217 protein-coding genes, 1 pseudogene and 1 riboswitch (2 of these 219 running past the window's edge) are annotated in these 230686 nt (G+C 61.4%); of the genes and pseudogenes, 62 read left to right on the top strand and 156 right to left on the bottom strand.

Annotated features, from left to right (window positions below):
- Positions 1-124, bottom strand: the 5' portion of a protein-coding gene (locus tag K1X80_RS09175) for a DUF808 domain-containing protein (RefSeq protein ID WP_057958976.1). Its footprint begins 791 nt before the window's first position; 124 of the gene's 915 nt are visible here — the first part of the coding sequence; it begins with the start codon at positions 122-124; its stop codon lies off the left edge, out of view.
- Positions 125-258: 134 nt separating this feature from the next.
- Between K1X80_RS09175 and K1X80_RS09170 the strand changes: the two genes are divergently transcribed.
- Together K1X80_RS09170 and K1X80_RS09165 are read left to right on the top strand one after the other, a co-directional pair.
- Positions 259-864, top strand: a complete 606-nt coding sequence (locus K1X80_RS09170) for a TetR/AcrR family transcriptional regulator (protein ID WP_057438851.1) — start codon at positions 259-261, stop codon at positions 862-864.
- 204 nt (positions 865-1068) lie between these two features.
- Positions 1069-1527 carry an REP-associated tyrosine transposase gene (locus K1X80_RS09165; RefSeq protein WP_169961379.1) on the top strand — a complete coding sequence of 153 codons (459 nt, stop codon included), beginning with the start codon at positions 1069-1071 and terminating at the stop codon, positions 1525-1527.
- A 136-nt stretch (positions 1528-1663) separates the two neighbouring features.
- Here K1X80_RS09165 and K1X80_RS09160 read toward each other — a convergent pair whose 3' ends face one another.
- Entirely contained in the window at positions 1664-2104 is a 441-nt protein-coding gene (locus K1X80_RS09160) for a heme-binding protein (RefSeq protein WP_057438850.1), read from the bottom strand.
- A 268-nt stretch (positions 2105-2372) separates the two neighbouring features.
- Here K1X80_RS09160 and gcl point away from each other — a divergent pair, with 268 nt between their 5' ends.
- The 9 genes from gcl to K1X80_RS09115 all read left to right on the top strand — a co-directional run bounded on the left by gcl (position 2373) and on the right by K1X80_RS09115 (position 13059).
- Positions 2373-4148: a glyoxylate carboligase gene (gene gcl, locus K1X80_RS09155; RefSeq protein WP_057438849.1), complete on the top strand. Its 1776-nt coding sequence runs from the start codon at positions 2373-2375 to the stop codon at positions 4146-4148.
- A gap of 10 nt (positions 4149-4158) precedes the next feature.
- Entirely contained in the window at positions 4159-4941 is a 783-nt protein-coding gene (gene hyi / locus K1X80_RS09150) for a hydroxypyruvate isomerase (protein WP_057438848.1), read from the top strand.
- A gap of 57 nt (positions 4942-4998) precedes the next feature.
- Positions 4999-5889, top strand: a complete 891-nt coding sequence (locus K1X80_RS09145; RefSeq protein WP_057958974.1) for a 2-hydroxy-3-oxopropionate reductase — start codon at positions 4999-5001, stop codon at positions 5887-5889.
- A 107-nt stretch (positions 5890-5996) separates the two neighbouring features.
- Positions 5997-7277: a glycerate kinase gene (locus K1X80_RS09140; protein WP_120732266.1), complete on the top strand. Its 1281-nt coding sequence runs from the start codon at positions 5997-5999 to the stop codon at positions 7275-7277.
- Positions 7267-8682, top strand: coding sequence for a pyruvate kinase (gene pyk / locus K1X80_RS09135; protein WP_057958973.1), 1416 nt, complete (start codon positions 7267-7269; stop codon positions 8680-8682). The genes K1X80_RS09140 and pyk overlap by 11 nt, the downstream gene beginning before the upstream one ends.
- 120 nt (positions 8683-8802) lie before the next feature.
- Positions 8803-9678 carry an urea transporter gene (locus K1X80_RS09130; RefSeq protein ID WP_057958972.1) on the top strand — a complete coding sequence of 292 codons (876 nt, stop codon included), beginning with the start codon at positions 8803-8805 and terminating at the stop codon, positions 9676-9678.
- Between the two features lie 31 nt (positions 9679-9709).
- The gene (locus tag K1X80_RS09125) at positions 9710-10534 is read left to right on the top strand and encodes an ion transporter (protein WP_057958971.1); all 825 of its coding nucleotides are present in this window, start codon (positions 9710-9712) and stop codon (positions 10532-10534) included.
- Positions 10535-10627: 93 nt separating this feature from the next.
- Positions 10628-11632, top strand: a complete 1005-nt coding sequence (locus K1X80_RS09120; RefSeq protein WP_057438843.1) for a sulfate ABC transporter substrate-binding protein — start codon at positions 10628-10630, stop codon at positions 11630-11632.
- 230 nt (positions 11633-11862) lie between these two features.
- On the top strand, positions 11863-13059 hold the full coding sequence (locus K1X80_RS09115) for an MFS transporter (protein WP_057438842.1): 1197 nt from the start codon (positions 11863-11865) through the stop codon (positions 13057-13059).
- Positions 13060-13082: 23 nt separating this feature from the next.
- Here the strand turns inward: K1X80_RS09115 and K1X80_RS09110 are convergent, their stop codons facing one another.
- The 29 genes and pseudogenes from K1X80_RS09110 to ccmA form a co-directional block, all read right to left on the bottom strand.
- Complete coding sequence (locus tag K1X80_RS09110; RefSeq protein ID WP_178112949.1) at positions 13083-14597, bottom strand: M10 family metallopeptidase C-terminal domain-containing protein; 1515 nt, start codon at positions 14595-14597, stop codon at positions 13083-13085.
- A 358-nt stretch (positions 14598-14955) separates the two neighbouring features.
- Positions 14956-15360, bottom strand: coding sequence for a type II toxin-antitoxin system HicB family antitoxin (locus K1X80_RS09105; protein WP_057958970.1), 405 nt, complete (start codon positions 15358-15360; stop codon positions 14956-14958).
- A gap of 24 nt (positions 15361-15384) precedes the next feature.
- Entirely contained in the window at positions 15385-15573 is a 189-nt protein-coding gene (locus K1X80_RS09100; RefSeq protein ID WP_057438840.1) for a type II toxin-antitoxin system HicA family toxin, read from the bottom strand.
- A 121-nt stretch (positions 15574-15694) separates the two neighbouring features.
- A complete protein-coding gene (gene phnP / locus K1X80_RS09095; RefSeq protein ID WP_057958969.1) occupies positions 15695-16444 on the bottom strand; it encodes a phosphonate metabolism protein PhnP in 750 nt (249 codons plus the stop codon).
- Positions 16435-17001: a phosphonate metabolism protein/1,5-bisphosphokinase (PRPP-forming) PhnN gene (phnN, locus tag K1X80_RS09090; RefSeq protein ID WP_057444570.1), complete on the bottom strand. Its 567-nt coding sequence runs from the start codon at positions 16999-17001 to the stop codon at positions 16435-16437. Before phnN ends, phnP begins: the two co-directional genes overlap by 10 nt.
- Positions 17001-18146: an alpha-D-ribose 1-methylphosphonate 5-triphosphate diphosphatase gene (locus tag K1X80_RS09085; RefSeq protein ID WP_057438838.1), complete on the bottom strand. Its 1146-nt coding sequence runs from the start codon at positions 18144-18146 to the stop codon at positions 17001-17003. The genes phnN and K1X80_RS09085 overlap by 1 nt, the downstream gene beginning before the upstream one ends.
- Positions 18136-18858, bottom strand: a complete 723-nt coding sequence (phnL, locus tag K1X80_RS09080; protein ID WP_120732262.1) for a phosphonate C-P lyase system protein PhnL — start codon at positions 18856-18858, stop codon at positions 18136-18138. The genes K1X80_RS09085 and phnL overlap by 11 nt, the downstream gene beginning before the upstream one ends.
- Positions 18855-19664: a phosphonate C-P lyase system protein PhnK gene (gene phnK / locus K1X80_RS09075; protein WP_120734408.1), complete on the bottom strand. Its 810-nt coding sequence runs from the start codon at positions 19662-19664 to the stop codon at positions 18855-18857. Before phnK ends, phnL begins: the two co-directional genes overlap by 4 nt.
- Complete coding sequence (locus tag K1X80_RS09070) at positions 19625-20467, bottom strand: alpha-D-ribose 1-methylphosphonate 5-phosphate C-P-lyase PhnJ (protein WP_057438836.1); 843 nt, start codon at positions 20465-20467, stop codon at positions 19625-19627. Before K1X80_RS09070 ends, phnK begins: the two co-directional genes overlap by 40 nt.
- Entirely contained in the window at positions 20460-21536 is a 1077-nt protein-coding gene (locus K1X80_RS09065; RefSeq protein WP_057958967.1) for a carbon-phosphorus lyase complex subunit PhnI, read from the bottom strand. The genes K1X80_RS09070 and K1X80_RS09065 overlap by 8 nt, the downstream gene beginning before the upstream one ends.
- Positions 21536-22125 (bottom strand): annotated as a pseudogene (gene phnH / locus K1X80_RS09060) (phosphonate C-P lyase system protein PhnH). The gene K1X80_RS09065 and the pseudogene phnH overlap by 1 nt, the downstream one beginning before the upstream one ends.
- Complete coding sequence (phnG, locus tag K1X80_RS09055) at positions 22125-22562, bottom strand: phosphonate C-P lyase system protein PhnG (RefSeq protein ID WP_057438833.1); 438 nt, start codon at positions 22560-22562, stop codon at positions 22125-22127. Before phnG ends, phnH begins: the two are co-directional and overlap by 1 nt.
- An 11-nt stretch (positions 22563-22573) precedes the next feature.
- Complete coding sequence (gene phnF / locus K1X80_RS09050) at positions 22574-23278, bottom strand: phosphonate metabolism transcriptional regulator PhnF (protein ID WP_057438832.1); 705 nt, start codon at positions 23276-23278, stop codon at positions 22574-22576.
- Between the two features lie 36 nt (positions 23279-23314).
- The gene (gene phnE, locus K1X80_RS09045) at positions 23315-24097 is read right to left on the bottom strand and encodes a phosphonate ABC transporter, permease protein PhnE (RefSeq protein ID WP_032859104.1); all 783 of its coding nucleotides are present in this window, start codon (positions 24095-24097) and stop codon (positions 23315-23317) included.
- 246 nt (positions 24098-24343) lie between these two features.
- Positions 24344-25345, bottom strand: coding sequence for a phosphonate ABC transporter substrate-binding protein (gene phnD, locus K1X80_RS09040; RefSeq protein ID WP_115127678.1), 1002 nt, complete (start codon positions 25343-25345; stop codon positions 24344-24346).
- A 32-nt stretch (positions 25346-25377) separates the two neighbouring features.
- Positions 25378-26211, bottom strand: coding sequence for a phosphonate ABC transporter ATP-binding protein (gene phnC / locus K1X80_RS09035; protein WP_220172823.1), 834 nt, complete (start codon positions 26209-26211; stop codon positions 25378-25380).
- Positions 26212-26646: 435 nt separating this feature from the next.
- Complete coding sequence (locus K1X80_RS09030; RefSeq protein ID WP_057958964.1) at positions 26647-27240, bottom strand: LysE family translocator; 594 nt, start codon at positions 27238-27240, stop codon at positions 26647-26649.
- Positions 27241-27408, bottom strand: coding sequence for a rubredoxin (locus tag K1X80_RS28500; RefSeq protein ID WP_081044206.1), 168 nt, complete (start codon positions 27406-27408; stop codon positions 27241-27243).
- 25 nt (positions 27409-27433) lie between these two features.
- Entirely contained in the window at positions 27434-28252 is an 819-nt protein-coding gene (locus tag K1X80_RS09020; RefSeq protein WP_186625968.1) for an iron-containing redox enzyme family protein, read from the bottom strand.
- 365 nt (positions 28253-28617) lie between these two features.
- A complete protein-coding gene (locus K1X80_RS09015; protein WP_057958962.1) occupies positions 28618-29013 on the bottom strand; it encodes a hypothetical protein in 396 nt (131 codons plus the stop codon).
- A 16-nt stretch (positions 29014-29029) separates the two neighbouring features.
- The gene (ccmI, locus tag K1X80_RS09010) at positions 29030-30223 is read right to left on the bottom strand and encodes a c-type cytochrome biogenesis protein CcmI (protein WP_057958961.1); all 1194 of its coding nucleotides are present in this window, start codon (positions 30221-30223) and stop codon (positions 29030-29032) included.
- A complete protein-coding gene (locus K1X80_RS09005; RefSeq protein WP_057438827.1) occupies positions 30216-30689 on the bottom strand; it encodes a cytochrome c-type biogenesis protein in 474 nt (157 codons plus the stop codon). The genes ccmI and K1X80_RS09005 overlap by 8 nt, the downstream gene beginning before the upstream one ends.
- Positions 30686-31222, bottom strand: a complete 537-nt coding sequence (locus K1X80_RS09000) for a DsbE family thiol:disulfide interchange protein (protein ID WP_029292599.1) — start codon at positions 31220-31222, stop codon at positions 30686-30688. Before K1X80_RS09000 ends, K1X80_RS09005 begins: the two co-directional genes overlap by 4 nt.
- Complete coding sequence (locus K1X80_RS08995; protein ID WP_220172822.1) at positions 31219-33207, bottom strand: heme lyase CcmF/NrfE family subunit; 1989 nt, start codon at positions 33205-33207, stop codon at positions 31219-31221. The genes K1X80_RS09000 and K1X80_RS08995 overlap by 4 nt, the downstream gene beginning before the upstream one ends.
- A gap of 3 nt (positions 33208-33210) precedes the next feature.
- A complete protein-coding gene (gene ccmE / locus K1X80_RS08990; protein ID WP_057958959.1) occupies positions 33211-33666 on the bottom strand; it encodes a cytochrome c maturation protein CcmE in 456 nt (151 codons plus the stop codon).
- A complete protein-coding gene (gene ccmD, locus K1X80_RS08985) occupies positions 33663-33839 on the bottom strand; it encodes a heme exporter protein CcmD (RefSeq protein WP_029292593.1) in 177 nt (58 codons plus the stop codon). The genes ccmE and ccmD overlap by 4 nt, the downstream gene beginning before the upstream one ends.
- Positions 33836-34591 carry a heme ABC transporter permease gene (locus K1X80_RS08980; protein ID WP_057958958.1) on the bottom strand — a complete coding sequence of 252 codons (756 nt, stop codon included), beginning with the start codon at positions 34589-34591 and terminating at the stop codon, positions 33836-33838. Before K1X80_RS08980 ends, ccmD begins: the two co-directional genes overlap by 4 nt.
- An 85-nt stretch (positions 34592-34676) precedes the next feature.
- Positions 34677-35345, bottom strand: coding sequence for a heme exporter protein CcmB (gene ccmB, locus K1X80_RS08975; protein WP_032859085.1), 669 nt, complete (start codon positions 35343-35345; stop codon positions 34677-34679).
- Positions 35342-35977, bottom strand: a complete 636-nt coding sequence (gene ccmA / locus K1X80_RS08970; RefSeq protein ID WP_057958957.1) for a cytochrome c biogenesis heme-transporting ATPase CcmA — start codon at positions 35975-35977, stop codon at positions 35342-35344. The genes ccmB and ccmA overlap by 4 nt, the downstream gene beginning before the upstream one ends.
- Before the next feature lie 197 nt (positions 35978-36174).
- On the opposite strand from ccmA, the gene K1X80_RS08965 reads away from it, so the two are divergent.
- On the top strand, positions 36175-37746 hold the full coding sequence (locus K1X80_RS08965; protein ID WP_186625966.1) for a flagellar hook-length control protein FliK: 1572 nt from the start codon (positions 36175-36177) through the stop codon (positions 37744-37746).
- Positions 37743-38072, top strand: coding sequence for an EscU/YscU/HrcU family type III secretion system export apparatus switch protein (locus K1X80_RS08960; RefSeq protein WP_057438823.1), 330 nt, complete (start codon positions 37743-37745; stop codon positions 38070-38072). Before K1X80_RS08965 ends, K1X80_RS08960 begins: the two co-directional genes overlap by 4 nt.
- A gap of 628 nt (positions 38073-38700) precedes the next feature.
- On the opposite strand, the gene K1X80_RS08955 is transcribed toward K1X80_RS08960, so the two are convergent.
- From K1X80_RS08955 to K1X80_RS08710, 50 genes are all read right to left on the bottom strand, one after another.
- Positions 38701-39093 carry a DUF2802 domain-containing protein gene (locus tag K1X80_RS08955; RefSeq protein WP_057960232.1) on the bottom strand — a complete coding sequence of 131 codons (393 nt, stop codon included), beginning with the start codon at positions 39091-39093 and terminating at the stop codon, positions 38701-38703.
- Positions 39094-39576 carry a chemotaxis protein CheW gene (locus tag K1X80_RS08950; protein WP_032859076.1) on the bottom strand — a complete coding sequence of 161 codons (483 nt, stop codon included), beginning with the start codon at positions 39574-39576 and terminating at the stop codon, positions 39094-39096.
- Positions 39577-39651: 75 nt separating this feature from the next.
- Entirely contained in the window at positions 39652-40452 is an 801-nt protein-coding gene (locus K1X80_RS08945) for a CheW domain-containing protein (RefSeq protein WP_200661162.1), read from the bottom strand.
- 138 nt (positions 40453-40590) lie between these two features.
- Positions 40591-41379, bottom strand: a complete 789-nt coding sequence (locus K1X80_RS08940) for a ParA family protein (RefSeq protein ID WP_057438820.1) — start codon at positions 41377-41379, stop codon at positions 40591-40593.
- Between the two features lie 51 nt (positions 41380-41430).
- Positions 41431-42318: a flagellar motor protein MotD gene (gene motD, locus K1X80_RS08935; protein ID WP_057438819.1), complete on the bottom strand. Its 888-nt coding sequence runs from the start codon at positions 42316-42318 to the stop codon at positions 41431-41433.
- A gap of 15 nt (positions 42319-42333) precedes the next feature.
- The gene (locus K1X80_RS08930; RefSeq protein WP_029292570.1) at positions 42334-43074 is read right to left on the bottom strand and encodes a flagellar motor protein; all 741 of its coding nucleotides are present in this window, start codon (positions 43072-43074) and stop codon (positions 42334-42336) included.
- The gene (locus K1X80_RS08925) at positions 43074-44195 is read right to left on the bottom strand and encodes a chemotaxis response regulator protein-glutamate methylesterase (protein ID WP_057438818.1); all 1122 of its coding nucleotides are present in this window, start codon (positions 44193-44195) and stop codon (positions 43074-43076) included. The genes K1X80_RS08930 and K1X80_RS08925 overlap by 1 nt, the downstream gene beginning before the upstream one ends.
- A 49-nt stretch (positions 44196-44244) precedes the next feature.
- A complete protein-coding gene (locus K1X80_RS08920; protein WP_057960235.1) occupies positions 44245-46455 on the bottom strand; it encodes a chemotaxis protein CheA in 2211 nt (736 codons plus the stop codon).
- Between the two features lie 12 nt (positions 46456-46467).
- A complete protein-coding gene (locus K1X80_RS08915; RefSeq protein WP_057438816.1) occupies positions 46468-47256 on the bottom strand; it encodes a protein phosphatase CheZ in 789 nt (262 codons plus the stop codon).
- An 18-nt stretch (positions 47257-47274) separates the two neighbouring features.
- The gene (locus K1X80_RS08910; RefSeq protein ID WP_005790040.1) at positions 47275-47649 is read right to left on the bottom strand and encodes a chemotaxis response regulator CheY; all 375 of its coding nucleotides are present in this window, start codon (positions 47647-47649) and stop codon (positions 47275-47277) included.
- A 167-nt stretch (positions 47650-47816) separates the two neighbouring features.
- On the bottom strand, positions 47817-48557 hold the full coding sequence (gene fliA / locus K1X80_RS08905; RefSeq protein WP_029292560.1) for an RNA polymerase sigma factor FliA: 741 nt from the start codon (positions 48555-48557) through the stop codon (positions 47817-47819).
- Entirely contained in the window at positions 48554-49387 is an 834-nt protein-coding gene (gene fleN / locus K1X80_RS08900) for a flagellar synthesis regulator FleN (RefSeq protein WP_003192912.1), read from the bottom strand. The genes fliA and fleN overlap by 4 nt, the downstream gene beginning before the upstream one ends.
- Before the next feature lie 100 nt (positions 49388-49487).
- Positions 49488-50804, bottom strand: coding sequence for a flagellar biosynthesis protein FlhF (gene flhF, locus K1X80_RS08895; protein ID WP_029292553.1), 1317 nt, complete (start codon positions 50802-50804; stop codon positions 49488-49490).
- An 11-nt stretch (positions 50805-50815) separates the two neighbouring features.
- On the bottom strand, positions 50816-52930 hold the full coding sequence (flhA, locus tag K1X80_RS08890; RefSeq protein ID WP_178118157.1) for a flagellar biosynthesis protein FlhA: 2115 nt from the start codon (positions 52928-52930) through the stop codon (positions 50816-50818).
- A gap of 144 nt (positions 52931-53074) precedes the next feature.
- Positions 53075-53278 carry a cold-shock protein gene (locus tag K1X80_RS08885; RefSeq protein WP_186625963.1) on the bottom strand — a complete coding sequence of 68 codons (204 nt, stop codon included), beginning with the start codon at positions 53276-53278 and terminating at the stop codon, positions 53075-53077.
- A 213-nt stretch (positions 53279-53491) separates the two neighbouring features.
- Complete coding sequence (flhB, locus tag K1X80_RS08880) at positions 53492-54628, bottom strand: flagellar biosynthesis protein FlhB (protein WP_057960238.1); 1137 nt, start codon at positions 54626-54628, stop codon at positions 53492-53494.
- A 3-nt stretch (positions 54629-54631) separates the two neighbouring features.
- Complete coding sequence (fliR, locus tag K1X80_RS08875; RefSeq protein WP_057438813.1) at positions 54632-55417, bottom strand: flagellar biosynthetic protein FliR; 786 nt, start codon at positions 55415-55417, stop codon at positions 54632-54634.
- A 4-nt stretch (positions 55418-55421) separates the two neighbouring features.
- Positions 55422-55691: a flagellar biosynthesis protein FliQ gene (gene fliQ, locus K1X80_RS08870; protein WP_034099472.1), complete on the bottom strand. Its 270-nt coding sequence runs from the start codon at positions 55689-55691 to the stop codon at positions 55422-55424.
- Positions 55692-55694: 3 nt separating this feature from the next.
- Positions 55695-56438 carry a flagellar type III secretion system pore protein FliP gene (fliP, locus tag K1X80_RS08865; protein WP_057438812.1) on the bottom strand — a complete coding sequence of 248 codons (744 nt, stop codon included), beginning with the start codon at positions 56436-56438 and terminating at the stop codon, positions 55695-55697.
- Positions 56438-56872: a flagellar biosynthetic protein FliO gene (gene fliO / locus K1X80_RS08860; protein WP_057438811.1), complete on the bottom strand. Its 435-nt coding sequence runs from the start codon at positions 56870-56872 to the stop codon at positions 56438-56440. Before fliO ends, fliP begins: the two co-directional genes overlap by 1 nt.
- Before the next feature lies 1 nt (position 56873).
- Positions 56874-57341: a flagellar motor switch protein FliN gene (gene fliN, locus K1X80_RS08855; protein WP_057438810.1), complete on the bottom strand. Its 468-nt coding sequence runs from the start codon at positions 57339-57341 to the stop codon at positions 56874-56876.
- A 43-nt stretch (positions 57342-57384) separates the two neighbouring features.
- Complete coding sequence (gene fliM, locus K1X80_RS08850; RefSeq protein ID WP_029292532.1) at positions 57385-58353, bottom strand: flagellar motor switch protein FliM; 969 nt, start codon at positions 58351-58353, stop codon at positions 57385-57387.
- A 9-nt stretch (positions 58354-58362) separates the two neighbouring features.
- A complete protein-coding gene (fliL, locus tag K1X80_RS08845) occupies positions 58363-58872 on the bottom strand; it encodes a flagellar basal body-associated protein FliL (RefSeq protein WP_186625962.1) in 510 nt (169 codons plus the stop codon).
- 214 nt (positions 58873-59086) lie between these two features.
- Complete coding sequence (locus K1X80_RS08840; RefSeq protein ID WP_186625961.1) at positions 59087-60394, bottom strand: flagellar hook-length control protein FliK; 1308 nt, start codon at positions 60392-60394, stop codon at positions 59087-59089.
- 90 nt (positions 60395-60484) lie between these two features.
- On the bottom strand, positions 60485-60826 hold the full coding sequence (locus tag K1X80_RS08835) for an Hpt domain-containing protein (protein WP_057438808.1): 342 nt from the start codon (positions 60824-60826) through the stop codon (positions 60485-60487).
- A gap of 30 nt (positions 60827-60856) precedes the next feature.
- The gene (locus K1X80_RS08830) at positions 60857-62569 is read right to left on the bottom strand and encodes a fused response regulator/phosphatase (protein WP_220172821.1); all 1713 of its coding nucleotides are present in this window, start codon (positions 62567-62569) and stop codon (positions 60857-60859) included.
- Positions 62566-62868 carry an STAS domain-containing protein gene (locus K1X80_RS08825; RefSeq protein ID WP_057438807.1) on the bottom strand — a complete coding sequence of 101 codons (303 nt, stop codon included), beginning with the start codon at positions 62866-62868 and terminating at the stop codon, positions 62566-62568. The genes K1X80_RS08830 and K1X80_RS08825 overlap by 4 nt, the downstream gene beginning before the upstream one ends.
- A 1056-nt stretch (positions 62869-63924) precedes the next feature.
- Complete coding sequence (gene fliJ, locus K1X80_RS08820) at positions 63925-64374, bottom strand: flagellar export protein FliJ (RefSeq protein ID WP_057444567.1); 450 nt, start codon at positions 64372-64374, stop codon at positions 63925-63927.
- A 6-nt stretch (positions 64375-64380) separates the two neighbouring features.
- Complete coding sequence (fliI, locus tag K1X80_RS08815; protein ID WP_057438806.1) at positions 64381-65739, bottom strand: flagellar protein export ATPase FliI; 1359 nt, start codon at positions 65737-65739, stop codon at positions 64381-64383.
- Positions 65729-66493 carry a flagellar assembly protein FliH gene (gene fliH / locus K1X80_RS08810; protein ID WP_120732238.1) on the bottom strand — a complete coding sequence of 255 codons (765 nt, stop codon included), beginning with the start codon at positions 66491-66493 and terminating at the stop codon, positions 65729-65731. Before fliH ends, fliI begins: the two co-directional genes overlap by 11 nt.
- A 10-nt stretch (positions 66494-66503) precedes the next feature.
- Positions 66504-67523: a flagellar motor switch protein FliG gene (gene fliG / locus K1X80_RS08805; RefSeq protein WP_029292514.1), complete on the bottom strand. Its 1020-nt coding sequence runs from the start codon at positions 67521-67523 to the stop codon at positions 66504-66506.
- Positions 67516-69291: a flagellar basal-body MS-ring/collar protein FliF gene (gene fliF, locus K1X80_RS08800; protein ID WP_115127660.1), complete on the bottom strand. Its 1776-nt coding sequence runs from the start codon at positions 69289-69291 to the stop codon at positions 67516-67518. Before fliF ends, fliG begins: the two co-directional genes overlap by 8 nt.
- A gap of 16 nt (positions 69292-69307) precedes the next feature.
- Complete coding sequence (gene fliE, locus K1X80_RS08795) at positions 69308-69637, bottom strand: flagellar hook-basal body complex protein FliE (RefSeq protein WP_057438803.1); 330 nt, start codon at positions 69635-69637, stop codon at positions 69308-69310.
- Positions 69638-69768: 131 nt separating this feature from the next.
- The gene (locus K1X80_RS08790; RefSeq protein ID WP_057960245.1) at positions 69769-71148 is read right to left on the bottom strand and encodes a sigma-54 dependent transcriptional regulator; all 1380 of its coding nucleotides are present in this window, start codon (positions 71146-71148) and stop codon (positions 69769-69771) included.
- Positions 71149-71253: 105 nt separating this feature from the next.
- Positions 71254-72465, bottom strand: coding sequence for a PAS domain-containing sensor histidine kinase (locus tag K1X80_RS08785; protein ID WP_057438801.1), 1212 nt, complete (start codon positions 72463-72465; stop codon positions 71254-71256).
- 110 nt (positions 72466-72575) lie between these two features.
- A complete protein-coding gene (locus K1X80_RS08780; protein WP_057960246.1) occupies positions 72576-74051 on the bottom strand; it encodes a sigma-54 dependent transcriptional regulator in 1476 nt (491 codons plus the stop codon).
- 173 nt (positions 74052-74224) lie between these two features.
- The gene (locus K1X80_RS08775) at positions 74225-74521 is read right to left on the bottom strand and encodes a flagellar assembly protein FliT (RefSeq protein ID WP_057438799.1); all 297 of its coding nucleotides are present in this window, start codon (positions 74519-74521) and stop codon (positions 74225-74227) included.
- Between the two features lie 25 nt (positions 74522-74546).
- Positions 74547-74936 (bottom strand): flagellar export chaperone FliS, encoded by a 390-nt coding sequence (gene fliS / locus K1X80_RS08770; protein WP_029292498.1) that lies wholly within the window; start codon positions 74934-74936, stop codon positions 74547-74549.
- 128 nt (positions 74937-75064) lie between these two features.
- Positions 75065-76429 (bottom strand): flagellar filament capping protein FliD, encoded by a 1365-nt coding sequence (gene fliD, locus K1X80_RS08765; RefSeq protein WP_186626281.1) that lies wholly within the window; start codon positions 76427-76429, stop codon positions 75065-75067.
- 83 nt (positions 76430-76512) lie between these two features.
- Positions 76513-76857 (bottom strand): flagellar protein FlaG, encoded by a 345-nt coding sequence (locus tag K1X80_RS08760; protein ID WP_120732229.1) that lies wholly within the window; start codon positions 76855-76857, stop codon positions 76513-76515.
- Positions 76858-76928: 71 nt separating this feature from the next.
- Entirely contained in the window at positions 76929-78632 is a 1704-nt protein-coding gene (locus K1X80_RS08755) for a flagellin (RefSeq protein ID WP_186626280.1), read from the bottom strand.
- A 285-nt stretch (positions 78633-78917) separates the two neighbouring features.
- Positions 78918-79847 carry a ketoacyl-ACP synthase III gene (locus tag K1X80_RS08750; protein ID WP_120732225.1) on the bottom strand — a complete coding sequence of 310 codons (930 nt, stop codon included), beginning with the start codon at positions 79845-79847 and terminating at the stop codon, positions 78918-78920.
- A 268-nt stretch (positions 79848-80115) separates the two neighbouring features.
- Positions 80116-81735, bottom strand: coding sequence for a flagellar hook-associated protein 3 (locus K1X80_RS08745; protein ID WP_186626279.1), 1620 nt, complete (start codon positions 81733-81735; stop codon positions 80116-80118).
- 14 nt (positions 81736-81749) lie between these two features.
- Complete coding sequence (gene flgK / locus K1X80_RS08740; RefSeq protein ID WP_169989954.1) at positions 81750-83774, bottom strand: flagellar hook-associated protein FlgK; 2025 nt, start codon at positions 83772-83774, stop codon at positions 81750-81752.
- Between the two features lie 10 nt (positions 83775-83784).
- Positions 83785-85047 (bottom strand): flagellar assembly peptidoglycan hydrolase FlgJ, encoded by a 1263-nt coding sequence (gene flgJ / locus K1X80_RS08735; protein WP_186626278.1) that lies wholly within the window; start codon positions 85045-85047, stop codon positions 83785-83787.
- Positions 85048-85051: 4 nt separating this feature from the next.
- Positions 85052-86140 (bottom strand): flagellar basal body P-ring protein FlgI, encoded by a 1089-nt coding sequence (locus K1X80_RS08730; protein ID WP_169989961.1) that lies wholly within the window; start codon positions 86138-86140, stop codon positions 85052-85054.
- A 27-nt stretch (positions 86141-86167) separates the two neighbouring features.
- Positions 86168-86863 carry a flagellar basal body L-ring protein FlgH gene (gene flgH / locus K1X80_RS08725; RefSeq protein ID WP_032859002.1) on the bottom strand — a complete coding sequence of 232 codons (696 nt, stop codon included), beginning with the start codon at positions 86861-86863 and terminating at the stop codon, positions 86168-86170.
- 52 nt (positions 86864-86915) lie between these two features.
- Entirely contained in the window at positions 86916-87701 is a 786-nt protein-coding gene (flgG, locus tag K1X80_RS08720) for a flagellar basal-body rod protein FlgG (protein WP_057958870.1), read from the bottom strand.
- A 67-nt stretch (positions 87702-87768) separates the two neighbouring features.
- Complete coding sequence (locus K1X80_RS08715) at positions 87769-88509, bottom strand: flagellar basal body rod protein FlgF (RefSeq protein WP_186626277.1); 741 nt, start codon at positions 88507-88509, stop codon at positions 87769-87771.
- A 328-nt stretch (positions 88510-88837) separates the two neighbouring features.
- Positions 88838-90400 (bottom strand): sigma-54-dependent transcriptional regulator, encoded by a 1563-nt coding sequence (locus tag K1X80_RS08710; protein ID WP_186626317.1) that lies wholly within the window; start codon positions 90398-90400, stop codon positions 88838-88840.
- Between the two features lie 277 nt (positions 90401-90677).
- Here K1X80_RS08710 and phhA point away from each other — a divergent pair, with 277 nt between their 5' ends.
- The 3 genes from phhA (at position 90678) to K1X80_RS08695 (ending at position 93127) form a co-directional block, all read left to right on the top strand.
- Positions 90678-91469: a phenylalanine 4-monooxygenase gene (gene phhA / locus K1X80_RS08705; RefSeq protein ID WP_057444562.1), complete on the top strand. Its 792-nt coding sequence runs from the start codon at positions 90678-90680 to the stop codon at positions 91467-91469.
- Between the two features lie 105 nt (positions 91470-91574).
- Positions 91575-91931 carry a 4a-hydroxytetrahydrobiopterin dehydratase gene (locus K1X80_RS08700; RefSeq protein ID WP_057438787.1) on the top strand — a complete coding sequence of 119 codons (357 nt, stop codon included), beginning with the start codon at positions 91575-91577 and terminating at the stop codon, positions 91929-91931.
- Complete coding sequence (locus tag K1X80_RS08695; RefSeq protein ID WP_186626318.1) at positions 91931-93127, top strand: amino acid aminotransferase; 1197 nt, start codon at positions 91931-91933, stop codon at positions 93125-93127. Before K1X80_RS08700 ends, K1X80_RS08695 begins: the two co-directional genes overlap by 1 nt.
- 63 nt (positions 93128-93190) lie before the next feature.
- On the opposite strand, the gene K1X80_RS08690 is transcribed toward K1X80_RS08695, so the two are convergent.
- Positions 93191-94000, bottom strand: coding sequence for a UDP-2,3-diacylglucosamine diphosphatase (locus K1X80_RS08690; protein WP_057438785.1), 810 nt, complete (start codon positions 93998-94000; stop codon positions 93191-93193).
- A 134-nt stretch (positions 94001-94134) separates the two neighbouring features.
- Between K1X80_RS08690 and K1X80_RS08685 the strand changes: the two genes are divergently transcribed.
- From K1X80_RS08685 to K1X80_RS08675, 3 genes are all read left to right on the top strand, one after another.
- Complete coding sequence (locus K1X80_RS08685) at positions 94135-94893, top strand: AraC family transcriptional regulator (RefSeq protein ID WP_198830792.1); 759 nt, start codon at positions 94135-94137, stop codon at positions 94891-94893.
- 93 nt (positions 94894-94986) lie between these two features.
- Positions 94987-95868 carry a DMT family transporter gene (locus K1X80_RS08680; protein WP_216312320.1) on the top strand — a complete coding sequence of 294 codons (882 nt, stop codon included), beginning with the start codon at positions 94987-94989 and terminating at the stop codon, positions 95866-95868.
- Positions 95869-95996: 128 nt separating this feature from the next.
- The gene (locus K1X80_RS08675) at positions 95997-96278 is read left to right on the top strand and encodes a hypothetical protein (RefSeq protein WP_057958864.1); all 282 of its coding nucleotides are present in this window, start codon (positions 95997-95999) and stop codon (positions 96276-96278) included.
- A 38-nt stretch (positions 96279-96316) separates the two neighbouring features.
- Here K1X80_RS08675 and K1X80_RS08670 read toward each other — a convergent pair whose 3' ends face one another.
- Complete coding sequence (locus tag K1X80_RS08670; protein WP_057438781.1) at positions 96317-96604, bottom strand: SelT/SelW/SelH family protein; 288 nt, start codon at positions 96602-96604, stop codon at positions 96317-96319.
- Between the two features lie 83 nt (positions 96605-96687).
- On the opposite strand from K1X80_RS08670, the gene K1X80_RS08665 reads away from it, so the two are divergent.
- Entirely contained in the window at positions 96688-98877 is a 2190-nt protein-coding gene (locus tag K1X80_RS08665; protein ID WP_057958863.1) for a patatin-like phospholipase family protein, read from the top strand.
- A 144-nt stretch (positions 98878-99021) separates the two neighbouring features.
- Here the strand turns inward: K1X80_RS08665 and K1X80_RS08660 are convergent, their stop codons facing one another.
- Both K1X80_RS08660 and recQ read right to left on the bottom strand, forming a co-directional pair.
- Positions 99022-99456: a MarR family transcriptional regulator gene (locus K1X80_RS08660; RefSeq protein ID WP_198792348.1), complete on the bottom strand. Its 435-nt coding sequence runs from the start codon at positions 99454-99456 to the stop codon at positions 99022-99024.
- Between the two features lie 121 nt (positions 99457-99577).
- A complete protein-coding gene (recQ, locus tag K1X80_RS08655) occupies positions 99578-101707 on the bottom strand; it encodes a DNA helicase RecQ (RefSeq protein ID WP_057438779.1) in 2130 nt (709 codons plus the stop codon).
- Positions 101708-101981: 274 nt separating this feature from the next.
- Between recQ and K1X80_RS08650 the strand changes: the two genes are divergently transcribed.
- From K1X80_RS08650 to K1X80_RS08640, 3 genes are all read left to right on the top strand, one after another.
- On the top strand, positions 101982-102569 hold the full coding sequence (locus K1X80_RS08650; RefSeq protein WP_057438778.1) for a YecA family protein: 588 nt from the start codon (positions 101982-101984) through the stop codon (positions 102567-102569).
- Positions 102570-102589: 20 nt separating this feature from the next.
- Positions 102590-102976: a YbaN family protein gene (locus K1X80_RS08645; RefSeq protein ID WP_057438777.1), complete on the top strand. Its 387-nt coding sequence runs from the start codon at positions 102590-102592 to the stop codon at positions 102974-102976.
- 107 nt (positions 102977-103083) lie between these two features.
- Positions 103084-106554: a PAS domain-containing hybrid sensor histidine kinase/response regulator gene (locus K1X80_RS08640; protein WP_220172820.1), complete on the top strand. Its 3471-nt coding sequence runs from the start codon at positions 103084-103086 to the stop codon at positions 106552-106554.
- A 463-nt stretch (positions 106555-107017) separates the two neighbouring features.
- On the opposite strand, the gene rmuC is transcribed toward K1X80_RS08640, so the two are convergent.
- Positions 107018-108382, bottom strand: a complete 1365-nt coding sequence (gene rmuC / locus K1X80_RS08635) for a DNA recombination protein RmuC (RefSeq protein WP_162947788.1) — start codon at positions 108380-108382, stop codon at positions 107018-107020.
- A 175-nt stretch (positions 108383-108557) separates the two neighbouring features.
- Complete coding sequence (locus tag K1X80_RS08630; protein ID WP_057438775.1) at positions 108558-108881, bottom strand: sel1 repeat family protein; 324 nt, start codon at positions 108879-108881, stop codon at positions 108558-108560.
- Between the two features lie 879 nt (positions 108882-109760).
- Here K1X80_RS08630 and K1X80_RS08625 point away from each other — a divergent pair.
- The 3 genes from K1X80_RS08625 (at position 109761) to K1X80_RS08615 (ending at position 112168) form a co-directional block, all read left to right on the top strand.
- Positions 109761-109985: a hypothetical protein gene (locus tag K1X80_RS08625; RefSeq protein WP_007898912.1), complete on the top strand. Its 225-nt coding sequence runs from the start codon at positions 109761-109763 to the stop codon at positions 109983-109985.
- A 279-nt stretch (positions 109986-110264) separates the two neighbouring features.
- On the top strand, positions 110265-110747 hold the full coding sequence (locus tag K1X80_RS08620) for a hypothetical protein (protein WP_057958860.1): 483 nt from the start codon (positions 110265-110267) through the stop codon (positions 110745-110747).
- A gap of 146 nt (positions 110748-110893) precedes the next feature.
- On the top strand, positions 110894-112168 hold the full coding sequence (locus K1X80_RS08615) for an OmpP1/FadL family transporter (RefSeq protein WP_057958859.1): 1275 nt from the start codon (positions 110894-110896) through the stop codon (positions 112166-112168).
- Between the two features lie 65 nt (positions 112169-112233).
- Here the strand turns inward: K1X80_RS08615 and K1X80_RS08610 are convergent, their stop codons facing one another.
- The 13 genes from K1X80_RS08610 to cobO form a co-directional block, all read right to left on the bottom strand.
- A complete protein-coding gene (locus K1X80_RS08610; protein WP_057958858.1) occupies positions 112234-112785 on the bottom strand; it encodes a glutathione peroxidase in 552 nt (183 codons plus the stop codon).
- A 150-nt stretch (positions 112786-112935) separates the two neighbouring features.
- A complete protein-coding gene (locus K1X80_RS08605; protein WP_162947787.1) occupies positions 112936-114135 on the bottom strand; it encodes an MFS transporter in 1200 nt (399 codons plus the stop codon).
- 61 nt (positions 114136-114196) lie between these two features.
- Positions 114197-114601 (bottom strand): MarR family winged helix-turn-helix transcriptional regulator, encoded by a 405-nt coding sequence (locus K1X80_RS08600; RefSeq protein WP_057438770.1) that lies wholly within the window; start codon positions 114599-114601, stop codon positions 114197-114199.
- A gap of 42 nt (positions 114602-114643) precedes the next feature.
- Complete coding sequence (locus tag K1X80_RS08595) at positions 114644-115372, bottom strand: adenosylcobinamide-GDP ribazoletransferase (RefSeq protein ID WP_057958857.1); 729 nt, start codon at positions 115370-115372, stop codon at positions 114644-114646.
- A complete protein-coding gene (gene cobC, locus K1X80_RS08590; RefSeq protein WP_057958856.1) occupies positions 115373-115948 on the bottom strand; it encodes an alpha-ribazole phosphatase family protein in 576 nt (191 codons plus the stop codon).
- Positions 115945-117000, bottom strand: a complete 1056-nt coding sequence (cobT, locus tag K1X80_RS08585; protein ID WP_120732201.1) for a nicotinate-nucleotide--dimethylbenzimidazole phosphoribosyltransferase — start codon at positions 116998-117000, stop codon at positions 115945-115947. The genes cobC and cobT overlap by 4 nt, the downstream gene beginning before the upstream one ends.
- Complete coding sequence (gene cobU, locus K1X80_RS08580) at positions 116997-117518, bottom strand: bifunctional adenosylcobinamide kinase/adenosylcobinamide-phosphate guanylyltransferase (RefSeq protein ID WP_057958854.1); 522 nt, start codon at positions 117516-117518, stop codon at positions 116997-116999. Before cobU ends, cobT begins: the two co-directional genes overlap by 4 nt.
- Positions 117519-117528: 10 nt before the next feature.
- Complete coding sequence (locus K1X80_RS08575) at positions 117529-118980, bottom strand: cobyric acid synthase (RefSeq protein WP_057958853.1); 1452 nt, start codon at positions 118978-118980, stop codon at positions 117529-117531.
- Positions 118977-119966, bottom strand: coding sequence for a threonine-phosphate decarboxylase CobD (gene cobD, locus K1X80_RS08570; RefSeq protein ID WP_057958852.1), 990 nt, complete (start codon positions 119964-119966; stop codon positions 118977-118979). Before cobD ends, K1X80_RS08575 begins: the two co-directional genes overlap by 4 nt.
- Entirely contained in the window at positions 119959-120867 is a 909-nt protein-coding gene (gene cbiB, locus K1X80_RS08565; protein WP_057438764.1) for an adenosylcobinamide-phosphate synthase CbiB, read from the bottom strand. The genes cobD and cbiB overlap by 8 nt, the downstream gene beginning before the upstream one ends.
- Complete coding sequence (gene bluB / locus K1X80_RS08560) at positions 120864-121514, bottom strand: 5,6-dimethylbenzimidazole synthase (protein ID WP_057438763.1); 651 nt, start codon at positions 121512-121514, stop codon at positions 120864-120866. The genes cbiB and bluB overlap by 4 nt, the downstream gene beginning before the upstream one ends.
- A complete protein-coding gene (locus K1X80_RS08555; RefSeq protein WP_216312318.1) occupies positions 121511-122875 on the bottom strand; it encodes a cobyrinate a,c-diamide synthase in 1365 nt (454 codons plus the stop codon). Before K1X80_RS08555 ends, bluB begins: the two co-directional genes overlap by 4 nt.
- Positions 122872-123483, bottom strand: coding sequence for a cob(I)yrinic acid a,c-diamide adenosyltransferase (gene cobO / locus K1X80_RS08550; RefSeq protein WP_057438761.1), 612 nt, complete (start codon positions 123481-123483; stop codon positions 122872-122874). The genes K1X80_RS08555 and cobO overlap by 4 nt, the downstream gene beginning before the upstream one ends.
- Before the next feature lie 79 nt (positions 123484-123562).
- A riboswitch (cobalamin riboswitch) is annotated at positions 123563-123811 on the bottom strand.
- 99 nt (positions 123812-123910) lie between these two features.
- Between cobO and K1X80_RS08545 the strand changes: the two genes are divergently transcribed.
- Positions 123911-125224 carry a sorbosone dehydrogenase family protein gene (locus K1X80_RS08545; RefSeq protein ID WP_186625263.1) on the top strand — a complete coding sequence of 438 codons (1314 nt, stop codon included), beginning with the start codon at positions 123911-123913 and terminating at the stop codon, positions 125222-125224.
- A gap of 72 nt (positions 125225-125296) precedes the next feature.
- Here the strand turns inward: K1X80_RS08545 and K1X80_RS08540 are convergent, their stop codons facing one another.
- The 5 genes from K1X80_RS08540 to K1X80_RS08520 all read right to left on the bottom strand — a co-directional run bounded on the left by K1X80_RS08540 (position 125297) and on the right by K1X80_RS08520 (position 129919).
- Positions 125297-125836 (bottom strand): C40 family peptidase, encoded by a 540-nt coding sequence (locus tag K1X80_RS08540; protein WP_057444557.1) that lies wholly within the window; start codon positions 125834-125836, stop codon positions 125297-125299.
- 144 nt (positions 125837-125980) lie between these two features.
- On the bottom strand, positions 125981-126610 hold the full coding sequence (locus K1X80_RS08535) for a C40 family peptidase (RefSeq protein ID WP_057438759.1): 630 nt from the start codon (positions 126608-126610) through the stop codon (positions 125981-125983).
- A 213-nt stretch (positions 126611-126823) separates the two neighbouring features.
- Positions 126824-127528, bottom strand: a complete 705-nt coding sequence (gene hda / locus K1X80_RS08530) for a DnaA regulatory inactivator Hda (protein WP_032857040.1) — start codon at positions 127526-127528, stop codon at positions 126824-126826.
- 215 nt (positions 127529-127743) lie between these two features.
- Complete coding sequence (locus K1X80_RS08525; protein ID WP_057958848.1) at positions 127744-128817, bottom strand: AI-2E family transporter; 1074 nt, start codon at positions 128815-128817, stop codon at positions 127744-127746.
- A gap of 43 nt (positions 128818-128860) precedes the next feature.
- On the bottom strand, positions 128861-129919 hold the full coding sequence (locus K1X80_RS08520; protein ID WP_220172819.1) for a DUF2066 domain-containing protein: 1059 nt from the start codon (positions 129917-129919) through the stop codon (positions 128861-128863).
- Between the two features lie 355 nt (positions 129920-130274).
- Here K1X80_RS08520 and purM point away from each other — a divergent pair, with 355 nt between their 5' ends.
- From purM to K1X80_RS08500, 4 genes are all read left to right on the top strand, one after another.
- Positions 130275-131333, top strand: coding sequence for a phosphoribosylformylglycinamidine cyclo-ligase (gene purM / locus K1X80_RS08515; protein ID WP_032857036.1), 1059 nt, complete (start codon positions 130275-130277; stop codon positions 131331-131333).
- Positions 131333-131983: a phosphoribosylglycinamide formyltransferase gene (gene purN / locus K1X80_RS08510; RefSeq protein WP_057438756.1), complete on the top strand. Its 651-nt coding sequence runs from the start codon at positions 131333-131335 to the stop codon at positions 131981-131983. Before purM ends, purN begins: the two co-directional genes overlap by 1 nt.
- An 8-nt stretch (positions 131984-131991) precedes the next feature.
- Positions 131992-132705, top strand: coding sequence for a DUF3108 domain-containing protein (locus K1X80_RS08505; protein WP_057444555.1), 714 nt, complete (start codon positions 131992-131994; stop codon positions 132703-132705).
- A 369-nt stretch (positions 132706-133074) separates the two neighbouring features.
- Positions 133075-133263, top strand: a complete 189-nt coding sequence (locus tag K1X80_RS08500) for a hypothetical protein (RefSeq protein ID WP_057438755.1) — start codon at positions 133075-133077, stop codon at positions 133261-133263.
- Between the two features lie 94 nt (positions 133264-133357).
- Here the strand turns inward: K1X80_RS08500 and K1X80_RS08495 are convergent, their stop codons facing one another.
- The 6 genes from K1X80_RS08495 to K1X80_RS08470 form a co-directional block, all read right to left on the bottom strand.
- Positions 133358-133903, bottom strand: coding sequence for a DUF2058 domain-containing protein (locus K1X80_RS08495; RefSeq protein ID WP_057958846.1), 546 nt, complete (start codon positions 133901-133903; stop codon positions 133358-133360).
- 25 nt (positions 133904-133928) lie between these two features.
- Positions 133929-134762, bottom strand: a complete 834-nt coding sequence (gene mazG / locus K1X80_RS08490) for a nucleoside triphosphate pyrophosphohydrolase (protein ID WP_186625260.1) — start codon at positions 134760-134762, stop codon at positions 133929-133931.
- 166 nt (positions 134763-134928) lie between these two features.
- Positions 134929-137172, bottom strand: a complete 2244-nt coding sequence (gene relA / locus K1X80_RS08485; protein ID WP_099168065.1) for a GTP diphosphokinase — start codon at positions 137170-137172, stop codon at positions 134929-134931.
- Between the two features lie 120 nt (positions 137173-137292).
- Positions 137293-138645 (bottom strand): 23S rRNA (uracil(1939)-C(5))-methyltransferase RlmD, encoded by a 1353-nt coding sequence (gene rlmD / locus K1X80_RS08480; RefSeq protein WP_057438753.1) that lies wholly within the window; start codon positions 138643-138645, stop codon positions 137293-137295.
- The gene (gene cysM / locus K1X80_RS08475) at positions 138645-139547 is read right to left on the bottom strand and encodes a cysteine synthase CysM (RefSeq protein WP_057438752.1); all 903 of its coding nucleotides are present in this window, start codon (positions 139545-139547) and stop codon (positions 138645-138647) included. Before cysM ends, rlmD begins: the two co-directional genes overlap by 1 nt.
- Positions 139548-139774: 227 nt before the next feature.
- Entirely contained in the window at positions 139775-150583 is a 10809-nt protein-coding gene (locus K1X80_RS08470) for a retention module-containing protein (protein ID WP_217883919.1), read from the bottom strand.
- A gap of 468 nt (positions 150584-151051) precedes the next feature.
- Between K1X80_RS08470 and K1X80_RS08465 the strand changes: the two genes are divergently transcribed.
- The 4 genes from K1X80_RS08465 (at position 151052) to K1X80_RS08450 (ending at position 157157) form a co-directional block, all read left to right on the top strand.
- Positions 151052-152410, top strand: a complete 1359-nt coding sequence (locus tag K1X80_RS08465; protein ID WP_120732185.1) for a TolC family outer membrane protein — start codon at positions 151052-151054, stop codon at positions 152408-152410.
- Positions 152411-152433: 23 nt separating this feature from the next.
- Positions 152434-154593: a type I secretion system permease/ATPase gene (locus K1X80_RS08460; protein ID WP_220172818.1), complete on the top strand. Its 2160-nt coding sequence runs from the start codon at positions 152434-152436 to the stop codon at positions 154591-154593.
- 10 nt (positions 154594-154603) lie between these two features.
- A complete protein-coding gene (locus K1X80_RS08455) occupies positions 154604-155959 on the top strand; it encodes an HlyD family type I secretion periplasmic adaptor subunit (RefSeq protein WP_186625258.1) in 1356 nt (451 codons plus the stop codon).
- A 235-nt stretch (positions 155960-156194) separates the two neighbouring features.
- The gene (locus K1X80_RS08450) at positions 156195-157157 is read left to right on the top strand and encodes an IS110 family transposase (protein WP_076965387.1); all 963 of its coding nucleotides are present in this window, start codon (positions 156195-156197) and stop codon (positions 157155-157157) included.
- 70 nt (positions 157158-157227) lie between these two features.
- Here K1X80_RS08450 and K1X80_RS08445 read toward each other — a convergent pair whose 3' ends face one another.
- Together K1X80_RS08445 and K1X80_RS08440 are read right to left on the bottom strand one after the other, a co-directional pair.
- Positions 157228-157824 carry a tRNA-uridine aminocarboxypropyltransferase gene (locus tag K1X80_RS08445; protein WP_115127630.1) on the bottom strand — a complete coding sequence of 199 codons (597 nt, stop codon included), beginning with the start codon at positions 157822-157824 and terminating at the stop codon, positions 157228-157230.
- Between the two features lie 2 nt (positions 157825-157826).
- Complete coding sequence (locus K1X80_RS08440) at positions 157827-158720, bottom strand: LysR family transcriptional regulator (RefSeq protein WP_057441205.1); 894 nt, start codon at positions 158718-158720, stop codon at positions 157827-157829.
- A 176-nt stretch (positions 158721-158896) separates the two neighbouring features.
- Here K1X80_RS08440 and speB point away from each other — a divergent pair, with 176 nt between their 5' ends.
- Together speB and K1X80_RS08430 are read left to right on the top strand one after the other, a co-directional pair.
- Positions 158897-159847, top strand: a complete 951-nt coding sequence (speB, locus tag K1X80_RS08435) for an agmatinase (protein WP_120732183.1) — start codon at positions 158897-158899, stop codon at positions 159845-159847.
- 53 nt (positions 159848-159900) lie between these two features.
- Positions 159901-161283, top strand: a complete 1383-nt coding sequence (locus K1X80_RS08430) for a sodium:solute symporter (RefSeq protein ID WP_057958840.1) — start codon at positions 159901-159903, stop codon at positions 161281-161283.
- Positions 161284-161335: 52 nt separating this feature from the next.
- Here the strand turns inward: K1X80_RS08430 and K1X80_RS08425 are convergent, their stop codons facing one another.
- From K1X80_RS08425 to ptrR, 4 genes are all read right to left on the bottom strand, one after another.
- Positions 161336-161716, bottom strand: coding sequence for a hypothetical protein (locus tag K1X80_RS08425; protein WP_178112939.1), 381 nt, complete (start codon positions 161714-161716; stop codon positions 161336-161338).
- On the bottom strand, positions 161713-162291 hold the full coding sequence (locus K1X80_RS08420; protein ID WP_225923844.1) for an N-acetylmuramoyl-L-alanine amidase: 579 nt from the start codon (positions 162289-162291) through the stop codon (positions 161713-161715). The genes K1X80_RS08425 and K1X80_RS08420 overlap by 4 nt, the downstream gene beginning before the upstream one ends.
- Positions 162292-162572: 281 nt before the next feature.
- The gene (locus tag K1X80_RS28110; RefSeq protein ID WP_003210728.1) at positions 162573-162695 is read right to left on the bottom strand and encodes a PA1414 family protein; all 123 of its coding nucleotides are present in this window, start codon (positions 162693-162695) and stop codon (positions 162573-162575) included.
- Positions 162696-162834: 139 nt separating this feature from the next.
- On the bottom strand, positions 162835-163728 hold the full coding sequence (gene ptrR / locus K1X80_RS08415) for a putrescine utilization regulator PtrR (RefSeq protein WP_057441212.1): 894 nt from the start codon (positions 163726-163728) through the stop codon (positions 162835-162837).
- Positions 163729-163830: 102 nt separating this feature from the next.
- On the opposite strand from ptrR, the gene K1X80_RS08410 reads away from it, so the two are divergent.
- A complete protein-coding gene (locus K1X80_RS08410) occupies positions 163831-164994 on the top strand; it encodes a YbfB/YjiJ family MFS transporter (RefSeq protein ID WP_057958838.1) in 1164 nt (387 codons plus the stop codon).
- Here the strand turns inward: K1X80_RS08410 and K1X80_RS08405 are convergent.
- Together K1X80_RS08405 and K1X80_RS08400 are read right to left on the bottom strand one after the other, a co-directional pair.
- The gene (locus tag K1X80_RS08405) at positions 164984-165391 is read right to left on the bottom strand and encodes a DUF2177 family protein (protein ID WP_057958837.1); all 408 of its coding nucleotides are present in this window, start codon (positions 165389-165391) and stop codon (positions 164984-164986) included. The genes K1X80_RS08410 and K1X80_RS08405 overlap by 11 nt on opposite strands.
- A 66-nt stretch (positions 165392-165457) precedes the next feature.
- Complete coding sequence (locus K1X80_RS08400) at positions 165458-166294, bottom strand: S1 RNA-binding domain-containing protein (protein WP_029292380.1); 837 nt, start codon at positions 166292-166294, stop codon at positions 165458-165460.
- Between the two features lie 334 nt (positions 166295-166628).
- Between K1X80_RS08400 and K1X80_RS08395 the strand changes: the two genes are divergently transcribed.
- The 3 genes from K1X80_RS08395 to K1X80_RS08385 all read left to right on the top strand — a co-directional run bounded on the left by K1X80_RS08395 (position 166629) and on the right by K1X80_RS08385 (position 168682).
- Complete coding sequence (locus K1X80_RS08395) at positions 166629-166808, top strand: hypothetical protein (protein ID WP_007946007.1); 180 nt, start codon at positions 166629-166631, stop codon at positions 166806-166808.
- A 218-nt stretch (positions 166809-167026) separates the two neighbouring features.
- Positions 167027-167749: a TorF family putative porin gene (locus tag K1X80_RS08390; RefSeq protein ID WP_057958836.1), complete on the top strand. Its 723-nt coding sequence runs from the start codon at positions 167027-167029 to the stop codon at positions 167747-167749.
- A gap of 66 nt (positions 167750-167815) precedes the next feature.
- The gene (locus K1X80_RS08385; protein ID WP_057958835.1) at positions 167816-168682 is read left to right on the top strand and encodes a DUF6279 family lipoprotein; all 867 of its coding nucleotides are present in this window, start codon (positions 167816-167818) and stop codon (positions 168680-168682) included.
- Here the strand turns inward: K1X80_RS08385 and copD are convergent.
- From copD to K1X80_RS08360, 5 genes are all read right to left on the bottom strand, one after another.
- The gene (gene copD / locus K1X80_RS08380; protein ID WP_057958834.1) at positions 168679-169605 is read right to left on the bottom strand and encodes a copper homeostasis membrane protein CopD; all 927 of its coding nucleotides are present in this window, start codon (positions 169603-169605) and stop codon (positions 168679-168681) included. The two genes, K1X80_RS08385 and copD, sit on opposite strands and share 4 nt — an antisense overlap.
- Complete coding sequence (gene copC, locus K1X80_RS08375) at positions 169602-169976, bottom strand: copper homeostasis periplasmic binding protein CopC (protein ID WP_057958833.1); 375 nt, start codon at positions 169974-169976, stop codon at positions 169602-169604. The genes copD and copC overlap by 4 nt, the downstream gene beginning before the upstream one ends.
- Before the next feature lie 52 nt (positions 169977-170028).
- On the bottom strand, positions 170029-170871 hold the full coding sequence (locus K1X80_RS08370; protein WP_057958832.1) for a copper resistance protein B: 843 nt from the start codon (positions 170869-170871) through the stop codon (positions 170029-170031).
- Between the two features lie 10 nt (positions 170872-170881).
- Positions 170882-172693, bottom strand: a complete 1812-nt coding sequence (locus K1X80_RS08365; RefSeq protein WP_057958831.1) for a copper resistance system multicopper oxidase — start codon at positions 172691-172693, stop codon at positions 170882-170884.
- 98 nt (positions 172694-172791) lie between these two features.
- Positions 172792-173181: a hypothetical protein gene (locus tag K1X80_RS08360; RefSeq protein ID WP_057958830.1), complete on the bottom strand. Its 390-nt coding sequence runs from the start codon at positions 173179-173181 to the stop codon at positions 172792-172794.
- 155 nt (positions 173182-173336) lie between these two features.
- On the opposite strand from K1X80_RS08360, the gene K1X80_RS08355 reads away from it, so the two are divergent.
- Positions 173337-173612: a hypothetical protein gene (locus tag K1X80_RS08355; protein ID WP_057958829.1), complete on the top strand. Its 276-nt coding sequence runs from the start codon at positions 173337-173339 to the stop codon at positions 173610-173612.
- Between the two features lie 48 nt (positions 173613-173660).
- Here K1X80_RS08355 and K1X80_RS08350 read toward each other — a convergent pair whose 3' ends face one another.
- Entirely contained in the window at positions 173661-175007 is a 1347-nt protein-coding gene (locus K1X80_RS08350) for a DEAD/DEAH box helicase (RefSeq protein ID WP_057441220.1), read from the bottom strand.
- A gap of 193 nt (positions 175008-175200) precedes the next feature.
- Here K1X80_RS08350 and K1X80_RS08345 point away from each other — a divergent pair, with 193 nt between their 5' ends.
- Complete coding sequence (locus K1X80_RS08345) at positions 175201-176499, top strand: mechanosensitive ion channel family protein (protein ID WP_057958828.1); 1299 nt, start codon at positions 175201-175203, stop codon at positions 176497-176499.
- 120 nt (positions 176500-176619) lie between these two features.
- Here the strand turns inward: K1X80_RS08345 and K1X80_RS08340 are convergent, their stop codons facing one another.
- From K1X80_RS08340 to K1X80_RS08330, 3 genes are all read right to left on the bottom strand, one after another.
- Entirely contained in the window at positions 176620-177489 is an 870-nt protein-coding gene (locus tag K1X80_RS08340) for a carboxylate/amino acid/amine transporter (protein ID WP_057441227.1), read from the bottom strand.
- Positions 177490-177692: 203 nt separating this feature from the next.
- Positions 177693-178292, bottom strand: coding sequence for an FMN-dependent NADH-azoreductase (locus K1X80_RS08335; RefSeq protein WP_057444346.1), 600 nt, complete (start codon positions 178290-178292; stop codon positions 177693-177695).
- 145 nt (positions 178293-178437) lie between these two features.
- Positions 178438-178752 carry a hypothetical protein gene (locus K1X80_RS08330; RefSeq protein WP_057441229.1) on the bottom strand — a complete coding sequence of 105 codons (315 nt, stop codon included), beginning with the start codon at positions 178750-178752 and terminating at the stop codon, positions 178438-178440.
- Positions 178753-178801: 49 nt separating this feature from the next.
- Between K1X80_RS08330 and K1X80_RS08325 the strand changes: the two genes are divergently transcribed.
- From K1X80_RS08325 to aqpZ, 5 genes are all read left to right on the top strand, one after another.
- Complete coding sequence (locus tag K1X80_RS08325; RefSeq protein ID WP_057441231.1) at positions 178802-179725, top strand: LysR family transcriptional regulator; 924 nt, start codon at positions 178802-178804, stop codon at positions 179723-179725.
- Between the two features lie 14 nt (positions 179726-179739).
- Positions 179740-180543 carry an alpha/beta fold hydrolase gene (locus tag K1X80_RS08320; protein WP_057958826.1) on the top strand — a complete coding sequence of 268 codons (804 nt, stop codon included), beginning with the start codon at positions 179740-179742 and terminating at the stop codon, positions 180541-180543.
- A 3-nt stretch (positions 180544-180546) separates the two neighbouring features.
- Positions 180547-181110, top strand: a complete 564-nt coding sequence (locus tag K1X80_RS08315; RefSeq protein ID WP_057441236.1) for a peptidylprolyl isomerase — start codon at positions 180547-180549, stop codon at positions 181108-181110.
- 83 nt (positions 181111-181193) lie between these two features.
- Entirely contained in the window at positions 181194-183026 is a 1833-nt protein-coding gene (locus tag K1X80_RS08310) for an ABC transporter ATP-binding protein (protein ID WP_186625257.1), read from the top strand.
- Positions 183027-183190: 164 nt separating this feature from the next.
- Positions 183191-183892, top strand: coding sequence for an aquaporin Z (gene aqpZ, locus K1X80_RS08305; RefSeq protein ID WP_057441240.1), 702 nt, complete (start codon positions 183191-183193; stop codon positions 183890-183892).
- 102 nt (positions 183893-183994) lie between these two features.
- On the opposite strand, the gene K1X80_RS08300 is transcribed toward aqpZ, so the two are convergent.
- The 7 genes from K1X80_RS08300 to aceK all read right to left on the bottom strand — a co-directional run bounded on the left by K1X80_RS08300 (position 183995) and on the right by aceK (position 195041).
- Complete coding sequence (locus tag K1X80_RS08300) at positions 183995-185119, bottom strand: GNAT family N-acetyltransferase (protein WP_186625255.1); 1125 nt, start codon at positions 185117-185119, stop codon at positions 183995-183997.
- A 165-nt stretch (positions 185120-185284) separates the two neighbouring features.
- Positions 185285-186619 carry an OprO/OprP family phosphate-selective porin gene (locus tag K1X80_RS08295; RefSeq protein WP_057441247.1) on the bottom strand — a complete coding sequence of 445 codons (1335 nt, stop codon included), beginning with the start codon at positions 186617-186619 and terminating at the stop codon, positions 185285-185287.
- 336 nt (positions 186620-186955) lie between these two features.
- Positions 186956-187189, bottom strand: coding sequence for an anti-sigma factor (locus K1X80_RS08290; RefSeq protein WP_057441249.1), 234 nt, complete (start codon positions 187187-187189; stop codon positions 186956-186958).
- Positions 187183-187797: an RNA polymerase sigma factor gene (locus tag K1X80_RS08285; protein ID WP_057441254.1), complete on the bottom strand. Its 615-nt coding sequence runs from the start codon at positions 187795-187797 to the stop codon at positions 187183-187185. The genes K1X80_RS08290 and K1X80_RS08285 overlap by 7 nt, the downstream gene beginning before the upstream one ends.
- Before the next feature lie 43 nt (positions 187798-187840).
- Positions 187841-188962, bottom strand: coding sequence for a beta-ketoacyl-ACP synthase III (locus K1X80_RS08280; RefSeq protein WP_057958823.1), 1122 nt, complete (start codon positions 188960-188962; stop codon positions 187841-187843).
- Positions 188963-189188: 226 nt separating this feature from the next.
- Positions 189189-193100 carry an ATP-dependent RNA helicase HrpA gene (hrpA, locus tag K1X80_RS08275; RefSeq protein ID WP_057958822.1) on the bottom strand — a complete coding sequence of 1304 codons (3912 nt, stop codon included), beginning with the start codon at positions 193098-193100 and terminating at the stop codon, positions 189189-189191.
- Between the two features lie 207 nt (positions 193101-193307).
- A complete protein-coding gene (aceK, locus tag K1X80_RS08270) occupies positions 193308-195041 on the bottom strand; it encodes a bifunctional isocitrate dehydrogenase kinase/phosphatase (protein ID WP_057441325.1) in 1734 nt (577 codons plus the stop codon).
- Between the two features lie 226 nt (positions 195042-195267).
- On the opposite strand from aceK, the gene K1X80_RS08265 reads away from it, so the two are divergent.
- Entirely contained in the window at positions 195268-196164 is an 897-nt protein-coding gene (locus tag K1X80_RS08265; RefSeq protein WP_120732165.1) for a DMT family transporter, read from the top strand.
- 30 nt (positions 196165-196194) lie between these two features.
- On the opposite strand, the gene K1X80_RS08260 is transcribed toward K1X80_RS08265, so the two are convergent.
- From K1X80_RS08260 to cysK, 3 genes are all read right to left on the bottom strand, one after another.
- Positions 196195-197055 carry a DMT family transporter gene (locus K1X80_RS08260; protein WP_057958820.1) on the bottom strand — a complete coding sequence of 287 codons (861 nt, stop codon included), beginning with the start codon at positions 197053-197055 and terminating at the stop codon, positions 196195-196197.
- Positions 197056-197744: 689 nt separating this feature from the next.
- Complete coding sequence (locus tag K1X80_RS08255) at positions 197745-198683, bottom strand: aspartyl/asparaginyl beta-hydroxylase domain-containing protein (protein ID WP_057441260.1); 939 nt, start codon at positions 198681-198683, stop codon at positions 197745-197747.
- A gap of 205 nt (positions 198684-198888) precedes the next feature.
- Positions 198889-199863 carry a cysteine synthase A gene (gene cysK, locus K1X80_RS08250; protein ID WP_057958819.1) on the bottom strand — a complete coding sequence of 325 codons (975 nt, stop codon included), beginning with the start codon at positions 199861-199863 and terminating at the stop codon, positions 198889-198891.
- Between the two features lie 125 nt (positions 199864-199988).
- Between cysK and K1X80_RS08245 the strand changes: the two genes are divergently transcribed.
- From K1X80_RS08245 to K1X80_RS08235, 3 genes are all read left to right on the top strand, one after another.
- Positions 199989-201065 carry a DUF748 domain-containing protein gene (locus K1X80_RS08245; protein WP_057958818.1) on the top strand — a complete coding sequence of 359 codons (1077 nt, stop codon included), beginning with the start codon at positions 199989-199991 and terminating at the stop codon, positions 201063-201065.
- Positions 201066-201182: 117 nt separating this feature from the next.
- Positions 201183-202028 carry a MoxR family ATPase gene (locus K1X80_RS08240; RefSeq protein WP_029292347.1) on the top strand — a complete coding sequence of 282 codons (846 nt, stop codon included), beginning with the start codon at positions 201183-201185 and terminating at the stop codon, positions 202026-202028.
- A gap of 11 nt (positions 202029-202039) precedes the next feature.
- Positions 202040-203218, top strand: a complete 1179-nt coding sequence (locus tag K1X80_RS08235) for a VWA domain-containing protein (RefSeq protein ID WP_057441266.1) — start codon at positions 202040-202042, stop codon at positions 203216-203218.
- A gap of 116 nt (positions 203219-203334) precedes the next feature.
- Here the strand turns inward: K1X80_RS08235 and K1X80_RS08230 are convergent, their stop codons facing one another.
- Genes K1X80_RS08230 through K1X80_RS08220 form a run of 3 tightly spaced genes read right to left on the bottom strand, consistent with a single transcriptional unit; the run spans position 203335 to position 205690 of the window.
- On the bottom strand, positions 203335-204249 hold the full coding sequence (locus tag K1X80_RS08230) for a biotin-dependent carboxyltransferase family protein (RefSeq protein WP_057958817.1): 915 nt from the start codon (positions 204247-204249) through the stop codon (positions 203335-203337).
- Positions 204246-204950, bottom strand: a complete 705-nt coding sequence (gene pxpB, locus K1X80_RS08225) for a 5-oxoprolinase subunit PxpB (RefSeq protein ID WP_057958816.1) — start codon at positions 204948-204950, stop codon at positions 204246-204248. Before pxpB ends, K1X80_RS08230 begins: the two co-directional genes overlap by 4 nt.
- Complete coding sequence (locus K1X80_RS08220; protein WP_057958815.1) at positions 204947-205690, bottom strand: 5-oxoprolinase subunit PxpA; 744 nt, start codon at positions 205688-205690, stop codon at positions 204947-204949. Before K1X80_RS08220 ends, pxpB begins: the two co-directional genes overlap by 4 nt.
- Positions 205691-205868: 178 nt before the next feature.
- On the opposite strand from K1X80_RS08220, the gene K1X80_RS08215 reads away from it, so the two are divergent.
- Entirely contained in the window at positions 205869-206795 is a 927-nt protein-coding gene (locus K1X80_RS08215) for a LysR family transcriptional regulator (RefSeq protein WP_057958814.1), read from the top strand.
- Between the two features lie 530 nt (positions 206796-207325).
- On the opposite strand, the gene K1X80_RS08210 is transcribed toward K1X80_RS08215, so the two are convergent.
- Genes K1X80_RS08210 through K1X80_RS08200 form a run of 3 tightly spaced genes read right to left on the bottom strand, consistent with a single transcriptional unit; the run spans position 207326 to position 209151 of the window.
- Positions 207326-207868: a DUF2937 family protein gene (locus tag K1X80_RS08210; protein WP_057958812.1), complete on the bottom strand. Its 543-nt coding sequence runs from the start codon at positions 207866-207868 to the stop codon at positions 207326-207328.
- An 11-nt stretch (positions 207869-207879) separates the two neighbouring features.
- Positions 207880-208656, bottom strand: coding sequence for a class II glutamine amidotransferase (locus K1X80_RS08205; protein ID WP_057441274.1), 777 nt, complete (start codon positions 208654-208656; stop codon positions 207880-207882).
- Positions 208657-208686: 30 nt separating this feature from the next.
- Positions 208687-209151 (bottom strand): MFS transporter, encoded by a 465-nt coding sequence (locus K1X80_RS08200; protein ID WP_225923868.1) that lies wholly within the window; start codon positions 209149-209151, stop codon positions 208687-208689.
- Between the two features lie 90 nt (positions 209152-209241).
- On the opposite strand from K1X80_RS08200, the gene K1X80_RS08195 reads away from it, so the two are divergent.
- Positions 209242-211296: a S9 family peptidase gene (locus tag K1X80_RS08195; protein ID WP_057958811.1), complete on the top strand. Its 2055-nt coding sequence runs from the start codon at positions 209242-209244 to the stop codon at positions 211294-211296.
- On the opposite strand, the gene K1X80_RS08190 is transcribed toward K1X80_RS08195, so the two are convergent.
- Positions 211293-211574, bottom strand: a complete 282-nt coding sequence (locus tag K1X80_RS08190) for a hypothetical protein (RefSeq protein WP_057441276.1) — start codon at positions 211572-211574, stop codon at positions 211293-211295. The genes K1X80_RS08195 and K1X80_RS08190 overlap by 4 nt on opposite strands.
- Positions 211575-211655: 81 nt before the next feature.
- Between K1X80_RS08190 and K1X80_RS08185 the strand changes: the two genes are divergently transcribed.
- Entirely contained in the window at positions 211656-212342 is a 687-nt protein-coding gene (locus tag K1X80_RS08185; protein ID WP_057441278.1) for a spermidine synthase, read from the top strand.
- A gap of 12 nt (positions 212343-212354) precedes the next feature.
- Here the strand turns inward: K1X80_RS08185 and rarD are convergent, their stop codons facing one another.
- Positions 212355-213239, bottom strand: coding sequence for an EamA family transporter RarD (rarD, locus tag K1X80_RS08180; RefSeq protein ID WP_057441280.1), 885 nt, complete (start codon positions 213237-213239; stop codon positions 212355-212357).
- A gap of 611 nt (positions 213240-213850) precedes the next feature.
- Between rarD and K1X80_RS08175 the strand changes: the two genes are divergently transcribed.
- From K1X80_RS08175 to K1X80_RS08165, 3 genes are all read left to right on the top strand, one after another.
- A complete protein-coding gene (locus tag K1X80_RS08175; protein WP_038448187.1) occupies positions 213851-214225 on the top strand; it encodes a YajD family HNH nuclease in 375 nt (124 codons plus the stop codon).
- Positions 214226-214407: 182 nt separating this feature from the next.
- Positions 214408-214875 (top strand): RNA methyltransferase, encoded by a 468-nt coding sequence (locus tag K1X80_RS08170; RefSeq protein WP_057441281.1) that lies wholly within the window; start codon positions 214408-214410, stop codon positions 214873-214875.
- A 69-nt stretch (positions 214876-214944) separates the two neighbouring features.
- Positions 214945-215286, top strand: coding sequence for a DUF2892 domain-containing protein (locus K1X80_RS08165; protein WP_057958810.1), 342 nt, complete (start codon positions 214945-214947; stop codon positions 215284-215286).
- Positions 215287-215778: 492 nt separating this feature from the next.
- Here K1X80_RS08165 and K1X80_RS08160 read toward each other — a convergent pair whose 3' ends face one another.
- Positions 215779-217011, bottom strand: a complete 1233-nt coding sequence (locus K1X80_RS08160) for a hypothetical protein (RefSeq protein WP_220172817.1) — start codon at positions 217009-217011, stop codon at positions 215779-215781.
- A gap of 9 nt (positions 217012-217020) precedes the next feature.
- Positions 217021-217470, bottom strand: a complete 450-nt coding sequence (locus tag K1X80_RS08155; RefSeq protein ID WP_029292333.1) for a YcgN family cysteine cluster protein — start codon at positions 217468-217470, stop codon at positions 217021-217023.
- 153 nt (positions 217471-217623) lie between these two features.
- Here K1X80_RS08155 and K1X80_RS08150 point away from each other — a divergent pair, with 153 nt between their 5' ends.
- Positions 217624-218217 (top strand): nitroreductase family protein, encoded by a 594-nt coding sequence (locus K1X80_RS08150; protein WP_120732150.1) that lies wholly within the window; start codon positions 217624-217626, stop codon positions 218215-218217.
- Positions 218218-218294: 77 nt separating this feature from the next.
- Here the strand turns inward: K1X80_RS08150 and K1X80_RS08145 are convergent, their stop codons facing one another.
- The 7 genes from K1X80_RS08145 to cynR all read right to left on the bottom strand — a co-directional run bounded on the left by K1X80_RS08145 (position 218295) and on the right by cynR (position 227746).
- On the bottom strand, positions 218295-221738 hold the full coding sequence (locus tag K1X80_RS08145) for a hypothetical protein (RefSeq protein ID WP_220172816.1): 3444 nt from the start codon (positions 221736-221738) through the stop codon (positions 218295-218297).
- 89 nt (positions 221739-221827) lie between these two features.
- Positions 221828-222760 carry a D-2-hydroxyacid dehydrogenase gene (locus tag K1X80_RS08140; protein ID WP_057441285.1) on the bottom strand — a complete coding sequence of 311 codons (933 nt, stop codon included), beginning with the start codon at positions 222758-222760 and terminating at the stop codon, positions 221828-221830.
- Positions 222761-222873: 113 nt separating this feature from the next.
- Positions 222874-223167 carry a YcgL domain-containing protein gene (locus tag K1X80_RS08135; RefSeq protein WP_057441287.1) on the bottom strand — a complete coding sequence of 98 codons (294 nt, stop codon included), beginning with the start codon at positions 223165-223167 and terminating at the stop codon, positions 222874-222876.
- The gene (gene rnd / locus K1X80_RS08130; protein ID WP_057958805.1) at positions 223164-224297 is read right to left on the bottom strand and encodes a ribonuclease D; all 1134 of its coding nucleotides are present in this window, start codon (positions 224295-224297) and stop codon (positions 223164-223166) included. Before rnd ends, K1X80_RS08135 begins: the two co-directional genes overlap by 4 nt.
- Before the next feature lie 122 nt (positions 224298-224419).
- Complete coding sequence (locus K1X80_RS08125) at positions 224420-225076, bottom strand: class I SAM-dependent methyltransferase (protein WP_057958804.1); 657 nt, start codon at positions 225074-225076, stop codon at positions 224420-224422.
- A gap of 98 nt (positions 225077-225174) precedes the next feature.
- Positions 225175-226548 carry a glutamine synthetase family protein gene (locus K1X80_RS08120; RefSeq protein ID WP_057958803.1) on the bottom strand — a complete coding sequence of 458 codons (1374 nt, stop codon included), beginning with the start codon at positions 226546-226548 and terminating at the stop codon, positions 225175-225177.
- 286 nt (positions 226549-226834) lie between these two features.
- Positions 226835-227746 carry a transcriptional regulator CynR gene (cynR, locus tag K1X80_RS08115; RefSeq protein WP_115127610.1) on the bottom strand — a complete coding sequence of 304 codons (912 nt, stop codon included), beginning with the start codon at positions 227744-227746 and terminating at the stop codon, positions 226835-226837.
- Between the two features lie 112 nt (positions 227747-227858).
- On the opposite strand from cynR, the gene K1X80_RS08110 reads away from it, so the two are divergent.
- The 3 genes from K1X80_RS08110 to K1X80_RS08100 are packed head-to-tail and all read left to right on the top strand — an operon-like array spanning position 227859 to position 229896.
- Positions 227859-228500, top strand: coding sequence for a carbonic anhydrase (locus tag K1X80_RS08110; protein ID WP_057958801.1), 642 nt, complete (start codon positions 227859-227861; stop codon positions 228498-228500).
- A 28-nt stretch (positions 228501-228528) separates the two neighbouring features.
- Positions 228529-228999 carry a cyanase gene (gene cynS, locus K1X80_RS08105; protein WP_057958800.1) on the top strand — a complete coding sequence of 157 codons (471 nt, stop codon included), beginning with the start codon at positions 228529-228531 and terminating at the stop codon, positions 228997-228999.
- A 54-nt stretch (positions 229000-229053) separates the two neighbouring features.
- Complete coding sequence (locus tag K1X80_RS08100) at positions 229054-229896, top strand: cache domain-containing protein (protein WP_198830777.1); 843 nt, start codon at positions 229054-229056, stop codon at positions 229894-229896.
- 55 nt (positions 229897-229951) lie between these two features.
- Here the strand turns inward: K1X80_RS08100 and K1X80_RS08095 are convergent, their stop codons facing one another.
- A protein-coding gene (locus K1X80_RS08095) for an MDR family MFS transporter (protein WP_258571564.1) crosses the window boundary here: on the bottom strand, positions 229952-230686 show its 3' portion. The gene runs 720 nt beyond the window's last position; the window shows 735 of its 1455 coding nt (coding positions 721-1455); the start codon falls outside the window, past its right edge; it ends in the stop codon at positions 229952-229954.

Raw genomic sequence — 230686 nt, 5'->3', positions numbered from 1 at the left:
TGAGCGCCAAGTCATCCCCCAGCACCCCGGCGGTTTTCTTGGCGGCCATTTTTGTCATCAGGGCCACGTCGTCGAGGACGGCGGCGATGTCATCAATCAATACCAACAAGCTGCTTCCTGCCATGAATCGGACGTCCTTAATGTGGGATATTTCGCAGCATAGCGTGGTACAAAGCGTCGCGGGCAGATTCTTGAGGCCCGCGGATCGCCGGTGCTACCATGCGCAACCGCCTGTCCTGGCAAGGAATCATCTGGTCTATGAGCACCATTCGCGAGCGCAACAAAGAACTGATCCTGCGGGCAGCCAGCGAGGAGTTTGCCGACAAGGGCTTCGCCGCGACCAAAACCAGCGACATCGCCGCCAAGGCCGGGCTACCCAAACCCAACGTCTATTACTACTTCAAGTCCAAGGACAACCTCTACCGCGAGGTGCTCGAAAGCATCATCGAGCCGATCCTGGCCGCCTCCACCCCCTTCAACCCGGACGGTGACCCCAAGCAAGTGCTGAGCAGCTATATTCGCTCGAAGATCAGCATCTCCCGCGATCTGCCCTTTGCCTCGAAAGTGTTCGCCAGCGAAATCATGCACGGCGCGCCACACCTGAGCCCCGAGCAGGTGCAGCAGCTCAACGCCCAGGCCAAGCACAACATCGACTGCATCCAGAGCTGGGTCGATCGCGGCCTGATCGCCGCCATCGACCCCAACCACCTGATGTTCAGCATCTGGGCAGCGACCCAGACCTATGCCGACTTCGACTGGCAGATCTCAGCGGTGACCGGCAAGGCCAAGCTGGATGAGGCCGATTATGAAGCGGCGGCGCAGACGATTATTCGGTTGGTGTTGAAGGGGTGTGAGCCGGACTGATGGACCGTGGTGTGGCTATCGCAGGCAAGCCAGCTCCCACAGGTCCCGTGCCAGACACAAAATGTATGAACACCAAAAGTCCACTGTGGGAGCGGGCTTGCCCGCGATAGCAATCGCTCAGACACATCCTGCCAAAAGCCTGCCCACCAAACCCAGCCTCCCGAATCTAGCCTCTCAGAACACCTTCTGGAGAGAGGCAATGGAATGCCTGACCTACCTGCATCAAACCGCCTGCGCATCGGGCGCTACAACGAACCTAATCGAATCTATCACCTCACCACCAATACACTGGATCGCACCCCGATATTCGAGGATTTCAAATTAGGTCGATTGGTGGTTCAACAATTTAGAAACGCTCAAAGCCAAGGGCTAGTGACCTCGCTGGCCTGGGTAGTCATGCCTGATCACTTCCATTGGCTGATCTCACTGGATAAGGGCTCTCTGGCCGATTTGATGCGCCAGGTGAAATCCAAAAGCACCCGGGTGGTCAATGCGGTAGCTGGTCGACAGGGACGCCTATGGCAACCCGGCTTTCATGATCATGCCGTGCGCCAGGAAGAAAACCTTGAAGGCATCGCTCGATACATCGTTGCCAACCCTCTGAGGGCCGGCCTTGTAAAGACGTGCGGCGACTATCCGCTGTGGGATGCGATCTGGTTATGAGCGCATACCGAGTCGCCAGCATCGCAGGCAAGCCAGCTCCCACAGGGATTAGCATAAGTCGGACAATGTGCGCCCGGTACACATCAGGTGTGGGAGCTGACCTGCCTGCGATGGCTATCGCCCAGTCACCTCAACATCAAGCACTCACCCCCGCATCCGCCAACAACCCCACCCCTTCAATCGCGCTGATCGCGCACTGCTCATCAATATCCGACGTATCCCCACTGATCCCGATCGCCCCCAGCACCACCCCCGCCGGGTCCCGGATCAACACGCCGCCCGGCGCCGGCACCACGCCGCCCTGCCCCAGGCTGTTCAGCGCGGCGATAAATGCCGGGCGTTGCTGGGCATCCAGGGCCAGCAGGCGCGAGCCCTTGCCCAGGGCAATCGCGCCCCAGGCCTTGCCGATAGCGATTTGCGGGCGCAGCAGGCTGGCGCCGTCTTCGCGTTGCAGGGTGATCAGGTGCCCGCCGCTGTCGAGCACCGCGATGGTCAGCGGTGCAGCGGCAATGGTGCGGCCAGCGGTGATGGCCTGGCTGACCAGGTTGACTGCGACTTTCAAGGTTAGAGCGCTCATGGGTGCCGTCCTTATCTTGTTATTGAGAAAGCCTTTGGGCTCTGAATGATCAGAAGCCGGATGCAACAAATAGAACACAATAGATTAATTTTTTGTATACAATATTTCGAAACATACGCACCATACGTCGAAATAATCCCGCTAAAAAGCCTTCCGACGAATGCACAGGCGTGAGAATAAAATGGATTGACCTGCGCCGCTCGCCGTGAATACACTTTGAAGCAACACCACTTGTATACAATTACAAAACGCAAGAGGCACCAAAACCATGAGCAAAATGAGAGCAATCGAAGCCGCCGTTCTGGTGATGCGCCGTGAGGGTGTAGACACCGCCTTCGGTATCCCAGGCGCCGCGATCAACCCGTTGTATTCGGCCCTGCAAAAGGTCGGCGGCATCGATCACGTCCTCGCTCGCCACGTGGAAGGCGCTTCGCACATGGCCGAGGGGTATACCCGCACCAAGGCCGGCAATATCGGCGTGTGCATCGGCACTTCGGGCCCGGCGGGCACTGACATGGTCACCGGCCTGTACAGCGCCTCGGCCGACTCGATCCCGATCCTGTGCATCACCGGGCAAGCGCCCCGTGCCCGCATGCACAAGGAAGACTTCCAGGCCGTGGACATCACCAGCATCGTCAAGCCAGTGACCAAGTGGGCGACCACCGTGCTCGAACCTGGCCAAGTGCCGTATGCGTTCCAGAAAGCCTTCTATGAAATGCGCTCCGGGCGCCCCGGCCCGGTGCTGATCGACTTGCCGTTCGACGTGCAGATGGCCGAGATCGAGTTCGACATCGACGCCTACCAGCCACTGCCGTTGGCCAAGCCACTGGCCACACGCATCCAGGTCGAGAAAGCCCTGGCCATGCTCGACCAGGCTGAACGCCCGCTGCTGGTCAGCGGCGGCGGCGTGATCAATGCCGACGCCAGCGAGCTGTTGGTGGAATTTGCCGAACTGACCGGTATCCCAGTGATCCCGACGCTGATGGGCTGGGGCACCATCCCCGACGATCACCCGCTGATGGTGGGCATGGTCGGCCTGCAAACCTCACACCGTTATGGCAACGCTACGATGCTCAAGTCCGACGTGGTATTGGGCGTCGGCAACCGCTGGGCCAACCGTCACACCGGCTCGGTGGAGGTGTATACCGAAGGTCGCAAGTTCATTCACGTTGACATCGAGCCGACGCAAATCGGCCGTGTGTTCACCCCGGACCTGGGCATCGTGTCCGACGCCGGTGCCGCGCTGACGATGTTTATCGAAGTGGCCCGCGAGTGGAAAGCCGCCGGCAAGCTCAAGGACCGCAGCGCCTGGTTGCATGATTGCCAGCAGCGCAAAGCCACCCTGCACCGCAAGACCCACTTCGACAACGTCCCGGTCAAGCCGCAACGGGTGTACGAAGAGATGAACCAGGTGTTCGGCAAAGACACCTGCTACGTCAGCACCATCGGCCTGTCGCAGATTGCCGGTGCGCAGTTCCTGCACGTCTACAAGCCGCGCCACTGGATCAACTGCGGCCAGGCCGGCCCATTGGGCTGGACCATTCCGGCGGCACTGGGCGTGGTCAAGGCTGACCCGAGCCGCAAGGTGGTGGCGCTGTCCGGCGACTATGACTTCCAGTTCATGATCGAAGAGCTGGCCGTGGGTGCGCAGTTCAAACTGCCGTACATCCACGTGGTGGTAAACAACTCCTACCTGGGACTGATCCGCCAGGCCCAGCGCGGGTTTGAAATGGACTACTGTGTGCAGTTGTCTTTCGACAACCTCAACGCCCCGGAACTTAACGGTTATGGCGTCGACCACGTTGCCGTCGCCGAAGGCCTGGGTTGCAAGGCCCTGCGTGTGTTCGAGCCGGGCCAGATCCAGCCCGCGCTGCGCAAGGCCCAGGAAATGATCGAAGAGTTCAAGGTGCCGGTGATTGTCGAGATTATTCTGGAGCGCGTGACCAATATTTCCATGGGCACCGAGATCAACGCCGTCAACGAATTCGAAGATCTGGCACTGGTGGGCAACGACGCACCGACTGCCATTTCATTGCTCGATTAAGGAGAACCCCATGCCGCGTTTTGCCGCCAACCTGTCCATGCTGTTTACCGAACAGGACTTTCTCGCCCGCTTCAAAGCCGCCGCCGATGCCGGTTTCAGTGGGGTGGAATACCTGTTCCCCTACGAGTTCAGCTCCGCCGAAATCAAGGCACAACTCGACGCCCACGGTTTGACCCAAGTGCTGTTCAACCTGCCGGCCGGTGACTGGGCCAACGGCGAGCGCGGCCTGGCTTGCCACCCGGACCGGGTCGAAGAGTTCCGCGCCGGGGTCAACCTGGCCATCGCCTACGCCCAGGTGCTGGGCAATACCCAGATCAACTGTCTGGCGGGGATTCGCCCCGCCGGTGTGGATGACGCCACGCTGGAAAAAACCTTCGTCGCCAACCTCAAGTACGCAGCCGACAAGCTGCAGGCGGTGGGGATCAAGCTGGTGATGGAAGCGATCAACACCCGCGACATTCCAGGCTTCTACCTGAACAACACCGCGCAGGCCCTGGCGATTCGCGAACAGGTGGGCAGTGCCAACCTGTTCCTGCAGTACGACATCTATCACATGCAAATCATGGAAGGCGACCTGGCGCGCACCATGGCCACGCACCTGGATCAGATCAACCATATCCAGCTGGCGGACAACCCGGGACGCAACGAGCCGGGCACCGGGGAGATCAACTACCGGTTCCTGTTCGAACATCTGGATCGCATTGGCTATCAGGGGTGGGTCGGCTGTGAGTACAAGCCGTTGACCACTACCGAGGCTGGCCTGGGTTGGCTCAAGAGCCATAACGCCATCTGAGCAACCCCACAGGGGGCAGTGCCAGACCTGCACAACTAATAAAAAGAGGATTTCATCATGGCTAAAATCGGCTTTATCGGCACCGGCATCATGGGCCAACCCATGGCCGCGAACCTGCAGAAAGCAGGTCACCAACTGTTCCTCTCCGAGCACCACGGCAAGGCGCCCGCCGAGTTGATCGCCGCCGGTGCCGTGGCCCTGGCCAACCCGCAGCAAGTGGCCCAGGAAGCGGAATTCATCATCGTCATGGTGCCCGATACCCCCCAGGTCGATGACGTGCTGTTCCGCGCCGACGGTGTTGCCGCAGGCCTGTCGCCGAACAAAGTGGTGATCGACATGAGTTCGATCTCACCCACCGCCACCAAGGCCTTTGCCGCGAAGATCAACGCCACCGGCGCGCAGTACCTCGACGCCCCAGTGTCGGGCGGTGAAGTCGGCGCCAAGGCCGCGACCCTGAGCATCATGGTCGGCGGCGAGCCGCAAACGTTCGAACGCGCCCTGGCGCTGTTCCAGAGCATGGGCAAGAACATCACCCTGGTGGGCGGCAATGGCGATGGCCAGACCGCCAAGGTGGCAAACCAAATCATCGTGGCGCTGAACATCCAGGCGGTGGCCGAAGCGCTGCTGTTCGCCGCAAAGAACGGTGCAGATCCGGCCAAGGTGCGCGAAGCGCTGATGGGTGGCTTCGCCTCGTCGAAGATCCTCGAAGTGCATGGCGAACGGATGATCAAGGGCACCTTCGATCCGGGTTTCCGTATCAACCTGCACCAGAAGGATCTGAACCTGGCCCTGGCCGGCGCCAAGGAGCTGGGGATCAACCTGCCCAACACCGCCGGTACCCAGCAAGTGTTCAGTACCTGCACCGCGATTGGCGGCGGCAACTGGGACCATTCGGCGCTGATCAAGGGGCTGGAGCATATGGCGAATTTCTCGATTCGCGATAAGTAACCCCCCCTTTCGGAATGCAATCCCTGGTGGGAGCTGGTTTGCCTGCTCCCACATTTGGCCCTCATTCCACGCTTCAAACCCAATAACAAGAATCCGGGAGCCCGCTTATGTCGGTCGATCCGCAACACCTGCTTCGCGAGCTGTTTGCCACAGCCATCGACGCTGCCCACCCCCGGCAAGTCCTCGAACCTTATCTGCCCGCCGACCGCAGCGGCCGGGTGATCGTGATCGGCGCAGGCAAAGCCGCAGCCGCCATGGCCCTGGTCGTGGAAAACAGCTGGCAGGGCGAGGTTTCGGGCCTGGTGGTCACACGCTACGGCCACGGCGCACCCTGCCAGAAAATCGAAGTGGTCGAAGCAGCGCACCCCGTGCCGGATGCCGCCGGCCAGGCCGTGGCCAAGCGTGTGCTGGCGCTGATCAGCAACCTGGGCGAAGACGACCGGGTGATCTTCCTGCTGTCTGGCGGCGGTTCGGCCCTGTTGGCGTTGCCGGCAGCGGGTATCACCCTGGCCGACAAACAAGCCATCAACAAAGCCCTGCTCAAATCCGGCGCGACCATTGGCGAGATGAATTGCGTGCGCAAGCACCTCTCGGCGATCAAGGGTGGGCGCCTGGCCAAGGCCGCCTGGCCGGCCACGGTCTACACCTACGCGATTTCCGATGTGCCGGGCGACCAGGCCACGGTGATTGCCTCCGGCCCGACCGTGGGCGATCCAAGCACCTCGCAACAGGCACTGGCGATTCTCAAGCGTTACCAGATCGAAGTGCCGGCCTCGGTGCGCAGCTGGTTGCAGAACCCGGAATCAGAGACGGTCAAACCCGGCGACCCGTGCCTGGCGCGCAGCCATTTCCAATTGATCGCACGGCCGCAGCAATCCCTCGAAGCGGTGGCGGTGAAAGTGCGCCAGGCCGGTTTCAGCCCACTGATCCTCGGTGATCTGGAAGGCGAAGCGCGGGACGTGGCCAAGGTCCACGCCGGCATTGCCCGGCAAATCGTGCAGCACGGCCAGCCACTGGCGGCACCCTGCGTGATCCTGTCCGGCGGCGAGACCACCGTGACCGTGCGCGGCAATGGCCGTGGCGGACGCAACGCCGAATTCCTGCTGAGCCTGACCGACAGCCTCAAGGGCCTGCCCGGCGTCTACGCCCTGGCCGGTGACACCGACGGCATCGACGGCTCAGAAGACAACGCCGGGGCAATCATGACCCCCACCAGCTACGCCCGCGCCGAGGCCCTGGGCCTGTCGGCCAGCGATGAGCTGGATAACAACAATGGCTACGGCTATTTCGCGGCACTCGACGCGTTGATCGTCACCGAGCCGACCCGTACCAACGTCAACGACTTCCGCGCCATTTTGATACTTGAGACTGCTGCCCATGACGCCTGACAAGAAGGTCAAAATCCTCGCCACCCTGGGGCCGGCCACCGACGGTATTGATGACATCCGCGAGCTGGTGGAAGCCGGGGTGAACATCTTTCGCCTGAACTTCAGCCATGGCGAGCACGCCGACCATGCCCAGCGCTACCAATGGATCCGCCAGGTTGAACGCCAGCTCAATTACCCCCTGGGGATCCTGATGGACCTGCAAGGGCCCAAGCTGCGGGTCGGGCGTTTCGCCGAAGGCAAGGTGCAACTGGTGCGTGGCCAGGCATTGCGCCTGGACCTTGACCCGACACCGGGCGATCAGCGCCGGGTCAACCTGCCCCACCCGGAAATCATCAAGGCCCTGGAGCCGGGCATGGACCTGTTGCTGGATGACGGCAAGCTGCGCCTGCGGGTGATTACCAAGCATGCCGACGCGATCGACACCACAGTGTTGAATGGCGGCGAACTGTCCGACCGTAAAGGGGTGAACGTCCCACAAGCCTTGTTGGAACTCAGCCCACTGACCGCCAAGGACCGCCGCGACCTGAGCTTCGGCCTGGAGCTGGGCGTGGACTGGGTGGCGCTGTCGTTTGTGCAACGCCCCGAAGATATCCGCGAAGCCCGCGAGCTGATCGGTGACAAGGCGTTCTTGATGGCGAAGATCGAAAAACCCTCGGCGGTGCGCTACCTGCAGGAAATCGCCGAGCTGAGCGATGCGATCATGGTCGCCAGAGGGGACCTGGGCGTGGAAGTGCCGGCCGAAAGCGTGCCGCAAATCCAGAAAGACATCATCAGCACCTGCCGCCAGCTGGGCAAACCGGTGGTGGTGGCCACACAGATGCTCGAGTCCATGCGCTTCTCGCCGGCCCCCACCCGCGCTGAAGTCACCGACGTGGCCAATGCCGTGGCCGAAGGCGCCGATGCGGTGATGCTGTCGGCCGAAACCGCGTCCGGCGAATACCCGTTGGAAGCGGTGCAGATGATGAGCAAGATCATCCGCCAGGTGGAGAACGGCCCGGACTACCAGACCCAACTGGATGTAAGCCGGCCCAAGGCCGATGCCACGGTGTCCGACGCCATCAGCTGCGCGATCCGTCGGATCAGCAGCATCCTGCCGGTGGCGGTGCTGGTGAACTACAGCGAGTCGGGCAGCTCCAGCCTGCGTGCAGCACGGGAGCGCCCGGCGGTGCCGATCCTCAACCTCACGCCCAACCTGTCCACTGCGCGCCGCTTGAGCGTGGCCTGGGGTGTGCATTCGGTGGTCAATGACCGCTTGAGGCAGGTGGACGAGGTGTGTTCCACCGCGCTGGAAATCGCCCAGGCCCAAGGCATGGCACAGCGTGGGGATACCTTGTTGATCACGGCGGGGGTGCCGTTTGGGCAACCGGGGTCGACCAACTCGCTGCGCATTGAGACGTTGATCTAGCGTCTGTTCGGGCCTTATCGCGAGCAAGCCCGCCCCCACATTTGATTGGGTTCGCCAATCAAAATGGGGGAGCGGGCTTGCCTGCGATAAGGGCAACTCGGTCTCCCTGACTCCCTCACCATGCCCAACCCAACCTGCCCCGACTGGGCCGAAGCCCTGCTCAACGGCTTCAGCCAGATATTCCTGCAACGCCACCCGCTGTGTGGCCTGCTCTGCCTGCTGGCGATCCTCACCTGCGCCCCGGCCCTGCTCGGCGGTGCGCTGCTGGGCGGGGTCGCCGGCCTGCTCACGGCCCAGCGCCGCGACTATCCCAAGGCCGAGCGCCAGGCCGGGCTCTATAGCTACAACGGTGTGTTGCTGGGATTACTGATCAGCCAGCATTTCGCCTGGTCGGCCTTGCTGCCCCCGTTGATCCTGGCCTGCGGCGGCCTGAGTGCGATCCTGACCCGGCAATGGGTCAAGCGCACGGGCCATGGCGATGACTTGCCTGCCTATACCGTGCCCTTCGTCGGGTTAGGCTGGCTGTTGCTCGGCACGGTCGCACCTGCCGCGCTGCCTATCACTACGCCGGCCCCCCTGGACTGGCTAAGCGCTCCGCTGATCGGCCTGGGGCAGATCGTGCTGCTGGATCAACCACTGGCCGGCGTGCTGATCGCCCTTGGCCTGCTGCTGGCCAGCCCTCGCGCAGCACTGTGGGCCATGGTGGGCGCCTGCAGCGGCCTGGCACTCGGCCTGCTGCTCGACGACCGCGCTGGGGCCCTGCTCGGCCTGCACAGCTATAACCCGGCGCTTGCCGCCCTGGCCCTCAGCCAGTACCGGCGCCAACCCTGGCTGCCCCTGCTCGGCATCCTCCTGGCATGCCTGCTTGCCCCAGGCTTCGCCGGCCTGCACCTGGCACCGCTGACTGCGCCGTTTATCCTCGCCTGCTGGCTGGTGCGCGCCACCCTGCGTCTGCGGCACCGGTCCAACATGGACAGCCCGTTCGAATCCCCCTAGGCTTCGCAGATCTTCGATTCAGGCGGACTTCATGGACAGTAACAACGACTGGCGCCAGCGGCTCTACGTCATGGTTTTCCAGAGCGACACGGCGGCCGGGCGGCGCTTCGACGGCATCCTGTTGCTGATCATCCTCGCCAGCCTGGTGATCGTGATGCTCGACAGCATCGACGTCGTGCACCAGAACTACGCCGATGTGCTGGCCTATATCGAGTGGGGCTTCACGCTGATCTTCGCCATCGAGTACGGCCTGCGCCTGTATTGCTCGCCCAAGCCATTGCGCTATGCCTTCAGTTTCTACGGGTTGGTGGACTTACTGGCCATCGTCCCCGGCATCCTCGCCCTGTACTACAGCGACGCCCAGTACCTGCTGATTATCCGCATCATCCGCATGTTGCGGATCTTCCGGGTGCTCAAGCTCAGCCCGTACCTCAAGCAAGCCAACTACCTGATGTCGGCGCTGCGCGGCAGCAAGCAAAAGATCGTGGTGTTCCTGGTCAGCGTCTGCACCCTGGTGACGGTGTTCGGCACCCTGATGTACGTGATCGAGGGCCCGGAGCATGGCTTTACCAGCATACCCAAGGGCATCTACTGGGCCATCGTGACCCTGACCACCGTGGGCTTTGGCGACATCGTGCCCAAGACCCCGCTGGGCCAGGTGATCTCGTCGCTGGTGATGATCACCGGCTACTCGATCATCGCCGTGCCCACCGGGATCTTTACCGCCGAACTGGCCAACGCCATGCGCGGCGAGCAATTGCAACACGACTGCCCGGTGTGCAAGAAAAGCAGCCACGAACCCAACGCGGCCTTCTGTTCGCGCTGCGGCAACGGGCTCTATAAAAAAGTGGAATAAGCAAAGTTCTTTTTAATCTTTAAGCGTCTATGCCACCGCGGCTATAGTCGTGGGCTATAAGCCACCACCTTCGCGAACAACAAGGAATGAGCAGTGAAAAAACTCGTTAGCGCTTCGCTCCTGGCCGCCGGCCTTGCACTGTCCATCGGCGCCCAGGCCGCCTCGACCACCCTGCTCAACGTCTCGTATGACGTGATGCGTGACTTCTACAAGGACTACAACGCGGCGTTCCAGAAGCACTGGCAAGCCGAACACCCGAACGACAAGCTGACCTTGCAGATGTCCTTCGGCGGTTCCAGCAAACAGGCGCGCTCGGTCATCGACGGCCTGCCGGCTGACGTGATCACCATGAACATGGCCACCGACATCAACGCCCTGGCGGACAACGGCAAACTGGTGCCCGACAACTGGGTCACCCGCCTGCCGAACAACAGCGCGCCATTCACTTCCGCCACCGTATTTATCGTACGCAAGGGCAACCCCAAGGCCCTGAAAGACTGGCCGGACCTGCTCAAGGATGGCGTACAGGTGATCGTGCCCAACCCCAAGACTTCCGGTAACGGGCGCTACACCTACCTGTCGGCCTGGGGCTATGTGCTGAAGAACGGCGGCGATGAAAACAAGGCCAAGGACTTTGTCGGCAAGCTGTTCAAGCAGGCGCCGGTGCTCGATACCGGTGGCCGTGCCGCGACCACCACGTTCATGACCAACCAGATCGGCGACGTGCTGGTGACCTTTGAAAACGAAGCGGAAATGATTGCCCGTGAGTTCGGCCGCGATCAGTTCGAAGTGGTTTACCCAAGCGTTTCCGCTGAAGCCGAGCCGCCGGTGTCGGTGGTCGACAAAGTGGTCGAGAAGAAAGGCACCCGTGCGGTGGCCGATGACTACCTGAAATACCTGTGGTCGGCCGAAGGCCAGGAAATTGCCGCCAACAACTACCTGCGTCCACGTGACCCAGCGGTGCTGGCCAAATACACCGACCGTTTCCCGAAAGTTGACTTCCTCTCGGTAGAGAAGACTTTTGGCGACTGGCGCACCGTGCAGAAAACCCACTTCAATGATGGCGGGGTCTTCGACCAGATCTACAACGGTCAATAACTGACAAAACTCGTTCAAAAAATGTGGGAGCGGGCTTGCCTGCGATAGCGGTGTATCAGCCAGGTATTTCTAACCTGACACGCCGCCATCGCGGGCAAGCCCGCTCCCACATTAGGTTCTGCGCAAGGCATTAATGCCAGGCATGACTGAAATCATCAGTAACACTTTACCCCCTCCCTCGCCTACCCTTTACCCTTCACGCCATCCTTCCCCGTTTTAACGAGAACACCATGACCGCTACCTCACCCGCGACCGCCACCATGACCCGTGGCATGGTGCTGCTGTTTGCGTTCTGCTGCGGCGCCATCGTCGCCAACATCTACTACGCACAACCGATCATTGAGTTGATTGCCCCGGACATCGGCCTGACACCCGCCATGGCCAGCCTGATCGTGTCCCTGACCCAGATTGGTTATGCCCTGGGCCTGTTCTTCCTGGTGCCGCTGGGCGACCTGCTGGAAAACCGTCGGCTGATGATCATCACCACCGTGGTCGCCATCGCCAGCCTGTTGGGTGCAGCTTTCACCAAAGAACCGAACCTGTTCCTGTTGGTGTCGTTGCTGATTGGCTTCAGCTCGGTGTCAGTGCAGATCCTGATTCCCCTGGCCGCGCACTTGGCACCTGCCGAGTCCCGTGGCCGGGTGGTGGGCAGCATCATGGGTGGCCTGTTGCTGGGCATCCTGCTGGCACGGCCGGTGTCCAGCCTGGTGGCGGACCACTTCGGCTGGCGGGCGATGTTCATGGCCGCAGCCGCGATGATGGCCATTATCAGCGTGGTGCTGTTGTTGACCGTGCCCAAACGCCAGCCGGACCACAGTGCCAGCTATGGCCAGTTGTTGCGCTCGTTGGCCACCCTGCTGCGCGAGCAACCGTTGCTGCGCCAACGGGCGTTCTACCAGGGTTGCCTGTTCGCTGCCTTCAGCCTGTTCTGGACCGCCGTGCCCCTGGAACTCTCACGCAACCACGGCTTGAGCCAGAGCCAGATCGCCCTGTTTGCCCTGGTCGGTGCCCTCGGCGCCATCGCAGCACCGATCAGTGGGCGCCTGGCAGACGCCGGCCATACCCACCGCGCTTCGTTGCTGGCCATGTTGCTGGCGGCCCTGAGTTTTCTACCGGCGCTGGTACATCCGGCCTACAGCGTCATCGGCTTGATGGTCACGGGCGTGGTCCTGGACTTCTGCGTGCAGATGAATATGGTCCTCGGCCAGCGCACCATCTATGCCCTCGACGCCCACAGCCGCAGCCGCTTGAACGCGCTGTACATGACCAGCATCTTCATCGGTGGCGCCTTTGGCTCGGCGATTGCCAGCAGTGTGTATGAACACGGCGGCTGGCTTGGGGTGATCCTGGTGGGTAGCGCGTTCCCGTTGGTGGCCTTGCTGCGCTTCTTGAGTGTGTCCAGGGGCGCGTCGACCGTAAGAGCCTGAACCCATCAGGTGCCAACCCTCACCTACCGATGCCCTTGCCCTGCCTGGCCCTTCTCAAATAACCGAATGAGCCCCTGCAACAGCATGAGGGTACTCTGGAGCACACTCGTCAAGATCGCGAGTAGGGATTCAGCGGGAGCGGGTGCCGGCATAGGCGGTGGGGTCGGAGTCGGGGGCGGCACAGGGGTTGGCGCCGGGGTGGGTAAGGGGGCGGGCCCGGGGGTTGGCGTCGGTCCTCCCGTCACGATATCGGTGGCTTGGATTTTACCGGCAGTGGTCAATAGCAAGTCAGGTTTGCCGCTACCGTTCATATCAATCGCCAGACTGCCACGCCCCGTACGCGCGTCATAACCCAGCACGGCATTGCCTGGCTGCCCATTGAATTGACTGGAGAAGTTGAGGTGTTTGATACCGGCTTCTCTCAAGGCGCCAGAAACATCGACTTTGTCGGTGCCGCTGGTGAAATCCTCGATCAGGTCGGGGTTCTGCGGCGTGGATTCACTGGCCTTGTCGTAGACGAAGATGTCCGCCCCGCCGCCTCCGCGCAGCTTGTCTGCCCCCCTGCCCCCCTTGAGGCGATTGTCTGCATCATTGCCGGTCAGCACATCATTGCCTGCACCGCCGACGGCATTTTCCAGGGTCACGCCCTTGGCGATGGAAACATTACCTTTCATTCCCCCGACGTCCGAGAATGATTGCGCATTGAGGTTGATGTTTTGGTCCTGGGAATAGCCGGAGAAATCCAGGGTGTCGTTACCGCCGCCGTCCCAGACACAAAAAACCGCTGAGTCCGCAGCGCTCTTGATGCTCAGTACGTCACGCCCGGTATTGGAGTTGAACCCATAGGTCGTGTCTGTGTTGCGGGTAGTGTGGTTGGCACCATAAAGACGCTGAACCGCCGCGATGTCATACATCATGGGCGCCGAGGGCATCCGCCCCTTGAAGTCATGACCCGCGTTCTTGTGCTCCGCCCAATAACTCATGACCGTACCGGCCCGGGTGTCCTGCGCAAACTTCGCATCCCGCTCGTACGATCCGCCACCGTTGTAGTCACCGGGATGCGCCAGCCCCAGGCAATGGCCTATCTCGTGAACCATCGTGGTGTGGAAGTAACTCCCCTCCTTGGGCGCATGTGAGGCACGCCGTGTACCGATCGTGGCTTTCGCCGCGGGATTGTGCCGTGTCGGCCCCCATGCCACGCCACTTTCCATGCGATGGGAGCCGGACACCTCTATAGATCCATCCGTCTTGCGGGCGTTCTCATGAAAACTGATGTTGGCCACGTCTTGCCAAGCCTCCATGGCCCGGCGAGCACAGGTTTTCTGCTGCTCGGTGAACCCCTGGAGCTTGTAGGAAACCTGCGTCTTGCCGTCCCCGTCCCGATCGTTAAAACGCGTACCGCTGCGCGTAAGATGCCCGGCAACCTGATCAGTACTGAGGGAGCGTTTCCCACGGGCAGACATGGGTTCCCTGGACGGCCCGTGCATACCTTCAGGACAGCAGCCAGGATGAGCAGCAGTGTTGTTGATTTGACTCATGGCGATCTCCGATTCGATTAAAAACTGGGATATCAGGGTCCAACTGCGCCGCCTTTCATCGCAGAAAGCCGTCTCGGTCCCCGTCATCCGTGCCTAATCTTTCATGCAGGAAATCACCCCGCCACCGGGGCTTTGAGTCTTATTGAAACGCTTTGGCCGCTTGTTCGGTTTACTGACAAAACACATGGATCCTTACAATCCCCAAGGGTTATGCCGTCTTGAAAAAGCCCATTCAACTTGCTGATGGCCCTTGGAAAACGCAAAAAAGACACACGTTTCTTAATCCAAATCCTCGCCGTCCCACGAAATATCCGCTCTACATTTTAGCTTCGACGCCCCACCACCGAACTCACCGATTTTAAGAACGCACCAACTTCTCCAGCGCCGCATCCGCCAGGAATGACGAGCGACTTTTGACCTTGTGCTCGCGCACATAACGGTCAATACGCTGGATCACATACCCCGGCAACGTGACATTGACCTTCTCGGTCTTGCCCAGGTAAGGCGAGATATCGAGCTCGAGCATCCCCCAGCCCATCCCGGCGTACTCCTCATTGCCGTGGTGCGTCGCCACCGAGGTCGGCATGGGAATCGCGTGGCCTTCGCCAGCCAGCTCCTGCAACAGGATGTGAGCCACTTCGACGGCGGCGTTGTAAGCCTCTTCAAAACTGTCCCCGGCCGTCACCGCGCCTGGAATATCAGGGATCTGGATACCGGTGGCGGTAAAGTCATCGCCCCATTCGATACAGATTGGGTATTGCATGAATATTCTCCTGAAAAAACCGACCTAGAACGAAAACAACCCGGCACGCTGCCGGATACTTCGCACGGTGCCCAAGGGCAGATCCTTCTTGGGATGGGGCACCGGTATCGTGGACGGGTTATAGCGATGGGTGAAAATGTGATGGCTGCCCATGACCCGATCCAACACCCAGCCCGCCTCTTGCAGTTCCTTGATCAATAGCCTGCTTTGCACCACAGCCTCCTTGCTCCGGCCCGAATAAAAATAACTCCAGAGTTACCTTTACTCAAGCACAGATTTTTCAGAGCAGACTGACGGTTGTTTTGCCGGATATTGAAAAGCCCCAGGCATGGAGCTAAAGCACCCGCCCATCCCAGCCCACCGTCACATGCGGTGGCAGTTCACCGCGATGCTGCAACAGCCAGGCATCCAGGGTGTGCCCGACGTGGGTCAGCACGCCAAGCTCGGCGCCGCACGCGTCGATGCATTGCAGGGCCAGGGTCAGGTCATTGTGATTGCGCGGCGCCTGGGGTTGCGGTGGCATGGAGCAGTCGATGACCAGTACGTCCAGAGGCTCGCGCCGCAACCAGTCGAGGGTCGCCGGGGGCAGGCCCGTGGTGTCGGTCAGGTAGGCCAGGCGCCGCCCCTGCCCTTGCAGCAGGTAGCCCAAGGTCGGCTTGGAGTGCTGCAGGGGCAACGCGGTGACCGTCAGTTCGCCAAACTGGCGGGTCTCGAACTCGGCGAAGGGCTGGCTGAAATCGAGGATGCCGGGATGCTTGTAGAGGTCCGACAGGCCCTCGGGGTCTGCCGGGCCATGCACCGGGATGATCAGGCCCTGGCCCCAGCGCAGGTGCAGCAGGCCCTGGGCGTGATCGGCATGGTAGTGGGTCTGCAGAATGCCGTTGAAGCTGCGTGGCGGGAAACGCTCGGTGAGGTCCGTCAGCCCGCTGTCGATCAACCAGCGTTGCTCACCGCACTCGATCAGCGCGCTGCACTCGCGGCGGCGCAGGCGTTCATCGCTGCGCGCCAGGGTGCAGGCCGCGCATTCGCAGCCATACACCGGGACTTGGCGGGCGTCGCCGGTGCCCAGCAGGGTCAGGCGCATGCCGAGTGCCCCTCCTCCAGGCAATCGAGCAACCGGGCGACGGTATGCACCAACGGCCCGGAGTTATCCAGCAGGAACACCCCAGGCGCAGCCTGCAGGCTGTCGCTGAACTGCGCATTGCGTGCCAGGCGCGCGTCGATGTCTGCCACTGACTCACGGCCCCGCGCCAGCAAACGCTGGCGCAACACCGCCTGGTCCACCGTCAGCAGCACCACCAACAGCGTCGGATAACGTGCGCGGGTCTGCGCCAGGTGGCCACGGGAGCCATTGACCAGCACATCGTCGCCGGCCGCCAGCCAGTCGTCGATCTGCCGTGGAATGCCATAAGACAGGCCATTGGCATGCCAACTGAGGGCAAAGCCGCCCTCGGCTTGCAGCGCGGCGAATTGCGCGGGGCTCACACCTTGGGCGGCCTCGCCCACCGCTTCCGCCGAACGGGTGATGACCCGTCGCACGATGCGGCAACCGCGCTCGGCCAATGGCCCGCGCGCGGCTTCCAACAGGCTGTCCTTGCCCGAACCCGATGGCCCGATGAGATAGATCAACCTGCCCACCATCAAAACACCCTCTTGGCTTGTCGCCAGACTTGTTGGACTACCGGCAGCCCGCCCTGGGCCCTGGCTTGCACCAGGTCCGCACGCAGGCCGACGGCAATTTCCCCGCGATCCTTGATGCCCGCCGCCTGTGCAGGGGCCAGGCTGATCATCTTGATCGCCTGGGGCAGATCGCAGTCATTGTCCTGGGCCGCCAGGGCAAAGGCCGCTGGCAACAGGCTGGCCGGGTAGTAGTCACTGGAAAGTATATCCAGCAATCCTTCAGCAGCCAGGCCGGCGGCGGCCACATTACCCGAGTGGGAACCGCCGCGCACCACGTTCGGCGCGCCCATCAGCACTTTCATCCCCAGTTGCCGGCAACCGCGCGCCGCTTCCAGGGTGGTGGGGAACTCGGCGATGTTCATGCCATAGCGCGCCGACTCCTCGACATGGGCCAGGGTCGCGTCGTCATGGCTGGCCACCGACAGGCCACGCGCCAGGCAATGCTCGACGATCGCGGCGCGGTAGCGGTCGCTGTAGGCCTTGGAGTTGGCCATTTGCAACAGCACGAACGCGTCCATGGTTTCATCATTCAAATGGTATTTGCCCATGTAGTACTCGCGGTACTTGGACTCCAGCACAAACTGGCGCTGGCCCGGCGAGTGGTCCATCACCGACACCAGTTGCACCAGCGGGTTTTCCACCAGATCGCGGAACACACTCAAGGTGTCCGGGTGGCACAGCTCGCAACGCAGGTGCAGGCGGTGTTCGGCGCGGGTCAGGCCGGCTTCCTGCGTCGAGGCAATGGCATTGAGCATCGCCGGCAGCTTCTGCATGCGATTGCCCTTGGGGTTCACGTCGCCGATGGACACCGCATCGAACACCGTGGTGATACCGGCCGCGATGATCTGCGCATCATGGCTGAGCACGGCCGAGGTCGATGGCCAGTCCACACCGGGGCGCGGGGTCATGTGCTTTTCCAGGTTGTCGGTGTGCAACTCCACCAGCCCCGGCAGCAGGAAATCACCGCCCAGGTCCTGGGCGTGGGGTAACTGGCTGCGGCCTTCGGCGAGGTCAACGATCACCCCGTCACGCAGCAGCACACTGCCGAGAAATACACGATCAGCAGTGACCAGTTGGGCATTGCTGAGGATCTGTTCAGCGGGCATCGGCGTAGTCCTCGTCGGTAATCACAGCGGGCGTCATGTCCAAATGGCGGTCAGCCACCGCCTCACGGGCGGCACGGTCATGGAAGATGCCAATCAGTGCGGCACCGCCGGCCTTGGCTTCGTTGATCAGTTCCAGGACAACCTGACGGTTGCGGTCATCCAGGGAGGCCGTCGGTTCGTCGAGCAACATCACCGGCCAGGCCACCATGAAGCCGCGCGCGATATTGACCCGCTGCTGCTCGCCCCCGGAGAAGGTGCCCGGCGCCAGTTGCCACAGGCGCCGGGGGATATTCAGGCGCGCCAGCAAATGCTCGGCACGGGCCTGGGCGTCAGCCTTCGTCCAGCCACGGGCCAGCGCGGGCTCCATCACCACATCCAGGCAGGCGACCCGTGGGATCACCCGCAAAAACTGGCTGACATAGCCCAGGGTCTGCTGGCGTACCTCAAGAACCTCCCGGGGTGCAGCGCCCACCAGCTCCAGCCATTGGCCGGCATGGCGCACGCGGATGCTGCCCCCGGCCGGCAGGTAGTTGCCATACAAGGTGCGCAGCAAGGTGCTTTTACCCGCTCCGGACTGGCCGTGCAGCACCAGGCATTCACCGCCCTGCACGCTGAACGCCACCCCGCGCAGCACGTTGAGCACCACGCCGTTCTGCTGGTGCAAGGTGAAGGTTTTCGAGAGGTCACGGACCTCGATCAAGGCATTCGTCATGGCTGCAATACCGAAGACACCAGCAGTTGAGAGTAAGGGTGCTGTGGATCGTCGAGGATCTGGTCCGTCAGCCCGGTTTCCACCACCCGCGAGCGGCGCATCACGATCAGGCGATCGGCCAGCAGGCGCGCCACCGCCAGGTCATGGGTGACGATCACCACCGCCAGGTCCAGCTCACGTACCAGGCCGCGCAGCAGGTCGAGCAGGCGCGCCTGCACCGACACGTCCAGGCCACCGGTGGGCTCATCCATAAACACCAGGCGCGGGCTGGAAACGAGGTTGCGGGCGATTTGCAGGCGCTGCTGCATGCCGCCAGAGAAGGTGCGCGGCAGGTCGTCGATGCGCTGCGGGTCGATCTCCACCTGGCCCAGCCAGTCCAGGCCGGCGCCGCGCAGTTGCTGGTAATTGCGCACGCCCTGGGCCATCAGGCGCTCGCCAATGTTGGCGCCGGCCGACACGCCCATGCGCAGGCCGTCGCGGGGGTTCTGTTCAACGAAGCCCCATTCGGTGCGCAGCAAAGTGCGGCGTTCGGCTTCGCTGGCGCTGTAGAGGTCCAGCCATTCGCCGTCCTTGCTGCGATAGCCGACGCTGCCGGCCTGGGGCGGCAAGCGCCCGCTCAGCAGCGAGAGCAAGGTGGATTTACCCGAACCGGACTCGCCGACAATCCCCAGCACCTCACCGGGGTACAGATCAAAACTCACGTCCTGACAGCCCTTCTCCAGGCCGTACAACAGGGACAGGTCGCGCACTTGCAATAAGGGCTGGCTCACTGGTTGTTCTCCTTGACCCGTTGGGCGCAGTACCAGGTGTCGGAACACACAAAACTCTGGGTGCCGGCGTCGTCGAGGATCAGTTCATCGAGGAACGAGTCATGGCTACCGCAGATGGCGCAGTGGTGGTCCCACGTCTGCACTTCAAAGGGGTGATCCTCGAAGTCCAGGCTGCTGACCTGGGTGTACGGCGGCACCGCGTACAGGCGCTTTTCGCGGCCGGCACCGAACAGCATCAGCGCCGGGCTCATGTCGAGTTTCGGGTTGTCGAATTTGGGGATCGGCGAAGGGTCCATCACATAGCGCTCGTCGACCATCACCGGGTAGGCATAAGCGGTGGCGATATGGCCGAAGGTGGCGATGTCTTCGTAGAGTTTTACGTGCATCACCCCGTAGTCGTTGAGGGCGTGCATGGTGCGGGTCTCGGTTTCCGAGGGCTCGATAAAGCGCAGCGGCTCGGGGATCGGTACCTGGTAGACCATGATCTGCCCGGCCTGCAGCGGGGTTTCCGGGATGCGGTGGCGGGTCTGGATCACTGTGGCGTCGGGGGTGGCTTCGGTGGTGGCGATACCGGCGGTGCGCGCAAAAAAGCGCCGGATGGACACGGCGTTGGTGGTGTCGTCGGCGCCCTGGTCGATGACCTTGAGCACGTCGTCGGCACCGAGGATCGCCGCCGTCAATTGCATGCCGCCGGTGCCCCAACCATAGGGCAGCGGCATCTCGCGACCACCGAACGGCACTTGGTAACCGGGAATCGCCACGGCCTTGAGCAAGGCGCGACGGATCATGCGTTTGGTCTGTTCGTCGAGGTAGGCGAAGTTGTAGGCGGCGTCATTCATGGCGGGTGCCCTCGGCCGGTTGGCGCAGTTTGCGGATCAGTTCCAGTTCGGCCTGGAAGTCCACGTAGTGAGGCAATTTGAGGTGCGAGACAAAACCGGCGGCCTCAACGTTGTCGCAGTGGGCCAGCACGAATTCTTCGCGCTGGGCCGGCGAGACAATCTCTTCGCTGTACTCCTCGGCACGCAGCGAGCGGTCCACCAGAGCCATGCCCATGGCCTTGCGCTCGGCATGCCCGAACGCCAGGCCATAGCCGCGGGTGAACTGCGCCAACTCGGTGGCCGAGCCGACAAACTGGTTGACCATCTCGCACTCGGTGACTTCGATGCTGCCCAGGCAGATGGCAAAGCCCAGTTCTTCAGGATCGACCCATACCTCGACTTCACCGATGCGAATCTCCCCGGCAAACGGGTGATTGCGCCCATAGCCACGCTGGGTCGAATAGCCCAGCGCCAACAGAAACCCTTCATCGCCGCGAGCCAGGGCCTGCAGGCGCTCGGCACGGCTGGCAGGGAACTCCAGCGGGTCGCGGGTGATATCGGCGACGCTGGCGTGGTCGTCGGCTTCGTGCTTGATCAAGCCCTCTTTGGCCAGCAACCCCAGCACCCGTGGACACGGTTCGAGGCGCGCATCCGCCGTGGTCTGCGGGCCTGGATACTCACCCTCGGCCAGCAGCGCGAAATCCAGCAGGCGATGGGTGTAATCGAAGGTCGGGCCGAGCAACTGGCCGCCGGGCACGTCCTTGAAGGTGGCTGACAACCGTCGGCTCAACGACATCTGCGCGGTGTCGATCGGCAGGCTCGGGCTGAAGCGCGGCAATGTGGTGCGGTAGGCGCGCAGCAGGAAGATCGCTTCTACCAGGTCCCCCGCCGCCTGCTTGATCGCCAGTGCCGCCAGTTCTTCGTCGTACAGCGAGCCTTCACTCATCACCCGCGCCACGGCCAGGGGCAGTTGCTGGCGGATCTGCTCGACACTCAGTTCGGGAACCCCCGTATCGCCCCGGCGTTTTTTCGCCAGCAGGCGGTGGGCATTGTCGATGGCCTGTTCGCCACCCTTGACGGCTACGTACATCAGGCGTGCTCCTGTGTGATGCGGCTGCTGCGCGGCAGGCCGAGCAGGTGATGGCCGGCGCTGAACAACACGTCCAGGCCACGGGGAAGGCCTCGCGGCGCTGGCGCTCCAACCAGAAAGCCGACGGCACCGGCACCTGCACCCGGCGCTGGGCCTGGATGCCCGGGCCGCGCCAGAGCAAGGCGCGCCCGGCCTCCAGTTCGCTAAGCTGGACCAGCAAGGTGCAGGACTGGTCGGGGTAGCGATCATTGCCGTGATCGAAGCCGCTGAGATCGAGCAGGTCCGGCTCGCCGAGCAAGGCAAACGCGGCCTCCTCCCGACGCGCAACCAACGGGCAGCCACAGTGGAAGGCCAGGTTGGCGCGGATCAGTGGCGTGTCGAACGCCGGTGCCAGCCATAGCGGCGTGTCGACATCCAGCAGCGCCAGGCACAAGGCATAGGTGGCGGGCGCCAGGCCATCCAGGTGCGGGGCTGCCGGCAGGTGCTGGATCAAACCCGGTTCGGCCAAGGCCTTGAGCGCCGCGCGAAAACTGCGCTGGGCATCCAGCACCGGGTCGACAAACGCCGGCTGCAATAATTGAGCGTGCATCAGTTTTCTCCTCGCACCAGGGTGAAGAACTCGACCTTGGTCGCCGCAGTGTCGGCTTCTTTTTGCGCGCGGCGCCGGGCTTGGGCCTGGGCCAGTGCGCTGATCAAATCGCTGAGCCACGGGCTCGGTTGCGCGTTTTGCAGATGGGCATCGGCCAGGGCCGCCAGTTCGGCATGGACCTTGTCGCGCCCGGCCAGGTAGCTGTAGCCGGTGCGGCCATCTGCCAGGCGCACCACACAGCGGGTCACCGTCATTTCACCGACGTTGAACGGCGCGCCATTGCCACCCATGCGCCCACGCACCAGGGTCATGCCGATTTCCGGGGCGCGGATCAGTTGGTACTCGGCGTCCTTCAATGCCGCTTCGTGGGGTTGCAGTTCATTGAGCTGGGCGCGGGCAAGTACGCCAATCCAATGCTGACGCGGGGACAGATTCATCGGGGTCTCCATCAAGTCACCACCTGGTACTGGAAGCGATCCGAACGGCTGGTGGACTGCGCCAGCTCCACCGGGCGGCCATCGCGATCGCGGGAAAGGGTGAATACCGTGAGTGCAGGCAGATGCCGGGGCATCATCAGCAGCGCGGCTTCGTCGCGGTTGGGCAAGCGCGCACCGATCAGGCTCTGGGTGCGGGTCAACGGCAGGTCGCGCTCGCGCAGGTACTGACGCAGGGAGCCGCCGTTGTAATCCGCCAGCAACGGCGCGTGGCTGGCGCAGTAGCGATGACGGATCAGGCTGACGGGCTGCTGGTCGAGCTTGCGCAGGGTTTGCAGCTCAATCATCGGCGCCATTTCGGCGATGCCCAGGTGCTGCGCTTCTTCGCGGCTGGCGTAGCAGTAGCGGCGCTTGAGCAGCAGCGCCTGCACGCCATGGCCCTGGGCCGACAGCGATTGGCTGTAGGCGGTGTCGGCGCCCATCGGGTAAATCAGCGGCCGGTCCAGCACCTGCGTGCCTTTGCCCTGCTGGCGCAGCAGACTGCCTTCGAACACCAGCTCATCAATGGCGCGGCGCAGGGTGTGGCGGTTGACGCCAAAGCGTTCGGCCAACTGCACTTCGCCCGGCAGGAACTCCCCGGCCTGGTAGCCGCTGAGTTCACGGCGCAGGATATCGGCGAGTTCGCGGTACACCGGCTCATCTTGTCTAGACAACTGCATGCTTTAAAAAAAGCGCCCGCAGGCACCCCTCCAAGGTCAGATAAACCGCTTGCGCAGGCGTTGGGACAGCACGTCGATCAGGCTCACCACCACGATGATCACCAGCAGCACCGCGCAGGTCTGTACGAACTGGAAGGCGCGGATGTTCTCCCACAGGATCACGCCGATGCCGCCAGCGCCGACCATGCCCACCACCGTCGCCGAGCGTACATTGGCCTCGAAGCGGTACAGCGCGTAGCTCACCCACAGCGGCATGACTTGCGGGATCACGCCGTAGATCACCTCTTGCAAGGCGCTGGCACCGGTGGCGCGTACACCTTCCACGGGGCCGGGATCGATGGCCTCGACGGCTTCGGCAAACAGCTTGGCGAGTACCCCGGTGGTGCTGATCCACAGGGCCAGTACCCCGGCAAACGGACCAAGGCCGACCGCCACCACGAACAACATGGCGAACACCATTTCGTTGATCGAGCGAAAGGCATCCATCACCCGGCGCAGGGGTTGGTGAATCCACCAGGGCGTGATGTTGTCGGCACAGAGGATGCCCAGGGGCACCGAGCAGACAATCGCCAGCACCGTGCCCCAGAGGGCGATTTGCACGGTGACGATCATTTCCTTGAGGTAGGAGCGCCACTCGTGGAAGTCCGGCGGGAAGAAGTCAGCGGCGAAGGTCGCCATGTTTCCCGAATCGCGGTACAGCGCCAGCGGGTTCATTTCCGCGCCTTTCCAGGCCCAGGCCAGCAGCACCAGGAACAGGCCCCAGCCGAGGTATTGCGGCCAGGTTCTTTTACCCACGGCTTCAGCGTGCAAGGTCGTCATGGATCACTCTCGATAATTACTGGAGCGGGGCCTATGGGGGAACCCGCTTGTGTGGGAGCTATGTGTGTGGGAGCGGGCTTGCTCGCGAAAGCGGTGGGTCAGTCAACATCAATGTTTGCTGGGCCGACGTCTTCGCGAGCAAGCCCGCTCCCACATTTGATCTTCGTTGCTTTGAGCATTGCGTTCGCTTAACTGATCGGCATCAGGGCAAGCCCGCTCCCACATAGGCCCAGCTCCAACAGGGGGTTAGCCGTTGGCGTCGGGTTTCTTGTCCAGCTCGCTCAGGCGCTGTTGCAGCGTGGCCAGGTCGGCGTCGATCTGCGCCAGCTTCTTGGCTTTATCCGCCTCGGCCAACTTGCTGTCGGCGCTGATGGTGGTGCGCTGCTTGAACAGCTCCAACTGGCGGATCGGCAGCAACTGGTCGTCGTTGGACGCGAGGAACTTGCCCAATTGCATGTTCTTCAACACCGCTTTCTCTGCCTCGGTGTCACCGTAGTTGGCAAAGAAATCGCGGATCTTGGTCTTCTCACTGTCAGTCAGGGCCTTGCTCCACACCATCGGGTCGGCGGGGATCAGCGGCGACTTCCAGATCACCTTGAGTTGCGCGGCCTTGTCCGGCTGGGTCACTTCCAGGCGGTCCCAGCTTTCGGTGTTGAAGGTAGCCACGTCCAACTGCCCCTTGGCCACGCTCAGTGCGTTGACTTCATGACTGGAGTTGAGGGTGCGCTTGAAGGCGGTGCCGGCATCCACGTTGTTCTTGGCGAACACGTAGTAGCCCGGCACCAGGTAGCCGGAGGTGGAGTTTGGGTCGCCATTGCCGAAGGTCAGGTTCTTGGCGTTCTTGAGCATGTCTTCGACGGAGTTGAGCGGGCTGTCCTTGCGCACGATCAGCAGGCTCCAGTAGCCGGCGGCGCCGTTGGCGGCAGCGGTCTGGGCGAAGATCTCGCCGTTGGAGCGGTCCACCGCCTCCATCGCTGCCTTGTTGCCGAGCCAGGCCACATCGACCTTGTTGAAGCGCATGCCCTGGATCAGGCCAGCGTAGTCGGAGGCGAAGGTGGCGTTGATGGTCAGGCCGGTCTTCTTGTGCATGTCATCGAGGAACGGCTGCCAGATGCTCTTGAGATTCTGCGAAGACTCGGTGGACATGATGCCGAAGTTGATGGCCTTGTCAGCGGCCTGGGCATTGCCCAAGGCGACGCTGGCCAACAACACGGCAGACAGGAAAACATGACCGATACGGTTCAACATACAGGCGACTCCTAGGGATCGTGAATGGAGGTTCAAGCGCGGGCCAGGGCCAGGCGCTGGGGAAGTTCGGAACGGCGCGGCGGCTCGGAAAACATCAGGCTGGTGTCGACGTCGGCACCGTACAGATCGTTGAGGAACTGGCTGCTCATCTCGCGGCCCTGCCCGTCGAAATGAATGCGCCCGCCCTTGAGCGCCACGGCCCGTGGGCAATAACGCATGGCGTAATCGACTTGATGCAGGGTCACGACTACGGTCTTGCCGTCGCGGCGGTTGATATCGGCGAGGATCTCCATGACCTTGCGCGCCGACTCCGGGTCCAGGGAGGCAATCGGCTCGTCGGCCAGGATCACTTCGGCACGCTGGGTCAAGGCCCGGGCAATCGCCACGCGCTGCTGCTGGCCACCGGACAGGGTCGAGGCCCGCTGCTGGGCCAGGTCCGCCAGGCCAACCCGCGCCAGGGACTCCATGGCACATTGCTTTTCCTCGGCATTGAACAACCCGAGGTTGCCGCGCCAGCGCGGCATGCGGCCCAGGCAACCAAGCAGCACGTTGTCGATCACACTCAGGCGATTGACCAGGTTGAACTGCTGGAAGATGTAGCCAATATCCGCGCGCAACCGCCGCACCTTGCCATTCAACCGCCCGCTGGCCTGCACCTCTCGGCCCAGCACATTGACGCTGCCGCCGTTGCCCTTGTCGCAACAGGCCAGCCCCGCAAGATGGCGCAACAACGTGGACTTGCCGGAACCGGATGCACCGATCAGGGCAACCATCTCGCCGCTGGCGATGGTGAGTTCGAGGTCGACCAGCGCGGTTTTCTTCGCAAAGGTCTTGTTCAGGTGATCGACATGGATAGCGAGAGTCATGGGCTTCTCTGTCTGGTTTGAACAGCCTTGCGTGGCTGCGTTTGAGTTCAAACGACAGTAGGCGCGGGAGGTGTCAGGGCTATGACTTGCACATGACTGCAGGAGGGCGGTTTGATGAAAGTTTTATGAAAGGTTGGAACAACTGAAGGACAATTCCCATGCATATGAGGATCGCTCCCATGCTCCATGTGGGAATGATCAAAACAGGACTTTCCCTACGGCTCATCATTTAACAGGCACACATCATGCTGGGCGAGCTGTCCGCAGGAGGGCCCAGCCCTGCCGGGTCTCCATTCCTCGGTCGTCGCCCTTTTTCACGCAGCGATATGGCGGCTGTGCGCGGGGCAACTTCGGGTGCGCCGGGGTCCTGGAGTTCGGTCTTCCACATTTGGATTGGAGTTCAAGTCATAAAAAAGGCGACAGGAAAAGGTTCGGTCATCCAACCAAAATACGAACCCCCTGGTATACCGAAAACCCCATCAGGAGGCCCCCGCTGACCCGGTTGAACAAGCTTAGGTTCGGAGGGTCGGGCAAACGCTTTTTGATAAGCCCGCCCCCCACGGCATAAACCATCTGGCCTAGAAATGAACCAGCCAGAAAGCCGATTAAACACCAGTAAAGTCCATACCCTTGAAGGGTAATCCCACTGGCAATGGCGTAAGAAGAAATCGCAACGATGGTGAAAGGACTGGTCAACGTCAGCAAGAAAACAGGGATAAAACCCGCCGCGCTCTTCACCTGTTTTGGTGAGAGGTGTCTTTTGAAAGTCATCGCACCCAGGTAAAAAATATAAGCAATCGCCAACCACGTTAATAGGTGACTGTTTGCCAACCAAACCCCTTCGACTGTCTTCAAGCCTGTAAAGGCGACGGCTGCAAACACTGCATCTGCAACCGCCGCACCTGATGCTCCGGGTACTGCGCTACGTAGGCCATGGGTGATGGACTGCCTAAAAATAATGAAGGCTACGGGTCCAAAACTTAGCGATAAAATTGTGGCAAACGCCGCAGAACTCAGAATTTCTTGCACCTACTCCAAAGCCTCCCTGAACATTTTTTTATTTGCATGGCAATGCGGGCACTTAAAGTCCTCACCTATCTGCTCCCAAGTTGTCCCAGCCACTACATCAGCTAAGGGCTCCCCAGTAAGCTCCGAATAAACATAGTGACAAATTTGACACTCGTAAGATTTTGACATAGCGAAAACCCTTGAACTTATTAATTCAAACAATCGTCAGGCGTTGATTCAACGCAGCAAACATATGTTCAAATCCATCCATAAAGGCCATTGCCCCGCGCATCGCTTGCGGAGCAATACTTGGATTTTTTTCCAAATAAGAAATTATTATTTCTCGCCCTGTCGCTACATGCATAGGTTCGACTTCACAATGAATAGCAAAAAAGGCCAGGACCGGGTCATCTTCACCCCTTAAACCATAGGAGGCTGCGTACCTCTGAAACCCTTTGAGAAAATACTGAAACTCCCGCGACGACGTCATCTCCGATGCGAGATGAAAACCCAATGCCTCGCCTAAAAGTTCAGAGCGGTACGATCGATAGGTGTTATTTCCCATGGCGGTACCCTCCGGAAGAATGTAGTGAGGGTTGAATAATTCAGCATCAGATAAACCCAAGTGGGTCGTCAGCGCCTTGAACATCTGGTGATGGGTTGGCAGCATATGTTTGTTATGTTGATGTAACCCATACTCGTCCACAGATGCGTAGAGAATATGAGCAGCTTTCGCAGTTCCATTCCATCTATCTTCCTTGATCCACTCATCTGTAACCCGTGCAGCCAATGCCACGATACCGGCTGGGACATCTTTGAAAAACGCCCATAGGGTTCCAAAGAACGTGGCCAGTCCCTCATGGCTCAAGGGTTGGGCAGAAAGGATCTCACCAAACCTTTCAAGCTCTCGAAGTGCGCCGTGCCTGATGATTGCACTGGCAATTTCGTTATATCCAGCCTCACATACTCTATATATTTCGTTCTTGTCAGTTCTTTTGGCAGATCCAAACTCGGACGAAGACTCAATATTCATACTTGACTCCCTCTGCACACCCTAAGTTTATAAATCCATTACCCCCTTACCTCCATATAAAAATTATTATCCACGTAGAAAAAATGTCAACCAAGCGAAGAAATATTTCTCATCCCGCTAAAACAGGCGAACCAGAGCCATTCTTTCCAAAACAAAAAAATCCAAGACTACAATTCCGTTTAATATATAAATCTACTCCCACAGACTATTCGCAGGACAAACAAAGAAAACTCCTATTTTAGCGAAGGGTAATTCCTACAACAAATTAAGCAACACCAAAAACAATCATAAAAAAGGCGACCGTTCAAAGGTCGCCTTTAGGAACTCATTCCCACGCAGCGTGGGAACGATCACTCACAGACAGTTCATTTTGCGTACTGCTTGCTCAACCCCGGCGGTACGCCCTGCACATTCGTCTCTTCCCATGGCCCATTCGGGCTGATGGAGCGGCTCCAGCCGTTGCTCCAGCGGTAGTAGGTGCGCTGGCGGTAGAAGGTGTCCGGTTGCTCGTCCAGCACGTACACCTGCATCTTGCCGTCCCAGTGGCTGGCAGCGCCGGGGGGTGGGGCGAAGGTTGGGGACTTGCTGGGCAAGGGCTTGGCGGGGGCGGTGACCGGGCCGGAAGGTTTGGTTGCCGGCTGGGTCGAGGGGCCCGACGGTGGAATGGTCGGGCCCGTAGGGGCTGGAGGTGGCCGATGGACCGCGCAAGCGCTCAAGCCCAAGACCAGGCTGAGCAGGGTGATACGAGCGATGGCGGTCATGGGGATTTCCTCGAAATTATTGATCCGGACTGTCGATGGTCAACTGCTGGGTCGCGGTGGTGCTGCTGGCCAGGGGTTGACTGCGGCCGATCCACTCGCCGGCAGTCGGTTGACCGGCCCGTGAGATGCGCGCAACCAGTTGGACTTCGGGAAAGTTGGACAGTTTCAACTGCGGCATCATCGCATCGGCATCGCCCAGTTCGACGGTCACCGGCAGGTCGGCCACGGTGACACGCTTGGCGGCCAATGGCGCTGGCGGGCCGGAAACGGCGCGGGCGAAGATGAATACGCTGTCAGTCGGCAGAGCGCGGGCTTTGACGTCGGCCGCCAGGTCCACGCGTACTTTCATCACGGCGGTCTTGGCAATTGGCGCGACGGCACCGCCGCCCTCTTTCAACTTCTCGGCCGCGCGGTCGATGCCGCCTTGCAGCGCTGAGCGGGAGTTGTCTTTCTCCGGCAACAAGGCCAACAGACGGTTCCAGTAGTCGATGGCTTCCTGGTAACGCTGCCCTTCAAAGGCGGCGATGCCCAACAGGCCAAGGCTGGTGACTTCCTTCGGGTCGAGTTTCAACGCTTCGTCAGTCAGGGCCTGAAGCTGCGGCGACCACTGTTTGTTGTTGGCAAAGTACTGCGCCTGGGCCCACTGCCCGAGCAACTCGGGCTGGCGACCGGCCAGGGCCACGGTGCGCTCGAAGACCTTGGCCGCGTCGGCCGAACGATCCTGGGCCATGTAGGCGCGACCCAGGAAGTACAAGCCTTCGGCCGAATCCGGTTGCGCCGCCGCAGCCCGTTCCAGGCGCTGGGTCATGTCGGCAAGGGATACCGGCGGCTGGGCGAATTCGCGGGTCAGTTCAACCTTGTCGATGGCGCCGTAATGCAAGTACAGCCCCAGGCCCAACACCGGCACCAGCACGGCGGCCAGCAGTGGCAGCGGCTTGCCCAGGCGCGATTCGCGGGGCTTTTCCACGCCTTCGGTATCGGCCAGCAATTCACGGGCGGCTTCGGCGCGGCCGGTATCGAGTTGCGCCGCGTTGAGCACGCCTTCGCTTTGTTGGGTTTGCAGTTCAGCAACACGTTCCTGATACAGCGCGACGTTCAACGCGGTGCGGTCTTCTTCACGCTGGGCGCGACGTACGCGCAACACCGGGATCAACAGGAAACTCAAGGCAACCAGGAGCAGCAGGCCAGCTGCGAGCCAGAAATCAATCATCAGTTTTTTTGTCCAGCAGTTGGTCGAGGCGTTGGCGCTCTTGGGCAGATAGCGCATCAGAACCATCGGTAGGCGCCGCACGGCGACGGCGGACGATCACGGCCATGACCACCAGGCCACCCAGCAACAGGGCGGCGGGGCCAAACCAGAGCAAGGCGGTCTTGCTGGTCAGCGCCGGCTTGTAGCGGACAAAATCACCATAGCGATCGACCATGAAGTCGATGATCTGCTGATTGTCCTTGCCCTCGCCCAGCATGCGGAAGATCTCTTTGCGCAGGTCGGCGGCAATCGGTGCGTTGGAGTCGGCGATGTCCTGGTTCTGGCACTTGGGGCAGCGCAGTTCCTTGGTCAGCTCGCGGAAACGCTCACGGTCGCCATCGCGGGCAAACTCGTAGGTGTCGATGGCGGCATGGGCCACGCCCACCAGGCCCAGGGCCAGTACTGCGGCGGTCAACCAACGCTTCATGGCTTGGCCTCATCCACCAGGGCCTGGTACTTGGCCGCCAGTTGTTCGCGCCAGACCACTTCGTCGATCACCCCCACGAACTTGTCGCGGATCACGCCCTTGGCGTCGATAAAGAAGGTTTCCGGGGCACCGTAGACGCCGAGGTTCAGGCCCAGGTTGCCGTCTTCATCGCGCACGTCCAATTGGTACGGGTTGTGGAATTCCGCCAGCCACTTCAAGGCCGCTGCATTGTCGTCCTTGTAGTTGATGCCGTAGATCACCACGCCCTTCTCCGCCAGCTTGTTCAGCACCGGGTGTTCCACGCGGCAAGAGATGCACCAAGTGGCCCACACGTTGACCAGAGCCGGCTTGCCGATCAGGTCTGCCTGGGTCAGGGTTTTATCGCCCTGCACCGTAGGCAACGAGAACGCCGGGAACGGCTTGCCGATCATCGCCGACGGCAGCTCGGCCGGGTCCAGGTACAGGCCGCGATACAAAAACACCGCGACCAGCAGAAACAACGCCAGTGGCAATACCATCAACCAACGCTTCATACCGCAGCTCCCTGCATGCCGAGGGCTTCACGCACCCGGCTCTTGACCTTGACCCGGTAACGCCGGTCCATCGCTGCCAGCAAACCACCGAAGCCGGTCAGCAGGCCGCCGAACCAGATCCAGCGCACAAACGGCTTGACGTGGACCCGCACGGCCCAGGCGCCCTCGCCCAGGGGTTCGCCCAAGGCGACATACAGGTCACGGGTGAACCCGGCGTCGATCCCGGCTTCGGTCATCATCGAGCTCTGTACGGTGTACAGGCGTTTTTCCGGGTGCAGCACGGCGATTTGCTTGCCGTTGCGCAGCACACGCACGGTGCCTTTGTCGGAGGTGAAGTTCGGCCCTTCGAAGTGCTTGGCGCCTTCAAAGACGAACTGGTAGCCGGCCAGGTCCATGGACTCGCCAGGGGCCAGGCGCAGGTCGCGCTCGGCGCTGTTCTGGCTGGACAGCACCACGCCCAGGGCGCACACGGCGATGCCAATGTGCGCGATCTGCATGCCCCAGTAGCTGCGCGTCAGGGTGGGCAGGCCTTTGATCAGGCCCTTGTGCCGGGTCTTGTCGAAGATATCGCGCACGCCGGCCAGCAACACCCAGGCCGCGAGCATAAAGGTGGCGAGCACTGCCCAGTTGAAGTCGCCGTAGGCAATCCCGGCAACCACCGACAGTGCAGCACTGCCCAGCAGCACGGGGATCAACATGCCCAGCAGCCATTTGACCGGGGTGTCTTTCCAGCGCACCAGCACGCCGATGGCCATTACCACCATCAGCAGGCCCATCAACGGGATGAACAATGCGTTGAAGTACGGCGGGCCGACCGACAGCTTGGCGCCGGTCAGGGCATCGAGCACCAGCGGATACAAAGTGCCCAGCAGGATCATCGAGGCCGCAACGATCAGCACCAGGTTATTACCCAGCAGCAGGGTTTCCCGCGACCACAGGTTGAAGCCGACGTGGCTCTTGACCACCGGCGCGCGCAGGGCAAACAGAGTCAGCGAACTACCGACTACACAGAGCAGGAAGATCAGGATGAACACACCGCGCTCAGGGTCGGCGGCGAACGCGTGCACCGAGGTCAGCACGCCGGAACGCACGAGGAACGTGCCCAGCAGGCTCAGGGAGAAGGCGGCAATGGCCAGCAACACGGTCCAGCTCTTGAACACGCCGCGTTTTTCGGTGACGGCCAGGGAGTGGATCAGCGCCGTGCCCACCAGCCAGGGCATGAAGGAGGCGTTTTCCACCGGGTCCCAGAACCACCAGCCGCCCCAGCCGAGTTCGTAATAGGCCCACCACGAGCCCAGGGTGATGCCGATGCCGAGGAAGGCCCAGGCGACGATGGTCCATGGCCGCGACCAGCGCGCCCAGGCGGCGTCGAGACGCCCGCCGAGCAAGGCGGCGATGGCAAAGGCGAAGGCCACGGAGAAGCCCACATAGCCCATGTACAGCATCGGCGGGTGGACGATCAGGCCGATATCCTGCAGCAACGGGTTGAGGTCGCGACCGTCCATGGGAATCTGCGGCAGGATCCGCTCGAACGGGTTGGAGGTCATGATCAGGAACAGCAAAAAGCCGATGCTGATCATGCCCATCACCGCCAGCACCCGCGCCAGCATGACTTGCGGCAACTGCCGGGAGAACACCGACACGGCAAAGGTCCAGCCGCCGAGGATCAGGGCCCACAACAGCAGGGAGCCTTCGTGGGCGCCCCACACGGCGCTGAACTTGTAGTACCAGGGCAAGGCGCTGTTGGAGTTGCTGGCCACATAGGCGACGGAAAAGTCGTCGGTCATAAAAGCGTACGTCAGGCAACCGAAGGCGAACGCCAGGAACGCGAACTGGCCCCAGGCGGCGGGCTGCGCCAAGCTCATCCACAGCCGGTCGCCGCGCCAGGCGCCCAGCAGCGGGACGATGGCCTGGACGATGGCAAAGCACAGGGCGAGGATCATCGCCAATTGGCCCAACTCGGGAATAAACAATGTAGAGGTCATTGCTTAACCCTCCTTGGCTGGGGTGGGCGCGGATTGGCCGCTGTCTTTGAGGGCCTTGGTCACTTCCGGCGGCATGTATTTTTCATCGTGCTTGGCCAACACTTCATCGGCCACCACCACGCCCTGGGCGTTGATTTTGCCCAAGGCAACGATGCCCTGCCCTTCGCGGAACAGGTCCGGGAGGATGCCGCGGTAGGTGATGGTCACGGATTTGTTGAAGTCGGTAACCACGAAGGTCACGTCCAGGGAGTCGCCGGAGCGCTTCAGGGAGCCGGCCTCGACCATGCCACCGGCACGGATCCGCGTGTCTTGCGGCGCTTCGCCATTGGCGATCTGGGTCGGGGTATAGAACAGGTTGATGTTCTGCTGCAGGGCACTCAAGGCCAGGCCTACGGCTAACCCGACGCCCACCAGGATGGCAAGGATGATCAACAGACGCTTTCTACGCAGCGGATTCACTTATCGGTCTCCCGGCGCAGACGACGCGCCTCTTGTTGCAGGTAACGCTTGCGGGCCAGGATCGGCGCAACAACGTTGAGGGCCAGGACTGCCAGGCTGATGCCATAGGCTGTCCAGACGTACAGGCCGTGGTGGCCCATGGCGAGAAAATCACTGAAAGAGGCGAAACTCATCCACGGGCTCCCAGGCTGTTTTGCACTTCGACCTTGACCCAACTGGCGCGGGCTTCACGCTTGAGCACTTCGAGGCGCATGCGCATCAGCAACACTGCGCCGAAGAAGCAGTAGAAGCCCAGGACCATCAGCAGCAGCGGCGCCCACATTTCCACGGGCATCGCCGGTTTTTCAGTGAGGGTGAAGGTGGCGCCCTGGTGCAGGGTGTTCCACCACTCCACCGAGTACTTGATGATCGGGATATTGATCACACCGACAATCGCCAGCACCGCGCAGGCCTTGGCGGCGCTGTCACGATTGCTGATCGCGTTGCCCAGGGCAATCAGACCGAAGTACAGAAACAGCAGAATCAACATGGACGTTAGTCGCGCATCCCAGACCCACCACGAGCCCCAGGTCGGTTTGCCCCAGATTGCCCCGGTGAGCAGCGCCACCGCGGTCATCCACGCACCGATGGGCGCCGCGCATTGCAGGGCGACGTCGGCCAGCTTCATCTTCCACACCAGCCCGACAATGCCGCACACCGCGAGCATCACGTAGCAGGACTGGGCCAGCAGCGCGGCGGGCACGTGGATATAGATGATGCGAAAGCTGTTGCCCTGCTGGTAGTCCGGTGGCGCGAAGGCCAGGCCCCAGACCAGGCCGATACCGATCAGCAGGAAGGCGGCGACGGCGAGCCAGGGCAGCATTTTGCCGCTGATCCCGTAGAACCACTTGGGCGAGCCGAGCTTGTGAAACCAGGTCCAGTTCATTGCTGTTTCCATCACGGTTGCTTCTTGTCGTTGCAAGAAGCTTAGGGTCTTTACTGACGCAGTGAAAATACCGGGTCAGACCTCATTATTCGCCGACGCTGATCTTCAGGCCGGCCGCTATAGCAAAGGGTGTCAGGGTTACCGCCAGGGCGGTCAGGCTGCCAAGCCACAAGAGGTAACCGGTCGCCGGCATCCCCATGAGCGCGGCCTGCAAGGCGCCGCTGCCCAGGATCAATACCGGGATATACAAAGGCAGAATCAGCAAGGCCAGCAACAGCCCCCCACGTTTCAGGCCCACCGTCAGTGCTGCACCCACCGCCCCCAGCAGGCTCAGCACCGGAGTGCCTAGCAACAACGAGGCCAGCAAGACGGGCAGGCATTCGGCGGGCAGGCCCAGCATCATCGCCAGCAGCGGTGCGAGCAGGACCAGCGCCAGGCCGGAGAAGGCCCAGTGTGCCAGTACCTTGGCCAGAACCAGAAGAGGCAGAGGGTGCGACGAAAGGACCCACTGTTCAAGGGAACCATCTTCGAAATCACTGCGAAACAGCCCGTCCAGCGAGAGCAGGACGGACAAAAGGGCCGCGACCCACACCAGTCCCGGAGACAAGGTTTGCAACAGTTTAGTCTCGGGACCGACCGCCAACGGGAACAACGCGATGACAATCGCGAAGAACACCAGCGGGTTGGCCAGTTCAGCCGGGCGGCGACACAGCAAACGGGCTTCGCGGGCGACCAACAGGGCAAATACACTCATACCGACCACCGTCCCAGGTCCAGGTCGCGGTAACCGGCAGGCATGCGGGTCAAGGTGTGGTGGGTAGTGAGGACCACCATGCCGCCTTGCTCGCAGTGCCGGGCCAGGTGTTCTTCGAGCTGCGCCACGCCCTGCTTGTCGAGGGCGGTGAAGGGTTCGTCGAGGATCCACAACGGCGGGCCCTCCAGGTACAGGCGGGCCAGGGCCACCCGGCGCTGCTGGCCGGCCGACAGGGTATGGCACGGCACATCTTCGAAGCCCTTGAGCCCGACGGCCGCCAGGGCGTGCCAGATGGATGCGCGCGAGGCCGGATGATGCAGGGCGCTGAGCCAACTGAGGTTCTCTTCGGCCGTCAGCACATCCTTGATCCCCGCAGCGTGGCCGATCCACACCAGATTGCGCGCCAGCTCCGTGCGTTGCTCTTGCAGCGGCTTGCCATTGAGGCGCACCTGGCCTGCCGTGGGCTGCATCAAACCGGCCAGCAGGCGCAGCAGGCTGGTCTTGCCACTGCCGTTGGGGCCGCTGATCTGCACCATGTCGCCCGCCGACAGCCGCAACTCGAGGTGTTCGAACAGCATCCGCAGGTCTCGCTCACAGGCAAGCGCAACGGCTTCAAGTAGGGGGCTGGTCACAAGATCGCGGGCCTTTACGGTTCAAGTCGGCGGTGGAACGGCCGTTAAAGAGATGCACAATAACTGCATTGGCGGCCTGTTTTAGAGAGCTGGATCAATCAGTTGAGATGTTTTTGACCCGCTCTTTGAAGACGGGCGGCATTATACATGTGATGCCCTACTCTAAAGAGGGCAATTTCCTTGAGACGGCGGCCACGATGACCGGTGACATCAACCTTCCGACCCTGCCCCCTGCCCCGGCTTCCGGGCCCAGGCCTGCGCCTGCGGTGGGCGAACTGCTGAAACTGCTGGAGCCGCAGACAGGGTTGATCGACGCCGGCAAAACCGTGAACGCCGAGGTCCTGGCGCTCAAGCAAGGCGGTGAAGCCTTTCAGCTGTTGCTCAAGCTGACCCTTGAAGGTGGCCGGCAAACCCTGGTGCAGGCCGCGAGCAGCCAGCCACTGCCCCTGGGCAGCAATGTGGCGGTGAGCCAGACGGCATCGGGCGACCTGGCGATCAGCCTGCAGCAGGCCCTCAGCGCCAATGTCGCCGCCCTGACCCGCATCGACACCCACCAGTTGCCGGTGGGCACCTTGCTCCAGGCCAAGGTGCTGACCTCGCAGATGCTGCCCCAGGGCGCCGGGCAACCGGCGTTATACCGTTCGCTGGTGTCGGTGCTCAACAACGCCCTGAGCGGTACCACCCTGACCCTGGAAAGCCCGCAGCCGCTGCGCGTCGGTAGCTTGTTGAGTGCCGTGGTGCAGGGTGCGCAGACCCTGGATTTCGTGCCCCTGAGCGGGCTGCGCGATCAACTGGCGGTCAGCCAGCAACTGGCCGCCCAGCAAAGCCGCCAGGCCTCACTGGAGGGCGTGTTCAATGCCCTGAAAAACCTGCCCGATGACACCTCCGCGCAATTGCGCGCCGCCGTCGATCGCCTGCTGGCCGGGCTGCCGGATGTGGCGCAGGTCAGCAACCCCAAGGTGCTGGCGCAACTGCTGCACAACAGCGGCGTGTTCCTTGAAGCCAAGCTGCTGGCCGGGCAAAACCCGCAAGTGCCGCCGCTGGATATGAAAGGCAGCCTGCTGCGCCTGGTCAACGAATTGCTACCCGCCCTGCCCGCCAACACCAACCTCAACGCGATCCTGGCCGCCAATACCCTGGCGCAGATGCTGCCCAGCTTTGTCCGCAGCCCGCTGGGTACCCTCGGCCAGGTGGGCGCCCGCAACGCCCCGGGCGGCTTCCCATTGCCGGAGCGCCTGCTGCAGCGCCTGGACGGTGAAAACAGCCTGGAAACCCTGCTGCGCCTGGCCGCCGGCGCCATCTCGCGCTTGCAGAGCCATCAACTGTCGAGCCTGGAACAGAGTGGCACCACCGCCGATGGCCGCCTGCAAACCACCTGGCAACTGGAAATCCCCATGCGCACCTTGCAAGACATCGTGCCGCTGCAGGTCAAGTTCCAGCGCGAAGAGCCGGCGCCGGACAAGGACGAGCCGGAACGCAAGATCGAACGCGACGCGAAGAAGATGCTGTGGCGCGTGGAACTGGCCTTCGACATGGAGCCCCTGGGCCCCTTGCAGGTCCAGGCACAATTGAGCCAGGGCAAACTGTCCAGCCAGCTATGGGCCACCCGCCCCTACACCGCCAGCCTGATCGAAAGCCACCTGGGCAGCCTGCGCGAGCGCCTGGTGTCGTCGGGCCTCAATGTCGGCGACCTCGACTGCCACCTCGGCACCCCGCCCCGCGGGCCAAAGACCGGGCTGGAACAACGCTGGGTGGATGAAACCGCATGAAAAACCCCAACCCACCACGCCAGGCCATCGCCCTCAAATACGACGGCAAAGCCGCCCCCGCCCTGACCGCCAAAGGCGACGACGCCCTGGCCGAAGCCATCCTGAAGTTGGCGCGCGAACATGAAGTCCCGATTTATGAAAATGCCGAGCTGGTGAAACTGCTGGCGCGCATGGAGTTGGGTGACAGCATTCCCGAAGAGCTGTACCGCACCATCGCCGAGATTATTGCGTTTGCCTGGACGCTCAAAGGCAAGTTCCCCGCGGGGTATGACCCGAATGCCGAGCCAATGGAGCGGGATGTGACGGCGCGCGGGGATGATTACTGACGTTTCGAGGATGCACACAGATCAAAAAATGTGGGAGCGGGCTTGCTCGCGAAAGCGGTGGGTCAGTCGGTACATGTATTGACTGACCCACCGCTTTCGCGAGCAAGCCCGCTCCCACATGGGAACTGCGGCGGGTGCTGGAAGTGGGGGCGGTAAAAATAAGTGTGGGCTGGCTTGCCTGCTCCCACATTTGAATCAATACAGTGTCAGCTTTTGTGCAACTCCCACATTGGAACTGCGGCGAGTGCTGGAAGTAGGGGCGACAAAAAACAAGTGTGGGAGCTGGCTTGCCTGCGATGGCGGTGGGTCAGTCGGTACAGCCTTGGCTGACACACCGCCATCGCGGGCAAGCCCGCTCCCACATTTGAATCAGTAGAGTGTCAGCTTTTGTGCAACTCCCACATTGGAACTGCGGCGAGTGCTGGAAGTGGGGGCGACAAAAAACAAGTGTGGGAGCTGGCTTGCCTGCGATGGCGGTGGGTCAGTCGGTACATGTATTGACTGATCCACCGCTTTCGCGAGCAAGCCCGCTCCCACATGGGAACTGCGGCGGGTGCTGGAAGTGGGGGCGGTAAAAAACAAGTGTGGGAGCTGGCTTGCCTGCTCCCACATTTGAATCAGTACAGTGTCAGCTTTTGTGCAACTTGCTCATCAACTGTGCCTCGGCCTGGGTCAGGCCGCAGGATTGGGTCAGTTCGTCCACCGTAGCGCCCATGCCCACCAGTTTTGCCGCCTGGGCAAAAGACAGGTTGGCCGGGTCGCGCTGTTCCAGTGCCGACAGTTTGTCGGGCAACGGGGCGAGGATGGCGCGCAGTTCGTGCACGTCCTCCCCTACCCGTACGGCGCTTTGCTGGTAGTTGTCCACGCGCTTGGCCATCTCGCGCAGGCGCTGGTCGCGCACGGCGTCGCGCTCGGCCTGTTGCAAGGCCAATTCGCGTTGCTGGCGCATATGGCGCAGCAATACCACTACAGTCCCGATCCACAGCAGGGCCAGGACGATTACCGCTACCTCAAGCATCAATCAGATGTTCTCCAGGTCCGACCACTCTTCTTCGCTCATCATCTTGTCCAGCTCAACCAGGATCAGCAGCTCGCCGTTCTTGTTGCACACACCCTGGATGAACTTGGCCGATTCTTCGTTGCCGACATTCGGCGCGGTCTCGACTTCCGATTGGCGCAGGTAAACCACTTCGGCCACGCTGTCGACCATGATCCCGACCACTTGCTTGTCGGCTTCGATGATGACGATACGCGTGTTGTCGTTGACTTCAGTCGGCATCAGGCCAAAACGCTGGCGCGTGTCGATCACGGTCACCACGTTGCCGCGCAGGTTGATGATGCCCAGCACGTAGCTCGGCGCACCCGGCACTGGCGCGATTTCGGTGTAGCGCAGCACTTCCTGCACGCGCATCACGTTGATGCCGTAAGACTCGTTGTCCAGCTTGAAGGTTACCCATTGCAGAATCGGATCATCCAAACCCTGTGCGGACGCTGACTTATTCATACCCCTGACCCCTTCAAATACCGTTGATAACGGCGTGTGTTCTTCTTTGGCAGCACCGTGGTACTGCGCCTCTTATCAAGTACGTTTGTTACCTGGCAGATCTTTTACCGCGCCGCTGGCTATCAGCTCCGCCAATTCGGCGACATCCAGCAGCGCGCACATATGTTCGATCACGGTGCCCGCCAGCCATGGCCGCTGGCCACGGTGGCTGCGCCATTTGATTTCATTGGGGTCCAGGCGCAGCGAACGGCTGACCTGATGCACCGCCAGCCCCCATTCGTAGCCCTGCACCGAGATCACGTATTGCAGGCCCTGGCGGAAATCGTCGCGATAGCGGTCGGGCATCACCCAGCGCGCAGTATCCAGCACCTTGAGGTTGCCGGCCTGGCTCGGCAGGATCCCGAGGAACCACTCCGGCTGGCCAAACAACGGCGTCAATTCCTGGCCTTCCAGGGAGTAAATCGACCCCAGGCACACCAGCGGCACCGCCAGCGTCAACCCGGCCACATCGAACAGCAGGCATTCGAACGACTCGGCAGCCCACGCTGGCCGACCATCGGTTTCCACCGGTGGCGGCGTAATGCTCGGCGGTCGATGCACCTCGGCCACCGGCGGCACCAGCACCAAGGGTGCGGGCGCTTCCACGGCCGCGACGGCGACAGGCACCGCCAACGCATCACGGGCCTGCTCTTCGAGGACCGCCAGTTGAAACTCATCCAGGCTGGCTTCAGCCTCGACCACAGGCACCGCCAGGACTTCATCCAGCACCAGGATCGGCTCGGGCAGCACTTCCTCGGTCGCATCCTGCAACAGTGCGTCCAGGTAGGACTGCAGCGCCAGTTGCGGCCGGGTCTTGATATCGACAGGACGATTCATCTGTATGCCCACGCGCGCGCACCGTTAACCGTGTATTCAAAGGTTATCGGCCTGCCCGCGCTCGGACTTGAATCAAAAGTCCGTGACATCAGGCAAAACCCATCGCGGGCAAGACTCGCTCCTACAGGGTTGTTCATTTCACGCCACCTGCGCCACAAGTTGCTGGGCCAGCAGATGCTTGAGCAAGGCGCGGTACGCCAGCACGCCACGGCTTTTGCCATCGAATTGCGAGGGCGCGAGGCCGGCGCGGCTGGCGTCACGCAAGCGCGTGTCCACCGGGATGTAGCCTTGCCAGATGGTCTCGGGGTAAGCATCGCGCAGTACGCGCAGGGTGCCGAGGGAGGCCTGGGTGCGACGGTCGAACAGGGTCGGCACGATGCTGAACGGCAACGCCTGTTTGCGCGAACGGTTGATCATCGCCAGGGTATTGACCATGCGCTCCAGGCCCTTGACCGCCAAGTGCTCGGTCTGCACCGGGATCACCAGCTGCTGGCTGGCCGCCAGGGCATTGACCATCAGTACGCCGAGCAATGGCGGGCTGTCGATGATGGCGTAGTCGAAGTCCTGCCACAGTTGCGCCAGGCTCTTGGCGATCACCAGGCCCAGGCCGCTCTGCCCCGGCGACTGGCGCTCGAGGGTGGCCAGGGCGGTGCTGGAGGGCAACAGGGAAATCTTCTCGTTGCTGGTGGGCAGCAGCAGTTGCCCGGGCAAGCCTGCGGGGACGCTGCCCTTGTGCAGGAACAGGTCAAAGCAGCTGTGTTCCAGGGCATCGGGGTCGTAGCCGAAATAGCTGGTCATCGAGCCATGGGGATCCAGGTCGACAATGACCACGCGCTTGCCCGCCTCGGCCAGCAGGCCGGCTAAGGCGATGGAGGTGGTGGTCTTGCCGACCCCACCTTTTTGATTGGCAACTGCCCAGACTCTCATTCGGATTGTTCCTCCCGGCAGGCACTGGCTCGACCGAGAAATAGCACGAGGTTATAGAGCCGGTGACAGAGAATTGACGGCACTCTCACGAACCGGCGGCTTTACGGGCGTCGGTGCAGTTTGTGTGCCAGCCCGCTTCATTGCAGCATCAGGTTGTGCATTGGCCGCACCGGTAGCAGTCAGGCTGCGCCGCACATCGAGGTTGCGCGACACCACCAACACTACCCGCCGGTTGCGCGCGCGACCTTCGGCCGTCGCATTATTGGCCACCGGCTGGAATTCGCCGTACCCCACCGACGCCAGGCGCCCGGGGTTCACACCCTGCATAGCCAGCATGCGCACGATGCTCGCCGAGCGCGCCGACGACAGTTCCCAGTTGGTGGGAAATTGCGCGGTATGGATCGGCTGGTCATCGGTAAAGCCTTCGACGTGGATCGGGTTGTCGAAGGGTTTGAGGATGGCCGCCACCTTGTCGATGATGCTGAAGGCTATGTCGCTGGGGATGGCATCGGCGCTGGCGAACAGCAGGCTGGAGTTAAGCTCGATCTCCACCCACAACTCATTGCCACGAATGGTCATCTGGTTGGAGCTGATCAGGTCGCCAAACGCCGCGCTGATATCGTCGGCGATGCTCTTGAGCGGGTCGCTGCCGCCACTGATGCCGGCGTCGGTCTCGTCGCTGTCCTTGACCAGCGGTTTGGCCGGGGTGGTGGTCTTGGGCCGTTCGTCGCCAATGGGAATCGGTTTGAGGGCCCGGTCCGAATCGGTAAATACGCCTACCAGGGCTTCGGAGATAACCTTGTACTTGCCTTCGTTGATCGAGGAAATGGAGTACATCACCACAAAAAAGGCGAACAGCAAGGTGATGAAGTCGGCGTAGGACACCAGCCAGCGTTCATGATTGACGTGCTCTTCAGGCTCGCGGCGGCGACGGCTCACAGGCAATACCCCCCATCAATCCATGAAGCCCTGGAGCTTCAATTCAATGGAGCGCGGGTTCTCACCCTCGGCAATCGACAGGATGCCCTCCAGCAGCATTTCCCGGTAACGGGACTGGCGCATGGCAATGGATTTGAGCTTGCTGGCAATCGGCAGCAGCAACAGGTTGGCACTGGCCACGCCATAGATGGTGGCGACGAACGCCACGGCAATGCCGCTGCCCAGTTGCGAGGGGTCGGCCAGGTTGCCCATCACGTGGATCAAGCCCATCACCGCACCGATGATGCCGATGGTCGGCGCGTAGCCGCCCATGCTTTCAAAGACTTTGGCCGCGTTGATATCGCGGCTTTCCTGGGTGTAGAAGTCCACTTCGAGGATGCTGCGGATGGCTTCCGGCTCGGCGCCGTCCACCAGCAGTTGCAGGCCTTTGCGTGCGTAGCTGTCGGGTTCGGCATCGGCCACGCCTTCCAGGCCCAGCAGGCCCTCCTTGCGCGCGGTGAGGCTCCAGTTGACCACGCGGTCGATACCGCCGGCCAGGTCCACGCGTGGCGGGAAAATGATCCACACCAGGATCTGCATCGCCCGCTTGAATGAGCTCAGGGGCGACTGCAACAGCGCCGCGCCGACGGTGCCGCCGATCACGATCAGCGCCGCCGGACCGTTGGCCAGCGCGCCAAGATGGCCGCCTTCCAGGTAGTTGCCACCGATAATGGCGACAAACGCCAGAAGGATCCCAACCAGGCTCAACACATCCATCAGTGACAGGCCTCCACCAGGTGCTTGCCGATGTCATCCAGGCTGTAGACCGCGTCGGCCAGGTCGGCCTTGACGATAGCCATGGGCATGCCATAGATCACGCAACTGGCTTCGTCCTGGGCCCAGATCGAGCTACCGCCCTGCTTGAGCAGGCGCGCGCCTTCACGACCGTCGGCGCCCATGCCGGTGAGGACCACCGCCAGAACTTTGTCACCGTAGGACTTGGCCGCCGAACCGAAGGTGATATCCACGCACGGCTTGTAGTTCAGGCGCTCGTCACCCGGCAGGATTTTCACCGCGCCGCGACCGTCGACCATCATTTGCTTGCCACCGGGGGCCAGCAACGCCAGGCCCGGGCGCAGGATGTCGCCGTCTTCGGCTTCCTTGACGCTGATGCGGCACAGCTTGTCCAGGCGCTCGGCAAAGGCCTTGGTGAACGCGGCGGGCATATGCTGGATCAACACGATCGGCGCAGGGAAGTTGGCCGGCAACTGGGTCAAGACGCGCTGCAAGGCCACCGGGCCGCCAGTGGACGTGCCAATGGCCACCAGCTTGTAGGCCTTGCGCTTGGGCGCGGGCGACGACGCACTGGGCGCCGGCGCACGCGTCGGGGCCACGGCAGGCCGTGCCACAGGGGCAGGAGCCGGGCGCCCGAAACTGCTGCTGGTCGGTGCCGGCGCCGGTACCGGGGCGGGAGCCACCGGCGCGCGGAAGCTGCTGCGGTTGCTGCGCGAGATGCTGTGCACCTTCTCGCAGAGCATCTGCTTGACCTTTTCCGGGTTGCGCGAGATGTCTTCGAAATTCTTCGGCAGAAAGTCCACGGCGCCAGCGTCCAGCGCGTCGAGGGTCACCCGGGCGCCTTCGTGGGTCAGCGACGAGAACATCAAGACCGGGGTCGGGCAACGCTGCATGATGTGGCGCACGGCGGTGATGCCATCCATCATCGGCATCTCGTAGTCCATGGTGATCACGTCCGGCTTCAATGCCAGGGCCTGATCAATCGCCTCTTTGCCATTGGTGGCCGTACCGACCACCTGGATGTTGGAATCCGCTGAAAGAATTTCCGAGACGCGGCGGCGGAAGAAACCCGAATCGTCCACCACCAGAACCTTGACTACCATAACCACTCCGTTAGGCCGGGCGAGGGACAACCGCCCTGCCCGGGCCGAATCAAATACGCCGTGCGGCGTAACGCTTGAGCATGCTCGGAACATCGAGAATCAGCGCGATCCGACCGTCACCGGTAATGGTCGCACCCGACATGCCTGGCGTTCCTTGCAGCATCTTGCCCAATGGCTTGATGACTACTTCTTCCTGGCCAACCAGTTGATCGACGACAAAGCCGATACGCTGGGTGCCCACGGACAGGATCACCACGTGGCCTTCGCGCTGCTCTTCATGAGCGGCAGACGCCACCAGCCAACGCTTGAGGTAGAACAGAGGCAGGGCCTTGTCCCGCACAATCACCACTTCCTGGCCGTCGACCACGTTGGTGCGCGACAGGTCGAGGTGGAAGATTTCGTTGACGTTGACCAGCGGGAAGGCGAACGCCTGGTTGCCCAGCATCACCATCAGGGTCGGCATGATCGCCAGGGTCAACGGCACCTTGATGACGATCTTCGAACCTTGGCCCTTGGTCGAGTAAATATTGATCGAGCCATTGAGCTGGCTGATCTTGGTCTTCACCACGTCCATGCCCACGCCACGGCCGGACACATCGGAAATCTCGGTCTTGGTCGAGAAGCCCGGGGCGAAAATCAGGTTGTAGCACTCGGTATCGGTCAGGCGGTCGGCGGCGTCCTTGTCCATGACGCCGCGTTTGACCGCGATGCCGCGCAGGATATTGGAGTCCATACCTTTGCCGTCATCGGTGATCGACAGCAGGATATGGTCGCCTTCCTGTTCGGCCGCCAGGATCACTTTGCCCAGACGCGGCTTGCCACTGGCTTCGCGCTCCTCCGGAGTTTCCACACCGTGGTCGACCGCGTTGCGCACCAAGTGGACCAGCGGGTCGGCCAGGGCCTCGACCAGGTTTTTGTCGAGGTCGGTCTCTTCACCCACCAGTTCCAGGGCGATCTCTTTTTTCAACTGCCGGGCCAAGTCACGCACCAGGCGCGGGAAGCGCCCGAAGACTTTCTTGATCGGCTGCATGCGCGTTTTCATCACCGCGGTCTGCAGGTCGGCAGTGACCACGTCGAGGTTCGACACGGCCTTTTGCATGGCTTCGTCGCCACTGCTCAAGCCCAGGCGTACCAGGCGGTTACGCACCAGCACCAGTTCGCCGACCATGTTCATGATGTCGTCCAGGCGCGCGGTATCGACCCGCACGGTGGTTTCGGCTTCACTGGCCGGGGCTTTGTCGGCAGGTGCCGGAGCGCGGGCTGGCGCCGGGGCGGCGGCACGGGCGGGAGCCGGTGCGGCGGCCTTGGCAGCAACAGGTGCAGGCTTGGCCACCGCTGCGGTGGCGGTCGCGGCGGCTGCGGCGGCAGGTGCCACCTCGGAAAACTTGCCCTTGCCGTGCAACTCATCCAGCAGGGATTCGAATTCGTGATCGCTGATCAGGCCATCCGCCGCCGGAGCGACAGCCGGCGCCGCAGCCGGTGCAGCCGCAGCCGCCGCAGCGACTGCCGGCAACGCCTCGGCAGCAAACGAGCCCTTGCCATGCAACTGATCCAGCAGTGCTTCAAATTCGTCGTCGGTGATATCGGTGCTGGCCGCTGGCGCAGCAGGCTCCACCGGCGTCGGTGCGGCTGCCACGGCGTCCGGGGCGAACTGGCCCTTGCCGTGCAACTGGTCGAGCAATGACTCGAACTCGGCGTCGGTGATGTCTTCGGTGGTCGGCACCATCGGCGGCGCAGCTGCGGCCGGGGCTTCTGCCTCGGCCTTGACCGCATTGAGGGAGTCCAGCAGTTGCTCGAACTCGCTGTCAGTGACGTCGGGTTCGGCCACTGGCTCAGGCGCCGCCTCAACCACCGGGGCGGCAGCTACCGCGCCAGGCTCTGCCAGGCGCGCCAGGGCGGCCAGCAGTTCCGGGGTGGCAGCCGTAATGGGTGCGCGTTCGCGCACTTCATTGAACATGCCGTTGACCGCGTCCAAGGCTTCGAGGATCACGTCCATCAATTCCGAATCAACGTGCCGCTCACCCTTGCGCAGGATGTCGAACACGTTTTCGGCGATGTGGCAGCACTCCACCAGCTCATGGAGCTGGAGGAAGCCGGCGCCCCCTTTTACAGTGTGAAAACCGCGAAAAATTGCATTGAGCAGGTTCGCATCATCCGGTCGGCTTTCCAGCTCGACCAGTTGCTCGGACAACTGCTCTAGAATTTCGCCGGCCTCTACAAGGAAATCCTGAAGGATTTCTTCATCGGCGCCGAAGCTCATATTGCGTGCTCCTTAGAAGCCTAAACTGGACAGCAAATCGTCTACGTCATCTTGACCTGACATAACGTCTTCACGTTTATCGGCATGAATCTGCGGACCTTCACCCTTGGCGAGGTGTTTTTGTGGATCTTTTTCCGAGAGGATCGCTTCGCGGTCGTGTTCGATGCCGGCAAAACGGTCGACCTGGCCAGCCATCAGCACCAGTTTGAGCAGGTTGCTTTCCACTTCGGTGACCAGCAGGGTCACGCGCTTGATCACCTGACCGGTAAGGTCCTGGTAATCCTGGGCCAGCAGAATGTCATTGAGGTTGCTGGAAACCGTACGGTTTTCCTGCTCGCTGCGTGACAGGAAGCCTTCGACCCGACGCGCCAGGTCACGAAATTCTTCAGCGCCCACTTCGCGCCGCATGAAGCGGCCCCAGTCGGTGCTCAACGCCTTGGCCTCGTTGGCCATGCCGTTCACCAGGGGCGTGGCGTTTTCCACCAGGTCCATGGTGCGATTGGCTGCCGCCTCAGTCAGCCTGACCACATAGGACAGGCGTTCGGTGGCATCAGTGATCTGCGAGATTTCCTCGGCCTGGGGCATGTGCGGGTCGATCTGGAAATTGACGATCGCACTGTGCAACTCACGGGTGAGCTTGCCCACTTCCTGATACAGGCCGCGGTCGCGGGTCTGGTTGAGCTCATGGATCAACTGCACTGCGTCGCCGAACTGGCCTTTTTCCAGGCTTTCGACGAGTTGGTGAGCATGTTTTTTCAGGGTCGACTCAAAGTCGGCCTGCGATGATTCTTTATGCTCCATAGCTCCCCCGTGGCAGCATCAATGACCGATGCGTTCGAAGATTTTTTCAATCTTCTCTTTCAAGGCCAGTGCAGTGAATGGCTTGACCACGTAGCCGTTGACCCCGGCCTGGGCGGCTTCGATGATCTGTTCACGCTTGGCTTCAGCGGTCACCATCAGCACAGGCAGGCTGCGCAGCTTTTCATCAGCGCGCACGTGGCGCAGTAGATCAATGCCGGTCATGCCAGGCATGTTCCAGTCAGTTACCAGAAAGTCGATGCTCCCGCTGTTGAGGATCGGAATCGCCGTAATGCCGTCATCCGCCTCGACCGTGTTAGTGAACCCAAGGTCACGCAACAGGTTTTTTATGATCCGCCGCATCGTTGAGAAGTCATCAACGATGAGGATTTTCATGTTCTTGTCCAATTCGACCTCCAAGCAGTCTTAAACGCGTCCAGCACCTGGGCGCGCCATATCATTCAACAGGCATTACACAAAAAGGACTGCTGGGCACATCACGGGCCGCTCCCGCCGGGCTTGCGCCCTGGCGGTTATCGTTCGCAGTGTCCCCACACTGCCTGTCAGCGCGCTCGCCACTCTCCCAAACGCCCCCGCAAGCGGGCCGCGCATTGGCTATGAAGCTGGCTGACCCGCGATTCGCTGACCCCCAGGACCTCACCGATTTCCTTGAGGTTCAGCTCTTCGTCGTAGTACAGCGCCAACACCAGCCGCTCACGTTCCGGCAGATTGGCAATCGCCTCTGCCAGGGCGCCCTGGAAGCGTTCATCTTCCAGGTCGCGTGAAGGCTCCTGGTGAGCACTCGCGCCATCCTCATGCAGCCCTTCATGTTCGCCGTCCTGTAGCAGGTCGTCGAAACTGAACAGGCGGCTGCCCAAGGTATCGTTCAAAATCCCGTAGTAATCGTCGAGACTCAATTGGAGTTCGGCCGCAACTTCGTGATCTTTAGCGTCGCGACCGGTTTTTGCTTCAATTGAGCGAATTGCGTCACTCACCATCCGGGTATTGCGGTGGACCGAACGCGGCGCCCAATCACCTTTACGCACCTCATCGAGCATCGCGCCACGGATACGGATACCCGCATACGTCTCGAAACTCGCGCCCTTGCTCGCGTCGTACTTGGTCGACACCTCGAGCAGGCCGATCATGCCCGCCTGGATCAGGTCTTCGACCTGGACACTGGCGGGCAGGCGTGCCAGCAGGTGGTAGGCAATGCGCTTGACCAGGGGCGCATAGCGCTCGATCAATTCGCCCTGGCTGTCACGCGCCGACTTCTTGTAAAGGTTGTAGCCGCTGGCTGTCATAGCACCGGTCCTGCACTCGTCTGATGCACCAATCGCTCGACGAAAAACTCCAGATGCCCCCGGGGATTGGCGGGCAGTGGCCAGGTATCGACCTTCTGAGCAATTGCCTTGAACGCCAACGCGCATTTCGAACGAGGGAACGCTTCATAGACTGCACGCTGCTTTTGCACAGCCTTGCGCACACACTCGTCATAGGGAACTGCGCCGACGTATTGTAAGGCGACATCGAGGAAGCGATCCGTGACCTTGGTCAACTTGGCGAACAGGTTGCGCCCTTCTTGCGGGCTCTGGGCCATGTTGGCCAGCACGCGGAAGCGGTTCATGCCGTAGTCGCGGTTGAGCAGTTTGATCAGGGCGTAGGCGTCGGTGATCGAGGTGGGCTCGTCGCAGACCACCAGCAATACTTCCTGCGCGGCGCGCACGAAGCTGACCACGGACTCGCCAATCCCGGCGGCGGTGTCGATCACCAGCACGTCGAGGTTGTCGCCGATATCACTGAAGGCCTGGATCAGGCCGGCATGCTGCGCCGGGCTCAGATGCACCATGCTCTGGGTGCCGGAGGCGGCCGGGACGATGCGAATCCCCCCGGGCCCCTGCAACAGCACATCGCGCAGCTCACAGCGGCCCTCAATGACATCGGCCAGGGTATGTTTGGGCGTCAGTCCCAGCAGAACGTCAACGTTCGCCAGGCCCAGGTCGGCATCCAGCAGCATGACGCGGCGGCCAAGCTCTGCCAGGGCCAGGGACAAATTCACTGACACGTTAGTTTTCCCGACGCCACCTTTGCCGCCGGTCACCGCGATCACCTGTACGGGATGCATGCTGCCCATGTTCTTTCTTTACCTTGTCTTGCTTAGCCGCAGGCTACATAGGGTGGCCGCGGTAGCAGACCATCAATGTAGGTACATTGCACTGTGTTCATGTTGCCTTTCAGCCGACCCGTTTGGCTGGGTTGTGATAGAGGTCGGCGAACATATCCGCCATCGCCTCTTCACTGGGTTCATCCTGCATTTGCACACTGACCGCACGGCTGACCAACTGATGACGGCGCGGCAGATGTAAGTCATCCGGGATCCGCGGCCCGTCGGTCAGGTAGGCGACCGGTAATTCATGGCTGATGGCAAGGCTCAACACTTCGCCCAGGCTTGCGGTTTCATCCAGCTTAGTCAGGATACAACCGGCCAGTCCGCAACGTTTGTAGCTGTGGTACGCAGCAGTCAGAACCTGTTTTTGGCTGGTGGTTGCAAGTACCAGGTAATTTTTCGACTTGATCCCGCGCCCGGCCAGGCTTTCCAGTTGCATGCGCAATGCCGGGTCGCTGGCTTGCAGGCCGGCGGTATCAATCAGCACCACGCGCTTGCGCAGCAGTGGGTCGAGGGCGTTGGCCAGGGACTGGCCCGGGTCGACATGGGTCACCGGCACATTGAGGATCCGGCCCAAAGTCTTGAGCTGTTCCTGCGCGCCGATGCGGTAGCTGTCCATGCTCACCAGGGCAATGTTGTGGGCGCCGTACTTGAGGACATAACGGGCGGCCAGCTTGGCCAGGGTGGTGGTCTTGCCCATGCCGGCGGGGCCGACCATGGCAATCACGCCACCTTCTTCAAGGGGTTCGATTTCCGGGGTCTGGATCATCCGCGCCAGGTGCGCCAGCAACATGCGCCAGGCTTGGCGAGGCTCTTCAATGCCGGTGGTCAGCTCCAGCAGGTCGCGGGACAACGGGCCGGACAGGCCAATGCGTTGCAGGCGGCGCCAGAGGTTGGCCTGTTGCGGCTTGCTGCCCTGCAACTGGTTCCAGGCCAGCGAGCCCAACTGCACTTCCAAAAGCTCGCGCAGACCATTGAGTTCAAAACGCATCGAGTCAAACACGCGCTGGTCAACCGCAGCGGCCGGTGCTGGCGCGGCGGGACGTGGCGGCTCGACAAAAGTCGGCTCTACCAGTGGCTCGGCCGCCGTCAGCGGCAGGCCGGCAAACAATTGGCGATTAGTGGTCGCATCGCTGTCGCCCCGCATGCTCAGCTCGGCCTGGGCCGAGACAATGCGCGAGGCGGTCTTGCGCAACTCGTCTTCGAGTTCCATGTTCGGTACACGCGGCGCCAGGGCCTGGGGTTTGTAATCCAGGGCAGCCGTCAGCTCGACACCGCCGGCAATGCGACGGTTACCGATAATAGCCGCGTCGGCGCCCAGCTCATCACGAACCAGCTTCATGGCCTGACGCATATCGGCGGCGAAAAAACGCTTTACTTGCATAACCCACTACCTCAGCCGTTGGGCCCTACTGTCGCGACGATAGTCACTTGCTTATTGTCAGGAATTTCCTGGTAAGCCAAAACGTGCAAATTCGGTACTGCCAGGCGTCCAAACCGCGACAACATCGCTCGGACGGGGCCTGCCACCAGCAGAATCACCGGTTGGCCCTGCATTTCCTGACGCTGTGCGGCGTCGATCAACGAACGCTGCAGCTTTTCAGCCATGCTTGGCTCCAGCAGAACGCCCTCTTCCTGGCCTTGCCCTGCCTTCTGGATACTATTGAGCAATATTTGTTCCAACCTTGGCTCCAAGGTGATTACAGGCAGCTCAGAGTCAAGCCCTACAATGCTTTGGACGATTGCACGCGACAATCCGACGCGCACCGCCGCTACCAGCGCGGCAGTATCTTGACTCTTGGCGGCATTGTTGGCGACAGCCTCGGCAATGCTGCGAATGTCCCGCACCGGCACCTGTTCGGCCAACAGCGCTTGCAACACCTTGAGCAGTTGCGACAGCGACAATACCCCCGGCACCAGCTCTTCAGCCAGCTTAGGCGAGGCTTTGGCCAGCAATTGCATGAGTTGCTGGACTTCTTCGTGACCAATCAGCTCGTGGGAGTGCTTGTACAGAATCTGGTTGAGGTGCGTGGCGACCACGGTGCTGGCGTCGACCACGGTGTAACCCAGGGACTGTGCCTGGCTACGCTGGCTGACTTCGATCCACACCGCGTCCAGGCCAAAAGCCGGATCTTTGGCGGTTATGCCGCTGAGGGAGCCGAATACCTGGCCGGGGTTGATAGCCAGTTCGCGGTCAGGGTAGATCTCGGCTTCGGCCAGGGTCACGCCCATCAGCGTCAGGCGGTAGGCGCTGGGGGCCAGGTCGAGGTTGTCGCGGATATGCACGGTGGGCATCAAAAAACCCAGGTCCTGGGACAGCTTCTTGCGCACGCCCTTGATCCGCGCCAGCAACTGGCCGCCCTGGTTACGGTCCACCAGGGGAATCAGACGGTAGCCGACTTCCAGGCCGATCATGTCGATGGGGGTCACGTCATCCCAGCCCAACTCCTTGGTTTCCTGGGCGCGGGCCGGCGACGGCAGCAGATCCTGCTGGCGCTCCACCTCTTTCAAGGCCTGGACCTTGATGATGTTTTGCTTCTTCCAGAACAGGTACGCCCCGCCGGCGGCCAGGGCGGCCATGGTCAGGAAGGAGAAGTGCGGCATGCCCGGCACAATGCCCATGATCGCCATGATACCGGCCGCCACGGCCAGAGCCTTGGGCGAAGCGAACATCTGGCGGTTGATCTGCTTGCCCATGTCTTCGGAGCCGGACGCACGGGTCACCATGATCGCCGCAGCTGTAGATAACAACAGTGATGGCAATTGCGCCACCAAACCGTCACCAATGGTCAGCAAGGCGTACACCTTACCTGCATCGCCGAAGGTCATGCCGTGCTGGAAGATACCGACCGCGATGCCGCCGATCAGGTTGATAAACAGAATCAGCAGGCCGGCAATCGCGTCGCCGCGCACGAACTTGCTGGCACCGTCCATGGAGCCATAGAACTCGGCTTCCTGGGCCACTTCCGAGCGGCGGGCCTTGGCCTGGTTCTGGTCGATCAGCCCGGCGTTGAGATCGGCGTCGATCGCCATTTGCTTGCCGGGCATGGCGTCGAGGGTAAAACGCGCGCTCACCTCGGAAATCCGCCCGGCGCCCTTGGTCACTACCACGAAGTTGATGATCATCAGGATCGCAAACACCACGACACCGACCACGTAGTTACCGCCGATCACCACCTCGCCGAAAGCCTGGATCACCTTACCGGCGGCGGCGTGGCCGTCCTGGCCGTTCAGCATCACCACCCGCGTAGAGGCCACGTTAAGGGCCAGGCGCAGCAGCGTGGCAACCAGCAAAATGGTGGGAAAGACCGCAAAATCCAAAGGCCGCAGGGCGTACACGCAAACCAGCAGCACGACGATGGACAAGGCAATGTTGAAGGTGAAGAACACGTCCAGCAGGAACGGCGGTATCGGCAACATCATCATTGCCAGCATGACCAACAGCAACAGCGGCACACCCAGATTGCCTCGCGAGAGGTCCGTCAGGGTGCCACGGGCTGTGCTGAGCATATTAGAGCGATCCACCGGTATTCCTCGTCACCTTGAAGCAAACTTTTGACGCCGAGAGGCGTCCTGAAGGCGGTATTGCAAGAAGCCTTCCAACTTTTGCTTCAGGGACGAGATCGTTCCCACGCAGGAGCGTGGGAACGATCATCAGAGTGGACGCACGTTTGATGCCTGCTTGCCTTTCGGACCCTCTACGACTTCATATTCCACCTTCTGGCCCTCCACCAGCGACTTGATGCCGCCGCTTTGAATGTCCGAGAAGTGCACAAACAGGTCCTCTCCTCCGGCGTCTTGCGTGATGAATCCAAAGCCCTTTGAATCGGTAAACCACTTCACTGTGCCAGTTGCCATTGCCCTTCTCCCGAATCCGCATGTTCCCGGTCTATCAAAGCGCCCTGCACGAGGGCTGGCTACTGTCAAAGTTGACAGGTCGGAAGGGAGTTGGACGAACGGCAAGCATCTGTTCCGACGCCATCGCGGGCAAGCCCGGCTCCCACACTGGAATGCGATCAAATGTGGGAGCCGGGCTTGCCCGCGATGGCGCCGGAAGAGGCAGCAGAAGACTCAAGAATCGCGACGCAAATCCGGCGGAATCGGCAAGTCCTTGAGCGGGTCCGGACGTTTGCCCTTGCCGGCACGGTATTGGCGGATCTGATACACGTAGGCCAACACCTGGGCCACCGCCAGGTACAACCCGGCCGGGATCTCGTGGTCGAGGTCAGTGGAGTAGAAGATCGAACGCGCCAGCGCCGGCGATTCCAGCAGCAAGATGTCATTGGCCTGGGCGATTTCGCGGATTTTCAAGGCAGTGAAGTCGCTGCCCTTGGCCAGCAGCAGCGGCGCGCCGCCCTTCTCCGCGTCGTACTTGAGCGCCACGGCGTAGTGGGTCGGGTTGGTGATGACCACGTCGGCGTCGGGCACCGAGGCCATCATCTTGCGCTGGGACATTTCGCGCTGCAGCTGGCGAATCCGCTGCTTCACTTCCGGTTTGCCTTCCTGATCCTTATGCTCGTCGCGCACTTCCTGCTTGGTCATCAGCAGTTTCTTGTGGCTTTCCCACAGCTGGATCGGCGCATCCACTGCAGCAATCAGGATCAGGCCACATGCCATCCACAACGCACTCCAGCCCACCAGTTGCACGCTGTGGATGATTGCCAGTTCCAGTGGCTCATGGGCGATGCGCAGCAAGTCGTCGATATCGGACTCCAACACCACCAGCGCCACAAACAGGATGATAAAGAACTTCGCCAGGGCCTTGAGCAACTCCACCAGCGCCTTGGCGGAGAACATACGCTTGATCCCGGCCCCGGGGTTCATCCGGCTGAATTTGGGCGCCAGGCTGCCAGCCGCAAACAGCCAGCCCCCCAGGGAGATCGGCCCGATGATTGCCGCCAGCAACAACGTGATCAGCACCGGCTGCGCGGCCAGGATCGCGATTTTCCCCGAGTGCAGCAGGTAGATGCCCATGGCGCGTGGGTCCAGCAGCACATCCCTGGGCAGGGAGAAATTGTGCTTCATGATCTCCATCAGGTCCTGGGCCAGGCCGCCGCCGTAGATCAGCAGGCCACCGGCCCCGGCGAGCATCACCGCCAGGGTATTGAGCTCTTTGGAACGGGCGATCTCGCCCTTTTCCCTGGAGTCTTTTTTACGTTTCTCCGTGGGGTCTTCTGTTTTGTCCTGACCACTCTCGCTCTCGGCCATGGCTCAGCGCGCCCGTGCCAGATCACGTAAAAACTGCAAGGCGTCACTGGCCAGCGGTTGATACTGATTGAGAATGTCGGCCAGGCCGATCCAGAAAATCCCCATGCCCAACACCAGGGTCAGCGGGAAACCAATGGCGAAGATGTTCAGTTGCGGCGCGGCGCGGGTCATCACCCCAAAGGCGATGTTGACCACCAGCAGCGCGGTGATCGCCGGCAATACCAGCAACAACGCCGCGCCCAGCACCCAACTGAGGCGCCCGACCACTTCCCAGAAGTGGTTGACGATCAAGCCCTCGCCCACCGGTAAAGTGGTGAAACTCTCGGTAAGGATTTCAAAGGCCACCAGATGGCCGTTCATGGCCAAAAACAGCAGGGTCACCAGCATGGTCAGGAACTGCCCGATCACTGCCACCGACACGCCGTTGGTAGGGTCGACCATGGACGCAAAGCCCATGCCCATCTGGATCGAGACGATTTGCCCGGCAATCACGAAGGACTGGAAAAACAGGGTCAGGGAGAACCCCATCAAGGCGCCGATCAGAATCTGTTCGGCGATCAGCAGCAGCGCACTGAGGTCCAGGGCATTGACCGGCGGCATCGGTGGCAGTACCGGCACGATGACCACGGTAATCGCCACCGTGAAAAACAGCCGTATGCGCTTGGGCACCAGGGTGGTCCCGAACACCGGCATGGTCATCAACAAGGCGCCCACGCGAAACATCGGCAGGATAAACGAGGCCACCCAGGTGCTGATCTGAGTGTCGGTCAACGCCAGCAAGGACTGCATCGGGTCAGCCAATCAACTGCGGAATACTGCCGTACAACTGCAGGATGTATTCCATGAAACTCTGCACCAGCCAGGGGCCGGCCACGATCAGGGTGACCAGCATCACCAACAGGCGCGGAAGGAAGCTCAAGGTCTGTTCGTTGATCTGGGTCGCCGCCTGGAACATCGCCACCAGCAGGCCCACCAACAGGCTGGGCACCACCAGCACGGCGACCATCACGGTGGTCAGCCACAGGGCTTCACGGAACAGGTCGACTGCGACTTCAGGTGTCATGCGCTAAACCCCGCCAAAACTGCCTGCCAGGGTGCCGATAATCAGCGCCCACCCATCCACCAGTACAAACAGCATGATCTTGAACGGCAACGAGATAATCAGCGGCGACAGCATCATCATACCCATGGCCATCAGCACACTGGCCACCACCAGGTCGATGATCAGGAACGGGATAAAGATCATGAAACCGATCTGGAATGCCGTCTTGAGCTCCGAGGTGACGAACGCCGGTACCAGGATGGTCAAGGGCGCCTGATCCGGGCTGGCGATATCGGTGCGCTTGGACAGGCGCACAAACAGTTCCAGGTCGCTGGAGCGGGTCTGGGACAGCATAAAGTCCTTGATCGGGCCTTGGGCCTTTTCCACCGCGTCCTGGGCGGTCATTTTCTCCGCCAGGTAGGGTTGCAGGGCTTGCTGGTTCACCTTGTCGAATACCGGCGCCATGATAAACAGCGTCAGAAACAGCGCCATGCCGGTAAGGATCTGGTTCGATGGGGTCTGCTGCAGGCCCAGGGCCTGGCGCAGGATCGAGAACACGATGATGATCCGGGTGAAACTGGTCATGAGCATGACGAAGGCCGGGATAAAACTCAGCGCCGTCATGATCAGCAGGATCTGCAGGCTGACCGAATACTCCTGGGCCCCGGCCGCATTGGTGCCCAGGGTGATCGCCGGGATCGACAACGGGTCGGCGCCGAACGCCAGGGGCGCTGCCAGTAACAGCATGAGCGCCAATAGAACGCGCATTACTTCTTATCCTTCTGGTCCTTGCCCATCAGCTCCATCAGGCGCTGGGCGAACTCCGGTGTGGCGGCCTCGGTCTGGGCCACGCTCACGGGATGCTTGAGCACGTGCAACGGGGTAATCCGGCCGGGGGTGAGACCGAGCAGGATCTGCTCTTCGCCCACCTGCACCAGCACCAGGCGATCACGCGGCCCCAGGGCCCGCGATCCCACCAGTTCGATGACCTGGGCATTGCCCGGACCAATGCGCTGCACCCGGCGCAACAGCCAGGCGAGGAAAAAGATCAACCCCACCACCAGCAACAGGCCCAGCACCAACTGAGTCAATTGCCCAGTCACGCTGCTGCCGGCGGCCGGCGCGGCGACCTGGGCCACCGGTTCAGCCGCCATCACGGCCAGCGGCAACGCCCACAACAGTCCCAACCACCGGCGACTCATCTCAGCGCAGCTTCTTGATACGTTCGCTGGGGCTGATCACGTCCGTCAGGCGGATGCCGAACTTCTCGTTGACCACCACCACTTCGCCATGGGCGATCAGCGTGCCGTTGACCAGCACATCCAGCGGCTCGCCGGCCAGGCGGTCGAGTTCGATCACCGACCCCTGGTTGAGTTGCAGCAGGTTACGGATATTGATTTCGGTGCTGCCCACTTCCATGGAGATCGATACCGGGATATCGAGGATCACGTCCAGGTTGGGCCCATCCAGCGAGACCGGCTCATGGTTCTTCGGCACGCTGCCAAACTCTTCCATAGGCAGGCGATTGCCCACTGGCGGGGTGGCGGCATCGGCCGCCAGCAAGGCGTCGATATCGTCCTGGCTGGCATCGCCGGTTTCTTCCAGGGCAGCCGCCCATTCGTCAGCCAGGGCCTGGTCTTCGGCGGAAGTGTTTTCGTGTTCGGTAGCCATTACATGTCCTCGGCGCAGCAAAAATCATCAATTAGGGGATGCATCAGCGACGGTTGATCGGCTCAACCACTTGCAACGCCAGGTTCCCTTTGTGGGAACCGAGCTTGACCTTGAACGACGGCACGCCATTGGCGCGCATAATCAATTCGTCTGGCAGTTCGACGGGAATCACATCCCCCGGCTGCATATGCAAAATGTCCCGCAGGCGCAGCTGGCGGCGCGCCACGGTGGCGCTCAGCGGTACGTCAACGTCCAGCAAGTCTTCGCGCAGGGCCTTGACCCAGCGCTCGTCCTGGTCGTCCAGGTCAGACTGGAAGCCCGCATCGAGCATCTCGCGCACCGGCTCGATCATCGAGTACGGCATGGTCACGTGCAGGTCGCCGCCGCCGCCATCGAGTTCGATATGGAAGGTGGAGACCACGATGGCTTCGCTGGGCCCGACGATGTTGGCCATGGCCGGGTTCACTTCCGAGTTGATGTACTCGAAATTGACTTCCATGATCGCCTGCCAGGCTTCCTTCAGGTCGATAAAGGCCTGTTCCAGCACCATGCGCACCACACGCAACTCGGTAGGCGTGAATTCACGGCCTTCAATCTTGGCGTGACGGCCGTCACCGCCGAAGAAGTTGTCCACCAGCTTGAACACCAGCTTGGCGTCGAGGATGAACAGCGCGGTGCCACGCAGGGGCTTGATCTTGACCAGGTTGAGGCTGGTGGGCACGTACAGCGAATGCACGTACTCGCCAAACTTCATCACCTGCACACCGCCCACCGCCACGTCCGCCGAGCGGCGCAGCATGTTGAACATGCTGATACGGGTGTAGCGGGCAAAACGTTCGTTGATCATTTCCAGGGTCGGCATGCGTCCGCGGACGATGCGATCCTGGCTGGTCAGGTCATAACTTTTGACGCTGCCGGGCTCGGCAGCCATTTCGGTCTGTACCAGACCATCGTCGACACCATGCAACAGCGCGTCGATTTCATCCTGGGACAGCAGGTCTTGCACGGCCATGTCGTGATCCTACTGCAATACGAAATTAGTGAAGAGCGCCTGCTCGACCACGACTTTGCCCAGTTCTTTCTGGGCCACTTCCTGCACGCTGGCAGTGACTTTCTGGCGCAGCATTTCCTGGCCCACGGGGGTGGCCAGGCTGTCGAAGCTCTGCCCGGAGAACAGCATCACCAGGTTGTTGCGGATCACCGGCATATGCACCTTGAGGGCATCCATGTCCGCCTGGTTGCGCGCCTGCAAGGTAATGCTCACCTGCAGGTAGCGTTGCCGACCGTTCTGGTTGTAGTTGGCAACAAAGGCCGGGAGCATCTGCTCGAAGATTGCCGGTTGCTTGACGTTGCTGGCGGTCTCGGCCACAGGTACCGGCTTGCTCTGGGCACTGTGCATAAAGTACCAGGTAGCCCCCACCGACACGCCAATGGCCAATAACAAGCCCACGACAATCAGCAGGATCATCTTGAGCTTGCCCTTGCCTGCTGCAGGTACTGTTGCTGTCGCTGCGTCGTCACTCTTCGCCATGCCAATAATCCGTCACTATTCGGGGTTTCATAGATCCACGGGAAGGCAAGAGCAAGTGTTATGCCAGAGTTGTCACGGATTTCAGCAACAGCGCAAAACCAATGTGGGAGCGGGCTTGCTCGCGATAGCGCTAGATCAGTCAGCAACTAGGTAACTGACATACCGCTATCGCGAGCAAGCCCGCTCCCACATTTTGATCGGTGTTGACCTCAGGTCAGGCGTAGTAGTCCACGGCGCTGGAGCCGATGACGGATTGGGCTATCGGTGCCGCCACTTCAGTGACTTCGCCCGCAAGGCCTGCGTCATGCCCATCGCTGTGACCGCCACTGCCACTGACACCTCGCGCCTGGTTCTGCTGTTGCTCCTGACCCTGGCCCTGCCAGCCACGGGACTGGTCGGACACGTTCACGTCGACCTGGCCCATGCCCTGCTGGGCGAACATTTCCCGCAGGCGCCCGGACTGGCTCTCCAGGGCCTCGCGCACGGCGGCATGGCCGCTCATGAAGTTCACTTGGGCCTGCTGGTCGGCAGTGATATTCACGCGGATATCCAGGCGTCCCAGTTCGGCCGGCTGCAATTGGATATCGGCAGATTTGAGGTTGGCGCTGGACAGGTACATGACCCGGTTCACCACCTCCTCGGTCCAGCCACCCTGATGCATGGCCAGCGGCTGGTTATTCAGGGGCAAGGCGTTGGTGGTCTTGGGGGTGGCAGCCTGGGTCAAGGCGGCCAGACGATTGGCGAAGTCATCGACGCGAGTGTCACTGCTCGCGCCCTTCAAGTCCTTGAGGCCATCTTCGATCAGGCCGCTGAAAGCCTTCTCGCCACCCTGGTCAGTGCTGTCCTTGGCCGCCTGCTGGTCAACCATGGCCGCCAGGCCGTTGCTGAAGTTCTGCGCGGCGGTGGGTTCAGCCTGGGTCGGCAGGTTCTTTTGCGCTGCCTGGCTGCTGGCAGACACATGACCGCCCTGCTCCATCGCCAGGCGCACGGCTGGCAATGAGTCCAGTGGATCGGCTTCGGGGTCGAAAGGCACGACCTCTTCAGCGACCGCAGGGGTAGTCACCAGCAACGGCGCGGTGGCGTCATCCGCTACAGCGGCCTGGACCGCTACCGGAGCGGGTGTCACCGCCGCGACCGAAGCCGGATCGACCGCTGGCGGCGGGGTTTGCGCCAGATCCTTGTCCGCACCTTTGTCGTCATCGCCGGGGGCTGCCGCGTCGGCCTTGGCGGGCGGCGTGGCAGGCAAAGTCTTGCCGCTATCGGCAACCGCTGGAGCGCCAGCGGCAGGCTTGTCGTTGCCAACATCTTTCTTGGCGCTGGTGCTGGCTGGCTTGTCATGGCTCGGCTTGGGTGCCATATCCGCAGCCTTGGCCGGGGTCGCCTTGGACTCCTTGGCGAACACCTGTGCAAAGCCTGGCGCTTTGGCCCGCGTGTCTGCGGCCGTTGCCTGCGCATTCGCGGAGGACGCCTGGGGCTTGACCGCAGGAGCGGCTTGCAGGAGCGAGTTGGGGGCTAGAGGCATAAGTCAGGTCTCCGCTGCGCAGGGTCGAGGGCGCAGGCAGAAGATAGATAGCAAAAGTCGGGCCAGATTTTCAGGGCGGGCCTGCCGAGCCTAGAAGCGCTGGCGCTCCGACTCATACAGCGGCTTGACCAACGCAAACTCGTGATCAATCTGGTCGACCAGTTTGCCCAGGTCGGTAACCTCTTCCTTGGCCGACTCAGCCTCCAATCGCTGGCACAACAGCGCCAGGCGCACCGCACCGAGGTTGCCGCTGCTGCCCTTGAAGCTGTGGGCGATACGCCCCAGGGCCTTGGCGTCATCGCGCGCCTTGCGCAACGCTTCAACGCGCTTTTGCGAGTCATCGAGGAAGGTGTCGAGCAAGTGGGGGTATTCACCCTCCATCACTTCCTGCAAACCCACCAACACTTCAGGGTCCATATGTATCTGCGTCACTTGTTCGCTCCTTGATCAAGAATCGACGGATTATGCCAGAGCCTCCCAGCAAAACTCCACGCACACACTGCGCCCGCCATCTGTCCAACGTACATTGCTGCTCAGTTGCCGGACCAGGTTCAGCCCGCGCCCGGACAGACGGTCGATATCCAACGGCCGCGCCAGGACTGTTTCGACATCGAACCCGGCGCCGCTGTCTTCGATACGCAGGCTCAGGCAACCACCCGCCTCGGTTGGAACCACGTTCACATGCACACGCACGTGGCCGCTGTTCAACTGGTCGAGCCGCTCATTGCGCTGGCGATAATAGCTGGCAAAGCCCTGCACATCGCGTTTGAGTCGGGAGTCCAGGCCCAGCACGCCATGCTCCAGGGCATTGGAGTACAACTCGGCCATGACACTGTACAGCGCCCCGCTCTGGCCGCGCAGGCCATGTATTTCCAGGAGTAACTGCAACAGGTATGGCAATGGGTTGTAACGCTTGAGGGTCTCGGCACGAAACTCGAAGCTCACCGACCAGTCCAGCGGACAGGACTGGCCGCTGTCGGTGTACTGCAGAGGTGGCGCCAACAGCGATTGCTCGGCCAGCAGGGTGATTTCGACCAAGCTGATATCGTCCCGCACCTGCCCTCGGAATGCGGCAAGCGCCTGTTCGATTTCAACAAACAGTTGCTCAGGCTCACGGTTGGCGGCAAACACCCGTTGCAGGCGCTCGACCCCAAACAACTGGTCGTTGGCATCGGCGGTATCAATCACCCCATCGGACAGCAAGAACACCCGGTCGCCCAAGGCCATGGGCCAGACCTCGGTGCGGTCGTCAAAGACCTCGGGCGCCAGCACGCCCAGGGGTAAATGCCGCGACACCAGCGGCGTACGCCGCCCCGTGGCCACTTCATGCACATAGCCATCAGGCATGCCGCCGTTCCATACCTCCACCACCCGCCGCTGCTCACTGAGACACAACAGCGTGGCACAACAGAACATATCCACCGGCAGGATGCGCTTGAGCTTGGCGTTCATCTCCCGCAGGGTCTGCGCCAGGCCATAGCCCTTGGCGGTCATGCCGTAGAACACCTCGGCCAGGGGCATCGCGCCGACCGCCGCCGGCAAGCCATGCCCGGTGAAGTCGCCCAGCAGCACATGCATATCGCCCGACGGCGCATAGGCCGCCAGCAGCAGGTCGCCATTGAACAGCGCATAAGGCGATTGCAGGTAACGGATATTGTGCGCCGCGTTCAGGCAACCAGAGTGGGCGACCTTGTCGAACACCGCCTTGGCCACCCATTGCTCATGCAGCAGGTAGTCATGGTGACGGGCGATCTGGTCGCGCTGCTCAAGCACGGTGGCCTGCAACCGGCGCAGGCGGTCCATGGCGTTGATCTTTGCGGCCAGGATGATCTGGTTATAGGGCTTGGCCAGGAAGTCATCGCCACCGGCATCCAGGCAGCGCGCCAGGGCTTCGCTCTCTTGCAGGGAGGTGAGAAAAATGATCGGCACCAGTGCTTCGCCGGCCAACTGCTTGATCTGCCGGGCCGCCTCGAAGCCGTCCATCACCGGCATCAGCGCATCCATCAACACCAGTTGCGGACGCTCACGGGCGAACACCTCGACCGCTTCCTGGCCATTACTGGCACTGAGCACCCGATGCCCCTGGCGGCGCACGATGCTCGACAGTAGCAGCCGGTCGGCAGCGCTGTCCTCGGCGATCAGTACCGTGAGGATGTCCAGAGCCTGGGCACTCAACTGATGTCGAACAGTTTGTCGAAGTTGGAAATAGCGAGGATCTTGCGCACATCGGAGTTGCTGTTGATCACGCGCACATCCGCGTCATCACCAGCGTGATCACGCAACAGCAGCAACATGCCCAGGGCCGAGCTGTCGAGGTAAGTGGCCTCTTTCAAGTCCACGACGTAGGTTTCGGGAACCTTGTAGAACCGCTCATAGGAATCACGAAAGGATTGATGACTGCCGAAATCGAACCGGCCCTTGATTGCGATCGTCAATTTCTTCCCATCCAGGGATACTTCTGACTCGACTGACATACGACTGCTTCCTTGTCGTGGGTATGTGCAACAAGGTTTAGCAGGTGATCGGAGAGTGGGCAACAAACGCAATCAAATGTGCGGTGCGCTTGTGTGGTGTGGGCTTGCCTGCGATAGCGGCTTATCAGAAAAAATGAGCGACGGATCCGCCGATATCGCAGCATGAGTATCTACACGACTCGCTTTTTTTTAGTTATTGGGTGTGAGTACATATCCATTGGTGCGGTTACGGCCACTTAGGGTTCCGCCCTTACGGCGGGTCACTTTTGGAAAAGAGCCCGGAGTGCCGGCCCAGCCAAAAGTAACCAAAAGGGCTCTTGCCCCACCACTCGGCACCTCGCCTAGGCTCGGTGTGCCCGTCATCCGACATTGATTTGGGGGGCCGCCGCGATGGGCCATCCATGGCCCAGCGCGGCTAACCCGGCGTCCTGCCGGGTTACCCCCCAAATCAATATCGGATGACGGCCAGCGTGGTTTAACGGGGCGCCTCAGATCAAAATCACAAGCAAAGCGAGGCGGCCTGACAGCCGACCTGATCGTCGAAGCGTGCGCGTACCCTGTGGGAGCTGGCTTGCCTGCGATGGCGGTGTATCAGCCGATAAATGTATTGGCTGGTACACCGCCATCGCAGGCAAGCCAGCTCCCACAGGGGGGAATGCAGCTTCGCGCTCTGGCTTTGCTGTTGCTGTTGCTCTGCTTTTGATCTGGCTTTTGATCTCAGGCGCCCCGTTAAACCACGCTGGCCGCAGGCAGGTATTGCGCAGTGGGCACCCCGGCATGGATGCCGGGGTAGCCGCGACACGGCCATGGATGGCCGATCGCGGCGGGCCCACGGAGCAATGCCTGACTGCGGGCATGCCGAGCCTAGGCGAGGCACCGAGTGGTGGGGCAAAAGCGCTTTGGTTACTTTCGCGCTCTTCGAAAGTGACCCGCCGTAAGGGCGGAACCAATAGCCGCCATAACCGCAGCAACGGATATGCACACACCCCCAACAACCCAAAAAGAGCAAGTCGCGTAGATACTCATGGCTATCGCAATTTTTGCCTACCGACGCGGCTAGTATTGATCCTGGCGCGGCAGGCGCTGGGACAGTTCATCGAGCAACTTCTGCTCGCGCTTGTCCTCCAGGGCCCGCGCCTCATCGATGTAACGCTGCACCAGCTTGCGCAGGCCCTCGACCCGGGCGTAGGCCTGTTGCCAGCCTTCGCGGGCTTTGTCGAGGTTGTTCTGGTGCCAGGCCAGGCTCTGGCGCTGCTGGCCGACGGCGCTTTCCAACTGGTTGAGAAAGTGCTGATAGTTCATCAGCCACTGCCCGGAAACACCCTTGCTGCCGCGATCAATCCACTGCTGTTGGTACTCGCCGCGAAAGCGCTCCAGGTCACCGAGCTTACTCTCGGCCAGGCGCACCTGGCCCTGGAAATGCCCCAGGCGCTGGGCGGCGGTGCGTTCGGCGCTTTCGGCCATCTCCACCACGGGAGCAAGGCGCGCGGCGCGACTGGTTGCCATGGCCGGTTAACCGCCAGGCGCAGGGGCGAACACCGACGCCAGGTGCGCTTCGCTTTCGGCCATGCTGATATTGTCGTTCAGGCCCTGGCGCAGGTAGGTCACCAGTTGCGGTTGCAGGGCAATCGCCAGGTCGGTCTCGCGGTCGCCACCGGCCACATAGGCCCCCACGCTGATCAGGTCGCGGCTCTGTTGGTAGCGCGACCACAACTGCTTGAACTGCTGGGCGCGGGTCATATGCTCGGCGCTGACCACCGACGGCATCACCCGGCTGATGGACGCTTCGATATCAATGGCCGGGTAGTGCCCTTCCTCGGCCAGGCGCCGGGACAGCACGATATGCCCGTCGAGCACACCCCGCGCCGAGTCGGCAATCGGGTCCTGCTGGTCATCGCCTTCAGAGAGTACGGTGTAGAACGCCGTGATCGAGCCACCACCGGCCTCGGCATTACCCGCCCGCTCCACCAGCTTGGGCAGCTTGGCAAATACCGATGGCGGATAGCCCTTGGTTGCCGGCGGCTCGCCAATGGCCAGGGCGATTTCCCGCTGGGCCTGGGCGAAACGGGTGAGGGAGTCCATCAGCAACAGGACATTCTTGCCCTTGTCGCGAAAATATTCGGCAATCCGCGTGCAGTACATAGCCGCGCGCAGACGCATCAGCGGCGCATCGTCCGCCGGCGAGGCCACCACGACCGAGCGCTTGAGGCCCTCTTCACCGAGGATATGCTCGATGAACTCCTTGACCTCACGGCCCCGCTCGCCAATCAGGCCGACCACGATAATGTCGGCCTCGGTAAAGCGCGTCATCATGCCCAGCAGCACACTCTTGCCCACACCGGTACCGGCGAACAGGCCCAGGCGCTGGCCGCGACCTACCGTCAATAAACCGTTGATACAGCGAATACCCACGTCCAGCGGCTGGCTGATGGGGTTGCGCTTGAGCGGGTTGATGGTCGGGCCGTCCATTGGCACCCAGTCTTCGGCCTTCATCCCGCCCTTGCCGTCGAGGGCGCGGCCGGCGCCGTCGAGTACCCGGCCGAGCATGCTCATGCCCATCGGTAGGCGCCCGGTATCGGCCAGTGGCACGACCCGCGCCCCCGGTGCGATACCGGCAAGACTGCCCACCGGCATCAGGAATATCTTGCTGCCGGAAAAGCCCATGACTTCCGCTTCCACCTGCACCGGGTGGTAGCTGTCATCGTTGATCACCAGGCAGCGGCTGCCCATGGCGGCGCGCAGGCCCTCGGCTTCAAGGGTCAGGCCGACCATGCGCAGCAGGCGGCCCTCTAGGATCGGCTGGCCGGGCAACTCGGTGGCTTCGGCATAAGCGCCCAGGCGTTTGGCGAAGCTGGTGCGGTCAAGGCGCATCCGGGGCGTCCAGGTCGATGCTCAGGTCGGGCGCCGCCGGATGCAGCACCTGCTCGTGCAACTGGTCGAACAGCTTGGCCATGATCTGCGCAATGCGCGTCTCGACCGTAGCGTCGATACGACTGTGCTCGGTCTCGACCCGGCAACCGCCAGGCTGCAACGCGGCATCCTCGACAATCCGCCAAGTCTCCTCATGGCGCTCGCGCAGGGCTTTGACCTGCTCGAAATCCTGAGGGTTGATGTACAGCCGCACATTGCCAACGCCCAGGGGCAGCAACTTGAGGGCTTCGCGCATCACGCTTTCAATCTGGCTGGAGTCCAGCACCAACTCACGCTGGATAACCTGGCGGGAGATGTGTTCCACCAGGCCCACCATGGACTTTTCCAACTGCGAATCCTGCTCGGCAATCGGCGCGAACAGGCTGCCCATCAGGCGTTCCAGGCTGGCCAGCTTGGCACTCAGGGCCGCGTCAGCTTCCTGGCGAACCTTGAGCGTGGTGCTGTGAAACCCTTCTTTCTCGCCGGTGGCAAAGCCTTCGTTGTAAGCCTCCTGGCGGATGCTTTCGAGTTCTTCGAGGGTCAGTGGCTGGACTTCGTCCAGGGGCACTTCTTCCATCTCCACCGGCACTTCTTCGACCGGCTCAGGCTCGGGCTCAGGCCTATGCGGGTCGAAGCTGGGCAGCGACCAGACGTCGAACCCGCCGACGTCCCGGGCGCGAATCAGATCGCTGGGCGTCTCATCATTGTTCGACATGCGCTGCGCCTTAAATCATTTCTTCGCCGCCCTTCCCGCCGAGAACGATTTCTCCGGCTTCGGCCATACGGCGGGCAATGGTGAGGATTTCTTTCTGTGCGGTTTCCACGTCGCTGACGCGCACCGGACCCTTGGCTTCGAGGTCGTCGCGCAACAGTTCCGAGGCACGCTTGGACATGTTCTTGAAGATCTTTTCCTTGACGCCCTCGTCCGAGCCCTTGAGGGCCAGCACCAGCACATCGGAGGACACTTCACGCAGCAACGCCTGGATGCCACGGTCGTCGACATCGGACAGGTTGTTGAACACGAACATGAGGTCTTCGATCTGCACCGACAGGGTGTCGTCGATCTCGCGGATCGAGTCCATCAACTGGCCTTCCACCGAGCTGTCGAGGAAGTTCATGATGTCGGCCGCGCGCTTGATACCACCCAGGGTGGTACGGGCCGCGTTGGAGTTGCCGGAGAACTGCTTCTCCAGAATGGTGTTCAGTTCTTTCAAGGCCGCCGGTTGCACGGTGTTCAACGACGAGACGCGCAGGATGATGTCCAGGCGCACCTTGTGGTCGAAATGGCCGAGCACTTCGCCGGCCTGGTCCGGGTCCAGGTAGGCCACGACAATCGCCTGGATCTGCGGGTGCTCGTAACGGATCACGTCCGCCACCGCCCGTGGTTCCATCCACTTGAGGCTGTCGAGGCCGCTGGTGTTGCCGCCCAGCAGGATGCGGTCGATCAGGCCGTTGGCTTTGTCTTCGCCCAGGGCCGAGGTGAGCATCTTGCGGATGTAGCTGTCGGAGCCGACACCCAGGCTGGTCTGGTCGCCGACGATCTCGACGAACTCGCTCATCACCTGCTCGACTTGCTCGCGGTGCACATTGCGCATCTGCGCCATGGCCACACCGACCCGTTGCACTTCCTTGGGGCCCATATGGCGCAGCACTTGGGCAGCGTCGGTCTCACCCAGGGACAGCAGCAGCACGGCGGCTTTGTCGACCCGGGTCAGCTTGGCAACAGAGGCTCGATTATCACTCATCTGCGTTGATCCACTCTTTCACGACCTGGGCCACACGACCCGGGTCTTCTGCCACCAGACTTTTGATTGCATTCAACTGCGCGTCATACCCTTCACTCGGGCTTGGCAGCAGAATGCTCTGCGGCCCGCCGAGGCTGACGCGGTCGTTGGCCAGTTCGCCATCCAGGCCGCCCATGCCACCCAACTCGACATCGCCGAACGGCGCCAGCTGCTTCTTGCCGTGGCCGGTGATGTTGTTGAGCACAGGGCGCAGCACGCCGAACACCAGCACCAGGATGAACAACACCCCCAGCACTTGTTTGACGATGTCCCAGAACCAGGGTTGAGAGTAGAACGGAATATCGGCGATCACCTCAGCGCGCTCCAGGGAGAACGGCATGTTGATCACGCTGACACTGTCGCCACGGCTGGCATCGAAGCCCACGGCGTCCTGCACCAGGCGCGTGAAGCGCGCCAATTCATCGGCGGTCCACGGCGCGCGGGTGGTTTCGCCGTTGGCGGCGTTGATCTTGACCTGGTCATCCACCACCACCGACACCGACAGGCGGTTCAAGCGCCCTTGCTGTTGCTTGGTGTGGCTGATGGAGCGGTCCAGCTCGAAGTTCTTGGTGGACTGCTGACGCTTGTCAGCCGGGTATGGCGCGAGCATTGGCTGGCCGGTGGCCGGGTCCATGATTTGCTGGCCGTTGGCGTCCAACAGCGGCTGGCCGGGCTGGATCGCGCTGGCGGTCGCGGCGGCGCCACCGGTGGTTTGCGGGGCACTGGCCGGGGCTGGCGGCTGATTGCTCAGGGCGCCGGGTACGCCTTGCGGAGGACCATTGGCGGCAGTGCGCTGTTCGCTGGTCGATTGCTCGCTGCGCAGGGCCGGCTGGTCGGGGTTGAACTGCTCGGAGGTCGACTCGACAGCGCTGAAGTCCACGTCGGCAGACACTTCGGCCTTGTAGCGGTCGTTGCCCAGTACCGGCTGCAGGATGTTGTGCACGCGCTGGGTGAGCATGCTTTCCATGCGGCGGCTGTAGTCGAACTGCTTGCCGGCCATGGTCAGCGCGGAGTTTTCCGCCTGGTCGGAAAGCAGGTTGCCTTTCTGGTCGACCACGGTGATCTGTGATTTGCTCAACTCGGGAACGCTGGTCGCCACCAGATTGACGATGGCCAGGACCTGGCCCGGCTCCAGGGAGCGCCCGGCAAACAGCTCGACCAGTACCGAGGCGCTGGGCTTGCGCTCATCGCGTACGAATACCGAGCTTTTCGGGATGGCCAGGTGCACACGGGCACCCTTGACGTTATTCAGGCTGGCGATGGTGCGCGCCAGTTCGCCTTCCAGGCCACGACGGTAGCGGGTGGCTTCCATGAACTGGCTGGTACCCAGGCCCTGGTCTTTGTCGAGGATCTCAAAGCCGATGTTGCCATCGGTCGGCGCCACGCCCGCGCCGGCCAGCTTCAAGCGGGCACGGGCGACGTCGTCGGCCTTGACCAGCAAGGCGCCGGAGTTGGGCTCGACGGTGTAGGCAATATCGGAGGCGGCCAGGGTTTCCATGACCTGCTTGGCGTCCATCCCCGCCAGACTGCCATAGAGCGGCCGGTAATCAGGCTGCTGGGACCACAACACCACGGCAAAACCAATTGCCACGCTGGCAGCCAGACCGACCATCAGGCCCACCTGACGCAACATGGTCATTTCGGAGAGGTTTTCCAGGAACGACAGGCCAAACAGCGGCGGTTTGCCGTCTGTCTTGGCGGGTACGTTATCCACGACTGCTTCTGCCATGACTTAAATCTCGTCCTTAAACCGGCATCTGCATGATGTCTTGATAAGCCTGAACCAGCTTGTTACGCACCTGGGTCAAGGCCTGGAAGGAAACGCTGGCTTTCTGCGAAGCGATCATCACGTCGGTGAGGTCCACGCCGCTCTTGCCGATTTCAAAGGCCGTCGACAGTTGGCTGGAGGCCTGCTGGGTATCGCTGACTTTGTTGATGGCTTGACCGAGCATATCGGCAAAGCTGCTTTGGCCCAATTCCGGCGCTTGTGCGACGGATTTCGGCTGGGACATGGCGTCCATTTGCATGGATCGCATATCCAACATCAACCGATTGAACTCAACACCTTGGCTCATGAACTTCTCTCTCCGACGACCCGCAATTTTTTGACACTACGCAGCGGTTAGTACGGGTAGTAGCAACAAGGGTGCCAGCTCCTTGGCAACTCGTAAGAAAAGCCGACAAACCTTGTCAGCTGATGTGTATCTCAGCTCGCGAAAAGGAATGCTTCCACATCCATCCCGGCATCGCGCATTTGCGCCAGCTTGTAGCGCAGGGTGCGCGGGCTGATGCCCAGGCGCTCGGCCGCTTCTTTGCGGCGGCCACGCTCGGCGCGCAGGGTGTCGATGATCATCTGGAATTCACGGCGACGCAGGTCGTCACCAAGACCGCCAGCGGCCTCGGCCGGGGCGCTTTCCTGTGGGGCCGGGGCCAGGCTCGGCATTGGCGCGCTACCGGCGCCGACGGCCAGGCAGAAGTCCTGGGGCTGGATCAGGCCGCCCTGCTGCAAAATCAGCGCGCGCTGGATCGCGTTGTCCAGCTCGCGCACGTTGCCGGGCCATGGGTAACTGATCAGGCAAGCCTGGGCTTCGGCCGACAGGCGCGCCTGAGCGTGCTTCATTTTATTGACGTGCTTGCTCAACAGGCGCTCGGCCAGCGGCACGATATCGGCCGGGCGTTCACGCAACGGGCGCCAGGCCAACGGGAACACCGAGAGCCGATAGAACAGATCTTCGCGGAAGCGCCCTGCTGCCACTTCGCCAGCAAGGTCGCGGTTGGTGGTGGCGACCACGCGGATATCCAGCTGGATCGGCTTGCGCGCGCCCACCCGCTCCACTTCGCGCTCTTGCAGCACGCGCAGCAGCTTGGCTTGCAGGCCCAGGGGCATTTCGGAGATTTCGTCGAGCAGGATGGTGCCGCCATCGGCCTGCTCGAACTTGCCGGCCTGGGCGGCGATGGCGCCGGTGAACGAGCCCTTTTCATGGCCGAACAAGGTGGCTTCGAGCATGTTGTCGGGGATCGCCGCGCAGTTGATCGCGATAAACGGCTGGCTGGCGCGGTGAGATTGCTGGTGGATGTAGCGCGCCAACACCTCCTTGCCGGTGCCGGACTCGCCGGAGATCAGCACCGTGGAATCACTGCGGGCGACCTTGGCCGCCAGCTCCAGCAATTGCGCACTGGCCGGCTCGACAGCAATCGGGCCCTCGCCGTCTGCAACACCCACGACGCCAAGCGCATGGCGCGCCACCAGCTCAATCAGGGCCTTGGGTTCGAAGGGCTTGACCAGGTAGTCTGCCGCGCCCTGGCGCATGGCATCGACGGCGCGCTCCACCGCGCCGTGGGCGGTCATCAACAGCACCGGCAGTTGCGGCTGGCGTGCGCGCAGCAGGCCTAGCAACTGGTGGCCGTCCATGCCGGGCATGTTGACGTCGCTGACCACCAGGCTGAAGGACTCTTGCTCCACGGCCTGCAAGGCTTCCTCGGCCGAACCGACCGCCCGATAGTCATGGCCCGCCAACAGCAGCGTGTCAGCCAGTGCTTCACGCAGGGCGCGATCGTCTTCAACCAGTAAAACCTTGATAGCCATTTATCCTTACTCCCATCCTTTTCAAGGTTTTTGAAAAGGCAGCTGCATTTGGTGCCCCGTGGTGAGGGGGGCAAGCCCCCTCGCCACAGGTCGTATGCGTGTTCTTTACTCCGCGCTGGCCGCGCCGGAAAACAGCGGCAGCGTTATCAATGCACAGGTGCCGCGCCCCACACGGGAACGCAAGTGCAATTCTCCCTGATGGGCACGGGCCACTGCCTTGACCACGGTCAGCCCGAGACCGGTGCCATTGGTCTTGGTGGTAAAAAAGGGTTCACCCAGGCGCTGCAACACCGCCGGATCAATCCCACTGCCGCTGTCACTGATGCACAGGCGCAGGGTTTGCTCACGGCTGTACAGGTGCACTTTGAGGCGCGCACCCGGGCCGCTGGCCTGGCTGGCGTTTTCGATCAGGTTGAGCAGCGCACCCACCAGGGTGTCGCGGTTACACAGCAACTCACCCCAATGACTGTCGCACTGCCAGCGCACCGAGGCTTCCTGGACATGGGTGGCAGCGGCGGCCTGCAGCGCCTGCAGCAAGGCGGCAGGCGTGACCCGGTCGGTCAGCGGCAACTCGCCCCGGGCGAAGACCAGCATGTCGCGTACCTGGTGCTCCAACTCATGCAGGCGCTCCTTGAGCCGTCCGGCAAACCGCTGATGGGTGGCGGCCGGCAATTGTTCATCAGTCAAATGACTGGCGTAGATCAACGCGGCGGACAGCGGTGTGCGAATCTGATGCGCCAAAGAAGCAACCATCCGCCCCAGGGACGACAGGCGCTCATGGCGCGCCAATTGGTCTTGGAGGTGCCGGGTTTCCGTCAGGTCGTTGAGCAGCACCAGTTGGCCGGGCTCAGCGTCCAGGGAACGGGTGGCGATGGACAGGCGGCGCCCATCCTTGAGGGAAATTTCGTGGCCGTCGTCTTCACGGGGGGCAAAGCAGCGCGTGATGACATGGCGCCACAGCTCGCCTTCCAGCGGCAGGCCCAGCAGGTCGCAGGCCGCGGGGTTGGCTTCGCGTACGCGGCCCTGGTCGTCGATCACGATCACGCCACCGGGTAACAGGTCGAGAAGGTTTTGCAGACGGTTGGCCAGGCGCTCTTTCTCGGCCAGCTCTTGCATGCGCTGGGCACTGACCACCGCCAACTCGCCCTTGAGCTCCGAAACCCGGGCTTCCAGCAAGCTGTAGGAGTCCGTCAACTGGCTGGACATCTGGCTGAACAGCGAAAACGCCTGCTCAAGCCCTTGCCGGCTGATCTGCTCTACGGACGGGACAAGTCCCTGGGTGTCAGGGACTGAAGAAAGGTGGGCGGCGTGGGGCATCGTGCTCTCTCGCTTGGCTGACCGTCAGTTAAACGGAACGTTGCGAGTGCTATAGCAATACCCGTGCCGGAAAAAATATCCTTATTTTTCAGTAGGTTAAAAAACAGGCGTCAATCATCCGCCTGTTCATCACCTTCACGACGGCTCATGCCGTACTTGCGCATCTTCTCTACCAGCGTGGTGCGGCGGATGCGCAGGCGCTCGGCGGCGCGGGCAACGATGCCATTGGCGTCGTCCAAGGCTTGCTGGATCAGCCCTTGTTCGAGGCTGCCGAGGTAGTCCTTCAGGTCCAGGCCTTCGGGCGGCAGCATGGCGGTGGCGCCGAAGTTCGGGGTATGGCCATTGATCGCCACCCGCTCCTCGAGATCACTGCGCAGGCTGTCCACCAGCTGTTCGTCTTCGTCATCGACATAGCGGAACTTCTTGGGCAGCTCGACCACGCCGATCACCCCGTATGGATGCATGATTGCCATGCGCTCCACCAGGTTGGCCAGCTCGCGCACGTTGCCCGGCCAGCCGTGGCGGCACAGGGACATGATCGCGGCGGAGTTGAAACGGATCGAGCCGCGCTTTTCGTGTTCCATGCGCGAGATCAGTTCGTTCATCAGCAACGGGATGTCTTCCACACGCTCGCGCAGCGGGGCCATCTCGATGGGGAATACGTTGAGGCGGTAGTACAGGTCTTCGCGGAAGCTGCCGACCTCGATCATGCTTTCGAGGTTCTTGTGCGTCGCGGCAATGATCCGCACATCGACGCTCTGGGTCTTGTTGCTGCCCACGCGCTCGAAGGTGCGCTCCTGCAACACGCGCAGCAGCTTGACCTGCATCGGCAATGGCATATCGCCGATTTCGTCGAGGAACAGGGTGCCACCGTTGGCCAGCTCAAAACGCCCGGCACGGCTGGTGATCGCCCCGGTAAAGGCGCCCTTCTCGTGGCCGAACAGTTCGCTTTCGAGCAGTTCTGCCGGGATCGCCCCGCAGTTGACCGGCACAAAAGGTCCGTCGCGGCGCTTGGAGTGGTAATGCAGGTTACGTGCGACCACTTCCTTGCCGGTGCCTGACTCGCCGAGGATCAGCACGCTGGCGTCGGTATCGGCCACTTGCTGCATCATCTGGCGCACGTGCTGAATCGCACGGCTGGTGCCGACCAGGCTGCGGAACAGGTTGGGTTCGCGGTGACGTCCGCGCTCGCGGGCCTGGTCGTACATCTCGCGATAGACCTGGGCACGGTGCAGGGAGTCGAGCAATTTGCTGTAGCTGGGGGGCATTTCCAGGGTGGAAAGTACACGGCGGCGCTGGTCTTCCGGCAAATCCACGGAAGAAATATCACCCATCAGCAACACCGGAAGGAACTCATCCCAGGTTGAGAGTGTCTTTAACAGGCCCAGAACTGCGCCAGGAGCGTTTACCGTCCCGATCAGCACACAGATGACTTCACGGCTCGACGACAAAGAGCTGACAGCCTGCTGCCAATCATGGCTGCCGCAGGGCAAATTTTCTTCGCCAAGAAAATTCAAAATCACCGCCAGGTCGCGGCGGCGAACGCTATCGTCATCGATCAGCAGAATTTTGGTTTCACGCCACATGCAATAGCAACTTCCCTAGTAAAACTCAAATGCCCTCGAATCGGGGCAATCTAGATAGCTGTAGGCGTTTTCTGCGCTACGGATACCTGACGTCTGAAAATAGCACTAGTTAAGTCAAAATTATGCGAACAGTCAAATTTATGACGCACCATGTTCGGATTAACTGAGCCAGATCAGCCGAACAGATGGTAAACCTTTGACGCATTTTTCGCTTGGTTGATCTGCGACATCTCTTCAAATATCGCCTGGCGCTCGCCGGTCGTCACTTCCAGCAACTGCTGGTAGACCGCTAACAGGCTCTCCAGCTTCTCCCGCAGCGCGTCCTCGTCCACCGGCGCTTCGCTGAGCACCTCGTCGATCCAGACACGGCAGCCCATGTCCAATTCGCTGATCGCATCCCAATTGCGCTCTGCCAGCGCGCCAACCAAGGCGTCGCGGGTTTCGTCGATCCGTTGCAGTGCGTGGCTCATGCTGTGTTCCTCAAGGCCGACGGCCCTATTGTGGCGCGATGGCATCCCAGCCACTTTTGACAGTAATCAACAACCGTGCGACTTCGTCGATCATGTCGGCATCGTTGACGCCATTGGCCTCAACCAGACGGTTACTCATGTACTCGTACAACGCATCCAGTTGCTGCACCGCCGCTGGATCTTCGGCTTTTTCCGGCTCCAGGCCATCACGCAGGCCGGAGATGATTTCAATCGCCTTGCCCAGCATCAGGCCCTTCTGGGCGATATCACCACGGCTCAATGCGCCCTTGGCCTGAGCCATGCGATCGAGGCCGCCTTCCATCAGCATCTGCACCAGACGGTGCGGGCTGGCTTCGGAGATCTGGGCGTGGGAATTGACCTTCTGGTATTGGCGAAGGGCTCTCATAGGGTTCATGTTGCTACCTCGTTACAGGCCACAGTCAAATAGGATTGCTTAAGTAGTTTTTCGACTGTACCGAGAAAAACTTTAATCCCTCACCGAGTGCCCGGGCCCTTTTTCAGGGCCTGCGGGCGCACCATTCATCAGTTCGACTTAGGATTGTTCAGCGCGTTGAGGGTGGTCATGATGCTGGAACTGCGGGAGTTGATCTGCGCGATCATCGTGTCCATGGCGGTGTACTTGGCCGACAGGGACTTCTGCAGGGCTTCCATGCGGCGGTCCAGGTCAACCTTTTCAGTGGTCAGATCAGTCAGCTTGTTGTTGAGATCTGTCGCACGGGTCGCCAGGGTGCCGGTGGTACCGACATAGCTGCTGGTCGCCTTGTTCATGCGCGTGATCAGGCCGGTGTCGCCGGTGAACATCTTGGCGATATCGCCTGCGCCCTTGACCACAGCCTTGTCCCACGCCTTGTCTTCCAGGCTCAACAAGCCGGTTTTCTGGTCAGTGGTGATGCCCATCTGGGCCAGACTGCTAATGCTGCCCACACCCTTGCCGTTGACCAGCTCGGAACGCAGGCTGGAGACCAACTGACGCATCGACGCATCACCGGTCAAGGCCCCCGCTGTAGTGGTGGAAGCATCGCCGGTGGCGGTGACCTTGGTCTGGGTGTTGATGGCAGTCATCAGCGCGTTGTAGGCGGTGACGAACGACTGCACCGAGGTCTTCAGGGTGTCGGTGTTGCTGGCTACGGTCAGCGTAACCTTTTTTTCCAGGTCACCATCCAGCAGCTCCAGGGTCACGCCGCTGATCGCGGAAGTGATCTTGTTGCTGGTGGACTCCATCACGACATCATCGATGGAGTATATGGCGTTCACCGGCGACGTACCCTTGTCATAACCGACCGCCAGCTCCGAGTCACCACTGAGGGTGATGTCGGTGCCTACACCGCTAGTGCTGGAGGTCAAGATCAGGCGCCCGCCGTTGGAGTCACTCAGAACGTTGGCACTGATGCCCTGGGCAGAAAGCTGGGTATTGATGGATTCGCGAACCTCTTGCAAGGTCGCGCCTCCAGGCACCAATACATCGTAGTTTTTACCCGACTGGGTAATCGTCAGCGTCTGAGTCTCATCGCTAGCGTTGGCCTTGCCCGAGGCGCCACCTTCGATGACTTTGCTGGAGACCTTGGACGAGGTCGCCAGATTCTCCACCTTAAGGACGTATTTGCCAGGGGCCGCGCCGTCACCCAGGGTGACCTTGGCGTTTTTTTCTTCGGAGGTCGTGGCGGCCAGACCATTGAAGGCGGACTGGTTGTTCAACTTGGTGATTGCCGCCTGGTAGGCTTCCAGCGCCGTTTTCACAGAGCCCACGGCCGACAGTTTGACGGTGGCGTCTTTCTGCTGGGCGGTGATCTGCGCCTCTTTGGGCGCGCGTTCGGCCCCCACCAACGCCTTGACGATGGCTTGGGTGTCGTAGCCCGAACCTGGGCCGGAAATCGTTGAACTAGCCATTTGCTACTCTCCTTGTCCTGCGGTTGCCGCTTTTTTGGCGTACGAACGCCCAAGCAGCAATCAGAAACATGTTTCGTGCCAACTCAAGCCCTTGTATCAAACAACAGGCTGCTGGCATCGCTCAGGTTCTGCGCCAGCTTCAGCGCAGTCTCCGATGGAATTTGTCGAATCACTTCGCCACTGTCGGTAGCGATCACCTTGACCACTACTTTGCCGGTGGAGTCATCGATGGAAAAATCCAGGTTGCGCTGTGAAGCCTGCACAAACTCACGCATATCGGTAACAGCTTTTTCCAATGCCACGCGCTGTGGCTCCTCGGCGGGTTCGGTCTCGGCCTGCGGGACAGGCTTGGCCTGGGTCGCAGCCGTGGCGGGAGCCTGGGTGGTAGCAGCCGGGTATGACGCGTTCAGCTTGATGCTCATGTCCATGTCATCACCTCCAAACTGAAAAAACGGAAGGGCACGTTAGCACCCCCCCGTTGATTAACCGCTAGCCGATATTACTGAAGCAGCTTCAGTACAGCGGATGGCAGTTGGTTGGCCTGGGACAGGATCGCAGTGGAAGCCTGTTGCAGGGTTTGTTGCTTGGTCAGTTCAGCGGCTTCGGAAGCGAAGTCAGCGTCTTCTACGCGGCCTTTGGCAGCCGAGGAGTTCTGCGAAATGCTCTGCAGGTTGGCCACGGTGCTGGCGAAACGGTTTTGCACCGCACCCAGCTGCGAACGCTGGCTGTCGATCTGCTGCATGGCGTCGTCCAGGGCCTGGATGGCTTGCTGGGACGAAGCGGCGGACAGGATGTTCAGGTCGGAAACGGTGGTTTCCAGGGTAACAGCGGTAGTGGTGCCAGCTGTCAGACCCAGTTTCTCCAGACCGGTACCTGCGCTACCGTCAGCGATAACGATGTTCTTGTCAGCGAACAGCGACAGAGTACCGTCAGCAGCTTTGCTAGCCATAACACCGGTGCTGGCGCTGTTGATCGAAGCTACGATCGCGTCGCTGGTATCGCCCTTCTTGAATTTGACTTCTACGCCGTTCAGGCTGATCGAAGTGTCTTCGGTCAGTTTGGCTTGGGAGGTACCTGCAGCCAAACCCAGTTGCGACAGCGAGCCGCTGACAGTGTTGGTCAGTTTGACATCGTTGCCATCTTCAGACGTAACCTTGATGCGACCATCAGTACCGATTGCGGCGGAGGCGATACCACCTACAGCGGTAATACCGTCCAGTACATCTTGAATGGTGCTGGTTGCAGTCCAAGCAACATTAGTACCATTGACGGAGATACCACCGACGGCCCCCATAGCTGCAGCACCAGTCTTGGGCGACGAGCCAGTAGCTGGGGTTACAGCTGCAAGGCCAAGCTTGCCTGCATCAGCACCACCGATGGTGATTTGAGAAGAAGAGGTAAGAGTGAACACACCCGTGGTGTCGTCGAACGATGCAGTTACAGTAGGATCGGCAGCTTGGATTCTTGCAGCTACAGCCGTACCGAAATCACCATCCGCCAACCCAGTGATTGCATTGCCATTAATGGTAATTACATCAGCAGCAAGAATTGAAGACCCGCCACCACCAGCGGTCAGGGTCAGATCAGCTGTACTCGTGGCCGTTGCAGTACCAGTAGACAATACGGAACCAGTAGAGGTCGCGCTCAAGCCTTCCATCGCAGTACCAGCGACGGTCGCTTCACTGAAATTACCTTTCAGAGCAGTAGCGCTGATATCAGTCATACCGAACGAGATAGTCTCGTTGGCGTTGGCGCCGATCTGGAACGCCACGTTGTTGAACGAGCCGTCCAGCAGGTTACGACCACCAAAGGTGGTGGTGGAAGCGATGCGGTTCAGCTCGCCCACTTTAGCGGTGAATTCTTGTTGCAGGGAAACACGGTCAGCGTCGCTTTTATCACCGTTCGCCGCTTGCAGGGCGAGTTCACGCAGACGCTGCAGGGTGTTGGTGGATTCTTGCATTGCGCCTTCAGCGGTCTGGGCGATCGAAACACCGTTGTTGGCGTTAGCGATGGCAACGTTCAGGCCTTTGACCTGGTTGTTCAGACGGTTGGCGATCTGCATGCCAGCGGCGTCGTCTTTGGCGCTGTTGATTTTCAGGCCGGAAGACAGACGGTTCATCGACTGGCTCAAAGCGTCGGATGCTTTGTTCAGGTTCTTCTGGACGCCCAGGGAAGTGATGTTGGTGTTTACGGACATTGCCATGACGAAATCCTCGTGAGTTGGATACTGCGGCTTCCGGCCCTGGCAACCGCCGGGTGTGGCCTAGAGAACCTTCGTAATAGTTATCGTCGTGAATGCAGGTTGCTTGAGGATTTTTTTGAGTTTTTTTGCTAGCCCTGTGCCACCCCTTGTATTTCAAGGCCTTATAGATGGCCGAAATGCCAGCAATCACGGGTTACTGGCGCCAGAACCCCGCCTCGACACCCGCATAAAAAAACGCCCATGATCTTTCGACCCTGGGCGTTTTTTATGCAGCCTATCAAAGCATCACGGCCGATAGATAATCGCCGAGCCCCACGACAGGCCCACGCCAAACCCGCTCAGGGCGACGCGCTTCCACTCGGCGTCCATCACGTGCTTTTCCAGCAGCAGCGGAATGCTCGACGACACGGTGTTGCCGGTCTCGACCATGTCCTTGATGAATTTCTCCACCGGCGCATCTTCAAAACGCCGCGCCACGGCGTCGACAATCGCCGCGCTGCCCTGGTGGATGCAGAACGCGTCGATATCATCGGCCACAAGGTTCGACTCTTTGAGCAGCTCGTGCAGGTGCGCGGGCACCTTCAGCAGGGCAAAGTTGAAAACCTGGCGGCCGTTCATGAAGAACACGCCATCGCTGACCTTCAAGTGCGGTGCGCCGGAGCCGTCGGTGCCGAACTTGGCCTTGCCCAACTGCCAGGGGGCGTCTTCGCCCATCCAGGTGGCGGTGGCGGCGTCGCCGAACAGCATGGTGGTGTTGCGGTCTTCCGGATCGACGATCTTCGAGTACGGGTCGGCGGTCACCAGCAGGCCGTTTTTCAGGCCGGCGGCTTCCATGAAACCTTTCATCGCGTAGATACCGTAGACGTAGCCGGAACAGCCCAGGGAGATATCGAAGGCCGCGACGTGGGTCGGCAGGCCCAGCTTGTCCTGGACGATGGCGGCGGTGTGCGGCAGCCCTTCTTCGTCGCCGTTCTGGGTCACGACGATCAGCGCGTCGATCGACTCACGCTTGAGCTCGGGGTTGTTGGCAAACAAGGCATTGACCGCCTCGACGCACAAATCCGAGGTTTCCTGTGCAACATCCTTGCGCGGCAGGAATGCCGAGCCGATCTTGCCAATGATGAACTCTTCATCCTTGGCGAATTTTGCACCCTGGGCGTAGTTGTCCAGCCCTTCTGCCGGCACGTAGCTGGCGATGCTTTTTATGCCAATCATTGTGGCTTCCCAATACAAAATAGCTGGAGAACACCCCTGAAAATCCTTCAGGGGCGCTGACAATAAAGGGGATAACCCCGCAAAAAACCATCGAAGTCGCCTTGACCTGGGCCTGAAAGATGGCTTGGCCTTTTCACACGATACAGTGAAGATGCGCTTTATGACTCATAGGTCACTCATTTTTGTGCGCTTTGTTTAAAAGCCTGCGCCAGAAACGACAACGGCCCACCCTGTTTCCAGGGTGGGCCGTCGGGTCTTGCCAGGCCGATTACATCCGGCTGAACAGGCTCAACTGGGAGATTTTCACAAAGGCCAGCTGCGAGGCCTCCAGCATTGCCTTCTGGAACGCCAGGTCAATCGAGGCGGTAGCCACATCGGTATCACCAATGGCGGCGGTGGTCGATTTGTTGGCCAGCACCATGCTGGTGTTCTCGGTCTCCTGGATCGCCAGCGAGTTCAACCGCGCACCAATGGAGCCCCGCACCCCATCAACCTGGGCCTGGGAGGCCTTGATATTGGTAATGGCAGCATTGACCACATCGGTCAGCTTGGCCTGGGCAATCGGGTCGCCGTCAGAAGGGGTTTCCAGGGCCTGGCGCAGTTGGCTGAGGGTATCCAGGGCATTTTGCGTCTTGTGGGTGTTGGAGCCCACGGCGAACTGGTCACCGATGTCCGGTGCGCCGGTGATGTCAAACTTCACGCCAGCGGCCGTGATGCTGTCTGGCGTGGCGGGCACAGGCGGTGGACCCGGCAGGGCTGGCGTACCCGGCACCACAGTGCCGCTGGAAACCGGCTTGCTATCGGCGGTGATCGGCTGGGCATACACCTCATACTCTGTGGTCGAGGTAAATTTGATCACCGCGCCTTTGTTCGGGAAGGTGCTGCTGTAGTCCGCCTGGCTGGTGACGGTGCCGCCCGACAACTGCGCCGAGGTTTGGTTGCTCGGCGTACGCGAGACACTGAAGCTGTCCGGCTTGCTTTGCAGGGTGAATTCACGGTCCTTGTACACCGCGTCAGCCTCAGCACCGGGCTTGGCATCCCCCAGGTTCTGGTCGACATCAAAAGTCACGCCGCGCACGGTGACCGAAGCACTGCCTTCCTTGGTCGCATCGAACTTGCCGTTACCCGGGGTTTGCGCGGTGATGTCGTTGCCTGCCGCATCCGTCACGGTGTATTCGGTGCTGCTGAGGAACGTCAGTTTGTATGGTTGGCCGTCAGTGAAGCTGCTGTCATAAGTCGACGGCGACGTGACGATGCCGCCCGAAACCAGCACCTTGCCATCGTTGACCGAACCGGTCGCCTGGGTACGCCCCGCATTGACCGTACCTTCCAGGATCGACTTGCCGGTGTCATTGACCACCATCGACAAGGTGTCGGAAACCTTCAGGCTCAGCGGCGTTTCATCGCCCTGATAGCTGTAGGTGCCGTCGCTGTTGCGGGCGTATGGCGGGGTGTCGCTCTTGCCGCCGGCAAACAGGTAATGACCGGACGAATCCTTGCTGTTAAGCAAGCTCAGGACCTGCTTTTCGATTTCACCAATCTCGGCGGCAACGGCCTTGCGGTCGTCATCACTGATACCGCCACCGCCCTTGCCCGCCACCTTGAGCGACAACTCACCCGCGCGCGCCAGGGCGGTGTCGATACTGGCAAGCACGCTTTCCTCGCTGTTAAGCGAGTTCTTCATGCTGCTGATATTGCCCGCGTACTGCCCCAACATATCCTGCTGCTGCTGCAGCAGCAGCAAACGCGCCGCGCCCACCGGATCATCTGCCGCCGTCTGGATGCGCACGCCGGAGTCGATCTGCTGCTGGGTCTTGGTGACGTTGGAGAAGTTGTTGGTATAACGCGCAGTCGTGGTATTGAAATACTGTTCTGTCGAGATTCGCATCGTCTCAAACTCCCTTAAAGACTGTTGATCAGCGTGCTGAAGGTTTCTTGCGCAGCTTTAATGATCTGCGACGACGCGGTGTAGTACTGCTGGAAACGGATCATATCGCCGGCCTCCTCGTCCAGGTTGACCTGAGACACGGAGCTGCGATTGGACGTGGCGGCCGCGAGCATGGCCCCGGTCGCATTGTTATCGACGTTGGCCTGGCTGGCCTTGCCACCCACGGACGAGACCAGCTGGCTGTACGCGGTGCTCATGCTCACGCCGGCATTGCCATCGGTGGCGCCCACGGTCTTGCGGGTTTGCAGGTCGAGCAGTTGCAAGGCATTGCGGTTGTCCAGTTTGCCGCCACTGTTGAACGACACGCTGTAGCTATCGTTCGGCTTCGGCTCACCACGGATGACCGTGTCGACCCCGAATGTCTGTGGGTCGCCATTACCGTCTACGTACGGCACGTTGATCGTCAGCTTGTTGTCCTGGCCCGGCACGATGGTGCCGGTGCCAATGGGCTGGCCCTGGGCGTTATTGATCACATAGCTCTGGGTGCCATCGGCGGCACGCTCGCCAAACGTCATCTTGACCGGCATCGCGCCCTTGATCGCCGCTTCCAGCTGTGCGGTGCCGGCACCGCCATGGATATCCAGGGGCAAGCTCAGCGTCGGCGGTTCGAACACGCCAGTACCACTGTTGTTCTTGTTGCCCTCGGCCAACAGCGGCGCAGAAAACGCCAGCTTGTTGGGATCGGTCATCACCACCTTGAGGTCCATCGCGCCACCGGCGGTCGGGCTGACCTTGAACGTATCGCCAGCAGCCACCGGGCCCTTGCCATCCAGGGCAAGGGTGAAGCCGTCGATTTCCGGTGGCGTTTGGGTGATGTCGAAGGTGCCCATGGACTTACCGTCCGAACGCAGCACGGTGTAATTCTTGTCGTCACTGAAGGTCACCTTGTAGTCAAAGGTGCTCAGTTTGCTGGTGTCTTTGATCGTGACGTTCAGGTTGCCGGAGCCGGCACTGTTATTCGAGCCGCCAACACTGCGCTGGCCAATGGCAAATACGCTGTTGATGTCATTGAACAGCGCGGCGCCGAACTGCCCGTTGGCGTCCAGGCCCTGCCCCAGCTGGGTATTGATGGCCTCGCCGACCACCATGGCGGTACGCCCCAGGTCGTTGATGGCCGGCATCAGCACGTCCTGGCGATAACGCAGCAAGCCGCCGATGGAGCCACCGCTGATCACCGAGCTGACATCCATGGGTTGCCCGCTGGTGGTCAACACCACCGAGTACTGGCTCTTGTCGTCCTTGCTCGGCACCGCCGACAGCTTGTTCGACACACCGTCCGCGACCAGGGTCTGCCCGGTACCCAGGGAGACATTGAAATGGCCGTCCGACTCAGTGACCTTGACCCCTACCAGTTCGTTGAGCGAACGCACCGCTTCGTTGCGTGCATCCAGCAGGTTCGCCGGCTCGCCGTTGCCCTGGCCTTTGGCCTGGAAGATTTGCTGGTTGAGGGAGGCAATCGAGGAGGTCAACTGATTGACCTGGCCGGTGATAGTCTCCAACTGGCTGTTGATGCCTTCTTTCTGTTTGTTCAGTTCGGTCGCAATCGAGTTGAAGCGGTTGCCCAGAGTCTGGGCAATGGTCAAGACCAACTGGCGCGCGGAGTTGTCGCTGGGGTTGGCCGAAGACGTCTGCAACGCGGCGAAGAAGCTGTTCAAGGCCGCACCGACACCGGTGGACTTGTCGGACAGCAACTTGTCCACCGAACCGATCTGGTCCAGGTAGGCCTTGGCATCAAAATTCAGCGACGTGGTGGTCTGCAACTGGGTATCGAGGAACTGGTTATACACCCGGCGTACATCCGACAGCGTAGTGCCGGTGCCGACGAACACCCCACCGGCCGCGGACATGCCATTGGCGGTCTGCATGGTCTGCTGACGCGAGTATCCAGGGGTCTTGGCGTTGGCAATGTTGTTACTCAAGGTCGCAAGCGATCCCTGAGCCGCATTGAGTCCTGACATCCCGATATTGAGCAAACCCATGGTTCAAACCTTATAAATGAGTGGATGCGCCAGCGGCAGCGTAGTTTTGGTAGCTGTTCATGGCTTTGGCGATCTGCGAAATCTTGCTGGCGTACGCCGGGTCCGTTGCATACCCGGCTTTTTGCAACTCGCGTACAAACTGTTCCGGGTTATCGGCCGACTTCAAGACTTCTTTATATCTTTCATTGCTTTGCAACAAAGTCACGAGGTCGTGAAAGCTGTCCTGGTACGAGTCGTAGGAACGGAACTGCGCCGTCTCCTTGACCATCTCGCCATTGCGAAACTCACTAGTGATCGCCCGCGCCTGGGCGCCCTGCCAGCTCTGCCCGGCCTTGATGCCAAACAGGTTGTGGCTGCTGCTGCCGTCTTGCTGGCGCATTACCGATTTGCCCCAGCCGGTTTCCAGGGCAGCCTGGGCCACCAGGTAGCGCGGGTCGATGCCGATGCGCTCGGCCGCCTGCTTGGCCATGGGCAGCATGGTGGCGACAAACTCGTCTTGCGAACTGAAGGCTTTTTTCGCCGGGGCCAGCGGTGGCTGGGCCACGGCGCGGCCGTAAATCTGCATGCGCGAATCGCGGGCGGCAAAGGTGCGCGCAGCACCGTTGATCACGCCATCTTCGGCGGCGCTGTTGCGCAGTGGCGCAGCCTTGGCGGCGCCCGCCGCCTCGACGCCCGGCACGATACCGGCCAGCAGGCGATCGGTGAGCTTGCTCGGCAAGGCGATGCGCCGCTGATTCATCAGCGCCATGTCATTGCGCAGGGTGCCTTCATCGGCCCGCGGCGCCACTTCGACCCGCGCCGCCCACAGCGCACGCTGGCCATTGGAACGACCCAACGGGCCATCCGCCTGGGTACCGGCGGCAATGGGTGTCGGCACGTCAACTTTCTTCTCTGCCGCGTCCGGGCCCTGCAAGGTCGAGGCCTGCCCTTCCACCGGCTTGTTCTTTTGCATCTGGCGCAGCAAAACGTCCGCCAGGCCGATACCGCCGCCCTCGCGAGACAGCGAGACCGCCAGTTGCTGGTCGTACATTTCCTGATACTGCTTGGCCGCCGGAGTATTCAGCGGGTTGTCCTTGCCCAGGGCATCGGTGGCCGAGCGCATGGATTTGAGCATCTCGTTGAGAAACAGCGACTCGAACTCCTGCGCCACTTTGCGCATGTTGCCGTCGCTGTTCTTGTCGCCGAACTTGAGCTGGTTAAGCCGGTTCAGGTCGGAGTAGGACCCCGAGTCTGCCGTGCTGGCGATACCGCTCTTGCGCATGTCCATGGCCATGGCCTCAAATCACGATCAGGTCGGCTTGCAAGGCGCCGGCCTGTTTCAGGGCTTCGAGGATCGCCATCAAGTCGCCGGGCGCCGCGCCCACCTGGTTCACCGCACGGACAATCTCGTCCAGGGTGGTGCCGGGACCGAACTTGAACATCGGCTTGGCTTCTTGCTGGGCATTGACCCGGGAGCGTGGGACCACGGCGGTCTGGCCACCGGACAACGGCCCGGGCTGGCTGACAATCGGGTCTTCGGTAATGGTCACGGTCAGGCTGCCGTGGGTCACGGCCGCTGGCGACACCTTGACGTTCTGGCCGATCACGATTGTGCCGGTACGCGAGTTGATGATGACCTTGGCCACCGCCTGGCCCGGATCGACCTCAAGGTTTTCCAGGATCGACAGGTAGTCCACACGCTGGCTTGGGTCCAGCGGCGCAGTCACGCGGATCGAGCCGCCGTCGATGGCCTGGGCCACGCCTGGGCCGAGCATGTCGTTGATTTTGTCGACCACACGCTTGGCGGTGGTGAAGTCCGAACGGTTGAGGTTCAGGGTCAGGCTGTTGCCCTGGTTGAAACCGCTGGGCACGGTACGTTCCACCGTGGCGCCGCCAGGAATCCGCCCGGCCGATGGCACGTTGACGGTGATCTTCGAACCGTCGCGCCCTTCGGCATCAAACCCGCCCACCACCAGGTTGCCCTGGGCGATGGCGTAGACGTTGCCGTCGATACCTTTGAGCGGCGTCATCAGCAAGGTGCCGCCACGCAGGCTTTTCGAGTTACCAATGGAGGATACGGTGATGTCCACCACCTGCCCCGGCTTGGAGAACGCCGGCAGATCGGCACTGATCGACACCGCCGCGACGTTCTTCAACTGCACGTTGCCCGAACCTGGCGGCACCTTGATCCCGAACTGCGAGAGCATGTTGTTGAAGGTCTGCAGGGTGAACGGGGTCTGGGTGGTCTGGTCGCCCGTGCCGTTGAGCCCCACCACCAGGCCGTAGCCGATCAACTGGTTGCTGCGCACCCCGGAAATACTGGCGATGTCCTTCAGGCGTTCGGCCTGGACAGCAACGCTCAGGGAGAGCAACAACACCGCTGCCATCAGCTGTTTGAGATTCAAAGTGATCACCTAGAAAGGGAACAGCGGGCTAAGGAAGAAACGGTCGAACCAACCCGGCTGACTGGCGTCGGCAAACGAACCCGTACCCGAATAGGTAATGCGTGCATCGGCAATCCGTGTGGACGGCACGGTGTTGTCGGTGGCGATATCGTCCGCGCGCACCATGCCGGCGATGCGCACCAGTTCGTCACCGGTGTTGAGGGTCATCCACTTCTCGCCGCGCACGGCAATGATGCCGTTGGGCAGCACGTCGGCCACGGTCACGGTGATCGAACCCACCAGGCTGTTGCCCTGCCCGGCCTTGCTGCTGCCGTTGGTGGCGCGGTCGCCGCTGTAGCCCACGTCCAGGCTCAAGTCACCACTGCCCAGGGGGTTGTTGGTGTTCAAGCCACCGCCAAACAGCGAGGTCAGGCCGATGCCGGTCTTGCTGTTCTTGGCCACCTGGGAGTTGGCGTTCTTGCTCGCCGTGGTGCGCTCGTTGAGGGTGATGGTGATGATGTCGCCAACACGGAACGCCTTGCGGTCGCTGTACAGGTTCTGCTCAAAACCGGCCTGGTAGATCGAGCCATTGTTGGCAGCGGCTGGCAGTGGCGTGCGCGGCAACACCGGTGCGTAGTACGGGTCATTGGGTTTTGGCGTCGGGGCGACACAGCCCGCGAGCACGGCAATCCCACTCAATGCCAGAACAGAAACAAAGCGACTCATGACCCTTACCTCACGGTGTTGCAGGCGCCTTATGAGCGCCCCATAGACTGGATTACAGATTCTGCGTAACGAACGAAAGCATCTGGTCGGCGGTGGAAATCACCTTGGAGTTCATCTCGTAGGCACGCTGGGTGGTGATCATGTTGACCATCTCTTCCACGGTGCTGACGTTGGAGGTTTCCAGGGTGCTTTGCAGGGTGGTGCCAAACCCGTTGAGGCCCGGCGTGCCGACTTGCGGCGCGCCGCTGGCAGCGGTTTCCAGGAACAGGTTGTTACCGGTGGCTTGCAGGCCGGCCGGGTTGATGAAGTCGGCGGTCTGCAGGTTGCCGATCACTTGCGACGCCGGGTTGCCGGCGATGGTGACGGACACGGTGCCGTCGGCGCCGACCGTGAAGGTCTGGGCATCGTTGGGCACGACAATCGCCGGCTCCAGGGCAAAACCGTTGGCGGTCACGACCTGGCCGTTGGAGTCCAGGTGGAAGGTGCCGTCACGGGTGTAGGAAGTAGTGCCATCCGGCTGCAGGATCTGGAAGAAGCCACGGCCATTGATCGCCATGTCCAGCGGCTGCCCGGTTTGCTGCAGGTTGCCGGCGGTGAAGTTCTTCTGGGTGCCGACGATGGACACACCGGTACCCACTTGCAGGCCCGACGGCAATTCGCTGTCCTGGGTCGACTGCGCACCCGGCTGGCGCTTGATCTGATAGAGCAGGTCCTGGAACTCGGCGCGATCACGTTTGAAGCCCGTGGTCGAAACGTTCGCCAGGTTGTTGGAAATAACGGTCAGGTTGGTGTCCTGGGCGGACAGACCGGTTTTGGCAACCCATAGAGCCGGAAGCATGCTGTTCTCCTTCGTGCGCCTGTTTGTTGGCGCCGCGTTACAAAATTAGTAGTCAGTGGCGCTGCAATCAGCTCATCTGCATGACGCGAGTCATGGCCTGGTCGTCTTCTTTGGCGCTGTTCATCATTTTCACGTGCAATTCGAACTGCTTGGACAGGGCCAGCACCGCCGTCATTTCTTCGACGGCATTGACGTTGCTCGACTGCAGGAAGCCCGAATTCACCTTGACGCTGGCATCGGCCACCGCCGGCTGGCCGTCCTTGGTGTGGACCGCGCCATCCAGGCCCTTGGTCATATTGGCCAGGTCCGGCTTGACCAGCTTGATGCGGTCCACCTCTGCCATCACCCGTGGGCCTTCGCCCATGGCGCGGATGCTGATGGTGCCGTCTTCGCCGACTTCGACCTTCTGCTCGGGTGGCACCGAAATCGGCCCGCCATTGCCCATGATCGGCATGCCGTTGCCGGCCCGCAGCACGCCCAGTGCGTCGATATTCATGCTCGCGGTGCGCACGTAGGCTTCGCCGCCATCGGGGGTTTGCACGGCGATCCAACCATCGCCGCCGACGGCAACGTCCAGGTCACGGCCGGTCTCGACCATCGAACCCGGAGAAAAATCGGTACCAGGACGCTCGGTCAGGGCAAACGCCCGCGCCGGAAAGCTGTCACCAAACACCGGCATCGAACGGGCCTGCTCCAGGTCACGCTGAAAACCGTTGGTGGAAATGTTCGCCAGGTTGTTGGCATGGGCCTTTTGCGCCAGAGCATTCTGGCTGGCGCCGGTCATTGCCACATAAAGGTATTTGTCCACGCTCATTCCTCTTACTGACGGACGTTTGCCGCCCACCGATGTACTGAGGAGTCTTTAGCAATTTGCGCACCAACTTTTTAAAAGTCGGGGAAAGGCAGGCGGGGCAAGGGGTTGGGGCGTATCAAGGATTATTGGAGGGGCAGGACGAGTCGGAAAAACGGCGGAGTTCTGCCGGTTGCGGCAAACACCGGTCTTGGCATTAACACAGATCCATTGTGGGAGCGGGCTTGCTCGCGAAGGGGGTGGATCAGTCGGTACCTGTATTGACTGATCCACCCCCTTCGCGAGCAAGCCCGCTCCCACATTTTTATCCCGCTGTGTCAGGGGCTTATTTGTCGGCCTTGAGCACTTCGTAATCGCGCAATTTATTGGCGATAGTGGTGTGGGACACGCCCAGGCGCTTACCCAGCAAGCGACTGCTGGGATGCTCGGCATACAGGCTTTCGAGCACGGCCTTTTCAAACCGCCCGACGATCTCCTCCAAGCCACCCTCCAGGGAAAAGTCGCCAAGCGGCTGACGCACGCCGTAGTCCGGCAAGCGAATATGTTCAGCCTTGATCGTGCCGCCCTCACACAGCGACACCGCCTGGAACAGCACGTTTTCCAACTGCCGCACATTGCCCGGCCAATGGTAGTGGCTGAGGCGCTCCATGGCCGCCGGCGCCAGCTTGGGCAGCGGGCAGCCAATCAGACGGCTGGCCTGGTCGATAAAGTGCTCGACCAGTGGCGGTAAACCGTCGAGGCATTCGCGCAGCGGCGGGATATGCAACGACAACACATTGAGCCGGTGATACAAGTCCTGGCGAAACTCGCTACGGGCACACAATTCCGATAAATCCACCTGGGTCGCGCAAATCACTCGCACATCCAGGTAAACCTCTTCATCACTGCCCACGCGCCGGAAGCAGCCGTCCTGCAGAAAGCGCAGCAATTTCACCTGCAATCGCGCGCTCATTTCACCCACGCCATCCAGAAACAACGTACCGCCCGCCGTCAGTTCCAGCAGCCCCAACTTGCCCTCCGCCCGCGCCCCTTCAAACGCGCCAGGGCCGTAGCCGAACAGCTCGGTCTCGGCCATCGACTCCGGTAACCCCGCGCAATTGAGTGCCATCAACGGCGACTGCCCACGTGGGCTGGCCAGGTGACAGGCGCGCGCCAACAATTCTTTACCGGTGCCGGTTTCGCCTTCTATTAATAGGGGCGCATCGAGGGGGGCCATGCGCCGGGCTTCACGCACCACCGCCGCCATCACTTTAGAGCTCTGGAAAATGCTGTCGAAGCCTCGCAGCTCCTGCTTGCGTACATTGTAGATGCGCTCACCGACCCGGTCGGCGCGGTGCAGAGTCAGTACGGCGCCGGCCATGGCTTCGCTGTCGTCATGTTCGGAGGATTGCAGCGGGGCGATGTCGGCGAGAAACACGTCGCCCTTGACCTTGACCCGCAGGCCATTGATCCGCGACTTGCTGGCACGCACCAGCTCCGGCAGGTCGAAGTCCTCGGCGTAGCGTGACAGGGGAATCCCCGGCACTTCGTCCACCCGCACCCCGAGCAACTGCGCCGCCGCGCGGTTGGCCGCGACAATCGAGCCGCCCATGTCGATGGACAGCACCGGGAATTCCAACGCCCCCAGCAAGGCGTTGAGTTCCATGTGCCGACGCTCGCTGGGCATCAGCCCTACCCGCTTGACGCCAAACACCCCGGCAATCGCCTCGAACTGCGGGCGCAGGGCCTGGAATTGCATATTCACCAGGTTCGGGCAGTACAGGTAGATGGCATTGCCATGTTCGCCGCCAACCTCGCCCTTGGCCACGTTGACCCCGTACTCCACCAGCAGGTTGAGGATATCCCGCAGGATGCCGATGCGGTTCTGGCAATGCACTTTGATACGCATGTAAAGGCCCGGTTTGTTGTAGGAGGGCTGATCGGGCTGCGTCTTTTTGTCACCGGACGCAGATAGTCGTCAAGATTATGTGACAGCCAGCGCCCTTTTCAAACCAGCAAAACGCAATGCAGCGTGCTCGACGGCAAAATCGTAACGAATATTTTACGAAAGACGCCGACTTTTCCTACAGGCTTCCCTTAACAACGGGTGGAATCCACGGCCAGGCGGAGTATCAATAAGCCCATAGCAGGACATAACAAGAACGAATGCCTAGCAGGAGAGTCGTATGAAACAGACGCACTACGTGGCCCGCGAGCCCGATGCGCAAGGTTTTATCCACTACCCGCCCGAAGAACACGCGGTGTGGAACACCCTGATCACCCGTCAACTGAAAGTGATCGAGGGTCGCGCCTGCCAGGAATACCTGGATGGCATCGACAAGCTCGGCCTGCCCCATGACCGTATTCCGCAACTCGCCGAAATCAACAAAGTGCTGGCCGAAACCACTGGCTGGCAGGTGGCGCGGGTGCCGGCGCTGATCCCCTTCCAGACCTTCTTTGAATTGCTCGCCAACAAGCAGTTTCCGGTGGCGACCTTTATTCGTACCCGTGAAGAGCTGGATTACCTGCAAGAACCGGATATTTTCCACGAGATTTTCGGCCACTGCCCACTGCTGACCAACCCCTGGTTCGCCGAATTCACCCACACCTACGGCAAGCTCGGCCTGGCGGCCACCAAGGAGCAGCGCGTGTACCTGGCGCGCCTGTACTGGATGACCATTGAGTTTGGCCTGGTGGACACCCCCCAAGGCCGGCGCATCTACGGTGGCGGTATTTTGTCGTCACCGAAAGAGACGGTGTACTGCCTGTCGGATGAGCCCGAGCATCAGGCCTTCGACCCGCTGGAAGCCATGCGCACGCCGTATCGCATCGACATCCTGCAGCCGCTGTATTTCGCCCTGCCCAACCTCAAGCGCCTGTTCGAAGTGGCGCAGGAAGACATCATGGGCATGGTCGAGCGCGGCATGCAGCTGGGGTTGCATGCGCCAAAGTTCCCCCCCAAGCCCAAGGCGGCTTGAACTGATGCTTTAAAGGCCAGGTGAGTCTGTTCCCTGGCCGCGCGTTGCTTTAGGGTGACGCGACTGGCAACCGAATTCCACATACTCGATTTCAGGAACACCGTTATGACCACCTTGAACCAAGCCCATTGCGAAGCCTGCCGCGCCGATGCCCCACAAGTCAGCGACGAAGAACTGCCGGCGCTGATCAAGCAGATCCCCGACTGGAACATCGAAGTGCGCGACGGCGTGATGCAACTGGAAAAAGTATTCCTGTTCAAGAACTTCAAATTCGCCCTGGCCTTTACCAACGCCATGGGCGAAATCTCCGAGGCTGAAGGTCATCACCCTGGCCTGCTGACCGAATGGGGCAAAGTCACCGTGACCTGGTGGAGCCACTCCATCAAGGGCCTGCACCGCAACGACTTCATCATGGCCGCACGCACTGACGAAGTGGCCAAGGACGCCGAGGGCCGCAAGTAATGCATTTCGCCGCGATTGGCCGGGTGCCCGGTGATCCGATCCTGGGGCTGATGGAATCCTATGCCAGGGACACCAACCCGCAAAAGTTCGACCTGGGCGTGGGCGTCTATAAAGATGCCCAGGGCCTGACCCCGATCCTGCAGGCGGTCAAACGCGCCGAGCAGCGCCTGGTCGACCAGCAAACCACCAAGACTTACATCGGCGGGCATGGCGACCCGGCTTTCGGCCGCCTGATCAGTGAATTGGTGCTGGGCGCCGGTTCCGCGCTGCTCAAGGCACACCGCACGGGCGCCACGCAAACCCCAGGTGGCACCGGCGCCCTGCGCCTGAGCGCCGATTTTATCGCCCACAGCCTGCCAGGCCGTGGCGTGTGGCTGAGCAACCCGACGTGGCCGATCCACGAAACCATCTTCGCCAAGGCCGGGCTCAAGGTCAGCCACTACCCCTATGTGGGCAGTGATAACCGCCTGGACGTGCCGGCCATGCTCGCCACCCTGGCCACCGTGCCCGAGGGCGACGTGGTGCTGCTGCATGCCTGCTGCCATAACCCTACCGGTTTCGACCTGTCCCAGGACGACTGGCGCCAGGTCCTGCAGATCGTGCGCGAGCGCCAACTGCTGCCGCTGATCGACTTCGCCTATCAGGGTTTTGGCGATGGCCTGGAGCAGGACGCGTGGGCGGTGCGCTTGTTTGCCGATGAACTGCCTGAGGTGCTGATCACCAGCTCCTGCTCGAAGAATTTCGGCTTGTACAGCGACCGCGTCGGCGCGCTGATTGTGTGTGCCAACGATGCCGAGAAACTGCTGGATGTGCGCAGCCAGCTGGCGTTTATCGCGCGCAACCTGTGGTCGACACCGCCGGATCATGGCGCTGCCGTGGTCGCGACCATCCTCGGTGATAGGGAGCTCAAACAGCTGTGGAGCAGCGAAGTCGAAGGCATGCGCTCGCGTATCGCGCAATTGCGTTCGGGCCTGGTCGAAGCGCTGGCGCCCCACGGGCTGTCTGAGCGTTTTGCCCATGTCGGCGTGCAGCGCGGGATGTTTTCCTATACCGGCTTGAGCGCCGAACAGGTGAAACAGCTGCGGGAAAAACACAGCGTGTACATGGTCAGTTCCGGGCGGGCCAACGTGGCCGGGATTGATGAGACGCGCCTGGGGTTGCTTGCCGATGCCATTGCGCACGTATGTAAACCCTAAGACAAAACGCTATCCAAATGTGGGAGCAAGCCCGCTCCCACATTTTTTTGACCGAGGCGATCTTCAGCCAGCAACCATTTCGGCCTTGACCTGCGCCTCCTTGGCCTGGGCATCCGCCAACCGATACAACTCGATATGCCCATCCCAGTGCTCGATCAATGCCGTGCACGACTCCACCCAATCCCCGCAATTGAGGTAGTCCACCTCGCCCACCTTGCGAATCTCCGCATGGTGGATATGCCCGCACACCACGCCGTGCAGCTCGCGCTTGGTCACTTCATGGGCGATGGCTTCCTCGAAATCGCTGATAAAGCTCACCGCTGTCTTCACCTTATGCTTGAGGTACGCCGACAGTGACCAGTAGCCATAGCCATAACGCGCCCGCCAGTGGTTCAGCCAGCGGTTGAGGGTCAGGGTGAACTCGTAGGCCGAATCGCCAAGAAACGCCAGCCAGCGGTGGTAGCGGGTGATCACGTCGAACTGGTCGCCGTGGATCACCAGCAAATGCCGGCCATCGGCAGTCACATGCACCGCTTCGTCCACCAGTTGGATATTGCCCAGGATCAGCTTTGAATAGCGGCGCAGGAACTCGTCGTGGTTGCCGGTGACGTAGATCACCTCGGTGCCACGCTTGCTCATGGTCAGCAGGCGGCGGATCACGTTGGTGTGGGCCTGGGGCCAGTACATGCCGCTGCGCAGTTTCCAGCCGTCGATGATATCGCCCACCAGGTACACCTTGTCGGCGTGGTAGCCCTTGAGGAACTGCGACAGATGTTCGGCCTGGCAGTCCCGGGTGCCCAGGTGCACGTCGGAGATCCACAGGGTACGAACCCGTTGCTTGCGGCTGGGTTTGGCGAGCTCGGCGCTGGTCATGGGCATACCTCAGGGGTGTTTTCGCCAGCTTGCGCCCGGGCAATTAATAGCCCATGACAGTCTTGCGTCAGGCAGATGACAGCGCCCGCCGCCCGTCGGGCGGTGTAAACTGCCGGCCTGCCCGGGAGATTGCGATGAGACCGACCCTCACGCTGCGCCATTACACCCACGACCTGATTGCCCATAGCCATGACCATGCGCAACTGGTGTTCGGCCTGGCCGGCCGCCTGGATTTCGAGGTGGAAGGCATCGGCGGCGAAATTTGCCCGCAAGGGGTGATGGTCCTGCCCTTCTCCGCCCATCACGCCTGCGGCAGCCCCCAGGGCAGCCACTGCCTGGTACTGGATGTGCCCGACGAACAGTGGATGGTGCAATCCTTGGGCGAGCACGCGGATGCCAGTCGCCGCCTGCTGGATCGGCCGGCGCGGGTGAGCCTGGATAGCCGCCAGGGCCAGTTGGTCAACTGGCTGGCGAGCGGCGCACTGGATGACCCCTTGATCGCCCAACAAGGTGCGGTGCTGCTACTGGCCACGCTCAATGGCCAGCCACCCGCCCACACCGGCGCACGACGCCTGCCCTATGGCGCCTTCAATGCCCATATCGACCAGCATGCGGCCTACCCGCTGCAGGTCGCGGATCTGGCACGGCTGGCGGATATGTCCGTCGCCCGCTTGCACGCACGCTTTGTCGCCGAATGCGGGTTGACCCCCATGGACTACATCCGCAATCGTCGCCTGCACATGGCCCGTGGCTTGCTGCGCGACAGCCACCTGCCGATTGGTGAGATCGCCGCGCGGGTTGGCTATGCCTCGCAAAGTGCGTTTTCCGCCGCCGTGTTGCGCGAGTTCGGCAGCTCGCCCGGAGCCTTGCGCCGACTCGACAACCGGCGCTAGTCCTGCGATAAAACCGGCGATTCCCACGACAGACACCCAGGCGCCAGGCGCTCTAGACTGGATGCCTGCCTGCCCACTGTTTTAAGGATTGTCATGACCCCGCGCACAGCCCTCGGCGCCCTGCACATCGGTGCATTAATGTTTGGCCTCACCGGCGTCTTCGGCAAACTCGCCGCCGCCTCGCCGAGCATTATCGTGTTTGGCCGCGCCGCCTTCGCCGTGCTAGCCCTGGCATTATTCGCCCGCTTCGCCAGCAACACCCCTTGGCACAAGCTGTACAGCGCCGACCTGCGGCGCCTGCTGCTCAGCGGCTTGCTGCTGGCCGGGCACTGGGTGAGTTTCTTTATTGCAGTGAAAGTGGCCGGCGTGGCGATTGCGACGCTGGGTTTCACCACGTTCCCGGCGTTTACGGTGATCCTCGAAGGGCTGATCTTTCGCGAGCGGATCCGCGCCAATGAAATGGTGCTGGTGCTGCTGGTCAGCGTCGGCCTGGTGCTGGTCACCCCGGACTTCGACCTCGCCAGCCAGGCCACCAGCGGCCTGGTCTGGGCCGTGGTCTCGGGCCTGCTGTTCTCGCTGCTGTCATTGAACAACCGGGCCAGCGCCAGCATCCCCCCCGTGCAGGCGGCCTTGTGCCAGAACGTGGTAGTCGCCCTGTGCCTGCTGCCCGTCGCGGCACCAGGCCTCGCAGAAGTACGCGCCCTGGACTGGTTGTGGATCGGCCTGTTGGGGGTGTTCTGTACCGGCCTGGCCCACAGTTTGTTTGTCGCCAGCCTCAAGGTGCTCAAGGCGCGCACCGCTGCTGTGGTATTCGCCATGGAGCCGGTGTATGGCATCACCGTGGCCTGGCTGCTGTTCAGCGAAACCCCGACCCTGCGCATGCTGCTGGGCGGTGTGCTGATTATTGCCGCCATAGTCGTCTCAGGCTTGATGAGCCGCCCTGTCAAGGCCAGACAACCGGCGGCCGCGGCCTGATCTATACTTTTTGTATCCGCAACAGTCAGCTGTCGTTCAACGGATACAGACTCCTCGACGACAGCCGTGGTCCTTGAAGTTGCTGCATGCGAGTGGTCACTCCCCTAACGCTCTGCAGGAGTTTCACCATGGACATGTTTATCACCCTGATCATTCAGATCATCAGCGGCGCGGTCGGCGGCAATATCGCCGGCCTGAGCAAGCAAGGCCTGGGTTCCGGGCTCAACACCCTGGTCGGCGGCGTCGGCGGCCTGGTGCTGGGGCAAATCGTCTCGGCCATCAGCGGCATGCCGGCGGGCGGAGCCCTGGATGTTGCGGCGGTGGGCAGCAATATCGTTGGCGGTGGTGTGGGCGGCTTGGTGCTGACGTTTGTCGTCGGCTGGATCAAGAATAAAATGGCCGCCAAGTAAAGCACCCGACACTGCCGGCCAAGCGCCGGCAGTGCCGTTTACGAGGCGCGGTCGTTGTGCCCCAGGTCACGCTGCGGATCAATCTGGTCGCGCACCCGCTGCTTGAGCACCTTGGCCTCCGGGAACCCGCCATCGGCCTTGCGCTCCCAGATCTGTACACCGTCGCACGTAATGCGAAACGCCCCGCCGGTCGCCGGTTCCAGCGCCACCTTGCCGAGGTCATCGGCAAAGGTGCTCAACAGTTCCTGGGCCAGCCACGCAGCGCGCAGCAGCCACTGGCATTGGGTGCAATAGGTGATGACAATCTCAGGCTTGGCAGTGGACATGAAATGACAGACTCCTGCATGACGGGACAGGTGAATCGGATGGCTATAATACCGGCCTTTATCGTCCAGCCCCGAGATTGATGATGCGCCGCCTGTTGTCCTGCCTGTTGCTGTGCCTACTCCCTGTCTTTGTCCACGCCGTGGAAGCCCCGCGCCCGAAAATCGGCCTGGTGCTCTCCGGCGGCGCTGCCCGCGGCCTGGCCCACATCGGCGTGCTCAAGGCCCTGGAAGAGCAAGGCATCCACATCGACGCGATTGCCGGCACCAGCATGGGCGCGGTGATTGGCGGGCTGTACGCATCAGGCTACAAGATCGATGAACTGGAAAAGCTCGCCCTGAGCATCGACTGGCAGTTGGCACTGTCCGATGCCCCGCCCAGGGAAGACGTGCCGTTCCGGCGCAAACAGGATGACCGGGACTTCCTGATCAAGCAGAAACTGAGTTTTCGCGATGACGGCAGCCTGGGCCTGCCCCTGGGCGTGATCCAGGGCCAGAACCTGGCGCTGCTGCTGGAGAGCATGTTCGCCCACAGCAGCAACACCCGCGACTTCGACAAGCTGCCGATTCCATTCCGCGCCGTGGCCACTGACATCACCAGCGGCGAAAAAGTGGTGTTTCGCAAGGGCCATCTGCCCCAGGTGATTCGCGCCAGCATGTCGATCCCCGCAGTGTTCGCCCCGGTGGAGCTGGACGGCCGGCTGCTGGTGGATGGCGGCATGACCGACAACATCCCCCTGGATGTGGCGCGTGAGATGGGGGTCGATGTCGCCATTGTGGTGGATATCGGCACGCCCTTGCGCAGCCGCAAGCAATTGACGACGGTGGTGGATGTGCTCAACCAGTCCATCACCCTGATGACCCGCCGAAATTCCGAAGAACAACTCAAGGCCCTGCACGCAGGCGATGTGCTGATCCAGCCACCATTGGCCGCGTATGGCGTGACCGATTTTGGCCGCGCCAAGGACATGATCGACGCCGGCTACCGCGCCACCCGCGCGCTGGATACCCGCCTGGCACGCCTGCGCCCAACCGGGCCCATGGACGCCGAACTGACCGCCGCCCGCACGCCGGGCCAGCGCAACCCGACGATTACCGCAATCAAGGTGGAGAACGACTCGAAAGTCGGCGACGACGTGATCCGCTACTACATCCGCCAACCCATTGGCGAGCCCCTGAACCTGGCGCGCCTGCAATCGGATATGGGCACCCTGTACGGCCTGGATTACTTCGATCAGGTGCAATACCGCGTGGTAAAAAAAGGCCCGGACAACACCCTGGTCATCAGCGCGCGCGGCAAACGCAGCGGCACCGACTACCTGCGCCTGGGGCTCAACCTGTCCGATGACATGCGCGGCGACAGCGCCTTCAACCTCGGCGCCAGCTACCGCATCAACGGCATCAACCGCCTCGGTGCCGAATGGCTGACCCGGGTGCAGATCGGTGATCGCCAGGAGCTGTACAGCGAGTTCTATCAGCCGATGGATACCGGCTCCCGCTATTTCGTCGCCCCCTATATCAGCGCCCAGGCGCAGAACGTCGAACTGATCCTGGATAACGACCCGATCTCTGAGTACCGCCTCGAGCGCTATGGCTTTGGCTTGAACGTCGGGCGGCAGATCGGCAACAGCGGCGAAATCCGCTTCGGTGTCGGCGAGGCCTGGGGTAAGGCCGATGTGCGCATTGGCGACCGCGATTTGCCAAGCGTGAGCTTCAGCGAGGGCTTCTACGAACTGAAGTACTCGTTCGACTCCCTGGATAACGTGTACTTCCCCCATACCGGCGAAGACATTGGCCTGGCCTACCGCGAATTCGAACCCGGCCTGGGCTCCGACCAGCGCTACCGGCAATGGGAGTTCAAGCTGGACAAGGCCATGAGCCACGGCCCGGACACCCTGGTACTGGGCGGTCGCTACGGACGCACTCTGGATAATTCCGACGTGGTGATTTCCAGCTTCCTGCTGGGCGGTGCGCGGCAGCTGTCAGGGTTCCGCCAGGATGCGATTTCCGGGCAGAACATCAGCCTGATGCGCGCCGTCTACTACCGCCGCCTGACCCCACGCTCATACCTGCCGCTGGACTTCCCACTGTACCTGGGCGCCTCCCTGGAACGGGGGCGGGCGTGGAACAACGACAATGAATTCGACAGTGGCTATATCAATGCCGCGAGCATCTTCCTCGGGTTTGATACACCGCTGGGGCCGTTGAATTTCAGTTATGGGTTCAATGATGACAATCAGAAGGCGGTGTATCTGAATCTTGGGCAGACGTTCTAAGAAAAACACTTAGCCGAGGTGGAGCAGGCTTGTGTGGGAGCGGGCTTGCCCGCGATGACGGAGTGTCAGCCAAATATCCAGTAACTGACCCGACGCCATCGCGAGCAAGCCCGCCCCCACATTTTGATCAGCGGCGTAATCGGATCAGGTCTTTTCCAGGTTCGCCAGGATATGCCCATGCACCCGCATGCACACCCGCATATCCTCCTCATCGACCCCCACAAAAAGCTCCTGGCGCAAAGCCGTGGCAATGGTCTCGATCTGATCAATCAGTGGCCTTGCCGGATCACACAACACAATGCGCTTGGCGCGCCGGTCTTCTACCACAGCCTGGCGTTGCACCAGGCCCTGGCTTTCCAGGCTGTCGAGCAGACGCGCCAATGTGGGCCCTTCTACCCCGACGCTCTGGGCCAGCTCACGCTGGGTCGGCGCTTCTTCAAAGCGGGCCAGATGCAGCAGCACCAGCCATCGGGCCTGGGACAGCCCAAGCCCTGCCAGACGGCGATCCAACTCGGCGCGCCAGCCACGGGACATTTGCGCCAACTGCATGCCAAAACGGTGTTGATCGGTTAACGGCATAAAAAACTCATGGGTTAGACTGAAAATAAAGTGTGGCTAATTATTAGTCAGCTAAGCATGACCTATGACAGTAGGCAAGGTTTGCAATGTACTGATTCGTTACATTGTCGTAATTGACGCATCAAATCTCGAATTCCGACTGCAAAGCGGCCCGTACACAGTACAAAACACCCTCAGGCACCCGCCCGGTGAACAGCGGTGCTATATCGGAAACAGGTGGCAACTCGCCTTCACCATCGAGAAACGCATCCTGGATTTCACCCAGCAAGTCTTCCGGCAGATCAAGGGCCTGTTCCAGTGACAGCTGTTGCTTGCCAATGGACTCGGCCAGCAAGGTGTAGACGTTCTTTTCCGAGCACTGCAACTGCCCGGCGATCTGGATCGGGGTCATGCCGGCGCGGGCCAGGCTGATCAGTTCGTGGCGGATATCGGCGACTTCCTTCGGCGCCTCGGCCTGGCCGCCCAGGACTTCCAGGAAGGCCTGGCCATAACGCTCCAGCTTGCGCGCACCGACGCCACTGACCCGAGCCATTTCGGCCATGGTGGTGGGCTGCTCACGCAACATTTCCAGCAAGGTGGAGTCGGGGAAGATGACGTAGGGCGGCACGCTGTGCTCTTGCGCCAGCTTGCGGCGCAAGGCACGCAGGGCTTCCCACTGCTCGCGCTCTTCGCCACGCACCAGTTGGCTGGCCTGGCTGGTGCTGCTGGATTTGGCAGTGGTCTGCGGCTTGAGGTCGCGGCGCAGCTCCAGGCTGACCTCGCCTTTGAGCAGTGGCCGGCAACTGTCGTTCAAGCGCAGGCCGCCGTAGCCTTCCAGGTCGATATCCACCAGGCCACGGGCCACCATCTGGCGGAACAGCGAGCGCCATTCGCCTTCAGCCCGCGCCTTGCCCACGCCATACACCGACAGGTGCTGGTGGCCAAAGCTGCGGATTTTTTCGTTGTCCTTGCCCAGCAGCACATCCACCAGATGGCCGACGCCATAACGCTGGCCGGTACGGAAGATCGCCGACAGGCCCTGACGTGCTGGCTCAGTGGCATCCCAGGTCTGCACACCATCTACACAGTTGTCGCAATGCCCGCAGGGCTGGGGCATGTCTTCGTCGAAATAGGCGAGCAAGGTCTGGCGACGGCAGCGGGTTTCTTCGCACAGCGACAGCATGGCGTCGAGCTTGTGCTGCTCCAGGCGCTTGTGGCGCTCATCGCCCTCGGAGTTCTGCAGCATCTGCTTGAGCATCACCACATCCTGCAGGCCATAGACCATCCAGGCATCCGCCGGCAGGCCATCACGCCCGGCCCGCCCGGTTTCCTGGTAGTACGCTTCCAGGGATTTGGGCAAGTCCATATGGGCCACGAAGCGCACGTTGGACTTGTCGATGCCCATGCCAAACGCAATGGTCGCGACCATGATCAGGCCTTCCTCGTTGAGGAAGCGCTTCTGGTGGTAGGCCCGCAGTTCGTTGGGCAGGCCAGCGTGGTAAGGCAGCGCGGGGTAGCCCTGCTCGCACAGGAACGCCGCCACTTCATCGACCTTCTTGCGCGACAGGCAGTAGACAATCCCGGCATCGCTGCGCCGCTCCGAAAGGAACGCCAGCAACTGCTTGCGCGGCTGTTCCTTGGGCACGATGCGATAAAAGATATTCGGACGGTCGAAGCTGGAGAGAAAACGCTCGGCGTTCTGCAGGTGCAGGCGCTCGACGATCTCTTCGCGGGTGCGCTTGTCGGCCGTGGCGGTCAGGGCGATGCGCGGCACGTTGGGGAACAGTTCGGCCAGTTGCCCCAATTGCAGGTATTCACGGCGGAAATCGTGGCCCCACTGGGATACACAGTGGGCCTCGTCGATTGCGAACAGAGAGATTTCCAGGCTCTGCAGGAACGCCAGCATCCGCGGCTGGACCAGACGCTCGGGCGCCAGGTAGAGCATTTTCACTTCGCCGCGGCGGATCCGCGCCGCCAGGTCACGCTGCTGCTCGGCGCTCAGGGTAGAGTTCAACGCGGCGGCTGCGACGCCCAGTTCTTCCAGGGTGGCCACTTGATCGTCCATCAGCGCGATCAACGGCGAGACCACCACCGCCAGCCCTTCGCGCAACAATGCCGGCACTTGGAAGCACAACGACTTACCGCCGCCGGTAGGCATCAGGACCAGGGCATCACCGCCGCTGGCCACGCGCTCAATGATCGCACCCTGGCGGCCACGAAAGCTGTCGTAGCCGAAGATGTCCTTGAGGACGCGTTGAGCCTGTTCAAGCATGAAAAACTCCAAATTCCACCGAAATCCCTCTGTACAGGCTGGCTGAAAAAGCACGCCTGGCCGGAAAATAATCCGTAAGCGAACTTTTCCCGCAACCGCATCCGGCCTGCAGGGGCATCACAAAACGCGGCAGTATACCCGAGCACTCCCCGGCAAAGGGCGCCGCTGACGAATAGCGGCCCATCTGAAAACCTTGCAAATATGCCGTGCGGCTGGCCTGCACGCTCAAGAAAGCCTAGAATTCAGCATCGTATATTCCCAAGGTAGTCTTTCAATGTCCTTCGCTGAGCAACTAAACCGCCTGCAAGCCTTCCTCGATGCCGATGAGCTGCATGACGAGGCGCTGGACTACGTGGCCGCCCATGGCTACCTGACTGCGCTGTCGATCTGCTCCGAACCGGTTCCTGATCGTGAATGGATCGACGCCCTGTTCGCCGAAGAGCCGCACTACAAGGATGAGGCCCAGCGCAGCGAGATCGAAGAAACCCTGATCCAGCTCAAGGCCCACATCTCCCGCCAACTGGCCTCCGATGAAGAGTTCGAGCTGCCCTGTGAGCTCGACCTCGGCGAAGAGCCGGACGACTCCGACCTGCGCGGCTGGTGCATTGGTTTCATGGAAGGTGTGTTTCTGCGTGAAGCCGCCTGGTTCGAAACCGCCGAGGAAGAAGTCAGCGAAATGCTGCTGCCGATCATGGTCGGTTCCGGCCTGTTCGACGACCAGCCTGAGTTCGCCGACATCGCCAGCGATGCCAACCTGATGGACGACATGATCGTACAGATCCCGGAAGCACTGACCGCCCTGTACCTGCTGTGCAACGCCCCCGACGAAAAACCGGCGATCCTCAAGCCTCGCCATCACTGAGTCCCCCGCCCGTGGCGCCCATGGGCAACCGCTCCCCGATTGTGCGCTACGTGCTGCTGGCCATTGGCTGGTTGAGCGTAGTGCTCGGGGTGATCGGAATCTTCCTGCCGGTCTTGCCGACCACCCCCTTCCTGCTATTGGCTGCCGGCTGCTTTGCCCGTAGTTCACCGCGCTTCTACGACTGGCTGGTCAACCATCCGCGCCTGGGCCCTTGGATTCGGGATTACCTCGATGGCAACGGCATCCCACTCAAGGGCAAAGTCTATGCAATCGGCCTGATGTGGCTGAGCATTGGCATCTCTTGCTACCTGGTGCCATTGCCCTGGGCACGCGGGTTCATGCTGACCAGCGCGGTGCTGGTGACGATCTACATCCTGCGCCAGAAGACCCTGCCGCCACGATCGTAGGAACTGCCCCCTACCCGACCTTCGTCGGCACTGACTAACCCCGGCCATCATGCGAGACTGTCGTCCCGGGCCTGGAATGCCTGGGCGTTTTTATGTCCGGAGTATTCATGACGCTGTCCAGCGGGCTGATCGCCGCCGTTGCCCTGGCCTATATGGCCATTATGTTTGCCATCGCCTTCTACGGTGACCGCCGCCGTGCGCCCCTGCCGCCACGGGTGCGTGCGTGGGTGTATAGCCTGTCGCTGGCGGTGTACTGCACCAGTTGGACCTTCTTCGGCGCTGTAGGTCAGGCCGCCGAACAGTTGTGGGCATTTTTACCGATCTACCTGGGCCCCGTCCTGCTGCTGGTGCTGGCGCCCTGGGTCCTGCAAAAGATGATTCTGATCAGCAAGCAGGAAAACATCACCTCCATCGCCGACTTTATCGCCGCGCGCTATGGCAAATCCCAGTCCCTGGCCGTGGTCGTGGCGCTGATCTGCCTGGTGGGCGTGCTGCCTTATATTGCCCTGCAACTCAAAGGCATCGTGCTGGGGGTCAACCTGCTGATTGGCGCCGGCGCCGATGCCACCGGCACGCGGGCCCAGGACACCGCCCTGATCGTGTCCCTGGTGCTGGCGCTGTTCACCATCGTATTTGGTACCCGCAACCTCGACGCCACGGAGCACCACCGTGGCATGGTACTGGCGATTGCCTTCGAGTCTCTGGTCAAGCTGTTCGCGTTTCTCGCCGTGGGTGCGTTTGTGACCTACGGCCTGTACGACGGTTTCAACGATCTGCTCAGCCAGGCGATGCTCGCGCCGAGGCTGGAGGAATACTGGAAAGAGACCGTCAACTGGCCCTCGATGGTGGTGCAGACCGGCGTGGCGATGATGGCGATCATCTGCCTGCCCCGCCAGTTCCACGTCACTGTCGTGGAGAACATCGAGCCCCAGGACCTGCGCCTGGCCAAGTGGGTGTTCCCGGCGTATCTGGTGCTGGCCGCACTGTTTGTAGTGCCGATTGCCCTGGGCGGCAAGATGCTGCTACCCAGCTCGGTACTGCCGGACTCCTACGTGATCAGCCTGCCTCTGGCCGAAGCCCATCCGGCCCTGGCGCTGCTGGCGTTTATCGGCGGTGCGTCGGCGGCGACCGGCATGGTCATCGTGGCCAGTGTGGCGCTGTCGACCATGGTCTCCAACGATATGTTGCTGCCGTGGCTACTGCGCCGAACCAACGCCGAGCGCCCGTTCGAAGTCTTCCGTCACTGGATGCTCTCGGTACGCCGGGTCAGTATCGTGATCATTCTGCTGCTGGCCTATGTCAGCTACCGCCTGCTCGGCTCCACCGCCAGCCTGGCAACCATCGGCCAGATTGCGTTTGCCGCCGTGACCCAGCTGGCACCGGCGATGCTCGGCGCGCTGTACTGGAAGCAAGCCAACCGGCGCGGCGTGTTTGCCGGCCTGGCGGCTGGCACTTTCCTGTGGTTCTACACCCTGGTGCTGCCAATTGCCGCCCATAGCCTGGGCTGGTCGCTGAATATCTTCCCGGGCCTGGCCTGGCTGCATGGCAACCCACTGGGGCTGCCGATCACCCCACTGACCCAGGGCGTGGTGCTGTCTTTGGCGGGTAACTTCACCCTGTTCGCCTGGGTCTCGGTGCTGTCGCGCACACGGGTCTCGGAGCATTGGCAGGCCGGGCGGTTCATCGGCCAGGAAACCAGCCAGCGCGCCAGCGCCCGCTCCATGCTCTCGGTGCAGATCAATGACCTGTTGAGCCTGGCCGCGCGTTTTGTCGGCGAAGAACGGGCGCAACAGAGCTTCATCCGCTTCGCCTACCGCCAAGGCAAGGGCTTTAACCCCAACCAGAATGCCGACAACGACTGGATCGCCCACACTGAACGGCTGCTGGCTGGCGTACTGGGTGCATCGTCGACGCGGGCGGTGGTGAAAGCAGCGATTGAAGGCCGCGAAATGCAGCTGGAGGACGTAGTCCGTATCGCTGACGAAGCCTCCGAAGTGCTGCAGTTCAACCGGGCGCTGTTGCAGGGCGCGATCGAGAACATCACCCAGGGCATCAGCGTGGTGGATCAGTCCCTAAAGCTGGTGGCCTGGAACCGTCGTTACCTGGAGCTGTTCAACTACCCCGAGGGCCTGATCAGCGTCGGCCGGCCGATTGCCGACATTATTCGCTACAACGCCGAGCGCGGGCTATGCGGCCCGGGCGAGGCCGAAGTCCACGTGGCACGGCGCCTGCACTGGATGCGCCAGGGCCGGGCCCATACTTCGGAACGGCTGTTTCCCAATGGCCGGGTGATCGAGCTGATCGGCAACCCGATGCCGGGTGGCGGGTTCGTCATGAGTTTTACTGACATTACTGCCTTCCGCGAGGCCGAGCAGGCCCTGACCGAGGCCAACGAGGGCCTGGAGCAGCGGGTCACCGAGCGTACCCATGAACTGTCGCAACTGAACGTGGCCCTGACCGATGCCAAAGGTGTGGCCGAGTCGGCCAACCAGTCGAAAACCCGCTTCCTCGCCGCGGTCAGTCATGACCTGATGCAACCGTTGAACGCTGCGCGACTGTTCTCGGCCGCCCTCTCCCACCAGAGCGAAGGTTTGTCCGGAGAAGCCCGGCAACTGGTGCAACACCTGGACAGTTCGTTGCGCTCGGCCGAAGACCTGATCAGCGACTTGCTGGATATCTCCCGCCTGGAAAACGGCAAGATCAACCCTCAGCGTCAGCCATTTGCCTTGAGTGAACTGTTCGACGCCCTGGGCGCGGAGTTCAAGGTGCTGGCCCAGGAGCAAGGCTTGCGTTTCCGCCTGCGCGGCAGTCACTTGCGCGTCGACAGTGATATCAAACTGCTGCGGCGGATCCTGCAGAATTTCCTGACCAACGCCTTCCGCTATGCCCACGGCCCGGTGCTGCTGGGTGTACGACGGCGGCGTGGCGAACTGCGCCTGGAAGTGTGGGACCGTGGCCCGGGCATTCCGCTGGACAAACAGAAAGTCATCTTCGAAGAGTTCAAGCGCCTGGACAGCCACCAGACCCGTGCCGAGAAAGGCCTGGGCCTTGGCCTGGCCATTGCTGACGGCCTGTGCCGAGTGCTCGGCCACCGCTTGCGCGTGCGCTCATGGCCAGGCAAAGGCAGCGTGTTCAGCGTCAGCGTGCCGCTGGCCAAGGCGCAGACCAGCGTGCAGGTACAGGCCACACCGGAAAAGGGCCTGCCGTTGAGCGGCGCCCAGGTGCTGTGCGTGGACAACGAAGACAGCATCCTGATTGGCATGCGCAGCCTGTTGAGCCGCTGGGGCTGCCAGGTCTGGACCGCACGCGATCAGGCGCAATGCGCCGTGTTGCTGGCAGAAGGCATGCGCCCGCAATTGGCCCTGGTGGATTACCACCTGGACCACGGCGAGACAGGTACCGAATTGATGGGTTGGCTGCGCGCACAACTGGCGGAACCGATTCCGGGGGTGGTGATCAGCGCCGATGGCCGGCCGGAAATGGTGGCCGAGGTGCATGCGGCGGGCTTGGATTACCTGGCCAAACCGGTGAAACCGGCGGCGTTGCGGGCGCTGCTGAATCGGCATTTGCCGTTGTAACGTGTGGGAGTTGGTTTGCCTGCGATGGTCAACGGTATCTACACGACTCTTTCGTGGTTCTTGGGGTTGTGTACAGATCCATTGCTGCGGTCACGGCGGCTATTGGTTCCGCCCTTACGGCGGGTCACTTTTGGAAAAGAGCCCGGAGTGCCGGCCCAGCCAAAAGTAACCAAAAGGGCTCCTGCCCCACCACTCGGCACCTCGCCTGGGCTCGGTGTGCCCGTCATCCGACATTGATTTGGGGGGCCGCCGCGATGGGCCATCCATGGCCCAGCGCGGCTAACCCGGCGTCCTGCCGGGTTACCCCCCAAATCAATATCGGATGACGGCCAGCGTGGTTTAACGGGGCGCCTGAGATCAAAATCACAAGCAAAGCGAGGCGGCCTTAGAGCCGACCTGATCATTGAAGCGTGCGCGTCCTCCGGCTCCCACAAAAGCCCACTCCCGCATTTCGGTTCTGCGTCTAGTCAGGTAGCTGGGCGACGCCATCTTCGTCGGTCATCGCTTTTTCCAACAGATCCGCAGGCAGACCTTTACTGGCGCGCGCGCCGAGCAGCTTCAATTGTTCCACCCGGCTGACCAGATTGCCGCGACCATCTGTGAGCTTGTTGCGCGCTGCACTGTAAGCCTTATCCAGCTGTTGTAGGCGATTACCCACTTCATCCAGGTCCTGGATAAACAATACGAACTTGTCGTACAGCCAGCCGGCGCGTTCGGCAATTTCCCGGGCGTTCTGGCTTTGCCGCTCCTGCTTCCACAGGCTGTCGATCACCCGCAGGGTCGCCAGCAAGGTGGTAGGGCTGACGATTACGATATGGCGGTCGAAGGCTTCCTGGAACAGGTTCGGCTCGGCCTGCAACGCAGCCGAAAACGCGGCCTCGATGGGCACGAACAACAACACGAAATCCAGGCTGTGCAAGCCTTCAAGACGCTTGTAGTCCTTGCCGGCCAAGCCTTTGACATGATTGCGCAGTGACAGCACGTGCTGCTTGAGGGCGGCTTGGCCGATCACCTCGTCATCGGCCGCCACGTACTGCTGATACGCAGTGAGGCTGACCTTGGAGTCCACCACTACCTGCCTGTCGCCCGGCAACATGATCAGCACGTCCGGCTGGAAACGCTCGCCATCGGGGCCCTTGAGGCTGACCTGGGTCTGGTACTCGCGGCCCTTCTCCAGGCCGGCATGTTCCAGCACCCGCTCCAGAATCAACTCACCCCAGTTGCCTTGGGTCTTCTGCCCCTTGAGGGCGCGGGTGAGGTTGGTGGCTTCGTCCGACAGGCGCAGGTTCAATTGCTGTAGGCGCTCCAGCTCCTTGCCCAGGGAAAATCGCTCCCGCGCCTCGTTCTGATAGCTTTCTTCCACGCGCTTTTCGAACGACTGGATGCGCTCCTTCAGCGGGTCAAGCAATTGCCCGAGGCGTTGCTGGCTGGTTTCGGCAAATCGCTGCTCGCGCTCGTCGAAGATCTTCCCGGCCAACTCGGCGAACTGCGCGCGCAGCTCATCCCGCGAGCCTTGCAGGTCGTTGAGGCGTTGTTGATGGCTGTCCTGCTGCTCGCGCAGTTCGGCACGCAGGGAGGCCGACAAGGCGTCCAGGCGGCGCAGCTCGCCTTCCTTGGCGGAGCGCTCGAGGTTCCAGGCGTGGGCCGCATCGCGGGCGTTGTCGCGATCGATCTGCAGCAGCTCGACTTCCCGGCGTACCGCCGCCAGGTCGGCCTGTTTGGCCGCATTGGCCTGGCTCAGGTCGCTGATCTCGTCACGGCTGGCGTCCAGTTGTGCGGCCAGCCCTTCCTGGGCCATCTGCGCGGTAGCCAGGCGCTCCTCCAACAGCTCCCAACCGGCGCTGCGAGCGTTCAGGCGACGCTGGATCTGCCAGCACAGGACCATCAGAGGCAACGCCGCAGCGGCGAGGCCCAGTGCCACACTGGTCCAGTCAAAAGCCATAGCCATTCCTGCCATTACGGTAAAAGAGGAAGGTTAACCAAGCAGGCGCTTCGTGGACAGCTCAGTCTTTGATCTGACCCAGTTCACGCTGGGCGCCAGGGTCGCCGGCACGGGCGGCCTGGCGCAGCAGGTCGTGGCCGATGCGGCGGTCCCGGGCATTGCCGCACTCACGGCACATCAACAGGCCCAGGCGACTCTGCGCCACGACCACCCCTTCACGGGCGGGCTGCTTGAGCAAACGCCCGGCGAAGTGCTTGATATTGGGGTTATCGCCAATGCGCGGGTTATCCAGCAGCCACAGCGCGACTTTCAAAGAAAAACGCTTGGGCGGGGTAACACTCGGAGGGTTGTCGGTAACAGCGGGTGATACTGAGCGAAACTTCATAAAGCACTGTAGGGCAGAACGGAAGGCGCGCCACTCTACTCCTTTTTTCGTACGGGTAAAGCTGAAAAAACCCGGCACGCCCGTTCTAGAGCAAGCGCTTGGGACAATCCACAGAAGCTGTGGATAACTCAGTGGACAACCGTGCTTTAACTCGCGCAAAGGCCCATGGAACGGGGGCCGCGCTTAAACTGACGATTTTTTCACCAATAAAAAAAAGCCAGATTTTTCATTGACTTAAATTTTCGATGCAGGCATTCGTGGGCTAATCCGACCACACGCCTTCCTGGTGACACACTGCGCAACCAATGTGCACAACTACCTGCCTGGTGGTTATATCGCCGCCGCTTTGTGGCCCAAAACGTTACAGGGGTGACACACAAGCGTGGGCTGTACCAGGGGCCCAAGTAAGGTATTTTTGCTAACACACTTGCTTTACCGGTTTCAAGCCATTACTATCCGCAGCGTTAGTACCAAGCTGAAAGTCAATTCTGGTCGAATAAATCCCCGCGACGTAGCTTCCCTAAAGAGAAGTTTTGTCAATCTTGATGGGATCGACCACCTCGATGGTTTCCAGGTATCACTTGCGACGACACTGCCTTTGAACAATGCAAAGGGTGTCGCGAAGTTTCCATACTCTGACCGAACCAACCTGCAAATTGATCAGGATCTTCACCCTGGGCCCAGAACCTTTGCCCCTGTTGTGTTGCCTGCCCTCCTAAGTACCTACCTGCCAGCCCAAGCGCGCCAAATTATTCAGCGCTTCAAACTGGCTGCTTTGTTCCAGTCGGGTTCTTCGCATGATCAATGGTGATCAGCGTCACTGGAACGTTTTAACGTTGCACGGTTCTTATCCGTGTCATTTGTAGGAACACCAATAATATGTCCACTCAAATCCATACTCAGGATGCCATTCGCACCCTCACCAATGCTTTTGCTCCAATGAACTGCCTGATCATGGCCGCTCGCAAAGGCTGCTTCAGCTTCACCCTGGTCAACGAACACGGCATCGCTCGTCACAGCGAACGCCTGTACCCCGATCAATACTCCAGCGCAGAGCCGCTGCAGGCCGTGATCGAGCGTACCCGTCAGGCCCTGGTTGCCTGATTGACCCGACGCTGAACATCGAAAACCCTGCCCGCAAAGCAGGGTTTTTTATTGCCTGGAATTCGGTTTTTTGTCGGTTGGCTTTAGGTCAAACAGATATAACGCTTATAACCACCCACCGGAAATATTTTAAAAACAGACCTTTACGTCGTGAATCTGACACTACACTTCAACTCAGGCGGCATGATCCGCCTCCGGCGAGCCTGAGATCCGATCCACCGCTGCCAAGCCCCCTCTTCTCAGGCATCGCCGACCATTTTCAAGGGTTCCGAGGGTTCTATGGGCATTGCCGCCAGCGAATTGTGTCGTTATGTGATCCGACCCACGCTGATTTACCTGGGTCGCCACAGCCAAACCGCAGAATCCCTGCTGCTGGGGGTTGCCGCCAGCCAATCGGAACTGGGCTCGGCCCTGCATGACCGGCGCGGCCACGGCCTGTACCGCATTACCGAATCGCGCCACAGGGCCTTATGGGACAGCTACCTGGCCCTCGACCCGGAACGTGCCAGCCTGGTGCGCGGCCTCGCCAGCCAGCATGCCTTCCTCAGCGGGCCGCAGCTGGAACTGACGGTCAACCTGCGCTACGCCACCGCCATCGCCTGGTTGCTGGTGGAACAACATCGCCCCGAACTGCCCCAACCCGACGATCTGCTGGCAATGGCGCGTATCTGGAAAGAAATATTTCACCCTCAGGGTCGGCTGCGGGATTACACCCAGGCCTGGCAAACCTGTGTAAACCCAATGAATCAGGTCGCGTGCTGATCGGGCGCTTTGCAAGATTCGGCAAAAAGCGGCAATTTTGGTCGGATTGTCCTACAAAACCGCTCTATCTCCGGCATTACAGCCTATAGCGCTAAGTTAATTTTATTGATACTTTCCGCAGCGGTGATCACCCCGGAGTTCTAATAATGAAAAAAGTAATGCTCAAGACCACACTTAGCCTCGCCGTTGCCATGGCCTCCTCCCAACTGTTCGCAAGCGGCTTTGCCCTCAACGAACAAAGCGTCAGCGGGATGGGTACCGGGTTCGCGGGCCGTTCTTCTTCTGCCGATGATGCAAGCACTGTTTTTGGCAACCCTGCCGGTATGGCTCGCCTTGAAGGCCAGCAAGTCACGGGCGGTGTTGCGGCAATTGATGCTTCCACTGATATCAAAGATGTCAGCGGTCGCTCCAGCGGCACCAACAAAGGCGACATGGTCCCCTTCACGGCGGTACCGTTCGGCTTCTACACCAACAAACTCAATGACCAGTGGGCAGTCGGCTTCGGTGTGTATGCACCGTTCGGCCTGATTACCGACTACGAGAGCAAATATCAGGGCCGTGGCTTTGGCAGCAAAAGTGAAGTTCAAGTCATCACTTTCCAGCCAACCGTCAGCTATGCCTTCAACGACAGGGTTTCCGTCGGTTTTGGTCCAACCTTCAACCGCATTGCCGGCACCCTGGAATCAGAACTGACACTGAACCCTGCTGCGCCTGACACCCGGATCAAGATCAAGGGCGACGATACTGCCATTGGCTTCAACGCCGGCGTGCTGGTCCAGGCAACCGATAGCACCCGCGTTGGCCTGACCTACCACTCGAAGGTCAAGTACAAACTTGAAGGCCACACCGAAGTGAACGCCCCGGCCATCACCTCCGGCGCCCTGGCGACCGGTCGTTATGACGCCTCGCTGAAAATCGACACCCCTGAATCCTGGGATCTATCGGTTACCCAGGACATGAACGACGCCTGGAAGCTGTATGCCGGTGCCACCTGGACGCGCTGGAGCCGTCTGAAGGACATCACCGTCAACAACAAAGGCGTGACCACCGCCGGCGGCGGCTTCGCCCCAACGCTGGTAGGTACCATCAAGGAAGAACAGAACTGGCACGACACCTGGGCTTATGCCGTGGGTACCTCTTACCAGTTGACCAAGCAGGTTGTGCTGCGTACCGGCTTGACCTTCGACCAGTCGCCAACCAACAGCACTGATCGTTCGCCACGTATCCCTACCGGCGACCGGACCATCTTCAGCGTTGGCCTGGGCTACGCCGTCATGGATAACATGACCATCGACCTGGCCTACTCCTACCTCAAGGAAGAAGAAGTCAGCGTCAACCGCTCCAACCAGTTGGCCAGCTACAACGCCAAGTACAAAAACAGCGCCAACGGTTTCGGCCTGGGCATGACATACAAGTTCTGATCCAACGCTGCATAAAAAAGCCCCGCTCTCCTGCAAAGGAGGCGGGGCTTTTTAGTGGCTGATAATCAGGGTTTGGAAGCCAGTGCCTGCTCCACGGCCTTGATCAGATCCGGGCTATCCGGTTTGGTCAGGCTGGAGAAGCTGGCGATCACCTTGCCCTGGCGATCCACCACGTACTTGTAGAAATTCCATTTCGGCGCGTTGCTCTGCTCGGCCAGGACCTTGAACAGATGCGCCGCATCGGGGCCCCTGACCTTCTGTGGCTCGGTCATGGTGAACGTCACGCCGTAGTTCACATAGCAGACCTTGGCCGTTTCCTCGCCTGTCTTGGCTTCTTGCTTGAAGTCATCGGAGGGCACACCAATCACTTCCAGGCCGTCACCTTTGTAGCGCTGATACAACGCCTCCAGTCCCTTGAACTGCGGGGCGAACCCACAAAAACTGGCGGTATTGACGATCACCAGGGGCTTGCCGGCAAAGCGCTGGCACAGGTCGATGGACTCCTTGGCGCGCAATTTGGGCAACTGGCCCTCAAGCAACGTTGGGCAATCGGCGGCCATGGCGACACCACCAAGGCCCATCATCAGGGCGGGTACTGCAAGCCAACGCATTAACATGTCGGGTGTCCTTGGACAAAGTCAGGCAAACAACTTAACAGATCGACATACCCAGTTGCATCAACGCCAGCCCGCTGCGCTGCCAGCCCCACCAGGCCAGCAGCAATAGCGTCAGCAGGCCGGCTGCGCCAACCCAGTACCCGATCGAGTTCATGCTACCCCCATCTGCGCTTGCAACCTGGCCACAGGCCGCTCACGCACGGGCCAATTAAGGGCGGCCGCGACCAGGCTCAAGACGATCGCCACCTGCCAGATCAAATCGTAGTTACCGGTTCGATCATAGACCACGCCCCCCAGCCAGCCGCCGAGGAACGAGCCCAACTGATGGAACAGGAACACGATCCCACCCAGCATCGACAGGTTTCTCACACCAAATAAGGTCGCCACCGTACCGTTGGTCAGCGGCACGGTCGACAGCCATAAAAAGCCCATGGCCATGCCGAACAGGTAGGCACTCATTTGCGTCACCGGCGCCCACAGGAACAACACGATCACCACCGCCCGCAGCAGGTACAGCGCGGTGAGCAAACGCGGTTTGGACATCCGCCCGCCGAGCCAGCCCGCCGTGTAGGTGCCGAAGATATTGAACAGGCCGATCAGCGCCAACACCGTGGTGCCGACGGTCGCCGGCAGGTGCTGATCCACCAGGTAGGCCGGCAAGTGCACGCCGATAAACACCACTTGGAATCCGCAGACAAAAAAACCAAAGGCCAACAACCAGAAACCGGAATGGGAACAGGCTTCATGCAAAGCCTCGCGCAGGGTTTGCTGGCCAGCCATGACCGGCAGCGGGCGGTCCTTGATCATCGTCACCAACGGCACGATCAGCGCCACCAGCAGACCCAGCACCAACAAGGCGGCGGACCAGCCCAGCCAACCGATCAGGCCGAGGGTGCCCGGCAACATGGCAAACTGGCCAAAGGAACCGGCGGCGCTGGCAATGCCCATGGCCATGCTGCGTTTTTCCGGGGCCACGGCACGTCCGACCACGCCGAGGATCACCGAGAATGAGGTGCCGGACAGGCCGATACCGATCAACAAGCCGGCACTCAAGGACAGCGACCACGCCGAATCGGACAAGCCCATGAACACCAGGCCCAGGGCATACAGCACGCCACCGATCATCACCACTTTGGCCGCGCCAAAGCGGTCGGCCAGGGCTCCGGTAAACGGCTGCGCCAGGCCCCAGATCAGGTTTTGCAAGGCGATAGCAAAGGCAAAGGTTTCACGACCCCAGCCGAACTCGGCGCTCATGGGCGCCAGAAACAAACCAAAGCCATGCCGCACGCCCAGGGAAAGGGCCAGGATCAGCGCACTCCCGACAAGAATCCAGCCACTGGTACGCCACATCGAGGTCATTATTATTCTCCGCTACGGGTATATACCCGCTTGTATTCGAACAAGCCCGCGTTTAAGCGAGTTCATCCAGCAAGGCCAACAGGGTTTCGCGTTTTTGCACGCCCAATTTATCGATCAGTTTCTGCTGCGCCGCTTCCCAGGCCGGCAATGCGGCCGCCAGGCGCTGTTTGCCTTGCTCCGTGAGCACCACCAGACGGTTGCGCAGGTCATCGCCTTCGACCAACCGTACCAGGCCTTCGCCCTCCAGCACCCGCAGGTTACGCCCCAGGGTGCTGCGGTCCAGGCCCATGGCATCGGCCAGACTGGAAATACTCGGTTGATTCAGACGCTGCAGGTTACACAGCAAAGAATACTGGGCGACGTTGATTCCGAAGCCATCGAGGGCGCCGTCGTAGTGCCTGCTGACGCCACGGGCGGCACGACGCAGGTTGGTGCATAAACATTGGGAGGCAAGCATGGAACGTGTATATACCCGCGATTAAGGAAATGCAAGAAAGTGTTACAGAGCCAGGCCGATCAACACCGCCACTTCGAGCAGTTCCAGCAAGGCGCCGGCCGTGTCACCGGTGGTGCCGCCCAGTCGATTGATCATCACCTGCCGCAAGCCCACAAAGCAGATGGCCGCCAGCAACACCGCAATCCCGCCGCTGAAACCGCCGATCAACACACACGCCAGGCCACTGAGGATCAGCACCTGCTGCCCGACAATCCGTGGCAAATGGTCAGCCAGCGCCTGGCCCAGGCCCCCGGCACGCACATAGCGGGTGGTGAGAAACAGTGCCAGCAACGAGCTGCGACCGATCAATGGGGCGAGGATCAAGGCGGCGCCATTGTGTTGCTCGATCAGCGCCACCAGCGCGGTGAATTTAAGCAGCAGCACCAAGCCCAGGGTCACGACAGCAATCGGGCCGCTGCGCGGGTCCTTCATGATGCTCAGGGTGCGTTCTCGGTCGCCAAAGCCACCCAGCCAGGCGTCGGCGCTGTCCGCCAGGCCATCCAGGTGCAGGCCGCCACTGAGCAACACCCACGCCGTCAGCAGCAAGGCCCCGTGCAACAGCAAGGGCGCGCCCATTAACAGCATGTTCAAGCCCCACAGCAGCAACCCGAACAACAGCCCCACCAGCGGATAAAACAGCAGCGAGCGCCCCAGCTCCTGGGGTTGCGGCATGCCCGGCAGGCGAATCGGCAGGCTGCTGAGAAACTGCAAGGCAATCCAGAATGGCAACATTCAGGCGCCCTCGCTCAACACACCGTCGGCCTCGACCCGCAGGCTGAACAGGCCGCCGTGGCCCACCTCGACATTCAGCAACTGCTCACGGGGCAAGCCGCGGGCCTGGGCCAGCAGTAAACGCATGACGCCACCATGGCTGATCAGCAGCACCCGTTGGCCGGCATACAGCTGATGCAGACGTAGGACAGCGTCCCGTACACGCTGGGAAAAGGCCTCGACAGGCTCGCCATCCGGCGGCGTAAAGCTATACGGATCAGCCCAGAAAAGCCCCAATGCCTCGGCATCGGTTTCCATCAATTGCACCGCGCTCTGCCCTTCCCAGGCGCCGAAGTGCAGTTCCTGCAGATCCTGTTCCAGGCTCACCGGCAGGTTCAGGCGTGCGCCCAACTCCTCAGCAAAACGCGCGCAGCGCTGCAGCGGCGAGCTGACCAGACGATCCCACGGCCCGCGCGCCAGCACCGCCTCGCGCATCTGTGCCCAGCCCTTGGCGGTCAGGGCATCATCCAGGCTGCCGCGCAAACCGCCGCCCAGTTCGGTCTCACCATGGCGTAGCAGGTCCAGGTGCAAGGTCATGCCGGGCGGTCCGCCACGGCCGCTTCTGCAAATGTCGCCATCTGCCCGTGTAACGCACAGGCCAGACGCAACAGCGGCACCGCCAGCGCCGCGCCGCTGCCCTCGCCCAGGCGCAGGCCCAGTTCCAGCAGTGGCTGGGCTTCAAGGCTATGCAACACATGGCGATGGCCCGGCTCGGCGCCCCGATGGCCGAACAACAGCCATGGCCGGCACGACGGGTTGAGGCGCGTGGCGACCAGCGCCGCGACGCTGCAGATAAACCCGTCGACCAGCACCACCACCCCCGCCTGGGCGCAGGCCAGATAGGCCCCCACCAACCCGGCGATCTCCAGGCCACCGAGATTGAACAAGGTCTGCAACGGGTCGCCCCGCTGCCCGGCATGCAATGCCAGGGCCCGCTCGATCACCGCCACTTTATGGCTCACGCCCTGGGCATTCAGGCCGGTGCCGGGACCGGTCAGGTCGCTGACTTGGCAATCGAGCAAGGCACAGGCCAGCGCACTGGCGGCAGTGGTGTTGCCGATGCCCATCTCACCGCCAATAAACAGCTGCGCACCGGCGTTGATCGCGCGCTGCACGCTGTCACGCCCCGCCGCCAGGGCCAACTGGCCCTGGGCCTCGGTCATGGCCGCGCCCAGCACAAAATTGGCCGTGCCCGGGGCGATATTCAGGTGGCGCACGCCCGGCAGGTCGAGCGACGGCTTCACGGTGCCCAGATCCACCACTTCCAGCTGTGCATCCAGTTGGCGGGCCAGCACACTGATCGCCGCGCCACCGCTGACAAAGTTATGCAGCATCTGCCCGGTGACTTCCTGGGGATAGGCCGAGACCCCTTCCGCGACCACTCCGTGATCGCCGGCAAAGATGGCGATCCACACCTGCTCGACCGTCGGTTTGACCCGGCCCTGCAAACCGGCCAGTTGCACCGCCAACGCTTCCAGTTGCCCCAGGGACCCGGCGGGCTTGGTCAGTTGTTGCTGGCGGGCCAGGGCTTGTTCATAAGCCGCAGCGTCCAGCGCCTTGCACGGGTCCAGCCACCAGGATGGGCTCATAACGCAGTACCTTTCAAAGTCAGGGGCAGGCCGGCAACGGTCAGCACTACACGCTGACACCGCTCGGCCAAGGCTTGATGCAGCCATCCGGCTTCATCCACATAGCGGCGAGTCAATTCGCCCAGCGGCACGACACCCAGACCGGTCTCGTTGCTGACAAAAATGATTTCGCCCGGCAGCGACGCCAGGCAGTCCAGCAGGGATTCACGCTCGACGCCCAGGCGCTGCGGGTCGTCCAGCAGCAACAGGTTGGTGAGCCACAGGGTCAGGCAATCGACCAGCAGGCAATGCCCAGGGGCCGCGTTTTCACGCAGAACCCGCGCCAATTCCAGCGGTTCCTCGATCAACCCCCACTGGCTGGGACGGCGCTGGCGATGCAGGGCCACGCGCGCATTCATCTCACCGTCCAGGGGTTGGCTGGTGGCGATATAGGTGACAGGCATGGCGCTGTCGCTGGCGAGTTTTTCCGCCAGGCGGCTTTTACCAGAGCGGGCGCCGCCGAGGATCAGTTGCAACATGGTCAAGCCCTCAAATCCCACATAGCTGACGCAGCAATCGGGTATCCAGATGCTGTTCCACCAGGTCCGCCAAGCGCTCGATATCGCGCTCGCGCAAGCCGTGGTAATCCACTTCCTGCACGTCCTGCAAACCGGCCCAGCGCAACACGGCGCTGCAGGCCGCCGGGGTTTCGAACAGGCCATGCAGATACGTGCCGAGGATTTGCCCGTCATCGCTGCAGGCACCGTCGCTGCGGCCGTCATCCAGGCGTACCGCTGGCTGCGCCAGGGCGGCACCTCGGGTCACGCCCGCATGGATCTCATACCCGCTGACCGACGCCTCTTCCAGCACCAGGCGGCCGTGCACATTGCGCAATTGTTTCTCGGCTTCCAGGGTGGTGCTGAACGCCAGGAGGCCCAGGCCATCACTGGAGCCCTCAGGCCCTTCCAGACCCAGTGGGTCGTGAACCTGCTCGCCCAGCATCTGCAGGCCACCGCAGATGCCCAGCACCTTGCCGCCGTAACGCAGGTGCCGGGCAATGGCGGTGTCCCAGCCATTGGCGCGCAGGTAGGCCAGGTCGCTGCGCACGCTTTTCGAGCCGGGCAGGATGATCAGGTCGGCGGCGGGGATTGCCTGGCCCGGGCCGACAAACTGCAAATCCACCTGGGGATGCAGGCGCAGCGGGTCAAAATCGGTGTGGTTGCTGATGCGCGGCAGCACAGGCACCACCACCTTGAGCACCTGCGCCGCCTTGTCGATCTGGCGCTGGTCGATGCCATCCTCGGCTTCCAGGTGCAGGTCCATCACATACGGCAGCACCCCCACCACCGGCTTGCCGGTGCGCGCCTCAAGCCAGTCGAGGCCCGGTTGCAGCAGGGCGATATCGCCGCGAAAGCGGTTGATGATAAAGCCCTTGACCCGCGCCTGTTCCGACGGCGACAACAGCTCCAGGGTGCCCACCAGATGGGCGAATACCCCGCCGCGATTGATATCGGCAATCAGCAACACCGGGCAATCCACCGCTTCGGCGAAGCCCATATTGGCAATGTCATTGGCCCGCAGGTTGATCTCGGCCGGCGAGCCTGCGCCTTCGACCATCACCACCGGGTAGGCCGCACTCAAACGCGCGTGGGAGGCCAGCACCGCCTGCATGGCGATGGCCTTGTAGTCGTGATAGGCCACGGCATTCATGCTGGTCACGGCGCGGCCATGGATGATGACCTGGGAGCCGGTGTCGCTATTGGGCTTGAGCAGCACCGGGTTCATATCGGTGTGCGGCGCCAGGTTGGCAGCCTGGGCCTGCACAGCCTGGGCGCGGCCGATTTCGCCACCTTCTGCTGTCACCGCGCTGTTGAGCGCCATGTTCTGCGGCTTGAAGGGCACCACCGGCACGCCCTGGCGCACGACCCAACGGCACAGTGCGGTCACCAGGGTGCTTTTGCCCGCGTCGGAGGTGGTGCCTTGCACCATCAGGGTGGTCATGAGGTTTGCTTCCAGGCAGTCAGGGCCTGTTCAAGGCGCAGCCAATCGGCATCAGTCCCGGGCAGGCCAAAACGCAGGCTGCTGTCGTGGACAAACAGGCGCAGCAGGATGCCGCGCTGGGCCATGAATTCATGCAACTGCTCGGCGTGATCGCTGATCAGCCACTGGAACAGCGCGCAGCCACCTTGCGGGCGCAGGCCATACTGCTCCAGCAGGCGGAACAGGCGCTGGCTGGCGTCTTCGCAGCGCTGGCGCTGGTAGGTATGGCCGGCGCTGTCGCGCAGGCAGACCTGGCCCAACTCCCGGGCCGGCCCGCTCACCGCCCACGGCCCGACCTGTTCGGCCAGCAGCTTGAGCAGTTTGCGTTCGGCCAGCACAAAACCCAGACGCACCCCAGCCAGGCCGAAAAACTTGCCGAACGAGCGCAACACAATCAGCCCGACTTGATTGGCCTGGCTCGCCAGGCTCAAGTGCGGGGTGTTGTCCATAAAGGCCTCATCCACCACCAGCCAGCCACCGCGCTCGGCCAGGCGCGCATGCCAATCCAGCAGGCGCTGGGGCGTGAGGCTCAGACCGGTGGGGTTGTTGGGATTGACCACCACCAACACGTCGAGGCTGTCGAGGAAGAAGTCGACTTCCTGCTCCAGCACCTCGCGCACGATGTAACCGGCGCGGCGCCAGGCTTCGGCATGCTCGGCATAGCACGGCGACAACACGCCGACCTTGCCCGCCCGGCGCAGGCGCGGCAGCAACTGGATGGCCGCCTGGGAGCCCGGTACCGGCAATACCTGGGCCGCGCCGTAGTAATCACAGGCTGCTTGTTCAAGGCCATCATCGGTCTCTGGCAAGCGGGCCCAGGCCCGCAGCGGGATGGGCGGGATGGGCCAGGGCCAGGGCGCGAGGCCACTGGACAGGTCCAGCCAGTCTTCCTGGGCAATGCCGTACTGCAGCGCCGCCTTGCGCAGCCGTCCACCGTGTTCAAGCATAGAAATGCGCCCCCGCACACAGGATCAACACCCACAGCCACACGCCGCGCTGCACCAACTGCCAGCCACGCTCGATGGAATCGGCATCGGCCGGCGGCCCTTCGCCGAGGATCGGACGCTGGTGCAACTCACCGTGATAAATCGCTGCCCCGCCCAACTCGACGCCCAGGGCGCCAGCGCCCGCAGCCATCACCGGCCCGGCATTCGGGCTGTCCCAGGTCGGCCCCTGGCGGCGCCAGCATGTAAGCGCCAGGCGCGTCTTGCCGAGCACGGCGTAGGTCAATGCGACCAGCCGCGCAGGGATGTAATTCAGCAGGTCGTCAATCTTCGCCGCCGCCCAGCCAAAACGTTCAAAACGTTCATTGCGATAGCCCCACATGGCATCCAGGGTATTGCTCAGGCGGTACAGCACCACGCCGGGCACGCCGGCCACGACAAACCAGAACAGCGCGGCAAACACCGCGTCGCTGCCGTTTTCCAGCACCGACTCGGTGGCTGCGCGGGCCACTTCGGTGCTGTCCAGCTCACTGGTCTGGCGGCTGACCAGGTAACTCACGCGCGTGCGTGCTTCGTCCAGGTCGCCGCTGCGCAGGGCCTGGGCCACCGGCAACACGTGCTCGCCCAGGCTGCGCATGCCCAGGGCCAGGTACAACGCGAGGATCTCGATCACCCAGCCGAAGTAAGGCGCCCAGGACAAGGCCGTGGCCAGCAAGGTCAGCGGTATCACCGTGATAAACCACGCGCTCACGCCATGGCTGCGCCAGCCACGCCCCGCGGAGTTGAAACGTTGCTCGATGCGCCCGGCAAAATTGCCGAACGCCACCAGCGGATGCCAGCGCCTGGGCTCGCCCAGCAGCGCATCCAGCGCCACTGCAGCGACACTCAGCAAGGCCACACTCATTGACTCACTCCCCAATAATTCTCATACAGCATGTCACTCAGCGGACGCGGTTCGGTCCAGCCTTCGAGTTGCAACATCGGTGCCGGATAGAACTCCGTCACCGGGCCCAGGCACAGCACGGCCAGGGGCTTGGCACCGGGTGGCAGGCCTAGCAGATCGGCCAGGTCCCGGGGTTCGAACAGTGACACCCAGCCCATGCCCAGGCCTTCGGCGCGGGACGCCAGCCATAGATTCTGGATTGCACAGGACAGCGAGGCCAGGTCCATTTCCGGCAAGGTCCGACGCCCGAAAATATGCCGCTCACGGTCATCCATCAACGCCGCCACCAGCACCTCGGCGCAGTCGTGGATGCCTTCGACCTTGAGCCTCATAAAGTCGTCCGAGCGCTCGCCCAGGGCTTGCGCGGTGCGGATGCGTTCGGCTTCCACCAACTGCTGGATCTGCCCACGCAGGTTGCGGTCGCTGATGCGGATAAAGCGCCAGGGCTGCATCAGGCCGACGCTGGGGGCCTGGTGCGCGGCGTGCAGCAGGCGGTGCAACAACTCGGGGGCGACGGTGCCGCCACTGAAGTGGCGCATGTCGCGGCGTTCGGCAATGGCGCGATAAATGGCGTCGCGCTCGGCCTGGGGGAAGGCGTTGTCGGTCATGACCCTATCGCGGGCAAGCCCGCGCCTACCGTTGCAATGCAATCGCCTGCGTTGGCGGCGTCCCGATCCGGCGCAAACAGCGCGGCCACTGCAACCGGGTTCGACGGGAAATAAAAGTGCACATAGGAGGCCGTCATCCGCCCCTGGCGATACACCGCCTCGGCGCCGCGCCCGCCATTGGGGCTCAGGCCACGGGCAATCGGCTGCCACGGCGTGCTGGTCAGGGAATGATGGTAGGTGTGGCCGCGCAATTCGCCTTCCGGCAATTCGACCGTTTGCAGGGCCAGGGCCGCCAGGCGTTTCTGCATGACCGCATCGCCTTGCAGCAGCCCCAGCAGTTCGGCACGCGTGCCCTCGACATCGGTCAGGGAGTCGAGCAGGTAGAGCATGCCGCCGCATTCGGCCAGCAATGGTTTGCCGGCGCTGTGGTGGGAGCGGATCGCCTGCAGCATCGCGGTGTTTTGCGACAGCGCCTGATGATGCAACTCCGGGTAGCCACCGGGCAGATAGAGGCTGTCGGCGTCGGGCAGCACGCGGTCATGGATCGGCGAGAAGAAGTGCAACTGCGCGCCCATCGCCCGCAGTAAGTCGAGGCTGGCGCCATAGGTGAAGGCAAAGGCTTCGTCACGGGCCACGGCAATCCGCACCCCGGCCAGCAACGGCTGGGCCTCGATCACCTCCGGCGCAGCGAATTCCACCGGCGGTGGCAGCGCTACCTCGCAACTGCTGGCCAGGGCGGCGGCGGCGGCATCCAGGCGCAGATCGAGGTCATTCAACTCGCTGGCCTGCACCAGGCCCAGGTGGCGGCTGGGCAGCTCGATCCCGGTTTCCCGGGACAGCGCGCCGTACCAGCGCAGGCCTTCGGTCAGGCTGCCTTCCAGCAACTGCGCATGGCGCACGGTGCCGACGCGGTTGGCCAGGACCCCGGCGAACGGCAGGTCCGCCTGGTAACGCGCCAACCCCAGCGCCAGGGCGCCAAAGGTTTGGGCCATGGCGGTGCCGTCGATCACTGCCAGCACCGGCACGCCAAAGTGGCGCGCCAGGTCGGCGCTGGACGGTGTGCCGTCGAACAGGCCCATCACGCCCTCGATCAGGATCAGGTCCGCCTCCCCCGCGGCTTCCCACAACAGGCGACGGCTTTCCTGCTCGCCGACCATCCACATGTCCAATTGATAGACCGGCGCACCACTGGCGCGCTCATGGATCATCGGGTCGAGAAAGTCCGGGCCGCACTTGAACACCCGGACCTTGCGCCCCAGGTTGCGATGCAAACGGGCCAGCGCGGCGGTAACAGTGGTCTTGCCCTGGCCTGACGCCGGCGCGGCGATCAGCACCGCTGGGCAATGGCGCGGCTGGTTCAAAGTTCGATGCCTTTCTGTGCCTTGATACCGGCCTGGAACGCGTGCTTGAGCATGCCCATTTCGGTGACGGTATCGGCCATTTCAATCAGTTCCGGTTTGGCCCCGCGGCCAGTGACCAGCACGTGCTGCATCGGTGGCCGGGCTTGCAGGTCGCTCAACACTTGGTCCAGGTCCAGATAGCCGTGCTTGAGCGCGATGTTCAGCTCATCCAGCACCACCAGGCCGATGGACGGATCCTGCAACATTTCCCGGGAGACCTTCCAGGCCGCTTCGGCGGCGGCGATATCGCGCTGGCGGTCCTGGGTCTCCCAGGTAAAGCCCTCGCCCATCACATGGAAGCGCACCTGCTCGGGGAAGCGGCGGAAGAACAGTTCTTCACCGGTGCTGTTACGGCCCTTGATGAACTGCACCACACCGCATTGCATACCGTGCCCCATGGCCCGGGCCAGCATGCCAAACGCCGAACTGCTCTTGCCTTTGCCGTTGCCGGTCAACACCAGCAGCAAACCGCATTCATTCGGTGAATTGGCAATGCGCTCGTCAATCACCGCTTTTTTGCGCAGCATGCGCGCCAGGTGGCGTTCGTCACGATCAGGGGTATCAGTCATGGCAGCTCTCCGTTGGGGCTGGACAAAAACGGCGGGCAGGAAAAGACAACTTAAATGAAGCCAAGCATCGCCCACCGTGATGCTGTTGGATGAATCAGGCCGGTCTCCGGGCTCATGAGTGGCGCCCGATTGACCAGGGCAAGCCGACGATGCGCCTTCCCATATCGCAGGCGATACAGTGGCAAAAGCAGCGTCTTGACTCATTTACCGTTGCGGGGGCAGCGCCGGGATCGTGGCCACACTGTAGAAAAGTGCGCGCACTCACCGGCTTCCCTGTTTCACTCGGTCGGCGCGTACGCCACAGAGCACCTGAAACAAGCGGCGAAGGTTAGTGGGTTGGGGGTACAGCGTCAATTAAAGCCGGCCACGTACTTGAACCATCGCCGCGCGCCATACCTCTATGACTACAGGCATTGAGGAGAAAAACATGCACAAGACCCGACTCGCCCTATTGATCATGGCCGCAGGCGCACTCGCCGCCTGTGGCGAAAGCTCAACCTTGCAGGTATCCGATGGCACCGGGCCGTCGCCCAAGCTGCCGGAACCGAATAAAACCCTGATCCCCACCGTCAACATCGCCCCGGCGATTGGCTGGCCCGCCGGGGCCAAGCCCAAGGCCGCCGCCGGCACCCAGGTTGGCGCCTTCGCCGAAGGCCTGGATCACCCGCGCTGGCTGTATGTATTGCCCAATGGCGACGTGCTGGTGGCCGAGACCAATGCGCCGCCCAAGCCGGATGACTCCAAGGGCATTCGCGGCTGGGTCATGGAAAAGGTCATGGGCCGTGCCGGTGCCGGCGTACCCAGCCCGAACCGTATCACCCTGCTACGCGATGCCAACCATGATGGCGTGGCGGAAACCCGCACGGTGTTCCTGGAAAACCTCAACTCGCCGTTTGGCATGACCCTGGTGGGCAACGACCTGTATGTGGCCGACTCGGACAAGCTGCTGCGCTTCCCCTATCAACCGGGAGAAACCGCGATCAAGGCCCAGGGCACCAAGGTCATCGACCTGCCGGGCGGTCCGCTCAACCACCACTGGACGAAAAACGTGGTGGCCAGCAAGGACGGCAACACGTTGTATGTGAGCGTAGGCTCCAACAGCAACGTCGGTGAAAACGGCCTGGAAGCCGAACAGGGGCGTGCGGCGATCTGGGAAGTCGACCGGGCCAGCGGCAAGCAGCGGATTTTTGCCTCCGGGCTGCGCAACCCCAATGGCATGGCCTGGGAGCCGCAAAGCGGCAAGCTGTGGACGGCAGTCAACGAGCGCGATGAAATCGGCAGCGACCTGGTGCCGGACTACATCACCTCGGTCAAGGATGGCGGCTTTTATGGCTGGCCGTTCAGCTATTACGGCCAGCATGTGGATGTACGGGTCACGCCGCAGGACCCGGACCTGGTGGCCAAGGCCATTGCGCCGGACTATGCCGTCGGCCCCCACACCGCGTCGCTGGGCCTGACCTTTGCCGAAGGCAACACCCTACCGGCGCAATTTGCCCAAGGCGCTTTTATCGGCCAGCACGGTTCGTGGAATCGCAAGCCGCACAGCGGGTACAAGGTGATCTTTGTGCCATTTGCGGGGGGCAAGCCCAACGGCGCGCCGGTGGATGTGCTGACCGGCTTTCTCAACAGTGATGAGAAAGCCATGGGCCGGCCGGTGGGCGTGGTGATCGACCAGCAAGGCGGGTTGCTGGTGGCGGACGATGTGGGGAATAAGGTGTGGCGGGTGTCTTCAGCCAAATAAATGATTTGCGAGCACCCCAAAACAACTGTGGGAGCGGGCAAGCCCGCTCCCACATTGGGTTTTATATTTGGCTTAGGGATTACGCGCCAATTGCCCCGCCGGCAACACGCGCTTGGCGCTCAAATAGGCATTCTGCCAGTAGGCCTTGGATAAGGTATCAAGCTTCACCGTACCGCCGGTTTGCGGCGCATGCACGAAACGCCCTTCACCCACGTAGATGCCGGCATGGCTGACCTGCGAGCCGCCGCCCGTGGCGAAGAACAGCAGGTCGCCGGTCTGCAGCGCATCTTCGCGCACGTCCTGGGCCCGCATCACAATCAGCTCGCGAGTGGTGCGCGGCAGCGAGATGCCCGCGGCGTCGCGGTAGACAAAACCAATCAAACCACTGCAATCAAACCCCGAATCCGGGGTGTTGCCGCCCCAGCGGTAAGGCGTGCCCACCAGGCCCAGGGCGCGAAACAGCACATCTTCGGCCACTGGCGAAAAGTTCTGGGTGGAATAGTTGAATACCGGCTTGGGCTTGACGGCCACAGGCGCAGGTGGAGGACGGCTGGCGCAGGCACTGAGCAGTGCGGCGCAAACAACAAGAATTAGGCGGGCCGAGGTCGACATGGGCAGAACAATCCTGATCTGGATGCGGCTTTCGCTGCCGAACGCTGAAAACTAGACCGCGCAAGCAAGCTTGCGCGGTCAGGTTCGCAACAATATCTCAGGATTCTAGCGCTTGCGCGTCAAACTTCAAGTATCACTTTAACTTTACTTGCGAGCGGTAACGGTAGTCGGGGCCATCGCCAACGCGCGCTTGGCTTCGATGAAGGTTTTGCTCCAGTAGCTGTCACCCAGCTTATCGACCCGCACCCCACCGCTACGGCGGCTGCTGGAGTGGATGAACTGGTCATCGCCCAGGTAGATACCGGCGTGACTGACGCGACCACGGCCGTTGGTACTGAAGAAAAGCAGATCGCCGGGCTTGAGGTTGTTTCGTGCGACCAACGGTGCATCCACGTTGATCATTTCGCGGGTGGAGCGCGGCAGGTTCATGCCGGCTTCTTCACGAAACAGGTAGCCGATAAAGCCACTGCAGTCGAAACCGGCTTCAGAGGTACCACCGAAACGGTAACGGGTACCGATCAGGGACATGCCGCGTTCGAGGATACTGTCGGCCAGCAGTGGCAGTTGATAAGGCTTGCTGTCGGCGAACTGGGCCAGTTCTTTTTCGGTCGCCACCTCTTCTTCATAAACAGAAGAAGACTGTGCTGCGACGAATTTGGCTTGATGCTGTTGTTGTGGCTTTTGCTGCTCGACCACCTGCTGGGGGTGGGTGGCGCAACCAAACAACAGGGTAACGAGTGCGAGAGGCACGAGGGGTGCGAAGCGATTTAGCATGGGCACGACCGTGGCTGATATGTAAAGAAGCCGAGACTATGCCTTCTATGACATCGATTTGCAAATTCAATCGTGATCTATGTGACTTCTTGTTTGACCCATGTCATCTAAGCCCTTGAACCCCATTTAGACCCTTTTGCGTGGCCAGAGCGGCCCAAACGCAGGTTTTCTGACGCCTGTAATTTGCCAGGGGCCCCGGTTTTAAAGGGCTGGCTACCAGCCGAGGGTTTCTTTGAGGAAGGGAATGGTGAGCTTGCGCTGGGCCTGCAACGAGGCCTGGTCGAGTTGTTCGAGCAAGTCGAACAGCGCGCTCATGCTGCGGGTGCCACGGGTGAGGATGAAATGCCCGACTTCATCGGTCAGGTGCAGGCCACGACGCGAAGCGCGCAGTTGCAGGGCACGCAGCTTGTCTTCGTCGGACAGTGGGCGCATCTGGAAGATCAGCGCCAGGGTCAGCCGCGACTTGAGGTCTGCCAGCTTGACCGGCAATTCCCGTGGCGAGGTAGAGGCGGCAATCAACAGGCGCCGGCCGCTGTCGCGCAGGCGGTTGAACAGATGGAACAGCGCTTCTTCCCAGTCCGCCCGGCCGGCAACGGCTTGCAGGTCATCCAGGCACACCAGTTCGTATTGCTCGAGGTTATCGAGGATGCCGATGCCACGGTCCAGCAGTTCGGCCAACGGCAAATACACCGCTGGCTCCCCCATCTGCTCAAAGCGCAGGCAGGCGGCCTGCAACAGGTGGGTACGCCCCACGCCGTCCTTGCCCCAGAGGTAGATCAGGCTTTCCGTCCACCCGGCGTCGGCTTCGCAGAGCCGCTCGACATAGCCGAGTGCAGCGGCATTGGCGCCTGGGTAGTAATTGATGAAGGTAGCGTCGTCACGCAGACGCACACCTAGGGGCAGCTGAATCGGTTTCATGCTGACTGAACGGTCCCAATCGAACCGTTAGTGGCCTCTGTGAAAAGTTTGCAAAGTTTATACCCGTGACGCCGGGCGCACAATGCAACAGACCACAAGCAAAATCAAAGGTTTGCGTTAACTCATTGGATTTTTTGGAGATTGTTTGGCGCGATGGCTAAATGCCAAGCCCCACAGACAACAAACCCGGCCTTGAGCCGGGTTTGTGATCAGTCTTACAACTGAGGGTCATCGGCGCCCGTATAGGCGCCCGAATCCTTGTACACATCGTGCACATGGCGCACCAGCACCATGATCACCGCCGCTACCGGCAGCGCCAGGAGGATGCCGGTAAAGCCGAACAGCTCGCCGCCCGCCAGGATCGCAAAGATCACCGCCACCGGGTGCAGGCCGATGCGATCGCCCACCAGCAACGGCGTCAGCACCATGCCTTCCAGGGCCTGGCCGGCCATGAACACCGCGACAATCCCCAGCATCGGGTACAAGTCACCGCCAAACTGGAACAGGCCAGCCACCAGCGCCGCACCAATCCCGATGACAAAGCCCATGTACGGCACAATCGCCGCCAGGCCGGCAATCATGCCGATCAACAGGCCCAGTTCCAGGCCGATCGCCATTAGCCCGCCAGCGTAGATAATCCCCAGCGCCACCATCACCAGCAACTGCCCACGGACAAAGGCGCCCAGCACCTCATGGCACTCCCCGGCCAGGGACACGATGCGCTCCTCGCGATCACGGGGCAGCAGGCTGCGGATCTTGGCCATCATGATGTCCCAGTCACGCAGCAGGTAGAACGCCACCACCGGGATCAAAACCAGGTTGGTCAGCCAGCCGATCAACGCCAGGCTGGAGGCCGTGGCCTGACTGAGGATCACCCCGACGATATCGGTGGTCTGGCCCATATGCTCGCTGATCGCGGCCTTGACCTTGTCGAACTTCCAGAAGCCATCGGCCAGGCCGAGTTTGGACTGCACCCAGGGCATGGCCGTGTGCTGCAGCCAATCGAGCATTTGCGGCGCCAGTTCGTACAGGCGCAACAGTTGCTTGGCCAGCATCGGCACCAGCACCAGCAACAGCGCCATGACGATCAGGGTAAACAGCGCAAACACCGCCACCACGCCCCAGGTGCGCGACAGCCCGGCCTTTTCCAGGCGATCCACCACAGGATCGAACAGATAGGCCAGCAGCAAGGCGACCAGGAACGGCGTCAGGATCGAATGCAGCAAGAATACAAAGACGCACAGCAGGACAATCCCGCCAAGCCACACCCAACGACGCGTATCCGCCATAAACCACTCCATCTGTTATTTGCTTCTATATAAGGAAGAACATTTACCAACGGAAACGCAGTTGCGGCTCAGGCTCGGCTTGCGGCACCGGCACCGGCTGCGCGCCTTCGGTCACGGGCGACGGCACAGGTTGTGGCGCGAGCGCCTCACCAGCCGGCACTTCCTGCAACTTGGCCAGGCTCAATTGGCTGCGCAACTGCTCGCTGCTGCCGTTGACCCGATAGACGATCCGGTCACCCTCCACCCGCTGCAACTGCGCACCAAACGGCTCCAGCAGATGACCGAGGGCGGCGTAGCGCTCCAGGGTCATGCCCTGCACTTGCAGCAACTGCTCGCTAGACACCCCGGCCTTTACCGCAAAACGGGGCGCCAGACGCTCGCTGACTGCCAGCAGCACGGCATCGGCCAACGCCGCGGGGTCGGCGCCCTGCACCGTGCCCTGCTCGGCTTTGTCACCCAGCCACAGGCGCCACTTGGCTTGCCATTGGCCCGCATCTTCACGGGCATGCACCGCCAGCAAGGCGTCGGCGCCATAACGCTCGGAGGCCGCACGCAGAGGGGCCGGATCGGCACTTTCAAGAGTGGGTGCGGTGGCGACGATCTGCTCATCGAGATCGCCCAGCGGCAGGCGCAAAGGCAGGCCGCGATGCTGCGCCGCACGGCGCAGCGGCTCGGCAGCCGACTGGCCATCACCGACCAGGCTGCTGCCTTCAGTGGAATCGCTCAGCCACCAGCCAAGGATCGACGGCCGATTGTTGCCCCACAACGCCAGGCCGGCATCGCGCAGGGCGCGGTCGGTGCTGACCGGATCGAAATCCACTTGCAGGCTTTCCGGCGGACCGGCGTCGTAACCGTACTGGCTGATGATCTGTTGCGGATCCTTGCGGATCGCCGCCAGGCCAGGGCCCTGGGCGGCCTTGGCGTCGCCGGTGAGGCGGACTACCAGGGTCTGCAGGGCGCGCTGGGTAGCTTGTTCGCGCTCCTCCGGCGCCTGGCTGCTGACCGGCTCCAGCACTTGATAAAGACCATTAACGGTTTCGGCATGACTGGCCAGGCTGACCAACGACAAACAGCCAACAAAAAAGTATCTACTCAGACCCATGAAAAAAGATTCCCGAACGACAAAAAAGCGGCTGGAACAGGCCGCGTGAAGAAGGTTAAGCAAGGCTGTGACCACAGCGACCGGCAAAACATTCACAAGGCCCCGGTAAGTTTTCGTACTGTCATAACGATAGCGGGTTAAAGGCTATACCTTAATACAGACGATCGCGGCGCCTATTAAGGTTTTTTTAGCACCATATGCCCCTGCCCGTCGGCCCGAGGATGGCCGCTGCCCCTCAAGCCTGATAAAATCGCGCGCCTTCGCAGACCGTCAACGGCTGGGCGTCCTGAAGTGTTCAGCTTCTGTGCCCACCGCATCGGTCGTTACCCCTGAATCCCCCCTAAAGGCCTGGATCATGAGCAAGCAACCCTCCCTGAGCTACAAGGACGCCGGTGTAGACATCGACGCCGGTGAAGCATTGGTCGAACGCATCAAGAGCGTCGCCAAGCGCACTGCGCGCCCCGAAGTCATGGGCGGCCTGGGCGGTTTCGGCGCCCTCTGCGAGATCCCGGCCGGCTACAAGCAGCCAGTGCTGGTCTCCGGCACCGACGGCGTGGGCACCAAGCTGCGCCTGGCCCTGAACCTGAACAAGCACGACACCATCGGCATCGACCTGGTGGCCATGTGCGTCAACGACCTGGTGGTATGCGGCGCCGAGCCGTTGTTCTTCCTCGACTACTACGCCACCGGCAAGCTCAACGTGGAGACCGCTGCACAAGTGGTCACCGGTATCGGCGCTGGCTGCGAACTGTCGGGTTGCTCCCTGGTCGGCGGCGAAACCGCTGAAATGCCAGGCATGTACGAAGGCGAAGACTACGACCTGGCCGGCTTCTGCGTCGGTGTCGTGGAAAAAGCCGAGATCATCGACGGCTCCAAGGTGGCGGCCGGTGACGCCCTGCTGGCCCTGCCATCGTCCGGCCCGCACTCCAACGGCTACTCGTTGATCCGCAAGATCATCGAAGTGTCCGGCGCCGACATCGAGAACACCCAGCTCGACGGCAAGCCTCTGACCGACCTGCTGATGGCCCCGACCCGCATCTACGTCAAGCCATTGCTCAAGCTGATCAAGGACACCGGCGCGGTCAAGGCCATGGCCCACATCACCGGTGGCGGCCTGCTGGACAACATCCCGCGCGTACTGCCAAAAGGCGCCCAGGCCATCGTCGACGTGGCCAGCTGGCAGCGCCCGGCGGTCTTCGACTGGCTGCAAGAGAAAGGCAACGTCAACGAGACCGAAATGCACCGCGTGCTGAACTGCGGCGTGGGCATGGTCATCTGCGTGGCTCAAGAGCACGTGGAAACCGCGCTGAACGTTCTGCGTGAAGCCGGCGAGCAGCCATGGGTGATCGGTCAGATCGCCACGGCTGCCGAAGGTGCTGCCCAGGTTGAACTGAAGAACCTCAAGGCTCACTGATGCCAGCAACCTGTGATGTCGTGGTGCTGCTCTCCGGCACCGGCAGTAACTTGCAGGCCCTGATCGACAGCACGCGCGCCGGCGACAGCCCGGTGCGCATCGCTGCGGTGATTTCCAACCGCAGCGACGCCTACGGCCTGCAACGCGCCCAGGACGCGGGTATCGACACCCGCGCCCTGGATCACAAGGCGTTCGACGGTCGCGAGGCCTTCGATGCAGCCTTGATCGAATTGATCGACGCCTTCAACCCCAAGCTCGTGGTCCTCGCCGGTTTCATGCGCATTCTCAGCGCTGATTTCGTGCGCCATTACCAGGGGCGCCTGCTGAATATCCACCCTTCCCTGCTGCCTAAATACAAAGGGTTACACACTCACCAACGGGCCCTTGAGGCCGGCGATACGGAGCACGGCTGCAGCGTGCACTTTGTCACCGAGGAACTCGATGGCGGGCCTCTGGTCGTACAGGCAGTAGTTCCGGTAGAGTCTGCGGACTCAGCGCAGAGCCTTGCGCAACGGGTTCACACCCAGGAACACAGGATTTACCCGCTGGCGGTTCGCTGGTTTGCCGAAGGCCGCTTGGTTCTCGGTGAACAGGGTGCATTGTTGGATGGCCAGTTACTTGCGGCCAGCGGCCACTTGATTCGTACCTAGGAGATTTTATGCGTCGCGCCCTGCTCTTCGCTTTTGCTCTGTTTGCCCTGCCTGCCGTGCACGCGGCAGACCTTCAGCCTTTCTCCGCCAGCTATACCGCCGACTGGAAGCAGTTGCCCATGAGCGGCACTGCGGAACGCAGCCTGGAAAAAAACGCCGACGGTACCTGGAAGCTCAGCTTCAAGGCCTCGATGATGATCGCCAGCCTGACCGAAACCAGCACCTTGACCCTGGACAAGGATACTTTGCTGCCACAGTCCTACCACTTTGAACGGGGTGGGCTGGGTAAAGCCAAGAAAGCCGACCTGGACTTCGATTGGACCGCCAAGATGGTCACCGGCACCGATCGCGGTGATGCGGTGAAGATCCCGCTGAACCGTGGCATGGTCGACAAATCCACTTACCAGTTGGCCCTGCAGCATGACGTGGCCGCCGGCAAGAAAACCATGAGCTACCAGGTGGTGGATGACGGCGAGGTCGACACCTATGACTTCCGCGTGCTGGGTGCCGAGAAAGTCGAGACCAAGGCCGGCAAGATCGACGCCATCAAGGTTGAGCGCGTGCGCGACCCGACGCAAAGCAAGCGCATTACTGTGATGTGGTTTGCCAAGGATTGGGATTACCTGCTGGTTCGCCTGCAACAAGTCGAAACCGACGGCAAGGAATACAACATCATGCTGTTGGACGGCACGGTCAACGGCAAGGCTGTGAAAGGCAGCTGATCGTTGAGTGTTTAAAAGAGCCTCGCTAAATGCGGGGCTTTTTTTCGCCTGGCGTTTGGAGTGAGGCGACTGGCGTTATCGCAGGCAAGCCAGCTCCCACAGGTGGTGCATTCCAAGGTGGGAGCTGGCTCGCCTGGGATAGCGGTGGAAGGCCTGGCACCCGGACAAAGCCTGACTCGAACATGAAGCTTTTGTCATAAAACCCCAGGCCCTGCGACGCAATGTCGCGGTTTACGTGGCCTGGAGCATTGTTGCGTTTGCTGCAATGAATTGTTGCGTGCAAAGTCAGTTTACTTAGCAAGCTAACAAAATATATAACAAAGGCCTGCGACGCCTTGCCGCAGATCAACCAGAGACTGGAGCAAGCAGATGACAGTAAAAGTAACGGAACGCGACGATGCCCATATGTCCCACGAGGCCCTGGCCCACGGGATTCATATCTGGGATGTGCATCAACAAGACCTGCTGGTCGGTATGTTTCACAACGAGTGCGACGCCCATAACTATAAAAACGAGCTCGAAACCCTCGAAATGAGACGCCAGGCATCAAGCGCCTGAAGCGCTGAAATCCCCTAGCCACCCGGCCCACGCAGCCGCAGTGCCTATAAACACAAACCCCGCCTTTTGAGCGGGGTTTGTTGTTTTTAACGCCTTACCACATCAGGTCGTCAGGGATCTGATAGGCGGCGTACGGATCATCCTCATCCGGCACCTGGGTCTCGGTGAGGATGTTCATCTGGACGATACGCTCAGGTGCGCGCTCCTGGATTTTCAGCGCGGCCTCCCGTGGAATCACTTCGTAACCGCCACCGTGATGGACAATCGCCAACGAGCCATTGCTCAGCTTGTTGCGCATCAAGGTGTTGACCGACAGGCGCTTGACCTTCTTGTCGTCCACGAAGTTGTAGTAGTCCTCGGTGGTCAACTTGGGCAGGCGCGAGGTCTCGATCAATTGCTTGACCTGCGCGGCACGGGCCTTGGCCTCGACCTTTTCCTGCTGCTGGCGGTTGAGCTCCTGGTCGCGCTTGACCTTCTCGGCCTGCGCTTCCAGGGCCAGGCGCTGCTGGGTGTCATCGGCCTGGGCCTGGCCTTTGTGAACCAGGCGCTGCTGCTTCTGCTTGTCTTTGCCGACCTGCTTGGCCTGCTTCTGATTGACCAGGCCTGCTTTGAGCAACTGGTCGCGAAGGGAAATGCTCATGGTGCTTACTCACTTAGGCAACTGCTCAACCGCAGTTGGACACATTCTTTTCCTGGCGTTTGGCTTCGCCCCAGAGGGCGTCCAACTCTTCGAGGGTGCAATCTTCCATGGGACGGTGGGTGTCGCGCAATGCCTGTTCGATAAATCGGAATCGCCTTTCGAATTTGGCATTGGCACCGCGCAGGGCGGTTTCCGGGTCCACCTTGAGGTGCCGGGCCAGGTTGACCGCTGCAAACAGCAGGTCACCGACTTCATCGGCAATCGCTGCCGGGTCATTGTCGGCCATGGCTTCGAGCACTTCATCGAGCTCTTCACGCACGTTATCCACCACCGGCAGCGCCGCTGGCCAGTCGAAGCCGACCTGGCTCGCGCGCTTTTGCAATTTGGCGGCGCGGGACAGGGACGGCAAGGCGTTGGGTACATCATCAAGCAGGGACAGTTGCTGTGGAGCGTCGGATTTTTCGGCGCGCTCCTCGGCCTTGATTTGCTCCCAGCGCGCCTTGACCTGCTCTTCGCTTAACTGAGGGATATCCAGCGGCGCATACAGGTCGCCGGTGGGGAACACATGGGGATGCCGGCGAATCAGCTTGCGGGTGATGCTGTCGACCACGCCGGCGAACTCGAAGCGCCCTTCTTCCCGGGCCAGTTGGCTGTAATAGACCACCTGGAACAACAGGTCGCCCAGCTCGCCTTGCAGATGATCAAAATCCCCACGCTCGATGGCGTCGGCGACTTCGTAGGCTTCTTCCAGGGTGTGAGGCACGATACTGGCGTAGGTTTGCCTGATGTCCCACGGGCAACCGTATTGCGGGTCGCGCAGACGGTTCATCAGGTGTAGCAGGTCTTCAAGTGAATACATCGTTCTCTATCCGATCAGGTGGGAAAACCACCGAGCAAATGTGGGCGCCGGGCTTGCCCGCGATGCAGGCACCTCGGTATCGGGTAGACCGAGGCGCCTGTATCGCAGGCAAGCCAGCTCCCACACAAGCCCGCTCCCACATTTTAAACCGCACTCATCCAGTGATTCATGGCGTGCGGTTACGCCGGGTCTCGATGATGTTCGGCAGTTGGGAGATACGCCCCAGCAGCCGCCCCAACGCGTCCAGACCCGGAATCTCGATGGTCAGGGACATCAACGCGGTGTTGTCCTCCTTGTTCGAGCGGGTGTTGACCGCCAGTACGTTGATCCGCTCGTTGAGCAGCACTTGCGAGACGTCACGCAGCAACCCCGAACGGTCGTAGGCGCGGATGATGATGTCCACCGGGTAGGTGAGCACCGGCACCGGGCCCCAGCTGACCTGGATGATCCGCTCCGGCTCGCGCCCGCCCAGTTGCAACACCGAGGCACAATCCTGGCGGTGAATGCTCACCCCACGGCCCTGGGTGATGTAGCCGACGATCGCGTCGCCCGGCAACGGCTGGCAGCAGCCGGCCATTTGGGTCATCAGGTTGCCCACGCCCTGGATCTGGATATCGCCGCGCTTGCCCGGCTTGTAGCCGGTGGCCTTGCGGGGAATCAGCTCCAGTTGTTCGCTGCCGCGCTCCGGCTCCACCAACTGCTGGGCCAGGTTGACCAGTTGCGCCAGGCGCAGGTCGCCGGCGCCGAGGGCGGCGAACATGTCTTCGGCAATCTTCATGTTGGCTTTTTCGGCCAACTTGTCGAAATCCACCTGGGGCAGGCCCAGGCGCCCCAGCTCGCGCTCGAGCAGGGTCTTGCCGGCGGCGACGTTCTGGTCCCGCGCCTGCAGCTTGAACCAGTGGACAATCTTCGCCCGCGCCCGCGACGTGGTGATGTAGCCCAGGTTCGGGTTCAGCCAGTCGCGGCTCGGGGTGCCGTGCTTGCTGGTGATGATCTCGACCTGTTCACCAGTCTGCAGGCTGTAGTTGAGCGGCACGATACGCCCGTTGATCTTGGCGCCACGGCAGTTGTGGCCGATCTCGGTGTGCACCCGGTAGGCGAAGTCCAGCGGTGTCGCGCCCTTGGGCAGGTCGATGGCGTGGCCGTCGGGGGTGAAGATATAGACCCGGTCTGGCTCGATATCCACCCGCAACTGTTCGGCCAGGCCGCCGATATCGCCGAGTTCTTCGTGCCACTCCAGCACTTGGCGTAGCCAGGAGATTTTCTCTTCGTACTGGTTGGAGCCCGCCTTGACGTCGGTACCCTTGTAGCGCCAGTGCGCGCAAACCCCCAGCTCGGCTTCTTCGTGCATGGCGTGGGTGCGGATCTGCACTTCCAACACCTTGCCCTCGGGGCCGATCACCGCCGTGTGCAGCGAGCGGTAGCCGTTTTCCTTGGGGTTGGCGATGTAGTCGTCGAATTCCTTGGGAATATGCCGCCACAGGGTGTGGACGATGCCCAGCGCGGTGTAGCAATCGCGCATCTCCGGCACCAGCACGCGTACGGCGCGCACGTCGTAGATCTGGCTGAAGGCCAGGCCCTTGCGCTGCATTTTGCGCCAGATCGAATAGATGTGTTTGGCGCGCCCGCTGATATCGGCTTCGACGCCGGTCGCCTGCAACTCCGAGCGCAACTGGCCCATCACATCGCTGATAAAGCGCTCACGGTCCAGCCGCCGCTCATGCAGCAGGGTGGCGATCTGTTTGTATTGATCGGGTTCGAGGTAGCGGAAGGACAGGTCCTCCAGCTCCCACTTGATATGGCCGATCCCCAGGCGGTGGGCCAGGGGCGCGTAGATATCGAAGACCTCGCGGGCGACACGGTTGCGCTTTTCGTCATCGGCGGTTTTCACCGCACGGATCGCGCAGGTACGTTCGGCCAGCTTGATCAGCGCCACGCGTACGTCGTCGACCATCGCCACCAGCATCTTGCGCAGGTTTTCCACCTGGCCCTGGGTGCCCAGCACCATCGACTGGCGCGGGCTGAGGCTGGCGCTGATCGCAGCCATGCGCAGCACGCCGTCGATCAGCTTGGCCACCACCGCGCCGAAACGCTGGCTGACCAAGGGCAACGCAATATGCCCCTCGCGTACGCCGCGATAGAGCACCGCAGCGATCAGCGAGTCCTGATCCAGCTTGAGGTCGGCGAGGATCTCGGCGATTTCAAGCCCGGTACGGAAACTGGAGGTTCCTTCGGCCCACAGATTCTTGGCCGCATTGTCTTGCTGTTCGGCCTCGCGAGCGAACTCGCAGGCGGTTTTCAAGGCTTCACGGTCCAGTGCCGGATCGACACTGACGGCATGATCCAGCCATGCCTCGAGATTGATACTGCCGTCGGTGTTGATCGGCTGGTGTGCTCTCACCTGTACCATCTTGCTTACCTTCCCTACGACGCGCCTGTAGCGCGTCAAAATCGCTGACCCTTGTAACGCGAACTCCCTGGCAGGTCACAGGCCCAGGAGAACGCAGGCCAGTCGGACTAAGCGAGCATCCTAGCTCGCTTCAAATAACGCCATCGCCTCGACATGCGCGGTTTGCGGAAACATATCGAGGATCCCGGCACGTTTTAGCCGGTAGCCTTGCTTGACCAACTCGACAGTGTCCCGCGCCAGCGTGGCTGGATTGCAGGACACATACACCAGGCGATCAGCCCCCAGAGTGGCGAGCTTGCGCACAACCTCCAGGGCACCATCGCGGGGTGGGTCCAAGAGTACCGCACAAAAGCCTGCTTTGGCCCATTGCGCGTCACTCAAAGGCTGGGACAAATCGGCCTGAAAAAACTGCACATTATGCAAATTATTGCTGCCTGCGTTGAGGGCCGCGCGGTCCACCATGGCCTGCACGCCCTCTACCGCCACCACTTCACGCACCTGGCGGGCCAGGGGCAAGGCAAAGTTGCCCAGGCCACAAAACAGGTCCAGTACCCGTTCGTCGGAGCGCGGTGCCAGCCAGTCCAGCGCCTGGGCCACCATCGCTTCATTGACCCCGGCGTTGACCTGGACAAAATCCCCCGGCCGGTACGCCAGCTCCAGGTCCCACTGTTCCAGACGATAGCCCAGGGCCTGCCCGGCCGCGAACGGCTGCGGCTCGCCCTCTCCATGCAGCCACAACTGGGCATCATGGAACGCGCAAAATTCCTGCAGCACCAGCAGGTCAGCGTCGGACAGCGGCGCCATATGCCGCAGCAACACGGCAATCGACGAGCCGCTGAACAACTCGACATGCCCCAGGGCCTGAGGTTTGCTCAGGCGCCGCAACATATTGGGCAGACGCTGCATGATCGGTTGCAAGGCCTGTACCAGCACCGGGCAATCGTCGATGGCCACGATGTCCTGGCTGGCCACGGCGCGAAAACCCACGTCCAGGCGCTTGGCCTTGGCGTCCCAGCGCACCGCGACACGGGCGCGGCGGCGATAGCCGAACTCGGGCCCGCTCAACGGCGCGGCCCACTCCTGGGGCTCGACCCCGGCGACACGGGACAATTGCTCGGCGAGCATGCGCTGTTTCAGGGCAAGCTGTTCGCCATGGGGCAAATGTTGCAGGCTGCAACCGCCGCAACGACCGGCATGGACGCACGGCGCCGGGCGCCGCAGTTCACTGGCCTTGAACACCCGCTCGGTGCGGGCCTCGACCACTTTGCCATGGGCGCCCAGCACCCGCGCCTCGACTTCCTCGCCGGCCAGGGCACCCACCACAAACCAGGTGCGGCCTTCGAAAAACACGATCCCCCGGCCATCATTGGCCAGGCGCTCAATGGTCAGGCGCTGCTTTTTGCCGACCGGTACTTGGGGCGCCCGGCTGCCACCCGTGGGCTGGAAGCGCAGGCCTCGCTCTTGCTTGGCCATCAGTTGGGCGCGTCGAAAATGCCGGTCGACAGGTAGCGGTCGCCTCGGTCACAGATGATCGCGACGATCACCGCGTTTTCCAGTTCTGCAGACAAACGCAACATCCCCGCCACCGCACCGCCGGAGGACACGCCGCAGAAGATGCCTTCTTCACGGGCCAGGCGACGGGTGGTGTCTTCGGCTTCACGCTGGGCCATGTCGATGATGCGATCGACGCGGGCAGCGTTGTAGATCTTGGGCAGGTACTCTTCGGGCCAACGGCGGATCCCCGGGATCGCCGCGCCTTCCATCGGTTGCAGGCCAACGATCTGGATCGCCGGGTTCTGCTCCTTGAGGTAGCGCGAGTTACCCATGATGGTGCCGGTGGTGCCCATGGAGCTGACGAAATGGGTGATGGTGCCCTGGGTCTGGCGCCAGATCTCCGGGCCGGTGCTGGTGTAGTGCGCCTCGGGGTTGTCACCGTTGGCGAACTGGTCCAACACCTGGCCACGGCCTTCGGCGGCCATGCGCTCGGCGAGATCACGCGCGCCTTCCATGCCCTCTTCCTGGGTCACCAGGACCAGCTCGGCGCCATAGGCGGTCATCGCGGCCTTGCGCTCGGCGCTGCCGTTGTCGGGCATGATCAGGATCATTTTGTAGCCCTTGATCGCTGCGGCCATGGCCAGGGCAATCCCGGTATTACCGGAGGTGGCTTCGATCAGGGTGTCGCCGGGCTTGATCTGCCCGCGCTGCTCGGCACGGGCGATCATCGACAGCGCCGGACGGTCCTTGACCGAGCCCGCCGGGTTATTCCCCTCGAGCTTGAGCAGCAAGGTATTGCTGGTGTTACCCGCCATGCGCTGCAAGCGGACCAAAGGTGTGTTGCCGACGCAATCGGCGATGGTTGGGTATTGCAGGGTCATGGCGTATTCGCAATCCAGACTGCGGGGGCGCCTATCATACCGGCAAACGCTGGCGGGCCATATCACGCAAAGTATGGTGCTTATAACTCAATGAGCTAAAGCCACAGGCCAGTACCTGTCTGTGGCGAGAGACGTGGCGAGGGAGCTTGCTCCCGTCGGGGCGCGAAGCGGCCCTGAATGGGACTGCTACGCAGTCCAACGGGAGCAAGCTCCCTCGCCACAGGGGATTACACGGTATCCACCTTCAACGAATGGTCATTCAACATCCCATTGATGATCGTCGCCGTATCCGCCCCGCCCGCAATCAACCCGCCCGCGCCCGGCGTGACGCCGTATTGGGTCGCCAGGTTGACCCCGGCCAGGTCGATGGTCTGGTTCGGCGTGGCACCTGCAACGGCGCTGATGTCGATGGTGGTCGTACCGCCCACCACCTTGAAGTGCAGGTAGTCATCCAGGGACGCCGTCGTCGCATTCTCGCCTTGCAGCAATTGCGACAGGTCGAGCTTGTCGGTGCCCACCGCAAAGTCGGTGATGACATCGTGCCCGCTACCGCCGGTCAGGTACTGGAAGGTATCGGCGCCAGGGCCACCGGTCAGGGTGTTGTTACCCAGGCCGCCGATCAGGATGTCATCGCCCCCCTCGCCCTTGAGGGTGTCATTGCCCAGCCCGCCGGAGATCAGGTTGTTGTTGCCGTTGCCCGTGAGGAAGTCATTGAAGTTGGAGCCCACCAGGTTCTCCAGGGCCATCAATGTATCGGTTCCGGCGCCGCCAGTGATTTGCCCCGTCGCCAGGCCAAGGTTGACGATCACGCCTGCCGTGGCATGGGCATAGCTGACGGTGTCGAGGCCCGCCCCGCCATCGAGCAGGTCATTGCCGATGCCGCTGAACAGCAGGTCATTGCCATTGCCGCCGTGCATCTGGTTGTTGCCGGTGCCGGCGGTGAGCACGTCGTTGCCATCGCCGCCATTGAGGATGTTGTTGCCGGGCCCGGCCATGATGATGTCATCACCGTTGGTACCGGTGAGGGTCGTACCGGCCTGGTAGCTGATGTCTACCGCGGCGCTGTCGCTGCCGCCGTGGTTATCGCTGACCGAGTAGTTGCCGTGGTACTGCGGTGTGTAGTCCTGGGCGCCGGCGTAGTTGATCTTCATGTCCAACTGGTAGCTTTCTGTGCCATTGGGGTTGCCGCCTGTTGGATTGGAGGTGTTGGTAATGTGAATCTGATAGCTACCGTCCGCTAACGCAGTCAGCGTCGTGCCATCCGCAAGAGGGAGCTCGCTGCCACCGTTGATCGAATAGGCCATGATGATGTTACCGACCGGCCGGTTGTGATCCAGGCTGAGGGTCTCACCCGCCTTGAGCGTGACCGTTAAGCGATCGTCGGCCGTAGCGCCACCGACATTGCCGAGACTGCCAGTGATCAAAAGTGCTGCAGTGAGGTTCGCCGCATCACCGGCAAACGAGGTACGTACATCCCCCACAGTTGTACCGGTGAGCGTTCTGGTCCCCGTCCCGGTAAAGGCCGCGCCTTTGGCCACCCAGCCGGTTGGAAAACTGGTGGGGATAGCCGTCAGGTTGTCATGGTTGGCATCGCTGTCATTGGCCAGCAGCAACTCGGCAGGCACCACAATATTGCTCGACAGGATATTGGTGATCACATGGTCATCACCCGCCACCGGCGCCACGTTCGGGTTGACCTTGACTACCAGGCTGGACGTCGCGAGATCGCCGTCGTTGTCGCTGACGGTCACGCCAAAGGTTTCGGTGACCAGCGAGTCGGTCAGCTTCGGCGGCGTGTAGCGGAACTCGCCGTTGTCCATGTCCACCACCAGCGTGCCGCCCTGGTTGGTGGTGATGGTGACACTGTTGCTGACGGTGTCGAACGTACCTTGGCCGCCTGGCAGGTTGGCACTCATCGAGCCCCCCGCCGCCGGGTTGTAGGTGTAGGTGATGCCATCCACCGTGAGGGCTTTGACGAAGCCACCGTCAGCACCGAACGAGCCGTCCGTCAGCAGGCTGCCGGTGACCGGCGCGCCCTGTACCGTGCCGGCCAGCACCGCATCCAGGCCCGCCAGGTTGGCCACCACCACCGCGTTGGTGTTGGTGTGGGTGCTGCCGTCGTAGGCCACCGGGTCCAGGTAAATACTGTTGACCCCCGCCCCCAGGCCTATGGCATAGGCCTTGATGCCGTTGGCATCGAGGAAGGCCCGCCATACGCCCTCTTCAGTGGCGTCGATCCCGTCGCCGTATTCCGGGTTGACCACGTTGCCGGGGTTGTTCGGATTATTGGTGTTGGACGTGGTGGGGTTACCGTCCGAGAAGAAATACGCCACGTTCTGCGCGCCTTCCAGCTTGCCAGCGGTGCCATAGGCGGTCTGCGCGGTGCCGAGGGCCGAGTCGTAGTTGGTGCCGTTGAACGCCGTGAGGTTGTTGACCAGGGTCTTGGCCGTGGCGACGCTGACCCATTGGCTGCTCAATTGCTGGGAGCTGTCGTTGAAGGTCACGATCTGCACCTTCACATCACCCATCTCGTCGTAGCGGTTAAGCAACTCGGTGATGGACGCCTTGGCCAGGTCAAGCCGCGTGCCGCCGGCCCCCGAGGCGTCGTTCATGCTGCCGGAAATATCAATGATCAGCAGCAGGTTGGAGTCCACCTCCGTCGCCGTGACTTCACGCGCGCTGGACACCACTTTGGGCACATCATCGACAATGCTCACCACGATGCTGCTGGTGGTGGTGTTGCCCAATTGGTCGGTGGCCTTATAAGTGAAAGTCTCGGTCAATACATTCGGCCCGTCGTTGCTGTTGGGCAAGGTCTTGGGTGCCGAGGTCAGGGTGTAGGTGTAGGTGCCGTTGGGGTTGAGCAGGATCTGCCCATAAGTGCCGGTAGCGCTGCCGACCAGGCTGAAACTCAGCGGACCACTGCCGCCGGTTACCGAGTCTGCGAGGTTGCCGCTGGCGGTTTCCGTGGTGGCCGTCGGGTCGCTGCCGACCACGGTGCCAGGCGCCAGGTCCTGGCCGTCGAGGTTCAGGTCCAGGGCTTTCTCGTAGACCGTGACATCGCCGTCAACCACCGCCTTGAGGCCGCTGTCGGTCACTGTAATCGTCAGGGTGGTGGTGCTTAGGTCACCGTCGGCATCCCGCACGGTATAGACGAAGGTGTCCACCGCCCCCGGAGGGCTCACCGCGTTGGGGTTGCTGTGGTACACGGCGTTGCCGTTGGCATCCAGAGTCAGGTAACCATAGGTGCCGTTGATGTTAGCGCCCAGGCCGCCAGAGGCCGGGGTGCCGATGTTGCTGCCCGCCCGCACCCCGACTACCGCGCCAGCCAATGTGGGGCTATCGGCGCCGCCGACATCATTGCCCAACACATTGGCGCTGACCACACCGCCTTCTATCACCGAACGCACGTCGGGGTTGGCAGTGGGCAGGTCATCAATGATGTTGATGTCGATCGTACCCGTCGCAGTATTGGTGTCGTTATCGCTGGCCGTGACCGTGATCTGCTCCGACAGACTGTTATCGCCGCTGGCATTGGGGTGCGCTTCATTGTCGAGCAAGGTGTAGCGGTAGCTGACCACCCCGGTGCTGGCGTTGTAGCCAGTGATGGTCAGGGTGTTGCCGAAGCCGGTAGGTTCCGATTGTGGGAAGGTCGCGGCGACGCCGTTGGTGACGACGCTGATGCCGCCCACAGTCAGGTTTTTCAGGCCGTCCAAGGCGGTCACCGTGAAGGTACCGGTCTGGGTCAACAACGGGATGTTCGGGCTGGAACCATCGACCAGGTTTTTCTCATAGACGGTCAACTCGCCGCCAGTGACGTCCAGGCCGGTGAGCACGACCGGGTCGTTGTTGTTATGCACCTGTAGCACCAGGTTGGCGGTGCTGGTGTCGCCGTCGAGATCATTAAGCTGATAGGTGAAGGTTTCGGTGCCGTTGCCGCCGCCATTCAGGGCGATAAATTGCGGGTCAGTTTTGTCCAGGGTGTAGGTGTAGCTGCCATCCGCGAACAGCTGCAATGTGCCGTAGGTACCGACGATAGTGTTGGGCGTAACCGGGCCGGTGGCGATGCGGTCGGCGCCTTGTACGTCGTTGCCCAGCACGCTACCGCTCAGGGTCAGCAGGCTCTCGGAGGCGATACCTGCGGGATTGTCGTCGACGGCTTTTGGCACGTCGTCGACCACATTGACGTCCAGTGAACCGTTGGCACTGCTGTTGTTGCTGTCGGTGGCGGTCACCGTGAACGACTCGCTAATGCTATTGGTACCCGCGCCGGTTGGGTGGCTATCGGTGCCGTTGAGGGTGTAGCTGTAGCTGATCACCCCGGTGCTGGCGTTGTAGCCGGTGATGGTCAGGGTGTTGCCGAAGCCGGTGGGTTCTGATTGTGGGAAGGTCGCGGCGACGCCGTTAGTGACGACGCTAATCCCCCCTACTGTCAGGTTTTTCAGGCCGTCCAAGGCCGTCACCGTGAAGGTGCCGGATTGAGTCAGCGCAGGCCCATCGTTAGCGCTGCCCAACGGCAGGTTTTTCTCGTAGACGGTGACTTCGCCACCATTGACGTTCAGGCCGGTCAACACCACTGGGTCGTCGTTGTTATTCACCTGCAACACCAGGTTGGCAGTGCTGGTGTCGCCGTCGAGATCGTTAAGCTGATAGGTGAAGGTTTCGGTGCCGTTGCCGCCGCCATTCAGGGCGATAAATTGTGGGTCAGTTTTGTCCAGGGTGTAGACATAGCTGCCATCGGCGAACAACTGCAATGTGCCGTAGGTACCCACGATGGTAGTTGGCGTAACCGGGCCGGTGGCGATGCGGTCGGCGCCTTGTACGTCGTTGCCCAGCACGCTACCGCTCAGGGTCAGCAGGCTCTCGGAGGCGATGCCTGCGGGGTTGTCGTCGACGGCTTTTGGCACATCGTCGACCACATTGACGTCCAGTAAACCATTGTCGCTGCTGTTGTTGGTGTCAGTGGCAACCACCGTGAACGACTCGCTAATGCTATTGGCACCCGCGCCGGTTGGGTGGCTATCGGTGCCGTTGAGGGTGTAGCTGTAACTGATCACGCCGGTGCTGGCGTTGTAACCGGTGATGGTCAGGGTGTTGCCGAAGCCGGTGGGTTCCGATTGTGGGAAGGTCGCAGCGACGCCGTTGGTGACGACGCTGATGCCGCCCACAGTCAGGTTTTTCAGGCCGTCCAAGGCCGTCACCGTGAAAGTGCCGGATTGGGTCAGCGCAGGCCCATCGTTAGCGCTGCCCAACGGCAGGTTTTTCTCGTAGACGGTGACTTCGCCACCATTGACGTTCAGGCCAGTCAGCACCACTGGGTCGTCGTTGTTATGCACCTGCAAGACCAGGTTGGCGGTGCTGGTGTCGCCGTCGAGATCGTTAAGCTGATAGGTGAAGGTTTCGGTGCCGTTGCCGCCGCCATTCAGGGCGATAAATTGCGGGTCAGTTTTGTCCAGGGTGTAGGTGTAGCTGCCATCCGCGAACAGCTGCAATGTGCCGTAGGTACCGACGATAGTGTTGGGCGTAACCGGGCCGGTGGCAATGCGGTCAGCACCTTGTACGTCATTACCCAAAACACTGCCGCTCAAGGTCAGCAGACTTTCCGAGGCCACTTGTGCATTGGCGTCATCAACTGCAGTAGGCACATCGTCGACCACATTAACGTCCAGCGAACCATTGTCGCTGCTGTTGTTGGTGTCAGTGGCGACCACCGCGAACGACTCACTGATGCTGTTAGTACCAGCGCCGGCTGGGTGGCTATCGGTGCCGTTGAGGGTGTAGCTGTAACTGATCACACCCGTGCTGGCGTTGTAACCGGTGATGGTCAGGGTGTTTCCGAAGCCAGTGGGTTCCGATTGTGGGAAGGTCGCGGCGACGCCGTTGGTGACGACGCTGATACCGCCCACAGTCAGGTCTTTCAGGCCGTCCAAGGCGGTCACCGTGAAGGTGCCGGATTGAGTCAGCGCAGGCCCATCGTTAGCGCTACCCAACGGCAGGTTTTTCTCGTAGACGGTGACTTCGCCACCATTGACGTTCAGGCCGGTCAACACCACTGGGTCGTCGTTGTTATGCACCTGCAACACCAGGTTGGCGGTGCTGGTATCACCGTCGAGATCGTTAAGCTGATAGGTGAAGGTTTCAGTGCCACTGCCGCCGCCATTCAGGGCCATGAACTGCGGGTCAGTCTTGTCGAGGGTGTAGACATAACTGCCATCGGCAAACAGTTGCAGGGTGCCGTAGGTACCCACGATGGTAGTTGGCGTAACAGGCCCGGTCGCTATGCGGTCAGCACCTTGTACGTCATTACCCAAAACACTGCCGCTCAAGGTCAGCAGACTTTCCGAGGCCACTTGTGTATTGGTGTCATCAACTGCAGTCGGCAAGTCGTCGACCACACTGACGTCCAGCGAACCATTGGCACTGCTGTTGTCGCTGTCGGTGGCGACCACCGTGAACGACTCACTGATGCTATTGGCGTCCGCGCCGGTTGGGTGGCTGTCAGTGCCGTTGAGGGTGTAGCTATAGCTGATCACCCCGGTGCTAGCGTTGTAGCCAGTGATGGTCAGGGTGTTGCCGAAGCCGGTGGGTTCCGATTGCGGAAAAGTAGCGGCAACGCCGTTGGTGACGACGCTGATGCCGCCCACAGTCAGGTTTTTTAAGCCGTCTAAGGCGGTCACCGTGAAGGTGCCGGATTGAGTCAGCGCAGGCCCATCGTTAGCGCTGCCCAACGGCAGGTTTTTCTCGTAGACCGTAACTTCCCCGCCATTCACCTCAAGCCCCGTCAACACCACCGGATCGTCGTTGTTATGCACCTGCAACACCAGGTTGGCGGTGCTGGTGTCGCCGTCGAGATCGTTAAGCTGATAGGTGAAGGTTTCAGTGCCGCTGCCGCCGCCATTCAGGGCCACGAACTGCGGGTCAGTCTTGTCCAGGGTGTACGTGTAGCTGCCATCCGCGAACAGCTGCAATGTGCCGTAGGTACCCACGATGGTAGTTGGCGTAACCGGCCCGGTCGCTATGCGGTCAGCACCTTGTACATCATTGCCTAGCACGCTGCCGCTCAGGATGAGCTGGCTCTCGGAGGCGATACCTGCGGGATTGTCGTCAACGGCTTTTGGCACGTCGTCGACCACATTGACGTCCAGTAAACCATTGTCGCTGCTGTTGTTGGTGTCAGTGGCGACCACCGCGAACGACTCACTGATGCTATTGGCGTCCGCGCCGGTTGGGTGGCTGTCAGTGCCGTTGAGGGTGTAGCTATAGCTGATCACCCCGGTGCTAGCGTTGTAGCCAGTGATGGTCAGGGTGTTGCCGAAGCCGGTAGGTTCTGATTGCGGAAAAGTAGCGGCAACGCCGTTGGTGACGACGCTAATCCCGCCCACAGTCAGGTTTTTCAGGCCGTCCAAGGCGGTCACCGTGAAGGTGCCGGATTGAGTCAAGGCCGGCCCATCGTCAGCGCTACCCAACGGCAGGTTTTTCTCGTAGACGGTGACTTCGCCACCATTGACGTTCAGGCCGGTCAACACCACTGGGTCGTCGTTGTTATGCACCTGCAACACCAGGTTGGCGGTGCTGGTATCACCGTCGAGATCGTTAAGCTGATAGGTGAAGGTTTCAGTGCCACTGCCGCCGCCATTCAGGGCCATGAACTGCGGGTCAGTCTTGTCGAGGGTGTAGGTGTAGCTGCCATCCGCGAACAGCTGCAGAGTGCCGTAGGTACCCACGATGGTAGTTGGCGTAACCGGCCCGGTCGCTATGCGGTCAGCACCTTGTACGTCATTACCCAAAACACTGCCGCTCAAAGTCAGCAGACTTTCCGAGGCCACTTGTACATTGGCGTCATCAACTGCAGTAGGCACATCGTCGACCACATTGACGTCCAGCGAACCATTGTCGCTGCTGTTGTTGGTGTCAGTGGCAACCACCGCGAACGACTCACTGATGCTGTTAGTACCAGCGCCGGCTGGGTGGCTATCGGTGCCGTTGAGGGTGTAGCTGTAACTGATCACACCCGTGCTGGCGTTGTAACCGGTGATGGTCAGGGTGTTTCCGAAGCCAGTGGGTTCCGATTGTGGGAAGGTCGCGGCGACGCCGTTGGTGACGACGCTGATACCGCCCACAGTCAGGTCTTTCAGGCCGTCCAAGGCGGTCACCGTGAAGGTGCCGGATTGAGTCAGCGCAGGCCCATCGTTAGCGCTACCCAACGGCAGGTTTTTCTCGTAGACGGTGACTTCGCCACCATTGACGTTCAGGCCGGTCAACACCACTGGGTCGTCGTTGTTATGCACCTGCAACACCAGGTTGGCGGTGCTGGTATCACCGTCGAGATCGTTAAGCTGATAGGTGAAGGTTTCAGTGCCGTTGCCGCCGCCATTCAGGGCCATGAACTGCGGGTCAGTCTTGTCGAGGGTGTAGGTGTAGCTGCCATCCGCGAACAGCTGCAGAGTGCCGTAGGTACCCACGATGGTAGTTGGCGTAACCGGCCCGGTCGCTATGCGGTCAGCACCTTGTACGTCATTACCCAAAACACTGCCGCTCAAAGTCAGCAGACTTTCCGAGGCCACTTGTACATTGGCGTCATCAACTGCAGTAGGCACATCGTCGACCACATTGACGTCCAGCGAACCATTGGCACTGCTGTTGTTACTGTCGGTGGCAACCACCGCGAACGACTCACTGATGCTGTTAGTACCAGCGCCGGTTGGGTGGCTATCGGTGCCGTTGAGGGTGTAGCTGTAACTGATCACACCCGTGCTGGCGTTGTAGCCAGTGATGGTCAGGGTGTTGCCGAAGCCGGTAGGTTCCGATTGTGGAAAAGTAGCGGCAACGCCGTTGGTGACGACGCTAATCCCGCCCACAGTCAGGTTTTTCAGGCCGTCCAATGCCGTCACCGTGAAGGTGCCGGATTGAGTCAGTGCAGGCCCATCAACAGCACTGCCCAACGACAGGTTTTTCTCATAGACCGTAACCTCCCCGCCATTCACCTCAAGCCCCGTCAACACCACCGGGTCGTCGTTGTTATGCACCTGCAACACCAGGTTGGCGGTGCTGGTGTCGCCATCGGCATCCGTCAGGGTATAGGTAAAGCTTTCAGTGCCGCTGCCACCGCCATTCAATGCCAGAAAATCGCTATCGGCGGTATTCAGCGTGTACACATACGTGCCATTCGCCGCCAACTCCAACGTGCCGTAAAGCCCCGTGAAGGAGCCCGGCGTAATCGGCCCGGACGCGACCCGATCGGCGCCTTGCGCGTCATTGGTCAACACCGTGCCGCTCAGGGTCAGCAGGCTTTCGGAGGCCACTTGCGCATTGCCGTCATCGGCAGCGGTCGGTACATCGTCCACCACACTCACGTGCAGAGTGCCGGTGGCGGTGCTGTTGTTGGTGTCGTTGGCGATAACGCTGAAGCTCTCGGTCAGGTCATTCAACCCGCCCGCCGACGGATGCGCCTCGGTGCCCGTCAGGGTATAGCTGTAGCTGATCACCCCGGTGGCCGGGTCAAACCCGGTGATGGTCAGGGTATTGCCCAGGCCGGTGGCGATGGATTGCGGGAAGCCGGCGGCGACACCGCCGGACACCACGCTGATACCGCCCACCGACAGGTTCTGCAAGCCGTCCACGGCCGATACGGTCAGGCTGCCGGCGCGGGTCAGCGCGCCAGCGTCAGGGCTGCTGCCGTCCACCAGGTTTTTTTCATAGAGGGTCAGGTCGGCGCCATTTACGCTGATGCCGCCAATCACCACCGGGTCATCATTGTTGTGCACTTGCAGCACCAGGTTGGCGGTGCTGCTGTCGCCGTCGGCGTCGGTCAGGGTGTAGGTGAAGGTTTCGCTGCCATTGCCGCCGCCCTGCAGCGCGACAAAATCAGGGTCGGCGGTGTTCAGCGTGTAGGTGTAGCTGCCGTCAGCCGCCAGCACCAGAGTGCCGTATTGACCGCTGAACGTGCCGCCGGTGATCGGGCCGCTGGCGACGCGGTCGGCACCCTGGGTGTCGTTATCCAGGACGTTGCCGCTGAGGGTCAGCAGGCTTTCCGAAGCGCGGCCCTCATGGCTGTCATCCAGCGCCTTGGGCACGTCGTCGATGAGGGTGATATCCAGCGAGCCGGTGGCGCTGTCGTTATCGCTATCGGTGGCGACCACCGCGAATTGTTCACCCAGGCTGTTGCTGCCGTTGCCCGACGGATGGGCCTCATTGCCGGTCAAGGTGTAGCTGTAGCTGATCACCCCGGTGGCTGCGTTGTAGCCGGTGATGCTCAGGGTGTTGCCCAGCCCGGTGGTGATAGTTTGCGGGAAGCTGCTGGCCACCCCGCCGCTGACCACGCTGATGCCGCCCACGGTCAGGCTTTGCAGGCCATCGGGCGCCGAGACGTTGAAGGTGCCGGTCTGCACCAGCGCCGCCGGATTGCTGGCCGAACCTTGTGCAAGATTGGCCTCGTTGAGCGTCAACTCGCCGCCCTCGACCTCCAGCCCACCCAGGCTCACCGGGTTGTCGGGAGGCACTACCACGGGCTGGTCGTTGCCGGTATCGGGCTGGCCGGCGACCTGGAACAACGGAAACTCAGGGATCCCGCCAAACCCTGCCGTGGGAAAGCCGATGACCGGCTCCACCCGCCCGGCAACTTCGGTCAACAACACAAAGGAGTGCCCACCGCCCAGCTCACCTGCCGCCGTGCTGCCGGTTTGGCCGGCGGCCGTGGCTTCAGCGGTCTGGGTCGGGTCGTCACCGGCGGCGATGGCTTTTTGCAGTTGCTGCACGTCGGTCAACTGTGCCTGGCTCGGTGCAAGGTCTTCCGAGGCGTGAATCCGCGGCGCCTGGCCAGCCAGCAATTGCGGGGAAAGGCCCAGGCTGCTGTCGCGCCCCAGGGTCAGCTCCTGGCCGTTGGTCAGTTGCACCGCGACTGCACCGGCCGCACCGGTCTGCAGTTGCTCGCCGGCAAACAGTCGGTCGCCTTCGATCAGGCTTCGGCGACTGCCATCTCCTGCCACGGCAAAGACTTCCCCAACCACCTTGCTGACAACACCGATTAACTTGGCCATGCGCTTATCTCCCTGTCCGACCCCAGTAGTCGGCACCTCGGTTACGTGCACAAGTGCAGTGGATCGGGGGGGGCCGGAAGTGGCACAAAACTGATTCAAATCAGCCGCCAACCCGCGCTTCAACCCCGTTACAGAGAGCCTTTCAAAAAGAGAGAGAGTGACAAAAAACCGTCACCAAAAAACGCCCTTTTTTTCGCTACCCCATCACCTGCTCGCACTTGCGATTGAACTTTCCCCGAGCCGAAAAACACGCCACAGCGCACATAACTCAAGGCTTGTGCTTTGAACAATGTCTTGCTTCGCGCAGAACGCATAAGTTTTTTTGGACATAAACATTATGAGAAATCCTTCTTAGCTCCCCCCGCAAATGTTCTTAGCTGTGTTGTTACAAGCCTGAGACGGTTTGCCCCCTAAATTCGTCAAATAAATGGCGACAGACCAGTAACACTGACACCGGGAGATGTACCCATGCGCGCCTTTACCCCCCTCTGCAGCGCGATTCTGATCGCCATGGCCTGCACCAACACCCAAGCAATGTCGCTGACCCAAGCGATCCAAAGCACGCTGGACACTCACCCGGAACTGAATGCCAGCCGTAACAGCCGGCTTTCGGCCGATGAAGATGTGAAAGTCGCCAGAGGCGGCTTCTACCCCAGTCTCGACCTCAATGCCGCCTACGGCCGTGACTACAGCGACAACAGCACCACCCGCGCCCGTGGTGGCAATCACCACACCGAGACCGACAACTACACCCAGTCGGAACTGCGCCTGCGCCAGATGCTGTTCGACGGTTTCAACACCTCCAACGAAGTGCAGCGCACCGGGGCGGTGGTCAACTCCCGCGCCTATTACACCCGTGGCACCGCCGAGAGCCTGGCCCTGCGCACCGTCGAGGTGTACCTGGAAGTACTCAAGCGCCGCGACCTGCTGACATTGGCCAAGAACAACCTGCAGGCGCACCTGCGCGTCACCGACCAGATCGGCCTGCGCACCGAGCGCGGCATCGGCAGCACCGCCGACCGCGACCAGTCCACCGCCCGCCGGGCCCTGGCAGACAATAACTACCAGACCGCACTGGTCGACCTGCAAGACGCCGAATCGAACTTCTATAGCGTGGTCGGGCGCATGCCGGATGAACTGGAAAGCCCGGCCTCGATCAAGGGCGAGCTGCCCAGCGACCAACTCGGCGCCCGGCGCAGCATGCTGGAGAACAACCCCTATCTGAAGTCGGCCCAGTCCGATGTGATGGCCGCCGAGAGCCAGTACGAGGTGGCCAAGTCGCCGTTCTATCCACGCTTCGATGCCGAGGCGGCGGTGGGCGCCAATAACAATGTGCAGGGCGACCTGGGCCACGACAACGAATGGCGGGTGGGTGTGGTGATGAACTACAACCTGTTCCGTGGCGGCAGCGACAAGGCCCGCCTGGCGTCGGACTCGCACAAGATCAACCAGGCCATGGACATCCGCAACAACGCCCTGCGCATGCTCAACGAGAACCTCAACCTGGCCTGGCATGCCATGGACAACGCCCGCATCCAGACCCCCACCGCCCGCGAATATGCCGAAACCACCCAGCGCGTACGCGCGGCCTATCAGGACCAGTTCGGCCTGGGCCAACGCACCCTGCTGGACCTGCTGGACAGTGAAAACGAGCTGTACAACGCCAACCGGCGCTACACCGAAGTGCGCTACACCGAAGAGTTCTCCATGTACCGCGTGCTGGCCAATATGGGCGAGTTGCTGAACAAGGAGCGCGTGGTGGTGCCGGCCGAAGCCATTGCCCAGTCGGAAGTCAGAAGCGAAGCCCACCTGCCTGACCTGAAGTAGCCAACGACGTGGAGCAGATCGCCGTGAGCCAGATGGAACCGCTGAACCCGGGTGTCGACCCGCGCCAGAGCTTTGATGACCCGTTGCTCGACGGCCTGCTGATCCTCTGCAAGCTGCACGGCTGCAGCGTCAGCCGTAGCAGCCTGAGCGCCGGCCTGCCCTTGGCGCAACAACGCCTGAGCCTGAACTTGCTGCCACGGGCCGCGGCCCGGGCCAGCTTGCAGGCGCGGGTATTGCGCCGGGACTTGAAGGCCATCTCGGCGCTGAACCTGCCAGTGCTGTTGCTGCTCAACGAAGGCCGCTGCGCGGTGTTGCGGCGCTGGGGCGAGGATGGCCAGGCGCTGATCCTGCCCAGCGAAGCCGAAGGCGGCGAACAGTGGGTCAGCCGCGAAGAGCTCGACGCGGCCTACAGCGGCCAGGCCCTGTTTGCCCGGCCACGGCACGAAATCGAAGACCTGCGCGCGCCGCTGGTGCCAAGAGTCGAGGCGTGGTTTCGCGACACCTTGAAGCTGTCGCGCTGGCTGTACAGCGATGCAATTCTCGCCAGTTTGCTGATCAACCTGCTGGGCCTGATGGTGCCGCTGTTCGTGATGCAGACCTACGACCGCGTGGTGCCGAACCAGGCCACCTCGACCTTGTGGGTACTGGTGATCGGCCTGCTGATCGGCACGGCGTTCGAGCTGGTACTGCGGGTGGTGCGCGCCCATCTGCTGGACACCGCCGGCAAGAAGACCGATGTGATTTTGTCAGCGACCCTGTTCGAGCGCATCACCGGCATGTCGATGAAGGCGCGCCCCGCCACCATCGGCGGTTTTGCCCAGAGCATCCATGACTTCCAGGGCCTGCGCGAATTCCTCACCGCGGTGACCCTTACCAGCCTGATCGACCTGCCCTTCGCCGTGCTGATGCTGCTGGTGATCGGCCTGCTCGGCGGCTGGCTGGTGATCATCCCTTTGTGTGCGTTCCCGCTGACCATCGGCTTTGCAATGCTGATCCAGGTACGCCTGCGCGACACCGTGCAAAAAAGCCTGAGCCTGGGCGCCGAACGCCAGGCGCTGTTGATCGAAACCCTCAGCGGCCTGGAAACCCTCAAGGCCTGCAGCGCCGAAAGCGAGCGCCAGCACCAGTGGGAAAGCACCCACGGCGCCCTCACCCGCCTCGACAGCCATGCGCGCAACCTCTCGGCGCTGGCCACCAATGGCACGCTGTTCATCCAGCAGTTTTCCGGGATGGCGACCATTGTTGCCGGGGTCTACAGCATCATCGCCGGCAGCCTCAGTGTCGGCGCGCTGGTGGCCACCTACATGCTCGGCAGCCGGGTATTGGCGCCGCTGGGGCAGATCGCCGGGTTGATCACCCGCTACCAGCAGGCGCAATTGACCATGCGCAGCACCGACGCGCTGATGGCCCTGCCCCAGGAGCGCGACCCGCAGCAGCGCCCACTGGAGCGCACGCAACTGAGTGGCGCCCTGGAAGTCAGCCAGGTCACCTTCCGCTATGCCGGGCAGAACACCCCGGCCCTGAGCCAGGTCAGTTTCCAGCTCAAGGCCGGCGAGCGCGTGGGTATTATCGGCCGCAGCGGCTCGGGCAAAAGCACCCTGGGACGCCTGGTGATGGGCTTCTACGCGCCAGAAGAAGGCCAGTTGCTGCTCGATGGCCTCGACCTGCGCCAGCTGGATGTGGCCGACCTGCGCCAACAAGTGGGCTATGTGGCCCATGACCTGCCGCTGTTGGCCGGTAGCCTGCGCGATAACCTGACCCTGGGCGCGCGCTATATCAGCGATGCGCGGATGCTCGAAGTGGCCGAACTGACCGGCGTCAGCGAACTGGCCCGCCAGCACCCACAAGGCTTCGACCGGCCAGTGGGCGAGCGCGGGCAACTGCTGTCCGGCGGCCAGCGCCAGGCGGTGTTGCTGGCCCGCGCGTTGCTGCTCGACCCGCCGATCCTGCTGCTGGACGAACCCACCAGCGCCATGGACAACAGCAGCGAAGAAACCCTGCGCCAGCGCCTGGAGCTGTGGGTCAAGGGCAAGACATTGCTGTTGGTCACGCACCGCACCTCGATGCTCAGCCTGGTCGACCGCTTGATCGTGCTGGACAACGGCCGCATCGTTGCCGACGGCCCCAAAGAAAGTGTGATTGATGCACTGCGCAAGGGCCGTGTCGGCTCGGCCGCCGTCTAGGAGCCCCACCATGTCAGCCACTCCCGCGCCACCGGGCTACTTCAAGAGCTTTGGCAAAACCGCCGACAGCGAATTCATGCCCGAACTGGCAGGCGCTGCGCTGCAGGACTCGCCGCGCCGTTCACGGATTATCGTGTGGCTGACCGCCGGCCTGATCATCTGCGCCCTGCTGTGGGCCAACTTTGCCGTTCTCGATGAAGTGACCATGGGCGAAGGCAAGGCCATCCCGTCGAGCAAGGTGCAAGTGATCCAGAACCTGGAAGGCGGCATCGTCACCCAGATCTACGTGCGCGAAGGGCAGATGGTGGACAAGGGCGACAAACTGCTGCAACTGGACGACACGCGGTTCCGCTCGAACAAGGGCGAAAGCGAAGTCGACCGGTATGCCCTCACCGCCCAGGTCGAGCGCCTGTCGGCCGAGGCCGAGGGGCGGCCGTTCAAATTGTCCGATGAAGTGATCGCCAAGGCCCCGCAAGTGGCCGAAGACGAACGCTCGCTGTTTGAACAACGCCAGCGGCGCTTGAGCAGCGAGCAACGGACCTTGAGCGAACAGCTGCGGCAGAAAACCCAGGAGCTGGCGGAGTTTCGCTCCAAACAGGGCCAATTCAGCTCCAGCCTGGCGCTGCTGCAACAAGAGATGAACATGTCGGCCCCTCTGGTGGGCACCGGCGCGGTGTCACCGGTGGAAATCCTGCGCCTCAAACGCAGCGCCGTGGAGATCCGTGGCTCGTTGAACGCCACCACCCTGGCAATCCCCCGGGCGGAATCGGCGATCAATGAGATCAAGAGCAAGATCGACGAATCGGTACAGACCTTCCGCTCGGAAGCCGCCAAGGAACTCAACGAAAAACGCACCGACCTGTCAAAAATCACCGCCACCAGCATCGCCATCGATGACCGCGTCAGCCGCACCACCGTGGTCTCCCCGGTGCATGGGGTGATCAAGCAACTGAAGGTCAACACCATCGGCGGCGTCGTCCAGCCGGGCAGCGACATGGTGGAAATCGTCCCGCTGGAAGACAACCTGCTGATCGAGGCCAAAGTACGGCCCCAGGACGTGGCGTTCTTGCATCCGGGGCAGAAGGCGATGGTCAAGTTCAGTGCCTATGACTACACGATCTACGGCGGGCTGGCGGCGAAACTGGAACTGATCGGCGCCGATACGATTACCGACGACAAGGGCAACAGCTTCTACCTGATCCAGGTGCGCACCGATAAGAACCATCTGGGCGGGGAGAAAAAACCGTTGCTGATCATCCCGGGGATGGTGGCAACGGTGGACATTATTACCGGGGAGAAAAGCGTATTGGATTACTTGCTCAAGCCGGTGTTGAAGGCACGCACGGAGGCGATGCGCGAGCGTTAGCGGTGTTTGGGCAGGCGCCATCGCCGGCAAGCCAGCTTGTATGGTTAGACTTGTAGGGGTGGTGGGACTAAAAGCCAGCATCTGACTCTAGCCAGTACAGACCGTGGGAGACTTCGTCCCACCCCTTCACCAAAGCGCCGATAAGGAATGCATCGGCCATGACCGACGATAGAAGCAAGCCAGCGCAACGGTGAAGCCCCGACAAGCCCGTAAACCCTAACCCGGAGCTTTTCTCATGGCAATGACTGTCTCGCAATCAATCATTGGAGTGGATGTCGCTAAAGCCGAAGTAGTTGTTTATCAAAGTGAAACTGCTGAAACAAAGATCGTATCGAACAAGAAAAGCGAGCTGAAGGCATGGCTGAAGTCTTTGCCTGCGGGCAGCGCCATCGCAATTGAAGCCACCAATATCTATCACGTGGATACCGTCAATTTGGCTCATTCGATGGGCCATATCGTTTACGTGATTGATGGATATCGCCTTAGCCATTACCGCAAAGGCACAGGTGGTCGCGCTAAAACAGACTTCAGTGATGCGCAGTTGCTGGCTCGCTACTTGAAGAATGAACAGGCTGATTTACGCGCCTGGAATCCGCCGCCGAAGATTTATACCAAGCTTCAAAGCTTGCTGCGTCGACGCGCAGCGCTGGTGAAAATGCGTGTTGCACTGAATCAGAGCTGGGCGGGCGAGCCATCACTCAAGGCCTCGTCCAAGAGCATTTCAGCGTGTCTTGATAGGCATGAGGGGCTCATTGAGAAAAGGATATTAGATGCTGTTACTGAGGCGGGGCTTTTGCATCAGGTCAAGCGCTGCCAAGCCGTCGAGGGCATTGGTTTTCTGACAGCGGTTGCCCTGGTAATGGCGTTTCAGCGAGGAGAATTTGAAAGTGCTGACGCTTACATCGCGTTCTTGGGAATGGACTTGAGAGTATCCGATTCCGGGCAAATGAGCGGACGCCGCTCATTGAGCAAGAAGGGAGATTCAGAGATACGCAGATTGCTGCATAACGCGGCGTCAGCAGGTATCAGGTCAGAAGCCTGGAAACCTTTATACGAGGGTTATCTGGCCAGGGGCCTGAAAACGACTCAAGCCCTGGTCATCATTGGCCGCAAGCTGGCGCGCATCGCCTTTTCGCTCATGAAAAACCTGAGCGAATACCAGTCAAAAGCGGTTTTGGGGGCTTCCCCAAAACCATAGAATCTCCCACATCGACCGCGCATGTCTTGAGCGGCGCTGTCAATGGGGGAGCTGGACCTCGGTGAACCGGCTAATCACCCCCATGATTGCGCTGAAACACCTCCTCCCCCATCGCCGCTATCTGCCCGTCGATCAACGCCTCAAACGGCCGCAACAACGGATCAAATGACTGCGGCGCCTCCAGCACCTGCAACGCCTGCACAATTGCCTCCACCGTCGACAACGCCCCCGGCCCCGGTGCCTTGCGCAATCGGTAGCGGGACACTGCGCCCGCCGCCAGCGTCACCCGTGGCAACGCCGCCAGCAGCGGGTTGAGGTGCAGCAACTTGCGCGCCTTGCGCCAGGTACCGTCGGGCACCACCAGCAGCAACGGCTCATCGGATGGGCCATAGGTCTGCAGCGACTGCGCCTCTTCGCCAGGAAACAGCAGCCGTGCCTGATACCCCGGAGGGTTGAGCAAGGTCTGCAAGTCTTCAAATACTTCGCCCACTACCAACTGCGCATTCACCAGGCCCAACGCGGCGAGGCGCGCGGTGTTGAGCGCATGGTTGACCTCGCTGGGATGCTGCAACAGCAACACCCGGGTACGGCTGTGCAGGCTCGGGATCAGTGCGCACAGGCAGTGGGTGGTCGGCCGCAGGCAGCGGGGGCATTGGGGTCTGGACATATTCAGGCCTGATTGAGCTGTGCTTTGAGTAAATCGCGGAAGGTCTGGATCAACGGTTCGCGGCTGCGCCCACGGCGCATGATCAGCGAAAACGGCGCCTGGTAGCCAAAGGTCGCCGGCAGCAGCACCCGCAAGTCGCCCTTGTCGGCCCAGGCCTGGGCGTAGTGCTCGGGCAAGTAGCCGATGTAGGCGCCGGACAACACCAGGATCAACTGCGCCTCCATACTTTCTACAGTGGCGGCGCTGTGTTTGAAGCCATGGCGCGCCAGTTCCGCCTGGCTCCAGTAACCGCGCCCGACCATGCGTTGCTGGGTAATCACCTGCTCCGGAATGCGTCGCTCGCTGAACAGCGGATGCCGCGAGCTGCAATAGAGCCAGTGCTGTTCGCGGTACAGCGGCATGTAGACCAAGCCGCTCATGCGGTTGGAGAAGGCGCCAATGGCCAGGTCCAGACGATTGTCCTGCACCCCCAGTTGCAGTTCGTAGGGGCTCATCACCGATAAGTGCAGATGCACCGCCGGATGCTCGAGGCTGTAGGCGCCGATGACTTCGGCAAATGGCAGGGCCTTGTCGCTGACGGTCGAATCAAGCACACCCAGTTTGAGCGTGCCGCGCAGTTCGCCCTTGAGCGCCGCCGCGTATTGCTCGAAGCCCTCCAGTTCGCCCAGCAGGCGCAAGGTTTCCTGGTGAAACAACTCGCCCTTGCTGGTCAGGCTGAACCCGCCACGCCCGCGATGGCACAGCACCAGGCCCAACGCGCCTTCCAGTTGGCTCATATAGGTGCTGATGGCCGACGTCGACAGGTTGAGCTCATGCTGGGCATTGGCAAACCCCTGGTGGCGCACGACGCTGACGAAGATGCGCAGCAATTTCAGGTCGGGCAAGGCATTGGCCATGGACGCTCCAGGCAAAAAGTCGGCGGACAGGGAACAGGTTTCGCAAACCGGTGGAGTCTACCCCAGGCATTAGTTTAGAAAAATCTGAACTAAGTATTTCCCCACAGCGATTCTTCCGTTGCCGGGCATTTCGCAGAATCGGCCTCTGATAACCACAACAACGATGAGGCACTGCCGTGGACAAGATCTTTCACCAACCACTGGGCGGCAACGAAATGCCGCGCTTTGCCGGCATCGCCACCATGATGCGCCTGCCCCACCTGCAAACCGCCGCCGGCCTGGATGCGGCCTTTGTCGGCGTGCCCCTGGATATCGGCACCTCGCTGCGCGCCGGCACCCGCTTCGGGCCGCGTGAAATCCGCGCTGAGTCGGTGATGATCCGCCCCTACAACATGGCCACCGGCGCTGCGCCGTTCGACTCGCTGTCGGTGGCCGATATCGGCGACGTGGCGATCAACACCTTCAACCTGCTGGACGCCGTGCGCATTATCGAAGAAGCCTACGATGAGATCCTCGGCCATAACGTAATCCCGCTGACCCTGGGCGGCGACCACACCATCACCCTGCCGATCCTGCGGGCGATCCACAAGAAACACGGCAAGGTCGGGCTGGTGCATATCGACGCCCACGCCGACGTCAACGACCATATGTTCGGCGAGAAAATCGCCCACGGCACCACCTTCCGCCGGGCCGTCGAAGAGGGCCTGCTCGATTGCGACCGTGTGGTGCAAATCGGCCTGCGCGCCCAGGGCTATACCGCCGAAGACTTCAATTGGAGCCGCAAACAGGGGTTCCGCGTGGTCCAGGCCGAAGAATGCTGGCACCACTCCCTCGCGCCGTTGATGGCCGAAGTTCGGGAAAAGGTCGGCGGCGGCCCGGTGTACCTGAGTTTCGACATCGACGGCATCGACCCGGCCTGGGCGCCCGGCACCGGCACCCCGGAAATCGGCGGGCTGACCACCATCCAGGCGATCGAGATCATCCGGGGCTGCCAGGGCCTGGACCTGATTGGTTGTGACCTGGTGGAGGTTTCGCCGCCCTACGACACCACCGGCAACACCTCGTTGCTGGGCGCCAACCTGCTGTACGAAATGCTCTGCGTGCTGCCTGGAGTCACGCACCGTTGATGTAGCGCGTCACCTGATTAGTCCATAAAAACAATAACTGGAGAGGCGCCACCATGGCTCTGGATCTATTCGTCGTACTTATCTACGCCGCCGGCATGCTCGTGCTCGGCTATTTCGGCATGCGCCGGGCCAAGACCCATGAAGATTACCTGGTCGCCGGGCGCAACCTGGGGCCGACCCTGTACATGGGCACCATGGCCGCGACGGTGCTGGGCGGCGCGTCCACGGTGGGCAGCGTGCGCCTGGGTTATGTGCATGGTATTTCCGGGTTCTGGCTCTGCGCGGCGCTGGGCACGGGGATCATTGCGCTGAACCTGTTTCTCGCCAAACCCTTGCTCAAGCTGAAAATCTTCACCGTGACCCAGGTCCTGGAGCAGCGCTACAACCCCACGGCCCGCCAGGCCAGCGGGCTGATCATGCTGGCCTATGCGCTGATGCTGGCGGTGACCTCGATCCTGGGGATCGGCACCGTATTGCAAGTGATGTTTGACCTGCCGTTCTGGGCCGCCATCCTGCTGGGTGGTGGCGTGGTGCTGGTGTATTCGACCATTGGCGGCATGTGGTCGCTGACGCTAACCGATATCGTGCAGTTTGTGATCAAGACCGTCGGCCTGATGTTTATCCTGCTGCCGATCTGCCTGTACCGCGTAGGCGGCTGGGATGAACTGGTGGCCAAACTGCCGGCGGCCAGTTTCAGCTTCACCAGCATCGGCTGGGACACCATCATCACCTACTTCATGATCTACTTTTTCGGCATCCTGATCGGCCAGGACATCTGGCAACGGGTGTTTACCGCCCGTGACGCAAAAGTCGCCCAGTACGCAGGAACCTTCGCCGGCTTCTACTGCATCCTCTACGGCCTGGCCTGCGCCCTGATCGGCATGGCCGCCCATGTGCTGATCCCGGACCTGGACAACGTCAACAACGCCTTCGCCGCCATCGTCAAACTGTCGTTGCCCGATGGCCTGCGCGGCCTGGTGATCGCGGCGGCCCTGGCGGCGATGATGTCCACCGCCAGCGCCGGCCTGCTCGCCGCGTCCACCGTGCTGACCGAAGACCTGCTGCCGCGCCTGCGCGGCGGCAAGCAGTCGAGCCTGAACATCAACCGCTTGTTCACCCTGCTGACTGGGGTGGCCGTGCTGGGTATCGCCTTGATAGTCACCGACGTGATCAGCGCACTGACCCTGGCCTATAACCTGCTGGTCGGCGGCATGCTGATCCCATTGATCGGGGCGATTTACTGGAAACGCGCTACGACGGCGGGTGCGATCAGCGCCATGGCATTGGGGTTTGTCACGTCACTGGTGTTTATGGTCAAGGATGGCTTGGAGGCAAACACGCCGATCTATTACAGCCTGGGCGTGAGTGTGGTGAGTTTTGTGCTGGTGAGTCTGCTGTCGCGTCGGCCAGAGGTGGCGGCGGCCGATGCTGCCTGAGTGAAGCTGGCTTGAGCGGGTGCGATGTCGGTTGTCGCACCCACCCTCTTATTTACTGTTCAGGTCTTTCAAACAGATCACCACATTCGTCACAGGCAAAGTACTGCTCTTTCGCCGAACACCAGATGACCCCAGTAGCTCCCGCCCTAACCTGCCATGTGCAGATATGCCCGTTGTACTTCAGGTTGCCCTCCAGATAACAAGGGGCCCACTCGTAACGGTCATGCAGGGTGCGGCTATCAATCTTCGAGGCGCGCTGGAAAAACGCCTGCACACGGTTTGGATCAAGGGGCACATCAGAAGGCCGGCAACTCTCAGGTTCTTGGGATTGGAAGCTGGAGACAACAATGCCTTCAAGGTCGGGCGTGTGCCGATCCGTACATCCCGCAAGAACGAGTAATGCGCCTATCGGCCATGCTTTGATCGGCATCATTCCCACACCGCACTACTGGCTTCACCCGGGTTTTTATAGGATATCTGCGGATGCCTGTAGACATCACCCGAGGACAGGTTGAAATGAACATATAACTCGTTGACGAGCCATTGAAGGGATTGGTTCTGCAAGGGGGTAACGGACTCATACCGCGAGGTATCCAAGTGTTTGCCCACCAATTCGATGCCAATAGAGTCGGAGTTCACAGGATAGCGTTCAGGATAGCTTTTTGCTCGCTCATGTGCGTCCAACGCCTTGATCTGCGCAGTCCACGATAACGCTTGAATACGGGCCACCTGGGCGCTGTCACACGATTTTTTATCAATCGCCAGGCACTTCGAGCGTATGAGCTTTCCAACGTGGTAGCAGCGCTTTTTCAAGCTGGCCGTCTGGTAAACAAAGCCATTTTTATCAATCAGAAAGTGCGCACCACTGCCTTTTGCAAGGTAGCCGTTGAACGTATGTTGCGCAGTAGGTGCATCCGTCTGGTGGACAACTAAAGCATGTATACCGTGCAGATCCCCATGCTCAATCGCGTAAAACCGACGCAGTATCACCTTGGCGGAAACCAGCATTCCATCACTGTTAACACACGACATAGCCCTGTCTTCCTTCCTTGAAGAGAGCAGGAATATAAAGCGTCCAAACACGGAAGTGGTCGAGGGAGCAGACAAAAAGAAACGTCCGACCAGAATACTTCCAGGGTCAGACAAGGTGAGCGCAACTTAATTTAGGAGTCCGGACTTAGACTGGTACAAAGCAATCGCATACAACCGCACGCCCAATCTACTGTGCTTCAGGGACAGTGTGACGAGTGATCGCGCCCAAACACCAATGTCTGAGCGCTTTTCCGGACTTACCTGCGACGCGGGCGGCGCTGTTCGTCATCGGTGCGGATTGGCACCGGTTGCAGCGGTGGCTCGATCAAGCCGAGTGCGACGCCGAGGTCGTGCAGCCAGTTTTGCAGTTTTTCTTTCATGGTGCCCCCTTTGAGGGTAGTGCCGAGCAGCTGGAATTCTGTGGCTGCTTCCTACAGATAGTAGTACTAAGTCCCACGTAATGCTTGTCTGAAACCGCAACGAACCATTACTGAATTGATACAAATCCTGACGGGGCGGTCAGGCAATCGCCCGGGACTCTTGTACAGGCCGCGTCTTGCCCTCTTGCTGCAGGTCAATCCATGCATTGAGATTAGCCCCGAGCATGCCTTTGCGCCACATCAGCCAGGTGGTGGCGTGGGCAAATGGCTCGGCCAGGGGATGGATCGACACGCTGTCCTTGCCGGGCAGGCTGTCGAGCATCGACTCGGACATCAACGCAACCCCGGAACCGGCAATCACACATGCAAGCATGCCTTGATAGGACTCGATCTCGATGGCGCGACCCATGGCCACACGGTCGTGGGAAAACCACGCCTCCAGGCGCGCCCGATAGGAACAACTGCGTCGGAAGGTGAACACCGCGCGCCCGGCCACATCCTGCGGGCCGCGTACCGGTGGGTGGTCCGCCTCGCAGATCAGCAGCAGGCGCTCCTCACACAGCGGTACGCCGTCCAGGGTCGCCAGGGTCAACGGGCCATCCACCAGCGCCGCATCCAGGCGCCCGGTGATCAGGCCTTCGAGCAGTTCACCACTGGGCGCCGACTGCACTTGCAGGTTCACCATGGGGTAAGCCTTGTGATATTGCGCCAGCAGTTTCGGCAAATGGATCGCAGCGGTGCTGTACATGCTGCCCAGCACAAAATCCCCGGCCGGTTGGCCACCCTGCACGGCACCGTGCGCTTCATCATGCAGGGCCAAAAGGCGCGTGCTGTAGTCGAGCAGCACCTTGCCGGCAGGCGACAGTTGCAGGCGCTGGCGCTCGCGCACGAACAGCTCGACGCCCAGTTGCTCTTCCATTTGCTTGAGGCGGGTCGAGAGGTTCGATGGCACCCGGTGCAGACGCTCTGCAGCACGGGTGATGGAGCCCTCTTCGGCCACGGCCTGGAAAATACGCAGTTGGCTGAACTCCACGACCTTTCTCCTAAACTGAACAAGTTGCTCAGTATTATTCATTTTTACTGAACACTAATCCACCTTAGCCTGAGGTCATCGCTTCTTCCTGGAATTTGGCCCATGTCTCCCCTGATTCGTTTACTCGCCAGTTTTATCGCCCTGATGATGGCCATGGGCATTGGCCGCTTTGCTCTCACCCCGCAGATGCCGCACTTGCTCAGCGAAGGGCAAATCGACCTGACCGCCGCCGGGCTGATTGCCGCGGCCAACTACCTGGGCTATTTCGTGGGGGCCGTGGACTCGATGTTCGCGCGCAGTCATCACCACATACGCGGACGGTTGCTCGGCGGGTTGTGGTTGTGTGTGCTGCTGACCCTGGCGTCGTTCTGGGCCAACGGCTTCTGGTCGCACCTGTTGCTGCGCTTCGGCACGGGTGTGGCCAGCGCCTGGGTGCTGGTGATGATTACCGGCCTGAGCCAGCCGCTGGCGATTGCCGCCGGGCGCCCGCGGCTGGGGGCACTGGTGTTTGCCGGGCCTGGACTGGGGATCCTGCTGACGGGATTGTTGGCACTGGCCTCCAACCTGTTGGGCGAGGATTCGGCAACACTGTGGCTGGTGTACGGCGTGGTCGCCCTGGGCATGTTGCTGGTGATCCTGCCGTTCCTGCCCAAGCCGGACAAGGGGGCGCCGCAAAGCAGCGCCCCTGCCGGGCGCAACGGCAGCATCGCGCATCTGGGCTGGATTTACCTGCTGTATGGCCTGGGCTACATCATTCCGGCCACCTTCCTGTCGCAAATGGCCAGCGCGCAGTTCAAGGGCGCCTGGCAGGCAGACCTGTTCTGGCCATGCTTTGGCTTGGCGGCGGCCCTGGGCGTGTTGCTGGTCAGTCTGCGCAAGCCCAACCCCGACACCACACGCTACTGGTTGATGGCAACCCTGGGGATGCAAGCGATTGGCGTCTTCGCCTGCCTGTGGGGCAATGGCGTGGGATTGGTGCTGGGTGTATTGCTCTGTGGGCTGCCATTTCTGGCCTGCATGCAATTGGTGATGCAACGTTCGCGGGAAGTTGCGCCCCACGGCGCGCAACGGAGCACCGGCCTGCTGACGGCGTGTTTTGCCCTGGGCCAGTTAAGTGGCCCGCTGCTGGCGTCGTTGAGCAACCATTTTAGTGGCGGCTTGCAGCCGGCACTGACGTTAGCCGGCAGCGGCTTGATACTGGCCGGGGCGCTACTGTTACGCCCCGCCCAGATTAAGGTTGATTGCCGGGCGCCGGTCAGCCGCTGACGCGCCGCGCCGCCCAGTATCCCAGCGAGCAGCAGGCCGCGGTGAGAAAGGTGCCCCACGCCATGTCCATCATTGCCAACCCCGCAGACCAGCCTTGCAAGGTCGCCCAGTTGCTCAGGTCGTAGGTGCCATAGGCGACCAACCCAAGCAAGGCACCGAGGCGGGCAGCCCGTTGCCAGCCGCCACTGGCCAGCGCCGGCAACACTACAAAGGCCACACAGCCGAATACATAAAGGCAGTAGAACAGCGCCGCCGGGAGCAATCGCGGTTGCTCAAGCATCAGCGGCCCGAGCAGGCCCTTGTAGGTCGGCCCCATCAATACCCCAAGCCAGAGGCCATCGAGCACTAAAAAAGCCAACAACGTACCGAGGTAAGCAAACACGACTTTTTTGCCCATGGCGATGACCCACTGCAGGAGCCGGCTGACCGGCGATAGCGACGCCTACACAAGAGCAGGTTGCAATCAGCTTAGTTCAATACGATCAGCGTGAATTACGATCTGCCCCTGCTTGTACAGCGCACCAATGGCCTTCTTGAAGTTGCCCTTGCTCACGCCAAACAAGTTGCTGATCACGGTCGGGTCACTCTTGTCGCTGACCGGCAGGCTGCCGTTGTTTTCACGCAACTTGGCGAGGATCTTCGAGTTCAGGCTGGACGCCGCTTGCTCGCCGACCGGCTGCAGGCTCAGGCTGATATTGCCGTCGGCGCGGATTTCCTTGATGAAGCCCTTCTCTTCCTTGCCCGGACGCAGGAACTTGAACACTTCGTTCTTGTGGATCAGGCCCCAGTGCTTGTTATTGATGATTGCCTTGAAGCCCATATCAGTGGCTTCGGCAACCAGCAAGTCGACTTCCTGGCCCACGGTGTAGTTGGCCGGCGTCTTGTCCAGGTAACGGTCCAGGCGCGCTGTGGCGGTGATGCGCTTGGTGTGTTTGTCGAGGTAGACGTGCACCACACAGTATTCACCGGCGGTCAGCTGGCGTTTTTCTTCGGAATACGGCAGCAGCAGGTCCTTGGGCAGGCCCCAGTCGAGGAACACCCCGATGCTGTTGACTTCAACCACTTTCAGGCTGGCGAACTCGCCCACCTGCACTTTTGGTTTTTCAGTGGTCGCGATAAGTTTGTCATCGCTGTCCAGATAAATAAAAACGTTAAGCCAGTCTTCATCTTCACTGGGAATATCTTTGGGAATATAACGATTGGGCAAGAGGATTTCGCCCTCTTGTTCACCGTCCAGATACAAACCAAAGTTAGTGTGTTTAACCACTTGCAAACTGTTGTAGCGCCCGACTAAAGCCATTTCCAATACCCTCATTGCGTGGGCGGCATTCTACCCGAGTTGAAGGCGGCGGTCCCGTGTCCAGGCGCGCAACCCTGAAAAATCGCGGGTTTGCCGGGCACTTGCCGACAATTGCCCCGCTCGTCAGGTCAAGCTGCCGCCGTGCAGCAATGGCCAGGTGCTATTTTTACCCACGGTTTCTATTTAAAACAGCGAGTTAGGGCCTTCGACCAAAGACCAACTTCGGGCTTCTATAATAGCGCAGCTTATTCCTGGGAGATATTTACCAAGCAATTGTCAAGCATTTCATGTACGATGCCTGGCCAAGTTAATTTTCTACAGGTTAGTGGCCGCCATGCGCGTAAAAGCATCCAACAGCAAAGCAAAGCCAGCTCCCGCCGTTGAAACCAGCGAATCGATCAACAACCAAATCGCCGCGTTCCTCAAGTCCGGTGGCGAAATCCAGCAGATCGCCAAGGGCGTGAGCGGCCAGACATTCGGCCCGTCCAAGCAGATCACCCTGGGTAAGAAGTAAGCGCGCAAGCCGCCTACGCAGCCCACCTGGTCCCTAAGCGCCTTGCCTATCAAGGCGCTAGGACTAGAGCCAGCAACATCCCCCCGACACACATTCAACCACGCCAATCGACGAACGGGTCTCAATACCTGACTTTCGCCGGTATGCTTGCACACGTCTAGAACGGGCATTTGCCCGATTTCTCCCGTTACTGCTCCTCGCTTTTCATGGAGTGAAGCGTGCTCAAACCCTGTATTTTTCTGGTCAGCGCCCTGCTTGCCAGCCCCCTCGCCGAAGCGCAGGTGTTCCAGCGTGAACTGGGCGACTTCGACTTGAAACTGGGCACCACGCCCGGCCGCAGCATGGCCCAGGGCCTGGTCAAACCCACCACACCGGGCAGCAACTCGTTTCACGGCGGCCTCGACCTGAGCCACGCCAGCGGCCTGTACTTCGGCCAGTTCTCTCCGAGCATGGGCCTGTCGCCCGCGAGCAAACTGGAAGTCGATTCCTACATGGGCTTCAAGCGCCCGTTCGACCAGACCCTGGGCTATGAACTGGGGATGATTCACTACAGCTACCCCAAGCTGAGCCCCCTCGACAGCCAGGAGTTCTACGGCGGCCTGAACCTGCTGGGCAATCGGTTTGGCGTGTCACTGGGCAATGACCCCGACCGTCGCGACAGCACCCTGTTTGCCGACCTGGGCGGCACCCAGCCGTTTGGCATTGGCGTGAGCATGAAGTACACCACTCATCAGTTGGGCGCCCCGGCCTCGGTGGAGGGCGGCTCTATCCGCAGTTTCAGCGACTGGTCGGTGAAATTTTCCCGACCGTGGATGGGCATGGACCTGGACCTGATCTACAGCGACTCCAACCTCAACGGCAGCGACTGCTCGGCCTACTCCGGACACAATTCGCAATGTGATGGCCTGTTGACCCTAAAGGCCGAGCGGTCGTTTTATTGATGGGCTGAACTGTCACGCCCCCGGCGGGTTCAGATGAACATCCCTGGTCTGCGCAAGGACTCGCCCATGCTGCGTCGGTTAAGAATCCTGGCTGCTTTACTGGTCCTGAGCGCCCTGCTTGCCGGCTGCAACCGCGTGGGCCTGGCCTATCGCAATCTCGACGTGATCATCCCCTGGACCCTCAACGACTACCTGGACATGAACGCCGGGCAGAAAAGCTGGTTCAACGAAACGCTCAAGGAACACCTGGCCTGGCACTGCACCACCCAATTACCTGGCTACCTGGACTGGCTCGACCGCCTGCAGCAGATGGTCGACAGCCACCAGGTCAGTGACGCCGCCCTGCAAGCCCACGCCCTTGAAGCCAAGCAAGCAATCGCCGACGTCGCCCGGCAAATCACCCCATCAGCCATCGAGTTGCTGCGCGGGCTGGATGAGCAGCAAGTGCGCGAGATGGATGCCGCGCTGACCAAGGACCTGGGCAAACGCCAGAACGAATACCTCAAGCCGCCCCTGGAGCAACAGATCAAGGAGCGTAGCGAGCGCATGAGCAAGCGCCTGGATGCCTGGCTAGGCCCATTGAGCGCCAGCCAGCAAGAGCGTGTGCTGGCCTGGTCCACTGCCCTCGGCGCGCAGAACCAGCAATGGATCGGCAACCGTGCCCATTGGCAGGCGCAGTTCATCGCCGCAGTCAATCAACGGGCCAGCAGCGACTTCCCACGCAAGATGGAGCAGTTGCTGGTGGACCGTGAAAGCCTGTGGACCGCGGACTATCGCCAGGCCTATGCCCAGACCGAAGCCGCAGCCCGCAGTCTGCTGGTGGACGTGATGGCCGAAAGCACGGTGCAACAACGCCAGAAGCTGGTGCAGAGAATCGCTAAGGTGCGCAGCGATTTCCAGGCACTCAAGTGCCTCAAGGACAGCCCGGCCTAGTCGGACGACATCGGGCCCAATGTCCCCAGCCCTGCCACCAACCCCAGGATCAGCAGCACCGCGCCAAACTCCAGGCTCAAACTGCGGCGCAGGGCACGACAGGCCATTGCCTGCTCGCCGGTCTCCACCGCCCGCAGCAGAAGCGGGCTCAGATGGAAGCGGTTGAGTGCCGCCATAGCCAACATCACCCCAAACAACGCCAGTTTCAGGCTGAATAAAATGCCGTAGGTACTCTGGATAATCCCGTCCAGCTTCGCCCCGACCACCAACAGGTAATTCACCACGCCAGTGACTATCAACACCGCCACCAGCACCGCGCCGACCACCTCAAAGCCGGTCAGCGCCCTGGCCAGGATCCTCACTGGCGCAATGTCCTGCGTGTTCCCAGGCAGCAACAGCAGCCCAAACGCCGCCAATGCCCCGAACCAGGCGCCGGCCGCCAACAGGTGTGCGCTGTCGGCCATCAAGTGCCAGGCGCGCAGCGCCCCGTCACTCATCGCGCCGTGACCGGCCCAGGCCAGTGTCGCCAGGGCGACACCGGCGGCACAGGTCGCCAGCCATAGACTGCCGGTGGGCCATGCCGCACCGGCCATAACAGCCAGCACCGCGAACCACAACGCCCCGATACGCAGTATCCAGGTCAAGCCCAGCTCGGTCTGCCACAGCATCATCTGCACATGCGGCCCAAGGGCCTGCCACGCTTGCTCGCCGCTCATGGCCCGCGTCATCACCAGCAACGAAGCCATTGAAAGCAGCACGCCCAGGATGGCAGTGCCGGCCAGCCAGCCCCTGATATTCAAGACCACACCGGACACTCGTTCCGACGCCTTCAAGCCATACAGAGCAAACAACCCCAAGCCAAACAGCAGCATCAGGTCCAGGTACAACGCAAACCGTAAGGCGATACCCAGTAAGTCACTCATGGCTGGACGCTGAACACCAGATTACCGGTGATGGGATGGGTATCCGACGACACCGCACGCCAGTCCACCCTGTAGGTCCCGACCGGCAGCGGCGCCGTGGGCTTGATCAGCATCACCTTGGGATCACTGCCGCCCGACACGCTGGCCTTGACCGGCATGGGTGAATGGGCCATGCCGGGCATCGCGGTCATGATCAGTTTGGCCCCGGAGAACTGCGTTATCAGGTTCTCCGAAAAATGCAGCTCGATGGTTGCGGGGGCAGCGCCCTTGGCGCCATCGGCTGGCGATGAAGACAACAACGTCGGATGTGCCAATACCGGCACACTCATCAACAGTCCAGCACACAGCGCAACCGCTTTAAACACAGACATGCAAGGCTCCTGGCCGCTCATGACGGCAGGTTATTAGTAAAGTGGTGTTCCATCAGAACCACAGGCGTACACCCAAGACCCAGCGCACCTCGTTGCGGTCCTCGCCCTCATCCCTGGCGTATTCGGCCGTCTGGCCATAGGCGCGATTCCAGGTCACGCCGACATAAGGGGCAAACTCGCGGCGGATTTCGTAACGCAGCCGCACCCCGAGTTCGGTGTCTGCCAGGCCGGAACCAATCCCGCGCCCGGGGTCGTTTTTCCCATAGAAGTTGGCCTCGGCGGTGGGCTGCAAGACCAGCTGGTTGGTCAGCAAAATGTCGTAGTCACCTTCCAGGCGCGCGGCGCTCTGGCCGCCGTCGCCGACAAACAGCGTGGCCTCGGCTTCAAAGTTGTACAGGACCATGCCTTGCAGGCCGAAGGCCGCCCACGTCTGACTGTCGCCTGGCTTGAAGTCCTGGCGCATACCGGCCACCACATCCCACCAGGGGCTGATAGCGTGCCCCCATAACGCCTGGACCTCGGCCTTTTCGGTCTTGCCCTTGGCGCGCTCGCCCTCGGTGCGTAACCACAGGCGATCAATATCGCCGCCCACCCAGCCGTTGACATCCCACCCCAGGGCATTGCCATCGTCGGAGCCCTGCCATTCCAACTGATTGATGACAAACAACGAGTTGAGACCGCTGTCATGCACCTTGTGCCCACCCGGTGCGTTGTAGACCGCTGCACGGTCTGCGTCGGTCAACACCGGGATCGGCGTGCGACTGTGGCTGGTGGCCGCCGGCTTGGCGGGCGCCATGCCCTGCATCTGGCTGTGATCCATGGTTTGGGCAGTGGCCAGCGCCACCGGTGCGCAGGTGGCGATCAGCAGTGCAACAGGTCGAAATAAAGGGTTCATGGTCGGCTCCTCACTCTTGCACCCGGACTTCACGGAACATGCCCATTTCCATGTGGTACAGCAGATGGCAGTGGAAGGCCCATCGCCCCAGGGCATCGGCCGTCACCCGGTAGCTGCGACGCGAGCCCGGCGGCATGTCGATCGTATGTTTGCGCACCATGAACTGGCCGTTTTCGTCTTCCAGGTCGCTCCACATGCCATGCAGATGGATGGGGTGGGTCATCATGGTGTCGTTGACCAGCACCAGCCGCACGCGCTCGCCATAGGTCAGCCGCAGCGGCTCGGCATCGGAGAACTTCACCCCGTCGAAGGACCAGACGAACTTCTCCATATGCCCGGTCAGGTGCAACTCGATGGTGCGGCCGGGTTCGCGGCCATCGGGGTCGGCAAAGGTGCTGCGCAAGTCGGCATAGGTCAGGACCTTGCGTCCGTTGTTTCGCAGGCCAATCCCCGGGTCGTCGAGCTTGGGCGAGGTGCTCATCGCCTGCATGTCCACCAGCGGGTTGTTGCTTTCGCTGGCCGGATGGCTTTGCATCGACATCCCCGCCATCGCGCTGTGGTCCATGCCGGGCATCGCACTGTGGTCCATGCCTGCCATGCTCTGCCCATCCATGCCGGACATGCCTTGCATCACCCCGCCGTCCATCCCGGCCATCTGTCCATGGTCCATGTCCGGCATATCGCCCATGGCGCCGTGGTCCATGCCGCCCATCCCCACATCGTCCATGGTCAACCAGGGACGCGGGGCCAGCGCTGGAACCGGCGCCAGTAATCCCGGCTGGCGGCTGAGGGTGCCGCGTGCATAGCCGGTACGGTCCATGGCTTGGGCAAACAGGGTGTAGGCCGCCTCGCTTGGCTCGACGATCACGTCATACGTCTCGGCCACGGCGATGCGCAACTCGTCCACGCTGACCGGTTTTACCGGCTGGCCGTCGGCAGCCACCACCGTCATCTTCAGGCCTGGAATACGCACATCGAAGTAGGTCATGGCCGAGCCGTTGATAAAGCGCAGGCGGATTTTCTCACCGGCGCGAAACAGCCCGGTCCAGTTTTGCGCTGGGACCTGGCCGTTCATCAAATAGGTGTAGGTCGTGCCGCTGACGTCCGCCAGATCCGTGGGGTTCATCTTCATTTTCGCCCACATCAGGCGGTCGGCGGCAGTAGCCGACCAGCCCTTGTCGGCCACATCCTTGATGAAGTCGCCCACGGTGGGCTTATGCAGGTTGTAGTAATCGGACTGTTTCTTCAGGGTTTTCATCAGGGCGGCGGGATCTTCGTCGGTCCAGTCGCTGAACATCACCACGTAGTCACGCTGGTAAGTGAAGGGTTCGGGCTCCCTGGGGTCGATCACCAGCGGGCCGTAGACCCCTTGTTGCTCCTGGAGCCCGGAGTGGCTGTGATACCAGTAGGTGCCGTGCTGGTTGACCTTGAACTGGTAGACATACACCCCGCCCGGCTCGATCCCCTTGAAACTCAGGCCCGGCACGCCATCCATATTTGCCGGCAGGATAATCCCGTGCCAGTGGATCGACGTCGGCTGCGCCAGGCGATTGTGCACGCGCAAGGTTACGGTATCGCCTTCACGCCAGCGCAGCAGCGGGCCTGGCAGGCTGCCGTTGATCGTCAGCGCGGTGCGCACGTGGCCGGTGAAATTGACCGCAGTCTGGCCGATAGACAGCTCGAACTCGCTGCCCGCCAGCACACCCGGCTGCCCGGTGCTGGCCAGGGCCCAGACCGGTGGCCGCCACAGGCCTGCGCCGCCCAGCAGGCCGGCCGCAGCCAAGCCTTTGACGAAGGTTCGTCGAGAAGTGTTGGAGTGCATGCCGATACCGTTCCCGTCAATTGAATGACTGCAGAGTAGGGATCGGCGCCTGTCAGTTGGCTTAGCGCCAGATTACCGATTTGACAGTTTGCGCGTGCTCAGGCGATCTGTGCCTTGGAGGCCACCATCTCGAACGTCGCCGGGTCCAGCGCGTCGGCCTGCTCGTCGAGCACTTGGCGCGGGTGATCGTTACCCGGGATGGCGCTGTCGATCAATGCCAGCAGCTGCGCGCCCAAGGGCGTCAAAATGAAATTCTCGCCGTTGCCGCCCTCGTCTTCAGGCCGGGACTCGATAAAGCCGCGCTTGAACAACAGCGCTTCGTAATCGGCGGCGGTCTTTTTCAACGCATCCAGATCGCCAGTGAACTCGCCGGCCGTGGCCTTATCGGCCGCTTCCTGTTCGGCATATTTGCGCGGGGCAAAGCTGCCCTCGCCGTTCTGTACTTCATGCAACAGACGTTCGATCAGATCCCAATTGTAAGTGCTCATCCTGAATCCTCCTGCAGGCACACCGACTGGGTGCCTTCAAAAGTTGTGACCTGTGGCGGCTGCGGGCGTTCAGCCGGGTAGACAGGCGTGATTGCACTGAACTTTTCACAGGCCAGCCCTCTCAACCGGGTATCACCGCCAAGGAGGTCTACCCCATGAAAACCCTGATGCAACTGGCTGTCGCCGCCGCCCTGTTGAGCGCCCTGCCCGCCCGGGCCTGTACCCCGGAAGAAGCCACGGAAAAACGCGAACAACTGGCCAAGGAAGTCAGCACCCTCACCCAGCAGAACCCGACCAAGGCCAAGGAAATCAACGACGAGCTGCAGCAGATGGACCTGGACACCGAAAGTGCGAAATTTCCCGACAAGTGCCAGTTGATCGAGGCGCGACTCAAGGAGTTGAAGGAAGCGGCGGCCAAGGCGAAAAACTGAGGGCATAAAAAAACCGGACATTGTCCGGTTTTTTAGTGCGCTGGCGTATTACTCGGCAGCCGGTGCTTCTGGCTTGCGGCGCTTGAGCGGCGCCATGCCGTCCTTGCTGACCAACGACAGGTTGTCGGTCTTCGGCCGGTTGGCGATCTTGCGCTTGGTCGGCGACTTGGCGCCGGTTTTCTTCTTGTCGCCCTTGGCGTCGACCTTTTTCTTCTTCACGCCCACGGCCTTGCCCGAAGCCTTGACCTTCTTCGGCCCGGTGTAGGTGCCTTTGACTTCCTTGATGGTGCGGCGCTCGAACGACTGCTTGAGGTAGCGCTCGATGCTCGACATCAGGTTCCAGTCGCCATGGCAGATCAGCGAGATGGCCAGGCCATCGTTGCCGGCACGCCCGGTACGGCCGATACGGTGCACATATTCGTCGCCGCTGCGCGGCATATCGAAGTTGATCACCATGTCCAGGCCTTCCACGTCCAGGCCGCGGGCGGCGACGTCGGTGGCTACCAGAATCTTCACGCCGCCCTGCTTGAGTCGGTCGATCGCCAGCTTGCGGTCCTTCTGGTCCTTCTCACCGTGCAATACAAACGCCTTGTACTCCTGCGCCACCAGGCGCCCGTAGATCCGGTCGGCCATGGCACGGGTGTTGGTGAACACGATGGCTTTCTGATAAGTCTCGTTGGCCAGCAGCCAGTTGAGAATCTGCTCTTTATGCACATTGTGGTCAGCGGTGACGATCTGCTGGCGGGTGGTGGAGTTCAGGTCGCTGACGTTATTGACCTGCAGGTGCTCAGGGTTGTTCAGGACCTTGGCGACCATCTCGCGCAGGGTCGAGCCGCCGGTGGTGGCGGAGAACAGCATGGTCTGCTGGCGGTTGACGCACTCTTCGACGAGGCGCTGCACGTCGTCGGCAAAGCCCATGTCGAGCATGCGGTCGGCTTCGTCCAGCACCAGCACTTCGACTTCCTTGAGGTCCAGGTTGCCGGCGTTCAGTTGCTCGATCATCCGCCCAGGGGTACCGATCAGGATATCCGGGACCTTGCGCAGCATGGCGGCCTGGACCTTGAAGTCTTCGCCCCCGGTGATCAGGCCGGACTTGATGAAGGTGAACTGCGAGAAGCGTTCCACTTCCTTCAAGGTCTGCTGGGCCAGCTCACGGGTAGGCAGCAGGATCAGGGTCTTGATGCTGACGCGGATCTTGGCCGGGCCGATCAGACGGTTGAGGATCGGCAGGACGAAAGCGGCGGTCTTGCCACTCCCGGTTTGAGCCGTCACCCGCAGGTCACGCCCTTCGAGCGCGAGCGGGATGGCCGCTGCTTGCACAGGCGTAGGCTCGACAAATTTAAGCTCGGCCACGGCTTTGAGCAGGCGTTCGTGCAGGGCGAATTGGGAAAACACGGGTGCTACCTCGAAGAAATACAAAAAATCAGCTGCATAGGGTAACGGTTTCGGGCGCTCAGGCCGAGTTTCTTTACGCGAAGTGGGCCAAACAGATGGTTTTTTGTCAGGTGATTTGTCTGCCTGCACAACTTTGCAGCACTTAAATGCTCTAATCGCCCCGTCATGTCTTACAGAAGAATCGCGTTAAACCATGGATATCAAACAGCTCTGGCTCAACGTCCAAGACCTCTGGGGTGCCCTGGACCAACATCCGCTACTGCATTCAAGCCTGGCTTTGCTGGTGCTGCTGGTGGTGGCCCTGCTGGTCGGACGGGTGGCACGCTACCTGATCCTGCATGCGGTCAAGTTGCTCGGCCGCCAACCTGCCCTGCATTGGCTCAATGACCTGCGCCATAACAAAGTCTTCCACCGCCTGGCCCAGATGACGCCGTCGCTGGTGATCCAGTTCGGCCTGCACCTGGTGCCGGAATTGAGCAAGACCAGCACGCTGTTTATCGGCAACGTGGCGCTGGCGTTCACCATTCTGTTCCAGGTATTGGCCATGAGCGCCCTGCTCAACGCCCTGCTGGATATCTACGCACGCACCGAACATGCCCGCACGCGCTCGATCAAGGGCTATGTGCAACTGGCGAAAATGGTGCTGTTCGTGTTTGGCGCGATCATCATCGTTGCAACCTTGATCGACCGCTCGCCGCTGTTGCTGCTGTCAGGGCTGGGTGCGATGTCGGCGGTGATCCTGTTGGTCTACAAGGACACGCTGCTGTCATTTGTCGCCAGTGTGCAATTGACCAGCAACGACATGCTGCGGGTCGGCGACTGGATCGAAATGCCCCAGGTCGGCGCCGATGGTGATGTGGTGGACATCACCTTGCATACGGTCAAGGTGCAGAACTTCGACAAGACCATCGTCTCGATCCCCACCTGGCGCCTGATGTCCGAATCGTTCAAGAACTGGCGCGGCATGCAGGCCTCGGGCGGGCGGCGGATCAAGCGCAGCCTGTTTATCGACGCGGCCGGCGTGCGTTTCCTGCGTGATGATGAAGAAGTGCGGATGACCCAGGTCCACCTGCTGACCGACTACATCAGCCGCAAACAGGCAGAATTGAAGGCCTGGAACGAAGCCCAGGGCCACAGCGCGCAGTTGTCGGCCAACCGCCGGCGCATGACCAACCTGGGCACCTTCCGCGCCTATGCCCTGGCTTATCTGAAGAGCCATCCGGATATCCAACCGAACATGACCTGCATGGTGCGCCAGATGCAGACCACCTCCCAGGGTGTGCCCCTGGAAATCTACTGCTTTACCCGCACCACGGCGTGGGCGGATTACGAGCGGATCCAGGGGGATATTTTTGACTACTTACTGGCGGTGCTGCCGGAGTTTGGTTTGAGCCTGTATCAGCAGCCGAGTGGTAATGACCTGCGGGCCGGAGTACTGCCGGCGGTGTTGGGTGCCAGTCATTTGCCGGTGCCGGAGAAGGCTACGCTCTAACCAGGCGCGAAGCAGCGCCTGGTTAGAGAGGGCTTGCCCGCGATAGCGGTGGGTCAGTCAACACATCTGTTACTGATCGTCCGCTATCGCGGGCAAGCCCGCCCCCACCTTTGGGAACGATCATTGCCGGCTGAGCGGCGCCGGGCGAATCCCCAACCGGCTGATCCACACCGCCGCCACAATCACCGCCCCGCCCAGGAACAGGCGCCCCAGCGGCTCATGCTGGTTCCAGATCAGCAGATTGAGCAGCAGCCCCACCGGCACATGCAGGTTGTTCATCACCGCCAGGGTGCCGCCGTTGACCAGGCAGGCGCCCTTGTTCCACCAGTACAGACCCAAGGCAGTGCTGACCAGGCCCAGAAACAGCAACACACCCCACTGCAACGGCGCTTCAGGCAGGAAGTTGGCCTTGCCGAACAGCAGGAACGCCGGCAACACCACGGCCAATGCCCCCAGGTAGAAATAGCCAAAGCGCCGGTAGTGCGGCAGGTCGCTCGGGTGTCGTGCCACCAGGCGCCGGTACAGCACCTGCCCGGCGGCGTAGGTGAAGTTGGCCAGTTGCAGCAACAAAAAGCCCATGAAGAAGTCCGGGTTGATCTGGTCAAAGCGGATCACCGCCGCCCCCGCCACCGCCACCAGCGCGGCAATCAGCGCCCAGGGGTTGAAGCGCCGGTTCAACGCGTCTTCGATCAAGGTCACATGCAATGGCGTGAGGATGGTGAACAGCAACACCTCCGGCACCGTCAACACGCGGAAGCTCAAATACAGACACACGTACGTCACGCCGAACTGCAACGCGCCGATCAGCAGCATGCCGCGCATGAACGCAGGCTCCACCGAGCGCCAGCGGGTCAGGGGGATAAACACCAGCCCGGCCAGCAGCACGCGCACCAGCACGGCGAAATAGCTGTCGACATGACCCGCCAGGTATTCGCCGATCAGGCTGAAGGAAAACGCCTGGATCAGCGTGACAATCAGTAAGTAGCCCATGTGTGCCTCATATTCGAATGGGCGCGACATTAGCGTCTTTCACGGCGGGGCGAAACTCGGCGCAAAAAAAACCCGACCTCGCTAAAGCGGCAGTCGGGCAGGAGCACTCAGGAGCAACAAGTGCAAAGGGAGGTTCGATACGCGTACTTGAAGGGTTGCGTGGAGCTATAAAAACACCGTGCGATTATCTGGCGATTAACGCGTCAGGCAACCTGTGCCAGCAGGGCCTTGGCGTGGTTCAAGCCCTTTTCCTGGAAGTCGCCACCCAGGTTCACCCCTTCGGCGTGGATAAAGGTCACATCATGGATCCCGATAAAACCCATGACCTGGCGCAGATACGGTTCCTGATGATCGCTGCTCGCGCCGGTGTGGATGCCACCACGGGCGGTCAGCACAAACGCGCGCTTGCCGGTCAACAGGCCCTGGGGACCGGTGGCGGTGTACTTGAAGGTCACGCCGGCCCGCAACACATGGTCAAGCCAGGCCTTGAGGGTGCTGGGGATGGCGAAGTTGTACATCGGCGCGGCCATCACCAGCACATCGGCGGCCAGCAGTTCGTCGGTCAGGTGGTTGGAGCGCTCCAGGGACGCCTGCTCATCCACGCTGCGCTGCTCGGCCGGCTTCATCCAGCCGCCCAACAGGTTGGCGTCCAGGTGCGGCACTGGGTTGACGGCCAGGTCGCGCACGGTGATCTGATCGGCCGGATGGGCCGCCTGCCATTGGCTGATGAACTGTTGGGTCAGTTGGCGGGAAATAGAATCCTGCTGGCGGGCGCTGCTTTCGATGATCAGAACGTTAGACATGGCTTTGTAAGCTCCATCGGTAATTGCTGTAAGTCGATGGAGTGAAGGTTAAACAGAGCCCATTCGATAAAAAAGCGCAAAAAACTGCTATAACCCATCTATAAAGTTGTTTATAAGCGGGGCATGGCCAAGGCCCCGCAGCGAATTATTTGGGTTCGCAGGTCAGTTTGATCCGCATCTTGATAATCGCGCGGCTGAACTTGACCGTAGTGTTGGTGCTTTTCCCGGCAGGGACCGTGACCTTGCGCACCCGCGCTGGCTCCGGGCCATTGGTAAACGCGACCGTACACGCAGCGTCATTGCTGCCGTAGTTACTGAGCTGGATGGAGCTGATATCACCGTCAACATCGGAAGCGTTGTAGTCGATGCTGACCCCCTTGATCGACTTTGACACATCGATCGGATAGGCGAACGCGCTCAACGGCAACAGTGCCAGCAATACACAACAGAATTTTCTCATTCGGCAGTCTCCAATAAGGACCGCCAGCTTAGGACAAGAGGAGCTCATCTTGAAAGCGCCCCGCGTGACCCTTGATCAATGGCGCACGTTGCAAGCCGTGGTTGACCATGGCGGCTTCGCCCAGGCAGCCGAAGTGCTGCACCGCTCGCAATCCTCGGTGAGCTACACCGTGGCCCGCATGCAAGACCAGTTGGGCGTGCCTCTATTGCGCATCGACGGGCGCAAGGCCGTGCTCACCGAGGCCGGCGAGGTGCTGTTGCGCCGCTCCCGGCAACTGGTCAAAAACGCCAGCCAGTTGGAAGACCTGGCCCATCATATGGAACAAGGCTGGGAGGCCGAAGTACGCCTGGTGGTCGATGCCGCCTACCCCAACGCCCGCCTGGTGCGCGCCCTCACCGCCTTTATGCCGCAAAGCCGGGGCTGCCGCGTGCGCCTGCGCGAAGAAGTGCTGTCGGGTGTCGAGGAGCTGCTGATTGAAGGCGTGGCCGACCTGGCAATTAGCGGCTTCAGCATTCCCGGCTACCTGGGCACGGAAATGAGCGACGTGGAATTTGTCGCCGTGGCCCACCCTGAACACCCGTTGCACCGGCTCAACCGCGAACTGAGCTTCCAGGACCTGGAAAGCCAGATGCAGGTGGTGATCCGCGACTCCGGTCGCCAGCAACCGCGGGACGTCGGCTGGCTCGGCGCCGAGCAGCGCTGGACCGTGGGCAGCCTGGCCACCGCCGCCGCCTTCGTCGGCAGCGGCCTGGGGTTTGCCTGGCTGCCCCGGCACATGATCGAGCGTGAGCTAAAGGAAGGCCTGCTCAAGCAACTGCCCCTGGAGCAAGGCGGCAGCCGCCACCCCACGTTCTACCTGTACTCGAACAAGGACAAGCCCCTGGGCCCGGCCACGCAGATTCTGGTCGAGCTGCTGCGCACCTTCGACACTGCACCGCTGGACGCACCCTTTGCCGCTCCCCGGCAAGCCTGACACGGAGTTCACCCATGGCCTATTTCGAACATGAAGGTTGCACCCTGCATTACGAGGAATATGGCCACGGCGTGCCACTGATCCTGATCCACGGCCTGGGCTCCAGTTGCCAGGATTGGGAACTGCAAATCCCCGTGTTGTCCCGGCATTACCGCCTGGTGCTGCTGGATGTGCGCGGTCACGGGCGCTCCGACAAACCCCGGGAGCGCTACAGCATCGCCGGCTTTACCGCAGACCTGGTGGCGTTGATCGAACACCTGCAACTGCCCGCTGCCCATGTGGTCGGCCTGTCGATGGGCGGGATGATCGCCTTTCAACTGGCGGTCGACCAACCGCAGTTGCTCAAAAGCCTGTGTATCGTCAACAGCGCGCCCGAGGTCAAGGTGCGCAGCGCCAATGACTATTGGCAATGGGCCAAGCGCTGGGGCCTGGCCCGCGTGCTCAGCTTGAATACCATCGGCAAGGCACTCGGCGACCGGTTGTTCCCCAAACCCGCACAGGCCGACCTGCGGCGCAAAATGCGCGAACGCTGGGCAAGAAACGACAAACGTGCTTACCTCGCCAGCTTCGATGCCATTGTGGGCTGGGGCGTACAGGAACGACTCTGCAGAATCGCCTGTCCAACCCTGGTCATCAGCGCCGACCACGACTACACCCCAGTGGCGCAAAAAGAAATCTATGTAAAACTGCTGCCTGATGCGCGGTTGGTGGTGATCGAGGATTCGCGTCACGCGACACCGCTGGACCAACCCGAAACCTTCAACACAACCCTGCTCGATTTTCTCAAGACAGTCGAAACCACTTCCCAGGATCACTGACCCATGCTGAAAAAAATCGCCGTTTTTGCCGGTTCTGTTCTGTTTGCTGCCAACCTGATGGCGGCCACGCCGGCCAAGGCACCACACGTATTGATCTCCACCACCAATGGCGACATCGAAATCGAACTGGATCCGGTCAAGGCGCCGATCAGTACCGAGAACTTCCTGTCCTACGTCGACAAGGGCTTCTACACCAACACCATTTTTCATCGGGTGATCCCGGGTTTTATGGTGCAAGGTGGCGGGTTCACCCAGCAGATGTCGCAAAAGCCTACTGAAGCGCCGATCAAGAACGAAGCCAGCAACGGCTTGCATAACGTGCGCGGCACCTTGTCCATGGCCCGCACCAGCAATCCGAACTCGGCCACCAGCCAGTTCTTTATCAACGTGGCCGACAACGCCTTCCTCGACCCAGGCCGCGATGCGGGCTACGCGGTGTTCGCCAAAGTGGTCAAGGGCATGGACGTGGTCGATATCATCGTCAACTCGCAAACCACTACCAAACAAGGCATGCAAAACGTGCCTATCGACCCTGTCCTGATCAAGTCGGCCAAGCGCATCGACTAAGGTTCACAGGGAGTTGCGCGCGCCGCCCACAAGGCCGCGCGCGTCTTTAACAAGGAGAGCCCGCCCGGCGGGCGTCAGACCTAATGCTCTATCGTCGTTTTGAACAACTGATCGACATCTTCCGCGACGCTCCCAGCGCGGCACCTCCGGATAAAGTCCTACCCTTCTACCTCTATTACCTGCGCCAGGTGTGGCCGTGTTTTGCCGCGCTGTTGGTGGTGGGCCTGATCGGCGCGCTGATTGAAGTGGCGCTGTTCAGCTACCTGAGCCGCATCATCGACCTGGCCCAAGGCACGCCGCCGGCCAACTTCTTCCAGATCCACGCCACCGAGTTGATCTGGATGGCCGTGGTTGCCTTGCTGCTGCGCCCGATCTTCGGTGCCCTGCACGATTTGCTGGTGCACCAGACCATCAGCCCCGGCATGACCAGCCTGATCCGCTGGCAGAACCACAGCTATGTGCTCAAGCAGAGCCTGAACTTCTTCCAGAACGACTTCGCCGGGCGTATTGCCCAGCGCATCATGCAGACCGGCAACTCGCTGCGCGACTCGGCCGTGGCCGCCGTCGATGCCATCTGGCACGTAGCAATCTACGCCATCAGCTCCCTGGTGCTGTTCGCCGAAGCCGACTGGCGCCTGATGATCCCGCTGGTCACCTGGATCATCGCCTACAGCCTGGCGCTGCGCTACTTCGTGCCACGGGTCAAGGAACGCTCGGTCATCTCGTCCGAGGCGCGCTCCAAATTGATGGGCCGCATCGTTGATGGCTACACCAATATCACCACCTTGAAGCTGTTCGCCCACACCCAGTCCGAACAGGAGTACGCCAAGGAAGCGATCATCGAGCAAACCGAAAAAACCCAGCTGGCCAGCCGCGTGGTCACCAGCATGGACGTGGTCATCACCACCATGAACGGCCTGCTGATCGTCACCACCACCGGCCTGGCCCTGTGGCTGTGGACGCAGTCGCTGATCTCGGTCGGTGCCATTGCCCTGGCCACCGGCCTGGTGATCCGCATCGTCAACATGTCCGGCTGGATCATGTGGGTGGTCAACGGCATTTTCGAGAACATCGGCATGGTCCAGGACGGTCTGAAAACCATCGCCCAGCCGCTGGCGGTGATCGACCGCGAAAACGCCCCGCGCCTGAGCGTGCCCCGCGGCGAAGTGCGCTTCGAACAGGTCGACTTCCACTATGGCAAGAGCAGCGGCATCATCGGTGGCCTGAACCTGGTCATCAAACCGGGGGAGAAGATCGGCCTGATTGGCCCGTCCGGTGCCGGCAAATCGACCCTGGTCAACCTGCTGCTGCGCCTCTACGACCTGCAAGGCGGACGCATCCTGATCGACGGCCAGAACATTGCCGAAGTGGCCCAGGAAAGCCTGCGCGAACGCATCGGCATGATTACCCAGGACACCTCGCTGCTGCACCGCTCGATCCGCGACAACTTGCTGTATGGCAAGCCCGATGCCACTGACCAAGAGCTCTGGGACGCGATCCGCAAGGCCCGCGCCGACGAATTTATCCCGCTGCTGTCGGACGCCGAGGGCCGGATTGGCCTGGATGCCCACGTCGGTGAGCGCGGGGTGAAACTCTCCGGCGGGCAACGCCAACGCATCGCTATCGCCCGGGTCCTGCTCAAGGACGCACCGATCCTGATCATGGACGAAGCCACCTCGGCCCTGGACTCGGAAGTGGAAGCGGCCATCCAGGAAAGCCTGGAAACCCTGATGCAAGGCAAGACGGTGATCGCCATCGCTCACCGCCTGTCCACGATTGCCCGAATGGACAGGTTGGTGGTCCTGGAAAAAGGCCAGATCGCCGAGAGTGGCAGCCATGCCCAGTTGCTGGCACATGGCGGCCTGTACTCGCGATTGTGGCAGCACCAGACCGGAGGTTTCGTAGGTATCGACTGATTTCGGACTACTAACGGCGCTATCAATTCCGAACAATTCTGACAGTTTTTTCTATCTTGCTGGCCGTGTATCACAATCCTGCTGTACTGCAATCAGGGTCCAGGAGGGCCCTGACATCAGACTGCAGGGAAGCATCACACCCGTTGATTTAGAAGGACGCGTTCATGTCTCTGTTCAGACGTTCCGTTACGGAAGGGTTGGGTACGTTTTGGCTGGTGTTGGGTGGCTGCGGGAGTGCCGTTCTGGCCGCAGCCTTCCCGGATGTCGGAATCGGCCTGTTGGGCGTATCGCTGGCCTTCGGGCTTACCGTGTTGACCATGGCATTTGCCATTGGCCATATCAGCGGCTGTCACCTCAACCCGGCGGTCACCGTGGGCTTGGTGGTCGGCGGCAGGTTTGCGGCCAAGGAGATGCCTGCGTATATCGTCGCGCAAGTCATTGGCGGCGTAGTGGCAGCGGCCTTGCTGTACTTCATTGCCAGCGGCAAACCGGGTTTCGAACTGGCGGCGGGGCTGGCATCCAATGGTTACGGTGAACATTCGCCGGGCGGCTATTCAATGGCGGCGGGGTTTGTCACTGAACTGGTGATGACCGCGATGTTCGTGCTGATCATCCTCGGCGCCACCGACCGTCGTGCACCGGCTGGCCTGGCGCCCATCGCCATTGGCCTGGGGCTGACGCTGATCCACCTGATCTCCATTCCGGTCACCAACACCTCGGTCAACCCGGCCCGCAGCACCGGCCCTGCGCTGATTGTCGGCGGGTGGGCAATCCAGCAACTGTGGCTGTTCTGGCTGGCGCCGATCCTTGGCGCGGTGATCGGTGGCATCACCTACCGTTGGTTGGGCAAGGAAGAAAAGGCCTGATCCAACCGCGATGCACCTTGTAGACGCTGGCTTGCCGGCGATAACGGACTAACTGCCAGCACATCATGGGCAGATACACCGTCATCGCCGGCAAGCTGGCTCCTACACCTGTCGATAAGGCAACGCCAAACGCGCCTCCTCGGCATACGCCAGAATCCCCACCCGCTCGCGTTCCAGGAAATCCGCCACAGCGGTTTTCAAGCCTGGATGGCGCAAGTAGTGCCAGGAATGGGTAATCACCGGCTCAAACCCACGAATCAACTTGTGCTCGCCCTGGGCCCCGGCGTCGAAACGCTGCAGGCCATTGGCGATCGCGTAGTCCATGCCTTGATAGAAGCAGGTCTCGAAATGCAGCCGGTCAAATTCGCCCAGGCAGCCCCAATAGCGGCCATATAGGCTGTCGCCTCCGATCAGGCTGAACGCCATGGCCACCGGCCGCGCCCCTTGCTTGGCCAGCACCACCCGTATCGCCTGCGGCATGCGCTCGGCCAGCAGGCTGAAAAACGCCCGCGTCAGGTACGGTGACTGCCGGCGCACGGCGTAGGTGTTGGCGTAGCAGGCGTAGACAAAATCCCACTGGGCCTCGCTCAGCTCATGGCCTTGCAGCCACTCGAACTCGATGCCCTGCCCCGCGACCTGTTCGCGCTCCTTGCGCATCTGTTTGCGTTTGCGCGAACTCAGGGCGTCGAGGAAGTCCTGGAAGTCGCGATAACTGCGGTTCTGCCAGTGGAACTGGCAACCCAGACGCGCAAGCCAACCGGGTTGCTGGCCCAGGGCGGCATCGGCCAGGGCATCGGTGAAGTTGATATGGGCACTGGAAAGGCCTTCGATTTCCAGGTAACCAGGCAGGCTCTGGAGCAACTCCAGGCCGTCCGCACCATTGGCCACCAGCAAGCGCGGCCCGCTGACCGGGCTGAAAGGCACTGCTGTCAGCAGTTTGGGGTAGTACTCGATGCCCGCGCGTGCGCAAGCGTCAGCCCAGCCATGGTCGAACACGTATTCGCCATAAGAGTGCCATTTGCGGTAGCTGGGCAGCGCCGCCACCAGCCGCTCTCCCTCGTAATGCAGCAAGTGCTCCGGCTGCCAGCCAGAATGCCGGCCAAGGCTGGCACTGTCTTCCAGCGCACTGAGGAAGGCATGGCGCAGAAACGGCTGATCCTCGGGGACCAAGGCGTTCCATTCATCAGGCGATACTTCGGACAGGCTATTCAAACGTTTCAACGGCATGCCATTCCCCGACGGTAAACGCTCGCTCACAATATTCAGGCCATTCTGACAGAACCCGCCGCCCGCGCGGGCAGCAAAAAAAAACCCCGCCAATCGGCGGGGTAAAAAAGAGGATCGCGCTTTAACGGATGAAGAAAGAGCGCGTTGGAGCGGTATGACCGTTGCTTAGAACACGTACTGCACACGACCGACGATGGAATCACCGCTGTCATCGCCATTGGCGTTGGTGATCTTGTCGGTGCTGACCTTGCTGTAGTTCAGGGACAGCTTGACCGCTTCGTTGGCGTACCAGTTCACACCCAGGGTGTTGACGTTGGCCTTGGCATCGCCGGTTTCGCGGGTAGCGCTGCTGACGACGATGTTTTTGTCGTCAACCTTGATGTTGTCGTAGCGGTAGAACACTTCCCAGGCGCCGTACTGCTTGTTCTCAGGCTTGATGGCGTCGAACTTGCCGCCGTCGAGCTTGTAGGCACGGGATTCGCCGGTCAGGGTGTAGGCCAGTTGGCCGTAGAAACCGCTGGTTTTCACGTCCTGGTAGGCATTGCTGTCAGCTTTCATCTTGCGGCTCAGGGCTTCAGCCTGCACCGAGAATGGACCGCTGGCGAAGGCAAATTCACCCCCGAATACCGTGTCGGTATCGTAGGCGCCAACCGCCGTCAGGTTGCTGGCGTTCAGGCCCACACCACCGCCGAAAGTCGCGCGGTTGCCGTTGGAGCCGGCATCGTTACCACCGGTAGTTGCTACACCACGGGCGCCGAGACGCGGACGGATCCGCGAGTCGAAGGCGGCGTCGTTCAGGTCACGTGCCGCCAGGTTCAAGCCGAAGTGCAGGACGTTGCCGCCTTTGTTCATCGGTGCCAACACGATACGGCCGTTGAATTGCTTCACGCCCTTGCCGTCTTCGTCGTTGATGTCCTTGGAAGCCAGGCTGGCGGAGCCGTAGAACATATCAGCCGCAGTGCCGCTGACCTGGATGCCCATGCCGTTTTCGTGGGTGTTGACCCAGTCTGCAACCTCGTAAGCCGAGTTACGCTCCATGGCGGTGATCCACTTGGAGCTGGTGGCTTTTTCCAGACCGAAATCCGGGTCAAAGCGACCGACGCGGATGGTCACCGGCTTGAAGCCCACATAGGACATGGACGCTTCGTCGAAGTAACCGTCGTCGGAGTTACCCGAGTTGTGGGAGAAGTCGTAGTTGAGCTGGTATTTGAAATCCTTGTAGACGGTGCCACCCAGTTCCAGGAAGGCGCGACGGAAGTAAGCAGCGTCGCCCGAGTCACCGTTCTTGGTGTAGAAGCCGTCAAATGTGCCGTAATCGGCTTGCAAGCGACCACCCAGCTTGAAGCTGAAGTTCTGGTCGGTGGTAGCAACCTCAAGGCCGCCCTTGGTTTTGACAACGATATCGGCGCCGTCAGTAGTGACAGTACCAGCGAAAGCCTGGGCGGTAACGGCCAGGGCCAGGGCGCTGGCCGCGAAACCGGCGAAGTGCTTACGGATCATCGAAGAATTCCCCTAATTGGTGGTCTTTTGCGTTGGAAAACACACGGGTTCTGGCCCGCTGGTGTTGGGAGGGGATCTTGGCGAGGGGATATTTCAGACAAGTTGCCGCAAGATAAATATTTTATTACAGGGGAACTTTCTTACAACCACCGGGAATAAGCGCAACGCTACGGCCGGCGTGGGTTTGAGCAGAAAAAGTACGAGAAATGCCAGGTGAAAAAAAGGTGAAAAAAACTTACAAACCTGCAATGTTTTTCACCGAAAGGCTTTTCAACGACGTAAAAAAGCCCACGACAATGACGTCGCAGGCCTTGGGAAGCGCAGACAGCTCTAGGGTCAGGAGTTGCGTTTACGCTCCGAAGCCAGGCGTTCAGCCAACGCCTCGGCATCGCTCACCGGCGGTTCGGGCAGGAGGCGCAAGGTGGCCTGCATCAGGCGCATCTGGCGAATGAAGCGCCGGCAATTGGCACAAAACATCAAGTGATGGCGCATCAACAGGCGCTCACGAAAGGTCAGTTGCCCATCGAGAAAATCGCTGGAGCGCGCCACTTGTTCTTTGCAGGTCAACATTCGCCGGTTTCCTCGAAATGCTCCACCGTAGCGAAGACTTTAAGCCGCGCCCGGTGCAGCAGTACACGCACATTGGAGAGCGAGATCTGCAGAAGATTACAAATCTCCTCCAGCTCCAGCCCCTGGCGCTCGCGCAACAGCAGCACGCTGCTTTGCAGCTCGGAAAGGCTCAGTAAGGTGTGCTCCAGACACTCACGCAGCTCGTTTTCGGTGAGCAGCGCCTCGGGAGTGTCCTGGTGCCAGGCAAAGGGCGCGATCAGCCAATGCTCATCGCCGGCGGCAAAGCGCTCATCGCCGATGGTGCCATGGGGCGACGGCAGGTCGTCCAGCAACACCTCGCGACGGTTCTGCTTGTAGCGCCCCTTGGCCGAGTTGGCGGTGATGGTCAGCAGCCAGGTCTTGAGGCTGGAACGCCCCTCAAACCGGGCAAGGCTGCGCACCACCGAGAGCCAGGCGTCCTGCACCACCTCGTCGGCATGGCGCTGGCCAACGATGGCGTAGGCCACTGCACGCATCGCACTCTGGTAGGTGGTGACCAACTCCTTGTAGGCCTGCTGCTCACCCTTGAGCAGGCGTTCAAGCAGGTGCGCGTCGTCGGCTGCTGCCATTCAAAACCTCATTGTGCAAGACGTGACCGCAATTGCCTGGTTCTTAGCGCTTGCGCAGGATCACGCTGCCAATCGAATACCCGGCGCCAAACGAGCTGAGTACCGCCAGCGCGCCCTTGGGCAGGTCGTCCTGGTAGGTGTGGAACGCAATCACCGAACCTGCCGAACTGGTGTTGGCGTAGGTATCGAGAATCACCGGCGCTTCTTCGATCTCGGCTTCACGGCCCAGCAGCTTCTTGACGATCAGATGGTTCATGCTCAGGTTGGCCTGGTGCAGCCAGAAGCGTTTCACATCGGTAACGCTCAACTGGTTTTCCGTCAGGTGCTGGCCGATCAATTCGGCAACCATCGGGCAGACATCACGGAAGACTTTGCGGCCTTCTTGCACGAAAAGCTTGTCTGGTGCACCAATCCCCTCTTCCGCCGCGCGGTTGAGGAAGCCGAAATTGTTGCGAATGGTGTTGGAAAACTTGGTCAGCAACTTGGTGCTCACCACGTCGAACTGGTGCTCGGACGTCGCCAGGTCGGCACGCTCCAGAATCACCGCAGTCGCCGCGTCGCCAAAGATGAAGTGGCTGTCACGGTCACGGAAGTTCAGGTGGCCGGTGCAGATCTCCGGGTTGACCATCAGGATCGCACGGGCCTGGCCCAGCTGGATGCTGTTGCAGGCGTTCTGGATACCGAAAGTCGCCGAAGAACACGCCACGTTCATGTCAAAACCAAAACCCTGGATGCCCAGGGCTTCCTGGACTTCGATGGCAATGGCCGGATAGGCGCGTTGCAGGTTGGAGCAGGCGACGATCACCCCGTCGATATCGGCGGCGGTCTTGCCGGCACGCTGCAGGGCTTGCTCGGCGGCGCCCACGGCCATCTGGCAGAGGATCGACCACTCGTCGTTGGAGCGCTCCGGCAGGCGGGGGGTCATGCGCTTGGGGTCGAGGATGCCGTCCTTGTCCATGACAAAACGGCTCTTGATACCCGAAGCCTTTTCGATAAAGGCGGCGCTGGATTCGGTCAACGCCTGAACGTCGCCCTGCTCGATGGCCACGGCGTTGTCGGCATTGAACTGTTGAACGTAAGCATTGAAAGACTGCACCAGCTCTTCGTTGGAGATGCTGTTGGCCGGGGTGTACAGGCCTGTGCCGCTGATGACGACGTTATGCACGGTCGTTCCTCTAAATCTGTTCAGGCAGAAGGGATTGGTACCTTCGTACCAAACCGTAAGTCGCTCTAGTCCGCCGCGCGGACATCAAACGGGGAAACGCTTTGTCCCGGCGCGTCGAGGCTGATACAGCCAATCTAGACGATCCCGGCATTTATAGCGGCGAAGTTTGCCATAAACCGGGGGGTTTGGCGCCTGTCACGCGCACACCCGCCACCGGCACTACAGGTCAAGGTTCGACCTGGCTCCACTGTTTGCTCAAGCGCTTATCGGAAATCGGTGCCTTGGTGCCCAACTGCTGGGCAAACAACGACACCCGGTATTCCTCCAGCCACCAGCGGTAAAGCGCCAGCTGCGGATCGCGCTTGCCTTCCTGGGTGTGCTTGTTCAGGCGCGTCTGGTACTGGCTCCACAGACCACTCAACTCGCTGCTCCAGACCCGGTCCTTCTGCACTTGGCTGGGCAGTTTTTCCAGGCGTAGCTCGATGGCCTTGAGATAGCGCGGCAGTTCCTTGAACCACTGCGCCGGGGTCTCGCGCACAAAGCCCGGGTACACCAGGTTGCTTAGTTGCTGCTTGATATCGTTGAGTGCCACGGCCTGGGCCAGGTCGATCTTGCCCTTGAAACGTTTTTGCAGGCCATGCCACAGCTTCAATACTTCCAGGGTCAGGCGCGCCAGGCGTTCAGCGTGCTCGGTCCAGCTACCACGCTTGCGCTCGGCCAGGGCTGCCAGGCCCGCGCCATCCCGGGGCAGGCTGGCCTCGCCTTCCAGCACGCAGGTGTCGAGGCTGGCCAGCAAAATGTCTTCCACCAGGGCGTCGATACGTCCCAGCTCGCGGTACATCAGCCCCAGCTCGGTAAGGCCCGGCAGCTTGCCGCGCAGGAATTTTGCCGGCTCGGCCAATTGCTGCATCAACAAGCGCTGCAAGGCGCGGCGATGCTGGAACTCGGCTTCGGCGGCCGTGGAGAAACGTCCTTCCTTGACCGTGCCGTTTTCTTCTACCAGCGCCGGATACACCGTCATCGACAGGCCCGCAATCTTCTGCTGGGTAGTCTCGGCAACCGCCGCGAAGACCTTGGCCTCCACCGGCTGCTGGCTTTTGGCAGTTTGCGGCACTGCCAGGGCGGCCTGGCTGGCTTCGACAAACCGCGCAGTCAGCGCTGCCAGGTCGCGGCCCTCACCGAGGAACTTGCCCTGGGCATCGACCACTTCCAGGTTCATCTTCAGGTGGTTTTCCACCTGCTGCGCGGCTTCGCTCCAGGCTTCGTCGCTGACCCGCGCGCCGGTCATGCGCAACAGCTCACGCCCCAGCGCCTGGGGCAGCGAGCCCTGGGCAAATTCGATCCGTTGCAGCGCGGCCTTGACGAAGTCCGGCACCGGCACGAAGTTCTTGCGCAGGGCCTTGGGCAGGTTGCGCACCAGGGCAATGCACTTGGCTTCGATCAGCCCGGGCACCAGCCACTCCAGGCGCTCGGCGGGCAAGGCCGGCAACAGCGGTGCGGGCACGCGCAAGGTCACACCGTCGCGCGGGTGGTTGGGTTCAAAGTGATAACTCAAGGCCAGGGCCAGGTCGCCCAGGTGCAAGGTGTCAGGGTAATGGGCGGCGGTGACTTCACTGGCTTCGCGGGCCAGCACGTCTTCTTCGCGCATGATCAGCAGTTGCGGGTCTTTCTGGCTGGTGATCTTGTACCAACTGTCGAAGGTCGCCGTCTGGTGGATCTCTGCCGGCAGGCGCGCGTCGTAGAAGGCGTACAGGGTTTCTTCGTCAGCCAGGATATCGCGGCGCCGGGCCTTGGCTTCCAGTTCGTCCAATTGCTCCAGCAGCTGTTGATTGGCAGTCAGGCACTTGGCCCGGGACTGGATCTCGCCACGCACCAGGCCTTCGCGGATAAACAGCTCGCGGGACACCACGGGGTCCACCGGCCCGTAATGCACGGGCCGGCGCCCCACCACAATCAGGCCGAACAGGGTGATCTGTTCAAAGGCCACGACCTGGCCGCGCTTCTTCTCCCAGTGGGGTTCGAAGTGGTTTTTCTTGATCAGGTGCCCGGCCAATGGCTCGATCCAGTCGGCATCAATCTTGGCCACCATGCGCGCATACAGCTTGGTGGTCTCCACCAGTTCGGCGGTCATCAACCATTGCGGGCGCTTCTTGCCGATGCCCGATGACGGATGAATCCAGAAGCGCCGCTGGCGGGCGCCGAGGTAGTCGCCGTCTTCGGTTTTCTGGCCGATCTGGCTCAACAGGCCGGACAGCACCGCCTTGTGCAGTTTCGCGAAGTCCGCCGGTTCCTTGTTGACCGTCAACTGCATATCACGGCAGATCAGGCTCAACTGGCGATGGGAGTCGCGCCACTCACGCAGGCGCAGGTAATTGAGGAAGTTCTTGCGGCACCAGTTGCGCAGCGGGCTGGCGGTCAGTTCCTGGCGCTGCTCTTCAAAGCCGCGCCACAGATTGACCAGCCCGGCGAAGTCCGAATCGGGATCCTTCCATTGCGCGTGGGCCTGGTCGGCCGCTTGCTGGCGCTCCGGCGGGCGCTCGCGCGGGTCCTGGATCGACATGGCACTGGCGACGATCAGCACTTCCTGCAAACTGCCGAGCTTGGCCGCTTCCAACAGCATGCGGCCCATGCGCGGGTCCACCGGCAGGCGCGCCAGTTGCCGGCCCAGGGGTGTCAGCTGGCTGTTACGGTCCACCGCCGAGAGTTCCTGCAGCAGGTTGAAGCCATCGCTGATGGCCTTGCCATCCGGCGGCTCGATAAACGGGAAGTCGGTAATTTCACCCAGGCGCAGGTGCAGCATCTGCAGGATCACCGCCGCCAGGTTAGTGCGCAGGATCTCCGGGTCGGTAAATTCCGGGCGCCCGATAAAATCTTCTTCGCTGAACAGGCGCACGCAAATGCCCGGCTCGACCCGACCGCAGCGGCCCTTGCGCTGGTTGGCGCTGGCCTGGGAAATCGCCTCGATCGGCAGGCGCTGGACCTTGGCCCGGTAGCTGTAGCGGCTGATGCGTGCGGTGCCGCTGTCGATCACATAGCGGATGCCCGGCACGGTCAGCGAGGTTTCCGCGACGTTGGTTGCCAGCACCACGCGCCGCCCCGGATGGGACTGGAAAATACGCTGCTGCTCGGCCGGCGACAGGCGCGCGTACAACGGCAGGATTTCCGTGTGCTTGAGCTGGGCCTTGCGCAGCATATCGGCGGCATCGCGGATCTCGCGCTCACCGGGCAGGAACACCAGCACATCGCCTGGGCTCTTGCGCTCGCTGCGTTCAAAGGCGGCGATTTCATCAAGGGTGGCAAGGATCGCCTGGTCCACGGTCAAGTCGTCTTCGACGCGGTTGCCTTCCTCGTCCTGCTCCAGGGTCAGCGGGCGATACCAGGTTTCCACCGGGAACGTGCGCCCGGAGACCTCGACAATCGGCGCATCGTCGAAGTGCTTGGAAAAACGCTCCAGGTCGATGGTCGCCGAGGTGATGATGACTTTCAGGTCCGGGCGGCGTGGCAGCAGGGTCTTCAGGTAACCAAGCAGGAAGTCGATGTTCAGGCTGCGCTCGTGGGCTTCGTCGACGATGATTGTGTCGTAGCGCTCGAGGTATCGGTCGTTCTGGGTTTCGGCCAGCAGGATGCCGTCAGTCATCAGCTTGATCAGGGTGTTGGCGTCGCTCTGGTCCTCGAACCGCACCTGATAGCCCACCAGCGCCCCCAGCGGTGTGGCCAACTCTTCCGCGACCCGGCTCGCCACACTGCGCGCGGCGATCCGCCGGGGCTGGGTATGGCCGATCAAGCCGTACTGGCCGCGACCGATTTCCAGGCAGATCTTCGGCAACTGCGTGGTTTTACCCGAGCCGGTTTCGCCCGCGATGATCAGCACCTGATGCTTGAGCAACGCCGCCTTGATCTCGTCGCGCTTGGCGGCGATGGGCAGGCTGTCGTCATAGCGGACCTGCGGCACGCTGGCCGCGCGCGCCGTGACCTGGGCACAGGACGCCTGCATGCGCGCCACCCACTGCGCCAGCTTCTCCTCATCGGGCTTCTTGCGCAGCTCAAGCAACTGCCGACGCAAGCGGTGGCGGTCGGCGAGCATGGCGTGATCGAGGTTTTTCAGGAGTTGGTCGATAGCGGGCGCTTGGTCAGTCATCAGGTACTTTGAAGGTCGTCTATTTATGCACGGCCGGCAATTGTGGCAGAAAAGCGCACACAACGTTAAAGGCCGCGTAAATCACGCGTGGGAGCTGTCGAGCCCCGGCGAGGCTGCGATGACGGCGGCACGGCCAACATCAATGCTGCCAGGCCCAGCGCTATCGCAGCCTCGCCGGGGCTCGACAGCTCCCACAGGGTTTAGCCCCTATTCGTTATCCAGGCCCTTGCGCCGATACGGGAACACATCAATCACCTTCCCCGCCCGAATCGCCTCCTGCAGGCCTTTCCAGTAGTCGGCGTTGTACAACTCGCCGTGCAGCTCATCGAACAAACGCCGTTGCCCGGCATCGGCAAACAGAAATGGCGGGAACTCTTCGGGGAACACGTCCAGCGGGCCGATGGAGTACCAGGGCTCGGAGGCCATTTCATCTTCCGGGGTGCGCGGTGCCGGGATATGGCGGAAGTTGGCTTCGGTGAGGAAGCAGATCTCGTCGTAGTCGTAGAACACCACGCGACCATGACGGGTGACGCCAAAGTTTTTCAGCAGCATGTCGCCGGGAAAGATATTCGCCGCCGCCAATTGCTTGATGGCCAGGCCGTAGTCTTCGAGGGCTTCGCGCACCTGGGCCTCGTTGGCGTTCTCCAGGTAGAGGTTGAGCGGAGTCATGCGCCGCTCGGTCCAGCAGTGGCGAATCAGTACCGTGTCGCCTTCCACCTCGACTGTGCCGGCAGCCACTTCCAGCAATTCGGCCAGGCATTCAGGCTCGAATTTGCTCAAGGGGAAACGGAAGTCGGCAAACTCCTGGGTGTCGGCCATGCGCCCGACCCGGTCGACACTTTTCACCAGGCGGTACTTCTCGATCACCGTGGCGCGGTTGACGTTTTTCGATGGCGAGAAACGGTCCTTGATGATTTTGAACACCGTGTTGAAACCCGGCAGGGTGAACACGCTCATGACCATCCCGCGCACGCCCGGGGCCATGATGAACTGGTCATCGGTGCTGGCCAGGTGGTTGATCAGCGCCCGGTAGAACTCCGACTTGCCGTGTTTGTAGAAGCCGATGGAGGTGTACAGCTCGGCGATGTGCTTGCCCGGCAGGATGCGTTTGAGAAAGCCGATGAATTCCGCCGGCACCGGCACATCCACCATGAAATAGGAGCGGGTGAACGAGAAGATGATCGACACATCGGCTTCATCGGTGATCAGCGCGTCGATGCGGATACCCTGCCCTTCGCGGTGCAGCAGCGGAATCACAAGCGGCCACTGTTCATCGCGGGTGTAGAGGCGGCCCACCAGGTACGCGCCCTTGTTGCGATAGAGCACCGAGGAAAACAGCTCGACGTTGAGGTCCGGATCCTTGCACACCCAGTCCGGCAGGTTCTCGCGCAGTTGTGCTTCCAGGCGCTGCAGGTCGGCAGGCAGGTCGGCGTAGGGCTCGCTAAAGCGGTAGTCGCTGAAGATCTGCTCGAGCATGCCCGCCAGTTGGCCCTGGGGCTTGTAGGTACGGGTTTGCGCAGCACGGGCGCGGCGCAGGCTCGGGCGGGTGGTATGGATGAACATGCAGCCGTCGCTGATCAGGTCGTGGCTGAACAGCCCGCAAAAGATCGAGTTGTACCAGGTCTCGGACAGCTCATCGTCAAACCGCAGGTCGATCAGGCTGATATAGGCACTCTTGACCAGGGGCCAGGACTGGATGTCCAGCAGCGCGCCCTCGTCGAAGGTAGCCCGCAAACGCGTGGTGACTTCGCCGACCTTCTCTTCATACAGGTTGATCCGCGCCGCCGAGGCCGTTTGCGCCTCTTGCCACTGGGCCTTTTCAAAACGCTCACGGGCGCCGTCGGTGATCTGGCGAAAGTGTTCGCGGTAATCGTCGAAGCCATCGAGGATCATCTGGGCGATGGACTGCGCGGTGTCGATGGCAGACGTTTGCTGCGGCATGTCGGAGACCTCTGCGGGCATTCGGAAGACCTGAGATTAGCCAGTGTCCGCAGCCAGGAGAAGTACAATTTTTGCTGGGAGCTGTGTCCCGGATAGAGGGGCTTCAAACCCTGGCCGTGCACCTCAGTGGCTGGGTGACGCGCTTTATTGTGCAGTGGATACGTAAAAGATTGTGTCAGGCAGGCCCCTGGGCAACACTCTCGCCCTGGTTAAGAAGGAGTTGTCCGTGAGACCTGTCGACACCCTGTACCTGCTGGTACTGGCCGCCATCTGGGGCGCGAGCTTTTTGTTCATGCGAATCATCGCACCGGAAATCGGTACGCTGCCCACGGCGTTTTTCCGCGTTTCGATAGCCGCCGCCGGCCTGCTGGTGATCCTGGCCCTGCTGCGGGTGCGCTGGGACTTCCAGGGCAAGTTCAAGACCGTGCTGTTGCTGGGGGTGATCAACTCGGGGATCCCCGCCACGATGTATTCGGTGGCGGCCCAGGTCTTGCCGGCGGGTTACTCGGCGATTTTCAATGCGACGACGCCGTTGATGGGGGTGTTGATTGGCGGGCTGTTTTTCCATGAACGGCTGACCCCCTCGAAGATCGCCGGGGTGTGCCTGGGGCTGTTCGGCGTAGGCATCCTGACGCGGGCCGGGCCGGTGGCATTTGACCTGGAACTGCTGATGGGCGCCCTCGCCTGCCTGTTGGCCACCACCTGCTACGGCTTCGCCGGCTTCCTGGCGCGCCGCTGGCTGGATCAACAGGGTGGCCTGGACAGCCGTCTTTCAGCACTGGGCAGCATGCTCGGCGCCACATTGTTTCTCTTACCCTGGTTTGGCTGGAACGCCATCAGCCATCCGCCGGCCAGCTGGGGCGGCTGGAATGTGTGGTTGTCGTTGCTGGGCCTGGGACTGCTGTGTACGGCGTTCGCCTACATCTTGTACTTCCGTTTGCTGACCTCCATCGGGCCAGTGAAGTCGATGACGGTCACCTTCATGATTCCGCCATTCGGCGTGTTGTGGGGGGCGTTGCTGCTGGATGAGCCATTGTCCATGGCGCACCTGTACGGCGGGATGTTGATCGCGGGGGCATTGTGGCTGGTGCTGCGGCCGGGGAAATTGATCAAAGCTGTGTAGGAGCCGGCTTTCGGCTCCTACACAGGGGTATCACGCTTTACGGAAGACGAATACCAACCCAATGATGATCAAACCCATCCCCAGCACGCTCAGCACTGCCAGCCGATTGCCGAAGATCAGGTAGTCCATCACCGCAGTGACTGCCGGCACCAGGTAGAACAGGCTGGTGACATTCACCAGGTTACCCCGTGCAATCAGGCGGTATAGCAGCAGCGTCGCCAACACAGACACCACCAGCCCCATCCACAGCACCGGCAGGTAGAAGCCGCTGTTGTGCTCGAAAGCAAAGGGCTGGAACGGCACGAACACTGCGCACAGCAACAAGCCCGCCAGGTACTGCACCGGCAAGGTGCCCAATGGGTTATCGGTGATGCGCTTCTGCATGATCGAGCCCAGGGTCATGCTCGCCAGCGCCAGCAAACCAAACAGCATGCCGGCCAGGGACATGCCGGCCAGACCGATGCCCTGGTACACCACCATGATCAGGCCCGCCAGGCCCAACGCCAGGCCGAACATCCGGCGCCATGAACGCTGGCGCTCCATCAGCACCACGGTGAGGATCGGTTGCACACCCATGATGGTCGCCATCACGCCGGGGGTGACCTTCAGGTCCAGGGCCAGCAGATAAAAAATCTGATAGGCCCCCAGTAGCACCAGCCCGGTGGCCGCCGCATACCACAGCGGTTTGCCCGCGCGCGGCAACTGCAGCTTGAGGATCGGCACCAGCAGCACCAGGCCCGCCAGGGCAATGGCAAAGCGAATCAACAGGAAGGCAAAGGGTGACGCATGGGCCAGGCCCAACTTGGAGAAAATCGCCCCGCTGCTCCACAGCAGGACAAACAGGCTCGTCGAGGCCGCCGCGGCCACGGATTGTTTCGAAATAACAGACATAAGAACACCTGTAGTCAGGCAAAAAGCCAACTCAGCCAAGGCTGAAATTCAGTAGGTTCGGTACAGGCGGGCAACGGGGAACAGCAGTTTGCTGATCAGCCCGAAACGCCAACGCCCGGCGGTGATACGACTGCGTACACCGGCGTGCTACTGACAGGTGGGGGGTAATGACTGATCTGCACAGGCTGCGGATTCCCGCACGGCACGACCGCAGCGTTGACCGCTGAATCGACTACCGCTATGCGTGGGGATGCAGGCATGGGCTGATCTTTTTTGAAGGGATGAAAGGTGCTGCGAAACACCTGGCGCCGACTATAACCAGCCGGCGACACGCTTTGCAATGGCTTTGCCAAAAGGCCAGTAAGGACACGTTGAGAAACCACCTCTAGCCTTGGGAAAAACCAACGCACTCCACTTAAGGAGACTTTCGACTCATGACCGCCAATGCCAAAAACACGCGGCGCCTTGCGATACCAGCTCTACCGATCCAAAGCCTTACGCCTTGCTACTGCATCGACGCATCTCCCCTCTATCAAAACCTGGGCTTTGACTTCGATTCACGGGGCAGGCTTGTGATAGCGGTAGAGAACCAATAGCTTCGAAAACATGTTCAATTAATGATCAATTGTGGAGGCTGCATGGGAGAACGTATAAAAAAACCGCTCATACGAGCGGTTTTTTTGAACCCATCAGCCAAATAACCAATACACCAACGCCACAACCACCACCGCCGCCAACACCGGCCGCATGATGCGATAGGCTTTGGGATGCTTGCGCTTCCACTGCTTGACCACCCCACTGAAGCGATCGCTGAAGCTCTTGCTCCAGGCGTAGGCCTGGTTGATCCCGCCCACACGCTCGTCATCCAGGTTCTGTGGCGCGGTTGCACGGCCTAGCTGGGCACTGACCCAACGGTTGATGCGGGTCATCAGCCGGTTGCTCAGTGGTCGCTCGATATCACAGAACAGAATCACCCGGGTCTTCTCGGTTTCGTTCTTTACCCAGTGCACGTAGGTTTCGTCGAACATCACGTCTTCGCCATCACGCCAGGCGTAGATCTGGCCATCGACGAAAATGCGGCAGTCGTCGGAATTGGGTGTCGACAACCCCAAGTGATAGCGCAGGGAGCCGGCGAACGGATCGCGATGGGGGTTGAGGTGGCTGCCACCGGGCAACAGCGCAAACATGGCGCCCTTGACGTTGGGGATGCTGCTGACCAGGGCCACGGTTTTCGGGCACAGCAGCTCGGCCGACGGCAGCGGTTTGTCGTACCACTTGAGGTAGAAGCGCTTCCAGCCTTTCTTGAAGAACGAGCCAAAACCGGCATCGTTGTTCTTCTCGGCGGCGCGGATATAGCCTTCGTCGAACAGGTGCATGGCCTCGTCGCGAATCACTTCCCAGTTGTCCTTGAGCACATCCAGCTCGGGGAACTTGCTGCGGTCCAGGTAGGGCTTGGACGGCACCGCCGAAAAGATGTACATCAAAGCGTTGTACGGGGCGAACAACGCCGAATGGTTGACGAACTGGCGCAGCACCGGCAAACGTGCCTTGCCGCGCAAATGCACGTACAGCGTACTGCCGATAAACAGCAACAGCACCGACAGCTTGGCGGCCAAAGAAAAGGTCATGCAGCAACTCCTGGAAATAGCCTCCCGGCAGCGGGAAACCAGACATAGCAGCCGGCCATGATAAACACTCCGGGCCGGAGGAAAAACCCGCGTTATCCAACAATCCGTTTTAAGGGGCCCGCGGCGAGCAATCAATTATGCATATGAGGCATAAAACCGGGCTGATATGGATCAACCCGATTTCGGTACACCGACACCTGCAACGTCAGGCCTGGTTTTCCTGATCGGTGAACAGATCGCTGAACAGCATGCTCGACAGGTAGCGCTCACCGGAGTCCGGCAGGATCACCACGATGGTCTTGCCCTGCATTTCCGGTTTTTCGGCCAGACGCACCGCCACCGCCATGGCCGCGCCACAGGAAATCCCGCACAGGATGCCTTCCTCCTGCATCAACCGCAGGGCCATGGCCTTGGATTCATCGTCACTGACCAGCTCCACCCGGTCCACCATCGACAGATCAAGGTTCTTCGGCACAAAACCCGCGCCAATCCCCTGGATCTTGTGGGGGCTGGGCTTGATCTCTTCGCCAGCCAACGCCTGGGTAATCACCGGCGAGCTGATGGGCTCCACCGCCACCGAGAGGATCGGCTTGCCTGCAGTGTTCTTGATGTAGCGCGATACACCCGTGAGGGTCCCGCCCGTGCCAACGCCTGCCACCAGCACATCCACCGCGCCATCGGTGTCGTTCCAGATTTCCGGGCCGGTGGTTTTTTCGTGGATGGCCGGGTTGGCCGGGTTGTCGAACTGGGCCGGCATGAAATAGGTCGCCGGGTCGCTGGCAAGGATTTCACTGGCTTTCTCGATGGCGCCTTTCATGCCCTTGGCCGGCTCGGTCAGCACCAGTTCGGCCCCCAGGGCCTTGAGCACCTTGCGCCGTTCGATACTCATGGACGCGGGCATGGTCAGCAACAATTTGTAGCCACGGGCCGCGGCGACAAAGGCCAGGCCAATCCCGGTGTTGCCTGAGGTCGGCTCGACGATGGTCATGCCCGGCTTGAGTTTGCCGCTGCTTTCCGCGTCCCAGATCATGTTCGCGCCGATCCGGCACTTCACCGAATACCCAGGGTTACGCCCTTCGATCTTGGCCAGGATGGTCACGCCACGGGGCGCGATACGGTTGATCTGAACCAGGGGCGTGTTACCGATGGAGTGCGCGTTGTCTGCAAAAATGCGGCTCATGGCGGGGTCCTTTAGGCGGTTTTCAGGAAGGCAACAAGGGTATGCCTCGTACTCCAAGGCGTCCAGTCGAGGAACGTTGCCGCTGCCTGTGTAGTCAATCGCCTATACACAGGGAGGAATAACCTATGAAGCGTCGCTACAGTTGGCCGATATGGACGGTCGCCGGGCTGGTGGTCGTGCTGGTGGCACTGGATATCGCCCTGCCCTACCTGGTGCGCAACTACCTCAATGAAAAACTCGCCGACATGGGCGACTACCGTGGCCAGGTGACCGATGTCGACCTGGCCCTGTGGCGCGGCGCGTACCGGATCAATGGCCTGCAGATCGTCAAGGTCGATGGCAAGGTGCCCGTGCCGTTCGTCAAGGCGCCAGTGATCGACTTGTCGGTCAGTTGGCATTCCTTATGGTACGACCACGCGGTGGTGGCCGAAGTGCAATTCGTCAAGCCGGAACTCAACTTCGTCGACGGCGGCGCCAACAAACAGGCGTCCCAGACCGGTCGCGGCACCGATTGGCGCGCCCAACTGGGCAAGCTGCTGCCCATTACCCTCAACGAAGTGCGGATCGACGACGGCAAGATCGCCTTCCACAACTTCAGCTCCAAGCCGCCGGTCAATATGGGCGCCACCCAGGTCAATGCCAGCTTCTACAACCTGACCAACGTGGTGGACGTCGAAGGCAAGCGCGATGCGCGCTTTGACGGCAAGGCCCTGTTGCTGGGGCATGCGCCGCTGGAAGCCAGCGCGACCTTCGACCCGCTGAGCAATTTTGAAGACTTCGAGTTCCGCTTGCGCGCCCGTGATATCCAGCTCAAGCGCATGAACGACTTCGCCTCGGCCTACGGCAAGTTCGACTTCAATGCCGGCACCGGCGACGTGGTGATTGAAGCCCAGGCTGAAAAAGCCCAATTGACCGGCTATATCAAGCCGCTGCTGCGGGATGTGGAGGTGTTTGACTGGCAACAGGACGTGGAGAACCAGGACAAGGGGATTTTCCGCTCGATCTGGGAAGCCGTGGTCGGTGCCAGCGAAACCGTGCTGAAGAACCAGAGCAAAAACCAGTTCGCCACCCGGGTGGAACTCAGCGGCAGCGTTCACCAGCAAGATATCAGCGCGTTCCAGGCGTTTTTGCAGATTTTGCGCAATGGTTTCGTCCAGGCGTTCAACGCCCGCTACGAACAACCCAAACCCAGTGCGGAGTGACCCTGGCGTGACTGGTCATTCAGAGACTGAATAACCCGTCTGCGTTCACAGTCACCGGGGCTGCGCGCTATAGTCGCAGGCATGCTGACTACCGGCGTCATGTTCGAGGATTGAGAAATGAAGTTCGAAGGCACCCAGGCCTACGTTGCCACCGATGACCTGAAACTGGCTGTCAACGCTGCCATCACGCTGGAGCGTCCGCTGCTGGTCAAGGGCGAGCCGGGCACCGGCAAGACCATGCTTGCAGAACAACTGGCCGAATCGTTTGGCGCGCGGTTGATCACCTGGCACATCAAGTCCACCACCAAGGCGCACCAGGGCCTGTATGAATACGATGCGGTCAGCCGCCTGCGCGACTCGCAACTGGGCGTGGACAAGGTCCATGACGTACGCAACTACCTGAAGAAAGGCAAGCTGTGGGAGGCTTTCGAGTCCGAGGAGCGGGTGATCCTGCTGATCGACGAGATCGACAAGGCCGATATCGAGTTCCCCAACGACCTGCTGCAAGAACTCGACAAGATGGAGTTCTACGTCTACGAAATCGACGAGACCATCAAGGCCAAGAAGCGCCCGATCATCATCATTACCTCCAACAACGAGAAAGAGCTGCCGGACGCTTTCCTGCGTCGCTGCTTCTTCCATTACATCGCCTTCCCCGACCGCACCACCCTGCAGAAAATCGTCGACGTGCATTACCCCGACATCAAGAAAGACCTGGTCAGCGAAGCGCTGGACGTGTTCTTCGACGTGCGCAAGGTCCCCGGCCTGAAGAAAAAGCCCTCCACCTCCGAGCTGGTGGACTGGCTCAAGCTGCTGATGGCCGACAACATCGGCGAGGCGGTGCTGCGCGAGCGTGATCCAACCAAGGCCATCCCGCCCCTGGCCGGCGCCCTGGTGAAAAACGAGCAGGATGTGCAACTGCTTGAGCGCCTGGCGTTCATGAGCCGTCGCGGCACTCGATAAGGGCTTTTGCCATGCTGCTCAACCTGTTCAATGAAATGCGTGCAGCCAAGGTGCCGGTCTCGGTACGTGAGCTGCTGGACCTGATCAACGCCCTGAAACAACGGGTGACCTTCGCTGACATGGACGAGTTTTATTACTTGTCCCGGGCGATCCTGGTGAAGGACGAACGCCACTTCGACAAGTTCGACCGGGCTTTCGGCGCCTACTTCAATGGCCTGGAGAAACTCGACGACCACTTGCAGGCATTGATTCCCGAAGACTGGTTGCGCAAGGAGTTCGAGCGTTCGCTGAGCGATGAAGAGCGCGCGCAGATTCAATCCCTGGGCGGCCTGGACAAGCTGATCGAAGAGTTCAAGAAACGCCTGGAGGAACAGAAGGAGCGCCACGCCGGCGGCAACAAGTGGATCGGTACTGGCGGCACCAGCCCGTTCGGTTCCGGCGGCTTCAACCCCGAGGGCATTCGCGTGGGCGATGCCGGCAAGCGCCAGGGCAAGGCGGTCAAGGTCTGGGACCAGCGCGAGTACAAGAACCTCGATGACTCGGTGGAACTGGGCACGCGCAATATCAAGGTGGCCCTGCGCCGCCTGCGCAAGTTTGCGCGCCAGGGTGCAGCCGAAGAGCTGGATATCGACGGCACCATCGACCACACCGCCCGTGACGCCGGCCTGCTGAATATCCAGATGCGCCCGGAACGGCGCAACACGGTCAAGCTGCTGTTGCTGTTCGACATCGGCGGTTCGATGGATGCCCACGTCAAGACTTGCGAAGAGCTGTTCTCGGCCTGCAAGACCGAGTTCAAGCACCTGGAGTACTTCTACTTCCACAACTTCATTTATGAATCGGTGTGGAAGAACAACATGCGCCGCACTTCCGAGCGCACCTCGACCCAGGACCTGCTGCACAAGTACGGCGCCGACTATAAGGTGATCTTTATCGGCGACGCGGCCATGGCCCCCTACGAAATCACCCAGGCCGGTGGCAGCGTGGAGCACTGGAACGAAGAGCCGGGGTATGTGTGGATGCAGCGGTTCATGGAGAAGTACAAGAAGCTGATCTGGATTAATCCGTACCCGAAAGACACCTGGGGCTATACCTCGTCGACCAATATCGTGCGGGATTTGATTGAGGACCAGATGTATCCGTTGACCTTGCGCGGGCTTGAAGAGGGGATGCGGTTTCTCTCCAAGTAGGGGGTGGATTCACCGCCGCTATCGCAGGCAAGCCAGCTCCCACATTTGGACTGCATTCACAAAGCAAAATATGTGAATGCATTCTGAATGTGGGAGCTGGCTTGCCTGCGATGCCTTTAGCGATTCGTAAATCGCTGCAAATAGCTCAGATGCTCGCGATGCGCCGTCTCCTGCATCACCGGCGCCAGCCTCACCTTCTCCCCCGGCAGACACTGGGCCAGGCGCGCCAACGCCAATGGCGTCAAAGCCCCCAATCGCGGGTAGCCGCCAATGGTCTGGCGATCATTGAGCAATACAATCGGCTGCCCATCCGGCGGGACCTGGATCGCACCCAACGGGATGCCTTCGGAGATCAGCGACGGCCCCTGATACGCCAACGGCGTGCCCAGCAGGCGCATGCCCATGCGGTCGGCGCGGCTGTCCAGGGTCCATTCGGTATTGAAGGCATCGAACAGGCTCTGGCCACTGAACTGGCCGATCTGCGCGCCGAGGATCACGTCCAGGGGCGCGGTAGATTGCAACCGCTCAACCGGCAACTCACGCAACTCACTGCCGGTACCGGAATACACCAGGGACCCACCTTCAGCCAGGGCCCGGCCAAAACCGTCCAGCCCGCCCAGGGCTTCGCGCCCGACACTGGCACAACTGCCCAGCACCTTGGGCGCGTCAAACCCGCCTGGCGCCGCCAGGTAAGCCCGTGCACCGCGGTGGGGTTGGGTGAAGCGCAAGCGCTGGCCTTTTTGCAGAATGAAACTGCGGCCTGGGCTGATGGCGCGCTCGTCGATGTACGCGCCCAGGTCCGCGCCGGCCAGGGCCAGCACGCAAAGCTCCTCGGCCTGCACGGTAAAACCGCCCAGGGTGATTTCCACCACCGGCGCATCCAGCGAATTGCCCAGCAGCCAGTTGGCCCAGGACATCGACACCCAATCCAGCGCGCCGCCCTGGGTCACGCCCAGATGCCGCACACCAAAACGCCCGGCATCCTGCAACAAGCACAGCGCGGTGCTGGCCTCGATCAACAAGCGGCTCATACCTGGGCCTCCAAGGGCGTGTCATCGCCACCCAGGTTGATAAATTCAGCACGCCCGATGGCTTCGAAACGCACACTGTCGCCCGGCTGCATCAGGCTGTAGCCGTCGCGCTCGCGGTCGAACAATTTGGCCGGGGTGCGCCCGATCAGGTTCCAGCCACCCGGGGATTCCACCGGATAGGCTGCGGTCTGGCGCTCGGCGATGCCGACGCTGCCCGCCGCCACCCGTTTGCGCGGGGTGCCCAGACGCGGCGCCGCGAGTTGCTCTTCCACCAGCCCCATAAAGGCAAAACCGGGGGCAAAACCAAGGGCAAAGACCTGGTATTGATGCTGGCTGTGGCGGCGAATCACCTCGTTGACCGCAAGCCCGCTGCGCTGGGCGAGCAAGGTCAGCTCAGGGCCGACGCTGAGGTCGTACCACACCGGCAAGATATGACACTGCCCGCTGCCCTGGGCCTGGGGCTGCAAGCCCGTGAGGGCCTGATTGATCAGTTCCCGCGCCTGTGCCGGACTCAGCGCCAGCAGGTCGTAATGCACCATCAGGGTCGTGTAGGAAGGCACCAGGTCCACCAGCGCCGCGCCAAATCCCTCGCGCAGGCGGCGCGTGGCAGCGAGCATCCAGGGCATGTTGTCTTCGGCGATCACTTCAAACAGGCGCACCATCAGGCAGTCGATGGCTACCACTTCAATCCGTGGGTTCATGCTGGCGTCAACGCCTGGCGAATACGCTGCACCGCCGCCACCGAGCTGGCGTTATCGCCATGCACGCAGAGGGTGTTGGCCTGCAGCAGCAAGGGGCTGCCGTCGCTGGCAACCAGGGTATCGCCACGGGCAATGGTCAAGGCCTGCTCGAGAATGACCTGTGCATCGTGATGCACCGCGCCCGGCAACTGCCGCGAGACCAGATGCCCGGCGTTGTCATAGGCGCGGTCGGCGAAAGCTTCGAACCACAGGGTCACGCCGTACTCATCCCCCAAGGCCTGGGCGGCACTGTTGTCACGGGTGGCCATCAGCATCAAGGGCAGGCTGGCGTCATACGCCGCCACGGCCTGGATCACTGCACGCAGTTGCGCAGGCTTGGCCATCATGTCGTTGTACATCGCACCATGGGGTTTGACGTAGCTGACCCGGCCACCCTGGGCCCGGCAAATACCATCGAGGGCACCGATCTGGTAATGCAGCAGGTCCTGGATTTCCTGGGGTGCATAGGCCATGGAGCGCCGGCCAAAACCTGCCAGGTCCTGATACGCCGGGTGCGCACCGATCTGCACGCCATGCTGCAACGCCAGGGCGACGGTCTTGCGCATGATGCTCGGGTCGCCGGCGTGGAAGCCGCAGGCGATATTGGCGCAATCAATGAATGGCATGACCTCGGCATCCAGACCCATGGTCCAGGCACCAAAACTTTCGCCGATGTCGCAGTTCAATAGCAGGCGGCTCACGGTGAAGACTCCTGTAGGCTTTATTTTTTTGTAGTGTGGGATCTTTTACCAAGATCTCGCAACGATGTTGTCCTGAGCCCCGACGACGCTTATCGTGAGACAGCCCGATTTTTGGCGCGCAGCCCCTGTTGCGTCCAACTAATAAAAACCGATCCATGCATAAGAAAAAGTTGATCCCATGAATTTGAAGTTCCTCGAAACCTTCGTCTGGGTGGCCCGACTCAAGAGCTTCCGGCTCACGGCAGAGAAGCTGTTCACCACCCAGGCCTCGATCTCCAGCCGCATTGCGGTGTTGGAAGGCGAGTTGGGGGTGAAACTGTTCCTGCGTGACTCGCGTGGCGTGAGCCTGACCCCGGATGGGGTGAAGGTGCTCGAGTATGCCGAGCAGATGATGATCACCATGCAGGGGCTCAAGCAGTCGCTGGAAACCACCAGCAGCAAGGTCGGACGCATCCGTATCGGCGTGATGGACACGGTGATCCATACCTGGCTCAGCCCCTTGGTGACCGAGTTGATGAACCATTTCCCCCTGGTGGAAATCGAGCTGGTCGCCGATACCGCGCTGAACCTCTGCGATCAGCTGCAAAAAGGCTTTCTCGACCTGATCCTGCAAACCGACCTGCTGCGCCAGGAATCGGTGCGCAGCCTGGAGCTGGCCAGCCACCCCATGGGCTGGATCGTCGCCAGCCATTCTATCTACAACCGTGATTACACCTCCCTCGCCGAACTGGCCCAGGAACGGATCATCACCTACTCGAAAAACTCCCATCCGCACCAGGATGTACTGAGCCTGATGCAAGCCCATGGCGTCGCGGCGCCGCGCATGAACTGCGTGAACTCGGTGTCGGCCATCACCCGCTTGCTGCGCGACGGCTTCGGTATCGGCGCGATGCCGCCGGTGCTGGTCAGCGAAGAGTTGGCGCGGGGTGAGTTGATATTGCTGCCCATGGCGCAGCGCTTGCCGAACCTGCAGGTGGTGGTGTCGTGGCGGGTGGGGGTGGAGTTGGTGGAGGAAATCGTCGCGCTGTGCCAAAGCGTAGCGGCGCGGTATGCCGAGGAAGTGGGTGAAGAGCGCATGGTGCTCAACCAGAAGAAACCCGATTAAACCTAGCAGGCGCGGGCTTGTGTGAGAGCTGGTTTGTGTAGGAGCTGGCTTGTGTGGGAGCTGGCTTGCCTGCGATGCGAGCACCTCGGTACATCGGTTGCACCGCGGTGACGCTATCGCAGCATAGGAATCTACACAGCTATCCTCTGGGTATGTGTACATATCCATTGCTGCGGTAACGGCGGCTATTGGTTCCGCCCTTACGGCGGCTCACTTTGGAGAAGCGCCAAAGTAAGCAAAGCGCTCTTGCCCCACCACTCGGTGCCTCGCCTAGGCTCGGCATGCCCGCAGTCAGGCATTGCTCCGTGGGCCCGCCGCGATCGGCCATCCATGGCCGTGTCGCGGCTACCCCGGCATCCATGCCGGGGGTGCCCACTGCGCAATACCTGCCTGCGGCCATCGTGGTTTAACGGGGCGCCTAAGATCAAGATCAAAAGCCAGATCAAAAGCCGGATCAAAAGCAGAGCCAGAGCGTGAAGCTGCATTCCTCCCGGTGGGAGCTGGCTCCAACCGGGAGATCTGTGGCGTATTCAGAGGCCTTTGAGGTCCCGCTCTTCAATCGGCCGGCTCTGGCGCAGACGCTTGCCGCCCAGCACCACCCAGTCAATCAAACGGAACAGGCACTCCAGGCCGAACGACAGCAGCATCGCCCCGCCCAAACCCCAGCCCATGGCCTCGGGGGTCAGGAGGATCTGGTAGCTGTAGCCATTCCAGGTTTCCCGGCGGATATCCGGGTCGGCGGCCACCGCCACCTGCAAGGCGCGGATGTACCACGGCCCCTGCATGGCCTGGAACTGCTTGTCCAACGCTACCTGGCGATCGAGCAAACTGCCGAGGCTGTTGGCATCGCTGCGGAATACCGGGTCATCGCTGGCGCGGTAATGGGCGACCAGGGCCTGTAAATCGCCTTTGAAGAACTGCTGCGCAGTGCTTTCAAAACCGCGCAGGCCGGTCTGGGCCTCGATCAAATGGGCCTCGACCCGCTTGGCGTAGTCGTTGATAAACCCCGGGACTTGCACCCCGACCAACAAGCCAATGGCAAACAACACCAGGCGCAGATAGCTGAGCAACATAATCAACGTCCTTATGCAGTTGTGCCCTGGCTGACGCATTCGCCGCGCCGCCACAGGCTCCACTGGCCCGGTTCGTAACGGGTCCAGGTCTCGTTTTCGGTCAAGGGTTCGGTGGCAATCACCGTCACCACATCGTTTGGCGTGGTTTCGGCCTGAAAATCGACGATCACGTCGACATCTTTGAGGCGCGCCGGGCCAAAGGGTGCGCGCCGGGTGATCTGCGCCAGTTTGGTCGAGCAGTAGCAAAACAGCCAATCACCATCACTGAGCAGGCAGTTGAACACGCCCTTGCTGCGGTATTCGGCGCAGGCGGCGATCAGGTCCGGCAGCACCTGCTCGATATCCACGGGCTCGGGAAACGCCTCACGGATGCGGTTGAGCAGGTCGCAGAAGGCGGCTTCGCTGTCGGTATCGCCCACCGGGCGGTAGAACGTGGCCCGGGGCGTGAAGTCGGCGAGTTGACCGTTATGGGCGAAACACCAATTGCGCCCCCACAACTCGCGGACGAACGGATGGGTATTGGACAGGCTCACCTTGCCGACGTTGGCCTGGCGGATATGGCCAATCACCACTTCACTCTTGATCGGATAACGCTGCACCAGCAGCGCCACTTCCGACTCGCTGCTGGCCGCCGGGTCCTGGAACAGCCGCAAGCCACGGCCCTCATAGAAGGCAATGCCCCAGCCATCGCGGTGCGGCCCGGTGCGCCCACCGCGCTGCATCAGCCCGGTGAAGCTGAACACGATGTCGGTCGGTACGTTGGCACTCATGCCCAATAATTCACACATGCCAGGACTCTCGATGCTGGGCAAACAACGTTAAAGACGCGGTTCGACCCGCATACCACTGACGGGGGCCGGCGCACGGCCATAGGGTTCGTCGTCCTCAGGCTCGGCCGCAACCGCTGCCGCAGCGGCGGCTTTCTGCTCACGCCGGGCCTTGGCGGCACGTTCGATGGGCCAGCGGATCAGCACAAAGACCAGGTACAGGCCAAAGGCGATCATGGCGTACATCAGCAAGTCGGACACCGCCCGCCAGGCGTTATTGCCCACTTTGAGCAACAGATCCAGGGCGGTGATGGCCACGGCCGGGGCGAATTGCTCCTTGACCGGGTCGACAATGGTCGGGCTCAACAGCAGCACCGCCATCAGCAACCGCAGCGGTTCGCGCAGCCAGCGCCAGATCCAGCGGGTCAGGCGAAACCACACCAGCAGGCAGCCCAAAGCGGCGAAGGCGTAGAGGCCCCAAGCGGTCAGATAGTCGTTCTCGGTCATGGTGTCCATGGCAAGGTAGGCAAACAGGCCCGTATGATAACGGCTTTTGAGTGCCACGGCTGCAACGCCGTCGGCCCACCCCCAGACAGAGAGTGATCCATGCCTTCATCGACCCACGCCGCTGCCGCCCCAATTGCCCGCCAGGATTCAGGCCAGGACCCGTACGCCTGGTTGCAGGAGCGCGACAACAGCGAGGTGCTCGACTACCTCAAGGCCGAAAATGCCTGGCAAGAGGCGCAACTTGAGGAGCAGAGCGCGTTGCGCGAAAGCCTGTTCCAGGAGATCAAGGGCCGTATCCTCGAGACCGACCTGTCACTGCCCTCGCCCTGGGGCCCGTACCTGTATTACACACGCACCACTGCCGGTGACGAATACGCGCGGCATTACCGCTGCCCACGCCCGGCCGACGACAGCCAGCAGATCGACGAAAGCGCCGAAGAATTGCTGCTGGACCCGAATGTGCTGGCCAATGGTGGTTTTTTCTCCCTCGGTGCCTTCAGCATCAGCCCGGACCACAAGCGCCTGGCCTACAGCCTGGATACCAACGGCGAAGAGATCTACACCCTGTACGTGAAGGAATTGTCTTCAGGCAAGGTCAGTGAACTGGCCTTCGAAGACTGCGACGGCAGCATGACCTGGGCCAACGACAGCCTGACGCTGTTCTTCGGTGAACTGGACGACACCCATCGCCCGCACAAGCTGTATCGCTATCGGCTGGACGGCACCGCCGCCGAAGAAGTGTTTCACGAGCCCGACGGGCGCTTTTTCCTGCATTGCTACCGCTCCAGTTCCGAGCGCCAATTGCTGCTGTCGCTGGGCAGCAAGACCACCAGCGAAGTCTGGGCCCTGGACGCCGAGCAGCCGCAACAGGCATTTGCCTGCCTGGCGCCACGGGTTGAAGGCCATGAATACGATGTCGACCACGGCAAGCTGGACGACCAATGGACCTGGTTTATCCGCAGTAACCGCGATGGCATCAACTTTGCGCTGTTCCAGGCGGCTGACAACGGCAGCGTGCCCACTGAAGACCAGTGGCACAACCTGATTGCCCACGATGACGCAGTGATGCTCGATGGCGTGACCCTCAACGCCCGGGCCATGACCCTGAGCCTGCGCATTGGCGGCTTGCCGGTAATCGACGTGCACCCACAAGGCCTGCCGACTTACCGCGTGGAATTACCAGACGCGGCCTACAGCCTGTACGTGCAAAACAGCCTGGAATTCGACAGCGACAAGATCCGCCTGCGCTATGAAGCACTCAATCGTCCGGCCCAGGTCCGCCAGTTGGAACTGGCCAGCGGCGCGCAGCAAGTGCTCAAGGAAACCCCGGTATTGGGCGTGTTCAATGCCGACGATTATGTCAGCCAGCGGCTATGGGCCACTTCTGCCGATGGTACCCAGGTGCCGATCAGCCTGGTGGTCAAGCGCGACCAGGTGGGCCAGCCAACGCCGCTGTACCTGTACGGCTACGGCGCCTACGGTTCGAGCCTCGACCCGTGGTTTTCCCATGCGCGCCTGAGCCTGCTGGACCGTGGCGTGGCGTTTGCCATTGCCCATGTGCGCGGTGGCGGCGAATTGGGCGAAGCCTGGTACCGCGCCGGCAAGCAGGAGCACAAGCAAAACACGTTCAGCGATTTTATCGCCTGCGCCGAACACCTGATCGCCGAGGGCCTGACCACCTCCAAACAACTGGCTATCAGCGGCGGCAGCGCCGGCGGGCTGTTGATCGGTGCCGTGCTCAACCAACGCCCGGAGTTGTTCCAGGCGGCGATTGCCGAAGTGCCTTTTGTCGATGTACTCAACACCATGCTCGACCCGGACCTGCCACTGACCGTCACCGAATATGACGAATGGGGCAACCCACAGGAGCCCGAGGTGTATGAGCGGATCAAGGCCTATGCGCCCTACGAAAACGTCAGCGCCCAGGCCTACCCGGCGATGCTGGTGATCGCCGGCTATAACGACAGCCGCGTGCAGTACTGGGAAGCCGCCAAATGGGTGGCCAAGCTGCGGGCCACCAAGACCGACGACAACCTGCTGCTGCTCAAGACCGAACTGGGCGCAGGCCATGGCGGCATGAGCGGCCGTTACCAGGGTTTGCGTGATGTGGCCCTGGAATACGCCTTTGTGTTCAAGGCCCTGGGGCTGGTTTAAGAACCCGCCGCCTTCGGCTTGCTGTCGTTTTGCTGCAGGCCGGGCAAGGTCTGGTCCTTGGGCGGCTTGGGCATTTCAATCGGTGGCAACGGCACCCCGGCCCCTTGTGGCTTGGGTGCGGTTGGCGGGGTGATTTGCGGATACGGGGTCGGCGTTGCAGTGCCCGGCGCGCCGGTGGTGGTCGCCGGCGTGTTCGGCACCGGTTGCAACTGCTGGGCATGTGCGGCACCCAATGTGAGCACACTTCCTACAATGACCGCTAGAATGCTGCACTTCATCGATGGCTCCATGGCCTGACTGTTAACCAGTCCCAAGGCTACTCCCAACCGCGCAAGAATGCCCTTCCCAATGAGATTTCCATGAAACGTTTCGTGCTGCTCGACACCACCCCGATCCCCGATAACGGCGGCGCCCTGTGCCTGTTCGAATACGGCGAGGATTTTGTGATCAAGATCCAGGGCGGTGACGGCGGGCAATTGATGAACACGCGCATGCACGGTTCCGAAGATGCCCTGGCAGAGATTCCCTGCCGCAAGGTCGCCGGACGCCCCGGTTCACGGGTATTGATTGGCGGCCTGGGCATGGGCTTCACCCTGGCCTCGGCCCTCAAGCACCTGGGCAAGACGGCCGAAGTGGTGGTGGCTGAATTGGTGCCGGGCGTGGTGGAGTGGAATCGCGGCCCGCTCGGGGAAAAATCCGGCAACCCGCTGCAGGACCCGCGCACCGTGATCCGCCTGGAAGACGTGGCCAAGGTGCTGCAAGCCGAGCCCCAGGGCTTTGATGCAATCATGCTCGACGTCGACAACGGCCCCGAAGGCCTGACGCAGAAAGCCAACAGCTGGCTGTACTCCGCCGGCGGCCTCAGCGCCTGCGCCAAGGCCCTGCGCCCCAAGGGCGTGCTGGCAGTGTGGTCGGCCAGCGCCGACAAGCAGTTCAGCGACAAATTGCGCAAGGCCGGCTTCAAGGCCGAGGAAGTGCAAGTCTTTGCCCATGGCAACAAGGGCACCCGGCATACCATCTGGATTGCCGAGAAACTCAAGGGCTGAAGGGCGCGCCGGTCAGATCGAGCGGCGCAGGCGATTCAGATGCCGCAAACCTTCCAGCACCAGCACCACCACCGCCAGCCAGATGGGCAGGTAGGTCATCCACTGGCCCGGCTTGAGGCTGTCGCCCAGCATCAGCGACACCGCCACCAGCAGCACCGGCTCAGCGTAACTGAGCAGACCGAACAGGCTAAAGGGCAACAGGCGGCTGGCGAGGATGTAGCAGTAACCTGCCGCCGCACTGACCAGGCCCATCACTGGCACCAGCCAATACAACGCCGGGCGCTGCGCCAGCGTCTCGCCGATGGGGTGGCCGCCGAGGATGAACCACAGCGCCACCGGGATCATCAGCATCATGTCCAGCCATAAACCGCCCAGGTTGTCGGTGCCACAGCGCCGGCGCAGGACGAAATACAGCGGGTAACCGACGCAGACCACCAAGGTGGTCCAGGAAAACCCACCCGTGCGGTACAACTCATTGCCCACCCCCACCGCAGCCAACACGGCGGCAATCTTTTGCAGATGGGAAAGGCGTTCGCCATAAACGATACGCCCGGTAATGACCATGGTCAGCGGCAACAGGAAGTAACCCAGGGAAACGTCCAGGCCGTGGCCATTGAGCGGCGCCCACATAAAGATCCATAACTGCACCCCCACCAGCGCGCTGGTCAGCACCACGCAGGGCAGCAAGGCCGGTTTCTCGCGCAAGCGCTTGTAGATCAGCGGCACCCATTGCCAATCCCCGGACAGGGCGAGCAGCAGCGTCATGAAGGGCAACGAAATAAGGATTCGCCAGGCAAATATCTGCTGGCCATCCAAGGGCTCAAGAAGAGAGGTAAAGAAATACAGCACGCCAAACAGGAAGGAAGCGGAAACCGCCAGAACAACACCTTTAGACACAACAGCCTCTACAACAAATTGCATGTATTGAATTGAAGACCGAGCCGTTGAATATAAGCAAAATGAGCATCAAAACTTATTAACACGCACCACAAACTTACAACTCACATAGAATATAATTCCAGAGTCATGAATTTATAAGCACAGGGTAATTCGTCGTTTTTATTATTGGAAAGACGATCATCAGACTCTTCAACCTACCCGACTTCGGTGATAGGCAGCAGCACGCTCTGGACGAGCGCCTCTGATTTGAAACGCCACAACGCCAGCCGCGGAGGCTGATATCGTGATGGGAAAACCCGATTGCACGGGAAACTAACGGTCGCCCGGAAAGACCAGGCTTATTGAATACTCGACACCACAGCGGCGGTGGGCCAAGAGGCGCCACATTAAAGAACTTGGCAAAGTTAGTCCAACACTTTCTCGCCCCAGACTAACTTTTGCGCTCTTTAACTTCCCAACGGTTTTTAAATAGATAGGCGGGCATTATTACCCCGCTCCACAGCACCCCATCGCCAGCCGGCACCCGGGCTGAAAAAGCCAAGGGCTTATTGCCCCGCGAGCAGCTAGAATCAACGCCATCCGTGATCCACTAGAAAACAGGAGCCATGATGAGCTCAAGCAACCCGCCCTCCCACACCGCCAAGCTGGACCGCATCCTTGCCGATGCCCAGCGCGACCGGGAAATGGGCTACCGCGACAAAGCCCTGAAAATGTACCCCCATGTGTGTGGCCGCTGTGCCCGTGAATTCGCCGGCAAGCGCCTCAGCGAACTGACTGTGCACCACCGTAACCACAACCATGACGACAACCCCCAGGACGGTTCCAACTGGGAATTGCTCTGCTTGTACTGCCATGACAACGAGCACTCGCGCTATACCGACCAACAGTATTTCGGCGAAGGCTCCACCAGCAGCCCGACCATCGCCAAGGCCACGCACAACCCGTTTGCGGCGTTGGCGGGGTTGATGAAGAAGGACGACTGACGGTCGTCGCTGAACGTTACGACGTCATCGCGGGCAAGCCCGGCTCCCACATTTGAAATGTGTTCACCTGTGGGAGCCGAGCTTGCCCGCGATGACAATCGCCCAAACACACCATTTCTATAGCGACCGCTGCTCGAGCAATCCCCGTATAATTGCGGTTTTTCTCGAAGGCACCCTCTCCCGTGGGCAATAAACGCTACAGCTGCATCGGTCTGTATAACCCCAAATCCCCCGAAAACGTCGGTTCGGTCATGCGCGCTGCTGGCTGCTATGGGGTGGCTTCGGTGTTCTACACCGGTAAACGCTATGAGCGGGCCCGGGACTTTATTACCGACACCAAGAAAGTCCACCACGACATCCCGCTGATCGGCATCGACGACCTGAAAAAGATCCTGCCTCTGGGCTGCATTCCGGTTGCCGTGGAGTTGGTGGACGGTGCCCGGCCGCTGCCGGAATACACCCATCCTGATCGCGCGCTGTATATCTTCGGCCCCGAAGATGGCTCCCTCGATAAAGAGATCCGCGAGTGGTGCGAAGATGTGGTCTACATCCCGACCACCGGCTGCATGAACCTCGCAGCCACCGTCAACGTGGTGCTCTACGATCGCCTGGCCAAGGGCAATAACACCCGTTCGGGGCCCAAGTACTGATTTGGCGGGAACATCCACCTCTGGCCCGCAGTCAGTTGCATATCTATGGCCCTTTGTTGGAGACAGAACATGAGCGACAGCAAAACCCTCAAACCCATGATTGAATCGACACCGTTCCAGACCCAGCCGACCCAGAACGTCCAGGGCTGGGAGCGCATTGGCTCACTGGCCGGTGGCGTAGTGATGATGGGCAAGGGCATTCGCCGCGGTGGCTTTTTCGGCCTGATCCAGGTGGCGATTGGTGGTGTGGCCTTGGCGCGCGGGATCAGCGGCCATAGTTCGGCCAAGTCGCTGCTGGAAAAAAGCCGCCAGGATATGAATAGCGTGCGCACCCGCATCGAGCGCGCGGGTGAGGAACTGAAGAACCTCAAGACTCGGGCTGAAGTGGCTGCCGAAAAAACCGCGCCCTGAGGCACAAGCCAAAGGTGGGGGCTGGTTTAGTCGGGACGCCGCATAGGTATCTACGCAACTCTTTCGTGGTTCTTGGGGTTGTGTGCATATCCGTTGCTGGGGTCACGGCGGCTATTGGTTCCGCTCTTACAGCGGGTCACTTTTGGAAAAGAGCCCCAAAAGTAACCAAAAGGGCTCTTGCCCCACCACTCGGCACCTCGCCTAGGCTCGGTGTGCCCGTCATCCGACATTGATTTGGGGGGCCGCCGCGATGGGCCATCCATGGCCCAGCGCGGCTAACCCGGCGTCCTGCCGGGTTACCCCCCAAATCAAAATCGGATGACGGCCAGCGTGGTTTAACGGGGCGCCTAAGATCAAGATCACAAGCAAAGCGAGGCGGCCTGACAGCCGACCTGATCGTCGAGGCGTGCGCGGACTCCTGTGGGAGCTGGCTTGCCTGCGATGCGGCGACCCGACAAGCCAGCTCCTACACAAGCCTGTTTCCACTTGAGGTCAGCGCAGCAATTTGCTGTCGAGCACCACCGAGGATTGGCCGATCACGCTTTCGGCCAACTGCACAAACTCCTTGGTGCTGAAGCTGTCCAGGCGCATCAGTGCCTGGGTCAGGTCGTCCAGGGAGCGTTTGTTGTGGGTTTTCAGGCGGATTTCACGATCCAGCTCCTGCAACACCACCACTGCCCGCGCCACTGTGGCGCCGTTGACGTGCTCACCGCGTAACGTCGTTACGCCCTTGCCGTCCTTGCTCAAGCGCGCCTGTATCGCCCCATAACGCTCATCGCTGATACCGCCTGCGCGACGCAGCAGTTCGATGGCGTAATACTCCGCAAGGCCCTCACTGATCCAGTCACTGCCCTGATGGTCATTGAACCGGCCAATGGCCTGCACCACTTCGCGGATCAGCGGGCTACTACCGTTTTCACTGACCAGCGGCGTACGGCTATTGAGGTACACCGAATCGCGCCCGGCGAACGCGCCGCGGCGCATCGGGTCACTGGCGCCCACCAGCAGCAGCTTGGCCGGATGCCGGGGAAACGCCGCTTGTACCTGGGGCCAGACAAATGTCAGCAAGGTCAGCACGTCCATGCGGCGCATGGCCTGGCCCTTGGGCGAGGACACGGTGATTTCGGTTTCGCCCAGGCGCACCCGGCGGCTGCCCAGGCTGCCGGCGACCATCCAGCCGGTGGGCCGGTCGAACAGCCGGGAGACATTGTCGATACGGAACTTATGCTTGCCGATCCGTGGCCAGGCGGTCTCGACGCTTTTCCAGCCCGGCGGCAGCTCGAAGTTCAGCCGGGACACCAACTCCACGCCGTCCTGCTGGTCCAGGCGAGCCGCCGGCACCAGATCCTCGCCGCGAAACAGCGCCCAACTGGGGGTCATGCGCGACTCGTAGATGCCGGCCTTGCGCGCATGGCTCAGGCGCACGCGGTAGGTCAGGCTGGCCTTGTCGGCACCCGGCTGCCACAGGCCGCGACTGGCCCCCGCGTCAGGCGTGACCTGCCACTGGCCATCAGCCTTGAAGTCGCTGTAGTCACCGTCGCGACCCAGGTCGAAGTTCAGGCTGCGCACAGCCGACCCCTGGGACAGGCTCAGGCGCACCTCGGCCTGATCGCTCTGGGGCAACAGTTTGACGTGATAATCGAGGTCGACCTTTTTCGCCGACCACGCCGACGCGCTCAACCCCAGCAACAGCAGGCTCGCCGCCAGCTTGGCTTGGACCGTCATACGCTCTCCTCAGCCTGCGCGGAAAATCAGGTAATCCTCCCAATCGTCCTCGGGCACGCTGCCTTCGCTGAGCATGCGGCCGGACTGGGAAATGCGTTCGTGGTGCACCGCATCGCGGTCACCGCAGACCAGGTGGTGCCAGAGCGGCAAATCCTTGCGCTCACTGACCAGGCGATAACCACAGGTCGGCGGCAGCCACTTGAACTGGTCGGCCTGGCCCGGGGTGAGCTGGATGCAATCGGGCACCGAGTCCCTACGGTTGGGGTAGTCGGTGCACTGGCAGGTTTTCAGGTCCAGCAGTTTGCAGGCGATACGCGTGTAATAGACGCTGTTGTCGTCTTCGTCTTCAAGCTTTTGCAGGCAGCACAGGCCACAGCCGTCGCACAGCGACTCCCACTCCTCCTGGTCGAGGTGCTCAAGGGTTTTGCGTATCCAGAAAGGTTCGACTTTAGCGGCCATGGCTCTACATCAGTATCGGTAGGTGAAAAGGTCGCCAGTCTAGTGCCCAAGCCCCCTGGGGCCAAGCGCTTACGACTGCCGGTAAGGCGAGACTTGTCAGACGTGCAGCGGCGACGTAGTTTTGAAGGCCGTTTTTTTCATCAGGATGCGCTTATGAGCTCTGAGCCACGCGTTGCCGATTATCCGATTCATCCGCAGTTCACCGACCGTTGGTCGCCGCGTGCGTTTACCGGCGAGAGCATTGCGGTGGAAACCCTGCTGAGCTTCTTCGAAGCCGCACGCTGGGCACCTTCGGCTTATAACTCGCAGCCCTGGCGCTTTTTGTACGCGCGGCGCGATACGCCGGATTGGCAACGGTATCTGGGCCTGCTGAACGAGTTCAACCGTGGCTGGGCACAACATGCGTCGGCATTGGTGATCGTGATCTCGAAAACCGACTTTGCGGTACCCGGCGCCAGTGAAGAAACCCCGGCACTGTGGCACACCTTTGACACCGGCTCGGCCTGGGGCCACCTGGCGCTGCAGGCCAGCCTCAGCGGCTGGCACACCCACGGCATGGCCGGTTTCGATCAGGAGCTGACCCGCAAGGAACTGAAAATCCCCGAGGGCTATGCGCTGCACGCGGCCGTCGCCGTGGGCAAGCTCGGTGACAAATCGACTCTGGCGGACTACCTGCAGGCCCGGGAGGCTCCCAGCCCGCGCCGGCCTTTGACCGAGTTGGTGGCTGAAGGGGATTTCAACCTTTAAGCACGGGATCCGCCTGTGGCCAGGGCAGTCGCCGCCCCCCCTGCCGTTAAACACCGGCAGGGGGCATCGCAAGTTGCTCAAGGGGCTTTAGCGACAAGGCTGGCAAACGCCCTGCGCAGTTCCTCCTTCTGTCGCTTATAAGCCGCCATCACCACCGGCACCATAAACTCCGCGCCCTGCGAATCCATATCCACCGGATAAATCTTCTGGTCTTTGGCCGAATACATAAAGTTCTTTAATTGCAGATCATTGTGATAGATATCCTTGGCTTCCATCTGCGCCAATACATCATCCATTAATGATCGCGCTTCTGGCGGCAAACTGTTTCTTTCAAACTTACTGAGATCCACGCCATCGACTTTGCCCATCTTTATATATTTACGACCGTCCTCGATGATCACACTTGCAAACCCCTCACCATAATATTTATTCAGCGATATCGCCTCCATGCTGACGTATTCAGCGGGAGGTTTGATTGAGGTAGGGCCAAGATCCTTGTAGACACTTTTCCCGTCGCGACTTGCGTAGATGACCCCCTCGCCGCCAAGTCCAATCACCTCCCCCAGATCGTCTGCCACCGATTGCGGAGCGGCGCCGGGCAAACGCAGGCGCTGCCACTGATCGCCCTGTACATGCTGGACCAGCAGCGGTGTCTGCCGACCTTTGTGATAGATCCGAGCCTGCACCACCCCATCCTCGGTACGGGTGACTTGGCGGACTTCATAGACCGCAGTCTTACCAGCGCTGTCGGTGTGGCGGATATGGGACAGGTGGCCATCAGCCGCGACGTAGACCCCCTGACTATTGCGCGAAAGCCCGGCAATGCTTGCGGGTGCAACGCTGTACTCGAGCAGCATCCGATTGCTCAGCTCACTGCCCGGCGCAATACGCGCCACGGCAAGCGTGCCGCCCATCGCCTTGGTTTCTGCGGTGAACCCTTCAAGGGGCCCGCCATAAGGCCGCATCTTGTCGGCGTCGAAGGCATACCATTTGCCGCCCTGGAGCACCGTACCGCCCTCGACACGCTGCCCTGCGACCCTGAACGTGCCCGTGGCCGCGGTGCCATAGTCCGTACTGACCGCTTTCAACAGGTCATAGCTGCCGGAAGCCCCCCTGAGCCGGTTAACCGCCTCAATCCCTTTGGAAACGCCTTTCCCGGCTAACCTGGCACCGCCGACCGCCAACTCGCCCCACCCGCCAAGGGGGTTCAATGCACTGATCGTGGCAGCCCCAATGATCTTTGCGCCCTGTAAAACCTTCGCCGCTGCGGATAACGCAGTCCCACCCAATCGGCCCAATTTCCCTGCGCTTGCAGCGCCGGCGCTGAGCAAGCCAAAGATATCCAGCGCAAGGTCAGTAGCCCCTTCGCCATAATTACCCTGCTGGAAATTGCCAATCGCCGAATAAAACGGAACAAGGCTCAACAGATACGCTTCAGCCACTGCTGCCCTGCCCCGCTGTTTGTCCAACGTGGTCTGCCCCCGTGCGTGTTCCTTTATGTCGGGATCATCGAGATCAAGGTGTTCAACAAATGCATCGGCGATGTACCGAGTGCGATCCGAAGCAAAGCTATCCAGTAACGCGTTGCTTACCGGAACGCTTTGTTTTTTCTGCTGCACTGCGTCATTGCGCGGTATGAACTCTCGGGTCTCGCGGACAAGATTGGCCTTTCTTGAAGTGCGCACATCCGCTCGCCAGAGGTCAGTCGATCGAATAACACCTTGGGCAAAGTTGATTTCGTATGCTGCAGGCTCACCCTCCCCTTCAATTTTCAACAGCAGTTCCTGCCCCTTGGGATGATCGGTTTTATCCGTAAATCCAAGGCCTAGCGTGTGGGACAGGTTTTGATAGAAGGTGATTTTTCCATATTCGAATTTCTTCCGATCCGCCAATGGAAGCTGTGCGATCAGGTGTTTGATGGCGACAGCGATCGCAGCCTTTTTACTCCGGATCGTGTCATTGAACTGCTGGTTGAATGCCTCGGTTATGCCAAATCGGTGATTGGCATTCAACTCGGCCAGGGGGATGCGGCTGTCCGCCGAATAGAACACCGCCGGCGACGGCAGGTCCATCATGGCGATATCCAACAGCGAATGATGGCCGACCAGTGTGGTTGCCGGTGTTCCGGGACCGCCACGGGGATGATGGGTGGTGTTGATCAACGGCTCTTCAACAAGCCCGCCCAGCTCGCCAAACCGTTGCTTGAGTACCTCCAGGGCCATCGCTTTGCGACTGGGAATGTCCTTATCCAAGGACTGGCTGGCAGTGATCATTTGCCGCTGGCGGGTGTTGAAGGTGGTTTGCAGCAGGTTCAGCTCTGCGTCGCTGTAGCGCTCATCCTCCTTGCGTTCGAGCAGGCCATTGACCACGCCCCAGTCCACCAGGGCCGCCCGCTGCGGGTCGCGGGTGAGGCCAGGATCAGCCGTGCCCGCACTTTCTGCCTGCTGCATGACCTGGGCGAAGGTCATGTTCGGCACTTTCCCCGGCGACTGGGCCTCGATGGTCGCCGCAGCAATTGCCAGGCAGACCCAGGCCGGGCTGCCATAGGTCACCCGGTCCGGGATGTCCTTGACCAGAAATTCAGGCGCCTTGCGGGCCAGCAACCCATAGGCGCCTACCCCGGCCATCTGCGGGCTGGTCTTGCCACTGCTGCTCAGGTGCCTGCTCAACCTGTCCACCACGAAGGAGGCAGGTTTACCCCAGTGCGCATCGCTGGCCAGGTCGAAACCCGCCACCTTGTTGCGATGAGGCGCGGCGATGGACTGCGGATCCAACTGCACCGCGATGGCGGCCAGCAGATAGTCGTTGACGCTGCGGTCGGTGGCTATCCCGCCCATTTGCTCTTGCAGATGCTTTCCCAGCCGCTGCCCTTCAGCGGAGCTCACCAGGGATTCCAGGGCGTTGACGGGGTTGCTCGGTACCGGTGTGGCAACGGGCTGGCGCTGGTTCAGAAAATCCAGCAGCCCCTGGCCTTGTGCGCCCTGCGGCTGCTCTGCGAGGTAGCTCTGGGCGAACGCACCCAGCCTGCGTTGCTCATCCGGGCTCATGGGCACCGGCCACGACAACCCTCCGCCAAAATCGCCAAGGGGATGCTCCAGGGCTCTTGCAGTGACTGCATCGGCGAGGCTGGTGAGATGAAAGTGGCTGAGGGGCAGGAACAGGCCCAGGTGCCTGATGACGCTCGCCAAAGTGGCGCTCTTGCCGTCTGCCAGGGGATAGGAGGAGCCGGCGTCTATGTCCAGGGGGGTATGCGCCAACGCGGCCTGCACTGCCTGGGGGGTGGCGTTTACCCCCAGCCGGGTGGCGACTTCGTAGAGCTTTTGCCCCAGTACCTTGAGGTTCTGCCTGTCGCCCAGTGCAGCCTCAAGGCCTGGCTTCTCCTCGACCAGGCTGATCCGGACCTCTTCGCCGCCAGCTGCCAGGTTGGATTCCGCCGGTGGGGGGCTGACGGGATCAGCCAACGATACGGGCAGCATGGCCCCCTGAGACGGTTGCGAAGCAACAGCGCGCGATTCAAGCATGGAGAGGCCTCCCTTCTTAAGGTCAGTGAGCCTCCCACGTTGCCGCCAGCGATAAAATCAGATGCGCGCTACTCGCGATGTGGGGTGTTTCAGTATCCCCGCTCGAAACTCACCTCGCCACGCAGCGAATCCTTGGCCTGGTACGCCCGCAGATTTTCGACAAACAGTGCCACCATGCGCCGCGGGCAGGTCGGCGCCGAGCTGTGGCCGGTCAGCAACAAGCCCCAGGCGGTCCAGAACGGATGGCGCTGTGGCAGTGGTTCCTGGCGACAAACGTCGATGACCGCGCCGGCCAGGTGCCCTTCTTTCAGAGCCTCGACCAGATCGGCATCCACCACCGCCACACCCCGGCCGACGTTGATAAACAGGCCGGTGGGTTTGAACTGCTTAAACAGCGCCGCATCGTACAGATCGTGGGTATTGGGGGTGTTGGGCAGCAGGTTGACCACATAGTCCACCTCGCCCACCAGACGGCCCAGTTGATCCGGCCCGGCTACCTCGATAAACGGGGCCTGCTCCCGGGCTTGGCTGGCAATGCCGTACAACTCCACACCAAAGGGCAGCAGGAATTGCGCCACGCTCTGGCCGATATCACCGGTGCCGACAATCAGCACCTTGCGCCCCGCCAGGCTCTGGCCCATGCGGTTGTCCCACTTGCGCTCGACCTGGCTGACCAGGCGCGCCAGCACCTCACGCTCGTGACCGAGCATGTAGGTGAGCACGTACTCGGCCATCACCTGGCCAAAAATGCCGACCGCGCGGGTCAGGCGATAATCCCGAGGCAAGCCATCGGCCAGCAGCGGCGTGATGCCAGCCCAGGTCGATTGCAGCCATTGCGGGTGATGGCCCTGGCGCAGCAGGGTTGCCAGCAGGTCCGGCTGGCCCAGCCATACCGGGCAATCGGCGGCATGGCGCGACAATTGGGCCGAGTCGCCACTGGTCAGGACTTCAAGATCCGGCGCCGCTTCGCGCAGCAGTCGGGCGTACAGCGGGTGGTCCTGTTCTGCTATCAGAACGCGCATGGTTCAAACCTTTCAAAAACAGTGCAGGCGGCCACCGACAGCAAACTGACTGCAGGGCTCGGGGCTCGCCAGGTCATTCGATTCAAACGTGTCCCGAGCGGGACACGGGTCGATCACATCGGGTCGTTACGGCGCAGCAGTTCTTCGGGCAAGTGCTCGATGTATTCATCATCCGGCGGTGGCATTTGCAGGTGGTAACCCTGCTTTTGCAGGTTGTCCAGGACCGCGACGATATCTTCCTGCTGCAGTTTGCGTTCCGGCGTCAGCACCAGGTTGAACGCGTGTACCGGCTTGCCGAACACGGTCAGCAGGCCCTCGGGCACGCGTTCCAGGGCATCGCTTTTGAGCACATAGAGGTACATGCCTGCGCGTTTCGGGCTGCGGTAGATGGAACAAATATGTTTCAAGGCTGTTCTCCGGCAGTGGCCAGGCTGTCGAGCAGCGCCTGGCCCATCAACTCGCGGCGCCAGCCACGCAGCGAGTCAGGCAATTGGTAAGGCCCATCGGGGTAGCCACTCTTGACCAGTGCCTCGAGGGTTTTCTTGCGCAGCATCAGCTCCGGGGCCATGTCCAGGCGTTCGGCGAAGGTCTGGCCAAGCGCGCGCAGTTGCTTGATCAGCACAGCGGCATCCACCGGCAACGGCTCAGGCACGGCCGGCGGCCATTGGTCCATCGGCACACTGGCGGCACGCTTGATCAGGCCCAGCAGGAATTCGCCGTCCTGGCGCACGGTACGCGGGTGCATGTCTTCGATTTTGCCCAAGGCCGCGAGGTTATCCGGCTGGGACTTGGCCAGGGGCCATAGCGAGTGTTCGCGGACGATGCGGTTGCGTGGCAGGTCGCGGGCACGGGCTTGCTGCTCGCGCCAGGCGCACAGTTCGCGCAGGACGGCGAGCTGGGCACGGGACAGTTTCCAGGCCAGCTTGGCGTCGCGGTACACCTCGTAAGGGTCGATTTCCCGGCGCAGGTTGGCCACCAGCTCGGCGCCGTCTTCCAGAACCCAGGCGTATTTTTCGTCCGACAGTCGCGGACGCAGCCGTGTATAGACTTCCGCCAGGTGCACCGCGTCTTCAGCGGCGTAACTGACCTGGGTCTCGGACAATGGCCGCTGCAGCCAGTCCGAACGGGTCTCGCCCTTGGGCAACTCGATGTCCAGCACCGCTTGCACCAGGCGCGAGTAGCCCATGGAGAAACCGAGGTTCAAGTAGGCGGCTGCCAGTTGGGTGTCGAACAATGGCACCGGCAGGCTGCCGGTCAGGCGCAGCAGCACTTCCAGGTCTTCACTGCAGGCATGCACCACCTTGATCACCGCCGGGTTTTCCAGCAAGGCGGCCAGGGGTTGCCAGTTATCAATGGTCAGGGGATCGATCAGATAAGCGCGTACACCATCCCCGATCTGGATCAACCCGGCGATGGGATAGAAGGTGTCGACCCGCATGAATTCGGTGTCGAGGGCGACGAATGGCAACTGCTGCCATTCGGCGCAATGCTGGCCGAGGCTATCGTTGTCGCAGATCCAGTGAATATCGATGGCCACACGGCTCTCCCTTGAAGAATGGCGCGCAGTATATATCGCCAGCGGGACTTTCGAGCACCCGCAGTGTGCCAGCCATCATGAAAACTCTGACAGGAGACGAAGAATAGCCCGACAGTTGAGGGTTATCCTCTTTTGCGCAGCACATAAACCCGCCACAGGGCCGAGCCGGGCATGAACTCTTGCTGGTTCAGCACCGTAAAGCCCGCCTGGCGAAACTCCGCTTCCACCTCCACACGATGGGACAACAAGGGTTGCCCTGTGCCCGGCGGGTGGAGCTGACGATGGCGGCTGTCGCTGTCCACCGCGACAATCACCGTGTCGCGGCTGACCCGGTGAAACTCGCGCAACAGCGTCAGTCGCGCCTCGACACTGGAGACGTGGCGAAACAGTTCCAGGCAAAAAATACAGTCCACCGCGTTGGCCGACAGGCCGATGGAAAATGCCGAACCCTGGAACGTCTTGATCCGCCGCAGAAAGGCCGCGCCATAGTGGCTCTGGGCATGATCAAGCATGGTCTGGGAAAAGTCCGAGGCCAGGATCACGCGATTGCTGTGCTCGGCCAGCACCGGCCAGAAGCGTCCCGCCCCACAGGCCAGGTCCAGCAACAGGCCGGGCTCCCCCGCGACTTTCAGAGCCTGGCGCACCAGGCGCTCGTCGCGCCATAACCACAGGCGCCGCAACAAGCCTGGCGGCCGTGGGTCAGCACAGACGCGAGCGTGGTCACGGTCACAGCGCGCGGCGAATTCAGCCTCGATGGACGATGGGGGTTGCGACGACATCACGGTACTCATGTAGATGAACCGGTCTCTACGGACACTGGACTTTCAGCTTAATCACCCCCGCGTGAAAAAAAGGTCGAAAGACTCAGGGTTCATCATCACGCCTGGTGCAGGTACCAGCGCCAGTCCTGCTCGCCCACCTCGCCCATGAACTGCCGGTACTCGGCCCGCTTGACCGCCAGGTACACGCCGAGAAATTCCTGGCCGAACGCTTCACGCGCCCAGGCCGAACCTTCCAAGGCACGCAAAGTGGTGAGCCAGTCGGTGGGCAGCAGCTCCTTGGCCTGGGCATAACCGTTGCCCGTCACCGGCGCGCCGGGATCGCGCTGCTCGCGAATGCCACGGTGGATCCCCGCAAGGATGGCCGCCGCCGCCAGGTACGGGTTGGCATCGGCGCCACAGATGCGGTGTTCGATATGCCGCGAAAACGCCGGCCCACCCGGCACCCGCAGGCTGACGGTGCGGTTGTCGACACCCCAGGTGGCCGCCAGCGGCGCATAACTGTTGCTCTGGAAACGCCGGTAAGAGTTGGCGTTGGGACAGAACAGCAGCAAGGAATCGAGCAAGGTGCTGAGCATCCCGCCGACCGCCTGGCGCAGCAGCGGCGTACCGTCGGCTGCCTCGCTGGCAAACAGATTGTTGCCATCGGCGTCCGCCAGGCTGACGTGCATGTGCATGCCGGTGCCGGCCAGGTCGTCGAACGGCTTGGCCATGAAACAGGCGGTCATCCCGTGTTTGTGGGCCACGCCCTTGACCAGGCGCTTGTAACGCACCGCCTCGTCCATCGCCTGCAACGCATCGCTGCGATGCTCGAGGGTGATCTCCACCTGGCCGGGGGCGTATTCGGAAATCGCCGTGCGCGCGGGAATGCCTTGCAGCTTGCAGGCGCTGTACAGGTCGGCCAGAAACGGCTCGATCTGCTCCAGCTCGCGCAGGCCGTAGACCTGGGTCGAGCGCGGGCGACCGCCGTCCATATCCCGCGCCGGTTGTGGGCGGCCGTTACTGTCGGGCTTCTGGTCCAGCAGGTAGAACTCCAGTTCCGCCGCCATCACCGGGTAATAACCATCGGCCTTGAGCCCGTCGATGACCTTGGCCAGCAGGTGCCGGGGGTCGGCCACGGTCGCCGGCAAGCCTTCCTCCGGGTGCATGCTGACCTGCACCGCCGCCGTGGGAATCAACCGCCACGGCATGCGCTGCAAACTACCGCTGATCGGGTAGGCGCGGCAGTCGATATCCCCCACCTCCCACACCAGGCCGGAGTTTTCCACGTCATCGCCATTGAGGGTCAGGCCCAGAATGGTACTGGGCAGCGGCCGGCCGGTGGCGTAGACCGCCAGCAGTTCATCACGGTGCAGCAACTTGCCGCGGGGCACGCCGTTGCTGTCGAGGATGAATAGCTCGAACATCTCGATATCGGGGTTTTGGTCAAGAAAGGATTGGGCTTCGTGCAGGCTGGCAAAGACGGTACTCATGGCAACTCTCTTACGTTTGCGTCAGGCAGGCGCGCGCGACGGCGCACCCGTGATAGGGGCAATCAGCGTAAGGGAGCGGTATCCGGCGGGCGGGCATGGCGGCAGTGCCACAGTGCCCAAAAAGCCAGTTCAGAAGGCAGTGCATCAACGCCCAGCCGACACACCGGGCGGCTGGGCGCGGTGGCGCCAGGCGAGGCCTCGGGGTGAGTGTCGGGGGAACCGTCCATGCAGGGATCACAGTGAAGAGATGAGCGCCAGCCTCACACGCTGGGTTACGCCCTTAAAGTCAGTCTTGGTGGAGTTCACTTTCAGGATGACTAAACATTCGCCACCCACTCACCACGTCGACAAACGCCCGGCATGCCGCGCTGCGATAAGCGCCCTTGCGACTGAGCAGGGCCACCGTGCGCTGCGGCAACGGCGGGCGCAGTTGCACCGCGTGCAAGCCCTGCTGGGCCATGGCCACCTCGCGGGGCAGGATCGTCGCCAGTTGGGTATGGCGAATAATTTCAATCACCGCACTGATCGAATTGGCCTGCATGGCAATCTGCGGCGTTATCTCCAGCGTCCGGCAGTAGTCATCAATGTAACGTCTCGTCGCAAATCCGCTGTTCAACAGCACTAGGGGTTGCTGCTTGAAGTCAGCCAGCTTGAGCCACTGTTTGCGCTTCAAGGTTGGATGACTGGCGCTGGCCACTAAGCTCAACTCCTCGACAAACACCCCTTGGCATTCGATGTCTGGCATGTGCTCGCCGCTGAAGCCAATGCCGATATCCAGCTGATCCTCGGTCAGCGCGCGCTCAAGACGGTCCTGGGGCATTTCCTCGACGCTGACGGTGATCCCCGGATACTGCCGATAAAACCGGGCCAGCAGCGGCCCGATCAGGTACGCGGTGAACGTCGGGGTCATGGCCAGGCGTAAATTGCCGCGGCTCAGGTCCTGCACGTCATGCATGGCCCGGGTGCCCGCCTGCAGATCCTGCAGCGCCAGGCGGGCAAACCGCACATAGGCCTGGCCCGCGTCGGTCAGGTTGACACTGCGCCCGGAACGATCCAGCAGCGGTGCCCCCAGGCTCTCTTCGAGTTGCTTGATCTGTTGCGACAATGTCGGCTGCGACACATGCAACGCTTCGGCAGCCCGCGTGAAGTTACGGTGCTCGGCGACGGCCAGCAGGTAGCGGATATGGCGTAGCAGCATGCAAAACACTCCAACTATAGGCATGACTTATAGAAACCATAATAAGCCGGTCTTGGACACTATAACCAAACACTTCCATCCTTGCCCCATCAGCGACGCAAGGAGAAACACCATGCAGCATCTCATCGACGGCTTGCGCAAGTTCCAGAGCGAAGCCTTCAGCCAGCGCAGTGACCTGTTCAAGCAACTGGCAACCACGCAACACCCCAGCACGCTGTTTATTTCCTGCTCCGACAGCCGTGTAGTCCCGGAGCTGTTGACCCAGCAGGAACCAGGCGATCTGTTTGTGATCCGCAATGCCGGCAATATCGTGCCGTCCTACGGCCCGGAGCCGGGCGGGGTCTCGGCCACGGTCGAATATGCGGTGGCCGTGCTGGGGGTCAGCGATATCGTGATTTGCGGCCATTCCGACTGCGGCGCCATGACGGCCATTTCCACCTGCAAATGCCTGGATCACTTGCCCGCCGTGGCCAACTGGCTACGCCATGCCGAGTCGGCCAAGGTGATCAACGCCGCACGTACCCATGCCTCGGATGCAGAGCGACTGAGCGCTCTGGTACGGGAAAACGTGGTCGCACAATTGGCCAACCTCAAGACTCATCCCAGCGTCGCCCTGGCGCTGGAACAGGGCCGGCTGAGTCTGCATGGCTGGGTCTACGATATCGAAAGCGGCTGCATCAACGCCCTGGATGGCCGCACCGCTCGCTTTGTATCCCTGCTGGACAATCCACAGACCCGCGCACACGCCGCCTGAACCTTATTTAACCGAAGAGGAAGTCATCATGCTGCAATCCCAATTGTCCCAAACCCCACGCCTGGCCCTGGCTGACACCGTGATTGATATCAAGGCCCGCAAAAACCTGTCCTGGCAGGACCTCAGCGACGGCACCGGCCTGAGCCTGGCGTTCGTCACCGCGGCCCTGCTCGGGCAACACCCGCTGCCCAAGGACGCAGCCGATGTGGTGTGCGCCAAACTGGGCCTGGACGCGGACGCCAGCCGTCTGCTGCAAAGCGTGCCTCTGCGCGGCAGCATCCCCGGTGGCATTCCGACGGACCCGACCGTGTACCGTTTCTATGAAATGCTGCAGGTCTATGGTTCAACCCTCAAAGCCCTGGTCCACGAGCAGTTTGGCGATGGCATCATCAGCGCCATCAACTTCAAGCTGGACATCAAGAAGGTCGAAGACCCGGACGGCGGCTCCCGCGCGGTCATTACCCTGGACGGAAAATACCTGCCGACCCAGCCGTTCTAATCCCCGGGCAACCGTCTACGCTCTTGGGACATTCACAAGAACGAGGGACGGGTAATGAAGGGAATGCTCCGCGCCACCTGGCTGCTACTGTTGCTGTGTTTCAGCCAGGCCCAGGCCGCAACCCCCAATGAACAGGACGCCCAGGCCGCCAAGGCGCTGCTGGAGAAGGCCCTGGCTTATTACCACGACAACGGTGACAAGGCCTTCGCCGCCTTCAGCCGCCAGGGCGAGTTTGTCGAAAAGGACCGCTATGTGTTCGTGGTCGATACCAAGGGCGTGCTGCTGGCCAGTGGCGGTCCGTCATCGGCGCTGATCGGGCGCGACGTGTCCGAAGTGCTCGGGCCGGACCTGCGCCAGTCGTTCAAGGCGGCGCTGAAGATCCCGGAAGGCAATGGCATCCAGCAGGCCGAGTACCGCTGGCAGAACTGGAACGACGGCAAGGTGGAGCGCAAACATGTGTTCTATCAGCGCATCGGCCAGCGCATCCTCGCCGTCGGCTATTACCTGCCCCGGGCCACGCCCGAACAGGCCAAGGCCCTGCGGGACAAGGCGGTCAGGGAACTGGAGAAAAACGAAGCCGGCGCGTTGAAAGCCATCAATGCGCTGCAAGGCGGCTTTTTGCAGGACGACCTGTATGTGTTTGTGGTCGACCTGGATACCGGGCGCTATGTGGCCCACGGCACCAACCTGCGCCTGATCAATACCGACTTCGCCAAGGTCAAGGACCCGGACGGCAAGCCCGTGGGCGAGCCGATCCTGCAACTGATGAAGGAGCAGGATCAGGGGGAATATCAATACCGCTGGAAAAACCCGGTGACCGGCAAGGTGGAAAACAAGCATGCCTATCTGCGTAAGAGCGGGCATTTTCTGGTGGCGGTGGGTTACTACAGCCCGTAAGCGGGCTACGCGCACAGCTGCATTGCATGTAGGAGCCGGCTTGCCGGCGCCTACGCTATCGCGCCTTGTCTTCGCGCCCCCGCAACAGGTGGTTTGGCATCGCAATCGCCGCCGCCAACCCCAGCAACGACACCGCCGCACTGACCATCAGTAAATGCCGGAAGGTGCTCAGCAACTCCCTCCGCAACGCATCCTGCGCTGGGCCAGGCGCCGCGTTGAGGCCATCGAGCAACACATTGCCGGAGCTGCCTTCGGCCATCATCGAACCACTGGCCAGATGGGCAAAACTCGAATCCTGCAACAACGCCAACAGCAAGGCCGACATGCACGCCACCCCAACCGCGCCACCCAGTGAGCGGAACAGGTTGGTGGTGCTGGTGGCGACGCCAATGTCGTGTTGCGCCACCGAGTTTTGCGTGCCCACCAGGGAAGTCGGGAACTGCATGCCCGAGGCAATGCCGCTGAGCACCATGAACAGGCTGCTGAGCATCAGCGACTGGGGTGCGCTGAAGGCCATGCCGAGGATCGCAATCGGCGTGAGCAGCGCCCCGCCAAGGATCATCGGTTTATAGCGACCGGTCACCGAGGTCATGCGCCCGGCAAAGAACGCGCCCATCGGCAAGCCTATGGCCAGCGGCAGCAGATGCAAGGCGGCGCTGTCGGCACCGGCACCGGTGACGCTCTGGTAACGCAGGGGCATCAGCACGATCAGCGAGATGGCCTGGAAGCTGGTGAAGAAAATCGTGCACCAGCACAACACCGCGCTGCGGTTGGCGAACAGGTGCATGGG

The organism is Pseudomonas sp. So3.2b, assembly GCF_019464415.1.
Classification (GTDB): domain Bacteria; phylum Pseudomonadota; class Gammaproteobacteria; order Pseudomonadales; family Pseudomonadaceae; genus Aquipseudomonas; species Aquipseudomonas shahriarae.
Note: the sequence above shows the minus strand (reverse complement) of the source record. Positions and strands in the feature narration are given on the sequence as shown.

Bases quoted from the DNA above. Each gene is read 5' to 3' on its own strand.
- K1X80_RS09170 (WP_057438851.1), top strand. From the start codon at position 259: ATGAGCACCATTCGCGAGCGCAACAAAGAACTGATCCTGCGGGCAGCC.
- K1X80_RS09165 (WP_169961379.1), top strand. From the start codon at position 1,069: ATGCCTGACCTACCTGCATCAAACCGCCTGCGCATCGGGCGCTACAAC.
- K1X80_RS09160 (WP_057438850.1), bottom strand. From the start codon at position 2,104: ATGAGCGCTCTAACCTTGAAAGTCGCAGTCAACCTGGTCAGCCAGGCC.
- gcl (WP_057438849.1), top strand. From the start codon at position 2,373: ATGAGCAAAATGAGAGCAATCGAAGCCGCCGTTCTGGTGATGCGCCGT.
- hyi (WP_057438848.1), top strand. From the start codon at position 4,159: ATGCCGCGTTTTGCCGCCAACCTGTCCATGCTGTTTACCGAACAGGAC.
- K1X80_RS09145 (WP_057958974.1), top strand. From the start codon at position 4,999: ATGGCTAAAATCGGCTTTATCGGCACCGGCATCATGGGCCAACCCATG.
- K1X80_RS09140 (WP_120732266.1), top strand. From the start codon at position 5,997: ATGTCGGTCGATCCGCAACACCTGCTTCGCGAGCTGTTTGCCACAGCC.
- pyk (WP_057958973.1), top strand. From the start codon at position 7,267: ATGACGCCTGACAAGAAGGTCAAAATCCTCGCCACCCTGGGGCCGGCC.
- K1X80_RS09130 (WP_057958972.1), top strand. From the start codon at position 8,803: ATGCCCAACCCAACCTGCCCCGACTGGGCCGAAGCCCTGCTCAACGGC.
- K1X80_RS09125 (WP_057958971.1), top strand. From the start codon at position 9,710: ATGGACAGTAACAACGACTGGCGCCAGCGGCTCTACGTCATGGTTTTC.
- K1X80_RS09115 (WP_057438842.1), top strand. From the start codon at position 11,863: ATGACCGCTACCTCACCCGCGACCGCCACCATGACCCGTGGCATGGTG.
- K1X80_RS09110 (WP_178112949.1), bottom strand. From the start codon at position 14,597: ATGAGTCAAATCAACAACACTGCTGCTCATCCTGGCTGCTGTCCTGAA.
- K1X80_RS09105 (WP_057958970.1), bottom strand. From the start codon at position 15,360: ATGCAATACCCAATCTGTATCGAATGGGGCGATGACTTTACCGCCACC.
- phnP (WP_057958969.1), bottom strand. From the start codon at position 16,444: ATGCGCCTGACCCTGCTGGGCACCGGCGACGCCCGCCAAGTCCCGGTG.
- phnN (WP_057444570.1), bottom strand. From the start codon at position 17,001: ATGGTGGGCAGGTTGATCTATCTCATCGGGCCATCGGGTTCGGGCAAG.
- K1X80_RS09085 (WP_057438838.1), bottom strand. From the start codon at position 18,146: ATGCCCGCTGAACAGATCCTCAGCAATGCCCAACTGGTCACTGCTGAT.
- phnL (WP_120732262.1), bottom strand. From the start codon at position 18,858: ATGACGAATGCCTTGATCGAGGTCCGTGACCTCTCGAAAACCTTCACC.
- K1X80_RS09070 (WP_057438836.1), bottom strand. From the start codon at position 20,467: ATGAATGACGCCGCCTACAACTTCGCCTACCTCGACGAACAGACCAAA.
- K1X80_RS09065 (WP_057958967.1), bottom strand. From the start codon at position 21,536: ATGTACGTAGCCGTCAAGGGTGGCGAACAGGCCATCGACAATGCCCAC.
- phnG (WP_057438833.1), bottom strand. From the start codon at position 22,562: ATGAATCTGTCCCCGCGTCAGCATTGGATTGGCGTACTTGCCCGCGCC.
- phnF (WP_057438832.1), bottom strand. From the start codon at position 23,278: ATGCAGTTGTCTAGACAAGATGAGCCGGTGTACCGCGAACTCGCCGAT.
- phnE (WP_032859104.1), bottom strand. From the start codon at position 24,097: ATGACGACCTTGCACGCTGAAGCCGTGGGTAAAAGAACCTGGCCGCAA.
- phnD (WP_115127678.1), bottom strand. From the start codon at position 25,345: ATGTTGAACCGTATCGGTCATGTTTTCCTGTCTGCCGTGTTGTTGGCC.
- phnC (WP_220172823.1), bottom strand. From the start codon at position 26,211: ATGACTCTCGCTATCCATGTCGATCACCTGAACAAGACCTTTGCGAAG.
- K1X80_RS28500 (WP_081044206.1), bottom strand. From the start codon at position 27,408: ATGTCAAAATCTTACGAGTGTCAAATTTGTCACTATGTTTATTCGGAG.
- K1X80_RS09020 (WP_186625968.1), bottom strand. From the start codon at position 28,252: ATGAATATTGAGTCTTCGTCCGAGTTTGGATCTGCCAAAAGAACTGAC.
- K1X80_RS09015 (WP_057958962.1), bottom strand. From the start codon at position 29,013: ATGACCGCCATCGCTCGTATCACCCTGCTCAGCCTGGTCTTGGGCTTG.
- ccmI (WP_057958961.1), bottom strand. From the start codon at position 30,223: ATGATTGATTTCTGGCTCGCAGCTGGCCTGCTGCTCCTGGTTGCCTTG.
- K1X80_RS09005 (WP_057438827.1), bottom strand. From the start codon at position 30,689: ATGAAGCGTTGGTTGACCGCCGCAGTACTGGCCCTGGGCCTGGTGGGC.
- K1X80_RS09000 (WP_029292599.1), bottom strand. From the start codon at position 31,222: ATGAAGCGTTGGTTGATGGTATTGCCACTGGCGTTGTTTCTGCTGGTC.
- K1X80_RS08995 (WP_220172822.1), bottom strand. From the start codon at position 33,207: ATGACCTCTACATTGTTTATTCCCGAGTTGGGCCAATTGGCGATGATC.
- ccmD (WP_029292593.1), bottom strand. From the start codon at position 33,839: ATGAGTTTCGCCTCTTTCAGTGATTTTCTCGCCATGGGCCACCACGGC.
- K1X80_RS08980 (WP_057958958.1), bottom strand. From the start codon at position 34,591: ATGAACTGGACCTGGTTTCACAAGCTCGGCTCGCCCAAGTGGTTCTAC.
- ccmB (WP_032859085.1), bottom strand. From the start codon at position 35,345: ATGAGTGTATTTGCCCTGTTGGTCGCCCGCGAAGCCCGTTTGCTGTGT.
- K1X80_RS08965 (WP_186625966.1), top strand. From the start codon at position 36,175: ATGACCGGTGACATCAACCTTCCGACCCTGCCCCCTGCCCCGGCTTCC.
- K1X80_RS08960 (WP_057438823.1), top strand. From the start codon at position 37,743: ATGAAAAACCCCAACCCACCACGCCAGGCCATCGCCCTCAAATACGAC.
- K1X80_RS08950 (WP_032859076.1), bottom strand. From the start codon at position 39,576: ATGAATAAGTCAGCGTCCGCACAGGGTTTGGATGATCCGATTCTGCAA.
- K1X80_RS08945 (WP_200661162.1), bottom strand. From the start codon at position 40,452: ATGAATCGTCCTGTCGATATCAAGACCCGGCCGCAACTGGCGCTGCAG.
- K1X80_RS08940 (WP_057438820.1), bottom strand. From the start codon at position 41,379: ATGAGAGTCTGGGCAGTTGCCAATCAAAAAGGTGGGGTCGGCAAGACC.
- K1X80_RS08930 (WP_029292570.1), bottom strand. From the start codon at position 43,074: ATGGATGTGTTGAGCCTGGTTGGGATCCTTCTGGCGTTTGTCGCCATT.
- K1X80_RS08925 (WP_057438818.1), bottom strand. From the start codon at position 44,195: ATGGTAGTCAAGGTTCTGGTGGTGGACGATTCGGGTTTCTTCCGCCGC.
- K1X80_RS08920 (WP_057960235.1), bottom strand. From the start codon at position 46,455: ATGAGCTTCGGCGCCGATGAAGAAATCCTTCAGGATTTCCTTGTAGAG.
- K1X80_RS08915 (WP_057438816.1), bottom strand. From the start codon at position 47,256: ATGGAGCATAAAGAATCATCGCAGGCCGACTTTGAGTCGACCCTGAAA.
- K1X80_RS08910 (WP_005790040.1), bottom strand. From the start codon at position 47,649: ATGAAAATCCTCATCGTTGATGACTTCTCAACGATGCGGCGGATCATA.
- fliA (WP_029292560.1), bottom strand. From the start codon at position 48,557: ATGACAGCCAGCGGCTACAACCTTTACAAGAAGTCGGCGCGTGACAGC.
- fleN (WP_003192912.1), bottom strand. From the start codon at position 49,387: ATGGGCAGCATGCATCCCGTACAGGTGATCGCGGTGACCGGCGGCAAA.
- flhF (WP_029292553.1), bottom strand. From the start codon at position 50,804: ATGCAAGTAAAGCGTTTTTTCGCCGCCGATATGCGTCAGGCCATGAAG.
- flhA (WP_178118157.1), bottom strand. From the start codon at position 52,930: ATGCTCAGCACAGCCCGTGGCACCCTGACGGACCTCTCGCGAGGCAAT.
- K1X80_RS08885 (WP_186625963.1), bottom strand. From the start codon at position 53,278: ATGGCAACTGGCACAGTGAAGTGGTTTACCGATTCAAAGGGCTTTGGA.
- flhB (WP_057960238.1), bottom strand. From the start codon at position 54,628: ATGGCCGAGAGCGAGAGTGGTCAGGACAAAACAGAAGACCCCACGGAG.
- fliR (WP_057438813.1), bottom strand. From the start codon at position 55,417: ATGCAGTCCTTGCTGGCGTTGACCGACACTCAGATCAGCACCTGGGTG.
- fliQ (WP_034099472.1), bottom strand. From the start codon at position 55,691: ATGACACCTGAAGTCGCAGTCGACCTGTTCCGTGAAGCCCTGTGGCTG.
- fliP (WP_057438812.1), bottom strand. From the start codon at position 56,438: ATGCGCGTTCTATTGGCGCTCATGCTGTTACTGGCAGCGCCCCTGGCG.
- fliO (WP_057438811.1), bottom strand. From the start codon at position 56,872: ATGAGTCGCCGGTGGTTGGGACTGTTGTGGGCGTTGCCGCTGGCCGTG.
- fliN (WP_057438810.1), bottom strand. From the start codon at position 57,341: ATGGCTACCGAACACGAAAACACTTCCGCCGAAGACCAGGCCCTGGCT.
- fliM (WP_029292532.1), bottom strand. From the start codon at position 58,353: ATGGCCGTGCAAGACCTGCTGTCCCAGGATGAAATCGACGCGCTGTTG.
- fliL (WP_186625962.1), bottom strand. From the start codon at position 58,872: ATGGCGAAGAGTGACGACGCAGCGACAGCAACAGTACCTGCAGCAGGC.
- K1X80_RS08840 (WP_186625961.1), bottom strand. From the start codon at position 60,394: ATGCCTCTAGCCCCCAACTCGCTCCTGCAAGCCGCTCCTGCGGTCAAG.
- K1X80_RS08825 (WP_057438807.1), bottom strand. From the start codon at position 62,868: ATGTCAGTCGAGTCAGAAGTATCCCTGGATGGGAAGAAATTGACGATC.
- fliJ (WP_057444567.1), bottom strand. From the start codon at position 64,374: ATGGCAACCAGTCGCGCCGCGCGCCTTGCTCCCGTGGTGGAGATGGCC.
- fliI (WP_057438806.1), bottom strand. From the start codon at position 65,739: ATGCGCCTTGACCGCACCAGCTTCGCCAAACGCCTGGGCGCTTATGCC.
- fliH (WP_120732238.1), bottom strand. From the start codon at position 66,493: ATGTCGAACAATGATGAGACGCCCAGCGATCTGATTCGCGCCCGGGAC.
- fliG (WP_029292514.1), bottom strand. From the start codon at position 67,523: ATGAGTGATAATCGAGCCTCTGTTGCCAAGCTGACCCGGGTCGACAAA.
- fliF (WP_115127660.1), bottom strand. From the start codon at position 69,291: ATGGCAGAAGCAGTCGTGGATAACGTACCCGCCAAGACAGACGGCAAA.
- fliE (WP_057438803.1), bottom strand. From the start codon at position 69,637: ATGAGCCAAGGTGTTGAGTTCAATCGGTTGATGTTGGATATGCGATCC.
- K1X80_RS08790 (WP_057960245.1), bottom strand. From the start codon at position 71,148: ATGGCTATCAAGGTTTTACTGGTTGAAGACGATCGCGCCCTGCGTGAA.
- K1X80_RS08785 (WP_057438801.1), bottom strand. From the start codon at position 72,465: ATGCCCCACGCCGCCCACCTTTCTTCAGTCCCTGACACCCAGGGACTT.
- K1X80_RS08780 (WP_057960246.1), bottom strand. From the start codon at position 74,051: ATGTGGCGTGAAACCAAAATTCTGCTGATCGATGACGATAGCGTTCGC.
- K1X80_RS08775 (WP_057438799.1), bottom strand. From the start codon at position 74,521: ATGAGCCACGCACTGCAACGGATCGACGAAACCCGCGACGCCTTGGTT.
- fliS (WP_029292498.1), bottom strand. From the start codon at position 74,936: ATGAACCCTATGAGAGCCCTTCGCCAATACCAGAAGGTCAATTCCCAC.
- fliD (WP_186626281.1), bottom strand. From the start codon at position 76,429: ATGGCTAGTTCAACGATTTCCGGCCCAGGTTCGGGCTACGACACCCAA.
- K1X80_RS08760 (WP_120732229.1), bottom strand. From the start codon at position 76,857: ATGGACATGAGCATCAAGCTGAACGCGTCATACCCGGCTGCTACCACC.
- K1X80_RS08755 (WP_186626280.1), bottom strand. From the start codon at position 78,632: ATGGCAATGTCCGTAAACACCAACATCACTTCCCTGGGCGTCCAGAAG.
- K1X80_RS08750 (WP_120732225.1), bottom strand. From the start codon at position 79,847: ATGATTGGCATAAAAAGCATCGCCAGCTACGTGCCGGCAGAAGGGCTG.
- K1X80_RS08745 (WP_186626279.1), bottom strand. From the start codon at position 81,735: ATGCGAATCTCGACAGAACAGTATTTCAATACCACGACTGCGCGTTAT.
- flgK (WP_169989954.1), bottom strand. From the start codon at position 83,774: ATGGGTTTGCTCAATATCGGGATGTCAGGACTCAATGCGGCTCAGGGA.
- flgJ (WP_186626278.1), bottom strand. From the start codon at position 85,047: ATGGCCATGGACATGCGCAAGAGCGGTATCGCCAGCACGGCAGACTCG.
- K1X80_RS08730 (WP_169989961.1), bottom strand. From the start codon at position 86,140: ATGGCAGCGGTGTTGTTGCTCTCCCTGAGCGTTGCTGTCCAGGCCGAA.
- flgH (WP_032859002.1), bottom strand. From the start codon at position 86,863: ATGAGTCGCTTTGTTTCTGTTCTGGCATTGAGTGGGATTGCCGTGCTC.
- flgG (WP_057958870.1), bottom strand. From the start codon at position 87,701: ATGCTTCCGGCTCTATGGGTTGCCAAAACCGGTCTGTCCGCCCAGGAC.
- K1X80_RS08710 (WP_186626317.1), bottom strand. From the start codon at position 90,400: ATGCGTATCAAAGTGCATTGCCAGAACCGCATCGGCATCCTGCGGGAT.
- phhA (WP_057444562.1), top strand. From the start codon at position 90,678: ATGAAACAGACGCACTACGTGGCCCGCGAGCCCGATGCGCAAGGTTTT.
- K1X80_RS08700 (WP_057438787.1), top strand. From the start codon at position 91,575: ATGACCACCTTGAACCAAGCCCATTGCGAAGCCTGCCGCGCCGATGCC.
- K1X80_RS08695 (WP_186626318.1), top strand. From the start codon at position 91,931: ATGCATTTCGCCGCGATTGGCCGGGTGCCCGGTGATCCGATCCTGGGG.
- K1X80_RS08690 (WP_057438785.1), bottom strand. From the start codon at position 94,000: ATGACCAGCGCCGAGCTCGCCAAACCCAGCCGCAAGCAACGGGTTCGT.
- K1X80_RS08685 (WP_198830792.1), top strand. From the start codon at position 94,135: ATGAGACCGACCCTCACGCTGCGCCATTACACCCACGACCTGATTGCC.
- K1X80_RS08680 (WP_216312320.1), top strand. From the start codon at position 94,987: ATGACCCCGCGCACAGCCCTCGGCGCCCTGCACATCGGTGCATTAATG.
- K1X80_RS08675 (WP_057958864.1), top strand. From the start codon at position 95,997: ATGGACATGTTTATCACCCTGATCATTCAGATCATCAGCGGCGCGGTC.
- K1X80_RS08670 (WP_057438781.1), bottom strand. From the start codon at position 96,604: ATGTCCACTGCCAAGCCTGAGATTGTCATCACCTATTGCACCCAATGC.
- K1X80_RS08665 (WP_057958863.1), top strand. From the start codon at position 96,688: ATGCGCCGCCTGTTGTCCTGCCTGTTGCTGTGCCTACTCCCTGTCTTT.
- K1X80_RS08660 (WP_198792348.1), bottom strand. From the start codon at position 99,456: ATGCCGTTAACCGATCAACACCGTTTTGGCATGCAGTTGGCGCAAATG.
- recQ (WP_057438779.1), bottom strand. From the start codon at position 101,707: ATGCTTGAACAGGCTCAACGCGTCCTCAAGGACATCTTCGGCTACGAC.
- K1X80_RS08650 (WP_057438778.1), top strand. From the start codon at position 101,982: ATGTCCTTCGCTGAGCAACTAAACCGCCTGCAAGCCTTCCTCGATGCC.
- K1X80_RS08645 (WP_057438777.1), top strand. From the start codon at position 102,590: ATGGGCAACCGCTCCCCGATTGTGCGCTACGTGCTGCTGGCCATTGGC.
- K1X80_RS08640 (WP_220172820.1), top strand. From the start codon at position 103,084: ATGACGCTGTCCAGCGGGCTGATCGCCGCCGTTGCCCTGGCCTATATG.
- K1X80_RS08630 (WP_057438775.1), bottom strand. From the start codon at position 108,881: ATGAAGTTTCGCTCAGTATCACCCGCTGTTACCGACAACCCTCCGAGT.
- K1X80_RS08625 (WP_007898912.1), top strand. From the start codon at position 109,761: ATGTCCACTCAAATCCATACTCAGGATGCCATTCGCACCCTCACCAAT.
- K1X80_RS08620 (WP_057958860.1), top strand. From the start codon at position 110,265: ATGGGCATTGCCGCCAGCGAATTGTGTCGTTATGTGATCCGACCCACG.
- K1X80_RS08615 (WP_057958859.1), top strand. From the start codon at position 110,894: ATGAAAAAAGTAATGCTCAAGACCACACTTAGCCTCGCCGTTGCCATG.
- K1X80_RS08610 (WP_057958858.1), bottom strand. From the start codon at position 112,785: ATGTTAATGCGTTGGCTTGCAGTACCCGCCCTGATGATGGGCCTTGGT.
- K1X80_RS08605 (WP_162947787.1), bottom strand. From the start codon at position 114,135: ATGTGGCGTACCAGTGGCTGGATTCTTGTCGGGAGTGCGCTGATCCTG.
- K1X80_RS08600 (WP_057438770.1), bottom strand. From the start codon at position 114,601: ATGCTTGCCTCCCAATGTTTATGCACCAACCTGCGTCGTGCCGCCCGT.
- K1X80_RS08595 (WP_057958857.1), bottom strand. From the start codon at position 115,372: ATGTTGCCATTCTGGATTGCCTTGCAGTTTCTCAGCAGCCTGCCGATT.
- cobC (WP_057958856.1), bottom strand. From the start codon at position 115,948: ATGACCTTGCACCTGGACCTGCTACGCCATGGTGAGACCGAACTGGGC.
- cobT (WP_120732201.1), bottom strand. From the start codon at position 117,000: ATGAGCCCATCCTGGTGGCTGGACCCGTGCAAGGCGCTGGACGCTGCG.
- cobU (WP_057958854.1), bottom strand. From the start codon at position 117,518: ATGTTGCAACTGATCCTCGGCGGCGCCCGCTCTGGTAAAAGCCGCCTG.
- K1X80_RS08575 (WP_057958853.1), bottom strand. From the start codon at position 118,980: ATGACCACCCTGATGGTGCAAGGCACCACCTCCGACGCGGGCAAAAGC.
- cobD (WP_057958852.1), bottom strand. From the start codon at position 119,966: ATGCTTGAACACGGTGGACGGCTGCGCAAGGCGGCGCTGCAGTACGGC.
- cbiB (WP_057438764.1), bottom strand. From the start codon at position 120,867: ATGAGTGTGGCCTTGCTGAGTGTCGCTGCAGTGGCGCTGGATGCGCTG.
- bluB (WP_057438763.1), bottom strand. From the start codon at position 121,514: ATGACCGACAACGCCTTCCCCCAGGCCGAGCGCGACGCCATTTATCGC.
- cobO (WP_057438761.1), bottom strand. From the start codon at position 123,483: ATGACTGATACCCCTGATCGTGACGAACGCCACCTGGCGCGCATGCTG.
- K1X80_RS08545 (WP_186625263.1), top strand. From the start codon at position 123,911: ATGCACAAGACCCGACTCGCCCTATTGATCATGGCCGCAGGCGCACTC.
- K1X80_RS08540 (WP_057444557.1), bottom strand. From the start codon at position 125,836: ATGTCGACCTCGGCCCGCCTAATTCTTGTTGTTTGCGCCGCACTGCTC.
- K1X80_RS08535 (WP_057438759.1), bottom strand. From the start codon at position 126,610: ATGCTAAATCGCTTCGCACCCCTCGTGCCTCTCGCACTCGTTACCCTG.
- hda (WP_032857040.1), bottom strand. From the start codon at position 127,528: ATGAAACCGATTCAGCTGCCCCTAGGTGTGCGTCTGCGTGACGACGCT.
- K1X80_RS08525 (WP_057958848.1), bottom strand. From the start codon at position 128,817: ATGGCGGATACGCGTCGTTGGGTGTGGCTTGGCGGGATTGTCCTGCTG.
- K1X80_RS08520 (WP_220172819.1), bottom strand. From the start codon at position 129,919: ATGGGTCTGAGTAGATACTTTTTTGTTGGCTGTTTGTCGTTGGTCAGC.
- purM (WP_032857036.1), top strand. From the start codon at position 130,275: ATGAGCAAGCAACCCTCCCTGAGCTACAAGGACGCCGGTGTAGACATC.
- purN (WP_057438756.1), top strand. From the start codon at position 131,333: ATGCCAGCAACCTGTGATGTCGTGGTGCTGCTCTCCGGCACCGGCAGT.
- K1X80_RS08505 (WP_057444555.1), top strand. From the start codon at position 131,992: ATGCGTCGCGCCCTGCTCTTCGCTTTTGCTCTGTTTGCCCTGCCTGCC.
- K1X80_RS08500 (WP_057438755.1), top strand. From the start codon at position 133,075: ATGACAGTAAAAGTAACGGAACGCGACGATGCCCATATGTCCCACGAG.
- K1X80_RS08495 (WP_057958846.1), bottom strand. From the start codon at position 133,903: ATGAGCATTTCCCTTCGCGACCAGTTGCTCAAAGCAGGCCTGGTCAAT.
- mazG (WP_186625260.1), bottom strand. From the start codon at position 134,762: ATGTATTCACTTGAAGACCTGCTACACCTGATGAACCGTCTGCGCGAC.
- relA (WP_099168065.1), bottom strand. From the start codon at position 137,172: ATGGTACAGGTGAGAGCACACCAGCCGATCAACACCGACGGCAGTATC.
- rlmD (WP_057438753.1), bottom strand. From the start codon at position 138,645: ATGGCCAAGCAAGAGCGAGGCCTGCGCTTCCAGCCCACGGGTGGCAGC.
- cysM (WP_057438752.1), bottom strand. From the start codon at position 139,547: ATGACCCTGCAATACCCAACCATCGCCGATTGCGTCGGCAACACACCT.
- K1X80_RS08470 (WP_217883919.1), bottom strand. From the start codon at position 150,583: ATGGCCAAGTTAATCGGTGTTGTCAGCAAGGTGGTTGGGGAAGTCTTT.
- K1X80_RS08465 (WP_120732185.1), top strand. From the start codon at position 151,052: ATGCGCGCCTTTACCCCCCTCTGCAGCGCGATTCTGATCGCCATGGCC.
- K1X80_RS08455 (WP_186625258.1), top strand. From the start codon at position 154,604: ATGTCAGCCACTCCCGCGCCACCGGGCTACTTCAAGAGCTTTGGCAAA.
- K1X80_RS08450 (WP_076965387.1), top strand. From the start codon at position 156,195: ATGGCAATGACTGTCTCGCAATCAATCATTGGAGTGGATGTCGCTAAA.
- K1X80_RS08445 (WP_115127630.1), bottom strand. From the start codon at position 157,824: ATGTCCAGACCCCAATGCCCCCGCTGCCTGCGGCCGACCACCCACTGC.
- K1X80_RS08440 (WP_057441205.1), bottom strand. From the start codon at position 158,720: ATGGCCAATGCCTTGCCCGACCTGAAATTGCTGCGCATCTTCGTCAGC.
- K1X80_RS08430 (WP_057958840.1), top strand. From the start codon at position 159,901: ATGGCTCTGGATCTATTCGTCGTACTTATCTACGCCGCCGGCATGCTC.
- K1X80_RS08425 (WP_178112939.1), bottom strand. From the start codon at position 161,716: ATGATGCCGATCAAAGCATGGCCGATAGGCGCATTACTCGTTCTTGCG.
- K1X80_RS08420 (WP_225923844.1), bottom strand. From the start codon at position 162,291: ATGCTGGTTTCCGCCAAGGTGATACTGCGTCGGTTTTACGCGATTGAG.
- K1X80_RS28110 (WP_003210728.1), bottom strand. From the start codon at position 162,695: ATGAAAGAAAAACTGCAAAACTGGCTGCACGACCTCGGCGTCGCACTC.
- K1X80_RS08410 (WP_057958838.1), top strand. From the start codon at position 163,831: ATGTCTCCCCTGATTCGTTTACTCGCCAGTTTTATCGCCCTGATGATG.
- K1X80_RS08405 (WP_057958837.1), bottom strand. From the start codon at position 165,391: ATGGGCAAAAAAGTCGTGTTTGCTTACCTCGGTACGTTGTTGGCTTTT.
- K1X80_RS08400 (WP_029292380.1), bottom strand. From the start codon at position 166,294: ATGGCTTTAGTCGGGCGCTACAACAGTTTGCAAGTGGTTAAACACACT.
- K1X80_RS08395 (WP_007946007.1), top strand. From the start codon at position 166,629: ATGCGCGTAAAAGCATCCAACAGCAAAGCAAAGCCAGCTCCCGCCGTT.
- K1X80_RS08385 (WP_057958835.1), top strand. From the start codon at position 167,816: ATGCTGCGTCGGTTAAGAATCCTGGCTGCTTTACTGGTCCTGAGCGCC.
- copD (WP_057958834.1), bottom strand. From the start codon at position 169,605: ATGAGTGACTTACTGGGTATCGCCTTACGGTTTGCGTTGTACCTGGAC.
- copC (WP_057958833.1), bottom strand. From the start codon at position 169,976: ATGTCTGTGTTTAAAGCGGTTGCGCTGTGTGCTGGACTGTTGATGAGT.
- K1X80_RS08370 (WP_057958832.1), bottom strand. From the start codon at position 170,871: ATGAACCCTTTATTTCGACCTGTTGCACTGCTGATCGCCACCTGCGCA.
- K1X80_RS08365 (WP_057958831.1), bottom strand. From the start codon at position 172,693: ATGCACTCCAACACTTCTCGACGAACCTTCGTCAAAGGCTTGGCTGCG.
- K1X80_RS08360 (WP_057958830.1), bottom strand. From the start codon at position 173,181: ATGAGCACTTACAATTGGGATCTGATCGAACGTCTGTTGCATGAAGTA.
- K1X80_RS08355 (WP_057958829.1), top strand. From the start codon at position 173,337: ATGAAAACCCTGATGCAACTGGCTGTCGCCGCCGCCCTGTTGAGCGCC.
- K1X80_RS08345 (WP_057958828.1), top strand. From the start codon at position 175,201: ATGGATATCAAACAGCTCTGGCTCAACGTCCAAGACCTCTGGGGTGCC.
- K1X80_RS08340 (WP_057441227.1), bottom strand. From the start codon at position 177,489: ATGGGCTACTTACTGATTGTCACGCTGATCCAGGCGTTTTCCTTCAGC.
- K1X80_RS08335 (WP_057444346.1), bottom strand. From the start codon at position 178,292: ATGTCTAACGTTCTGATCATCGAAAGCAGCGCCCGCCAGCAGGATTCT.
- K1X80_RS08330 (WP_057441229.1), bottom strand. From the start codon at position 178,752: ATGAGAAAATTCTGTTGTGTATTGCTGGCACTGTTGCCGTTGAGCGCG.
- K1X80_RS08320 (WP_057958826.1), top strand. From the start codon at position 179,740: ATGGCCTATTTCGAACATGAAGGTTGCACCCTGCATTACGAGGAATAT.
- K1X80_RS08315 (WP_057441236.1), top strand. From the start codon at position 180,547: ATGCTGAAAAAAATCGCCGTTTTTGCCGGTTCTGTTCTGTTTGCTGCC.
- K1X80_RS08310 (WP_186625257.1), top strand. From the start codon at position 181,194: ATGCTCTATCGTCGTTTTGAACAACTGATCGACATCTTCCGCGACGCT.
- aqpZ (WP_057441240.1), top strand. From the start codon at position 183,191: ATGTCTCTGTTCAGACGTTCCGTTACGGAAGGGTTGGGTACGTTTTGG.
- K1X80_RS08300 (WP_186625255.1), bottom strand. From the start codon at position 185,119: ATGCCGTTGAAACGTTTGAATAGCCTGTCCGAAGTATCGCCTGATGAA.
- K1X80_RS08295 (WP_057441247.1), bottom strand. From the start codon at position 186,619: ATGATCCGTAAGCACTTCGCCGGTTTCGCGGCCAGCGCCCTGGCCCTG.
- K1X80_RS08290 (WP_057441249.1), bottom strand. From the start codon at position 187,189: ATGTTGACCTGCAAAGAACAAGTGGCGCGCTCCAGCGATTTTCTCGAT.
- K1X80_RS08285 (WP_057441254.1), bottom strand. From the start codon at position 187,797: ATGGCAGCAGCCGACGACGCGCACCTGCTTGAACGCCTGCTCAAGGGT.
- hrpA (WP_057958822.1), bottom strand. From the start codon at position 193,100: ATGACTGACCAAGCGCCCGCTATCGACCAACTCCTGAAAAACCTCGAT.
- aceK (WP_057441325.1), bottom strand. From the start codon at position 195,041: ATGCCGCAGCAAACGTCTGCCATCGACACCGCGCAGTCCATCGCCCAG.
- K1X80_RS08260 (WP_057958820.1), bottom strand. From the start codon at position 197,055: ATGTCTGTTATTTCGAAACAATCCGTGGCCGCGGCGGCCTCGACGAGC.
- K1X80_RS08255 (WP_057441260.1), bottom strand. From the start codon at position 198,683: ATGACCTTTTCTTTGGCCGCCAAGCTGTCGGTGCTGTTGCTGTTTATC.
- cysK (WP_057958819.1), bottom strand. From the start codon at position 199,863: ATGAGCCGCATTTTTGCAGACAACGCGCACTCCATCGGTAACACGCCC.
- K1X80_RS08245 (WP_057958818.1), top strand. From the start codon at position 199,989: ATGAAGCGTCGCTACAGTTGGCCGATATGGACGGTCGCCGGGCTGGTG.
- K1X80_RS08240 (WP_029292347.1), top strand. From the start codon at position 201,183: ATGAAGTTCGAAGGCACCCAGGCCTACGTTGCCACCGATGACCTGAAA.
- K1X80_RS08235 (WP_057441266.1), top strand. From the start codon at position 202,040: ATGCTGCTCAACCTGTTCAATGAAATGCGTGCAGCCAAGGTGCCGGTC.
- K1X80_RS08230 (WP_057958817.1), bottom strand. From the start codon at position 204,249: ATGAGCCGCTTGTTGATCGAGGCCAGCACCGCGCTGTGCTTGTTGCAG.
- pxpB (WP_057958816.1), bottom strand. From the start codon at position 204,950: ATGAACCCACGGATTGAAGTGGTAGCCATCGACTGCCTGATGGTGCGC.
- K1X80_RS08215 (WP_057958814.1), top strand. From the start codon at position 205,869: ATGAATTTGAAGTTCCTCGAAACCTTCGTCTGGGTGGCCCGACTCAAG.
- K1X80_RS08210 (WP_057958812.1), bottom strand. From the start codon at position 207,868: ATGTTGCTCAGCTATCTGCGCCTGGTGTTGTTTGCCATTGGCTTGTTG.
- K1X80_RS08205 (WP_057441274.1), bottom strand. From the start codon at position 208,656: ATGTGTGAATTATTGGGCATGAGTGCCAACGTACCGACCGACATCGTG.
- K1X80_RS08200 (WP_225923868.1), bottom strand. From the start codon at position 209,151: ATGGACACCATGACCGAGAACGACTATCTGACCGCTTGGGGCCTCTAC.
- K1X80_RS08195 (WP_057958811.1), top strand. From the start codon at position 209,242: ATGCCTTCATCGACCCACGCCGCTGCCGCCCCAATTGCCCGCCAGGAT.
- K1X80_RS08190 (WP_057441276.1), bottom strand. From the start codon at position 211,574: ATGAAGTGCAGCATTCTAGCGGTCATTGTAGGAAGTGTGCTCACATTG.
- K1X80_RS08185 (WP_057441278.1), top strand. From the start codon at position 211,656: ATGAAACGTTTCGTGCTGCTCGACACCACCCCGATCCCCGATAACGGC.
- K1X80_RS08175 (WP_038448187.1), top strand. From the start codon at position 213,851: ATGAGCTCAAGCAACCCGCCCTCCCACACCGCCAAGCTGGACCGCATC.
- K1X80_RS08165 (WP_057958810.1), top strand. From the start codon at position 214,945: ATGAGCGACAGCAAAACCCTCAAACCCATGATTGAATCGACACCGTTC.
- K1X80_RS08160 (WP_220172817.1), bottom strand. From the start codon at position 217,011: ATGACGGTCCAAGCCAAGCTGGCGGCGAGCCTGCTGTTGCTGGGGTTG.
- K1X80_RS08155 (WP_029292333.1), bottom strand. From the start codon at position 217,470: ATGGCCGCTAAAGTCGAACCTTTCTGGATACGCAAAACCCTTGAGCAC.
- K1X80_RS08150 (WP_120732150.1), top strand. From the start codon at position 217,624: ATGAGCTCTGAGCCACGCGTTGCCGATTATCCGATTCATCCGCAGTTC.
- K1X80_RS08145 (WP_220172816.1), bottom strand. From the start codon at position 221,738: ATGCTTGAATCGCGCGCTGTTGCTTCGCAACCGTCTCAGGGGGCCATG.
- K1X80_RS08140 (WP_057441285.1), bottom strand. From the start codon at position 222,760: ATGCGCGTTCTGATAGCAGAACAGGACCACCCGCTGTACGCCCGACTG.
- K1X80_RS08125 (WP_057958804.1), bottom strand. From the start codon at position 225,076: ATGTCGTCGCAACCCCCATCGTCCATCGAGGCTGAATTCGCCGCGCGC.
- K1X80_RS08120 (WP_057958803.1), bottom strand. From the start codon at position 226,548: ATGAGTACCGTCTTTGCCAGCCTGCACGAAGCCCAATCCTTTCTTGAC.
- cynR (WP_115127610.1), bottom strand. From the start codon at position 227,746: ATGCTGCTACGCCATATCCGCTACCTGCTGGCCGTCGCCGAGCACCGT.
- K1X80_RS08110 (WP_057958801.1), top strand. From the start codon at position 227,859: ATGCAGCATCTCATCGACGGCTTGCGCAAGTTCCAGAGCGAAGCCTTC.
- cynS (WP_057958800.1), top strand. From the start codon at position 228,529: ATGCTGCAATCCCAATTGTCCCAAACCCCACGCCTGGCCCTGGCTGAC.
- K1X80_RS08100 (WP_198830777.1), top strand. From the start codon at position 229,054: ATGAAGGGAATGCTCCGCGCCACCTGGCTGCTACTGTTGCTGTGTTTC.